At 55.5% G+C, this 186006-nt stretch carries 155 protein-coding genes, 1 tRNA gene and 1 pseudogene (1 of these 157 only partly in view); 65 read left to right on the top strand and 92 right to left on the bottom strand.

The features are described 5' to 3' along the window. From tssI to HOY33_RS06735, 16 genes are all read right to left on the bottom strand, one after another. The coding region (gene tssI / locus HOY33_RS06810; protein ID WP_172289444.1) for a type VI secretion system tip protein TssI/VgrG at nt 1–1007 on the bottom strand (1007 nt) is incomplete at its 3' end. A gap of 518 nt (nt 1008–1525) precedes the next feature. Continuing rightward, the gene (locus HOY33_RS06805) at nt 1526–2605 is read right to left on the bottom strand and encodes a type III secretion protein HrpN (RefSeq protein WP_172289443.1); all 1080 of its coding nucleotides are present in this window, start codon (nt 2603–2605) and stop codon (nt 1526–1528) included. A gap of 151 nt (nt 2606–2756) precedes the next feature. Next, entirely contained in the window at nt 2757–3119 is a 363-nt protein-coding gene (locus HOY33_RS06800; RefSeq protein ID WP_172289442.1) for a type III secretion protein, read from the bottom strand. After that, complete coding sequence (gene hrpT, locus HOY33_RS06795) at nt 3112–3306, bottom strand: HrpT family type III secretion system protein (RefSeq protein ID WP_172289441.1); 195 nt, start codon at nt 3304–3306, stop codon at nt 3112–3114. Before hrpT ends, HOY33_RS06800 begins: the two co-directional genes overlap by 8 nt. A gap of 27 nt (nt 3307–3333) precedes the next feature. Continuing rightward, nucleotides 3334–5370, bottom strand: a complete 2037-nt coding sequence (gene sctC / locus HOY33_RS06790; RefSeq protein WP_172289440.1) for a type III secretion system outer membrane ring subunit SctC — start codon at nt 5368–5370, stop codon at nt 3334–3336. After that, nucleotides 5363–5797 carry a type III secretion system chaperone gene (locus HOY33_RS06785; RefSeq protein ID WP_172289439.1) on the bottom strand — a complete coding sequence of 145 codons (435 nt, stop codon included), beginning with the start codon at nt 5795–5797 and terminating at the stop codon, nt 5363–5365. Before HOY33_RS06785 ends, sctC begins: the two co-directional genes overlap by 8 nt. Continuing rightward, nucleotides 5784–6008 (bottom strand): type III secretion protein HrpF, encoded by a 225-nt coding sequence (locus tag HOY33_RS06780; protein WP_172289438.1) that lies wholly within the window; start codon nt 6006–6008, stop codon nt 5784–5786. The genes HOY33_RS06785 and HOY33_RS06780 overlap by 14 nt, the downstream gene beginning before the upstream one ends. 74 nt (nt 6009–6082) lie before the next feature. Continuing rightward, the gene (sctL, locus tag HOY33_RS06775; protein ID WP_172289437.1) at nt 6083–6721 is read right to left on the bottom strand and encodes a type III secretion system stator protein SctL; all 639 of its coding nucleotides are present in this window, start codon (nt 6719–6721) and stop codon (nt 6083–6085) included. Beyond that, nucleotides 6699–7319 (bottom strand): type III secretion protein, encoded by a 621-nt coding sequence (locus tag HOY33_RS06770; protein ID WP_172289436.1) that lies wholly within the window; start codon nt 7317–7319, stop codon nt 6699–6701. Before HOY33_RS06770 ends, sctL begins: the two co-directional genes overlap by 23 nt. Beyond that, complete coding sequence (gene sctJ, locus HOY33_RS06765; protein WP_172289435.1) at nt 7316–8098, bottom strand: type III secretion system inner membrane ring lipoprotein SctJ; 783 nt, start codon at nt 8096–8098, stop codon at nt 7316–7318. Before sctJ ends, HOY33_RS06770 begins: the two co-directional genes overlap by 4 nt. A gap of 6 nt (nt 8099–8104) precedes the next feature. Continuing rightward, on the bottom strand, nt 8105–8461 hold the full coding sequence (locus HOY33_RS06760; RefSeq protein WP_172289434.1) for an EscI/YscI/HrpB family type III secretion system inner rod protein: 357 nt from the start codon (nt 8459–8461) through the stop codon (nt 8105–8107). Between the two features lie 71 nt (nt 8462–8532). Beyond that, nucleotides 8533–8739 carry a hypothetical protein gene (locus HOY33_RS06755; protein ID WP_172289433.1) on the bottom strand — a complete coding sequence of 69 codons (207 nt, stop codon included), beginning with the start codon at nt 8737–8739 and terminating at the stop codon, nt 8533–8535. Between the two features lie 598 nt (nt 8740–9337). Continuing rightward, on the bottom strand, nt 9338–10282 hold the full coding sequence (locus HOY33_RS06750) for a sigma 54-interacting transcriptional regulator (RefSeq protein WP_172289432.1): 945 nt from the start codon (nt 10280–10282) through the stop codon (nt 9338–9340). Between the two features lie 313 nt (nt 10283–10595). Next, nucleotides 10596–11237: a response regulator transcription factor gene (locus HOY33_RS06745; RefSeq protein WP_172289431.1), complete on the bottom strand. Its 642-nt coding sequence runs from the start codon at nt 11235–11237 to the stop codon at nt 10596–10598. 32 nt (nt 11238–11269) lie between these two features. After that, entirely contained in the window at nt 11270–12736 is a 1467-nt protein-coding gene (locus tag HOY33_RS06740) for a PAS domain S-box protein (protein WP_172289430.1), read from the bottom strand. 149 nt (nt 12737–12885) lie between these two features. Further along, nucleotides 12886–13431 carry an RNA polymerase sigma factor gene (locus HOY33_RS06735; RefSeq protein WP_172289429.1) on the bottom strand — a complete coding sequence of 182 codons (546 nt, stop codon included), beginning with the start codon at nt 13429–13431 and terminating at the stop codon, nt 12886–12888. Between the two features lie 300 nt (nt 13432–13731). Here HOY33_RS06735 and sctW point away from each other — a divergent pair, with 300 nt between their 5' ends. From sctW to sctU, 11 genes are read left to right on the top strand one after another with little or no spacing between them, the layout of a single operon-like run. Then, nucleotides 13732–14874, top strand: a complete 1143-nt coding sequence (gene sctW / locus HOY33_RS06730) for a type III secretion system gatekeeper subunit SctW (protein ID WP_172289428.1) — start codon at nt 13732–13734, stop codon at nt 14872–14874. Next, nucleotides 14871–16973, top strand: a complete 2103-nt coding sequence (gene sctV, locus HOY33_RS06725) for a type III secretion system export apparatus subunit SctV (RefSeq protein WP_172289427.1) — start codon at nt 14871–14873, stop codon at nt 16971–16973. The genes sctW and sctV overlap by 4 nt, the downstream gene beginning before the upstream one ends. A gap of 9 nt (nt 16974–16982) precedes the next feature. After that, nucleotides 16983–17933, top strand: coding sequence for an FHA domain-containing protein (locus HOY33_RS06720; RefSeq protein ID WP_172289426.1), 951 nt, complete (start codon nt 16983–16985; stop codon nt 17931–17933). Continuing rightward, complete coding sequence (sctN, locus tag HOY33_RS06715; RefSeq protein WP_172289425.1) at nt 17934–19304, top strand: type III secretion system ATPase SctN; 1371 nt, start codon at nt 17934–17936, stop codon at nt 19302–19304. After that, nucleotides 19294–19731, top strand: a complete 438-nt coding sequence (locus HOY33_RS06710) for a type III secretion protein (protein WP_172289424.1) — start codon at nt 19294–19296, stop codon at nt 19729–19731. The genes sctN and HOY33_RS06710 overlap by 11 nt, the downstream gene beginning before the upstream one ends. Next, a complete protein-coding gene (locus HOY33_RS06705; RefSeq protein WP_172289423.1) occupies nt 19728–20252 on the top strand; it encodes a type III secretion system HrpP C-terminal domain-containing protein in 525 nt (174 codons plus the stop codon). Before HOY33_RS06710 ends, HOY33_RS06705 begins: the two co-directional genes overlap by 4 nt. Further along, nucleotides 20249–21325 carry a FliM/FliN family flagellar motor switch protein gene (locus HOY33_RS06700; RefSeq protein ID WP_172289422.1) on the top strand — a complete coding sequence of 359 codons (1077 nt, stop codon included), beginning with the start codon at nt 20249–20251 and terminating at the stop codon, nt 21323–21325. The genes HOY33_RS06705 and HOY33_RS06700 overlap by 4 nt, the downstream gene beginning before the upstream one ends. Next, nucleotides 21322–21975, top strand: coding sequence for a type III secretion system export apparatus subunit SctR (gene sctR, locus HOY33_RS06695; protein WP_172289421.1), 654 nt, complete (start codon nt 21322–21324; stop codon nt 21973–21975). Before HOY33_RS06700 ends, sctR begins: the two co-directional genes overlap by 4 nt. A gap of 7 nt (nt 21976–21982) precedes the next feature. Beyond that, complete coding sequence (gene sctS, locus HOY33_RS06690) at nt 21983–22243, top strand: type III secretion system export apparatus subunit SctS (protein WP_172289420.1); 261 nt, start codon at nt 21983–21985, stop codon at nt 22241–22243. Between the two features lie 9 nt (nt 22244–22252). Then, the gene (gene sctT, locus HOY33_RS06685; protein WP_172289419.1) at nt 22253–23044 is read left to right on the top strand and encodes a type III secretion system export apparatus subunit SctT; all 792 of its coding nucleotides are present in this window, start codon (nt 22253–22255) and stop codon (nt 23042–23044) included. A 59-nt stretch (nt 23045–23103) separates the two neighbouring features. Further along, the gene (gene sctU / locus HOY33_RS06680; protein ID WP_172289418.1) at nt 23104–24183 is read left to right on the top strand and encodes a type III secretion system export apparatus subunit SctU; all 1080 of its coding nucleotides are present in this window, start codon (nt 23104–23106) and stop codon (nt 24181–24183) included. Between the two features lie 9 nt (nt 24184–24192). Here the strand turns inward: sctU and HOY33_RS06675 are convergent, their stop codons facing one another. The 8 genes from HOY33_RS06675 to HOY33_RS06640 all read right to left on the bottom strand — a co-directional run bounded on the left by HOY33_RS06675 (nt 24193) and on the right by HOY33_RS06640 (nt 33829). Further along, complete coding sequence (locus tag HOY33_RS06675; RefSeq protein ID WP_172289417.1) at nt 24193–25479, bottom strand: aspartate aminotransferase family protein; 1287 nt, start codon at nt 25477–25479, stop codon at nt 24193–24195. Continuing rightward, a complete protein-coding gene (locus HOY33_RS06670; protein ID WP_253906938.1) occupies nt 25476–26573 on the bottom strand; it encodes a phosphotransferase in 1098 nt (365 codons plus the stop codon). The genes HOY33_RS06675 and HOY33_RS06670 overlap by 4 nt, the downstream gene beginning before the upstream one ends. Beyond that, nucleotides 26566–27300, bottom strand: a complete 735-nt coding sequence (locus HOY33_RS06665) for an SDR family NAD(P)-dependent oxidoreductase (protein WP_172289415.1) — start codon at nt 27298–27300, stop codon at nt 26566–26568. The genes HOY33_RS06670 and HOY33_RS06665 overlap by 8 nt, the downstream gene beginning before the upstream one ends. A 140-nt stretch (nt 27301–27440) precedes the next feature. Further along, nucleotides 27441–28259, bottom strand: a complete 819-nt coding sequence (locus HOY33_RS06660) for an ABC transporter permease (RefSeq protein ID WP_172289414.1) — start codon at nt 28257–28259, stop codon at nt 27441–27443. Between the two features lie 39 nt (nt 28260–28298). Next, entirely contained in the window at nt 28299–29570 is a 1272-nt protein-coding gene (locus HOY33_RS06655; RefSeq protein WP_172289413.1) for an ABC transporter permease, read from the bottom strand. 149 nt (nt 29571–29719) lie between these two features. Further along, on the bottom strand, nt 29720–30769 hold the full coding sequence (locus HOY33_RS06650; RefSeq protein WP_172289412.1) for an ABC transporter substrate-binding protein: 1050 nt from the start codon (nt 30767–30769) through the stop codon (nt 29720–29722). A 329-nt stretch (nt 30770–31098) separates the two neighbouring features. After that, complete coding sequence (locus HOY33_RS06645) at nt 31099–32553, bottom strand: NAD-dependent succinate-semialdehyde dehydrogenase (RefSeq protein ID WP_172289411.1); 1455 nt, start codon at nt 32551–32553, stop codon at nt 31099–31101. A gap of 10 nt (nt 32554–32563) precedes the next feature. Further along, nucleotides 32564–33829 carry a 4-aminobutyrate--2-oxoglutarate transaminase gene (locus tag HOY33_RS06640; RefSeq protein ID WP_172289410.1) on the bottom strand — a complete coding sequence of 422 codons (1266 nt, stop codon included), beginning with the start codon at nt 33827–33829 and terminating at the stop codon, nt 32564–32566. A gap of 145 nt (nt 33830–33974) precedes the next feature. Between HOY33_RS06640 and HOY33_RS06635 the strand changes: the two genes are divergently transcribed. Then, nucleotides 33975–35468, top strand: a complete 1494-nt coding sequence (locus tag HOY33_RS06635; protein ID WP_172289409.1) for a PLP-dependent aminotransferase family protein — start codon at nt 33975–33977, stop codon at nt 35466–35468. 188 nt (nt 35469–35656) lie between these two features. Further along, nucleotides 35657–36751: an ABC transporter ATP-binding protein gene (locus tag HOY33_RS06630; RefSeq protein ID WP_172289408.1), complete on the top strand. Its 1095-nt coding sequence runs from the start codon at nt 35657–35659 to the stop codon at nt 36749–36751. 98 nt (nt 36752–36849) lie between these two features. Here HOY33_RS06630 and HOY33_RS06625 read toward each other — a convergent pair whose 3' ends face one another. The 5 genes from HOY33_RS06625 to HOY33_RS20610 all read right to left on the bottom strand — a co-directional run bounded on the left by HOY33_RS06625 (nt 36850) and on the right by HOY33_RS20610 (nt 40287). Next, nucleotides 36850–37098 carry a GlsB/YeaQ/YmgE family stress response membrane protein gene (locus HOY33_RS06625; RefSeq protein WP_172289407.1) on the bottom strand — a complete coding sequence of 83 codons (249 nt, stop codon included), beginning with the start codon at nt 37096–37098 and terminating at the stop codon, nt 36850–36852. Nucleotides 37099–37233: 135 nt separating this feature from the next. Beyond that, entirely contained in the window at nt 37234–38082 is an 849-nt protein-coding gene (gene cho, locus HOY33_RS06620) for an excinuclease Cho (protein WP_172289406.1), read from the bottom strand. Further along, nucleotides 38079–39344, bottom strand: coding sequence for a translesion error-prone DNA polymerase V subunit UmuC (umuC, locus tag HOY33_RS06615; RefSeq protein ID WP_172289405.1), 1266 nt, complete (start codon nt 39342–39344; stop codon nt 38079–38081). The genes cho and umuC overlap by 4 nt, the downstream gene beginning before the upstream one ends. Then, nucleotides 39344–39763: a translesion error-prone DNA polymerase V autoproteolytic subunit gene (umuD, locus tag HOY33_RS06610; protein ID WP_172289404.1), complete on the bottom strand. Its 420-nt coding sequence runs from the start codon at nt 39761–39763 to the stop codon at nt 39344–39346. Before umuD ends, umuC begins: the two co-directional genes overlap by 1 nt. Nucleotides 39764–39819: 56 nt before the next feature. After that, on the bottom strand, nt 39820–40287 hold the full coding sequence (locus tag HOY33_RS20610; RefSeq protein ID WP_172289403.1) for an OsmC family protein: 468 nt from the start codon (nt 40285–40287) through the stop codon (nt 39820–39822). A 244-nt stretch (nt 40288–40531) separates the two neighbouring features. Between HOY33_RS20610 and HOY33_RS06600 the strand changes: the two genes are divergently transcribed. Beyond that, a complete protein-coding gene (locus HOY33_RS06600; protein WP_172289402.1) occupies nt 40532–41809 on the top strand; it encodes an acyltransferase in 1278 nt (425 codons plus the stop codon). 229 nt (nt 41810–42038) lie between these two features. Beyond that, nucleotides 42039–43082, top strand: a complete 1044-nt coding sequence (locus tag HOY33_RS06595; protein ID WP_172289401.1) for a DUF481 domain-containing protein — start codon at nt 42039–42041, stop codon at nt 43080–43082. Between the two features lie 66 nt (nt 43083–43148). Here HOY33_RS06595 and HOY33_RS06590 read toward each other — a convergent pair whose 3' ends face one another. Next, nucleotides 43149–43835, bottom strand: coding sequence for a gamma-glutamylcyclotransferase (locus HOY33_RS06590; RefSeq protein ID WP_172289400.1), 687 nt, complete (start codon nt 43833–43835; stop codon nt 43149–43151). A 372-nt stretch (nt 43836–44207) separates the two neighbouring features. Here HOY33_RS06590 and HOY33_RS20795 point away from each other — a divergent pair. The 3 genes and pseudogenes from HOY33_RS20795 to dauA all read left to right on the top strand — a co-directional run. Beyond that, nucleotides 44208–44336 (top strand): annotated as a pseudogene (locus tag HOY33_RS20795) (siderophore-interacting protein); the annotation flags it as partial. A gap of 251 nt (nt 44337–44587) precedes the next feature. Beyond that, nucleotides 44588–45685, top strand: coding sequence for a sodium-potassium/proton antiporter ChaA (chaA, locus tag HOY33_RS06585; protein WP_172289399.1), 1098 nt, complete (start codon nt 44588–44590; stop codon nt 45683–45685). Between the two features lie 173 nt (nt 45686–45858). After that, nucleotides 45859–47577 carry a C4-dicarboxylic acid transporter DauA gene (dauA, locus tag HOY33_RS06580; RefSeq protein WP_172289398.1) on the top strand — a complete coding sequence of 573 codons (1719 nt, stop codon included), beginning with the start codon at nt 45859–45861 and terminating at the stop codon, nt 47575–47577. Between the two features lie 31 nt (nt 47578–47608). Here the strand turns inward: dauA and HOY33_RS06575 are convergent, their stop codons facing one another. Beyond that, nucleotides 47609–48028: a hypothetical protein gene (locus tag HOY33_RS06575; protein WP_172289397.1), complete on the bottom strand. Its 420-nt coding sequence runs from the start codon at nt 48026–48028 to the stop codon at nt 47609–47611. Between the two features lie 132 nt (nt 48029–48160). Between HOY33_RS06575 and folM the strand changes: the two genes are divergently transcribed. The 7 genes from folM to HOY33_RS06540 all read left to right on the top strand — a co-directional run bounded on the left by folM (nt 48161) and on the right by HOY33_RS06540 (nt 55451). Beyond that, nucleotides 48161–48883 carry a dihydromonapterin reductase gene (gene folM / locus HOY33_RS06570; protein WP_172289396.1) on the top strand — a complete coding sequence of 241 codons (723 nt, stop codon included), beginning with the start codon at nt 48161–48163 and terminating at the stop codon, nt 48881–48883. Nucleotides 48884–48990: 107 nt separating this feature from the next. Next, nucleotides 48991–49725: a two-component system response regulator RstA gene (rstA, locus tag HOY33_RS06565; protein WP_172289395.1), complete on the top strand. Its 735-nt coding sequence runs from the start codon at nt 48991–48993 to the stop codon at nt 49723–49725. Next, a complete protein-coding gene (gene rstB, locus HOY33_RS06560) occupies nt 49722–51026 on the top strand; it encodes a two-component system sensor histidine kinase RstB (protein ID WP_172289394.1) in 1305 nt (434 codons plus the stop codon). The genes rstA and rstB overlap by 4 nt, the downstream gene beginning before the upstream one ends. A gap of 152 nt (nt 51027–51178) precedes the next feature. After that, nucleotides 51179–51424 (top strand): acid resistance repetitive basic protein Asr, encoded by a 246-nt coding sequence (gene asr, locus HOY33_RS06555; protein WP_233356295.1) that lies wholly within the window; start codon nt 51179–51181, stop codon nt 51422–51424. A 305-nt stretch (nt 51425–51729) separates the two neighbouring features. Beyond that, the gene (locus HOY33_RS06550; protein ID WP_172289471.1) at nt 51730–52566 is read left to right on the top strand and encodes a serine protease; all 837 of its coding nucleotides are present in this window, start codon (nt 51730–51732) and stop codon (nt 52564–52566) included. Between the two features lie 67 nt (nt 52567–52633). Then, a complete protein-coding gene (locus HOY33_RS06545; RefSeq protein WP_172289393.1) occupies nt 52634–54403 on the top strand; it encodes an EAL domain-containing protein in 1770 nt (589 codons plus the stop codon). A gap of 187 nt (nt 54404–54590) precedes the next feature. Continuing rightward, entirely contained in the window at nt 54591–55451 is an 861-nt protein-coding gene (locus tag HOY33_RS06540) for an EcsC family protein (RefSeq protein ID WP_172289392.1), read from the top strand. Nucleotides 55452–55468: 17 nt separating this feature from the next. Here HOY33_RS06540 and hrpA read toward each other — a convergent pair whose 3' ends face one another. Further along, nucleotides 55469–59356, bottom strand: a complete 3888-nt coding sequence (hrpA, locus tag HOY33_RS06535) for an ATP-dependent RNA helicase HrpA (protein WP_172289391.1) — start codon at nt 59354–59356, stop codon at nt 55469–55471. A gap of 242 nt (nt 59357–59598) precedes the next feature. On the opposite strand from hrpA, the gene HOY33_RS06530 reads away from it, so the two are divergent. Next, nucleotides 59599–60204: an FMN-dependent NADH-azoreductase gene (locus HOY33_RS06530; protein ID WP_172289390.1), complete on the top strand. Its 606-nt coding sequence runs from the start codon at nt 59599–59601 to the stop codon at nt 60202–60204. A 51-nt stretch (nt 60205–60255) separates the two neighbouring features. Here the strand turns inward: HOY33_RS06530 and HOY33_RS06525 are convergent, their stop codons facing one another. Both HOY33_RS06525 and HOY33_RS06520 read right to left on the bottom strand, forming a co-directional pair. Further along, on the bottom strand, nt 60256–60486 hold the full coding sequence (locus HOY33_RS06525) for a YnbE family lipoprotein (protein WP_172289389.1): 231 nt from the start codon (nt 60484–60486) through the stop codon (nt 60256–60258). A 15-nt stretch (nt 60487–60501) separates the two neighbouring features. Next, nucleotides 60502–63090: a YdbH family protein gene (locus tag HOY33_RS06520; protein ID WP_172289388.1), complete on the bottom strand. Its 2589-nt coding sequence runs from the start codon at nt 63088–63090 to the stop codon at nt 60502–60504. 180 nt (nt 63091–63270) lie between these two features. Here HOY33_RS06520 and HOY33_RS06515 point away from each other — a divergent pair, with 180 nt between their 5' ends. Continuing rightward, nucleotides 63271–64263: a 2-hydroxyacid dehydrogenase gene (locus HOY33_RS06515; RefSeq protein WP_172289387.1), complete on the top strand. Its 993-nt coding sequence runs from the start codon at nt 63271–63273 to the stop codon at nt 64261–64263. A 44-nt stretch (nt 64264–64307) separates the two neighbouring features. Here the strand turns inward: HOY33_RS06515 and HOY33_RS06510 are convergent, their stop codons facing one another. Then, on the bottom strand, nt 64308–64589 hold the full coding sequence (locus tag HOY33_RS06510; RefSeq protein ID WP_172289386.1) for a DUF333 domain-containing protein: 282 nt from the start codon (nt 64587–64589) through the stop codon (nt 64308–64310). Nucleotides 64590–64909: 320 nt separating this feature from the next. Here HOY33_RS06510 and ttcA point away from each other — a divergent pair, with 320 nt between their 5' ends. Next, nucleotides 64910–65830 carry a tRNA 2-thiocytidine(32) synthetase TtcA gene (ttcA, locus tag HOY33_RS06505; protein ID WP_172289385.1) on the top strand — a complete coding sequence of 307 codons (921 nt, stop codon included), beginning with the start codon at nt 64910–64912 and terminating at the stop codon, nt 65828–65830. Between the two features lie 290 nt (nt 65831–66120). Here the strand turns inward: ttcA and zntB are convergent, their stop codons facing one another. Further along, nucleotides 66121–67104, bottom strand: coding sequence for a zinc transporter ZntB (gene zntB / locus HOY33_RS06500; protein WP_172289384.1), 984 nt, complete (start codon nt 67102–67104; stop codon nt 66121–66123). A gap of 21 nt (nt 67105–67125) precedes the next feature. Beyond that, nucleotides 67126–68742: an ABC transporter substrate-binding protein gene (locus HOY33_RS06495; protein ID WP_172289383.1), complete on the bottom strand. Its 1617-nt coding sequence runs from the start codon at nt 68740–68742 to the stop codon at nt 67126–67128. 182 nt (nt 68743–68924) lie between these two features. On the opposite strand from HOY33_RS06495, the gene mpaA reads away from it, so the two are divergent. Together mpaA and tpx are read left to right on the top strand one after the other, a co-directional pair. Then, nucleotides 68925–69641: a murein tripeptide amidase MpaA gene (gene mpaA, locus HOY33_RS06490; protein ID WP_172289382.1), complete on the top strand. Its 717-nt coding sequence runs from the start codon at nt 68925–68927 to the stop codon at nt 69639–69641. Between the two features lie 74 nt (nt 69642–69715). Then, nucleotides 69716–70219, top strand: coding sequence for a thiol peroxidase (tpx, locus tag HOY33_RS06485; protein WP_172289381.1), 504 nt, complete (start codon nt 69716–69718; stop codon nt 70217–70219). 36 nt (nt 70220–70255) lie between these two features. On the opposite strand, the gene tyrR is transcribed toward tpx, so the two are convergent. The 7 genes from tyrR to pspA all read right to left on the bottom strand — a co-directional run bounded on the left by tyrR (nt 70256) and on the right by pspA (nt 78713). Beyond that, the gene (tyrR, locus tag HOY33_RS06480; protein ID WP_172289380.1) at nt 70256–71824 is read right to left on the bottom strand and encodes a transcriptional regulator TyrR; all 1569 of its coding nucleotides are present in this window, start codon (nt 71822–71824) and stop codon (nt 70256–70258) included. Nucleotides 71825–71969: 145 nt separating this feature from the next. Further along, nucleotides 71970–73013: a YcjF family protein gene (locus HOY33_RS06475; RefSeq protein ID WP_172289379.1), complete on the bottom strand. Its 1044-nt coding sequence runs from the start codon at nt 73011–73013 to the stop codon at nt 71970–71972. Then, the gene (locus HOY33_RS06470; RefSeq protein ID WP_172289378.1) at nt 73010–74407 is read right to left on the bottom strand and encodes a YcjX family protein; all 1398 of its coding nucleotides are present in this window, start codon (nt 74405–74407) and stop codon (nt 73010–73012) included. The genes HOY33_RS06475 and HOY33_RS06470 overlap by 4 nt, the downstream gene beginning before the upstream one ends. Nucleotides 74408–74439: 32 nt before the next feature. After that, the gene (locus HOY33_RS06465) at nt 74440–77208 is read right to left on the bottom strand and encodes a DUF2339 domain-containing protein (protein ID WP_253906937.1); all 2769 of its coding nucleotides are present in this window, start codon (nt 77206–77208) and stop codon (nt 74440–74442) included. Nucleotides 77209–77392: 184 nt separating this feature from the next. Then, nucleotides 77393–77752: an envelope stress response membrane protein PspC gene (gene pspC / locus HOY33_RS06460; RefSeq protein WP_172289377.1), complete on the bottom strand. Its 360-nt coding sequence runs from the start codon at nt 77750–77752 to the stop codon at nt 77393–77395. Continuing rightward, nucleotides 77752–77979, bottom strand: a complete 228-nt coding sequence (gene pspB, locus HOY33_RS06455) for an envelope stress response membrane protein PspB (protein WP_172289376.1) — start codon at nt 77977–77979, stop codon at nt 77752–77754. Before pspB ends, pspC begins: the two co-directional genes overlap by 1 nt. 68 nt (nt 77980–78047) lie before the next feature. After that, complete coding sequence (gene pspA / locus HOY33_RS06450; protein ID WP_172289375.1) at nt 78048–78713, bottom strand: phage shock protein PspA; 666 nt, start codon at nt 78711–78713, stop codon at nt 78048–78050. Nucleotides 78714–78932: 219 nt separating this feature from the next. On the opposite strand from pspA, the gene pspF reads away from it, so the two are divergent. Continuing rightward, nucleotides 78933–79931 carry a phage shock protein operon transcriptional activator gene (pspF, locus tag HOY33_RS06445; RefSeq protein ID WP_172289374.1) on the top strand — a complete coding sequence of 333 codons (999 nt, stop codon included), beginning with the start codon at nt 78933–78935 and terminating at the stop codon, nt 79929–79931. 68 nt (nt 79932–79999) lie between these two features. On the opposite strand, the gene HOY33_RS06440 is transcribed toward pspF, so the two are convergent. Continuing rightward, a complete protein-coding gene (locus HOY33_RS06440; RefSeq protein ID WP_172289373.1) occupies nt 80000–80995 on the bottom strand; it encodes a LacI family DNA-binding transcriptional regulator in 996 nt (331 codons plus the stop codon). Between the two features lie 379 nt (nt 80996–81374). Here HOY33_RS06440 and HOY33_RS06435 point away from each other — a divergent pair, with 379 nt between their 5' ends. The 3 genes from HOY33_RS06435 to HOY33_RS06425 are packed head-to-tail and all read left to right on the top strand — an operon-like array spanning nt 81375 to nt 85104. Continuing rightward, nucleotides 81375–82469, top strand: a complete 1095-nt coding sequence (locus HOY33_RS06435) for an OmpG porin family protein (RefSeq protein ID WP_172289372.1) — start codon at nt 81375–81377, stop codon at nt 82467–82469. Between the two features lie 47 nt (nt 82470–82516). Next, entirely contained in the window at nt 82517–84019 is a 1503-nt protein-coding gene (locus HOY33_RS06430; protein ID WP_172289371.1) for a glycoside hydrolase family 32 protein, read from the top strand. 56 nt (nt 84020–84075) lie between these two features. Beyond that, nucleotides 84076–85104, top strand: coding sequence for an OmpG porin family protein (locus tag HOY33_RS06425; protein WP_172289370.1), 1029 nt, complete (start codon nt 84076–84078; stop codon nt 85102–85104). 94 nt (nt 85105–85198) lie between these two features. Here HOY33_RS06425 and HOY33_RS06420 read toward each other — a convergent pair whose 3' ends face one another. The 6 genes from HOY33_RS06420 to HOY33_RS06395 form a co-directional block, all read right to left on the bottom strand. Next, nucleotides 85199–86179: a hypothetical protein gene (locus HOY33_RS06420; protein ID WP_216660414.1), complete on the bottom strand. Its 981-nt coding sequence runs from the start codon at nt 86177–86179 to the stop codon at nt 85199–85201. Nucleotides 86180–86319: 140 nt separating this feature from the next. Beyond that, nucleotides 86320–87411: an ABC transporter ATP-binding protein gene (locus HOY33_RS06415; protein WP_172289368.1), complete on the bottom strand. Its 1092-nt coding sequence runs from the start codon at nt 87409–87411 to the stop codon at nt 86320–86322. 30 nt (nt 87412–87441) lie between these two features. Further along, complete coding sequence (locus HOY33_RS06410; RefSeq protein ID WP_172289367.1) at nt 87442–88266, bottom strand: carbohydrate ABC transporter permease; 825 nt, start codon at nt 88264–88266, stop codon at nt 87442–87444. 10 nt (nt 88267–88276) lie between these two features. Next, on the bottom strand, nt 88277–89152 hold the full coding sequence (locus tag HOY33_RS06405; RefSeq protein ID WP_172289366.1) for a carbohydrate ABC transporter permease: 876 nt from the start codon (nt 89150–89152) through the stop codon (nt 88277–88279). 9 nt (nt 89153–89161) lie between these two features. Next, nucleotides 89162–90451 carry an extracellular solute-binding protein gene (locus tag HOY33_RS06400; protein WP_172289365.1) on the bottom strand — a complete coding sequence of 430 codons (1290 nt, stop codon included), beginning with the start codon at nt 90449–90451 and terminating at the stop codon, nt 89162–89164. Nucleotides 90452–90464: 13 nt separating this feature from the next. Beyond that, on the bottom strand, nt 90465–91418 hold the full coding sequence (locus HOY33_RS06395) for an aminoimidazole riboside kinase (RefSeq protein WP_172289364.1): 954 nt from the start codon (nt 91416–91418) through the stop codon (nt 90465–90467). 252 nt (nt 91419–91670) lie between these two features. On the opposite strand from HOY33_RS06395, the gene HOY33_RS06390 reads away from it, so the two are divergent. Next, a complete protein-coding gene (locus HOY33_RS06390) occupies nt 91671–92915 on the top strand; it encodes an oligosaccharide MFS transporter (RefSeq protein ID WP_172289363.1) in 1245 nt (414 codons plus the stop codon). A 6-nt stretch (nt 92916–92921) separates the two neighbouring features. Beyond that, a complete protein-coding gene (locus HOY33_RS06385; RefSeq protein ID WP_172289362.1) occupies nt 92922–94373 on the top strand; it encodes a glycoside hydrolase family 32 protein in 1452 nt (483 codons plus the stop codon). A gap of 278 nt (nt 94374–94651) precedes the next feature. On the opposite strand, the gene HOY33_RS06380 is transcribed toward HOY33_RS06385, so the two are convergent. Then, nucleotides 94652–95503: a hypothetical protein gene (locus HOY33_RS06380; RefSeq protein WP_172289361.1), complete on the bottom strand. Its 852-nt coding sequence runs from the start codon at nt 95501–95503 to the stop codon at nt 94652–94654. A gap of 234 nt (nt 95504–95737) precedes the next feature. On the opposite strand from HOY33_RS06380, the gene sapA reads away from it, so the two are divergent. The 7 genes from sapA to HOY33_RS06345 all read left to right on the top strand — a co-directional run bounded on the left by sapA (nt 95738) and on the right by HOY33_RS06345 (nt 103056). Further along, nucleotides 95738–97399: an ABC transporter substrate-binding protein SapA gene (gene sapA, locus HOY33_RS06375; RefSeq protein ID WP_172289360.1), complete on the top strand. Its 1662-nt coding sequence runs from the start codon at nt 95738–95740 to the stop codon at nt 97397–97399. After that, nucleotides 97396–98361 (top strand): putrescine export ABC transporter permease SapB, encoded by a 966-nt coding sequence (gene sapB / locus HOY33_RS06370; RefSeq protein ID WP_172289359.1) that lies wholly within the window; start codon nt 97396–97398, stop codon nt 98359–98361. The genes sapA and sapB overlap by 4 nt, the downstream gene beginning before the upstream one ends. Further along, the gene (gene sapC / locus HOY33_RS06365) at nt 98348–99238 is read left to right on the top strand and encodes a putrescine export ABC transporter permease SapC (RefSeq protein ID WP_172289358.1); all 891 of its coding nucleotides are present in this window, start codon (nt 98348–98350) and stop codon (nt 99236–99238) included. Before sapB ends, sapC begins: the two co-directional genes overlap by 14 nt. A 15-nt stretch (nt 99239–99253) precedes the next feature. Further along, the gene (gene sapD, locus HOY33_RS06360) at nt 99254–100246 is read left to right on the top strand and encodes a putrescine export ABC transporter ATP-binding protein SapD (protein ID WP_172289357.1); all 993 of its coding nucleotides are present in this window, start codon (nt 99254–99256) and stop codon (nt 100244–100246) included. Beyond that, nucleotides 100246–101064, top strand: a complete 819-nt coding sequence (gene sapF / locus HOY33_RS06355) for a putrescine export ABC transporter ATP-binding protein SapF (protein ID WP_172289356.1) — start codon at nt 100246–100248, stop codon at nt 101062–101064. Before sapD ends, sapF begins: the two co-directional genes overlap by 1 nt. A 146-nt stretch (nt 101065–101210) precedes the next feature. Beyond that, nucleotides 101211–101996, top strand: coding sequence for an enoyl-ACP reductase FabI (fabI, locus tag HOY33_RS06350; RefSeq protein WP_172289355.1), 786 nt, complete (start codon nt 101211–101213; stop codon nt 101994–101996). A gap of 310 nt (nt 101997–102306) precedes the next feature. After that, nucleotides 102307–103056: a GntR family transcriptional regulator gene (locus tag HOY33_RS06345; RefSeq protein WP_172289354.1), complete on the top strand. Its 750-nt coding sequence runs from the start codon at nt 102307–102309 to the stop codon at nt 103054–103056. Between the two features lie 12 nt (nt 103057–103068). Here HOY33_RS06345 and HOY33_RS06340 read toward each other — a convergent pair whose 3' ends face one another. Together HOY33_RS06340 and HOY33_RS06335 are read right to left on the bottom strand one after the other, a co-directional pair. Continuing rightward, nucleotides 103069–104394 (bottom strand): 6-phospho-alpha-glucosidase, encoded by a 1326-nt coding sequence (locus tag HOY33_RS06340; RefSeq protein WP_172289353.1) that lies wholly within the window; start codon nt 104392–104394, stop codon nt 103069–103071. Between the two features lie 33 nt (nt 104395–104427). Next, nucleotides 104428–105852, bottom strand: coding sequence for a PTS transporter subunit EIIC (locus HOY33_RS06335; RefSeq protein ID WP_172289469.1), 1425 nt, complete (start codon nt 105850–105852; stop codon nt 104428–104430). A gap of 334 nt (nt 105853–106186) precedes the next feature. Here HOY33_RS06335 and HOY33_RS06330 point away from each other — a divergent pair, with 334 nt between their 5' ends. After that, nucleotides 106187–108121 (top strand): exoribonuclease II, encoded by a 1935-nt coding sequence (locus tag HOY33_RS06330; RefSeq protein WP_172289352.1) that lies wholly within the window; start codon nt 106187–106189, stop codon nt 108119–108121. A 221-nt stretch (nt 108122–108342) separates the two neighbouring features. Next, nucleotides 108343–110409 (top strand): carbon starvation CstA family protein, encoded by a 2067-nt coding sequence (locus tag HOY33_RS06325; RefSeq protein ID WP_172289351.1) that lies wholly within the window; start codon nt 108343–108345, stop codon nt 110407–110409. A gap of 69 nt (nt 110410–110478) precedes the next feature. Here the strand turns inward: HOY33_RS06325 and araD are convergent, their stop codons facing one another. Beyond that, nucleotides 110479–111174: an L-ribulose-5-phosphate 4-epimerase gene (araD, locus tag HOY33_RS06320; protein ID WP_172289350.1), complete on the bottom strand. Its 696-nt coding sequence runs from the start codon at nt 111172–111174 to the stop codon at nt 110479–110481. 333 nt (nt 111175–111507) lie between these two features. On the opposite strand from araD, the gene osmB reads away from it, so the two are divergent. Beyond that, nucleotides 111508–111720, top strand: a complete 213-nt coding sequence (gene osmB / locus HOY33_RS06315; protein ID WP_172289349.1) for an osmotically-inducible lipoprotein OsmB — start codon at nt 111508–111510, stop codon at nt 111718–111720. Between the two features lie 63 nt (nt 111721–111783). On the opposite strand, the gene yciH is transcribed toward osmB, so the two are convergent. From yciH to HOY33_RS06295, 4 genes are all read right to left on the bottom strand, one after another. After that, on the bottom strand, nt 111784–112113 hold the full coding sequence (gene yciH / locus HOY33_RS06310; RefSeq protein ID WP_172289468.1) for a stress response translation initiation inhibitor YciH: 330 nt from the start codon (nt 112111–112113) through the stop codon (nt 111784–111786). A gap of 3 nt (nt 112114–112116) precedes the next feature. Next, on the bottom strand, nt 112117–112854 hold the full coding sequence (pyrF, locus tag HOY33_RS06305) for an orotidine-5'-phosphate decarboxylase (RefSeq protein WP_172289348.1): 738 nt from the start codon (nt 112852–112854) through the stop codon (nt 112117–112119). 217 nt (nt 112855–113071) lie between these two features. After that, nucleotides 113072–114241: a lipopolysaccharide assembly protein LapB gene (gene lapB / locus HOY33_RS06300; RefSeq protein ID WP_172289347.1), complete on the bottom strand. Its 1170-nt coding sequence runs from the start codon at nt 114239–114241 to the stop codon at nt 113072–113074. A 13-nt stretch (nt 114242–114254) separates the two neighbouring features. Beyond that, a complete protein-coding gene (locus HOY33_RS06295) occupies nt 114255–114560 on the bottom strand; it encodes a LapA family protein (RefSeq protein WP_172289346.1) in 306 nt (101 codons plus the stop codon). A gap of 192 nt (nt 114561–114752) precedes the next feature. Between HOY33_RS06295 and HOY33_RS06290 the strand changes: the two genes are divergently transcribed. Next, nucleotides 114753–115697, top strand: coding sequence for a sugar-binding transcriptional regulator (locus tag HOY33_RS06290; RefSeq protein ID WP_172289345.1), 945 nt, complete (start codon nt 114753–114755; stop codon nt 115695–115697). A 47-nt stretch (nt 115698–115744) separates the two neighbouring features. Here the strand turns inward: HOY33_RS06290 and HOY33_RS06285 are convergent, their stop codons facing one another. The 9 genes from HOY33_RS06285 to pgpB all read right to left on the bottom strand — a co-directional run bounded on the left by HOY33_RS06285 (nt 115745) and on the right by pgpB (nt 125504). After that, nucleotides 115745–116743 (bottom strand): sugar phosphate isomerase/epimerase, encoded by a 999-nt coding sequence (locus HOY33_RS06285; protein ID WP_172289344.1) that lies wholly within the window; start codon nt 116741–116743, stop codon nt 115745–115747. Nucleotides 116744–116802: 59 nt separating this feature from the next. Beyond that, entirely contained in the window at nt 116803–118293 is a 1491-nt protein-coding gene (locus HOY33_RS06280; RefSeq protein ID WP_172289343.1) for an FGGY family carbohydrate kinase, read from the bottom strand. 2 nt (nt 118294–118295) lie between these two features. Then, nucleotides 118296–119240: a transketolase family protein gene (locus tag HOY33_RS06275; protein ID WP_172289342.1), complete on the bottom strand. Its 945-nt coding sequence runs from the start codon at nt 119238–119240 to the stop codon at nt 118296–118298. Then, nucleotides 119233–120063, bottom strand: coding sequence for a transketolase (locus HOY33_RS06270; protein WP_172289341.1), 831 nt, complete (start codon nt 120061–120063; stop codon nt 119233–119235). The genes HOY33_RS06275 and HOY33_RS06270 overlap by 8 nt, the downstream gene beginning before the upstream one ends. A 145-nt stretch (nt 120064–120208) precedes the next feature. Then, on the bottom strand, nt 120209–121306 hold the full coding sequence (locus HOY33_RS06265; protein ID WP_172289340.1) for an ABC transporter permease: 1098 nt from the start codon (nt 121304–121306) through the stop codon (nt 120209–120211). 2 nt (nt 121307–121308) lie between these two features. Continuing rightward, nucleotides 121309–122829, bottom strand: a complete 1521-nt coding sequence (locus HOY33_RS06260; protein WP_172289339.1) for a sugar ABC transporter ATP-binding protein — start codon at nt 122827–122829, stop codon at nt 121309–121311. Then, entirely contained in the window at nt 122830–123459 is a 630-nt protein-coding gene (locus HOY33_RS06255) for a DUF2291 family protein (RefSeq protein ID WP_172289338.1), read from the bottom strand. A gap of 89 nt (nt 123460–123548) precedes the next feature. Beyond that, on the bottom strand, nt 123549–124490 hold the full coding sequence (locus tag HOY33_RS06250) for a D-ribose ABC transporter substrate-binding protein (RefSeq protein WP_172289337.1): 942 nt from the start codon (nt 124488–124490) through the stop codon (nt 123549–123551). A gap of 240 nt (nt 124491–124730) precedes the next feature. After that, nucleotides 124731–125504, bottom strand: coding sequence for a phosphatidylglycerophosphatase B (gene pgpB, locus HOY33_RS06245; RefSeq protein WP_172289336.1), 774 nt, complete (start codon nt 125502–125504; stop codon nt 124731–124733). A gap of 258 nt (nt 125505–125762) precedes the next feature. Between pgpB and ribA the strand changes: the two genes are divergently transcribed. After that, nucleotides 125763–126356, top strand: a complete 594-nt coding sequence (gene ribA, locus HOY33_RS06240; RefSeq protein WP_172289335.1) for a GTP cyclohydrolase II — start codon at nt 125763–125765, stop codon at nt 126354–126356. 69 nt (nt 126357–126425) lie between these two features. Here ribA and HOY33_RS06235 read toward each other — a convergent pair whose 3' ends face one another. The 3 genes from HOY33_RS06235 to acnA form a co-directional block, all read right to left on the bottom strand. Further along, nucleotides 126426–127652, bottom strand: a complete 1227-nt coding sequence (locus tag HOY33_RS06235) for an OprD family outer membrane porin (RefSeq protein ID WP_172289334.1) — start codon at nt 127650–127652, stop codon at nt 126426–126428. A 65-nt stretch (nt 127653–127717) separates the two neighbouring features. Further along, a complete protein-coding gene (locus HOY33_RS06230) occupies nt 127718–129241 on the bottom strand; it encodes an FAD-dependent oxidoreductase (RefSeq protein ID WP_172289333.1) in 1524 nt (507 codons plus the stop codon). 570 nt (nt 129242–129811) lie between these two features. After that, nucleotides 129812–132487, bottom strand: a complete 2676-nt coding sequence (gene acnA / locus HOY33_RS06225; protein ID WP_172289332.1) for an aconitate hydratase AcnA — start codon at nt 132485–132487, stop codon at nt 129812–129814. Between the two features lie 392 nt (nt 132488–132879). Here acnA and gstA point away from each other — a divergent pair, with 392 nt between their 5' ends. Beyond that, nucleotides 132880–133488, top strand: a complete 609-nt coding sequence (gene gstA / locus HOY33_RS06220; RefSeq protein WP_172289331.1) for a glutathione transferase GstA — start codon at nt 132880–132882, stop codon at nt 133486–133488. Between the two features lie 76 nt (nt 133489–133564). On the opposite strand, the gene pdxY is transcribed toward gstA, so the two are convergent. The 5 genes from pdxY to anmK all read right to left on the bottom strand — a co-directional run bounded on the left by pdxY (nt 133565) and on the right by anmK (nt 138388). Next, entirely contained in the window at nt 133565–134422 is an 858-nt protein-coding gene (gene pdxY, locus HOY33_RS06215) for a pyridoxal kinase PdxY (RefSeq protein WP_172289330.1), read from the bottom strand. 93 nt (nt 134423–134515) lie between these two features. Then, a complete protein-coding gene (tyrS, locus tag HOY33_RS06210; RefSeq protein WP_172289329.1) occupies nt 134516–135793 on the bottom strand; it encodes a tyrosine--tRNA ligase in 1278 nt (425 codons plus the stop codon). 211 nt (nt 135794–136004) lie between these two features. Next, a complete protein-coding gene (pdxH, locus tag HOY33_RS06205) occupies nt 136005–136688 on the bottom strand; it encodes a pyridoxamine 5'-phosphate oxidase (RefSeq protein WP_172289328.1) in 684 nt (227 codons plus the stop codon). A 167-nt stretch (nt 136689–136855) separates the two neighbouring features. Continuing rightward, complete coding sequence (locus tag HOY33_RS06200) at nt 136856–137167, bottom strand: MliC family protein (protein WP_172289327.1); 312 nt, start codon at nt 137165–137167, stop codon at nt 136856–136858. A 108-nt stretch (nt 137168–137275) separates the two neighbouring features. Then, a complete protein-coding gene (gene anmK, locus HOY33_RS06195; RefSeq protein ID WP_172289326.1) occupies nt 137276–138388 on the bottom strand; it encodes an anhydro-N-acetylmuramic acid kinase in 1113 nt (370 codons plus the stop codon). A gap of 341 nt (nt 138389–138729) precedes the next feature. On the opposite strand from anmK, the gene HOY33_RS06190 reads away from it, so the two are divergent. Next, complete coding sequence (locus HOY33_RS06190) at nt 138730–139197, top strand: glycine zipper 2TM domain-containing protein (protein ID WP_172289325.1); 468 nt, start codon at nt 138730–138732, stop codon at nt 139195–139197. 139 nt (nt 139198–139336) lie between these two features. Here HOY33_RS06190 and slyA read toward each other — a convergent pair whose 3' ends face one another. Then, the gene (gene slyA / locus HOY33_RS06185; RefSeq protein ID WP_172289324.1) at nt 139337–139774 is read right to left on the bottom strand and encodes a transcriptional regulator SlyA; all 438 of its coding nucleotides are present in this window, start codon (nt 139772–139774) and stop codon (nt 139337–139339) included. Nucleotides 139775–139945: 171 nt separating this feature from the next. Further along, on the bottom strand, nt 139946–140185 hold the full coding sequence (locus tag HOY33_RS06180) for a DUF1289 domain-containing protein (protein ID WP_172289323.1): 240 nt from the start codon (nt 140183–140185) through the stop codon (nt 139946–139948). A 351-nt stretch (nt 140186–140536) separates the two neighbouring features. Between HOY33_RS06180 and gloA the strand changes: the two genes are divergently transcribed. Then, nucleotides 140537–140947: a lactoylglutathione lyase gene (gloA, locus tag HOY33_RS06175; RefSeq protein ID WP_172289322.1), complete on the top strand. Its 411-nt coding sequence runs from the start codon at nt 140537–140539 to the stop codon at nt 140945–140947. Nucleotides 140948–141074: 127 nt separating this feature from the next. Then, nucleotides 141075–141746: a ribonuclease T gene (gene rnt, locus HOY33_RS06170; protein WP_172289321.1), complete on the top strand. Its 672-nt coding sequence runs from the start codon at nt 141075–141077 to the stop codon at nt 141744–141746. Between the two features lie 105 nt (nt 141747–141851). Here the strand turns inward: rnt and HOY33_RS06165 are convergent, their stop codons facing one another. Next, the gene (locus HOY33_RS06165) at nt 141852–142202 is read right to left on the bottom strand and encodes a Grx4 family monothiol glutaredoxin (protein ID WP_172289320.1); all 351 of its coding nucleotides are present in this window, start codon (nt 142200–142202) and stop codon (nt 141852–141854) included. A 339-nt stretch (nt 142203–142541) separates the two neighbouring features. Here HOY33_RS06165 and HOY33_RS06160 point away from each other — a divergent pair, with 339 nt between their 5' ends. Continuing rightward, nucleotides 142542–143372: a C40 family peptidase gene (locus HOY33_RS06160; RefSeq protein ID WP_172289467.1), complete on the top strand. Its 831-nt coding sequence runs from the start codon at nt 142542–142544 to the stop codon at nt 143370–143372. A gap of 126 nt (nt 143373–143498) precedes the next feature. Here the strand turns inward: HOY33_RS06160 and HOY33_RS06155 are convergent, their stop codons facing one another. Further along, on the bottom strand, nt 143499–143588 hold the full coding sequence (locus HOY33_RS06155; RefSeq protein WP_121575788.1) for a YnhF family membrane protein: 90 nt from the start codon (nt 143586–143588) through the stop codon (nt 143499–143501). 389 nt (nt 143589–143977) lie between these two features. Here HOY33_RS06155 and purR point away from each other — a divergent pair, with 389 nt between their 5' ends. Continuing rightward, the gene (gene purR, locus HOY33_RS06150) at nt 143978–145009 is read left to right on the top strand and encodes an HTH-type transcriptional repressor PurR (RefSeq protein WP_172289319.1); all 1032 of its coding nucleotides are present in this window, start codon (nt 143978–143980) and stop codon (nt 145007–145009) included. 342 nt (nt 145010–145351) lie between these two features. After that, complete coding sequence (gene cfa, locus HOY33_RS06145) at nt 145352–146512, top strand: cyclopropane fatty acyl phospholipid synthase (RefSeq protein WP_172289318.1); 1161 nt, start codon at nt 145352–145354, stop codon at nt 146510–146512. 94 nt (nt 146513–146606) lie between these two features. On the opposite strand, the gene HOY33_RS06140 is transcribed toward cfa, so the two are convergent. Continuing rightward, complete coding sequence (locus HOY33_RS06140) at nt 146607–147242, bottom strand: riboflavin synthase subunit alpha (protein WP_172289317.1); 636 nt, start codon at nt 147240–147242, stop codon at nt 146607–146609. A gap of 307 nt (nt 147243–147549) precedes the next feature. Here HOY33_RS06140 and HOY33_RS06135 point away from each other — a divergent pair, with 307 nt between their 5' ends. Both HOY33_RS06135 and HOY33_RS06130 read left to right on the top strand, forming a co-directional pair. After that, nucleotides 147550–148920: an MATE family efflux transporter gene (locus HOY33_RS06135; protein ID WP_172289316.1), complete on the top strand. Its 1371-nt coding sequence runs from the start codon at nt 147550–147552 to the stop codon at nt 148918–148920. A 199-nt stretch (nt 148921–149119) separates the two neighbouring features. Beyond that, a tRNA-Val gene (locus HOY33_RS06130) sits at nt 149120–149196 on the top strand. 90 nt (nt 149197–149286) lie between these two features. Here HOY33_RS06130 and HOY33_RS06125 read toward each other — a convergent pair. Then, on the bottom strand, nt 149287–149913 hold the full coding sequence (locus tag HOY33_RS06125; RefSeq protein WP_330527508.1) for a TetR/AcrR family transcriptional regulator: 627 nt from the start codon (nt 149911–149913) through the stop codon (nt 149287–149289). A 224-nt stretch (nt 149914–150137) separates the two neighbouring features. Between HOY33_RS06125 and HOY33_RS06120 the strand changes: the two genes are divergently transcribed. The 7 genes from HOY33_RS06120 to HOY33_RS06090 all read left to right on the top strand — a co-directional run bounded on the left by HOY33_RS06120 (nt 150138) and on the right by HOY33_RS06090 (nt 158052). Then, nucleotides 150138–150341 (top strand): hypothetical protein, encoded by a 204-nt coding sequence (locus HOY33_RS06120; RefSeq protein ID WP_172289314.1) that lies wholly within the window; start codon nt 150138–150140, stop codon nt 150339–150341. Then, nucleotides 150338–151927 carry an MFS transporter gene (locus tag HOY33_RS06115; RefSeq protein ID WP_172289313.1) on the top strand — a complete coding sequence of 530 codons (1590 nt, stop codon included), beginning with the start codon at nt 150338–150340 and terminating at the stop codon, nt 151925–151927. Before HOY33_RS06120 ends, HOY33_RS06115 begins: the two co-directional genes overlap by 4 nt. Nucleotides 151928–151939: 12 nt before the next feature. Continuing rightward, nucleotides 151940–152950, top strand: coding sequence for an HlyD family secretion protein (locus HOY33_RS06110; RefSeq protein WP_172289312.1), 1011 nt, complete (start codon nt 151940–151942; stop codon nt 152948–152950). A gap of 58 nt (nt 152951–153008) precedes the next feature. Beyond that, nucleotides 153009–153350 carry a DUF190 domain-containing protein gene (locus tag HOY33_RS06105; RefSeq protein WP_172289311.1) on the top strand — a complete coding sequence of 114 codons (342 nt, stop codon included), beginning with the start codon at nt 153009–153011 and terminating at the stop codon, nt 153348–153350. A gap of 508 nt (nt 153351–153858) precedes the next feature. Then, entirely contained in the window at nt 153859–154659 is an 801-nt protein-coding gene (gene otsB, locus HOY33_RS06100; protein WP_172289310.1) for a trehalose-phosphatase, read from the top strand. Next, a complete protein-coding gene (gene otsA / locus HOY33_RS06095; protein ID WP_172289309.1) occupies nt 154656–156080 on the top strand; it encodes an alpha,alpha-trehalose-phosphate synthase in 1425 nt (474 codons plus the stop codon). The genes otsB and otsA overlap by 4 nt, the downstream gene beginning before the upstream one ends. 316 nt (nt 156081–156396) lie before the next feature. Continuing rightward, nucleotides 156397–158052: an alpha,alpha-trehalase gene (locus HOY33_RS06090; protein WP_172289308.1), complete on the top strand. Its 1656-nt coding sequence runs from the start codon at nt 156397–156399 to the stop codon at nt 158050–158052. A gap of 111 nt (nt 158053–158163) precedes the next feature. On the opposite strand, the gene HOY33_RS06085 is transcribed toward HOY33_RS06090, so the two are convergent. From HOY33_RS06085 to HOY33_RS06050, 8 genes are all read right to left on the bottom strand, one after another. Then, nucleotides 158164–159675, bottom strand: a complete 1512-nt coding sequence (locus HOY33_RS06085; RefSeq protein WP_172289307.1) for a CoA-acylating methylmalonate-semialdehyde dehydrogenase — start codon at nt 159673–159675, stop codon at nt 158164–158166. Nucleotides 159676–159824: 149 nt separating this feature from the next. Further along, the gene (gene adhE, locus HOY33_RS06080) at nt 159825–162539 is read right to left on the bottom strand and encodes a bifunctional acetaldehyde-CoA/alcohol dehydrogenase (protein ID WP_172289306.1); all 2715 of its coding nucleotides are present in this window, start codon (nt 162537–162539) and stop codon (nt 159825–159827) included. 690 nt (nt 162540–163229) lie between these two features. Next, on the bottom strand, nt 163230–164111 hold the full coding sequence (locus HOY33_RS06075; protein WP_172289305.1) for a DMT family transporter: 882 nt from the start codon (nt 164109–164111) through the stop codon (nt 163230–163232). A 132-nt stretch (nt 164112–164243) separates the two neighbouring features. Then, entirely contained in the window at nt 164244–165239 is a 996-nt protein-coding gene (gene iolG, locus HOY33_RS06070; RefSeq protein WP_172289304.1) for an inositol 2-dehydrogenase, read from the bottom strand. A gap of 57 nt (nt 165240–165296) precedes the next feature. After that, a complete protein-coding gene (locus HOY33_RS06065; RefSeq protein WP_172289303.1) occupies nt 165297–165788 on the bottom strand; it encodes a heme-degrading domain-containing protein in 492 nt (163 codons plus the stop codon). 55 nt (nt 165789–165843) lie between these two features. Next, nucleotides 165844–167022: a Gfo/Idh/MocA family protein gene (locus tag HOY33_RS06060; protein ID WP_172289302.1), complete on the bottom strand. Its 1179-nt coding sequence runs from the start codon at nt 167020–167022 to the stop codon at nt 165844–165846. 15 nt (nt 167023–167037) lie between these two features. After that, on the bottom strand, nt 167038–167961 hold the full coding sequence (locus HOY33_RS06055) for a TIM barrel protein (protein ID WP_172289301.1): 924 nt from the start codon (nt 167959–167961) through the stop codon (nt 167038–167040). Between the two features lie 39 nt (nt 167962–168000). Further along, nucleotides 168001–169443, bottom strand: a complete 1443-nt coding sequence (locus HOY33_RS06050) for a sugar porter family MFS transporter (RefSeq protein ID WP_172289300.1) — start codon at nt 169441–169443, stop codon at nt 168001–168003. Nucleotides 169444–170390: 947 nt separating this feature from the next. Here HOY33_RS06050 and HOY33_RS06045 point away from each other — a divergent pair. Continuing rightward, the gene (locus tag HOY33_RS06045) at nt 170391–171215 is read left to right on the top strand and encodes a sugar phosphate isomerase/epimerase (RefSeq protein WP_172289299.1); all 825 of its coding nucleotides are present in this window, start codon (nt 170391–170393) and stop codon (nt 171213–171215) included. A 100-nt stretch (nt 171216–171315) separates the two neighbouring features. On the opposite strand, the gene HOY33_RS06040 is transcribed toward HOY33_RS06045, so the two are convergent. Next, nucleotides 171316–182511 carry a non-ribosomal peptide synthetase gene (locus tag HOY33_RS06040; RefSeq protein ID WP_172289298.1) on the bottom strand — a complete coding sequence of 3732 codons (11196 nt, stop codon included), beginning with the start codon at nt 182509–182511 and terminating at the stop codon, nt 171316–171318. Then, nucleotides 182504–186006, bottom strand: the final stretch of a protein-coding gene (locus HOY33_RS06035) for a non-ribosomal peptide synthetase (RefSeq protein WP_172289297.1). It continues 6058 nt past the right edge of the window; 3503 of the gene's 9561 nt are visible here — the last part of the coding sequence; the start codon falls outside the window, past its right edge — the gene reads right to left on this strand; the stop codon is at nt 182504–182506. The genes HOY33_RS06040 and HOY33_RS06035 overlap by 8 nt, the downstream gene beginning before the upstream one ends.

Here is a 186006-nt window from a genome sequence, read left to right as displayed (position 1 = left end):
CCGCTCTCCTCTTCCAGCGCCTGCGGCTGTTGCCCGCTGTGCGTCACCCCCACTATCTGCCAGGCGATATTCAGCGCCGGGTTCGGGTGCTCCGTCATCTGAAACGTGCTGCCCGGCATCAGCCCCGCGCAGTTCGATTCCCCTTCACCCGTTACCGTCCCCGCACGCAGCGCCTCCAGCCGGTAGCCGGTAAACGCCTTGCCGCTCGGGTCCTGTTTAAAGCGACCGGGATAGTCGTAGTGCTGATAGCTCTCGCGCTGGTGCGCCAGCTCGCCGCCCCGCTTTTTATGCGACAGCCCGTAGGCCGGCGTCTTGAAGCTGTAGTCCTTCAGCTCCACCTCGGCGGTGCCGACCTGCTCCGCATAGTGGAAGCGCCGCACGTATTCGCCTTCCGACAACCCCTGATTCGCCAGGTTGAAGAACAGCTCAGGCCCTGTCGCCAGCGCCCCGGCGTCATCGGCAAACACCACCCGGTGCTTGCCTTCCTCAAACTCGTGGAAGTAGTACAGCCCCTCTTCCGCCGCCAGCCGGGTGATAAACGCCAAATCGCTTTCCCGGTACTGCACGCAGTATTCCCGCTGCGCGTGGTCGTGACGCAGCGCAAAGGCGTAATCGGTTATCCCGGCTTCCTCCAGCAGCGCGCCGATAATCGCCTCCGGCTTCTGCGCCTGAAAGATGCGCGCGTTGGTGCGCAGCCCCAGCCGCCACAGCGCCGGACGCACCTCGGCCTGATAGCGGGTGCGCCGAAAACCGGTGTCGCCCTGCCTGAACCCGCTGACGATGCCGCTCACCCGGCGTTGCAGCGTGCCCTCGTACCACACCAGCAGCTCGCACGGCTGGTCCAGCACGTCGCCGAAATCCACATCCGGCAGCGCGCTCGCCAGATTCAGCGACAGACTGAACGGCCGGTTCAGCCCCTCGTCCAGTTGAAAATCCACCACCGCGAACGTGCCGGCCGGCAGCGCGCCGAGCGTCACGGTGAACTGTAATCCTGTACTGTTTGCCATCGTGTTTTTTCTCCTTCCGCCATGGCTACCGCACGCCCCGTTACCGCCCGATGCGACATCTTCTTGCCTGATAAAAAATAAACCGCCTGTGCTGGGGTCTGGGGCCGCCCACACCGCAGCACAGCAAAAACCCGGCGCAGTGGCCGGGTTACATAACGATTACGCTTCGACCGGCGCGCGCCAGTCGTCGGAGCCGGAGGTGAGATTGCCCTGAGTTTTCTCTTCGATGCGGGTACAACATGAGGGTGGCATGGTCTTACTCCTTGTTGTTAAAAGAACGTGTTAACTTCACTGGTTTTATATCCATAAGTTTACTGATTTTTATCATATTATTTTTATTAAACATTGCCTTACATCAACTTTTCTTTAAGTCGAATTTATGCAAGAACTTACGCAACTTTTGTATTTATTCTGCAAGGTTGAGTTACCCTGAGTCCGACAGGCTATCGGGATAAAAAAAAGAAGAAGCGAGGAAATCCCCGCTTCTTCTTTTTTACTAAAGAGTAACCTTTCGGCGATTAACTCCCGAGCTTACCCAGCGCGTTATTGATCAGCTTGTCGCCCAGAATGGAGATATCAATACCAAGCGACTGCCCGCCGTTGCCGCGGGCATTCAGGTTAGTGTTGCCTGTATCCCCGGCAACGGCGCTTTTCACCATACCAACCGCTTTCTGGAACTGCTCCATGCTGTCCGTGGTCATCCCTTCGCGATAAGGCTTTTTAAGCGTTTGAGCCCAGGAACGATCGTCTTCAATATCTTGGCCAAGGCTGACCTTATGAAACTTCGGTTTGCCAAAAACTTCAGGATACTGATCCATGAATTGACCGATATCTTGCGCCACGTCGCGATCTTTCTTATCGACAAAGTGGTGATTTTTGCTGCCATGAAAGCTGATATCGTTTAACGCTTCCAGACCGGCTTTCTGCCCCACGCTCATGCCCAGCGTGCTGCCCAGTTGGTTGAATGAAGACGCCCCATTCAACCCTTCCAGACCGTTATTGCCCAACGCCAATGGCGAGAAGTTGCTGGAGGCCTGACTGTAACCGTTGCCCAAAATTGCCGTCAGCGCATCCTGAACGCCTTGCGTGTAAGCCGAGGTTTCCTCGCTCGTTGGCTGTTTTTGTCCGAACAGGCCGTTCTGACCATTTTGCGCCTGATTGCCGCCCAGCAAGTCGGACAACGCGCTTAGCAGCAGATTGCCCAACTGCATGGAAGGGTTCATGCCGCTCAGACCGGCGCCAAGCCCACTGCCTAACCCGCCGCCGAGGGTACTGCCCAAGCTGCCGCCCAACCCACCACCCAGCATGCTGCCCAAACCGCCGCCGAGCGTACTCCCCAAGCCGCCGCCCAGGCCGCTCAGGCCGCTCGACATACCGCCGCCCATCCCCTGCCCCTGTGAACCGCCGCCCAGCATGCTTCCCATAAACAGCATGGAGGTCATGAGTTCGGACAACTGGTCTACAATAGAATTATTGCCTTGTCCGTTAGCCAGGTTCTGCACCAGCCCCGGCAGACCGTTCGCTTGCGACGGGTTGTCGCCGCCACCGGCCTTAATAGTAATTTGCACAGAGGCACCGCTACCAAGTGAATTAAGCATAATATTTCCTCAACAATTAAATGGATTGTTAAAGCGCCGTCGTATTTGCCCTGCGGAAAATCCAAAGTAGCGCTCCCCATTTAAGTGATTCCGCGGCCGGTTCGGTTCCCCGGTGACGGTTTGAAAAAAGCATTTTCTTCTGAATGACTTATCAACGCGCAGGCAAGCCGGCCAGCCGCCATAAATCGGCGATGACCTGCTGGTGCAAGTCATCGGATACAGGCAACACACAGCGCAATAGCAGGTTCTGACGCTCATCCACACTGAGATACCACTCCGCGATCGTCTCCGCCTCCAGAAAGCGCCGTTGTAAAATCTGGCGCAGCATACCGGGATAGCGCTTGTCGGGCGCAAGCGCCAATTGCAGGATCTTGCGCCGTTCCTGTTGCGGGGAGTCGAGCTGCTGAAACTGTAGCGTTATGCCAGGCTGGGGTTCCCAGCGGCCGGCCGGCAAGCGGCCCAGCGCGGTCGAAAAATCAGCCTGGCTGGTGAAAACATCCATGTATTCATTCATCCAGGCTGACCCGGCTATAGTCCGCCGGCCCGCTGCGCAAATCCGGCTGCCACCAAATGATGAGCTGCCGATCGTCAGGCTGCGGGCGGCAGGTGACCGACGTACAGTTCACCACCGACCGTGGTGCGGAGCAGGCGCTTAACAACAGCGCCGTAGCAATGAGTAATCCATATTTACGCCATATCATTTCTCTCTTTCTCCTGTCTTATCGCCGCTAGTGAGACGTCAGTAAGGAACGACGCGCCGGTTGCGTCGCTGCCGCAGCCTGCAACGCCAGGAAAATCTCACTGGATTCGCCCGGGGCCAGCAGGGTTTTCGGCCACACCGCCACGGCCAGCGTCCGGCTGCCGGCGCAGGCGGCTTCATCGACGCGCTGCGGTCGCGTACCGGCGTTACGCACCACGCCGACGCTCAATCGCACCTGACCGTTGCTGTACCACTGGTAACGGGCGCTGTCATAGACCAGTCCGGGCTGCGATCGACAGATTTCTCCCAGTCGCGCACCGCGATTTTCCTGTTGAAAGCCGGCCGGAAACTGCTTGCCGGCCAGATCCCGCAGGGCATTTTCCACCAGACTGTACAAATCCGTTTTTCCGTTGCGCTGTGAAACCCGATTCATGATGCCGTTCAACTGGTGCCGGTTTTCCGCTGACACATAGCGTGTCGGATCGGTTTGATCGCCGACCAGATGCGGCGTCAGAATAAATAGCCGTTCACGGCGGGAAACTTCATGCCGGGTGGAGGTAAACAACGCGCCCAACAGCGGGATATCGCCCAGAATCGGGATGCGGCGATCGCGATCGCCGCTCTCTTCCACGTGGAAACCGCCCAGCACCAGCGCCCGGTTTTCGCCAATCAACGCCTGGGTGCTGACCGTACCCCGCTTCACGCCGGATGCGGCGCCGTCGCGCCCGGTTTCAACCTGACCGTCTTCAATATCGATGACCAGTTGGATGCTGCGCTGATCCCCTTGCCCCACCACCCGCGGCGTTACTTGCAGACTGGTGCCGGCGGTAACGGGCTGAATTTCCGCCACCCGTTCACCGGTCGCGGTAATGAACGCCGTACGGCTGAAATCGACAATCGCCGGCTGGTTTTCCAGTGTCAGCACCGAGGGATTGGCGACGATCGAGGCCGTGCCTTCACCCTCCAGCGCCTGAATATCCGCGAAGAAGCGTTTGAAATCACTGACAAACAGCGTACTGCGCCCCATCATCATGGTGCTGCCCGCGCTGACGTTGCCGAGCTGCGCCTGCCAATTGGCCTCCAGCCGCGATAGCGCGGAGCGATCCACATCCAGAATGATGGCGTCAATGTTGACCAGATTTTGCGGCACATCGATATGCTCGACCAATTGCTGATACTCCTCGCGACGCTTCTCATCATCGCGGATCAGCAACGCATTGTTGCGTACATCGGCGGAGATTTTACCGCTCAGCGTATAACGCCCGCGTTCTTCTCCGCCGCGGGGCGGATTGTTGCGTTCGGCAAGCCGGATCATCATCGATCGGGTGCTTTCGCGCATCGCCTCCATGCCGGGGTCCGACTGCGCCGGAAGCGGCCCCGAGGCGCCGACCGGCGCACTGCGTTGACCGTCCATCAGTTCATTGAGGATCGTGGCGACGCCGGGGATCACGACGCGCTGTTCGCGGTATTGCAGCGTTCGATCAGAAACCGAGGCATAGCGCAGCGGAAATATCATCACCTTGCGGCGTTCATCCTGCTTTTCCCGCTGCTGGCTAAAATTGCGGATTAAATCAATGTAGGCCTGCGGCCCGGTGACCAGCACCACCCCCTCGTCCGGCAGCTCTCCCCAGCCGAAACGCGGATCGAGCAGCCCGATGCCGCTGAGCGCCTGCTTAAGATCGGGCGCGGCGTCCGGTGAAATTTCCAGACGCACCGAGGCCTGTTCATCCTGCGGACTGACATAAAGCGCGTTGTTATAGACAAACCATTGAAAACGATGCTCCAGCGCCAACCGATCGAGAAAAGCAACCGGACTATCGGCCCGAATTTTGGCGCTCACCTCGTTGTCGGAAATATTCCCCAGCACCAGATCCACGCCGTAGCTGTTGGCAAAATCGGTCAGAATAATCGACAGCGGCGTCTGTTCCGCCGAATAGGCATAGGCGCCTTTGTTCCATTCCGGCGGCGTGGCGGCATGAAGCGTGGGGACCATGCCGATCAGCACCAGCGACCAGCAAAACACGCGATACAACGCCAATAAAAATCCGTATAACGCCTTATGCATGCTGTTCTCCTTGCAAAAAAACCTGCGTATTCAAATTGAGTGATGCAGACAGGGCCGTTCTGGGCGGGGGCAACAATAGGTTCATCCACGCATCCCGTTGATTAAGAAGCGTCTCCAGAGTGCGGCACAGCTGCATGATGTCGTCAGGTTCGCGCCGCATCCATAACCATAGCTGTTGGTCCTGAGGCGAAAGCGACAACATGGCGGCATCATCATGAAACTGGCGACGCGCGGCTTCAGCCAGGCACAGAGCGCGTTCGAGCAGCATGTCGTTCGGCGCGGCGGCAAGCGGAATGGCGGCGCAGCAGGCGATACCGCCCGGATGCCGCATAACGGCCACCGCGCCCCGGTCGATTTCCAGCCGCAACATGGCTGAGGCGCTGTTCAGCCAGTCCTCCAGTACGGCCGCCAAATCAGTTGAAGTCATTGATAATGGCCTTCGCCAAACCATGTTTGACGCTCAACAGTTGCCCGACCGCCCAACTGGCATTCGAGTAATCCATACTGGCTTCAAAAAAGGCGAAACTATCGGCCTGACTGGCCCCCCCGTCCGCGACATTCAAGGCGATGTCGTCCAGTTTCTGCTGTGCGTTAACCAAATGCGTGTCCAGACGACGCTGTGTAGGATTAATAGCCATAATGAACTCTCCTGTGATTGACCTGATAGTTGAGTGATCAATCCATTACGGCGGTTCCCTACGAGAGCGCGTTATTACGCGATTTGCTCGGACGGCGCGCCAGACTCGCCGCTATCCGCTGACATCGGCACGTCCGGCGGCAGCAATTGAGCGATCGCCCGCCGCCAACTCAGCGACATTACGCCGTGGGCGGTAATCAGCTTCAGCGCATCGTCGTCCTGCGTCTCATCACTGGCCAGACGCCATTCCAGATGGGGATGCGCTTTCAGCCAGCGATCCACTTCCGCTAATTGCCCCGGATGGCAATAAAGCGTGCCTTTCCCTTCCCCCTGTTGCTGCTTTAATAGTTGCTTTAGCAACGCCGTATGCTGCGCCGACTCGGGAACCTCATCCAGTAAACGGCTCAGCGCCTCACGCAGTAATTGTCCAGCCTGCTTTACCAAAATCTGCTCCAGGTTGTCCCGCTCTTGCGCCATCCCCTGCAACAACTGATTCGCCTGCAGCCAAAAGCCGGCTTCGGCTTGCTCAAGCGTTTGACGCGTCTCCTGTTGCGCCCGCTTGCGCGCCTGTTGCAGTAAAATCGCCGCGCGCGCATTGGCCTCGTCCCACAGCGTTCGGCTTCGTTGATGTTCGGCCACCCGCGCCGCGGAAATAATTATCGCTTCATTGCCGGTCGCGCCGGGTAATGCGCTAAACGTCTTTCTGGTTAACATCTTCCTTCTCCCGAAATAGAGGTTCATCGTGCTCGACAGCGGCCGCTTTCCAGATCAGCGCATCACATAAGGTATTCAGCCTTGCGGCCGGTAAGGGATTTGCCAGTAATCGGCAGCCTGTCGTCCACGGGCGAGGGAACAGCAACCGTAAGCGGGGCCAGCAACGTTCGCCATAGCAGGCGCGCAGCAGCGTCAGCGTATCGGCATAGTCGTCGTCAATAAAGGTGAGATCGTCAGGTAGCCACAGCCCCGGACGCAGCGCTTTTGCCAGCCGCCGGCACCATTTTCCCTGCTCTTCCGTTACCGCCTGCGCCGGTCGCGGAGGCTGACAAACCAGCGCCATCAGACGCAAAATCTGCTTACGTTGCGAGGCGCTAAGCCGGCCGATATGCATCAGAGAAAATACAGGCGCCTGCGGCAACGAGAGCGGCAGATGAAAATGGCGGCAGACCTGTTGCGCATTGACGTGAATCCATGCCGACGCGTCGCCCATGTCCGGGGGGAAAAACGCCCGACTGTTCCAACTGGCATCGGACTGCAATACGCAGCCCCCGACCCACCATGTCAACGCGTTGAGCGGGATTGCTTTCTCCTTCATGCCGCCCCCGCTCGGTGCTGCTGTGCATCGGCGCGTTTCCGCCGCCACTGCCGTAGATGGGGTTTTCCAACCCGCCACCCCAGCAGACCGATAAGCAGCGCGCCCAGCAGCGCCGCACACCACTGCCAACGCACCATTTCATCCGGCGTCAACGTGAACGGCCCCAGCGTAACCACCGGGATGGTGTCCTGATAAGGTTCCGCAGGTACGAAAACAATCGCCAGATCTTTATCGCTTTTCCCTGCCAGCCCCGGAATACTGCTGGAAACCATTCGTCGAATACGCGGCTCCATGCCGTCCGGATCCAGTTCGGCGCGGTATTTTATAAACACCGCCGCGGAGGCCGGCTGCACCGGTTCGCCGGGCGCAATACGCTCCGGCAGCACCACATGGACTCTGGCGACCAATACGCCGTCGATTTGGGTCAAGGTGGCTTCCACCTCCTGTGACAGCGCATAGATATAGCGCGCCCGCTCTTCCAGGGGCGTCGAGATCACGCCGCTTTTCTGAAACACTTCCCCCAGATTGGTGCGCGACTGACGCGGCAAACCCGCGGCGTTAAGAATATTGACCGCCCTTTCCATATCTTGCGCTTCGATCACCAGCGTGACGCCCGTTTTGTCAGCCCGTTTCTCAGCGACAATCTGGTAACGACCCAGCATGGCGATCGCTTCATTGGCATCGTTTTCCGACAGGCCTCGGTTAAGCTCGATAAGCTTCCCGCAGCCGGTCAGCAACAGCGCTAACAAAACAATTATCGCTCGTGTCTGCGTTTTCATAGGCCATTACTGTAAGTTGGTGAGTTTTTCCAGACTCTGCACGCTTTTCGCCACCAGCTTGGCGCTAAGCAGACTTTCCAGGTAAAAAGACGACAGGGTGCGCGTCGCATCCAGCACATCTTTCGGGTTATTGGAACGCATGGATTGCCCCACCTCGCGTTCCGCCTCCTTAAATACCGATCCCAACCCCTGTGATTTTTCGGCCAGCGCGCCCAGCCAACTGCTATTGCCGCTGACCGGCGTCACCGGCGCGTCTTCAAGCGCTGCGCTGAACCAGGACACATCGTGGCTGCTGACCGAGTTCGGTTCCGCTTCAAGGTTGCCGCCTATCGAAGGCTGCTCGTTAACACGGGTAATTTTCATGGTGTGGTATTCCGTCGCGGGCAGGATAAACGTGAAGCCGGGGAATGATTCCCCGGCGGTGTAACCTATTATCAGAACTGGATCGCCTTAGCCGCTTTCTGTCCTGAGTTCAGTGATTTGGATGCAGAATCCATCTGACCATCCAGAATGGAGTTTTCGGTATCCAACGCAATTTTCTGTGCCTGAGCGCCGGCGGCACGAGTCAGCGAACCCGCCATTGCGGAATCCAACGTTTGCGCTGCGCCCTGTGAAGCAATCTGAGAAAGTCCCATCGCCATGATATATCTCCAATATAATGAATGTTTACGGTAGTGAACCGTCATACTGTGCATACAGTTATCTTGTTCATCCATTAAGTGGAAGCGCGCTTCAGGGAGTTCCCGCCCGGGAGAAAGTTTTTATCAAACCAGAACAATTATTAGACCGCTGCGGGTTACCCCTGTACTCCCTTTGACCTCTGTCTTTTAGTACATATTTACCGATTAAGGGTATATGTGAGTTCAGCGCTATTTCGTGCGCGAAAAGAGAGGTATTTTCATGCCACGCCGTAGCACGCGCCCGACGCAGGGCGCTCAAGCGCCGCAGCCCTGCGAACCCTGGCTTTCGGCTGAAATTATGCCGCTGCGCGGTGCCTTCGGAACCGAAGGTCTCCTGTCGAACCGCCAGTGACGCGTTCCCGACGCGGCACTGGCTTTCGCCGCGTCCTGCGGCTCATTCGGGAGACCTCCGATTCCTCAGCATAATTTTTTACGCCGGCCAACGGCAAAAGATGGGAATGAGCCCGAACAATGCAACGTTGCCAAAAAATCATTACCGCGAAACCTCCCCGTGAATTTATAACGAAGAAGCAGTTGACGTATGCAGGCCGGGGGTGACCTACCGCGCGCTGACGTTCAGCACCTTAAGACGGTGATATAACGTGCGTTTGGGGATCCCCAGTTCCATCACCACCTCATCGATGCAGTGATCGTGCCGACGCAGGGAGTCCTGAATAAGGAATCTCTCGATACGCTTTAACCGGTCTCGCAGTTGCAGAGGGGAATGACGCGCCAGCGGCACCATGGCCAACGGAGAAATCCCCAGCACCCAGCGTTCGGCCGCCGCCTTTAACTCGCGGATATTACCGGGCCAGGCGTGGGTCAGCAGCAATTCGTGAATATCCGCCGTCAACAGCGGTACGGACCTTTTCAGACGTTGCGCGGCTTCCAGACTGAAACGCTGAAAGAGCGGGATAATTAAATCACTGCACGAACGCAAAGTGGGCAACTGTATTTTTACCGTATCCAGCCGAAAATAGAGATCCCGTCTGAATAAGCCTTTCTCCACCAGTTGCAGCAACGGCGTTTGGGTCGCCACTATCACCCGCATATCGACAGGCGTAAATTGCGTGCTGCCCAACCGCTTTACGCCCCGGCTTTCCAGCACCCGCAGCATTTTAGCCTGTAGCGTCATCGGCATACTGTCGATCTCATCCAGAAAAAGGATGCCTTTGTCGGCGCTTTCCAGATAACCGGCGCGGGAGCGGCTGGCGCCGGTATAGGCGCCGGACACCACGCCGAACAATTCGCTTTCCGCCAGACTCTCGGGAATAGCCGCGCAGTTCACCGCAACCAGCGGGCCGCTGCATTTTGATGCCTGATGAATACGGTGAGCCAGCGTATCTTTCCCTGTTCCGGTTTCTCCTTCCAGTACAATATCGACATTGAGTGGTGCAATGGTGTTGATCAGAGGAGACAACGCCGCGTGAAAATCATCGCTGTAATGCGCGGCAGTCTCTGGAATCAAATGAGAATGTCCATCTTGATAGAAATCATTAATCATGCCTGCTCCTGCGCCCATCCGGGCTAACTTTATACCTTCCGTATACCGCTCATGGTTAAATTGGCCATTCGATCCATACAACACCGGGGAGGATTAGCGAACCCGGTTACACGTTGTTGAAACCGTAACAAGCATTACCGGCATTGAAAATTGAAACTATCGGATTATCGCTGAACATCACGTAGGAATTGCCGAAAATATTGTCAGGAAATTCCTACAATTTTGAAATTAATCCATATAAATACAATAGGTTAATGAAAAATCCAATATTAAAGAAATCGTAAGGTTATATTCAAGAAACTGTAAAGGCCGCTCAGGCGATCAGCTTTTTGGTAAACACATATTTAATAATTTCAGCATTGGTGCTGAACTGCATTTTTTCCATCAGACGCGCCTTATGGGTACTGACGGTTTTGTTGCTGATCGCCAGCTCATCGGCGATGGTGTTAATCCCCATGCCCTGCGCGAACATGATCATGATTTGCAGCTCACGCGACGTTAAGATGTCGTGCGCCGCCCGGCCGCTTTCCCCGCAGTTGGAGAACACCAGTTGCTCGGCAATCGTATGGTCGATATAGCGCGCCCCGCCGGCCACCCGTCGAATGGCGGACAGCAGCGCCTCCGGATCCTTATCTTTGGTGATGTAGCCTCTGGCGCCGCTCTTGAGCGCGTGCTGGGCGATTTGCGCCTCGCTGAACATGCTGAGCACCAGAATCGGCAACCGGGGATACTGCGCCACGATGCGCAGTATCAGCGCTTCGCCGCTGATACCGGGCATACACATATCCAGCAGCAGCATATCAATTTGGTGACAGCGCAACTGGGTCAACACCTGCGCCCCGCTGCCCGCCTCCGCCACCACGCTCAACGCCGCATCCAGCGCAAAAATCTGCTTCAGCCCTTCACGCATGATCACGTGGTCGTCGGCGATCATTAAACGTATCTGTTTAGACATAGCATCATTCCTTTTTGTAAGTTGTTCCGGCTTCAGCTCGCCGCTTCCTTGGGAAAACTCAGTTGTACCACCGTCCCTTTTCCTTGCGTACTCTTGATAGACACATCGCCGCCCAGCATACGTCCGCGCTCTTTCATGCTTATCAGACCAAAGGCGTTTGGGTTATTGATCCGTACATCGAAGCCCTTACCGTTATCCTGAATACGCAACACGACCCTGTTAGGTTGGTTCTTCAGCGTTATCACCACCTGTGTTGCATCGGCATAGCGGGCCACATTGGTCAGGGATTCCTGCGCGACGCGGAACGCCGCCGTGGCGCTTTCATCATTAAGCACCACCCGCGGGCCGCTGCACTTGAACAGACAGACGGTACGATGATTACGGTTGAATTCGTCGCACAACCACTCCAGCGACGGCGTCAGCCCCATATTCAGCACATTGGGCCGCAGTTGGGTGGCGACATTGCGCACCACCTGGATGGTCTGATCCGATAACAGCATCAGTTTCTGCAACGGCTCCAGCATATCCGGGTTATTTTTGGCAAAACACATCCGCAGCAGCGACAGGCTCATACGGATGGTCGTCAGATGTTGCCCCAGTTCGTCATGGATCTCCTGGGCGATGTGTTTACGCTCTTCCTCGCGTGAAATTTCGCGCTGGCGCGCCAGCAGACGCAGTTGCATATGTGAATCCGCCAGCTTTTTCTCCGCGTAGCGGATCGCCGTGATATCCCTGCCCACCGTCAGGATAGAAACCAGCGCGCCATGCTGATCAAATTCAGGCACACAGCGAATATGTTGAATAGCCTGGTGGCGCTGAACGCCTTTTCCCCGTTCTTCCATGAGTTCGCCTTCGGCGCTGCTGCGTGTATCCACCACCTGTTTCACCAGTTGTTCCATCCGCGCCGCGCATCCTGCCCCCGGCATCAATTCGGTCATCATACGCCCGCGTAATTGCTCGATGGTGAAATTAAGGTGGGTCAGCGTCGCCGGGTTGGCGTACAGGCAGTTTAATTGCGGATCAAAACGAATAATCAAATCGGGCGTATTTTCGACCAGCGCGCGAAACTCCTGTTCTCGTGCATAGGCCAACTGCTCAATATGTTTACGTTCCCTGATATCTCTTACTACACACATGCTGTAGCTACATCCTTTATGTTTGAAGTGGGTTAAATTGACTTCTACCGGAATAATCATGCCATATCGGGTCATGTGCTGCGTTTCAAAGGTTATTCCTCTATCCGAGTTATATTCCTGCCACCAGGTCGGTATGCGATTCTGAGAAGGCCAGCGAGGATCGATATCCACCACGCTCAGGCGCATAAACTCGGTTATGCTGTAGCCCAGCGTCTGACAGGCGGCTTCATTGGCGTAACAAAAGCGCTCCTCGGCATTTACGATATAAATCGCATCTTTGATGCGGCTGAATGCAAAATCCACCAATTCCAGTTTGGGGAGTTGCGTATCGTGATCCGCACGAAAGGGTTGGGTAAACATCATTGTCATCTCCTTGGTGAATTAAGATTACCTGCATGGCCCCGCCATGCAGGTGTTTCGTCAACGCCACAGGATTATTGACAGGGAAAAACCGGCGATGATGAAGATCGCATCACCTGACAGCGACAATTATCCGCGCTGCCGAACACGGTTCAGGCATCCACAGCGCGACGAATAGCGTAACGTGCGCGCGACAAACGCGAGCGCACCGTACCAATAGGAATATTCAGCCGTACAGCAAGATCCTGATAGCTGGCGTCGGAATCAACCAGCTGAATCAGCATTTGGCAAGTGTCCTCCGGTAAATACGCCATCGCCTCAAGCGCTCTCTTCAGCGCATTCTGGCTCTCGGTGATAATGCCCGGATCGGCATCACCCGCCAGGTGTTCCAGCGCTTCATCCCCTATTTCCTGTGAACGCAGCCTGGCCTGTCTGAAATAATTGCGCACCAGATTAAGCGCAATACCAAATACCCAGGTCTCCGGGCGAGAGGCGCCGGCAAACTTATCCTGATGTTTCAGCACTTCCAGATAGGTCATTTGCTGTAAATCCTCGACGTCGTCATGGTTACCGACACGTTTGTAGATGAAGTGATACAGCTTCTTCCCGTGCTGACGAAACACCGCCTCCCAGTTAACAGAAGGCGTCGGGTATACCGCGTTGACTTGCTCGGCATGTGTCAGGGTGAACATTTCCATTGGTTTACTCTCCGTTAATTTGCCCCTATTGGCGAAAACGGTAGAGCAAGCCCTGTGCCAGCCCGACTTTAATTTTATCTAACTGATATTTAAATATTTAATTTTAACACAGCCTATCTTTGTGCCATTTTTTGCCAAGAAAAACCAATTGATTTCGCCAGTTTTTGCAATATGCAAAATAACATTTCAGTCACATTACCACTCTCCCGGACGCCGCAAATTGCTTTCACGCTATTTTCGGGAACCTGCCGCGCTTTTCCGCCACACAACAGCACTTGTCGATTCACGCAGGACCGCAAAATGATCAAGATCCCCGGTGTCTTACCGCCAACTACGCCGTTGACTCGGCAGATAACCAGCGACGATGAGCCGGCGGCCGCGGCAACACCGAAAGCCACGGCGCAACATGCGCCGCTGCACGCGCCGTTATCGACCTCAATGGAAGAAATCGCCATGGCGTTCGGCGAGCATGCCGAGCGCAGAAGCAAGTCCCTGAACCGGCGTCATATTAGCCAGCCGGAGGGGCACACCACGGCCAGCGTCGAGCGGATTGAAAAACTCACTGAATTGTTCCGAATGCTGGAAAATCCGTCACAGAGTACGCTGGATGAACAGCTAGGCCGCATGCGCAACCTGTTGATGCGGGAAACGCCGCCAACGCTGGACGATATTCTACAGGCTGCCGGCAATGACCCGGCGCGCGGCGATATTCTGTTACGCCACGTTCTCAGTCAGGCGCAGGAGCAACCGGCGCTGGCGGCGGTGGCTGAACAGGCGCTGCAAACGCTGCATCAGGCAAAAGGGCCGGAGGTTCGGGCGGGGTTGAATACGGCAGCGGCCATTTCCCTGTTCAGCACCCAGCCGGAACAAAAACAGGCCATGCGCGATCTCTATTACCAGAAAATCGTGCATCAGCAATCGGCCAGCGCCCTGCTGGATTCGTTGCTGGAGCGTTTTGACAGCAAAACCTTTTCTATCGGATTGAGAACGTTGCAACGTGCGTTGGCGGCGGACATCGCATCACTGGCGCCGTCCATTTCCAAAACCGTCTTAAGCAAGATGCTGAGCAACCTCAACGACGCGCAACATTTAAGCCATACGCTGTCGTCCAGTCAGGCCCTGCTCGCCCGGCTGGAAACCAAACTCCCGGCGTTTACGCTCGGCGCGGTGGATTTGACGCGCCGCTTGATCGGCCTGAGCGCCAACGGCGCCTATGCCCGCGATCTGCATAACCTGGGGCGGGAAGTGGCGGGTACGCAACCGCACCATCAAACGCTGTTTTTCAATGGCCTGCTGCCGCTGGTGAGTCAACTGCCGCAGCCGCTGTGGCGCGATGTCAAAAACCGGCAAACGGCGCTACAGATTATTCGCGGTCTGATCGGCGAATTCGCGCAGTATGAAAAACAGCAGGCCGCCCATTCGCCGGGTAAGGGGTCGGCATGAATCTACTGATCGTCTTTCTTAACCGCATCGCCCTGAGCGCCATGCAGCGCTCCGAGGTGGTGGGGGCCGTTATCGTCATGTCGATCGTGTTCATGATGATTATTCCGCTGCCAACCAGCCTGATTGACGTGCTGATTGCTTTTAACATCTGTATTTCGTCGCTATTGATCGTCCTGGCGATGTATTTACCCAAGCCGCTGGCTTTCTCCACCTTCCCGGCGGTATTGCTGCTGACCACCATGTTCCGGTTGGCGCTGTCCATCTCCACGACTCGCCAGATCCTGTTGCAACAGGACGGCGGTCATATCGTGGAAGCGTTCGGCAACTATGTGGTGGGCGGTAATCTGGCGGTCGGTCTGGTGATCTTCCTGATTTTGACCGTGGTGAACTTTCTGGTGATCACCAAAGGTTCCGAGCGGGTGGCCGAGGTCGCGGCGCGTTTTACGCTGGACGCCATGCCCGGTAAGCAAATGTCTATCGACAGCGATCTGCGGGCCGGATTGATTGAAGCCCATCAGGCTCGCCAGCGGCGTGAGAATCTGGCCAAAGAAAGCCAGTTGTTCGGGGCGATGGACGGAGCGATGAAATTCGTTAAGGGCGACGCCATCGCCTCGCTGGTGATTGTGTTTATCAATATGATCGGCGGCTTCGCTATCGGCGTATTGCAGCATGAGATGGCCGCCGCCGACGCCATGCATATCTATTCGGTGTTAACCATCGGCGATGGACTGATCGCCCAGATCCCGGCGCTGCTGATCTCCCTGACCGCCGGGATGATTATCACCCGCGTCTCGGCAGACGGACAAAAAGTTGACGCCAATATCGGCCGGGAAATCGCCGAGCAGCTGACCAGTCAGCCGAAAGCCTGGATTATTTCCGCCATTGGCATGTTCGGTTTTGCCTTGCTGCCCGGTATGCCGACCCTGGTGTTTGTCATGATCAGCCTGAGCTCGCTGGGTAGCGGCCTGTTTCAACTTTGGCGCATCAAACAGCAAGGGTTGCTGAGTGAAAGCCAGTTGCAGGCGGATAACCTGCCCGCGGAGCAAAACGGCTATCAGGACTTGCGTCGCTTCAACCCGACCCGCGCCTATTTACTGCTTTTTCATCCGGTCTGGCAGGGGCAACCGGCGACCCTTTCGCTGATACAAAATATTCGCCGCTTGCGCAACCGGCTGGTTTACCAGTTCGGCTTTACTCTGCCGTCGTTTGATATCGAGTTCAGCGCTCGTCTCGCCGAGGATGAATTTCAGTTTTGCGTGTATGAGATCCCTTACGTCAAAGCGACTTTCACCGCCGACCTTGTTGCCGTGAGGCTATCGTCCGTCGATCGCCAAATGCCCGACGGGCATGAGCCGGGATCGCCGTTAAGGGAAGAAAACCACTGGCTGTGGCTGCCGCAGACGCATGCCGCGCTACAGCAGGATGAGATGGTGTATTGGTCTGCGGAACAGTTGATTCTTGAACGGATGGAGCAGGCTATCCACCGCACCGGCGCGCAGTTCATCGGTTTGCAGGAAACCAAATCCATTCTGGCCTGGCTGGAGAGCGAACAACCGGAACTGGCGCAGGAGTTGCAACGCATTATGCCGCTGTCGCGTTTTGCCGGCGTATTGCAGCGGCTGGCTTCCGAACGGGTTCCGTTACGTTCGGTGCGCCCGATTGCCGAAGCGCTGATTGAGGTCGGCCAGCATGAACGGGATACCCATGCATTGACCGACTACGTACGTCTGGCGCTGAAGTCGCAAATTTGCCATCAGTATAGTCAGGAGAACAGCCTGGCCGTCTGGCTGTTGACGCCGGAAAGCGAAGAACAACTGCGCGACGCGCTGCGCCAAACGCAAAATGAAACCTTCTTTGCGCTGGCGCAGGACGATGCAGGCGCCCTGCTCGAACAACTGCGGCGCGCCTTTCCGCCCTTTGCGCCGCTCTCCGGTCTGCTGCTGGTGGCGCAAGACTTACGCAGCCCGCTGCGGACGCTATTGCAGGACGAATTCCACCGCGTTCCGGTGCTCTCTTTTACCGAACTGGAATCCAATTTGTCGATCAACGTCATCGGGCGCATTGACCTGTATGACGCCTCAGCCCCTTTTAGCGCATAGGAAGAAGATATGTTTGAGTTACGCGTGCTGACTGGTTTACATCGTGGCGCGGCGCTGCCGTTAAGCGGTACTTCCTGGCGGGTGGGCGCCGACGACGATGCCGACCTGGTGCTCTACGATCCGGGAATTCAGTCCCATCATTGTTTGCTGGAAAAAACGGAAACCGGCTGGCGGCTTTCCGCGCTGGCCGGCGCGCTGTGTGACGCCGAAGGACACGCGATCGCGCAGGTCGCCGATCTGTCGCCCGGTACGCCGTTTGCCGCCGGCCAGATCTGGCTGTGCGTCGTGGCTGCCGATACCCCCTGGCACGATGAAGAAGAAGAGCGCGCGCCGCCGGATAGCGCGGCCCCGGAAGCAGAGGCCAGCGCGGAATCGGCGGCTGTGGCGGAAAGATCCTCCCCCCAGCCGGTTCCTGACGTCTCGCCGGCCAAACCTTCCCGCTTACCCCTATGGGCCAAGGGCTGCTATCTGCTGCTCAGCCTGTTGCTGATTAGCATGATCGGCAGTTGGCAGCTACAGGAGAGCGTAGCGATGCCCGCCGCGCCATCGCCGCAGGACTCGCGCCGGGCGATCGGGACGCTGCCGCAACTGAGCGCGACGTTGCACACCCTGTTGCAGGAACGGGAACTCGGCGGCGCGGTGAAAACCGCGGCCAATCACGACCGCATTACGTTGACCGGGCAATTAACGCCTGAAGAACAAAAAAAACTGGAACGGATGCTCATCCAACTCCACCAACGTTATAGAACCGCGCTGATCGTCGAAAACCGCACCCGGCTGAAAGTGGAAAAACTGCCCTTTCAGATAGTTCAGGTGACCGGCGGACCGCACGCCAACGTGGTCACCGCCGACGGCAGACGTTTTTTTGTCGGCGATGAAATCGACAGCCTTCGTCTGGTGAGCATTGACGATCATCAGATTGAATTTGGCGGCAAACAGCAGATAAAGGTGAACTGGTAAATGCACACGCAAGCAATCGCTCCCTTCCCGCTGCTCGCTCACTGGGTTCAGCAGCAGCGACAACATCTATCCGCTTTCGCGCCCATTGATTTAAAGGGGCGTATCCTGGCGATTAGCGGCATTTTGCTGGAGTGCGGCTTGCCGCAGGCGCGCATCGGCGATTTGTGTCTGGTGTCGCGCAAGGACGGAAGCCAGATGATGGCGGAGGTGGTGGGCTTTAGCCCGCATAACACCTTTTTGTCCGCGCTGGGGGCGCTGGACGGCATCGCCCAGGGCGCCGTGGTCACGCCGCTGTATCAGCCCCATTGCATTCAGGTTTCCGACGCCCTGTTCGGCAGCGTGCTGGACGGCTTCGGGCGGGCGCTGGAGGCCGGCGGCCAAAGCGCGTTTGTCGAACCCGGCCACGCGCACGGCCACGCCATGCCGGTGCTGGGCGATGCGCCGCCGCCGACCGCCCGTCCGCGCATTAGCGCCCCATTGCCCACCGGCCTGCGCGCGGTTGACGGCTTGCTCACCCTCGGTCAGGGACAGCGCGTCGGCATTTTTGCCGGCGCCGGCTGCGGCAAAACCACGCTGTTGGCGGAACTGGCGCGCAACACCCCGTGCGACGCCATCGTTTTCGGGCTGATTGGCGAACGCGGCCGCGAACTGCGCGAATTCCTCGATCATGAACTGGATGACGAATTGCGCAGCCGTACCGTGCTGGTCTGCTCCACCTCCGATCGCAGTAGTATGGAGCGCGCGCGCGCCGCCTTTACCGCCACGGCCATTGCCGAAGCCTATCGCGCCGCCGGTAAACAGGTGCTGCTGATTATCGATTCGCTGACACGTTTTGCCCGCGCCCAGCGGGAGATCGGGCTGGCGCTGGGCGAACCGCAGGGACGCGGCGGCTTGCCCCCCTCGGTTTATACCTTACTGCCCCGGCTGGTGGAACGCGCCGGGCAGACGCAGCAAGGTGCCATCACCGCGCTCTATTCGGTGCTGATCGAACAGGATTCGATGAACGATCCGGTGGCGGATGAAGTGCGCTCGTTGATTGACGGACACATTGTGCTCACCCGGCGATTGGCCGAACAGGGGCATTATCCGGCCATTGATGTGCTGGCCAGCCTGAGTCGCACCATGAGTAATGTGGTTGAGCTCGAGCATAACCGCCATGCCGGCGCCATCCGTCGCCTGATGGCGGCCTACAAGCAGGTCGAAATGCTGATCCGGCTGGGGGAATATCAGCCCGGTCACGATGCGCTGACCGATTCGGCGGTCAGCGCCCATGAGGAAATTACCCAGTTCCTGCGTCAGGCCATGCGCGATCCCATGCCGTATGACGTCATTCAGCAACAATTGGCCGGAGTCAGCCGCTATGCCTCATAACCTCCCCGAAGCCGACGCGTTGCAGGCTACGCTAAACCTGCTGATGCCGATACGCCGCCAGCGGCTGAGCCGCAGCGAGCGGCAGCTACGCCAGGAAGAACAAACGCTTAACCGCCTTGACGCCGAACAAGCGGCGCATCGGCAACGTCTGGACGCCCTGCAACTGAGCGGCCGGCAACAGCGGGACGCCTTTGTAAGCCAGATGCAAGGCCGGCAACAGACGCAGGAAAACCTTAAAAAGCGATTGCATGACGAGCAGCGACTTCTTCACGACATCCATGCCGAAACGCAACGGGGCGAAAGCAACCGTGTCGCGCAGCAGAACCAACAACAACAGGTTAAGCACGCCCGGCAGACCACCCGTCAGTGTCAGAAAGCGGTAGAAAAACTGGAATTTCTGCTCACGCTACCTCAGGAGAATCTATGAACAATCGACTGATTTCATCACCGGAAACCGCCGCTTTCCACACGCAAGGAGGCCGGGCGACCTCGTCGGAGGAAAAAGCCGGTGTGGATTTTTGGGAGGCTTTCAACTTCTCGACCGGCTTTGAATTCGCGTTGGAGCAGGATGACGCCCGCGACCTGCCGCCGACCGATCCGGCTTACCTTTCTCTTTCGCCGCCGTCTTTCGTCCCACACGGCGCAGAAGACGTGACGCCGTCACAATCGTTGCCGTCTCTCTGGTCGCCGTTACAGTGCGAACTGATTGAAGCATTGGACAACATCGGCTATCCGCCCTTTTCGTTCAGCTTGCAGCTCCCGCAGTTAGGCGATATCGACGCCCGGCTGGCAAATCTGACGCCGCGCGGCTGGGATATCTCATTACGCTTCAGCCGGGAAAGCTACCAGTGTTTGAAAGATCGCCGGGAGTCGTGCCGCCGCGCCTTATCTGACGCGTTGAATTGTCCGGTGAACCTGAGCTTTGAGGCCAGGGAGTCATACCGATGAACGTTCGTCCGCTGACGCTGGCGTCGATAAGCGCCGAACAGGCGCAGGTAAGGCAGGCGCTGGCCGCCGGACTGACGTTGCCGTTCCACCGTGACAGCCAGGCCGGCGCTTTGCATCTGCGCCTGGCCGACGGGGAAAGTCAGGATCTGAATAGCCACTGGCGTTGCGACGGCGGACGGTTCTCCCTTTCCGAACCCGCGCCGATGCTGAGCCTGCTCGCCGACTGCCCGCTGTTGCCGGTCACCGACGCCGCCGATCCGGCCTATGAATGGTACTGGACGCTATATAACCAGTCGCTCTGTCCGGCGCTGCATGCTTTGCTGGGTGAAATTTATCCGTACGCGGAGTCCGAGACTCATCATGAGCCGATTGACGGCTGGCTGACCGTAAGCTGGAACGGCATCCGTAGCCGCAGCCGGATACAGACCGCGGCGAGCACCTGGCTGGCGCTGTTGTCCCACGCCGGCTGGCGGCGGCCCTGCGCCCCCTTGCCGGATATTTTTACCCTGTCATCGCCGCTGGTGCTGGCCGAAGCGATGGTGACGCCTGAAGCTCTGCGCCACATCCAGCCGGGCGCGGTGCTGCTGCCGAATTATCCCTATTTTTCACCTTCCGGTCAGGGGAGCGTGGTTTTGCCGCCATGGCGTCTGTACGGCAACCTGCAATTGACCGGACTTGCCCCTTATCGTTTTACCGTTACTGACATGGAGAACCTGCCTGTGAGTTCATCAATCGCGCCCTTACCGTCGGAAAATCCGGCCGTTTCCCATCAAGAGAGTGACAACGTCACCGATTTTACGGCCCCATTGCCGCCGCTGCCGGTTACTCTGACCGTCCGGTGTGGAAACCTGATGTCTACGCTGCCCGATTTACAGCGTTTAGCCGAGGGTTCGGTGTTGACGCTCAGTGACGTGACGCCGGGGGAAGCCTGGCTCTACTACGGCGAGATCCCGCTGGCCCAGGGGGATCTGGTGGATGTGGAGGGCAAACTGGGATTGCAGATCACCCGGCTGTTGTCTCTCGCGGCGTCCGGCGACGCGGAAAACACATCAGAACGGGAGTCGGCCCTATGACGTCGGGTGCGTTCGATCCGTTGATGTTTGCGCTGTTTCTCGGCGCGCTGTCGTTGATCCCGCTGCTGATGATTGTCTGTACCTGCTTTCTGAAGATTGCCATCGTACTGTTGATTACCCGCAACGCCATCGGCGTACAGCAGGTGCCGCCCAATATGGCGCTGTACGGTATCGCTCTGGCGGCGACGCTGTTTGTCATGGCGCCGGTATTTCAGGACATCACCAAGCGGGTGCAGGAAAAGCCGCTGGATATGACCGATATCACGCGCTTGCAGGACAGCGTGAGCTATGGACTCGGCCCGTTGCAAACCTTTATGGCGCGCAATACCGACCCGGATATTCTCACCCATTTGCATGAAAACAGTCTGCGCATGTGGCCCGTATCGCTATCGGAAAAGGTGAACACGCAAAACCTGTTGCTGGTGATCCCGGCGTTTGTACTGTCTGAGTTACAGGCCGGTTTTAAAATCGGCTTCCTGATTTATATCCCGTTTATCGTCATCGACCTGATTGTGTCGAATGTCCTGCTGGCGCTGGGGATGCAGATGGTCGCGCCGATGACGCTTTCCCTGCCGTTGAAGCTGCTGCTGTTCGTGCTGGTTAACGGCTGGACGCGCCTGCTGGACGGGCTGTTTTACAGTTACCTGTGAGGCCACGATGGAGATTATTACCCTTTTCCGGCAGGCCATGGTGATGGTGGTGCTGCTTTCCGCGCCGCCGCTGCTGGTGGCGGTTACCGTCGGCGTATTGATCTCGCTGTTACAGGCGGTGATGCAGTTGCAGGATCAAACGCTGCCGTTCGCCGTCAAACTGCTCGCCGTCGGCCTGGTGCTGGCCCTGTGCGGACGGTGGATCGGCGTGGAGCTGATGCAGCTCGCCATCACCGCCTTCAATATGATTGAACATACCGGAGTCTGAGGACGCGCGATGATTGCCACTATTCAGCAGGTTTATGATTTTATCATCGCCATCACGCTGGGGCTGGCCCGGATATATCCCTGCTTTATTCTGGTGCCGGTTTTTTCGCTTAACGTGCTGAAAGGCATGATGCGCAACGCGGTGGTGATCGCGTTGACGCTGCTGCCGGCCCCGGTTATCCAGCAGCAGTTGCTGCAAACGCCGCTCTCGTGGCCAATGCTGCCCGGCCTGCTGCTCAAGGAGGTGATTGTCGGGTTGTTGATTGCGCTGATCCTGGCGATGCCGTTCTGGCTGTTCGAGTCGGTGGGCGCACTGTTTGACAACCAGCGCGGCGCCCTGATGGGCGGTCAGCTCAACCCGGCGTTGGGCGCCGACAGCACCCCGCTCGGCCATCTGCTCAAGCAGTTGATTATTCTGCTGCTGATTATCGGGGGCGGCCTGAGCAGCCTCACCCAGCTGTTATGGGACAGTTATCGCGTGTGGCCCGCCCTCGCCTGGCTGCCCGCGCCCGGCGAACAGGGGTTTGAGGTATACCTGACGCTGCTGGCGGAAACCTTCACCCATCTGGTGATCTATGCCGGGCCGCTGGTCGCGTTGCTGCTGCTGTTGGAGTTCAGTATCTCCCTGCTGAGTCTTTATAGCCCGCAGCTACAGGTTTTCGTGCTGTCGATTCCGGCCAAGTGTCTGCTGGGCATGGCGTTTTTTATCGTCTATCTGCCGGTGCTGCACTACCTGGGCGATCAGAAACTGCGGGTACTGCCGGATTTGAAGCATGTGTTTCCCCTGCTTTTTTCCCATTAGCGTGCCAGGAGGCGAAACGCGCGAGCGTCAGCCGGAGAAAACCAACAGAGTATGCGCCGATGAGCGAAAAAACCGAAAAGCCTACCGACAAAAAACTTAAAGACGCCCGGCGTAAAGGCGAAGTCGGACAAAGTCAGGATGTGCCTAAGTTGCTGATCTGCGTGGGGCTGATTGAGTGCGTTATGGCGCTGGCCGACACGACGCTGGGGAAACTACAGTCGCTGATACAACTGCCGTTGCGCCGGCTGGATGCGCCGTTTGCCCAGGCGGCAAAAGAGATCTTTCACGATGCGGCGATACTGGCGGGCACGCTCTGCCTGCTGGGCGCGGCGATAGCGGTGTTGCTGCGCATCGTCGGCGGCTGGATACAGTACGGCCCGCTGTTTGCCCCCGAAGCGCTCAAGTTCGACCTGAACCGGCTGAACCCCGTCAATCAATTCAAACAAATGTTTTCCATGCGCAAGCTGACGGAAATGCTGACCAATATTCTGAAAGCGGCGGTCATCGGCACGGTATTTTATAAAGTGGTGGTGCCGGAGCTGGAGGCGCTGGTCGAGCTGGCTTACGGCGATCTGAACGGATTCTGGCAAGGCGTCAAGGCGCTGCTGACCCGTATCGCCCGCACCACGCTGACCGCGCTGCTGGGGCTGTCGGTGATGGATTTCGGTTTGCAAAAATATTTTTTCCTCAAGCAACAGCGCATGAGCCACCAGGATTTACGCAACGAACACAAAGATTCGGAAGGCGACCCGCACATGAAAGGACACCGCAAATCGATGGCGAATGAGCTATTAAACCAGCCCGCCGCGCCGCGTCCCAAAGGACGTGTGGAAGATGCGGATATGCTGCTGGTCAACCCGACGCACTATGCGGTGGCGCTTTACTACCGGCCGGGTAAAACGCCGCTACCGCGCATACTGTGCAAAGGCGAAGACCAACAGGCGCAACAGCTGATTGCCCGCGCCAAAGAAGCGGACATCCCGGTGATCCGCTTTATCTGGTTGACCCGCACACTGTACCGCCGCACCCCGGAAGGCCACTATATTCCGCGGGAAACATTACAGGCGGTGGCGCAGGTTTATCGCGTCCTGCGCCAGTTGGAGGACGCGCAGAAAAAAGAGATTATCGAGATGGAGTAACCTCCGTGACTATCGCAATAACTTCAGCACATCACTCAACGTATTGAGAAACAGGTCGGCGTGTGGTTCCTTAAATATCAGCGGCGGACGGATCTTCAGAATATTCGCCGCCGGACCGGTGGCGCTAATCAACACACCCCGCCTGCGCATTTCATTCACTACCTTTGCCGTCAACTCGGTGGCCGGCCGTTTACCGTGACTTTCGGCGATCAGTTCGACGCCGATAAACAGCCCGTAGGCGCGGATATCGCCTATCAGCGGAAAATCCCGCGCCAACTGTTGTAATCCCTGATGCAGATAATTTCCCACCCGTTGCGCGTTCTGCCGTAGCCGTTGTTGCCGAATAATGCGCAGTACCGCATGCGCCGCCTGGCAGGACACCGGATTACCGCCGAACGTATTAAAGTAACGCACCTCACGCCCAAAAGCCTCCAGCAGGGCCGACCGCCCGACCAGTCCGGCTATCGGGTGGCCGTTGCCCATCGGTTTGCCCAGGCTGACCAGATCCGGCACCACGCCATGCCGGGCAAAGCCCCACAGGGTTTCGCCGGTGCGGCCGAATCCCGGCTGAACTTCATCGGCAATAAACAGTCCGCCGGCCTGACGGATCAGCGCCGCCGCCTGCGCCATTTCGCCCTCGGGGGCGCAAAACACGCCATCGCTGGAAAAAATGGTATCAATCAATAGCGCCGCAGGCCGGATACCCTCGCGTTGCATCGCGGCCAGCGCTGAGCGGATGCTGGCGATAAACTCGCCGGGCCGGCGATAGCGGTCGGGCGCATCAATCAGCTTAACGTGATTGCCGCGCGGCACGCCGGCCCCCAGCGACGGCGACAGCTCCGCCAACGCGCTGGTGACGCCGTGATACGCCCAGCGGGTGACCAGAACGCCGGTTCCGCCGGTGACGTGGCGGGCGACCCGCAGGGCCAGATCGTTGGCTTCGCTGCCCGTACAGGTGAACACCACATTATTTAACTCAGCCGGAAACTCGCTCAGCAAATCTTCGGCGAAATCAACAATCGCCTCATGCAGATAGCGGGTATGGGTATTCAGCGTCGCGCTCTGCCGGGCTATAGCCTCAACCACCGCCGGATGGCAATGTCCCACCGAGGCGACATTATTATAAACATCCAGATAGCGGTTGCCCTGATGGTCAAACAGCCAGACGCCTTCGCCCCGCGCCACGTGCAGCGGCTGCTCATAAAATAGTCGGTATCCACTGCCCAATACCCGCTGACGACGGGACAACAGATCGTCACTGCGCGTCGCTTCGTGTGACATTGTCACTTTACTCATAATTCCTCTCCATAGCAGGCCTGATACAGTCTGGCGGCGCATTGATCGTGAGTATAATTTTTCATCTGGCGCAGACTGCGCCAACAGTACGGCAGATTACGCAGCAGATAATCCCGGTTGGCGGGATACAGCGACGCGCGCCATTGGGCAATGGTCATGGTCAGCGCCATCCGGGCGGCGATCAGATCGGGCAACAGCGCGATCTCCCGGGCGGTCAGCGGCAACTGTTGGTGATACGCAAAGACAAACGGCACAACATATTCAAACGGATCGGCGCCGTTGCCGATCTGATACGCCAGCGCCGTCGCCAGTTCGCAAACCAGCGGAGCATGCAACGCATCGCCAAAATCAATAATGCCCGCCACCTGGGTCGGTTGTTGCGGGTTAACCAGTACATTGTGCGGGTTGAGATCGTTATGAATAGTCTGATGGCGCAGCGAGGCTAATACCGGCGCGACATATTCATCATAGCGGTCAAATACCCGGCTGATATGTTGCTGTTGTTCCCGGTCGCGGACATAGGTCAGATAAGGGCGCACCTGCTCCGCCCGGCTAATATCCCACAATAGCGAACGCTTGGCCGCCGGATGAGTGAAACTGTGCAACGCCCGATCCAACCGCGCCAGCGTGTCGCCCAAATCATGCATCAACGCGACCGCGGGAAATGCCAGATGCTGCGGTGTTCCCGCCAGATAGCTGACCAGACGCACCCGTAACGCTACGCCGCCGATATCCACAATCGGTTCCGCCTGCCCGTCAAGCGTCACGATCGCGCGGGGAATGGGCAACTCGGGCGCCTGCCGGGCAATATGCAGTAACAGCGAGGTCTGAAAATCGCTGACTTCGGCGGACTCCGCCGCATTAATCACTTTCAGCATATAGCGCCGCTCAGGCGAAACGGTCAGACAAAAATTCAGATCGCGTTCGCCCTGCAACAGTTTAACGTCGCCACGCAGACCATAATGTTGCTGCACGACCTCCGCCGCCTGCCGGCAGGATACCTGCGGCACCGACTGCGTCATCAGATCGGCATCGATAAATACCTCGGCATTCGGCGACGGCAATGGCTGATTACCCCCCGGCCATTCAGACATGCTGACCTCCATTGACGTGGATCTCCGCGCCATTGACATACGAGGCCCCCGAGGTGCACAGGAAGTAGATCAGACTCGCCACCTCTTCCGGTTTGCCCAAACGCTGCATCGGCACCTGCCGCTCAATGATATCGTCCGTGCCGGGGGATAAAATCGCGGTTTCAATTTCTCCCGGCGCAATCGCATTGACTCGCACGCCATACTGTCCGAAATCAAAGGCCATTTCGCGCGTCAGGGCGGAGAGCGCCGCTTTTGATGTCGCATAGGCTGCACCGGCAAACGGATGGACGCGGGAACCGGCGATCGAGGTGATGTTTATGACGCTGCCTTGCGAAGCTTTCAGTTCATCAAATAAGCCGTTCGCCAACAGCGCGCAGGAAAATAGGTTCACGTTAAACACCCGCATCCAGGTCGCATAGTCGGTATCACGCACGCCAAGACGGCTACCGCCCTCGCCTTTGGGCGAAATTCCCGCGTTATCCACCAACGCGTCGAGCCGTCCTCCCAGCTTCGCCTTAATCAACGGCAATGTCTGTTGCAGGCTATCGATATCTTCCAGATCGAGGTGAATATGGTTCAGCAGCCCTTCCGCCCACGGACATTCCTCAACCCAGCTTTGACGGGAAGCGGTGAATATTCGCCAGCCAGCGGCATGGAAGTGTTTCACGGTGGCATGCCCAATCCCCCGGCTGGCGCCGGTCAGCAGTAATGTCTTTTGGTCTGTCATACCATTACCTCTCGATAGCTGTTCAATGAGATGTTTGATGCATCATAAAATACTGCGTAAAAAAAGCTGAAATTTATTCAGCTCAGAGAGTTGATACCACCTGCCGGCCTCCCGTCAGAGGGAGGCCGGCGTGGGGAATCTTACCGCCCGCTGCGCAAACGCTCCGATCGACGGCGTAAAACTTCCATCACAATCAGCAAGATCAGCGCGGCGCCCACCATCATCGACGCCGCCGCCGCAATGGTCGGATCAAGGTTTTCACGGATACCGGCGAACATCTGTAGCGGCAAGGTGCGCTGACGCGGACTGGCCAGAAACAGCGTGACGATCACTTCGTCAAATGATGTCGCGAACGCGAACAACGCCCCGGAGAACACGCCGGGCGCGATCAGCGGAAACGTCACCTTGCGAAACGCCAGCAGCGGCGGCGCTCCGAGACTGGCGGCGGCGCGGGTCAGATTTTGATCGTAGTTTTTCAGCACCGCCGTCACCGTGATCACCACAAACGGCACGCCCAGCATGGCATGCGCCAGCACCAGACCGAGGTAGCTATTCAATAATGATAGCTTGGCGAAAAAGAAAAACATCCCGACGGCCACAATCACCACCGGGGCGATCATCGGCGATATCAGCACCGCCATCACCAGCGATTTACCGCGAAACTCGCCGCGCACCAGCCCAACCGAAGCCAGCACGCCAAGTCCGGTGGCCAACAGCGTCGCCAACGGCGCAATCAGCAAGCTGTTGCCCAACGCGCCCAGCCAGGCGCTGGAGTTGAAAAACTCGTGATACCAGCGCAGGGAAAAGCCCGTCAGCGGATAGCTCAGAAAGGAGCCGGCGTTAAAAGACAGCGGCACAATCACCAATACCGGCACGATCAAAAATAACAACATTGCCGCGCCATAAAAGTTAAAGAAAGTATTCCACAAGCGGATAACTAACTCACCCTGCTGTTTCATTTTCGTTTCCCCTTGTTTTCATCAATAAACAGAGCATCGTTAGCGCGCCGCGATTTCGGCGTTGGTACGGGTGACGCGGATGTATACCACGTACAACAGCGTAACGATGACCAGCAACTGCGTACCCAACGCGGCGGCCATACCCCAGTTCATGGTGGTATTGGTGAAGAAAGCAACGAAGTAACTCAGCATCTGATCGCTTGGCCCGCCCAACAAGGCCGGCGTAATGTAATAGCCGATCGCCATCATAAAGACGAGTATTGCGCCGGCGGTGACGCCGGCATAAGTCTGCGGTACATAGACCCGCCAGAAGGCAATAAAGGGATGCGCGCCCAGGGATATCGCCGCCCGAACATAGTTGGGTGAAATGCCTTTCATCACCGCATATAACGGCAGGATAAAAAACGGCAGCAGAATATGCGTCATCGAGATGTAGACGCCGATGCGGTTAAATACCAGCACCAGCGGTTCATCGATAATGCCGACGCTCAGCAGCGTCCGGTTAATCAAGCCGCCGGACTGCAACAGCACGATCCAGCTAGCGGTACGTACAATCAATGAGGTCCAAAAAGGCAGCAGTACCATAATCAACAGCAAATTCGCGCGGTTAGACGGCTGTTTCGCCAGCCAGTACGCCAACGGATAGCCCAGCCCGACACACAGCAACGTCACCACGCCCGCCATCAGCAGAGTACGCAGCAACACATCGACATACAGCGACTGTTCGGCCGGTTGCGCCACTATTTTCTGAGTCTGCGCATCGACCTTATGGTCAAAAACCGCCAACAGGTAATAGCTGGTAAAAGGCCGGGAGGCGCGATCCAGCGTTTGCCAGGTGGTAAGCTCACCCCATAACGGCTGCTCGCTGATTAGCTGACCGCGGATATCGGCGCTATCATCCGCCGGCAGTTTGCGCAGCGTGCGGGTGATCAACGAGCGGTATTCAGAGCCTTCGTATCCCAGTCGTTTGGTAATTGCGGTCAGTTTCCCGCTGCTGCGTGCTTCGCGCAGATCGCTGACCACCGCTTTAAATACGCTTTCATCCGGGACGGCATTCCCAGACCACTGGCGCATTGCGGATACCGTGCTCGGCATGTTTTCTCTCAGTTCCGGATTCGCTACGCTTTTGCCCAGAATCGACACAATGGGGAAGAGAAAACTCACCACGATAAACAGAAACAGCGGCGCAATCAGCAACAGAGAGCGTTTTTTATACATCGACTGCGCGACACGCAATTGCTGTTTCAGAGCGGCATTCCCTTCTTTCTCGCCGGATGGCGGCGTCGTCGCCAACATTTCGCTCTGGGACATAGGTTTTATCTCCATCATACTTACGGTAAAACAACTGCTGATTTATCGGTCGGCATCCCGCGCTTAACTATCCATCGCCGGCCTGCGCTGCGGGACAAGGCATCGCCGCCTTGTCCCGGCGCCACGAAAATTCGGCTTAACCCACCGGATTATCGTTGCGCAGCCCATGAATTAAAGCGCTGTTCCAACTCTTCGCCGTGGTCGATCCAGAACTCTGTATCAACCTGCAAGGCCTGTGCCAGGTTCTCTGGCGCCGTCGGCAGGGTGGCGGCGACCGCGGGTTCAAGCATGCTGGTGGCTTTCACATGGGTCGGACCGTAAGGGATGTTTTCAGCAAACACTTTCTGATTTTCAGGCTGGTTGGCAAACGCAATAAACTGTTCCGCCAAATCCTTGCGCTTGGAACCTTTAACGATAGCCCAGCTGTCCAGATCGTAGAGGCTGTCCGTCCAGACGATCTTGAAGTCATGCCCTTCTTGCTGCGCGGATGCAACTCGACCGTTGTAGGCCGACGTCATCACCACATCGCCGGAAACCAGCCACTGTACGGGTTGCGCGCCGGATTCCCACCACTGAATATTGGATTTAATCTGATCCAGTTTCTTGAAGGCGCGGTCGACGCCGGCAGGCGTCGCCAGCACTTTATAGAGATCTTCCCGTTTCACGCCGTCGGCCAGCAACGCGATTTCCAGCGTGAATTTGGCGCTTTTACGCAGGGCGCGTTTTCCGGGGTAGGTTTGCACATCCCAAAAATCCGCCCAGTTTTTTGGCGCCTGTTGCAGTTTCTGCGCGTTATAGGTCAGCGCGGTCGACCACAGGAAGATCCCCGCGCCGCACTCTGACACTGAACCTTTTACAAACTGAGACTCATCGCCCAGCTTTGACCAGTCCAGCGGTTCAAATAAGCCTTCATTACAGCCGCGCAGCAGTTCCGGGCCTTCGACCTCAACCACGTCCCAGCCAATCTGACCGGTTTCCACCATTGCGCGGATACGGGCCATTTCACCGTTGTACTCGCCGGCTTCCACCGTGCCTTTACCGGCGGCGGCAAACGGTTTATAGAATGCTTTATCCTGCGCGTCCTTATTCAGGCCGCCAAAAGACACAACCGTTAAGGATTCCGCTTGAGCCTGACAGGCCATGGCGATAAGAAATGCGGATACGGCAACTTTCTTTAACCTTGTTTTGGTCTTAAACATAGTTTGGCTCCTGGAGTGTTAGTCAACGTAAAAATCGGCAATTACGCATCAGCTGTTTTTTGATGCATCATGTATCATATTTCAAGCATAAACCGTGCCATTTCAGCAATTTTATTAATGTTTGGTCATCATGACGGGTGGGAAAGGCCATGCAAAACGTCGTGATTAATACCTGAACGATCGCACTGTTTTTCTTTTACCTGCGTTGCCTTTTGATGGTGCATATTGCGATTTCCTTGCACCATAGGGTTGCGTGCGGGTTCTAGTGAACCGGTGTCAGCCATACCCGGCTGCCACCGGTTTTCCCCACATGACCTCCCCGATAAAAGCTATCGGGAAAGATCGACGCAGAGGTATTTCATTTCCAGATAATCTTCGATACCGAAACGCGATCCCTCACGTCCCAAACCGGACTGTTTCACCCCGCCGAACGGCGCCACTTCATTGGATATCAGGCCGGTGTTAATCCCCACCATGCCGTACTCCAACGCTTCCGGTACGGTCCATTGACGAATGGCGTCCCGCGTATAGACATACGCCGCCAGACCGAACTCGGTATCATTCGCCATAGCGACTACTTCCGCTTCATCGCTGAACTGAAACAGCGGAGCCACCGGGCCGAACGTTTCTTCACGGGCGAAACGCATATCACGGGTCACATCGCCGACAATCGTCGGGGTAAAGAACGTCCCCCCCAGTTCATGCGGCTTGCCGCCCAACAGTAATGTCGCTCCCTGCTTCAGCGCATCTGCGATGTGCTGCTGAACTTTATCGATGGCGTCCGCATCGATCAGCGGCCCCTGGGTCACGCCGGGTTGAGTGCCATCGCCGACTTTCAGCTTTTTGACTTCTTCAACCAGCTTTTCCACCAGCGCCGAATAAATCCCTGTTTGCACATAAATTCGGTTGGCGCATACGCAGGTTTGCCCGCTGTTGCGGAATTTAGACGCCAGAATGCCTTTCACCGCCAAATCCACATCGGCATCGTCAAACACGATGAACGGCGCGTTGCCGCCCAGCTCCAGCGACAGTTTTTTCACCGTCGGCGCGCTTTGCGCCATTAAAATCCGGCCCACTTCGGTGGAGCCGGTAAAGCTCAGCTTACGCACCACCGGGCTATCGCACAGCACTTTGCCGACCGATTTGGAATCACCGGTAATCACCTGCAAGACGCCGCGAGGAATGCCCGCCTGTTGGGCCAGCTCACCCAGCGCCAGTGCGGTGAACGGCGTCTGCTCGGCCGGTTTGACAATCATGGTACAGCCCGCCGCCAGCGCCGGCGCCACCTTGCGGGTGATCATCGCCGCCGGGAAATTCCACGGCGTGATCGCCGCGCACACCCCGATAGGCTGTTTGATCACCAGCAAGCGCTGCTGCCCTTGCGGTGATTGCAGCACGCTGCCTTCAATGCGCTTGGCTTCTTCGGCGAACCAGTCGATGAACGAGGCGGCATAGGCGATTTCCCCGCGCGCTTCCGCCAGCGGTTTGCCCTGCTCCGCCGTAAGCAGAAGCGCCAGATCTTCCTGATTGTCCATAATCAGCCGCGACCAGGCTTGCATCGCCGCGGCACGCTCTTTTCCGGTACGCTGACGCCAGCCGGTCAGCGCCTGTTCAGCCGCTGCAATGGCTTGCTCCGTCTGCCGCGGCGTCACCAAAGGAACGGTTCCCAGAACGTCGCCCGTCGCCGGGTTGGTCACGTCCAGCTTCTCACCGCTTTGGCTGTCATGCCATTCACCGTCAATTAAGCAGCTTTGGCGTAATAACTCTTTTTGTTTCAGTTGCATAGCGTTCCTTTTACTTCGTAAATACACGAGTCAGAATAGTCATCGCCTTGCTGAACTGATCGTCCGGAATCGTCAACGGGTGCAGGAAACGAATCACGTTGCCATGGATGCCGCAGGTCAGTAACAGCAGCCCCTGATTCAACGCTTCTTTTTGGAACTGGCGGGTAAGCTCAGCCGAGGGTTTGCCGGTCTGCGGATCGTTAAATTCAGCCGCCACCATTGAACCCTGAGCACGAATCGCCGCCAGCGCCGGACACTGCTGTTTGATTTTTTCCAGCGTTTCCACCAGCGCTGCTCCCAGACGTTGCGAGCGCTGACACAGCTTTTCCTCTTCAATCACGTCCAGCACCGCCAGCGCCGAGGCCACCGCCAGCGGGTTACCGGCATAAGTGCCGCCCAAACCGCCAGGGCCGGGCGCGTCCATAACGTCGGCGCGCCCTACTACGCCGGAGATGGGGAAACCGCCGCCCAGGCTTTTCGCCATGGTGATCAGGTCAGCCTGTTCAGTATAGTATTCCATCGCAAACAGCTTGCCGGTACGGGCAAATCCCGTTTGTACTTCATCGGCAATCAGCAAGATACCGTGCTCATCACACAGTTTGCGTAATGCGCTGATAAAATCGGGCGGCGCGACGTTGAAACCGCCTTCGCCCTGAACCGGCTCCAGCAGGATCGCCGCAACCTGATCCGCCGCGATGTCGGTATGCAGCAGACGGTCAATGCTTTCCAGCGACTGCGCGACGGTGATGCCCTGCTGCTCGCTCGGATACAGCGCATGGAAGATGGATCCAGGAAATGGCCCGAAACCGGTGGAATAAGGTGCCACTTTGCCGGTTAACGTCATGGTCAGCAGCGTGCGGCCGTGGAAGGCGGCATTAAACGCAATCACCCCGGGACGTTTGGTATAGGCGCGGGCGATTTTCACGGCGTTTTCCACCGCTTCAGCCCCGGTGGTGAAGAATGTGGTTTTTGCCGGGCCGTTAATCGGCGCCAGCGCATTGATGCGCTCGGCCAGATTGACGTAGCTGCCGTAAGGCACAATCTGATAAGCCGTGTGAGTGAAGCATTCCAGTTGTTCGCGCACCGCCGCCAAAATCTTGGGATGACGGTGGCCGGTGTTCAGTACGGCGATACCCGCAGCAAAATCGATAAACTCACGGCCCTCAACGTCCCACAGCGTGGCGTTTTCCGCCCGAGCGGCGTAGAAATCACACATCACTCCGACACCGCGCGGTGTGGCGGCCAAACGGCGTTGATTCAATTCGCTATTCTTCATTTCCTGCTCCGATTCTAAGAACACACCCAAACTCATTATATCCGTAGAGGCTATGTGATGCGTGGCGTCACATGTTTCTGTTGCTATTTATGCGCCAGTTGGTTCTATAATCCAGAGCCAGTTCTGAATATTTGAGGGATCCACTTTGCGCTCGTTATTAACCGACCTGCTGCTTCAGCGGCTAGGCGGCCAACAGGAAGGTACGCTGAATAAGCGTCTGTATGACAGTATCCGTCTGTCGATCCTCGACGGCGCCATCACCGCGGGCAGCAGGCTGCCCTCTTCACGCGATTTGGCGCAGGAGCTGTCGCTGTCGCGCAATACGGTGCTGGCGGCCTATGAACAGCTGCTGGCCGAAGGTTATATCGAGACCCGTACCGGCAGCGGCACTTTCGTCACGGAACAGCTGCCCGACGGCAATATGACGCCGGTGCGGGATGAGCGGGAATCCTCCTCCCGCCTGCCGGTGCAGGAGCTGTCGCGCAGGGGGCTGCATCTGCTGGGCTATGCCGGCGCCTCCGCCCGGCAATGGGGCGCTTTTATGCCCGGAATTCCCGACATCGCCAGCTTTCCCCACGACCTGTGGCGCCGCATACAAACCCGCCTGACCCGGCGCGTCATCCCCGAACAGCTTTCTTATTCCCCTATCGGCGGCAACCCGGAGCTTCAGTTGGCGCTGGTGGATTATCTGCGCGTGGCGCGCTCGGTGGAATGTACGGCCGAACAGATTTTAATCACCGAAGGCACCCATCAGGCCATGGATTTACTGGCGAAAATGCTGTGTAACCCCGGCGATTTAGCCTGGATTGAAGATCCCTGTTATTGGGGGATGCGTAATGTGCTGACGATTAACGGACTGCGGGTGGCGCCGATTGATGTGGACGATCAGGGCATGGTGCCGCCGGATACGGTATCGCCGCAGTCAACGCCCCGGTTAATCTGCGTGACGCCGTCGCACCAGTATCCGTTAGGCGCCGTGATGAGCCTGGCGCGCCGTCAATGGCTGTTGACCCTGGCGCAGGAGCACGGCTGCTGGGTGGTGGAAGATGATTACGACAGCGAATTTCGCTTCTCCGGCAACCCGATCCCCGCGCTGCAAGGGTTGCAGACCCAGTCGCCGGTGATCTATATCGGCACCTTCAGCAAAACCCTGTATCCCGGCCTGCGCGTCAGTTATATGGTGCTGCCGCCGCAGCTGGCGCAGGAACTGAAAATCGCCCACGCCGAACTCTATCGCGGCGGCCACTGGCTGACGCAGGCCACCCTCAGCCAGTTCATTCAGGAAGGTCACTACGCCGCGCATATTCGCCGAATGCGGCTGCTGTACGCCAGGCGCCGCGCCCTGCTGACCGAACTGATCGAACAATATCTGGGGGCGGACTATGTCGGCGACAACAGTAATGCCGGGCTGCATATGCTGCTGAAGCTGCCGGCGAATATCGATGATGTCCTGCTCAGCTCGCGTATTCTTCGACAAGGGGTGATGGTAAAACCGCTGTCCAGTTATTACCTGCGGCCGACCAATCAGCGGGGGTTATTACTGGGTTATGCCTGCGTTGAAGAGTCTAAAATGAGCGATGCGTTTACCGTTATCGTCGAGTGCATTCAGGCGCTGAAACACGCCGCTTTGGCCCCCTGATCAGTCTGCTTTTTATGCACCATTATGGAGCCACTCTATAAGTAGCATTCACCATAATGGGGCAACGCCACATCTCCATTTTCCGCCCTATCGGTTTTAACTCCCTCGTAATGCTCAGTTTTACTAAAGTCGGCATGATTTATGCATTCAACTTATTTAAGATACAGTCACCGCGAGAGAATGGAAGAATGAGAAATTATGTCAGCTTCAAGAACATCCAGAAAACCTACGATGGCGATCGTTTAGTGGTGAAAAACCTGAATCTGGATATCCATGAAGGCGAATTTCTGACCCTGCTTGGCCCTTCTGGTTCAGGAAAAACCACCAGTCTGATGATGCTGGCCGGATTTGAAAACCCGACTCAGGGCGAAATTCTGCTGCGTGATACGCCGCTGCATCACCTTCCCCCCCACCAGCGCGGTATCGGTATGGTATTCCAGAATTATGCCCTGTTCCCGCACATGACCGTGGCGGAGAACCTGGCGTTTCCACTGTCGATACGTCGTTTGAGCCGCGTAGATATAAAAGAGAAAGTCGATCGGGTGCTCGATCGCGTCAAGCTGACCAATCTGGCCGACCGCTATCCGGCACAAATGTCCGGCGGCCAGCAACAGCGTGTGGCGCTGGCCCGTGCGCTGGTGTTTGAACCGAAGCTGGTGTTGATGGACGAACCGCTGGGCGCGCTGGATAAACAGCTGCGCGAACATATGCAGTTGGAAATCAAAGAATTGCATCAGGCGCTGGAACTAACGGTAGTGTATGTCACGCACGATCAGAGCGAAGCGATGACGATGTCCAACCGGGTGGCGGTGTTCAACGACGGGATTATTCAGCAGATGGCCAGCCCCAGCGACATTTACGAAAAGCCGGAAAACGCATTTGTGGCGCAGTTTATCGGGGAAAACAATACGCTGCTCGCGACCCAGGCGGGTGCGGAGGGCGACTTCTATCGCGCCACGCTGGATGACGGCACTCAGTTACGGGCGCTGAAAGTGCGCCCCAGTTCACCGGGCAAAAAGATTACGTTGTGTATCCGCCCGGAACGGATCCGGATTAACGCCGAACACATCGCCGACGGCGCTCAGCAGGTGAAAGCGCGGATCCAACAGTTTATTTATCTGGGCGACCACGTACGGATGATGACGGAAGTCGCCGGCCAGCCGCAGTTTATGGTCAAACTGCCCGCCAGTGAAATCCAGCCGCACTGGAAACCCGGCTCGGAAGTCACCTTATCCTGGCACCCGGAGCACCTGCGCGCGCTGGATGTGATCACCACGCATTGATGGGATATGCCTTAGAAACGCCCCCTGCCTAGCAGGGGGCGTTCTGTATACAACGAAACCGCCCCGAATAAACGGGGCGGTTTGATCTTGCCGATGAATTAACTGCGGATTTTGCGATAGATCCACAGCACCACAATGGCGCCGATCACCGCGACAACGAAACTGCCAAAGTTAAAACCGTCTACCCGGCCGAAACCAAAGAAAGTGCTGATGTATCCCCCCACCACCGCACCCACAATACCGAGCACTATCGTCAGGAAAAAACCACCGCCGTCTTTACCGGGCATAATCCATTTCGCCAAAATACCCGCAATCAAGCCAAAAATTACCCAAGACAAAATTCCCATAATACCCTCGCTTTTTTAGTTCCATAACGCCCTTACCTTTCCAATCGATAAGACGCGAATCCAAGTATAGACAAGGATTGAAAAAACCGTCAGCCAGGCGCAGGAAAAAATCCGCGTCGTCGGCTGACGCGGGGACTACTCGTCAGCAAGAGGGATAATCTCCACGCTATTGCTGATAATGGGTTTGCACAGAATCTTATAGCCATCGCTATCAAAATTCGTCGCCACCTGCTTCAGCGACGCCGCATCCTGCAATTGCCGTACCGTCCCCAGGTAAAGCCAGTTATGAATGATATGGTAGTGCGTCATGCCCGGACGACTCTCTTTGATGGCGACCGGGCCGGGAAACGCCCAGCAAATCAGCCGTAAGGCGTCAAGCCGACCGCCCAGTCGACCCTGATGCGCCGTCAGCGACTCTTTACCGCAGCAGGCGCCCGCACACTTTTTCAGCGCGTGGCGAAAACAGGGTCTGCCGGCCGGTATCTTTTCGATCCCCAATACCCCCAGACAAAGCTTTTCTTCATCGGCGATCGCTTTCAGCGTATTGAGGGCAGACATTCTGTTGCTGAATATCCCGTGCAGATTCGGAGTGGCGGAAAAATTCACCGTTTTCGCATAGACAACCTCCACGCTGGCGCCGTCGAAGCGAATAGAACAGAGCTGACGCGACCTGCGCAGGCGTTTATTGAATAACGGCCCATGCTGTTTAATCATCTGCGCTTCCAGCAATAGCGCGCCGATTTCCCCTGCCGTTTCGATAAACGTGATACGCCGGGTCTGCCTTAACAGTTTGGCCTCGTTGCGTGTACGCATATGCGACATCACCCTCGCCCGAATATTGACGCTTTTGCCAATGTACAGCGGCAGGATATCGCTGCTGCCGTGGAACACATACACACCCGGCGCCGCCGGCAGCCCGACCAGGGCATCGCGCAGATGTTCCGGATATTGGTATATATCGGGCATTTTTTCAGGCACGATCATGACTTCACCACCCTTAACTCATCAATTCGCGTCGTATAGGCCGGAGACAACCGCTCCCTTTTCATCGACCAGCCGGGATTAATCCCCTGTCCGGCGAACCAGATTTTTCCTTTGCCCGAATGATTGATGCGATCAATCGTCGACATCAGCGACTCACTGTTCACATGCGGTTTCCTCGCATCAAACATGTCCAACTGCGCCACGCCGTGACGATAGAAATCGGACAGCACAACGCCCGCCTTGATATACCGATATCCCTGCGCCCAGATATGATCCAATGATTCAACGGCCAGAGAAATAATATCCCGGGTATCGTCGGTCGGCACGCGCGTCATGCGGGTAGCCTGATCGCCGTAATACGCCTCATACCCCACATGCGGGCTGGTACGGATAAAAACGGACACCTGACAGCAGTATTGCCGCTCGTGCCTCAGCTTCTCCGCCGCGCGTTCCGCATAGCGGCAAACCGCCTGACGCATATGCGCGTAGTCGGTAATGCGTGAACTGAACGACCGGGAACAGAGTATCTGCTGTTTCGCCGGCGCCAGTTCCTCCACCTCCAGACAAGACTGACCGCGCAGTTCCCTGACCGTTCTCTCCATCACTACGCTGAACGTTCTTCTGATATAGGCGAGGTCGCTGCGCGCCAGTTTTAACGCCGTATCAATGCCGGCCGATTCCAGCTTACGCGCCAGCCGCCGTCCGATCCCCCAGACGTCGCCGACAGGGGTGATCGCCAGCAGCTTTTCCTGTCGCACCGGGCTGGATAAATCCACAATGCCGCCGGTTTTCGCCCAGGTTTTCGCCGCATGGTTGGCCAGTTTAGCCAGAGTTTTGGTCGGGGCGATGCCCACGCCGACGGTCAGATGCGCCTCGCGCTTGATCCTCTCTTTCACCTGCCGGCCGAACTGTTCCAGCGACATACAGTGGCCGACGCCGGACAAATTAAGGAAAGCCTCATCGATACTGTAAATCTCCACCGCCGGCGCCATCTCCTCCAGAATGCTCATCACGCGGGCGGACATATCTGCGTACAGCGCATAATTGGAGGAGAAAACGGCGATATTGTATTTTTTGATCAGATCGCCTATTTGAAAAAACGGCGCGCCCATCTTCACCCCGAGGTTTTTTACCTCGTGGGAGCGCGCAATTACGCAGCCATCGTTATTGCTGAGCACAACCACCGGTTTTCCGACCAGATCCGGCCGAAAGACGGTCTCACAGCTGGCGTAAAACGCGTTCACATCCACCAGCGCGTACATTAGCGCGTCGCGTGTATGACGTAGGTAACCACCCCGAAGATATCCAGGTTGGCGCTGTCGTTAATGGGGATCGGCGCGTAGGCGGCATTCATCGGCATCAGCGCCAGCGTTGGTCGTACCTGCAAGCGCTTGATGGTAAATTCGCCGTCAAGGGCGGCAATGACAATATCGTCGTGCCGCGCCTGCAATGAACTGTCGACCACCACCAGATCGCCATCATGGATGCCGCCCTCCACCATCGACTGGCCGGCGACCCGGACAAAATAGGTCGCCGCCGGATGGTGGACGCAAACCTTATTTAGGTCGATTCGCTGCTCGACATAATCATTGGCCGGGCTGGGAAACCCGGCCGGCACCGCATCGGCATAGAGATTGATCTCCAGCGCCTCGGGATGCGGATCAGGGATAAACCGTTGCATAGCGCCCCTTTAACTGTGTTTTTATACAGTGTAAATGGTGTGCGCCTGTAACGCAATCACCCAATCCGCGGTTGACACTCCACCGGGAAATTCACCGAATGGGCGATATAGCAGGCGTCATGCGCCAGTTTGTGCAGTTGCTCGTACTCATCAGCGGTAGGCTGTTTTTCGCCGCTGAAGCGCACCTGCGGGCATAATGCCACCTTCAGCATCGCCGTTTTGCCGGCTTGATTCACCCCCATCGTGCCGACAGCGTTGTCCTGATAATCATCGACGCAAAATTTATGTTGTGCGGCAATGGAGAGGAACCACAGCATATGGCAGCTCGACAGCGAAGCCACCAGCGCCTCTTCAGGATCGACCGCATCACTGACCGACATGGGCAACGGTACAACATGCGGTGAGGACGATGCGCGTAATCTGATGCCGCCATCGAACTGCCAGTGATGCAGCCGGCTATAGCGGTTATTGAGAAAAGGCTGCCCGTCGCGCTCCCAGGTTATTGATGCAATATATTCGGACACTATTCTGTTTCCTTAACTGTAAAGACTGATAACGCACAGCCACGAAGATGACCCGTAGGGAGTAGATTATTCCTTTATGAGTCGGATTTTCCAGCGAATTTTTCTGCTCGCGCAAAACTAAACAATTCCTAAACGAGGGCGGCAATTATAGCTATTATCCTAATTAACGCAGCGTTGCTCTCGTTTAAACTGAGCAATTACCGCACTTGCCCGCTGTTATAACAGCGGTTGAATGAGGAACGACATGAAGAAAGTGAGTAAAGAGCGCTTTATCGGGCTGGAATGGCTGCGATTTCTGCTCGGCTGTTATGTGATGATTTATCACACCGTGCATATTTATCCCCAACGTGAGCGCGTGCCGTTTTTAAGTGAACTCACCAGCATGGGATTTTTTGCCACCAGCACGTTTTTTGTGCTGTCGGGCTTTTTATTGGCGCATGTTTACATCAAAGACGGACGCTTGCGCGAACCGGCCCGTCAGTTCTGGGCAAAACGTCTTTTTAATCTCTATCCGATTCATATTATCGCGTTGCTGGCCTCTATCGCCGTTGTCACTCTCATGCAATGGCTCGCCATTCCGCCGGAAGGACAGGTCGCCAGCGCTCGCTTTGTAATTTACGACACCAACGATCCGGCAGCCGATCCGCAGGCGTTGCGTCATTATATGACGAATACCCAATTGGCTTTTAACAGCTTCTTGCAGTTGTTAATGCTACAGGCATGGAACCCCTATTTTCTAACCTTCAATGCGCCGCTGTGGTCGCTTTCCACCCTGTTCTTCTTTTATATGACGTTCCCGTTGCTGGCGCCCCGGCTGCTCAACAGCCGCCATCCGTGGTTATGGATGGGGATTATTTGCCTATTGTATCTGCTGCCGCCGATCTGGGTCATCTGGCAGCAGCAATACGGCATGCCCTACACCGGCTTGTTACAGCGCGGCCCTATTTTCCGCTTGCCCGAGTTTCTGGCCGGTATTCTGGGCTATGCCCTGTTCCGAAAATATCGTCAGCAAGGCGTCGAACCGCTCACTAAAGGCCAGCGTTATGCCGCGGCGCTTTTCATTGTCGCCAATTTTATCGTTGCCACCTGGCTTTTCACCCACGGTGAGGCGTATTGGTATTTCCTGCTGCACAACGGGTTATTATTGCCCGCTCAGGTTGGGTTGGTTTGCCTCAGCGCGCTGGCCCGCGATCCCAATAGCGAATGGCTGCGACACTGGTCGCCACGATTGGGCGCCGCATCGCTGTCCATTTTTGCGCTTCACGTACCGCTGTTTAATCTCTTCCGCACGATGGAACAATTGGTTAGGGGTAATCCGCTGGCCTGTTTCAGCGATTGGGATCAGTGTATCGCCGCCGCCGGGCAGGTTCAGTTATCCATGATGGGATATCTCATTTTCCTGCTATCCACCGTGGCGCTGTGCGTATTGTTCCAGGAGCGGATTGTTTTTCGTGTCCGGCAGTTCCTGACGGCACGCTTCCTGACTCCTCGCCCGCCATCCCGCTCGCGAAACGCGGCTTAACCCTGTCGACAGCTATAACGCAAATGTGATGAACATCGCGTTATAGCTGTTAATCATCAATCATATCTTTTATAACTATTTACATTCTAATCAATCGCGTTTTTGGGCTAGAGCATCCTTTCGATTCCTGTTACTGTTTGCGCTTCCGGACTGAACCGGTTCATTATTCATCGGCTGCACGTCTTAAATGACGTCTTTCAAAACCTGTCACCACTGTTTATCTGGCAAAATGACACTATCCAAACATGCAATATCTTCCCTGAGTCTGGTTATCGCCCTGGCGTCCACCGGCATTTCCCAAAGCCATGCCGATACCATTTGGTTGACCAATGGCGACAAACTCAGTGGTAAAATCACACTGCTTGACGGCGGTAAATTATTCATCACCTCCGACTATGCCGGTTCAATCTCCGTGGCATGGGACAAAGTGAAAACCTTCGAGACCGATCACGGTTTGGTGATTCAAGGGGAACGGTATAAGGAAGGCGAGCTGTATCCGGTGATTAAAGCCGGAGACAATCGCGCCATTATCGCCACGCCGTCGATTTCCAGCGAGGCAACCGGGCCGCAAACGCTACAGCTGTCGGAAATCACCTCCATTGTTGCACAGAAGCCGCTGGTACAGGACTTCACCATGAAAGGCAACATTGACGCCGGCATGGCGCATAAGAAAAGTTCGACCGAAACCGATAACTATGATGTGACCCTCAACACACAGGCCCGACATGGCACCTGGCGTCATAACCTTGACGGTAGTTACCATCTGGCTAAAGAAAACAATGTGGAAAGCACCAAGAATGCGGGCGGCGAATATGCGCTGGATAAATTCCTGGATGAACATTGGTTCTGGCAGGGGCGCTACCAGTACAAACGCGATTGGATAGAAAGCATTAAAATCAACCGCTCAATCGGTCTCGGCCCGGGTTATCAGTTCTGGGATAACGATCTTGGGGCGTTCTCGTTGACATCGCTGATCAGTTCTCAAACCTATGTCTATCAGACCAACGAGCAAGATAATTTCTACTCAGGCGGCATTAAGTGGGATTACAACCGCTATCTGTTCAGTAAATCGGTGCAGGCTTTCACCGGCGGTGAACTGGGCCGTTCTTTCGACGCTACCGCGCCGTTTTATCTGAAAGCCGATGCCGGTCTGCGCTTCAAGCTGACTGACTGGTCTTCCCTGAGTATGAAAGTGTCGCGCACCCGCATCGAAAGCGATCAGGGGAATGTTAACGATACGCTGTACACGATGGGTGTCGGCGTCGGCTGGTGATCCTCCGCGTTCTGCTTGGGATTCGATCGGCGAACGTCAGGGACAGGTCGTTCGTCGATTGTCTTTTCAGGCATTGCCGGTGTTATTAGCCGCGATCTGTTGCTGTAGCAAACGAACCCGCTGAGCCAGTTCGCTTAGCTCTTCATCGGCCATTCCGAAGTTCTTCAACGCATGTTCCAGCGCAAACAGATACTGTGCATTGGTTCCCAGCGGGCCGCTGGCCTGAGCAATCAACGGCGCAACCCGTTGAATGCAGGTGTCCTCTTCAACCAGCGGATGCGCCGGTTCCGAAACGAACACCAGAGCCGTGACGGTGTCACCGTTTTGCTGATGCAGTTCACACCACAGCGGGCGGTAACATCCGGTCAGCATTTCACGCTTCCACAGCAGTTCCAGATCCTCACGCAGCGACGATTCAGACAGACGAAAAGCCAAACCGGTGGTTTTCCCGCCCGGTTTCAGCGCCAGCATACGACCAGGACAGCTAACCGTGCCCCTGCCAAGGGTCAAACGCAGGCAAAAAGCCCGATGCCAGTTGTGCAAGGTGGCCAGACAGGCTTCTTCCGCATCAAAAATCGGGTTCCACATCAGTGAGCCGTAGCCGAATACCCAGACAGGACTGCAATCGGGGCGACGGGCCAGCGTTTTCTCCAGCGAATCAGCACGTTGTTGCGGCGTAAGTAATAAGGTTTCCTCAATCGATCCAAAAGACGTTCTACAATCTGCTTTCTGCAAAAAATCGCGTGTCAACACGGCTATATAACCCCCGAACCCTATCCTTTTCTACTTCTACCCATTTGGCCTGTTGTCGTTCCATCCTTAAAACCCAACACTGTCGCTTGGTTAATTTTACGACAGCAACGACACTGAGATTATTCATTTCCGGCATCGCAATCAAGTTTGATGTCGTTCACAAAAACACAAAAGCGCACGATTGCGTCATTTATGCGGATAATTCGCTCTCCCCGCTCTCTAGGTAACATAGATCGGCCAATCGTTTCGCCGGTTAACAGATTTTTGTATCAGGAAACCCATTCTTATCCGGCGCGTAAAATACAAACCTGCTAAGGTTAATCCACACGGATCGCGGGTGCAATGCAGGTCACAAACGCTCGGTTTATCCAAGTCCGGCGCGATGGCGGATATAAGAGGAATCAGCTTTATGCGGCTCCTTACTGGCGAGAAGGACTAAATAAAGAGGCTTATCAGCATAAACCCTACGATATCATGGACAATTATGCTGATTGGCTATAAAAAAAATAATTAATATTATATAGATAGGGAGAAGATTAACGATATTCTCCCTTTTCATTTTAATTACCGCTCAAAGCGTAAAAATCGGTAAAAAGTCCGCGAGCCATTAGAGAATCTGTTAATCTACAGGTTCTTTTTTTACGCTATAACTACTTTTTAGTAACGTCTTTGCCGAAAAGAAAAGAAAAACTGATGACATTCCGTTTTTTATGCCATAGCGCATAATTCCGTTGGATAAGGAGAACCCCGCAATGAAGTCTTACACTGAGGTTGTCAAAACCCGCCATCAGGAATATTCACTTATTCTGCCGATAGCCGCGCTGATCGTTCTGTTCCTGTGGGGGGGCACACAAGATTTCCTCGCCATTCTGGGTATTAACTTACTGGCTTTAGCCGGGATCCTTTTCAGCGCCTTTAGCGTTGTCCGCCATGCCGACGTGCTGGCTCATCGCTTGGGCGAACCCTACGGTTCACTGATCCTAAGCCTGTCGGTGGTCATTCTTGAAGTCAGCCTGATTTCAGCCTTGATGGCGACCGGCGACGCAGGCCCGGATCTGATGCGCGACACGCTCTATTCAATTATCGTGATCGTCACCGGTGGTCTGGTCGGCTTTGCGCTGCTGCTGGGCGGCCGCAAGTTTGCGACGCAATACGTCAACCTGAGCGGTATTAAACAGTATTTAATGGCGATTTTCCCGCTGTCGGTGATTGTGCTGGTTTTCCCCAGCGCCTTGCCTGAAGGAAATTTCAGCGTGGCGCAATCCCTGCTGGTTGCGCTGATTTCCGCCGCGATGTATGGCGTATTTCTGCTGATCCAAACCCGTACTCACCAAAGCCTGTTTGTCTATGAGCATGAAGATGAAGGCGACGACGACGCTCATCATGGCAAGCCGTCGGCGCACAGTTCGCTGTGGCACACGGCATGGTTGCTGATCCACCTGATTGCCGTTATCAGCGTCACCAAGATGGACTCGCAGCCGCTGGAAGCCCTGTTGACGGAAATGAATGCGCCGGCACAGTTTACCGGCTTCCTGGTCGCCTTGCTGATTCTGTCGCCTGAAGGGTTGGGCGCAATCCGTGCGGTACTGAAAAATCAGGTACAGCGGGCGATGAATCTGTTTTTCGGCTCGGTTCTGGCTACCATTTCATTGACCGTCCCCGCCGTGACCATCATCGCCATGATCACCGGCCAGACGCTGAACTTCGGTCTGGATATGCCGCATATCGTGGTGATGCTGGCCGTGCTGGTGCTATGTCACATTACGTTTTCAACCGGCAGAACCAATGTCCTGAGCGGCAGCGCACATCTGGCGCTGTTCGCCGCCTATCTGATGACCATCATGCTTTAATCGCCCCGCCTGCCGACACTGTATTCCCGCAGTGTCGGCCTGCCTCAATCCGCTTACCTTTGATGTATATCTGGATCTTCCAAGCACATCCGGCGTATCGTATATAGCGCATTTCTACGACGGACCCAGCCGGCCCGCCATTTTTGTTTCTTCTTTTATTGGTTCTCTCTTAGATGAAAACGCATGGAATTAACGGTATCAAACCGTTCAGCGCCCTGATCGAGGCGTGCTGGCGCGAAAAATATACACTTCAACGTTTTACCCAGGACATTATTGCAGGGATCACGGTTGGGATTATTGCCATCCCGCTGGCAATGGCGCTGGCTATCGCCAGCGGCGTTCCTCCTCAATATGGTTTATATACCGCGGCGATTGCCGGGATCGTCGTCGCGGTCAGCGGCGGCTCCCGCTATAGCGTTTCCGGCCCGACGGCGGCTTTTGTCGTCATCCTCTATCCCGTATCGCAACAGTTCGGCCTGTCTGGCTTGCTGGTCGCCACCTTGCTTTCCGGCGTGTTTCTGCTGCTGATGGGAATATGCCGTCTCGGGCGCTTAATCGAATATATTCCGCTGTCGGTCACCCTCGGTTTTACCTCGGGGATCGCGATTACCATCGGTACGATGCAAATCAAGGACTTCTTCGGTTTGCAGATGGCCGTGGTGCCCGAACACTATGTTGAAAAAGTTTCAGCGATGGCCCAGTCTCTGCCCACCTTACAAATTGGCGATACGCTGATTGGCGTCGCCACGCTGCTGGTGCTGATCGGCTGGCCCAAACTGGGGATCCGCTTGCCGGGCCATCTGCCGGCATTGCTGGCGGGCGTTGCGGTAATGGGCGTGGTGTCGCTGTTTGGCGGCGAGGTGGCGACCATCGGGTCTCGTTTCAGCTATCTGCTTGCCGATGGCACACAAGGCCAGGGCATTCCGCCTATCCTGCCGCAGCTTGTTCTGCCCTGGGATGTCGTGACGCCCGGCGGTCAGTCCATGAAACTCGACTGGCAGAGTATCTCAGCCCTACTGCCCGCGGCGTTTTCAATGGCCATGCTGGGGGCCATTGAATCTTTGCTGTGCGCCGTGGTGTTGGATGGCATGACCGGCAGAAAACACAACTCGAACGCCGAACTGATGGGACAAGGCTTTGGCAATATCATCGCCCCGTTCTTCGGCGGCATTACCGCCACCGCCGCCATCGCCCGTTCGGCGGCGAATGTTCGCGCCGGCGCCACGTCGCCGGTGTCCGCCATTGTCCACTCGCTGCTGGTGTTGCTGGCCTTGCTGGTGCTGGCGCCCTGGCTGTCTTACCTGCCGCTGGCGGCGATGGCCTCGCTGCTGCTGATCGTCGCCTGGAATATGAGTGAAGCGCATAAGGTAATCGACCTGCTGCGTCATGGGCCGAAAGACGACATCATCGTGATGCTGCTGTGCATGTCGCTGACCGTTTTGTTCGATATGGTGATCGCCATCACCGTCGGAATTGTGCTGGCTTCGCTGCTGTTTATGCGGCGCATCGCCCAGATGACCAAATTGAGTGAATTGCCGGAAACCCGGGAACCGGAGCAATTGGTGCTGCGCGTCAACGGCCCGCTGTTCTTTGCCGCCGCCGAGCGTATCTTTAATGATTTGATGATGCGCAGTGAAAATTACCAAACCATCATTCTGCAATGGGATGCCGTTTCGGTACTGGACGCCGGAGGCTTGAACGCCCTTCTGCGCTTTAGCGACGCCTTACCGGCAGGTAAACACCTCATCATTACCGATATTCCGTTCCAGCCGTTGAAAACGCTGGCCCGTGCGAATGTGCACCCCGTCGAAGGCCGTCTTAGCTTTTACGGCTCTTTGGCGCAGGCGCTTGAAGTAACGGCGGAAGAAAGAAAAACAGCGGTCGCGGGATGACACGAAAACCTCGGCCGGACGACATGTTTTTTTAGTGAGGCACGGCGGGTAAATCGAGACGAACGGACAGACGATCGTCGCGTTGGGTTAATGACAGCGAGTCATGGAACTCCTCGCCAATTACGCTCAATTGCTCGTGCGTCAGCGGGTAAGGCAACTGGATGTCAAAAGCGTCCAGCCCCTGACGCCGGGCCAGCGCAATCAGCCTGACAATATTGGTTTCATCACTCACCTGCGTGGACAAGACCTGCAAGGCGAGCACTTTCAGCCGATCTTTGGGCGCCGTCTGTCTGGCTAACGGCGCTTTCGTCACCATGCCGAAAATCGGCAACACGCCATACATGGCATCCATGAAACGCCAGCGCTTATTGCATAGCGCGGCCAGATAATCTGTGTAATCGATACAGATTTTTTCACTGGAATATACAGATTCAGGGCGACGCGTTTCCATTCCCCTTTACACCTCTCTACCAGCGGATTTATCGCACATTTTCACCACAAAACCCTATCATGCAAGATAGTTTATTCAGGTATATTGTCACGGTTTATTGTCGTGTTACCAGCCAATTCAGGAGTATTGACTGTGGCAACTTTTCCTTCCGCCCCCGTATTGATTACCGGCGGCGCCCGACGCATCGGGCTGGCCTTGGCTCGCTCATTTCTGGCGCGGGACATCCCGGTCATCATCAGCAGACGCACGCCTTATCCCGAGCTTGAGGCATTAGCGCAACAGGGCGCGGTCTGTCTGCCGGCTGATTTCTCCACCACCGAGCAGATTTATGCGTTCGCCGAGCAGATCAAAACCTTGACGCCGCATCTGCGGGCGATTATCCATAACGCCAGTAGCTGGCAGGCGGAAAGTGCCGATATTCCACCGGAAAAGACGCTGGCGGATATGCTCCAGATCCATGTTTATACCCCCTATCTGCTCAATCAGTTGCTGGAGCCCTGCCTGTGCGGTCAAGGCGTCGCCGGCGCTGATATTATTCATCTGACCGACTTTGTAGTGGAAAAAGGCAGTGATAAACATATCGCCTATGCCGCCAGTAAAGCCGCGCTGGATAATATGACCCGTTCCTTTGCCCGTAAACTGGCGCCCGAAGTCAAAGTTAATGCCATCGCCCCCGCGCTGATCATGTTTCATCCCCATGATGATGCGCAATATCGCCGGCAGGCGCTGGATAAATCCCTGATGAAAATCGCGCCAGGCGAAGAGGAAATTGTGCGGCTCGTCGACTACCTGCTCGCCAGCCGCTATATCACCGGAGAAACCATCGCGCTGGATGGCGGCCGGCCGCTGCGTTGAGATAACAATCGGCCGGCGGTTTAACACCCGTTTACGCTTCATGACTAGTGCCGCAATAGCCATCGATCTATGCTATCGGCAGCATTGTTCATGATGATACGGATGCCATGCATAAAATTGTTTTTGTAGAAGACGATGTTGAAGTCGGTAAGCTGATTGCCGCCTATCTGGGTAAATATGATATTGAGGTTCGGGTGGAGCCGCGTGGCGATCGGGCGCTGGCGTTCGTCGAACAGCAACAGCCCGACCTGGTGCTGTTGGATATTATGCTGCCCGGTAAAGACGGTATGACCCTCTGCCGGGAGTTGCGTCCGCAGTATGGCGGCCCGATTGTTCTGCTGACCTCGCTGGACAGCGATATGAATCATATTCTGGCGCTGGAAATGGGCGCCGACGACTATATTTTGAAAACCACCCCGCCCGCAGTGCTGCTCGCCCGCCTGCGGCTGCATTTCCGGCAGTATGCCGCCTCAACGTCAGCCGCGGCGGCTACGTCCGCTACGCCGTTGCAGATCCATAAATCCCTGAATTTCGGCCTATTACGTATCGATCCGGTTAACCGTGAAGTTACATTGGGTGACGAAAATATTGCGCTATCAACCGCTGATTTTGACCTGCTCTGGCAACTGGCGACCCATGCCGGTCACATTATGGATCGCGATGCATTGCTGAAAAGTCTGCGCGGCGTCAGTTACGATGGCATGGATCGCAGCATTGACGTCGCCGTCTCCCGCTTGCGTAAAAAGCTGTACGACAATCCGCTGGACCCCTTTCGCATCAAGACGGTGCGTAACAAAGGCTATCTGTTCGCCCCTAATAGCTGGGAGCCTGTCGCACCATGAAAAAGCTGTTCATCCAGTTTTTTCTGCTGCTGTTTGCCTGCTTTGTGGTGATGACCCTGCTGGTCGGGCTGGTGTATAAAGTCACCGCCGAACGCGCCGGACGGCAATCCATGGACGACCTGATGAAAAGCTCGCTCTATCTGATCCGTAACGAGCTGCGCGCTATTCCGCCCCGCGACTGGCATAAGACCATCAACCAGCTTGATTTGAACCTGTCGTTTAAACTGCACATTGAACCACTGAGCAACTACACGCTGCCCGCCAGAACCCAGCAGCGGTTGAATCAGGGCGCGATTGTCGCCCTGGATGATGAATACACGTTTATTCAGCGTATTCCGCGCAGCCATTATGTGTTGGCGGTCGGGCCGATTCCCTATCTGTTTTTTCTGCATGAAATGCGCTTGCTGGACTTGTTGCTGGTCATGTTGATCGGCCTGTCGCTGGCGTTGCCGGTCTTCCTGTGGATGCGCCCGCACTGGCGGGCGATGCTGAAACTGGAAAGCGCCGCTCAACGCCTGGGGGATGGACACCTTGAAGCGCGTACGCACTTCGATAACACCTCCAGCCTGTTTCGGCTTGGCGTCGCGTTTAACCTGATGGCGGACAACCTGAATCAGCTGATCACCAGCAAAAAACGACTGATCGATAATATTGCCCATGAGCTACGCACGCCGCTGGTAAGACTCCGTTATCGACTCGCTATCAGTGAACATCTGACCGACGAGGAACAGCTGGCATTAAACCGGGATATTGGTCAGCTTGAAGCTTTGATCGATGAGTTGCTTACCTATGCCCGGCTGGATCGACCACAGGTCACGCTGCACCTCGCCGAGATTGATCTTCCCGTCTGGCTGCAAACCAAAATCGATGATATTCGGCTGATCCATCCCGACAAAACCATCACGCTTGATATTTCCCGCCGGGCAAATTTCGGCGCGCTCGATCTGCGCCTGATGGAGCGCGTGCTGGATAATCTGGTCAACAATGGCCTGCGCTTCTGCCGCTCGCGCTTGCATATCAGTCTGCAACCGGACGGCGGCGACAGAGCCTGTTTGCAGGTTGAGGATGACGGCCCCGGCATCGAACCCGAAAATCGAAAATCTATCTTTGAGCCTTTTATTCGCCTGGAGGCCGGGATCGAAAACAGCAGCGGCGGCTGCGGCCTGGGACTGGCCATCGTTTATGCCATCGTTCGCGCTTATGAAGGGAGCATCACCGTGGACGGCAGCCCGCTGGGCGGCGCCCGTTTCCGATTCTGCTGGCCGGTGAAAACCGCCGACACACCGAGAGCCGATCGGTAACTCGGCGATCTTTTGGCTGAAAACGGGCGCTGTACAAACTGTTACACGCCGATACCAATCACTTACGGAACGCGATTGCTCTTTTCTTTATGCTCTCTTCACCGACCCAAACCCGGGTCACGAAACCTGAATGAGATAACGAGGAAATAATGATGATGAATAAAGTCGTAGTAATGATCGCCGGTGCGGCGCTGGGTCTGTCTTCCGTAGCATTTGCCGCCGACATCGCCCCCAGCGCCCCGGCTCAAGCGGCCGCCCCTACCGCGCCGGCTAAAGTAACCCACAATAAAAAACACCTGAAAAAAGCCAATACGGTCGAGCAAAAAGCACAGGCCGCTAAAAAACAAGCGAAAAAAGCCAAAACCGTCAAACCGGCGACCACCACGCCGGCGGCTTGATAAGCGCGGCGTTATGCCGTGACCGATTTTTATCCACCTCAGACACCCGGTAAGACGGGTGTTTCTTTTATGGGATATCGAATGATGCCGCATCGTTATTCATTTGAAATCATGCTATCCCTGGTGCTTATCTGCGGACTTATCGCCTTGCTCTTTTTTCTATAGATCATCAGGTTAAGTTCCCATTACTGGCTAAAAACACCGCCAAGCAATCCTCTTTCCCGGCAAATTGACGCTATAGTTATTTAATCAAAGCTATTTAACAAATCGCTGACGTCCAGATTAAGGCACACTATTACATGTACATGCGCATATCAGCCTGGTTGTTATGTTCATTATCTTTTTTCACCCTGTTTAGTTGGGCGGGAGATACCGCATCCGAAGCTGAAAAACAGCAGCAGAGGTTATTTTTCAACCATGACGATCGGGATCGGGTTCCTGATGCCGCACAATGGCCGTGGCAGGCTATCGGCCAGCTTGAAAGCGCCAGTGGCAATCTGTGCACCGCAACGCTTATCTCGCCGCATCTGGCGCTCACCGCCGGGCATTGTGTGTTGAGCCCCGCCAACAGCGAGCCGGACCTGCCGGTCGCGCTGCGTTTTTTGTCGACAGACAACGGCTGGCAATATGAAGCAAAAGACATTGAGGTTTTGGTCAATAAGAAACTCAGTGAAAGACTGGAGGCCGATGGCGACGGCTGGATTGTTCCCCCTGCCGCTGCGCCGTGGGATTACGCCCTTATTCGCTTAAAGCGGACGCCGCCGGGAATTACCCCCCTGCCCATATGGCAAGATAGCCGCCTGGCATTGATGCAAGCCTTGGCGCAACATGGGCAACGTGTTACGCAGGCGGGCTATCCTGAAGATCATCCGAATACGCTTTACCGTCATCAGGACTGCGTGATTACCGGCTGGCTCCAGTCTGCGGTGCTATCACATCGATGCGATACCTTGCCGGGCGACAGCGGTTCGCCGTTACTGCTGCGCACCGCCTCGGGATGGGTGCTGATGGGCATTCAAAGTTCCGCGCCTGCCGCCGGCGATCGTGATAAAGCGGATAATCGCGCCATTGCGGTGACGGCAATCCGTCAAGCGCTGGAAACATTGGCCAACAAATCAAGATCGTCATCACTAACGCCTTAGCTTGCCCGGTGCCGCCATGCTACTGTGTAAGCATAAGATATGTTGTTACGAGTAAAGAGGAATCAGCATGTTACGCCATTTAAATCATGATGAAAAAAAACGCATGCAGACTCTGGATATCGTGCAGGATCTGGATACCTTTCAGGATAATACGCTTAACAAGATCACCGTGCTGGCATGCCAGTTGCTGAAAATGCCGACCGCATTAATCACCCTGAGCGGATCACAGAAACAGCACGTCAAAGCGAAAACCAATTTCGCCTTGAACGAAATGGAAAAAATCGGCTCGTTCGATCAATTTACCGTGCAAACCGGCTGTTTTCTTATCTGTCAGGATGCTTTGCAGGATGAACGATTTAAAGACAGTCCCTATGTCGCCGGCCCGCCGCATATCCGCTTTTATGCCGGGATCCCGCTGTTCACCGAAGAAGGCTACGCCATCGGCACCCTGTGCGTCATCGACTATACGCCCCGCACGTTCAGCATGCTCCAGTTGCACACGCTAAAGAATCTGGCGGCCATCGCCATATCATTGATCAAATACCGTAATGCTATCGGCCTCATCGATGCGGTCACCATGTTGCCGAACCGTCAGCGATTAATAGAGGATATTAATCACATGACGGATATCTATGAAAACTATCTGCTGATACTCATTGACAGCATTGATATCTCTTATGCCTATGAAATGGGGCGGGCGCTGGGTATGCCGACGGTCGAAAGCGTGCTGAAAGATATCGGCCTGTTTCTGCGCCTGGCGTTTGATTCACGTGAAAATGTCTATTGCGTCGCCGTCGGCCGCTTTGCCCTGCTGATCAAGGCGGATAGAAAAGAACGGATTTTAGCTGAACTGATGCGCTGTGCCGATCATATCCCGGAAAGCATCACCAGCCATGTCCCATTAAAATTGGAATTATTTGTCGGCTATACGGAATTTCAGGTTCCGGTAAACGATCCGCAGCGCATTCTGCGCGAGTCAATGAGCGCGGTGCAGGATGCGATGAAAAATAATGTCCGCCAATGCGCTTACAACGAAAGCAGCGATAAGGCGCAGCAAATCGCCTTTACCCTGCTCAACGAGCTTTCCGATGTTTTGCAGCATAACAAGCCCGGCCTGTATCTGGTTTATCAGCCCAAACTGAATATCAAGACCGGCAACGTGATCGGCGCGGAAGCCCTTATCCGTTGGCATCATCCCAATTTGGGGGAGATTTACCCCGACCGTTTCATTCCTTTGGCGGAAGGCACGACCCTGATGCGCCCGCTAACCGAGTGGGTTATTCAGCAAGCCGCTCAGCAGGCAAAACTCTGGCGTCAGGCGGGCATTGTATTTCCGATATCCATTAACGTCGCCGCCAGTAATTTCGCTGAAGATAATTTTATTTCGCGGCTAGTCAATATCCTTAGCAACCACGGGCTGACGAGCGCTGATATTGAAATTGAATGCGTGGAAACGCAAAAAATCGTGGAAAGCTCCGAGACGCTTGCCACCATCCTCGAACTAAAACAGCGCGGCTTCACGATTTCGCTGGATGATTTTGGCGCGGGCTACAGCAATTTGAGTTACCTGAAAAATATCCCGGCGACCATCATCAAGCTGGATAAGTCGTTGATCCAGGATATTAAAACCAATCACGATAGTCGAACCATCGTTGAATCGATCATCAGTATGCTGCATAAGCTTGATTACGATGTTCTGGCGGAGGGCGTTGAAAATAAAGAAACGCTCGAATACCTGACGCAATTCGATTGCGATGAAGTTCAGGGCTATTATTTCTCCCGGCCGCTGCCGCCAAAAGATTTCATGGCGTGGCTGAGTCACCATCAGCACGGATAATGTTATCCGTGCCGACAGGGTTGGGCGGCGCACCGTGCGGCTATTTTAATTCTTCGCCATGACATTGCATATCCCTCCGTCATTCACTACTACTTAAGTATTGATTAACCGTCAGGCGCGGGCGTAGGAACGTGCGCGACACAGACGGTGGTAGGAAGGCAACAAGATAAGGGCCAAGACCATTGCTATGACCATTTTTGATGACCAACAAGATATTCATGACATCAGACAGGCGATTGCCCTGCTGGAGGCGCCCTCCATCACCATACAACTGGCGAATCTGGTCGGCGGGCCGATTGAGTGGAGCCTGTCCAAACTGCCTAAGTGGGTAAAAAGCAAAATACAGGATGTGGTGCATGCCGCGTTGCATAAGTCCGTCGATGCCGCGCTGTATACCCTGGATGACGATCCGAAAAGGGCTTCATCGCCTAAAACCCATAAGCTGGCGGCCGCCACGTCCGGCGCCGTCAGCGGTTTTTTCGGCGCAGCCGGCTTAATCGTCGAACTTCCCGTCAGCACCACGATTATGATGCGTTCCGTCGCCGATATCGCCCGCAGCGAAGGCTTTTCGCTGACGGATTTTTCCGTCAAAGCCGCCTGCGTCGAGGTTTTCGCCCTCGGCGGCCGTTCCAAAAACGATGATGCCGCCGATTCCGCCTACTATGCTTCCCGGGCGGTGCTGGCCGACATTACCAAACATACCACGCGTGAATTAATCGATATCGCCAGTAAAAAAGGGGCGGAAAAAACCTCGGCCAGGATCACCTCGTCCCAGGCGGGAAGGACGCTGGCCAGGTTGATTGACGCCGTCGCCACACGACTGGGTATTACCATCACCGAAAAAATGGCCGCCCAGATCGTTCCGATTGTCGGCGCGGCCAGCGGAGCGGCCATTAATACCTTGTTCATTAATCATTATCAAAATATGGCGAAAGGCCATTTCATCATCAAACGTCTGGAACAAAAATACGGCGAAGAGGAAATCAAGTCGGTTTATGTGCGGCTAAAAGTTGACGCCCGCCCGCCTGATGCCGAGCGCCATGCTTAACGCCGCGCGCGGCGCGTTTATGCTTCGATTTGCTCCATCGCCTGGAGCACCCGCTTGTCTGATATCGGGAACGGGGTTCCCAACTGCTGGGCGAAATAGCTCACCCGCAGTTCTTCAATCATCCAGCGAACCGCTTTCACATCATCGTCGTCGCGGCGCTCAGGAGGCAGTTTATTCCACCACTGCTGCCAGGCCTGTTGCACCTGCTCAACCTTCAGCATTTGCGCCCGGTCGCGGTGCACATCCTGCGCCAATTTTTCCAGCCGACGTTCAATGGCCTGTAAATAGCGCAGCACATCCGGCAACCGCCGCCAACCGTTGGCGGTGACAAAGCCGCGGAACACCAGGCCGTTGAGCTGGCTTTTTATGTCGCTTAACGCCAGCGCCAGCGCCATATCCACCCGGCCTTTCAGCCGTTTGTTAATGGCGAACACCGCCGTCAGGATCTGCTCAACCTGTTTGGCGATATCGACCACCGTATCGTTGAGTTCCGCCCGCACTTTTTCATGCAGGCGTTGGAACGCCTCTTCCTGCCATACCGGGCCGCCAAACTCGCTAATCAGCTTATCCACCGCGCAGGCGATGCAGTCGTCAATCAGATCGAGCACTTTGCCGTAAGGATTAAAATACAGGCCCAGCTTCGCTTTGTTGGGCAGTTTCTCATGCAGATACTTAATCGGCGACGGAATATTCAGCAACAGCAAACGCCGTAACCCCTGACGCATAACCTGCTGTTGCTGATGCGGCGTATCAAACAGACGGATCGCCACGCTGTCTTTCTCATCCACCAACGCCGGATAGGCCTTCACGGAATAGCCGCCGCGTTTCTGCTCATAGCAGTCCGGCAGGGAGCCAAAGCTCCAGACGTGGATACCGCGCTGCTCCAGTCCCTCGTCAGCCACCGCCGATAACGTCTGCTGGACTTTATCCTTGAGCTGCTCTTTCAGCGCATTCAGATCTTTGCTTTCCCGCAGAGTACGGTTTTTCTCATCCAGCACACGGAACGTGATTTTAAGATGATCGGGCACCTGTTCCCACTGCCACTCGTCGCGCGGCACCGTCACCCCGGTCATTAGCCGCAACTCGCGCTCCAGCGCATCCAATAACCCTCGTTCCAGCGGCGTCGCGCGCGCCAGAAACGCTTCGGCGTAATTCGGCGCCGGCACAAAGTTGCGCCGCATCGGTTTGGGCAAGGATTTGATCAGCGCGATAACCAGTTCGCGCCGCACGCCGGGGATTTGCCATTCAAAACCCTCTTCGCGCACCTGATTGAGAATGGGCAGCGGGATATGCACCGTCACGCCATCGGCGTCGGTTCCCGGCTCAAACTGATACGACAGGCGCAGCTTCAGGTCGCCCTGATGCCAGAAGTTCGGATAGTCCAGCGCGCTGACCTTATCCGCCCCCTCCTTAATCAGCATGCTTTTTTCAAAGTTCAGCAGATCGGCATCCTGACGGCTGGCGCTTTTCCACCATTTATCAAAATGGCGGGCGGAAATAATATCGTGCGGCAAGCGCTGGTCGTAAAATGCGAACAGCGTTTCATCGTCCACCAGAATGTCGCGGCGGCGGGATTTATTTTCCAATTCCTCGACTTCCGCCAGCAGCTTTAGATTGGCGCGGAAAAAAGCGTGATGCGTTTGCCAGTCGCCCTCCACCAGCGCATGACGGATAAATAATTCACGCGCCAGCAGCGGATCGATCTGGCTATAGTTCACCTTACGCGCCATCACAATCGGCAGACCAAACAGGGTGACTTTCTCCTGCGCCATCACCGCGCCCTGGGCTTTTTCCCAGTGCGGATCGCTGTAGCTGCGCTTTATCAGGTGCTGCGCCAGCGGCTCAATCCATTCAGGTTCGATGCGTGCGGCGATACGTCCCCATAAACGGCTGGTTTCCACCAGTTCGGCCACCATGGTCCATTTGGGCGGCTTTTTAAACAAACCGGAACCGGGGAAAATCGCAAAGCGGGCATTACGCGCGCCGCTGAACTCCTGTTTTTCAATATCTTTCTGGCCGATGTGCGACAACAGCCCCGTCAGCAACGCGCAGTGAATGCTGCGATAATCGGACGGCTCGCTGTTCACCGGCAGCCCCAGTTCTTTCACCACCTGACGCAGTTGGGTGTAGATATCCTGCCATTCGCGCACCCGCAGATAATTTAGGTACTCGCTGCGGCATAACCGCCGGAACTGGCTGGACGACAAGGCCCTTTGCTGTTCGCGCAGATAGTCCCACAGGTTGACGAAGGCCAGAAAATCGGATTCTTTATCGGCGAAACGGCGGTGCTTTTCATCCGACGCCTGCTTCTTGTCCATCGGCCGTTCACGCGGATCCTGAATCGACAGCGCCGCCGTAATCACCATCACTTCCCGCACGCAGCCTGACTTGCTCGCTTCCAATATCATACGCGCCAGACGGGGATCGATAGGCAACTGCGCCAGTTGGCGCCCCTGCGGCGTCAGTTGATAATGGCCGTTTTCCGCCAGTTGAATCGCCCCCAGTTCTTCCAGCAATCGTACGCCATCCTGAATGTTGCGCTTGTCCGGCGCTTCCACAAAGGGGAACGCCGCGATATCGCCTAACCCCAGCGCCGTCATTTGCAGAATGACGGAAGCCAGATTGGTGCGCAAAATTTCAGGATCGGTGAATTCCGGGCGGGACAGAAAATCCTGCTCGGAATAAAGCCGGATACAAATCCCGGCGGCGACGCGGCCGCAACGCCCTTTTCGCTGATTGGCCGACGCCTGCGAGACGGCTTCAATCGGTAAACGCTGTACTTTGGTACGGAAGCTATAACGGCTGATGCGGGCGGTGCCGGGGTCGATCACGTAACGAATACCCGGCACCGTCAACGAGGTTTCCGCCACGTTGGTCGCCAGCACGATGCGACGGCCATGATGCGACTGAAATACCCGGTTCTGTTCCTGATTGGATAAGCGGGCATACAACGGCAGGATCTCGGTATGCGGCAAATCCAATTTAGTCAGGGCATCCGCCGTATCGCGGATCTCGCGCTCGCCGCTCATGAAAATCAGGATATCCCCCGGCCCTTCGCGTCCCAGTTCGTCCACGGCATCAAAAATCGCCTGTAGCTGATCGCGATCGCTGTCTTCCGCCTCTTCCACCACCGGGCGATAACGCACATCGACCGGATAGGTTCGCCCGGACACTTCAATGATCGGCGCGTGGTTAAAATGACGCGAAAAACGCTGGGGATCGATGGTGGCGGAGGTAATAATAACTTTTAAATCAGGGCGTTTCGGCAACAGCTGGCGTAAATACCCCAGAATGAAGTCGATATTCAGGCTGCGCTCGTGCGCTTCATCGATAATCAGGGTGTCGTACTGCATCAACAGACGATCCTGCTGAATTTCCGCCAGCAAAATACCGTCGGTCATCAGCTTCACCAGCGTGTTATCCCCCACCCGATCATTAAAGCGAACCTTGTAGCCCACGCAACCGCCCAGCGGCGTCTCCAGTTCCGCCGCAATACGATCGGCCACCGTTCTGGCCGCCAGACGCCGCGGCTGGGTATGGCCGATCAGCCCGCGCACGCCGCGCCCTAACTCCAGACAGATCTTCGGTAGCTGCGTGGTCTTGCCCGACCCCGTTTCCCCGGCGACGATAATTACCTGATGATCGCGCAGCGCATTCAGGATAGCGTCTTTTTTCTGGCTGACGGGCAGTTGTTCAGGGTACGTGATGGACGGGCGGCTTGCCCGGCGGTTTTCCACCTTCTGGCGGGCCGCGGCGATCTCACCTTCAATTTCCTGGGCGATGGCGGTCTGCGCCTGCGGACTGCCGACTTTCGCCGCGCCCTGTAAACGACGGCGCAGACGTTGCCCATCGCGCAGCATTAACTCACTGAGCTGCGAAGATAATGCGTTGAGAGGTGATTTCACGTGGCTATTCCTTAATACTCTTTGACCAGGCGGGATGTTTGTCCGCCTTTCATTTTTCGGCGGGCATGGTAGCACATCGCCGGCCGCGGCTCTAACCGGCGGCACCGAATCCTTATTCAATAAAATCGAACAATGTGCTCGAAATATTGCACTTTCAACCGGCTAACAGGCCGCATAAGATGTGACTCAACAAGGGGCGTTTGGTCAATGGTGTCCCAACCTCAATAAAATAAGGAATTGGCATGAGTAAAATATTAATTCTGAAATCAAGCATCCTGGCGGATTTCTCCCAGTCAAACCAACTGGCTGACTACTTCAGTGCACAATGGCAGGCCGCCCACCCGGGCGACAGTATCACGGTTCGCGATTTGGCCGCCCAGCCGATTCCGGTGCTTGACGGTGAATTAGTCGGCGCCCTGCGCCCGTCTGATGCGCCGCTGACTCCGCGCCAGCAGGAAGCGCTGACGCTGTCCGATGAATTGATTGCCGAGTTGCAGGCCCATGATGTCATCGTGGTTACCGCTCCGATGTATAACTTCAATATTCCGACGCAGTTGAAAAACTATTTTGACCTGATTGCCCGCGCCGGCGTGACCTTCCGCTATACCGAGCAAGGCCCTGAAGGTCTGGTAAAAGGCAAGCGCGCCATCGTGCTGACCAGCCGCGGCGGCATCCATAAAGATTCGCCCAGCGACCTGCTGGAACCGTACCTGCGCCTGTTCCTGGGTTTCATCGGTATTACCGACGTTGAGTTCGTTTTTGCCGAAGGCATCGCTTACGGCCCGGACGTGGCTAAAAAAGCCGCTGAAGACGCCAAAGCGCAGCTATCTCAGTTGGCCGCGTCTTAACGTCAATCCTCATCATTACTACCCTGTGTTTCATTTTTTGTGCTTGGCTCTTTATTGCGCGCCCTGCGGCGCGCTTTTCTTTATCTCTTCCCCCGCCGCATTGTCTGACTGGCCTAGTAGTTGAACGGCCTCTTGATCCGCCTTGATATGAATCTGATGATCGATTTTGACGTTCATGTTGATGGTTATCGGCTCTTTTGCCCCGACTTCTATACGCGGCACGCACCCGGCCAGTAAACTCAGGGCGCAGAGCGTTCCCGACAATATATACAGATTTTTCATCATCCTATCCTGAACTTATTCATTAGCCTGCTGCTCCAGCGTATCCTGCACGTTATCGCCAAACCGTAAACTGCGCCATAGCTGGAAGATATTCTCCTGGTGGCGATAGTTGAGTATCACCTGTCTGTCGGCGCTGAGTGTAGGATTTTTCCCTTCAATCTGCGCGCTAAGCGACATCGCCCCTTGATTATCCAACTCGACCGTCGCGTAGGAACGGCCGATTTCCAGATAGCGCAACCAGTCGATGGCCGCGCCGCTGACACTATTTTTGCTTGCCAGCTCGTCGGCCATCTGCTTATCCAGCCGCAGCGTCAGGAAGCGATCGTTGCTAAAACGTCCCCCCTGGATCAGCTTGTTCGGATGATTAAAGTTCAGCGGCAAGACCCCGCTCACCCGCCCGGACATCGCCAGCTGTTTCAACTTCAATACCGTCAACAGCTCGCTAAGCTCCACGCTTTCCACTTTGAGCAATGCCGCCTCGCGCTGCGGCCAGCGTAATGCCGAAAGATCGATGTGTCCGCGTAATACATCCATACTGGCCTGTGACAAAGTCAGCGGCTGTTTTTCGCTGTAAGGGTAAAACCCTTGCAGATCGACGCGGATATTGGTCGCTCTGAACAGGTTGTCCAGCGTATCAATGCGTAGCGTGGCCGGCTGTTTCACGCCCAATTGCCAGTGTTGATCCTTAAGACGATAAGGCAGCGTAAAATTGACCCCGCTCACCTCGCCGTCCTGCAACCACAGCCCGCCGTTTTTCACCACCCAGTGCCCGCCCGCGCTGAACCCTTCGCCGCGAGCCGCGGAAAACGCCGACTGGGCGTAAAACTGTCCGGTACGAATAGTCATTTTCAATCCGGGGGACAGCAGCGGCTGAAAGACTCTCAGCGGTTGTTGCGGCCACCACGCGCCGCCGCGCAGACGTTCGCCGTCCCAGCGGCCGCGCAGCGTGACCGGTCCGATATCCTGCGCTTGCAGTTGTCCTGTCCACAGGAAATCGGCGGGGTCGCGGCCATTCAGCTCAAGCGTTAACCGCGACGGAGGAAGATAACCGCCGTTGCTGAAATCCACCTGCTGCGCCGCAAGCTGCAATGCGCCCTGAAAATGCTCTCCCGAGCGGGCGCGCTGCCAGCGCAACGGTTCGGCGATCGTCAGCCGGGGCTGACGCACCCTCACTAACCCATAGCTCAACTGATCCAGCCCGCTGGAAAGCCGCTCAATCTCAATAAGCGTATCCTGCCAGCTCCCGCGGCCGGCGACATCCCATTTTCCCTTCAGCGGCGGCAGTTGCCCGCTGCCCCAGTAGCGCCATTGCCACTGGCCTTTATCCGGCCAGAAGTCCCGCGCCTGACCGTCAAGATGCAGGTTAAATCGGCCCCAATATTCGTCCCGCGCCTTAACAATGGCCTGTAAGCGACCGTTAATTCCCGTGGCGCCGACCCGCAATCCCGCCAGCGGCCAGCGGGCTTCCTCAAGCCTTACCTGAGGCGCCAGCGTTCCCCATGCCCGTAACAACGCGCCCGGTAAAATCGTCAATTCCGGATTTAATACCGAACCTTGTATAATGCCCGGCAACGATGCGGTCAACGACACCGCCGACAGATTGGCCTGACCAGTCAACTGAAAGCGCAGCTCGCTATTGATCAGCCCCAGATGGCCCGGCCCCAACACCAGCACCGCATTGGCTTTGCCGTTATGCCCCTGGGTCAACAGGTTCATACGCGCATCGATACGGGTTTTATCCAGTCCCTGACGCCAGTCCCGCAGCGTGATGGCGACCTTGCCGGAGAGGGGTTGCGCGGCATAAGGCCAGCGCCAAAGCCCCTCATTCACCTGAATCGTTTCTTCAGTAAGCCGCCACGGTAATGACACCAGCGGTTGGTTATCGCCAGCCGCATTCAGCGAAAGCTCGCCCTGTTGATTTTCCCAACGTACCCGCACGGATACGGATTCCGGCGTTTGCCCGCTCTCAAGATGGCCGTTTAGTCTGCCCTGCGCGGGCGACTGCGCCAGCGTGGCGGCCAGCTCCATCTCCCCGCTGACCCGTAACCGGGTATCGCCCGCCGGGGTCGCCAACATGCCGTCATGCAATGTTAGATGCCGATCGTTCAGTTCAGCCTGAAAAGCTAACCGATCGCCCTGATAATGTACTATCTGCCGCTGATGACCATCAAAGCTTAACCGGGCTTTTCCGGCGTACTCCTGCCAGGGTTGCAGAGTGAATTTTTCAATCACGATATCTGCGGCGGGCAAACGCTGCTGCCACTGGGAAAGTTGCGCCGGCGCGGCATTATCCTCCGTAGATAAGTGCGACAGGCAGTCGCTATCCAGCGTAGCGGTCTCGATACCGACTCGCCAGCGGCCTGACTGCCGATGCAAAGAGATATCACGCACCTCAAGCAGCAGGCAGTCGCCCGCCTTGAGACTAAAACCATCGTTTTGCAGTCCGCGGTTATGCCAGCCTATCGATGAATTTAACGTCAGCGACATCTCTGACGGCAACCAGAGACTCAATAGACGTGGCAGCCACTGAGGCAGCGCCCGCCACGATCCGACCAACAACAGAACTATCAGCACCAACCCTGCCAGCGAGTATTTTTTAATCATTAGCGGATGAAAAATATCCTGTTTTATTTAAACCCGAAAACACCTTTCGCGTTCTATCATTATGAATGAATTATTTGCACTTATTTCATTCCCAAACTGTTATTGTTAGTTAAGCAACAATTTTGGCTATTAAGCATTTTCTGATAGCGCGATCTGGGAATTATGCGGAGAAACTACGCTATGAAATTGGCAGTCTACAGCACCAAACAATATGACCGTAAATATTTAGAGCAGGTCAACCAGCAGTTTGGCTATGAGCTGGAGTTTTTTGAATTTATGCTGACGTCACGCACAGCGAAAACCGCCGACGGTTGTCAGGCGGTGTGCATTTTTGTCAACGATGACGGCAGTCGCGAAGTGTTGACCGAACTGGCCGAACTCGGTGTGAAAATCGTGGCGCTCCGCTGTGCGGGCTTCAATAACGTCGATCTTGACGCCGCCAACGAGTTGGGAATAAAAGTGGTTCGGGTTCCGGCTTATTCGCCGGAGGCCGTTGCCGAGCATGCCGTCGGATTAATGTTGTGTCTCAACCGCCGCATTCATCGCGCTTATCAACGCACCCGCGATGCGAATTTTTCCCTGGAAGGGTTGATTGGCTTCAATATGCACAATCGTACCGCCGGTATTATCGGCACCGGAAAAATCGGCGTCGCGACCATGCGTATTTTGAAAGGATTCGGTATGCGCCTGCTGGCGTTTGATCCCTATCCCAACCCTCAGGCGCTTGAGCTGGGCGCGGAATATGTGGATCTGAAAGCACTGTACGCCCGCTCGGATGTCATTTCGCTGCACTGCCCGCTGACGCCGGAAAACCACCATCTGCTTAACCAGAGCGCGTTCTCGCAGATGAAAAACGGGGTGATGATCGTCAATACCAGCCGCGGGGGATTAATTGATTCACAGTCGGCCATTGACGCGCTGAAACAACAGAAAATCGGCGCGTTAGGCATGGATGTCTATGAGAACGAACGCGATCTGTTCTTTGCGGACAAATCCAACGACGTTATCCAGGACGATGTTTTCCGGCGTCTGTCGGCATGTCATAACGTGCTGTTTACCGGACATCAGGCATTCCTGACCGAAGAAGCCCTGACCAGTATTTCACAAACAACGCTGCAAAACCTGCACCAGATAATCAGGGATGATGAATGCCCTAATCTATTGAACCCCTAACCTATATCGCTTGCCCTGCGGCGGTTCTCGCGCCTCCGCAGGGATCAGCCGGCGGGACAGGTGCCATTCATCAACGACCGTTCATCACAGCGCTTACCGTTAGCCAGTTGGCAGGTTCCCACACTGGCGCCGTCCAATTGCCTGGACATCGCCATAGTCCCCCCCGCCAGCGTACAGTTAACGTCCGCGGGCGTACTGCTCTTCAGCAGCGCCATCGCGCTTTCGCTGTTATTAAACGCCTGGTCTACCGTCGTGGTTTTTTCGCTACTCCCGCACCCTGCCAGCACAAGGGCAGCGGCAGTGAATAGCCAGTGATGCAATCTCATTCCTGACTCCAGTACATTTTTTAGAACGAAATGGTTAATTAATCTACACAACGTTATTTACCACACCTTATTTCACCATTACACCGATAAATGTGCCGCATGCGAAAAAAGATGAGGATTTCGTTTCCAGAGTGATGGTGCTTCGCTACGACGAATCTGCCGCTTGCCACACATGAAAATATTTCTTATTTAAAACACTGCGGTAAAACGATCTGGCATTCGTCGCCGTAATCCGTACCATACTGGCGATACCTGCGCCGATCGGTTTTACATCGGTGTTGCTTTATTTAACCGTTAATGTGCTTACTGTAGAGACAGCCGTGGTCAGTCAAAAACAACAATACAATCTCAACAAACTTCAAAAGCGCCTGCGTCGTAACGTTGGCGAGGCTATCGCTGACTTCAATATGATTGAAGAAGGCGATCGCATTATGGTTTGCCTGTCCGGCGGTAAAGACAGCTTCACCATGCTGGAAATTCTGCGAAATCTGCAACAAAGCGCGCCGGTTGACTTTTCGCTGGTTGCCGTCAATCTGGATCAGAAGCAGCCCGGTTTCCCCGAACATGTATTACCGCAATACCTTGATGCTATTGGCGTTGAATACAAAATCGTCGAAGAAAACACCTACGGCATTGTTAAAGAAAAAATTCCGGCGGGCAAAACCACCTGTTCACTGTGCTCGCGTCTGCGGCGCGGCATTCTGTATCGCACCGCAACGGAATTGGGCGCGACCAAAATTGCGCTCGGTCATCACCGTGATGACATTCTGCAAACGCTGTTTCTGAATATGTTCTATGGCGGAAAACTGAAAGGGATGCCGCCCAAACTGATGAGCGACGATGGCAAACACGTAGTTATCCGCCCGCTCGCCTATTGCCGTGAAAAAGATATTGAGCGCTTTGCCGAGGCCCGTCAGTATCCGATTATTCCATGTAATCTTTGCGGCTCGCAGCCGAATCTGCAACGTCAGGTAATCAAGGATATGCTGCGTGACTGGGATAAGCGCTATCCCGGCCGGATCGAAACCATGTTCAGCGCGATGCAGAATGTGGTTCCCTCCCACCTTGCCGATCATGCGCTGTTTGATTTTAAAAGTATTCACCACGGCAGTGACGTAATCGACGGCGGCGATTTAGCCTTTGACCGGGAAGAGCTGCCGCTGCGGCCCGTCGGCTGGCAGCCGGAAGACGACGAAGAGGCTCAGCCGCAGACCAGGCTGGACGTACTGGAAATTAAATAGCACCGGCGCGCCCGGCGCCCTTTCTACACGGGCCGACGGGCAGATTGCCATAAAAAAAATGCCGACGAAATCGTCGGCATGGTGTGAATCAATTGTGCTATGCAGTAATTCAAAAAAAGGAAGTAAGACAATATGGAGCGCAACGCCCATCGCTTGACGTTGCATTCACCTGCGAGGGTAATAGTGCCGCAGCAGCCTGCAACAAATGTTGATATTGCTCAACTTAGTCACGTTTTTCTGCATATCGGCCGGAGCCTGTGATGCATTATGCAATAATCATAAACCGGCGTTCACAACCATTTACTGCGTTTTAACCACCAGGCAACGCCACCTACCAATCCTACCAACATCAGGCAAAAAGTGGCGAACCCCAACGGGGAACCGCCGCCGGGGATCCCGCCCAGATTAACGCCGAATAATCCGGTTAAAAATGTGGTGGGCAAAAAAACCATCGCCAGAAGCGACATGGTATAGGTTCGCCGGTTCATGGCATCGGTCATTAAGGTGGTTATTTCATCCGATAAGACGGTGGTGCGCGCAATGCTGGCATCCAGATCTTCCAGTCCGCGCCCCAGTCGGTCGGCAATTTCCTGCATGCGCCGGCGGTCGTCATCCTGCATCCAGGGAAACTTCTCTCCCGAAAGACGGGAAAACACATCACGCTGCGGCGTCATGTAACGCCGCAAGACGATCAGCTGTTTGCGGATCAGCGCCAGTTCGCCCTGCTGCGGAATTTTTTGCTCCAGCAGATCTTCTTCCAGATCGACAATTTTTTCATGTAAATCATCGATAAAGTCACTGGTATGATCGGTCAGCGACTCGGCGATGGAAACCAGCCAGCTTCCGCTATCCGTAGGGCCGTGGCCTTCTTTAAGATCGGTCATCACTTCGTCGATAGCCAAAACCTTACGTCGCCGGGTAGAGATAATCAGCTTGTCGGTAATAAAAATCCGTATGGCAACCAGTTGGTCCGGACGCGCATTCTCATTCCAGTTAATACTGCGCATCGTAATCATGGTGCCCTCACCCAGCCGGGTGACTCGGGGGCGCACGCTTTCGCCCAATAACGCATCGCGTACGCTGTCCGGCACCAGATCGGTTTCGCTCAGCCAGTGCGCGCTGGCTGGCTGCGTGGAGTCAAGGTGTAACCAGCAGGGCCTGATGCTATTTGCCACGTCACGATCGCCTATCGGCGCGATCCCGCCCTTACCGTCCAACTGATACGCATAAACAGCGCCGGTATGTTGCAGTTCTTTTCCCTCAAAGGATCCCACGCTTGCCTCCGGCAATCTGACCTAGTGTTTGACGATATAGAGCATATGGCTGTAGGCCACGTCCTCGGGGTTGGCGATCGGATAGCCTTTTACCCAGGGCTTAATCAAACGCCCGTTGGTGTATTGATAGATCGGCGCGATTGGCGCTTCTTCCATCAAAATTTGCTCCGCCCGGTTGTAATCGGCATTCAACGCCTGAGCGTTGGTTTGATTACCGGCTTCATCCATTAAACGGTCATAATCGGCATGGTTGAATCGCGCAATATTGCCGCTGTGATGCGAGGTTAATAACGACAGAAAAGTGGACGCTTCGTTATAATCTCCAACCCAGGAAGCCCGCACCACGTCAAAATTGCCGCTGTTGCGGCTGTCGATATAGGTCTGCCACTCTTGATTGGACAAGCGTACGTCAATGCCTAATTTCGTCTTCCACATTGAGGCGATGGCGATGGCGATTTTCTGATGGTTTTCCGAGGTGTTATACAACAACGACAGCTTCATCGGCTTGCCGGGGCCATAGCCCGCGGCGGACAGCAACGCTTTTGCCTGCGCATCCAGCTCGGCCTGTGAATATTGCTGCAACAGACTCTCGGTAGGCGTAAACCCGGCGGTCACATCCGGTGTAAAGTGATACGCCGGTTTTTCACCGGTTCCCAACACTTTTTCCGCAATAACTTTACGATCGATCGCGTAAGAGAGCGCTTTACGCACCCGCGCATCGTCAGTTGGCGCCCGCTGGGTGTTAAAAGCATAGTAATAGGTTCCCAACTGTTCTGGCGTATAGACTTGACCAGGCAACTCTTTCAACAGCTTCTGGTACATGTTTTTGGGAAATGACTCGGTAATGTCGATGTCGCCGGATAAATAACGTTTTGTCGCGTTCGATTCCTGATTAATCGGCACGAACGTCACCTGCGTCAGCCGGGTATTGGCGTGATCCCAATAATGTTCATTGGGCGTCAGCACCAGCTTTTCGTTTACCACCCGCTGTTGCAGTTTAAACGCGCCGTTGCCCACCAGATTGCCGGGTTTGGTCCAGCCGTTGCCGTATTTTTCCACCGTGGCCTGATGCACCGGAAACAGGCTGAAATTCGCCAGCAGGCTGACAAAATACGGCACGGGTTTGCTGAGCTGAACCTTCAGCGTATGGTCATCAACGGCGGTAACGCCGAGCTTATCGGCCGGCATTGCGCCATTGATAATCTGTTCGGCATTCATTATCCCCGCCAGCCGGGCAAACCAGGCAAACGGCGAGCTATTTTCCGGCGTGACCAGCCGACGCCAGCTGTAGACAAAATCCTTTGCCGTGACCGAGTCGCCATTCGACCAGCGGGCGTCATTGCGCAAGGTGAACATAAAGGTGCGGTTATCATTAGTCTGCCAGCGTTGCGCCACGCCCGGCACAATGTTGCCGTTGGCGTCCTGATTAACCAAACCTTCAAACAGATCCCGCGCGACCTGCGCTTCCGGCAACCCGACGGCTTTTATCGGATCCAACGAAGCCGGTTCGTCTTTAATGTGACGTACAATTTCCTGTTTTTCAGCCAACACGGCGCCCGCCGGAACCTGCGCCGCCGTGGCGTTTCCGGCCGCAACCGCGGTCAGCGCGGCATAGAATGCAAAATGACCATATCGCATGATGATTTGACTCAGACAATGATGAAGTTATTGAATAATATAATAGTCAGAAATCATACGATGCAGCCAGCGTAAACCTTTTATATTGCCGTATTTAGCCCTACCCGCATCACAGATGCTATTTTTACCCCCAGCCGTTATGATGAAACAGGTTCAGGTTAAAGACTCTAACGGGCAAACCAATGGAAAAGAATACCATCCCCCTGCAAGCTCGCCATCTGCGAGGCAATCTCCCTTCTCTGGGCGAACCCTATGGGAAATCGCTGCTGGGCGCGCCATTACTCTATTTTCCGGCTGAATTGGCTCAGCAGCGCAGCGGACTGATTATCGCCGGCACGCACGGCGATGAGACGGCCGCCGTCGTGACGCTGTCTTGTGCGTTGCGAACTCTGTTTCCCGGACAACGCCATCACCACGTGGTGCTTGCCGTCAACCCTGACGGCTGTCAGTTAGGGCTGCGGGCAAACGCCAACGGCGTCGATCTTAACCGCAATTTTCCCGCCACCAACTGGCAGCCGGGTAATACGGTATACCGCTGGAATAGCCGCGCCGAACAGCGGGATGTGGAGCTGTCCACCGGTGAAACGCCAGCTTCGGAACCAGAAACAAAGGCGCTTTGCGGGCTGATTGAGAAACTTAATCCCGCCTGGGTTGTCTCTTTTCATGAACCACTGGCCTGCATTGAGGATCCTCAACGCTCGGTTTTCGGACAGTGGTTGGCGCAGCAATTTGACTTACCGTTAGTGACCAACGTGGGTTACGACACGCCAGGCTCCTTTGGCAGCTGGTGCGCCGATCGAATGTTGCCATGCATTACGGCGGAGCTCCCGCCTGTTTCGGCGGACGCCGCCAGTGAGTGTTATCTGAATGCCATGACGGCATTGCTTGTCATGTCGTAATTTTTAATATCAATGTTGCCGATGTTGCCCTAAACTGAGCAGCATGTTAACCATCTGTAATTAAGGACGCATACATGTCACAGAACGTACATTTTCAAGGTAATCCAGTGCCGTTGGCAGGCAGCTTTCCCGTAAAGGGCGACAAAGCTAAAGCCTTTACGCTGGTTGCCAAAGATCTGTCGGACGTCGCTCTCAGCAATTATGCTGGCAAACGCAAAATTCTGAATATTTTCCCCAGCATTGATACCGGCGTTTGCGCCACATCCGTGCGTAAATTCAACCAGTTGGGCGCTGAACTGGATAACACCGTTGTTCTGTGTATTTCTTCCGACCTGCCGTTTGCACAGTCGCGTTTTTGCGGTGCGGAAGGTTTGAATAACGTCGTGGTATTGTCCACCCTGCGCGGCGCAGAGTTCAAAGAAAACTATGGCGTCGCTATCGCGGATGGCGCGCTGAAAGGCCTGACGGCCCGCGCCGTTGTGGTGCTGGATGAGAATGACACGGTATTGTATAGCGAGCTGGTGAACGAGATCACCACCGAGCCGGATTACGATGCCGCGCTGGCCGTATTGAAATAACCCCATGAAACAAACGGCTGCATTACGCAGCCGTTTTTACTCCTCGTCCTCTCCCGACGCCTTGCGGTGACTGAGGCCGTATTCCCGCAGTTTATTGGCAATCGCGGTGTGCGATACCCCCAAGCGCTTCGCCAGTTTACGCGTGCTGGGATAGGTCTGATATAACCGGGTCAACACCGAACGCTCGAAACGCTTGCTGATATCATCCAGCGATCCATCCAACAGTTCCTCGCTCTGCGGCAGCTCAACCGAAAAGACCGGCAGTTCAATATCCTGCATCCGTAGTTCATAGCCTGCCAACTGCGTCAGCGCCCGGTAAATCGTATTCTTCAACTGGCGTATATTACCCGGCCAGCCATACTGCGGCAGGAACTGATGCAGATCGGCGGCCAGTTTGGGACGCGGAATGCCCTGCTCATCGGCAAAACGCGCAACGAACAGTTCCGTTAGCGGCATAATATCCGCCGGGCGTTCGCGCAGCGGCGGCAAGGTCAGCGTCAACACGTTAAGGCGGTAATAGAGATCTTCGCGAAACTCACCGCGCTGCACCATCTCCAGCAGATTTTTCTGCGTCGCGCAAATGACCCTGACGTTAACGTGCATTTCATGATCTTCGCCTACCCGACGAAACGTGCCGTCATTCAGAAAACGCAGCAGTTTGGTCTGCATCTGCGCCGACATCTCGCCGACTTCATCCAGCAACACGGAACCGCCGTCGGCCTGCTCAAAAAAGCCTTTCTTGCCTTCCAACGCATTGGGGTAGGCTCCCGGCGCATGGCCGTATAGCTCGCTTTCCATCACGTCATCCGGCAGCGCCGCGCAGTTCAGCGCCAGAAACGGTTGCTTGCCGCGCGGGCCGCGCAAATGGCAGGCGCGGGCCAGCATATCTTTGCCGGTGCCGGTATCCCCGATAATCAGCAGCGGCGCATCCAGCATGGCCAGCTTACGGGCCTGCTCGACCACCTGACGCATTTTTGGACTGACCGCGACAATGTGCTCAAACGCGTTATCGTCATTAACCGATAAATCCTGCAACTGCCGCCCCATTCGCACCGCGGATTTGAGCATCACCAGCGCGCCTGCCGCTGAGTTTTCACCCTGCTCATCGTCCAGATGGATAGGGGTGATTTCCAGTAGGAAATCCTGACCGCGGATCACCACCCGCTCCGTTACCGGCTTGCTTCCCCGCTCCTGCCAGGCGGCGAAGTTAAATCCGGCGATCAGATGCGAAACGGTCAGATTGCAGATTTTCTCGGCGGGAATGTCGAACAAGCTGACGGCCGCGGGGTTGGACAGCTCAATCTTGCCTTTTATATCCAGTGAAAACACCGGCTCAGGCATGGATTCCAATAACGCATTCAACGCCCGGTGTTCCCGTTCAGAGGGCATAAAGGCCACGGTGCGCACATCGCTGACGCCTTCGATACGGCGGATTTCCGCCATTAACAGGCGAAAATCATCAAAATCCAGAGTGGATGAATTCAGGTAAATACGACCGGCAGGATCGATTTCGATGCCGCGTAAATCAATATTACGCGACGCCAGAAGATCCAATAATTCGCGGGCCAGACCGATACGGTCTTCACAAAAAACTTCCAGACGCATCAATGACAACCTTCTTTAACAGGTGCGACAGGCTAATAAGATCTGATAATACTCTTTCGTCCGCGTAGGATGAAGCAAAGTGTCAGCAAAAGTTGACACTTAACGATCTATTTTCCAGCCGGCGGCGGGCAACGCGTCACATCTGCTAGCGGTTTTTTTGCAGCGTCTCTTTCACCTGCCCTATCAGCTCGCGGCGAAAATCGCCCAGGCGGGGTTTGTCATCCAGCCAGGGCAGCGGGCGGCACAGCTCCATCGCCTTGATGCCCAGCCGGGCGGTAAGCAAACCCGCGCCGATGCCCTGCGCCGCCCGGGCCGACAGCCGGGCGGCCAGATCCTGCGACATCCAGTCCATGCCGATTTCCCGCACCAGTTCGGAGGCGCCGGCAAAAGCAATATTCAGCAGCACCAAGCGAAAAAGACGGATACGGCTGAAGTAACCCAGCTCGATGCCATACAGCGCGGCAATGCGATTGATCAGCCGTAAATTTCGCCAGGCGATAAACGCCATATCGACCAATGCCAGCGGGCTGACGGCGATCATCAATGTCGATTCCGCCGCCGAACGGCTGATTTCACGCCTTGCCTGACTATCCAGCACCGGTTGAACCAACCGGGCATAGAGTTCAATCACTTCACGGTCGTTATGCGTTTCATGTAGCGATGCTTGCCAACGCTGTAACGCGGGGTGTCCATTATCCAGCCCCGCCTGACGGGCCAGTTTTTCGCAAAATTCACGCCCGCGGCCAATACCGTGACTGTGCAGCAAATCGCGGGCAATATCCCGCTCCTCCGCCCGCTGCCGCAAACGATAAAGACGCCGCCATTCGACGGCGACCGATCCCACGCCCGCCACCACAATCAAACCGCCTGCCGTAATCCCGCCCAACGCGATCCAGTCCTGCTGTATCCAGGAATTATGCAGCGACTGCACGCCCTGGGCGATGGCGCTGACGCCAAACAGCGTCAGCCCGGCCATCACCATGCGCCGCCACAGGCTGCGTTTAGGGCGTAAAGCCGCATTGACGACCGCTTCCGCGGCGCCTTCTTCAGGGACTTCCTGTTCGCGGCTGACCGGTGAAAAGTGTTCCGCATCCTGCTCATCGAAGGCGACGTTGGCGCGTAGCTGAGGTTGAGGTTCCGCAGGCGATGCTTTATCAAAGGTCATGCGCGGTTTCAGTGGTTCGTTCATCGCAATTTATCTCCCAACAAAAACTCCATCACCGTATCCAGACGGATATGCGGCAATGGCGTGTCCACGGTCATTTCACGCGGGCGAAATTCATCAAAATGGAATCCCTGCGCCTGCCAGAACGCCGCGCCAGGCAAACGGGCCGGCACTTCGCCGGGGTAAACCGTCAAAGGCTGGCCGTCGCTCAGGCGGTTGCCTTTCAGCGCCGGTATTTTCTGCCCCTGATGCTCGACCACGCCGCTTTGCGTCGATTGGATCGAGGCGATACCGGCGCAATCCATGCTAATCCCTTCAAACGCGGCGTTCTGCCAGGCTTCCTGCACCAGTTGCTGAAGCAACGACACCAGGTTGGCATGTTGATCGGCGGTAATATGATCGGATTTGCTGGCGGCGAACATCAGTTTATCGATACAGGGAGAGAACAGACGCCGGAACAGCGTGCGTTTGCCGTAATGAAAGCTTTGCATCAGTTGGGTGAGCGCCAGCCGCATATCGTTGAAGGCATGTATGCCGCTGTTCAGCGGTTGCAGGCAATCCACCAGCACAATCTGGCGGTCGAAACGCACAAAGTAATGTTTATAAAACCCTTTCACCACCGACTGACAGTAATAGTCGAAACGCTGGCGCAGCATACCGATATTGGTTTTGACATCCGCCTGCGCCAGCTTAGCCTCACCCAGCTTATCTATCTGCGGCCACGGGAAAAATTGCAGCACCGGCGCGCCGGCCAGATCCCCCGGCAGCACAAAGCGTCCCGGCTGGATGAAATGTAATCCTTGCTGTTTGCAGCGGACTAAATAATCGGTATAAGCCTGCGCAATGGCCGCCAGTTGGTTTTCATCAGCCGGCGCCAGCGGGTCGAGTTTTTCGCACAGCGCCAGCCAGGGTTTGGCCCACTCGGCGCGGTCGCCCTGCAACAGCCCCGCCATCTGGCGCGACCAGCTCAGGTAGGTTTGTTCCAGCAGCGGTAAATCCAGTAGCCATTCGCCGGGGTAATCCACAATTTCCAGATACAACGTGGAAGTATCCTTAAAATGCCGCAGCAGCGAGTCATTGGAGCGGTAGCGAAGCGCCAGACGGATTTCACTGACCCCGCGCGTCGGCGTCGGCCAGTCGGGCGGCGATCCATAAAGCGCCGCCATCCCTTCATCATAGGCAAATCGCGGAACGCCGAGGTCGCGCTGCGGAACGCGTTTGGCGCCCAGCAACCGCCCTTCACGTACGGCGGAAAATAGCGGAAGATGGGCGCCGCTGTGTATATTCAGCAATTGATTGACAAATGCCGTAATGAAGGCCGTTTTCCCGCTGCGGCTCAATCCGGTAACCGCCAGCCGCAGATGGCGATCCACGCCGCGGTTAACCAGCGAATTAATCTCATTTTGTAATCGCTTCATTGGATAAACTCTGACTCCTGTATGCCTTGTCTTTATATTGCAGAGGCGCTCGAGCGCTGTTTCGGCGGCAAGGGGGCAAAATAGCCGACAATCAATATCAGGATCGCGACGCCGATAAAGGCCACCGCCCGCGCCAGTCCGCCGCCGACCGCGCTATCCACTAAAAATAGTTTGACTATCGTCACGCCCAGCAACGCCGCCCCGGCCAACCAGCCGCCGCGCTGCTGGCGTCGGGTTGACCACACCATGCCGATCAGCGCGGAAAGCGTCCATAGCAGCGCGAAGGTGGTTTGTACCAGTCGCGAATCCCACAGGGCGTCGGCTGACCAGGGGATCGGGGTATAGCTGGCCAGCGCACGCAACAGCATCCCGTTGAGCAGCCAGAAACCTAATAACCATAGCGCGAAACGGCAACGACGTCTTAATCCTGCATTCTGCGCCGACGCCGTTATCATCCGGCGATATCCTATGACCAACGCAGCCAGCGCCAGCGCCATGCCGGCTTCCAGCGGATTAAACAGCGGTATATAAAACGCCTGGTCACTGTTCCACTGCCCGTCCATTAGGTTGACGTTCCCCAGCAGGGTAAACAGAATGGCGACCAACGGCACCAGCCCCGTGCGGTTATACAACGGCGCCCACCGCGTCAGCGGCCACAGCCGATGCCGTGTTGGCGACGCCAGCGCGATGACGATGGCCGATAGCAGCACGATCGTCAGCAGCGGCGCGCCTTCTTCCACCTGCGGCGGGATCAGCGGATACAGATACTGTGACGCCATCAGAAACAGAAAACTCACCCACATCCAGAACAGCGACAGATGAAAACCCTGCGTCAGTCGGATTGGCAGCGAGATTTCATCGCGATAAAGCAACCGGTAGGCGATGGCGAAACATGCCAGCCAGCTTCCCAGCGCCGTAAGTTGTTCACCGATATTCAGTAGCGGCAACTGCCGATATTCCGCCCCGAGAAATTGCTGCAACACCGCCAGCAGTATAGCGCCCCACAGCAACCCACCGCTGTAGCGCAGCGCGGCCCAGTTAAGACGTCTCCCCGCGGTATGCCATATCAACGCGGACAAGGCGATGGTTAGCAGAAGCAATGGGGGGAACAGCAACGCATGCGTGCGCCAGGGCGGCATAAACTCGCTGCCATGCCAGAATGCGGCGACGTAGGCGTTCAGCGCCCGATCGACGGCATAAAGCAACCAGCCAAGCCATGTCGCGATGCCCAGCATAAAGAAGATGCGACTGAATGCGCGCCAATGCGTTTCCACCTGACGATAGCGCCGCCAGCACAGGCTGGTGCACAGGGCGGTCATCGCCAGAATACCGAAGATAAACAGGAAGGATAGAACCGTGAGCGACGTGAAAAACAGCGCATAGCCGGCCGACAGCACGCCCAGCAGCATAATCGCCGCCCCGCTCCATCCCATGCGCCGCTGGTTTTGGTACAGTCCCGCCCACAAGACGCACAACCCTTCCAACAGCCAGGTCATTGACGTCCATTGCGCGGAAAAGGCCAGCGGCACGGACAGCGTCAGAAAACAGGCGCTCAACGCCAATGAAAACAGCCCTAAACGCGGCGTTTTGCGACGGAAATATATTCCCGACGACAGATAAAACAGGCCGTAGCCCAGTGCCGATAACGCTGGACCATAGGTCCACGGCTGCGTTATCAGATACTGCATGCCAAAGCCGATTAACGGCGGAGCAAACAGCAGCAGGCCATCGACGATCTGTTTGCCCACAGGCTGATGGCGCAGCGAGAAATGCAGCGCGCCGACGCCGAAGATCAGAATATTGACAATCAGGAATAGCTGGCTGCTGAGGTAGTGCGCCGGCTGATAATGCTCCGCCCCCCAAACCGTCGCCACGCCAAAGGTAAAAATCATCCCTAACAGGTTAAGCTCCCGCCAGGACTGGCGCGCGCTGATGGTCAGAATACCCAGCGACAACAGCAGATAATAGGAAAACAGCACCACATGGTCGCCGCTTCCCTGCGACAGCAGGATCGGCGCCAAATAACCGCCGATGCTGGCTAACATCGCCAGGCTTAAGGAACGCTGCAACACCGCCAGTCCGACGCTGGCGGCGCAAACCGCCAGCAGCAGGGCAAAAGCCAGGGTATAGGGCAACAGCAGGTACAGCCTAAAGGCGCCAAATATCGTGATATACAAAGCGCCGACCGCCCCGCCTTGTAATATCAGCGCATACAGCCGTTGCCGGCGCCGCAGGCACCAGCCGAACGCCAGTAGCCCGCCGCTGATTAACGCCGCGATCCCCAGACGCCACTCAATGGACAGTATGTCGTGCTCAATGCTGAACTTCATCAGGTAAGCCAGGCCGAAAAACAGCAACAGGATCCCTATCTTCGCCAGCGGATTGCCTTGCAGCAGCCAGCCCGCCAGAGAGGAAAACAGACCTGAATGCGACTCGGATGAGGCGGATCGCCAGACGTTATCCGCAGATGACGAGGCGTCTTCTTTTACCGGCGCCGCGTCGACGTCGGCTGACGGGATAACCGGCTGTGTTGCGGCGTCGGCCTCGGCCAGCGCCGACGTCATGGGTGATAACGTTGTCGCGCCCGGCGATGAGGGTGAGTAAGCCTGATGCGGCGGCTGAGTAATCTGCGCCGATATACGGGTCAGATCCGAGCGCAACTGCGCCACCGTTTGCGCCAGTTGCTCGGTCCGCTGTTGATTACGCAAGCTGCGCTTATACGCCACCAACACCACGAACGGCATCAAAATGATGTAAATCAGCAACAGCCATAAGCCGATCACCCACATTGAATCATCCATGAAGCACCTTATTTAGTTGAAACCAATGATGCGTTTGTACACGAAATCAGGGAGACTCACAAACCTGACGCCGACGGCCGTCTGGGGCGAAAAAGTAAGGCGCGACGCGATATTATTTTTTAATAACATCGGCGTCGCACGCTTAGCGGATATTTAGCATTACCGTTGCAGAGAGGTAAAACGTTTAAAGCTGGCGAAAGCGGCTCTCGACGCCAAAGGTATCGGAAGTGACATAGCGTTCAATATTGCGCAGGCGCTGCTCGCTGGCGTTCAGGGTGGCATCGGCATCATTCAGCAACTGATTCGGCGTCTGCGGCGACGCATCGCGGTAGCTATTCGCCGGCGCCGGCTCAAGAATAAAGCTGAGAATGATATAAGCCAGTATGGTGAAGAAGAACAGGCCGAAGAACATCGACAGCACCACAATCACCCGCAGCAATTTGACCGGTACATCAAAATAACGCGCCAACCCGGCGCAGACGCCTTTCAGCATCCCCTCTTCCGGTATGCGATATAAGGTTTTACCCGACCATGTATTTTTCATTACGATTTTCTCCAGTCCGGATGTTCCGCGTCCAGAATTTCTTCCAGCGCCTGAATGCGTTCGCGCATACGGCGGGCATCTTCGGTCAGTCGCGTCAGACGCTGCATGTCGCTTTGTCCCAGTTGAGCATTGTTTTGCTTGCGCTGACTGTAATGTAGCCAAAGCCATATCGGTGCCACAAACAGCATAAAAATGGTCAGCGGTATGGCAAGAAACAAAGCACTCATCGTGTCTCCTTAAAATTATTATGTTCGCCGTTATGGCTGCCGCCACCCTTGGCGACAGCCGGCCCGGTTTATTCTGCTGATTTAACTTTAGCTTTAAGTGCCGCCAGTTGCGCGCTGATTTCATCATCGGCTTTCAGCTCGGCAAATTGCTGATCCAACGGTTTTTGTTTTCCCAGACCCACGCTTTCAGCTTCCGCTTCCATCGTATCAATGCGGCGTTCGAACTGTTCAAAACGCGCCATGGCTTCATCCAGTTTCCCGCTGTCCAGTTGACGACGCACATCGCGCGATGAGGACGCAGCCTGATGACGCAGCGTTAACGCCTGCTGGCGGGCGCGGGTTTCGCTCAGTTTATTTTCCAGCTCGCCAATTTCGCGCTTCATGCGATCCAGCGTCTCTTCCACATTTTCCGCTTCGTGCTGCAATAGCGTAATCAGGTCCGTCAGTTTCTGTTTTTCAATCAAAGCGGCGCGGGCCAGATCGTCTTTATCTTTCCGTAATGCCAGTTCCGCTTTTTCCTGCCACTGCGCCTGCTGCGTGTGAGCCTGCTCAATACGGCGGGCAATCTGTTTCTTTTCCGCCAGCGCGCGTGCAGAGGTCGAACGTACTTCAACCAGCGTATCTTCCATTTCCTGAATCATCAGCCGCACCAGCTTTTGCGGATCTTCAGCCTTATCCAGCAATGAATTAATGTTGGCGTTCACGATGTCGGCGAAACGAGAAAAAATACCCATAATCCAATCCTCTTAATGATTTCCAGCGTCTGATTACGCCTGATTGATTATCACCACCCGCGAGCAGCGATATGGTTATACCTATATCAATAACCGTGCCAATTTCAATTTTCCTCTAACTCATTGAAAGATATGACCTGAATAATTTTGACTATTCTTCAATACCCGCTAGATTAGTCAAATAGGCTAATTATTAGTAAAAATAACAGGGTGAAACCGATGGCGCAGGAAAAAGAAAATTTACTCGGCGAAGCCAACAGCTTTCTTGAAGTGCTGGAACAGGTTTCGCAACTGGCGCAGCTCAACAAGCCGGTGCTGGTGATTGGCGAACGCGGCACCGGCAAAGAGCTGATTGCCAGCCGCCTGCACTACCTCTCTCCCCGCTGGCAAGGGCCGTTTATTTCCCTGAACTGCGCCGCGCTGAATGAAAATCTGCTGGATTCCGAGCTGTTCGGTCATGAGGCGGGCGCGTTTACCGGCGCGCAGAAACGCCATCTGGGCCGCTTTGAGCGCGCCGACGGCGGGACGCTTTTTCTGGATGAACTGGCGACCGCGCCCATGCTGGTACAGGAAAAACTGCTGCGGGTGATTGAATATGGCGTGCTGGAGCGCGTCGGCGGCGGTCAGTCACTTCAGGTGGATGTCCGGCTAGTGTGCGCCACCAATGACGATCTTCCCGCGCTGGCGGCCAGCGGGAAATTCCGCGCCGACCTGCTGGACAGGCTGGCGTTTGACGTGGTGCAACTGCCGCCGTTGCGCCAACGCCAGCAGGACATCATGCTGCTGGCGGAGCATTTTGCCATTCAGATGTGCCGCGAATTACGCCTGCCGCTGTTTCCCGGCTTCACGCCGCACGCTCGCGACACGCTGCTGAACTATGGCTGGCCGGGGAACATCCGTGAATTGAAGAATGTGGTTGAACGTTCAGTGTACCGGCACGGCAGCAGCGATCGGGCGCTGGACAGCATTATCCTCAATCCTTTCCAGAAGCCTTCTTCCGCGCCGGAAACCCAACCCGGCACAACGGCCGTACAGCGCCCGCGGCCGGATTTACCGCTGGATCTGAAGCAGTGGCAGCTCACACAGGAAAAGGACTTTATCGATCAGGCGCTGAAGCAGGCGCGGTTTAATCAACGCAAAGCCGCCGAGTTGCTGGGCCTGACCTATCATCAACTGCGGGGGCTGCTGAAAAAGCACGCTATTATGGTCAATGACTAACCCTGCGCCAGCGGCAACCCATCGCGCCGGTCGGGCGCGCTGGCGAACGGCCTGCCCTGGCCGTCAGGTTACAGGGAGCGCCGGCGCAGCAATGGACTGGCGATTTTAGTGATATCGTGGTTTTCCAGACGATTGATGATATGCAGAGTGGACTGTCGGCCAATTTCGTAATGCGGCAGTTGTACCGTAGTCAGCGGCGGCAGGAACAGATCGCCGATCCCCACCAGATTGTCATAGCCCAGCACCGCGACGTCATCAGGAATGCGAATGCCCTTTGACAGCAGCGTCTGGTAGACCAGAAACGCCACCCTGTCGTTGCCGCACACCACCGAATCGAACAGCGGTTTGCCGCGATGCAGATATTGCTCGACGATAGTCACCGCATCCATATAGTGCTCGTCACCCAGCCGCAGATGATGCTGCCAGATCTGTTGCGGATCGAGGGAAAAATCAAGGCAGGCGCGCTCCAGGCCCTGACGCCGACGACCGCTGGCCAGCCGCTCCTGCGGCAGATGGATACACAGCGGCTTACGGTAGCCCGCGCTGAGCAGCGCGTGAAAGCCGTCATACTGCCCCTGCTCATCATCCGGTATGTAACTGGCGACCTTGTCTTGCTCACTTTCACAGTTCGCCAGCACACACGGCAGGCTGAGCAGCTTTTTCGGCACTGGTACTCTACGCAGCCCCATCGTGGTGTAGATGATCCCGGCAGGACGGTGCGACAGCAGCAGGTCAACGATGTCATCCACGCAGTCTGACTCGAACATATTGACGACGAAGCTGTTCCAGCCGTACGCCCGGGCGGTCTCTTCAATCGACAGCGTCATTTCAACCGAAAACGGCGTAGTGACGGTGTCCAGCGCCAGTACGCCGATGGTTTTCGGCGTTGCTCTGGCGCCGCGAATTTTTTTTGCCGACAGGTCGGGAACGTAGTTAAGTGTTTCAATCGCCTGTTTGACGCGCTGATAGGTTTCCGCCTTCAGCGATTGCGGGCTGTTAAGCGCCCGGGATACCGTCATCAGAGAAACATTCGCCAGTTTTGCCACATCTTTTAAAGAAGCCATACCGTCCTTTCCCTACTTTATATCCGACAACGACGATGTCCCGTGGGTGAACATCGCTGACTGAATCATTTGTGTTTCCCTCGTGCGAGGAGACCAACCGACCGGCGGCAACCGCTAACGGCGTCGTGCCGCCCACGCGGCTGATTCTACGTATATTCAGGCCGCCGGCTGCAAAAATAATAAGTTTAAATAATAAACATGATGTCGCTCGCATAAAACCAATGTTAACGTTAACCATTGTGATTAACATCATAAATCCATCATCCCTGATCTTCTCCTGTTTTATGGCGTGATGTTAACGTTAACTAACACGGTTTGCCGTGTAGCTGGAGCAAAGATGTTATCTCCCTATCAATAATGACAACGAGAATGATACGCGATGAAAAATACCTATTTTTGCATTTCGATGGCGCTGCTTGCCGGTCAGGCCGCCGCGGCAACAACCGAGGAACCGCCTGCCGCGGAACAGCGCGTGTCATCCGGCGGCACAACCGACAGCGCCGGGGTAGCCTCTCTGGGGACGACCGGGCAGGCGACCGCGGCGAATGATTATCAAGCGGAGAATGTGGATATCGCCCGCATCTCTCAGGAGCAACAGTCGGTGCACTGGAACACCGTGGACAGTTCGCTGGACGCGGGCGGCCTGCACGGAAATATCGGCAGTAAAATTGAAATTGACGACACGCGCTGGAAAGACAACAGCAAAAACGGCGGCAAATTCAAGCTGGCGCTGATTCAGGCCTGGTTACGGCATGATGAATTACCGGGTTGGTATTTTGGTTACTGGAACGCCCGCGAAGATAATTATAAAGGTCAGTTTTCTAATCAGGACTATAGCGGTACCAACACCATCAACGAGATGTATATCGGCAAAATCAACGAATTTTACCGCGGCAACTGGGGCATCGAAGTATTGGGCGGCACTGAAAGCGCGACAAAACGCTGGAAAGGCCGGCTGAAATTGTGGGGCGAATCCCGTCTGACCGATAAGTGGTCGGTCTCCGGCTACGTGTTCCGCGAATATCAACCACAAAGTAACGATTCGAATAATAACGATCTGGAACACCATTCCATGGAAATGGAACCCTCGCTGCAATATCGGGTGAATCCGGATTTAGGCATTTATCTGCGTCCTTATTATTCCTGGGATAAACAGGCGCGCAAATTCTGGGGAAATATTATCGAAGAAGAGTGGAAAATAAGCGCCGGATTATGGCGCAACTGGTATCCCCTGCTGACGTCGGTGTATGTCGGATTTGGCAATGACAAAATTTATAATGACGCCAACAGATCCGAAATATTCTACAGCGGCAAATATCACTTCATCGGCGCCACCGCCAGCTACCCCATTGTCGACAACCTGCGTCTTTATGGCGAATTCAAAGCCCAGTTTACCAAGTCGCACGGCCAATGGGCCAATGACGGCCATTCCTGGAATCCGTTTACCGTGGTCGGCGTTGAATACAGTTTCTGATTCCTATGCCCCTGTGAAAATAACTATTCCATACAAGAGAGAACATCATGTTCAGACCCAACAACATTTCCACGGCGATACTGATGCTGCTGATAACATCGCTGAATACCGCCTACTCAATGCCGCCGGCTCAGAGCAACCCGGCGGCCAGCGAAACCGGGACACCCAGTGAGGTAAGCGCGTTTTTTCCACGCATCCCCGGCTCCTATATCGGCGACCCCATGCCCTTTTCCGAAAATAACCGGTTTTACGTTTTTCACCTTAATGACGTTCGCGGCGGCAAGGATCTGGGCGTACACGCCTGGCATCTGCTGGAAAGCCAGAATTTGTATCATTATAAAAATCTGGGCGAAGTGATTCCCTATATCAACGATCTCGATAGCCCGGAACTGTTGCTGGGCACCGGTTCGGTGATTAAAGTCGGCGGTGTTTATCACGCCTGGTACACCGCGCATAACCAGAACGTCTATCCGGCAGAGTCGATTATGCATGCGACCAGTAACGATATGCGCAACTGGACCAAGCACCCTAAGGATACCTTCCTCCCCGGCAAAAACTATCGGGCAAGCGATTTCCGCGATCCGCATGTGGTCTATATTCCTGAGGAAAACCGCTACTGGATGCTGATTACCACCCGTCAAAATGGCGCGGGCGTAATTGTCAAATACACCTCCGATAACCTGACCGCCTGGCGCGACGAAGGCGTTCTGTTTCGCAATGACACCCCCAGCTATGACGCCAATCTGGAATGTCCGACGTTGGTTAACTTCAACGGCCGCTGGTATCTCAGCTTCAGCGACCAATGGCCGCATCGCCAGACCCAGTACCGTATGGCGGAATCCCCCAACGGCCCCTTTGTTAAACCGGAAAAATTTTATTTTGACGGCGCCGGACTCTACGCCGGCAAGCTGGTGGAACAGAACAAACGTCTGTTTGTTTTCGGCTGGGTGCCGACCAAAGCCGATGAAAACAATAAAGGCACCACCGACTGGGCGGGCAACCTTATCGCTCATGAACTGACGGCCGCGACCGACGGCCAACTGCACACCAGGCTGCCGCAGGAAATGGAGGCGGCTTTCGCACAAAAAGTCCCTCAGGCCAGCGTATTACACCCCGTCGCGACGACCCACAGCGCCGCCTCGTTCGGCGAAATCAGCAGCCGGGTATTTGCGCCGTTGACCGGCACTACCGAAATTAGCGGCGATCTGCGCCTCACCGGCAACGGCGCTATTTTCAGCTTCGGCATGAGCGACGATATCCCGCAAAACGCGCCGGTCAACGTCGTGTTTAATAAAAAGACCAATAAGGTCCTTTTCTATACCGCCGGCATCGATGCGCTGCCAACCAGTCAGCCGGAAAGCGGGATAACTACGCCATTATCCGACACGCTTGCGCTGAAAGTGATTATTGAGGACTCCATTGCCGTGTTCTACATCAATGACACGATCGCCTTCAGCACGCGCATGTACCATATTGCCGGCAAGAAATGGGCGATCAGCGCCACACGTAATGATATCGATACCCGCAATCTGCGTATTCGGCAGTTTTGATTCGCGTATCGCCCTATTTCTCACTGCATTGCGAAAACCGTCGCAAGGGATTATTTATGAAAACCGTTATCTCCACAACATGGGTTCTGCTCACCATCGCGCTGCTGCCGGCAGCCAGTCAGGCAGCCATGGATATCATGCGCAACGATAATGGCACCGTAGTCGGGGTCAATCCCTGGTCTTATCTGAATGAGGATGTGATGTGGACGACCACGCGTTCGTCCTATCCGCACGGCGGAAAAGTCCACGGCAATATTAAAAGTAAACTGGAAATCACCGATTCCAACTGGAAAAACAGCGCTACCCACAACGGCGCGGATAACTTTGTGCTGTCGCAGGCGGTATTGCGCCATGACAGCCTGCCGCCATGGTATCTGGCCTTTTACAATGCGCGGGAAACGGAATATCAGGGCGGTTTTACCAGCCAGCGCTATGAACGGCAGACGCAGCGTACCCAGTTGATCTTCGGCTACGAACACCCGTTCGCGCGCGGCAGCGTTGGCGCGGAACTGCTGGCCGGCAGCGAATCGCTCAACGAACGCTGGCAGGTGCGCTACAAGCTTTATGGCACATATCGCCTTACCGATCGCCTAGTGATGTTTGGCTACCTGTATCAGGATCTACAGCACAAACGATCCGCCGGCGGCGAATTCATTAACGACACGGATATTTCGACCAGTGAAATCGAACCCGGCATACAGTACATCATTACCGACAGCACCGGCGTCTGGCTGCGCAGCCGCTACAGCGAAGCCACGATGCAGCGCAAACAGTGGGGAGATATCAATGACCAGGACTGGACCACCCGCGTCGGCGTCTGGCATAACTGGGACAGCGGCCTAACCACTACGCTGCACAGCGGCATCGGTCACTATCGCAAATACAACGCCAATAAAACGGATGGCGAAGTCTTCCAAAACACCCGCTACAAATACGCGGCGCTGGGCGCAACCTACCCTGTCAGCAAGCGGTTTACCGTCGCCGGTGAAGTAAAAGCCTCGGATGACAAACAGGGCGGCAGTTGGGTGACCAACGGCAAGGCCATCAATATGTTTTACATGCTGTCCGCGGATTTCAATTTCTGATCCGACGCCCCCGCGCGACGACGGTGCGCCCCGCGGCGCACCGATTTCCGTTGCCGGATCGTCATGGGGATATCCTCATGCCGTTGCGACGCGACTAACGCCGCCGTCTAGCCGCCGGAAGAAGACGATTTTTTTCACGATTAAACCACGGAGACCGTAACAGCGGGATCACCGCAGGCAATACGATTGCCAGGCCGAAGAAGAAGTCTATTTTATAAAAATCAAAATCATCGATTGAACCGATCAAAAATGAACGAATGACCGCCACGCTGATCAATGCGGCAATGATATCAATTCCTGACTGAATATCCTGCCTTAAAAAGGCAAACAAACAGGGAAAGAACAAAAAAACAATCAATAAAATCACCATGGTTTTAAACATAGCGCTTCTTTCTATAAGAATAGCGCACTCATTATTTTTGTAGCCGTCGTTAAATTGATCCAGGCTATCTTCACCGGTTCTATTGTCCATATATTGTGCCGGTGAACTCGCCACTCTGGGGGAAAAGGATGGCGATAGCTGAGCGATGGTTATTATATTACTCATCGCGATATCCACTCTCTGGCCGTCAAGCGTTATATAGGGAATAAACCTGTAGCCATAGCGATACGTCTCAAATGGAAAATCCTCGTCATTGCTGTGCAAATCAACAGGTTTTTTTTCAATTTCTGCAAATGCGTTTTTATTTACTGAATTGAAGTTTTTTTTTAACTCGCCGACGACAATATCGTTGAAAACAAACGATGGAAATGCGGGAATAACCTGTAACCCTTCCATTCTTAAATGCAATTTGTTTTTATCCAGATTGTATTTTTTAAATGTTTCCTCGCTAATATTGACACTGCCGCTTAACTGCATTATTCCCTTAATATTATTATCCAACCTCAGAAATAATGAGTCAGACGAATATAGCGTATTCGCATTTTTTACTTCGCCACAAAATGTTCTACTGTCAAAAACAGAATGTCCATTAGAAAGCATGGTCTTATAGCCAACAACTATAAAAATCAGTAAGAAAACGGCGCCTAATATCATCAATACATATGAAACTATACGATTACTCTTCTTTTCCATTTTATCATCCATCACCTCATCCCATGACAATAATAGCCTTGGAAAATCATAAATAAAAACCAACTTTCGGATCGGCGGGAGAACGTGAAGGAGCGTCAACCGCCTATCAAGCCCTGGTCAGGACGCGATAGGCAGAAGAATCAACGGTGCAGCGGCAGGCTGTTGCCCAGATGATCAAACAGATAGCAGTCGGCGGAGGAGAAACAGAAATCAGCCTGGCGGTACTTTTCAGGCAACTGCGAGGATTTCACTTCACAGACAATTTCTTGCTGGTCGGTCGTGCGCGCATGCACATAGCTGGTTCCCCCCAGCATCTCAATGGCGGTTACGGTGACCGGCAGGACACACTCCCGGCTGCCGTCAACGGCAATATGCTCAGGCCGGATCCCCAGCGTGGCAAACGGCAGGTCGTGCGGCAGCGGTGTTTGGGTTTGCAGCGTCAACGTTTGTCCGTCAAGGGTTTGCAGCCAGACCCGAACTCCATCGCGCCGCAGCAGCTTCAAGGGGATAAAATTCATCTTCGGCGAACCAATAAAGCCGGCGACAAACTGATTGAGCGGATGATGGTACAGATCCAACGGCGTACCGATCTGTTCTACCCGCCCGGCGCGCAATACCGCAATGCGATCGGCCATGGTCATCGCCTCAACCTGATCGTGCGTCACGTATATCATGGTGCTTTTCAGCTGTTCATGCAGGCTGGCGATCTCCAGACGCATCTGTACGCGCAGTTCCGCATCCAGATTAGACAGCGGCTCATCAAACAGGAACACCTGCGGGCTACGGACAATCGCCCGACCGATAGCCACCCGCTGGCGTTGACCGCCGGACAGCTGTTTCGGTTTACGATCGAGCAGCGTTTCCAACTGCAATATCTGCGCGGCATTATCCACCTTGCGCACGATGTCCGCTTTGCTGACGCCGGCCACCTTAAGGGCGACGCTCATATTTTCGCGCACCGTCATGTGCGGATAAAGCGCGTAGGATTGAAACACCATCGCGATACCGCGTTCGGACGGCGACAGCCGGTTTACCCGCCGCCCATCAATGCAGATATCACCGCCGCCGATGCTCTCCAGCCCGGCAATCAGCCGCAGTAGCGTGGATTTACCACAGCCGGAAGGGCCGACGAAGACCATAAACTCGCCATCATGGATCTCCATACTGATGTCGTGCAAAACAGGCGTGTTATCAAATGATTTATGTACATTTTTCAGGATCAGACTAGACATGGCGCATCCTTAATACGTGTCCCCGCAGGGTCACCCTTTCACCGCCGAACCGGTAATGCTGGCAATAAAGTGCCGCTGTACCAGCAGGAAAAATAGCATCACCGGCAGCGCCATCATCACCGCGAAGGCCATGATATTGCCCCAGTAAAGCTGGTTGCTGCCGAAATAAGCGGACATCGCCACCGACAGCGGACGGACTTCCGGGCCGCGCGTTACCATGATCGGCCATAGATAACTGTTCCAACTGCCGAGAAACTGTAACGTGGCCACCGTGACAAACACCGGCTTTGACAACGGCAGACCAACATTGAGCCAGGTGCGAAACAGGCTGAAACCGTCCACGCGCGCGGCGTCGATGAGATCGCGCGGAATGCGGCTGAAGAACTGATAAAACAGAAAGATAAAGAAGGCGTTCGCCACGCAGGGAATAATCTGCACCAGATAGGTATCCAGTATCCCCACCCGACTGACGATGAACAGTTGCGACAATACCAGCGTCTCGCCTGGAATAGCCAGCAAGGCAACGATCAGCGCCAGCAGCGCCGCCCGATGTTTCCCCTGCCCCCAGGCCAGTGAAAAGGCGGCGGCGGAGTTAATCAATAGGGACAGCGTCAGCGTTACGGCGGTGATCAGCGCCGTGTTGAAAATATAGCGGCCGAACGGATGGTTGGTATCGGCCAGAATGGCCGCATAGTTGTCCAGAGAAAAATGCCGCGGGATAAAGGCTCGCCCCCCCCCCATACTGCGCAGGATATCCGTATTATCCGGGTTCAGACTAAGGGTCACCATCATCATCAGCGGCACCGCGATCGTCAGCGCCAGCACGCTGATTAACAGGTATTTGATTAGTTGCATACGGTCACCGTTATTTTTCGCTCATCAGTTTTTTCTGCGCTAGGCCGAGCAGCAGCACCGCACAGAAGAACACTACCGACACGGCGGAAGCGAAGCCAATGCGCTGTGCCGAGAATCCGTTGCTGAACATGTACTGAATAATGGTGGTGGTCGCGCCGTTCGGCCCGCCGCCGGTCAGAATGTTCACCTGTGTAAACAGGCTGAATGCGCCGATTGTGGTGATGATCACCGCAAAAATATGCGTATTGCGCAGGCCGGGAAAAGTGATATAGCGGAACTGTTGCCAACGGCCGAAGCCGTCAATGACCGCCACCTCGTACAGCGTTTTCGGGATTTCCTGCAATCCGGCCAGATAAATCAGCATCTGGAACGGGAACGACGCCCAAATAGACAGCGCGATAATGGCATACAGCGCATAGCGCGGATCGCCAAGCCAGTCTTTCACCTGTTGCGCGCCGGTGAGAGCGGCCCACAGGCCGTTGAACAGCCCATCCGGGGTTTGCAGCATCACCGACCAGATCGCGGCAATCACCGTCATCGGGATCAGCAGCGGCATGATTATAATGCTGCGAAACAGCGCCATAGCGCGCAATTTGCTGTTAAGCAGCATGGCCGCCCCCAGCGATAGCGCCAGTTGCAGCGGTATCACTATCGCCGCGAAGCGCAGAGTATTGCCGACCGCCTGCCAAAACTCGGGGTCGGTAAAAATGCGCCGGTAGTTGGTCAGGCCAACCCATGCGGTAGGTATCGGCCGAGGCATCAGCCGTTCATTGGTAAATGAAAAGGCAATCGAACACATAAACGGGATCACCACAAACGCCGTCAGCAAAACCACGGCGGGAAGCAGCATGGCATATTCCGGAACGCGATATCGTAGTTTGCGCATAGTGTGATCTCATTCAGCGGAGGAAGGCAGGGGAACCCCGTTAAACGGTGGATACCCCATGTTGTCGTCAATATCCCGATCGATGGCGGCGGCCGCCCGCTTGAGCGCCGTCGCGCTATCCGCGCCCTGCAAGCTGTTTTTCAACGCTTTGCCAAATTCGCCGGAGATCACCGGGTATGCCGGATGAACCGGCCGTACCAGCGCAATATGGCTGGCCTGCTGCGTCAATAGGCTGAGCGCGCCGCCGGGGGCATAGGCCGGCATCAGCGCAATTGCCGCCCGCCGCGCCGGAACATAGCCGGTAAAGTCGCAGTAGGTCTTTATCTGCCGGGCGGAAAACAGGTAATTCAGAAACTGGCTCACCTCCTGCCGTTTGGTGGTCGAAACGGGCACCGCCCAACCCCAACTGCCGTTCGGCGCATAAGCCTGACGCCCGAAGCGCGGCGCCGGGATCAGCACCAGATCGTCCCCCAGCGCCTGATGGTAGGTTTCCCACATCCAGTTGCCGACCCAGGACAGCGCGGCGCTTCGGTCGCCAAAGAAACGGTTGTCGCCCGCCGTGGCGGGCACCAGCCAACGCTGATGCTGCCAATGTTTCAGCTTCTCGACGGCGGCGACGGTCGCCGGGCCATCCAGAGTGCCGCTCGCCCGCCAGCGCCGTTGGTCGATCAGATCGCCACCGGCAGAACGGATAAACGGGTAATAGCCGTAGGTCAACCATTCGCCGCTGTAGTTGAGCTTGAAATCCAGCGGCCATTTCACTTCGGGCAGGGCCGCCAGCTTCGCCAGCACCGCGCTGAATTGCGCATAGTCCCAGGCGTCTTCAAGCCGGGTCGGGATGGGGATGCCCGCCGCCTCAAGGTAACGTTTATTCCCCCACAGCACCACCGACGAGTCTCCCTGGCTCAGCATGTAAACGTGTTTATCCGGGCTATAGGTGCCCTGCGCGATTACCCCATCGAGAAAATCATGCAACACCTCAGGCGCAATAAACGGATCCAGCGGCTGTAGCATGCCGGACCAGATATAGCTCGCCATATTCGGGCCATCTATCATCACCAGATCCGGCAGATCGTTGGACATCCATGCCGCCTGCAACGCATCGTTGTAACCGGGTATCGGTTTGATCTTTATCGAGATCCCCTGCGCGGCATAACGTTGGTTAAAGCCCTGTTCGAGCTGGGCGAAATAGGGGCGCTCCGGCGCGCCGTCAATCACCCAGGCCGTTATCTGCGCGGCGATACCGGACACCGGCGCCGCCAGACAGAGCGCCATCGCCATATGAATGAAAATATTCATCGCCCCCTCCTGCTCAACAGTGCGGCGACATCTCCATCACCGAGAGATAGTCGGCCAACGCCTCACGGTGCGGCAGCGCCGTCATTGCGCCTTTCGAGGTGGTTGCCAGTGCGCCACAGGCCTGCGCCTGCGCCATCATGGCCGGCAGCGCATCGCTGTCGCGCCAGTTGTCGCCCAACCCGCTCAACCCAGCCAGCAGACCGGCCATAAATGCATCACCGGCCCCCGTGGTATCCACCGCCCGAATCGCCTGCGCCGCATAGAAAGACATACTCCCGGGTTTACCGGCCCAAGCGCCTGCCTTGCCTTGCGTAACCACCAATAGCGCCGGATTGATATCGGCGCTCAGCGCGTCGATGGCGCGGGTGATGTCGTCCATCCCCGTCAGTTGCTTCAGTTCGTCGTCGGACAGCTTCACCACGTCAGCCTGCGCCAGCGCCTGTTGCACACAGCTCAGCATCATCGTGCGGTCAGGCCACAGATCGTCGCGCAGATTGGCATCGAAACTTAACCAGCCGCCGGCTCGCCGGACTTCCCTGATCGCCTGTAGCGTGGTGGAACGCGACGGCTCCGCCGCCAGCGCAATAGAACAGCAGTGCAGCCATTCTCCGGCGGAAAACGGCGGCAGGTCGCCGGTTTCGAGGAACAAATCCGCGCTGGGCCGAACCATGAAAGTGAACTGTCGCTCACCGTCATCATTGAGGCTCACCAGCACAACGGAGGTTCGATGCCGCGTGTCGTAATGCAGGAACGCGGTATCGACCCGTTCCTGTTGCAGAACCTGTTGCAAACGGTGGCCGAACGGTTCATCCCCCACCCGGCCGATAAACGCGCTGTTCCCGTTCAGTCGGGCGATCCCCACCGCCACGTTGGCGGGCGCGCCGCCTGGACAAGGCAGCAGGCGCTGCATCTCATCAGTAAACAAATCGATGACCGCATCGCCCAACACCCAGACTTTATTCGCCATAGTTACCTCAGCAACATCTTGATTATCAAAAAGATAGAACACCGTTTCGTTGCGTGCCCTCACGCAGGATCCGGCGGTAGCCCGTTTCAATCGGGCTGGAAAGCGTCTGAACGGAATGTATCGGGTTGCGGATAAAAATAAAATGTTAACGTTAACTTTCATGATTAACATCACATATCCGTTATTAACCATTTTGGTTTATTCTAAGTTAACGTTAACAATTGCGTTATCGACCTGTCAGGAGTTCTCACCATGAACGCTGAAACCAGAAAAACGTATTTGTTGTTAAGTAGCTTATTTTTCTTCTTTTTCTTTACCTGGTCATCCACTTGCTCCCTGCTGTCCATTTGGCTTAATCAGTATGTCAATCTGAAAGCGACCGATACCGGCATTATCTTTGCCGCCATCTCATTGGTGTCATTCTGTTCGCAGCCGCTGTACGGATACATTCAGGACAAGCTGGGGCTGGGCAAACATCAGCTATGGGTGATTGCCGCTCTGCTGGTGAGCAGCGGCCCGTTTTTTATGGGGTTCGCGGACATTCTGCGCTTCAACATCTATCTCGGCGGTATCGTCGGCGGGCTATACATCGGCGCCACGTTCAACGGCGGCATCGGTCTGCTGGAAGCCTATATCGAGCGATTCTGCCGGATGAAAAGCATTGAGTACGGCCGGGCCAGAATGTGGGGCTCGCTGGGCTGGGCGGTGGCTACGTTCTTCGCCGGCATCAATTTCAATATCAATCCCTGGTACAACTTTGCGCTGGCGTCCGTGTCCGGCGGGCTGTTTCTGCTTAGTCTGAGCCTGCTGCGCATCGCCAAAGATAATGCCATGAGCCAACTTCAGTTCGGCAACCCGGCCAATATCACGCTGGCCGACGCGCTGGGTTTGCTGCGTCTGCAACGCTTCTGGGCGCTGGTCATCTTTGTCATCGGCACCTGCGTTTATGGCGTGTATGATCAGCAGTTCCCGATCTATTTCTCCTCACAGTTTCCCGATCTTCATTCAGGCAATACCATGTATGGCTACCTGAATTCGCTACAGGTTTTCCTTGAGGCCGGCGGCATGTTCCTCGCGCCGTTTCTGGTTAACCGCATCGGCGCCAAAAATGGCCTGTTGCTGGCGAGCGCAGTCATGGCGCTGCGCGTCATTGGTTCCGGTCTGGTCAGCGGCGTGTATCTGATCTCGATGATGAAATTACTGCATGCCATTGAGTTACCGATTCTTTTAATTTCTCTGTTTAAATATAACAGCCTGAATTTTGATAAGCGGTTGTCGTCAACCATTTATCTGGTGGGCTTTACCTGCATCAGTTCCGTCGTCAGCAGCCTGTTGTCTCCACTCGCGGGTTACGGTTATGAACTGTTGGGCTTCGCCCAGACCTACCTGTTCATGGGGAGCATCGTTCTGGTCACCACGCTGATTTCCTGCGTTCTACTGGAGCCGGATAAATCCGTTCGTCCTCCCCTTTCCTTTACTCTGCGCACAATAAAGTGAGTTGTTATGAATGAATTACTCGATAAAGCGAATAGTCACATTGCCGCCACCCGGCCGTTGATGAATATGCAATGGTATCCAACCTGGCATCTGGCGCCCGCCGTTGGCTGGATGAACGATCCAAACGGACTGATCTGGTTCGGGGGGATGTGGCACGCGTTTTACCAACATCATCCCTATGACGCCACCTGGGGGCCGATGCACTGGGGCCATGCGCGCAGTTCCGACCTTATTCACTGGGAACATCTGCCGGTAGCGCTGGCGCCCGTTGGCGACGCGGATAAAGACGGCTGTTTTTCCGGTTCGGCGGTGGATAACGATGGTGAACTATCGCTGATCTATACCGGCCATGTTCACGACGGCGACCGCGCCAGCGATAAAGGGCTGCGTCAGGTTCAATGTCTGGCCACCAGCCGCGACGGGGTGAACTTCACCGCACAGGGAAAAATCCTCGATGCGCCGGATGGCATTCAGCATTTTCGCGATCCGAAAGTCTGGAAAATGGACGATTACTGGTACATGGTGGTCGGGCTGCGCGTTGCAGACCGCGGCGAAGTCCGGCTGTGGCGCTCCGACGACCTTCACAACTGGCAGCCGCAAGGCGTGCTGGCGCGCTCTGCGCCCGGCGAAAGCTACATGTGGGAATGTCCTGACTTCTTCCCGCTGGGGGATAAATGGGTGCTGATGTTCTCGCCGCAGGGAATGAAAGCCGATGGATACCACAACCGTAATCTGTTCCAGAGCGGCTATCTGGTCGGGACATGGCAACCCGGCGGCGAGTTTGTTATTGAAACGCCGTTTATCGAGATCGATGCCGGTCACGATTTCTATGCGCCGCAAACGCTATCGGGGCCGGACGGGCGACGCCTTATGCTGGGGTGGCTGGACATGTGGGAGTCGCCGATGCCGGAAAAAGACCATCTGTGGGCCGGTATGCTGTCAATGCCGCGCGAACTGACGCTGAAACCGGACAATACGCTGCGCGTCGTCCCGGCGGCAGAAGTGGACGCCAGTTGCCGCGAGCCGCATCGCCAGCAGGATATCGAGCTGAAAAACGCCAGCATGCCGCTGATGCAGGATTGCGAGGCGCATTACGTGACGTTGGACATCGATCTGCGGGCCAGCGATGCCGAGAAGTATGGTTTGTCGCTCGGCGGCCAGGAAAATATCGAACAAGGGCTGTTTATCTATGTCGATAATCAGTCGCAGCGTGTGGTGCTGGAACGCCGTTATCCACAGTATGGCATCAGCGGCTATCGCAGCGTACCGGTGACGTCGCTCGATACCCTGCAACTGCGCGTCTTTTTCGATCGCTCTTCGGTTGAAATCTTCGTTAATGACGGTGAAAGCTGTCTGAGTAGCCGCATCTACCCGCTGGAACGGCAACGCATGCTACAACTGTTTGCGCAAAACGGGGGCGCGCGTTTCAAGCGCGTCAGCAACGGGGCCATTGGGTGACGCCCTTCCCCTGCGGATGAAGACCTGGCCCGCGACGCCATAGCGGTCGGATCGACTGAAAAAAAAAGCCAGCACGGAGGCTGGCTAAAATAATACTGGAAGCAATGTGAGCAATGTCGTGCTCTTCTTTAGTGCCTGCGAAGCGGCAACTACTGAAGCGCGGAATTGATGGTAATAGTTATCACTATCATTTGTAAAGCACTTTGTTGAGAATTTTTCTCATTTCCATACTGATTATAGGGTTCCTCACCAATCGGCTCGACGCTTTTATCGCGCTTTCAGTGCTTTTTCAACGTCAGCCGGGCATACTTTTGCACAAAATCCTCCCAGTGGTCGGCCAGCAGACTTAAGTGCTGCAATTCGCTGTCCAGCGTGTGCGCGCAACAATCGCTGTTTCTCAGCATCATTTCAAATTGGTCGAGCATATCCACCGCGCTGCACGCGCTGTCGGCAATGGATAACGCCTGGGACATTTCGCGCTGTGAGTGATATCTGCCCTGTTTCATCGCGTCAATATCGCCCCGCACCCTTGCAGCATGGTCTTCATCGCCCAGACTGGAAGCCAGCAAAAACTCCGCATTGGCCGCCCCCAGACGGATGCCATCCCGCCGCGACACCAGTTCGCCGATATAGTTGTCGATTATTGATGCGGCCTGAGGCTGATACGCTTCGGGGATAAACGTCATCTTGATAAAAGAGAGCATCTCTTTTTTCATCGCGATATCAAACGCCTCCATCATCGCCGTCTTGTCGTCATTTAGCGGGCCGGAAAAGGCATCATATAAGGCATTGGCAAGTTTGGTGGCCGAACCCCGGGTTCTTTCAATGGCGATAATAAAAAAAGCGGCGGCGAGATCGTCAACACGATCCAACGGCGTCGCGGGCGAGGCCTCCGCCAACTGCCTTAACTTCTCTTTTTCTTCTTCGCTTAGCGCCGGCAGCAGGTTTGGCGGCTGCCTGGCGGTGTCGCTTTCGGTGCACGCCACGCTGTCATCGGAAAACGGAATGGACTCGAATGTCGCAACGGCGGCGTCCGCGCTTAAATCAGCCGGGTTATTGGCGACATCTTCCGTTTCCGTCTCATGTGAAAATTCGAGGCTAAGGGGGCAAGGAGGCTTGATAGCGTCCATCCTGAATGGCTCCATTGTTCAGACAAAGTTTTTAGGTATAACGGCATCATCGCTGCATAACTTAGCCGATCATCCGTAATTCTCGTCATGGAATGACCCCAACGTGATCCAAGACAAACATTCGCTATAAATAATACCATCGGTTGGAAAGTCGCCATCCGCACACAACGGAGTGGGGAGGATTGCCAGAGTGCGGTACACTCTGTGTATTACGTCTTGACAGAAAACTCCCGTATGTCTGGAAAAACTTATTTCGCACTGGCATTGCTGTGGCTGGCTGCGCCCGCGCCGGCGGCCTCAACCCCCGCGCCGTCGGAGGATATCCGCCAAAGCGGCTTTGTCTATTGCGTTAACGATGTGCTGAATACGTTTAATCCGCAAATGGCGCGCAGCGGCGTTACGATTGATACGCTGGCCGCCCAGCTTTACGATCGCCTGCTGGATGTGGACCCCTATACATATCGCCTGATGCCGGAGCTGGCCCAGCGATGGGAAGTGCTGGATAACGGATCGACCTATCGCTTTTATCTGCGACGCGACGTTCCTTTTCAAACCACCGCCTGGTTCGCCCCTACCCGTAAAATGAACGCGGACGATGTGCTGTTCAGCTTTCAACGCATGTTGGATCAAAAACACCCGTATCATGATGTCAACGGCGGTGAATATCCCTATTTCGACAGTCTGCAATTTGCCGATTCGGTACAAAGCATTCGCAAATTGGGCGAGTACAGCGTTGAAATCCGGCTAAACAGCCCGGATGCCTCTTTCCTGTGGCATCTGGCGACACACTATGCGCCGATCTTGTCTGCCGAATATGCGCAGGCGCTGTCTGAACATGACAAGCAAGAATTACTGGATCGCGAACCGGTCGGCACCGGCCCCTATATGCTGAATGAATACCGCAACGGGCAATATATTCGCCTGACGCGCAACGACCTCTATTGGCGCGGTTTGCCGCGCATGCCGCAGGTGGTGGTCGATCTTGGCTCCGGCGGCACCGGCCGGTTGTCCAAATTACTGACCGGCGAATGCGACGTGCTTGCCTACCCCGCCGTCAGCCAGCTCGCTATTTTACGTAACGATCCGCGCTTACGCCTGTCATTACGCCCCGGGATGAACGTCGCCTATCTGGCATTTAACGTGCGTAAACCGCCGCTGGACGATCGCCGCATTCGTGAAGCCATCGCGTTGGCGATCAACAATGACCGCTTGATGCAGTCAATTTATTACGGCACGGCTGAAACCGCCGCATCGATCTTACCGCGCGCCTCCTGGGCGTATGACAATGACGCGCAGATAACCGAATACAATCCGCAGAAATCCCGCCAACTGTTGCAGGAGCTGGGCATAACTAATCTCAGCCTGCGTCTGTGGGTGCCCAGCGCGTCGCAATCCTACAACCCCAGCCCGCTGAAAACCGCGGAGCTGATACAGGCCGATCTGGCTCAGGTGGGCGTACAGGTCACCATTGTGCCGGTTGAAGGACGTTTTCAGGAAGCGCGGCTGATGGAACTCAGCCACGATTTGACGTTGGCCGGCTGGACGACCGACAGTAACGACCCTGACAGTTTTTTTCGCCCGTTATTGAGTTGCGCCGCCATTCGCTCCCAAACTAACTATGCTCATTGGTGTGATCCTACTTTTGATGAGGTATTGCAAAACGCGCTGTCTTCCCAGCAGTTGGCGAAACGGATTGAATATTACCAACAGGCGCAGAAGATTCTGGCCGAACAGCTACCGGTTTTGCCGCTGGCCTCATCCTTGCGTCTGCTCGCTTACCGTTACGATATGAAAGGGATCGTGCTCAGCCCGTTCGGCAACGCCTCGTTCGCCGGCGTTTTTCGGGAGAATGGCCGCGCTCATCAGCAAAGCGCCGCGGGAGGAGAAAAACCGTGATTATCTTTACCCTGCGCCGCCTGTTATTGTTGCTGGTGACGCTGTTCCTGCTGACGCTGGTTGGTTTCAGTCTGAGCTATTACACGCCGCACGCTCCGCTCAGCGGCGCCGCCCTGTTTGACGCCTATCGCTTTTACCTTATCGGCCTGTTGCAGGGTGACTTCGGCCGCTCCAGCATCAACGGTCAGGCCATCCTTGTGCAGCTAAAAGAAGTTTTTCCCGCCACCATCGAACTGTGTCTGCTGGCTTTTATTCTCTCTTTGCTGGTGGGGATCCCGCTGGGGATTACCGCCGGCGTGATGCAAAACAAAGGGCCGGACATTGTTATCAGTACGCTGGCGCTCATCGGTTTTTCGCTGCCCGTATTCTGGCTGGCGCTGCTGCTCACGCTGTTTTTCTCCCTGCACCTCGGCTGGCTGCCGGTATCCGGGCGCTTCGACCTGCTCTATCAGGTAAAAACCGTAACCGGCTTTGCGCTGATTGACGCCTGGCTGTCCGATTCGCCTTATCGTAATGAGATGATCGTCAGCGCCATTCGGCACCTGATCCTTCCTGTTACCGTACTGGCTGTGGGGCCGACGACAGAGGTGATACGGCTGATGCGGATCAGCACCACCGAGGTTATCGGCAAAAGTTATATTAAAGCGGCGGCGACGCGCGGTTTATCGCGCCTAACGATTATTCGCCGCCACGTGCTGCATAATGCGCTGCCGCCAATCATGCCGAAGCTGGGATTGCAGTTTTCCACTATGCTGACGCTCACGATGATTACCGAAGTGGTGTTCAACTGGCCGGGGCTGGGGCGCTGGCTGGTCAACGCGATTCGCCAGCAGGATTATGCGGCGATCTCCGCAGGCGTCATCGTCGTCGGCGCAATGGTCATCACGGTTAATGTGCTGTCCGATGTATGGGGCGCAATGACAAATCCGTTGAAACATAAGGAATCTTATGCCCTTCGATAACGTTTACAGCGAAAAACGGATCCCCAGCCGTCTGGGCGATACCTGGCGGGTATTCCATCAGGATACGCTGGCGATGATCGGCTTCTACGGTTTTCTGTTGTTGCTCGGCCTGTGCCTGTTCGGCAAACTGTTGGCGCCTTACGACGTTAGCCAGCAATTCCTCGGCTACCAGATGCTGCCGCCGTCCTGGTCGCACTACGGTGAAGTCTCGTTCTTCCTCGGCACCGACGATCTGGGGCGCGATCTGTTGAGCCGGCTACTGAGCGGCGCCGCCCCTACCGTGGGAGCGGCATTGCTCGTCACCCATGCGGCGGCGCTGTGCGGCGTCATTCTGGGCGTGTTTGCCGGCGTCACCCACGGGCTGCGCTCCGCCCTGCTTAACCATATTCTCGACACCCTGTTGTCCATTCCATCGCTGCTGCTGGCCATTGTGGTGATTGCCTTTATCGGCCCGAAACTGGAGCACGCCATGCTGGCAGTCTGGCTGGCGCTGTTACCCCGCATGGTGCGTACCCTCTATAGTACGGTGCATGATGAAATGGACAAAGAGTATGTCGTCGCCACCCGTCTCGATGGCGCGTCCATGCTGTATATTGTCTGGTATGTGGTGTTGCCGAATATCGCGGCGACGCTGGTGTCGGAATTCACCCGCGCCTTGTCCATCGCGATTCTCGACATTGCCGCACTCGGTTTTCTTGACCTTGGGGCGCAGTTGCCGACCACCGAATGGGGAGCCATGCTGGGTAATTCCTTAGAGCTGGTCTATGCCGCCCCCTGGACGGTGATGTTGCCCGGCGCGGCGATTGCCCTGAGCATTCTGATTGTTAACCTGCTCGGGGACGGCATTCGCCGCGCCCTGCTGGCAGAAACGGAATAATGGCGGAGACGACGTATGCCCTTGCTTGATATTCGTAATCTGACCATTGAATTTCTCACCGCGGACGGCGCGGTAAAAGCGGTCGACCGGGTGAGCATGACGCTGAACGAAGGGGAAATCCGCGGCCTGGTGGGCGAATCGGGATCGGGCAAGAGTCTGATTGCCAAAGCCATCTGCGGTATCACCAAAGATAACTGGCGGGTGACCGCCGATCGTTTTCGTTTTGATGACATTGACCTGTTGCAACTGACGCCGCGTGAACGGCGCAAACTGGTGGGACATAACGTCTCCATGATTTTTCAGGAGCCGCAGTCCTGCCTGGATCCCGCCGAAAAAATCGGCCGGCAATTGATACAAACTATCCCCGGCTGGACGTATAAAGGTCGCTGGTGGCAACGGTTCAACTGGCGAAAACGTCGGGCCGTCGAACTGCTGCACCGCGTCGGCATCAAAGATCATAAAAATATTATGGGCAGCCACCCCTATGAACTGACGGATGGAGAATGCCAGAAAGTGATGATCGCCATCGCGCTAGCAAACCAGCCGCGCCTGTTGATCGCCGATGAACCCACCAACGCAATGGAATCCACCACGCAGGCGCAGATTTTTCGCTTATTGGCGCGACTCAACCAGAACAACAACACCACCATCCTGCTTATCAGTCACGATCTGCAAACCATGAGCAAATGGGCCGATCGCATTAACGTGCTGTACTGCGGCCAGACGGTGGAAAGCGCCACCAGTGAAGATCTGATTACCGCGCCGCATCACCCTTATACCCAGGCGCTGATCCGGGCGATGCCGGACTTTGGCCGCTCGCTGCCGCACAAAAGCCGCTTGAATACCCTGCCGGGGGCGATCCCCTCGCTGGAGCATTTACCCGTCGGCTGCCGTCTGGGGCCGCGTTGTCCTTACTCACAGAAACAGTGTATGCAAACCCCGCAGTTGCTCTCGGTCAAGAACCATTGGTATGCCTGTCACTTTCCACTCAACATGGAGGGGTCCTGATGGTTGAAACATTACTTGAAGCCCGTAACCTGACCAAAACGTTCCGCTATCGCACCGGTCTGTTTCACCGTCAGCATGTTGAGGCCGTGAAGTCCGTCAGCTTTACCTTACGTGAACGTCAGACGTTGGCCATCATCGGCGAAAATGGTTCGGGGAAATCCACGCTGGCGAAAATGCTGGCCGGCATGATAGCCCCGACCTCCGGCGAACTGCTCATCGACGATCATCCGTTGCACTACGGTGATTATCGCTATCGCAGCCAGCGTATCCGTATGATTTTTCAGGATGCCGGCAATGCGCTGAATCCGCGGCAGCGCATCGGCCAGTTGCTGGATGTCCCGCTGCGGTTGAATACCGATCTCAGCGCCGAAGCGCGCGAAAAGGCGATAAATCTGACGCTGCAACAGGTGGGGCTGCGGCCGGATCACGCTTACTATTACCCCCACGCGCTGGCTCCCGGCCAGAAACAGCGCGTCGGGCTGGCGCGGGCGCTGATCCTGCAACCTAAAGTCATCGTCGCGGATGAAGTGCTGGCGTCGCTGGATATGTCTATGCGATCACAGATTATTAATCTGATGCTGGAACTCCAGGAAAAGCACGGTATCTCTTATATTTATGTCACCCAGCATCTGGGCATGATGAAACACGTCAGCGATCAGATCCTGGTCATGCAGGCGGGCGAGGTGGTAGAACGCGGCAGCACGGCCGACGTGCTCTCTTCCCCGCTTCACGATCTGACCAAGCGCCTGATTGCCAGCCATTTCGGCGAGGCGCTGAGCGCCGATGCCTGGCGACGCGACGGGGGGGCGCAATGGTAACCGCGCCGCATTATCGGACATAAACACAGAGTATCGCTATCGGCTTCAGGCATGCTAGAATCGGCCGGTTTATTCATCCCGCTCATCATTAACGACTTATTTCAACATTGATGAGCGCAGCAACAATGATCACAAGGATTACTGCTATGGGTTTTCTTACCGGCAAGCGCATTCTGGTAACTGGTGTTGCCAGTAACCGTTCCATTGCATTCGGTATCGCACAGGCGATGCACCGCGAAGGCGCCGAACTGGCGTTCACCTATCAGAACGATAAACTGAAATCTCGCGTTGAAGGCTTTGCCAGCGAATTGGGTTCCAGCATTGTTCTGCCGTGTGATGTCGCTGAAGATGCAAGTATTGAAGCGCTGTTTGTCGAACTGGCCAACGTCTGGCCTAACTTTGATGGTTTCGTTCACTCCATCGCTTACGCGCCGGCCGACCAGCTTGACGGCGACTATGTCGACGCCGTCACCCGTGAAGGTTTCAGCGTCTCCCATGACATCAGCTCTTATAGCTTCGTGGCGATGGCGAAAGCCTGCCGTAAAATGCTGAACCCGAATTCCGCGCTGGTTACCCTGTCCTATCTGGGCGCAGAGCGCGCTATCCCGAACTATAACGTGATGGGCCTGGCCAAAGCCTCTCTGGAAGCGAACGTGCGTTATATGGCGAATGCCATGGGTGCGCAAGGCGTGCGTGTTAACGCCATATCCGCCGGCCCGATCCGTACGCTGGCCGCGTCAGGCATTAAAAACTTCAAGAAAATGCTGGCTCACTGTGAAGCCGTAACGCCAATCCGCCGCGTCGTCACCATCGAAGACGTCGGTAACTCTGCGGCCTTCCTGTGCTCTGATTTAGCAGCCGGCATCTCCGGTGAAGTTCTGCACGTCGACGGCGGTTTCAACATCGCCGCCATGGGCGATCTGGATAATTAAGGGTTTTGCCGGAAACGGCGCCTAAATTTGTCCGTCGGGTTAAAAAACACGCCATCACGGCGTGTGAGGTTGCTGACAAAGTCGTTTGTAAGCCCGAGATACCCGGGCCTACCGTACCGAGGGGCGCTCCGGCGGCTTACGCCGCTACGGCCCCTCGCCACGCTCTCCCTAATAACGAGCTTTGTCAACGGTCTGACACGCCATCACGGCGTGTTTTTTTATGCGCGCAGGGTCGCCGCCGCCTGCTTGTATAGATAACTGCCCGTCTATACTATAGACCGGACAGGCGAACCAACGGGAGAAAGATGAGATGATTGATAAGCATTCCTTTGTCCCTTTTTATCTGCAAATCGAGCAGATTCTGGGCCGCCAGATCCGTGAGAATGTGCTGAAGCCCGGCGATCCGCTGCCCACCGAGGCGGAAATGTGTCAGCAATATCAGGTTTCACGGATGACGGCGCGCAAAGCGGTGGATTATCTGGTCAGGCAGGGGTTGGTCGAGCGTTTTCGCGGCCGCGGCACCTTTGTCGCCCAGCCGGATACCCGCGTCAAGGTGCAGTTGCCGCTCGATCAACACCTGACGTCCAGCGAGGTCGCCAGCAGCGCCCAGCGTAAGATCGTCAATCATCTGCTGCACTTTTCCCGGCAGACGGCCAGTCCTGAGGTGGCCAGCGCGCTGCAACTGCCTGAATCCGCGCCGGTTCTGTATATGGTTCGCCTGCGCCTGATTGACGGCACGCCGTTTGTCTATGAACAATCGTGGATGAATCAGGCGCTGTTCCCCGATCTGCAAGAGCAGGATCTCAGCCAGTCCAAGTATGCTTACCTCAAATCAAAAGGCTATGACGCCGTCGGCAGCCGCAAGCAGATCTTTGCCGAACTTCCCGCGTCGGAAATACGGGAAGCGCTGGGGCTGGCGCGTGATGAACCGGTGCTGCGCGCCAGCGTGATCGCATTTTTCGCCAACGGCGTGCCATTCGAACTGTCGAATGTCTACTACAACCAGCGGCACTATACCTTTACGCTTGATGCGCCGCCGCGCCCGTTGCTGGCGCTATAACCTGTTTCGCGACTACTTCAGCGCCGGCCAATAGCCTTTGTTCGCTTCTATCAAGGCATCCAGCACCTTACGGGCCTTTTTGGCATCCACCACCAACCGATTGAGGGTCAGCGCCTGTAGCGCCTTGTGGTAAGAACCCTCAAACCAGGCTTCAACCGTCAGCCGTTCATAGGCGAACTGTTGTTCGATCATCCCCTTGTAAAAGGTGGGAATATTGCCGACGCCATAAGCCCGCGGCCCGTTGCTGCCTAACGTGGCGGCCACTTCCACCATCGCACTGTCATCCAGATTGTTTATCAGGCCATTGTTTTCCACGATCACCACAAATATACGATGCTGGTTGTAGGCGATAGACTCGGCGACTTCGACAATCATGTCGCCGTGCGCATCGTTATGCACCACGCTGGCGTCTTTTGTGGTGCCGGCTTTCACCGCGGCGCGGCAGGTTTCAAACACCCGCTTCTCTCTTCCGGCCATCACCTCGTTGGCGCGGGTAAAGTTCGGATCCAGCTTGCTGAGCTTATAGTCGGGATAGAGATAATATTGCAGATAGGTGTTCGGCAGAAAATCCGGGAAATCCCGCATCATGTCGGCAACCACCGCATAGGTATCCAGCCAGGAGCGATCCCGCTGTTCCGCGTCCGCCGGTTTAAATCCCTGGTTGAGGATAATCTCTTTTAACCGCGGCAGCAGATCCGTCCCTTCCCGGTCATACAGATGGGTAAACCAGCCGAAATGGTTCAGACCAAAATAGACCGGTTCGAACTCATTAGCCTCGCGTCCCAACAAACGAGCGTAAGAACGCAGCAAATTGACCGGCTGATCGCAGATATTGAGGATGCGCCGATCGTGGGGAAATTTTACCCGCAGCGCATCGGCGACGATCGCCGCCGGATTGGTGTAGTTCAGGATCCACGCATCGGGTGAACGACTACGCACGTTCTGCACCAGTTCAATCATGTCGCCGATAGAGCGCATCCCATAGGCAAAACCGCCCGGGCCGCAGGTTTCCTGTCCAATCACCCCCAGCGACAACGGAATTTTTTCATCCTTTTCCCGCATGTCATAACCGCCGGTGCGCATCTGGCAGAAAACGAAATCCACCTCCCGAAACGCTTCGTCCACATCGGTGGTATAGGAGAAATCGAGTTGCGGATATTCCTCACTGAACAGCAGTCGGGCAAAATCGCCAATCACCGCCTGCCGCCCGGCGTTGACGTCAAACATCACCACGCGCTTGAGCGGAAAGGTCGCCTGCCGTTTACATAATGCTTTCAACAAACCCGGCGTCCAGGTTGATCCGCCACCGACAATCACCATGCTGTACGTCTTCGTCATAGCCATTTCCTGTTTTGTCCGGTTCAAATAACGTTACCCTGTCACGCCAAGCGCAATTTTGACGTCACTGGCGATTTTTTCCACTTTCGGGCCGTAAATAACCTGAATATTATGCTCGTTAACCCGGTTGATACCGTTCGCGCCGGTGGACATCAACGTCTTGTCCACCACCAGCGTCATGTCTTTCACCTGTACGCGAAGGCGGGTAAAGCAGCAATCCACGTCGGTGATATTGTTCTCTCCGCCCAGTCCGGTAATGATATCTTTCGTGCGCTGGTCGGCGCTGATCGGCTGAGTTTCCGGCGCGTGCTCCTCGGATTCCCGCCCGGGCGTCTCGACGTTCATGCGCCGGATAATGAACCTGAAAGCGAAGTAGTAGGCCAGAAAGTAAATTAACCCCAGCAACACGGCATACCACCAGCGCGTTTCCAACCCGCCCAGTATGCCGAATACCACCAGATCAATCGCTCCGCCCTGAATGTTGCCGATCATCAGATGCAACATCGACATCAGCATAAAAGACAGCCCGCTCAGCGCGGCATGGATTAGATATAACAGCGGAGAGACGAAGATAAAGCAGAACTCCAGCGGTTCGGTGATGCCGGTGGTGAATGAGGCCAGCGCCCCGGCCAGCACCAGCGCTTTCACCCGTTTTTTATGCTGCGGACGCGCACAGTGATACATCGCCAGCGCGGCGCCGGGCAGACCAAACATCATGATCGGGATTTTGCCCTGCGCCAGAAAGGTGGTCGCCCCGCGAATGGTCTCGTCACTGACCATCCCCGGATGCGTCAACGACGCATTAAAGATATTCAGCGCGCCCACCACCGTTTGGTTATCGATGGTCGCCAGCCCGATGCCGACTAACGGCAGGCACACCACGGTAATGATCGGCACAAAGCGTCGCCCGCCAAAAAAGCTGATGGCCGTCGGTAATTCAATGGTGTAGAAGCGGTTGTGCAACAGCACCGTGATCACCCCGGCAATCACTCCGCCCAGCACGCTCATGTTATAGGTGAAGATGCCCAGCGTTTGGGTAAATTCGGCGGCATACATCAGCGCGGCGGTGTGATCCATGCCTGCCGCAGTCAGCGCATCAATGGACGTGGTGACGGGCGTCAGGTTTTGTGCGGTAAGCGTCGCCTTTACCCCGACGTGCATGGAAATAAAGCCGATCACCGCGGCAAAGGCCGCCGTGGGCTTTTCCGCATTCGCCAGACCAATCGCGCTGGCAACGGCAAAAAACAGCGGCAGGTTGGCAAACAGCGCCCCGGCAATCTGGCGGATAAACCCAATGATCAATTGCGGAATTTGCATATCCGCAAAGGCATCGCCGGTGACGGCCGGGTTTTGCATCGCTGCCGCCAGCCCTAAAAAAATCCCGGCGGCGGCGATCACCGAAATCGGCATCATCAGCGCTTTACCAAAAGCATGAACTTTATTGCCAAGATCTTTCATCATCTACCCTTCCTGTTTTTCGGCATTGATTAAGTAATAGCCGGAAAACGGCAAGATTTGTCTATACAACTAGACAAAAGATCAAGAATCTGCGTTTGGTCACATTTTAAGAAGAAACGCCGTCTTATCTGATGTTGGGCGCGTTCGCGCAAACCTGCCGCTGGCCGACCTGCAGTCGAAGGCGCTGAAAAACATCACAACCGCGTAAAATCGCCGTCATATCCGGCGGCGCAGCGCGCCGGATCATCCGCACATCGGGCTTGCCGCCGGCCGCTGATTCGCGTAAAACTGTCTGCCGCTAATCGAGCTACTTATAACCGTATTTCTGGACGCTATGTTTCAAGATAATCCGCTGCTTGCACAGCTAAAACAGCAACTTCACTCTCAGACGCCACGAGTCGAAGGTGTCGTCAAAGGCACCGACAAAGGATTTGGCTTTCTTGAAGCTGATGCGCAAAAAAGCTATTTCATTCCCCCGCCGCACATGAAAAAAGTGATGCACGGCGACCGCATCACCGCCACGCTGCACACCGAAAAAGAGCGTGAAATTGCTGAACCGGAAACGCTGATTGAACCTTTCCTGAGCCGCTTTGTCGGCCGCGTGCAGAAAAAAGACGATCGTTTATCCATTATTCCCGACCATCCGTTACTGAAAGAGGCCATCGGTTGCCGTCCCGCCCGCGACCTCGGTCATACGTTTCAGGATGGTGACTGGGCGGTGGCTGAAATGCGTCGCCACCCGCTGAAGGGCGATCGCGGTTTTCATGCTGAATTGACCCAATACATCACCACCGGCGACGATCCGCTGGCGCCGTGGTGGGTGACACTGTCACGACACAATCTGGAGCGCGCCGCCCCCGATGCCGATGCCGCCGAACTCAACGATGGCGCGCTGGTACGCGAAGATCTTACCGCGTTGAGTTTCGTTACCATCGACAGCGCCAGCACCGAAGATATGGATGATGCGTTGTATGTGCAGGACAAGGGCGACGGCTCGCTGCTGCTGACTATCGCCATTGCCGATCCCACGGCGTACGTTGAAGCAGGCAGCGAACTGGATAACATCGCCCGCCAGCGCGCGTTCACCAATTACCTGCCCGGCTTCAATATTCCGATGCTGCCGCGCCAATTGTCAGATGATATCTGTTCGCTGCGCGCCGATGAGCGCCGCCCGGTTCTCGCCTGCCGCGTCACCATCGCCGCCGACGGTTCGCTGGGTAATGATATCCACTTCTTTGCCGCCTGGATCGAATCCAAAGCCAAGCTGGTCTATGACGAGGTCTCCGACTGGCTGGAACAAGCGGGTGAATGGCAGCCGTCTTCCGCGGCGATTGCCGAGCAGATCCGCTTGTTGCATCGCGTTTGTCTGTCCCGTAACGCATGGCGCACCGCCAACGCGCTGGTGTTCAAGGATCGCCCGGATTATCGCTTCCTGCTGGGCGAAAAAGGCGAAGTGCTGGATATCGTCGTTGAGCCGCGACGTATCGCCAATCGCATCGTCGAAGAGGCGATGATCGCCGCTAACGTCTGCGCCGCCATTGTGCTGCGCGACAAACTGGGTTTTGGTATCTATAACGTCCATAACGGTTTCGATCCGGCGTCCGTCGAACAAGCCGTCGCCGTTTTAGATACGCACGGTATTCAGGCCGATGCGCAGGCGTTACTGACGCTTGACGGTTTTTGCGCCCTGCGCCGCGAACTGGATGCGCAACCCACCCAGTTTCTGGATAGCCGTATTCGTCGTTTCCAGTCTTTCGCCGAAGTCAGCACTACGCCGGGGCCGCATTTTGGTTTGGGCCTGGAAGCCTACGCCACCTGGACGTCCCCGATTCGTAAATACGGCGATATGGTCAACCATCGGTTGCTGAAGGCGGTGATCGCCGGACAGACGGCGGAAAAACCGCAGGATGAAATAACCGTGCAGCTATCGGAGCGTCGCCGTCTTAACCGCATGGCGGAACGAGACGTCGGCGACTGGCTGTACGCCCGTTTTCTTAAGGATAAGGCGGGAACCTCTACTCGCTTCCCGGCGGAAATCATGGATGTTACCCGCGGCGGCCTGCGCGTTCGCCTGCTGGACAACGGCGCGGTGGCGTTTATCCCCTCCTCCTTTATTCACGCCGTGCGCGATGAGCTGGTGTGCAGCCAGGACACCGGAACCGTGTTGATCAAAGGTGAAGCGGTTTATCGTCAGGGCGATACCCTGGATGTGGTTATTGCCGAGGTGCGCCTCGAAACCCGCAGTATTATCGCCAAACCGGCCGCCTAATCGCCTCTGTGCCGCCGATCCGCAACGGATCGGCGGCATAAAGGCCTTTATAGCCCCCTTTGCCCGGTCAACAGCGGTTTAGTCTTTAAATTTCTTTACAAAAACTTATTGTTGCTCACATTTTCTTATCCAGCCGCTTCTCTTCGCCATTAAACCCACTATTGTTAAATTGCATTAACACTCGCGCTAACATCTTCCTGAATAATGAAGGAGCTGTGGTTATGAATAACGTCAAGAGCATCGTGATCTGGCTGCTGGTCGGTCTGGCGGGAGCAACCGCTTTCGCCATGCTGGCCCTTAGCCGCGGTGAGCACGTCAATGCCGTGTGGTTGGTTGTTGCATCGGTAGCCTGTTACAGCATTGCCTATCGTTTCTACAGTCTGTTTATCGCTAAAAAAGTCTTTGAGCTTGACGACCGACGCCTGACGCCGGCAGAACGCCATAATGACGGTCTGGACTACGTTCCTACCAATAAATGGGTGCTGTTCGGCCACCACTTTGCCGCCATTGCCGGCGCCGGGCCGTTGGTTGGCCCGATCCTGGCCGCTCAAATGGGGTTTCTGCCCGGTACGATCTGGATTTTAGTTGGCGTCATGCTGGCCGGGGCGGTGCAGGATTTTCTGGTGCTGTTTATTTCTACCCGCCGTGACGGCCGCTCTCTGGGGGAAATGGCCAAGCAAGAGCTGGGCGCCTTTGCCGGCGTGATTACCATGCTTGGGGCATTGGGCGTGATGATCATCATCCTGTCGGCGCTGGCCTTGGTGGTGGTAAAAGCGCTGGCGGATAGTCCCTGGGGATTATTCACCATTGCCGCCACCATTCCGATTGCGTTGTTTATGGGCGTTTATATGCGTTTCCTGCGCCCGGGGAAAATCGCTGAAGTATCGATTATTGGTTTTGTACTGATGATGCTGGCGATTGTTTATGGCGGCAACATCGCGGCTCATCCCTACTGGGGGCCGTTCTTCACCTTAAAAGGGACATCGCTGACCTGGGCGTTGGTGATCTACGGTTTTATCGCCTCCGTGCTGCCGGTCTGGCTGCTGCTGGCGCCGCGTGATTATCTCTCAACCTTCCTGAAAATCGGGGTGATTGTCGGGCTGGCTGTCGGTATCGTCTTCGCCATGCCGGAAATGAAAATGCCCGCCGTTTCCCGCTTTATCGACGGCAGCGGCCCGGTGTTCTCCGGCAGTCTGTTCCCTTTCCTGTTTATTACCATTGCCTGCGGCGCGATTTCCGGCTTCCATGCGCTGGTGTCCAGCGGTACGACGCCAAAACTGGTGGAGCGTGAAAGCCATATCCGGTTTATCGGCTACGGCGCCATGCTGATGGAATCCTTTGTCGCCATCATGGCGTTAATCTGCGCCTCGGTCATCGAACCCGGCGTCTATTTCGCGATGAACTCCCCTGCGGCCTTGATTGGCACCACGGTGGAAAGCGCCTCGCAGGTGATTAATAGCTGGGGCTTTGTCATTACGCCGGAAGCGCTTTCCGCCATTGCCGCCGACGTGGGCGAAGCCTCGGTGCTGTCCCGTGCCGGCGGCGCCCCGACCTTCGCCGTGGGAATGGCGTATATCATTACCGAAATATTTAACAGTCGGGCAATGATGGCTTTCTGGTATCACTTCGCCATTCTGTTTGAAGCGCTGTTTATCCTGACCGCCGTGGATGCCGGCACCCGGGCCTGTCGTTTTATGGTGCAGGATCTGGTGGGCGTGGTGATCCCCAGACTGGCAAACAGCCATTCGTGGTTAGGCAATCTGGCCGGGACGACTGTCGCGGTATCAGGCTGGGGATTCTTCGTTTACCAGGGCGTTATCGATCCGCTGGGCGGGATCAATACGCTGTGGCCGCTGTTCGGTATCGGTAACCAGATGCTGGCGTCCATGGCGTTGATCCTTGGCACCGTCGTACTGTTCAAGATGAAAAAGCAGCGCTATGCCTGGGTCACTATCCTTCCGACGATCTGGTTGTTCATTACCTCCATGACCGCCGGCTGGCAGAAGATTTTCCATGAGCAGGCCAACATCGGCTTTTTGGCGCAGGCCAGACGTTTCTCTGCCGGCATTGAGCAAGGCACGTTGATTGCCCCGGCTAAAACCATTAAGGATATGGAAACCATCGTATTCAGTAACCAGATTAACGCCGCGCTGTGCGGTTTCTTTATGCTGGTCGCCATTACGATGCTGATATCGGCGCTGTTCGTTATCCGTCGCGCCCTGAACAGCGAAACACCGACCGCGCAGGAAACGCCGGTGATGTTTCGTGAGGATGCGCATCGCAGTTAATCAGCCGGTTCGAAATCCGACCGTTCAGCATCAAAATCCCTCCGCAACGGAGGGATTTTTTCAACCGGGTTATTGCCCGTAGTAGGCGTTTTTACCATGCTTGCGCAGATAGTGTTTATCCAGCAGCGTTTGCTGCATCACATTCAGCTCAGGCGTTAACTGACGTGAAAACATCCCCATATAGGCCACTTCCTCCAGCACGACGGCGTTATGCACTGCGTTATCGGCATCGTTTCCCCAGGTAAACGGCCCATGCGCGTTCACTAGCACTGCGGGAATAGCCATCGGGGAAAGTTGGCGGGAATGAAAGGTTTCGACAATCACCTTGCCGGTTTCCCATTCATAGCGGCCGTTAATTTCCTCATCGGTCATTAAACGCGTGCAGGGGATGGCGCCATAAAAATAATCCGCATGGGTGGTTCCCCAGGCCGGGATATCTTTACCCGACTGAGCCCAGATGGTGGCATGGCGGGAATGGGTGTGGACAATGCCGCCGATCTCAGGAAACGCCAGGTACAGCACGCGATGAGTATCGGTATCGGAAGACGGCTTTTTCGTCCCTTCAATAATTTTGCCGCTTTCCAGTTCCACCACCACCATGTCATCGGCCTTCATGGCGGTATATTCCACGCCTGACGGTTTAATCACCAGCAGACCGCTCCGTTTGTCTACGGCGCTGACATTACCCCAGGTAAACGTCACCAGATGATGCCGCGGCAATGCCAGATTGGCTTCCAATACCTGTTGCTTAAGTTCATCTAACATCGTCTGCCCCTATGAATGGATATCACGCCATTCTCCCGACCGCCTGCTGCCGTCGCTATGGGCTAAATCGCTAAAGATCCGGCAGCGTTCTGCTGTAAGACGCTATTTATTTTTATTTGTGTGTCTAAAAAACAAACTATTTTACCAAATATTGCTATCGTTATCGTAACGTTAGGGAATTAAGATTTTTTACCTGTTACGGTTTTTACCGATGATTATACTGACCAGCAGAGAAAGGAAGGCGCGGTCTGTTTATTTAATACCGTGAAAAAGTGGCAGTACGATATTTTATTCACTTGAAAAAGTGAGGCCAAGAGTAGAAAGGGGAACAATATGAAAGTAAATAAGCGGTTTGCTACTTCAGTTTTAGCTATTGCGCTGACAGTGGCGTTAGCTGGCTGTTCAAATATGTCTAAGCGAGACCGTAACACTGCCATTGGCGCGGGCGCCGGTGCGGTGGGTGGCGCTATCCTGACCGACGGCGGCACGCTGGGTACATTGGGTGGCGCGGCCATCGGGGGCATTATCGGCCGTCAGGTCGACTAACGAATTCGCTGACAGCAGGCGTCAGAGCGTTTTTTCTGGGCCTGCTGTTATTCGCCGTCCAGCTTACCCGCCAGCCAGCTTGACTTTCATTCCTTTGGCTTCCAGCAGTTGTTTCAATAAGTCGCGTTTATCCCCCTGAATTTCAATCACGCCGTCTTTCACCGAGCCGCCACAGCCACACTTTTTCTTTAGTTCAGCCGCCAGCTTATCCAGTGCTCCGTTATCCAGATCGATACCGCTTATTACGCAAACGCCTTTACCTTTGCGCCCGCTGGTCTGGCGCTGAATACGGACGATACCGTCGCCCGGGGAGCGGGCAACCTTCTCTTCCGCCGGCTTAATACGTCCGGTTTCGGTGGAATATACTAAATGGCTATTGTCGTTACGGTTCATCACTTACGCTCCGCTGACCAGCGAAGCGCGGATATCACGCAACGTTTGCGCCGGATCGGCGGACTGGGTGATCGGACGGCCGATCACTATATAATCCACACCGGCGCTCTGCGCCTGAACCGGCGTCATAATGCGGCGCTGATCGCCGACATCGCTGCCGGCGGGACGGATCCCCGGGGTGACCAATTTGAAGGACTCCCCGCAGACCTGTTTCAGACGTTCGGCTTCATGCGCGGAACAGACCACGCCATCAAGACCGCAGTTATACGCCAGCAGCGCCAACCTTTCCGCCTGCTCCGCCGGGCTGGCCGTGATGCCCAAAGCCCGCAGATCGTCCTCTTCCATACTGGTCAGCACCGTAACGGCGGTCAATAATGGCGCGTCATCACCGAATGGCAATAACGCGTCTTGCGCCGCCATCATCATTCTTGACCCTCCGCTGGCATGGACATTCACCATCCATACTCCCAAATCGGCCGCGGCGGCAACGGCATGCGCGACGGTATTCGGGATATCATGAAACTTGAGATCGAGAAAGACATCAAAACCGCGCTGCTGCAACTCACGAACAAAATCCGGGCCAAATAGCGTGAACATTTCTTTGCCCACCTTTAACCGGCAATCCTGAGCATCAATTCGGTCAACAAACGACAACGCAGACTGTCGATCGGCATAGTCCAGCGCCACAATAATCGGAGATGATGCGGCCCGACGGTTCTCTTTTCTGTTTTCGTTTTTCACGTGTCACCCGTTGCTGTTGCCAAGTCATTATTCGCGTTCAAAATTCCCGCCGCATTTTACATGCCCTGCCGCCGAAATCCCAGCCGCCTGTTCAGCGGATACCATCAATGATAGCGATTGGAACGGCAAGTTGTGTTATTAATATAGTATGTTGTAACTAAATTGAGAGTAACGAATGAATGCACTGCGCCGTACACAGCGTGATGCGACGGCGCGGTCATTGACCGTCTAGTCCACGGATAGGTTTAATGCTTGCCCAACTGCGGCAGGAAGGACAATGCCAATATAACGATTGAGAGGAGAAACCGCATTTGCGGCAACTGTAGCGAGGTTTGGTGCGGATTTGCTCACCCACCATGTCGCGCAGAACCAGCAGGCTCTCTTTTGCCCGGCCGTCCTCTGCTTCATTAAGGTGAACATCCATCAGCCGATGAAAGACCCGCATCGTCGGGTGCCGCTCAAGCTGACGAGTAATATAGATCTGCGCCGCTTCCGCCCCCTGCTGTTGCTCAAGGATATCGGCCAGCATCAGTTCCGCCGTCGCGCCGGAGTTTTCCTCCACACAACGTTTCAGAAACTCGGCCCAGGCCTGAGGCTGCTGTAGATGCTGATAGCACTCTTGCAACATCGATAGTGTCTCGCTGACCAGTTCGTTGTCCTGATCGAGCACCTGTTGCAACGAATCGACGGCGCGGGCGTATTGCGCTTGCGCCATGTAAATTCGCCCCATCATTATTGATACGCGGGCGCACTGCTTATCCGCCACCGCCCCTTTCTTCAACAGCGCCAGCGCTTTGTCCAGATCGTCGCTCCCCATGGCGAGTAACGCCTGCTCACAGTAAAAATGGGCGATTTCCACCCGGAGTTGATGCTCACCCATTTTGACCAGTTTTTCCGCCACCTCGATGGCGTTTAACCAGTCGCTGGTCGCCTGATGAATCAGCAAAAGCTGCTGTAGCGCGCCGCGGCGGAAATCTTCTTCGTCCACCAGTTGGTTGAAAATCTCTTCGGCCCGATCGTACAGCCCCGCGGCCATATAGTCCCGGCCAAGCTGCTGCACCGCCAGCAAGCGCTGCTCAAAGGAGAGAGAGGTGCTTTCCGTCAATGCCTGATGAATACGAATAGCGCGATCGACTTCGCCGCGTGAGCGAAACAGATTGCCGAGCGTGAGATGTGCCTCAAAGGTATTACTGTCATCCTTGAGCATGTCGAGAAACAGCTCGACGGCTTTATCCTGTTGGTCGGATAGCAGAAAGTTTACCCCTGTTACGTACTCGCGTGACAGGCGGTTAGACTCTTGATCCTTATCCTGCTGCGCACTTCTGCGGCCCATGTACCAGCCGTATGCGGCGGCTACTGGCAGCAACAGAAACAGCAGTTCTAACATAGAAAATGATTCCTTAGTGGGTGGCTGGCTGTACTGGCGTCACGCTTTCCTCATTCGAGACTGAAAGTTGTTGCTCCAGGCGCTTGATTTTACGTTGAGCACGGCCTAACGCAATGCGCTGACGCAAATAAAACAGGCCACAAATCACCCAGCCAAGAATAAATCCCAGCGCGAACAATGTGGCAAGCAGCGTCGATATACGATACTCCCCTTGCGCCAGCAGATAATTAAACGTAATCACCTGATCGTTGTGCGCACCCAGTGTGACAGAAATGATGAATATCGCCAGCACGAGTAAAAAAATCAGCAAATATTTCACGTTTTCTTTCCTGTGATTTCCTATTAACTAAATGAATTATGCCAAATTTTGGCGATAAACCCCATTAAATTACCATTTCCCCCGCCGGCTGGGAAATCGCGTCCCTGCCGTATGCCGCGACTAGCGCCTGTGCTTGTTATTTATTCCAAGCTGAATAAAAATGATAGGCGCGCGTCAACCGGAGGGATAAACATGTCAAAACAGGACGAACAGCGACTGTTGGTCAAGATCGCCACGCTCTATTATAGCGAAGGGATGAAACAATCAGAAATTGCCGACTCCCTCCATTTGTCACAATCTTTTGTATCACGCGCCCTTACCCGCTCGGTTAAAGAGGGGGTGGTCAAAATCAGCGTGGTTCAGCCCCCCAATATGTTTATGGCACTGGAATCGGCCATTCAGAAACGCTATGCCATCGACCAGGCAATTGTGGTCGATGTAGCCGATACTGCCAACCTTTCTCAGGTGAAACAGGCCATTGGTTCGGCGGCGGCCCATTATCTACAGACCAGTATCCGCCCCGACGATCTGGTGGGTATCTCATCATGGAGCAGCACGCTGCGCGCGATGGTGGATAATCTCCACCCGCTCGGCACCAAGGCGCGTGGCGTGATTCAATTACTCGGCGGCGTCGGCCCCAACGGCAATGTGCAGGCCACCATCCTGACGCAAACCCTGGCCAACCTGCTAAACTGCCCGGCCTATCTGCTGCCGGCGCAAAGTATAGAACGCTCGGTGGAAGACCGCACCCGGCTGATTACCAGCGATGAAGTGTCCAGCGTGGTCGACAAATTCAGCGATGTCAGTCTGGCCCTGGTTGGCATTGGCGTACTGGAGCCGTCGCAGTTGTTAAAAAATTCCGGCAACTATTACCACGAGGAAATGCTGCATTTATTGGCGCAGCGCGGCGCGGTGGGCGACCTGTGTCTGCACTACTATAACGCGCGGGGGGAACCGGTATTGCAGGATGGGGAAGATCCGGTTATCGGCATGGCGCTGCCGCAGTTGCGCAGTTGTCCGCGGGTGGTCGCCCTGGCCGGCGGCGTGGACAAGAGCGCCGCCATTCAGGGCGCGTTAACGGGCAACTATATTGACGTGCTGATCACCGACAGGCTTACGGCCGAAACGCTGGTGTAATTCAGAACTGATTGCCCGCCGGAGGAGCCCGGCGGGCGGTTTATCCCCTACTCGTCGACATTGATCGACGAGAGCAGCGCATCCTGTACGATACGCTGCGCCCGCAAGGCATCCTGCGCTTCCTGCGCCGCCTGCAACGCGGAAATATCGAGTTTATCCAGCGCCCGATAGATGTGTTTCAGAAAACGGATCGATAGTCGGGCGGCTTCGACATGGTTTTCGCGGAATGGGAACTGATCCAATTGCCAGACGCCCTGCCAGTTATTGATTTTTAATACGTAGAAGAATTCGAAAATTTCGGTCATATGCACGGTGCCGACCACCAGGTCATCGTCCCAGCCGCGCAGATTATCATTGACGTCCATGCCGAATAAGCGGCCGCGATCGATGATTAACTGAGCGGAGTCGGCGGGAGATTCGCCGCCGTACAGCGCGTGTCCGAAATCCAGCAGCACGCCGACGTTATCCAGACCGATATCTTCGATACCCAGTAATGTACGGGCGGCGGAGTCCCAGGTCATTTTGACGCGCGGTTCACGCGGTTTATATTCGATGGCGAATTTTACGTCCGGGTTGGCGCCGGCCAGATCGCGCATGCCGTCGACCGCCAGTTTCCACAGATTTTTATGGCTTACCTGAAACGGATAGTCCCAGCCATCCTGTCCCGGCCAGACTTTGACGTAGTTCGCCCCCAATTCACGCACAATGCCGGCCGACTCGTGCATCAGTTCAAAGGCCGCCGCCCGTGCCGCAGGATCGGGGTTGGTAAACGCGCCGCGCGACCATTTCCGCAGATAGATTTCCGGCGTGATGCCAATCGCTTTTAACCCGGCGTCTTTCAGAGCATCTTTTACTTCCGCCAGCGTGACGCCGGGCGTGAACGGATAAGGTAAATCGACGTAAGAGAGTTCGCCGACTTCTTTCGCCGCTTTAATCTGATCCAGCGTACTCAGCGCCGGACCATAGCCATCGACGGCGTAACGATCGATGTAGTTGGCGAAATGCCATAAACCGGCGCCGAATTCAGGATAGGTGTAGGTTGCCATAATTAAGTCGTCCTCATTTATTAGTAATCAGCCAGGCACAGGTATTGTCGCCTGGCATATCAAAGAGACCGGGTGAAACGAGCGCGGGCCACCGCCGTCTGCCACTGCGCATAACTCTCCTGGAGCGCCCCATGCGGCGCCCGCGGTTCGATAAACTCCACTTCTCGCGGCAAGGCGGCGATTTGCTCGCCGTCACGCCACCATCCCAGCGTTTTGCCCCCCAGATAGGCCGCCCCCAGCGCCGAGACCTCGGCGTTATGATTGCGGATAAGGGGACGTTGCAGCAGATCGGCCTGAAATTGCATCAGCCAGCGGTTTTGCGTGGCGCCGCCGTCTACGCGCAGTGCCGGCAACGTGCATTGCGCCGCCTGCTCCATGGCAAAAAAAACATCGGCGATCTGGTAGGCAATCGCCTCCAACCCCGCTCTGGCGATGGTTGCCGGCGTGGTTGCGTCGGTCAGGCCGCAGAGCAGACCGCGGGCATGGGTATCCCAGTGCGGCGCCCCGAGTCCCGATAACGCCGGGACGAAAAACACCCCTTGCGCCGACGTCGCGCTCAAAGCCAGTTCCGTCAACTGCGCGACGGAAGGAATGCCCAGCATCTTGCCTATCCAGGCAAAGCCGGAGCCGGTATGGGTAATGTTTCCTTCCAGCGCATAGCGCAGCTCGCCGTCGTGCCAGGCGATAGTGGTGCTTAATCCGCTGGAGTGAGCGTGCGGGCCGGCGATGGTGGTCATCAACGACGAGCCGGTGCCATAGGTGGCCTTGATGGCGCCGCTTTGATTGATCCCCTGTCCGTATAATGCGGCGTGGGAATCGCCAATCAGCGCGACGATCGGTATGCCGGCCGCCAACCCTTTTATTTCCGTCAGCGCGGTATGCCCATGCAGCGCCGCCGAAAGCGTCACCGCGGGAAGACATACGCTGGGAATGGCGAAAAGCGCCAGCAGATCTTCATCCCAGCATTGGCGGTGAATATCGAAAAGCTGGGTGCGGGCGGCATTGGAGTAATCCGTCGAGTAGGCCTGGCCGCCGCTGAGCTGCCAGTTAAGCCAGCAGTCAACGGTTCCGATGCATAATTCGCCATGGGCGGCGCGGGACACGCCGTCCGGCAACTCGGCCAGCATGCTGTGGATTTTGGCCGCCGGGAACAGCGGATCCAGCGGCAGACCGGTGCGGGCTTCGATCAGCTTTTCTTCGGCGCCGCCCTGCAAGGCCTGGCAAAAACGTTCTGAACGGCGATCCTGCCAACTGACCAATGGCGTCAGCGGCCGTCCGGAACGCCTTTCCCAAATCAGCACCGACTCACGCTGATTGCTGATGGCGATACCCGCCACCTGCACCCGGTTCAGCGATGACAGACAGCCCTCCACCGCCTGGCAAACAGCGTGCCAGATAGCCATGGCGTCCTGCTCCGCCCGTCCCGGCTCTGGGTGGGCGATCTGCAAGGCGACCGCCGCCTTGGACAGAATATTTCCCTGGGCATCTACCGCGACCGCTTTAGCATTAGTCGTGCCTTCGTCTATTGCCAAAATAACCGGTGTAAACATGATTAGGCTCCCGGACAGAGACGTTGCGCCGCCTGCACAATGCCTGACGCATCCAGGCCGTGGTGCGCGCGCATCGCCGCCCGATCCGCCGCTATCGCATACTGGCCGTCAGGAATACCCAGGCGCAACAGGGAAATGCCGCTGCCCGCTTCCGCCAAGACCTCGGCCACCAGACTGCCCGCCCCGCCGTTGACGTTATGCTCTTCAACGGTGATGACGCGCGGCGCCGTGCGCAGAATTTCAAGCAGTCGGCGAGTGTCGCACGGCCGTACCGAAGAAAGGTTGACCACCGTAGCAGCGATGCCTTTTTCCGCCAGTAACTCAGCGGCGGCAACCACTTCGTGCACGGTAGACCCCAGCCCGAGCAGCGTGATATCGCGGCCCGTACGCAGCACATCGATCTGCCCCGGCGCAAAGCGGTAATGCCGATCGTGCAGTGCCGGTAACGGTTTGCCGTCAAGGCGGATATACACCGGCCCCTGATGCTCCAGGGCATAGTCGATAATCTGGCGGCACTCTTCGGGGCTGGACGGCGCATAGATTTCAATGTTGCCAAAACCCCGCAGTATCGCGATATCATCGATACTGTGATGGGTACTGGCGAGCGGGCCATAGCTGCATCCGGCGTTCAACCCGAACAGCTTGACGTTGCTGTTGTTGTAACAGACATCGACCTTGACCTGTTCATTGGCGCGCGAAATCAAAAACGGCGCGGCGTTACAGGTCACCGCCACCTTACCGCCGATGGAAAGCCCCACCGCCGCTCCCACCATGGTTTGCTCCGCAATCCCCACGTTGACGATACGTTCGGGGAATCGCTTAATAAAAGGGGCGATTTTCGCGGTGGAGGTAGAGTCGGCCACCACCGGCACCAGATCGATGCCCCGCTCAACCGCTTTAATAAATTGCTCGACCATCACACTGGCCAGATGTTCCGCGTTATTCATCTTTTAACTCCTCCAACGCCAGCGCGATTTCTTCGCCTTTCGGCACCCGGTGATGCCATTCCGCGCGCCCCTGAATAAAGGAGACGCCCGCGCCTTTTTCCGTATTGGCGATCACCACGTTGGGTTTACCGTTAGCGGGCAGGTTCTCCAGCGTCTCCACTACCGACCGCATATCATTGCCGGCGCATTCGGTGACGTTCAGGCCGAAAGCGCGCCATTTATCCGCCAGCGGGTCGGTGTTCATGATGGAACAGGTGGCGCCGGCCAGTTGCAACTTGTTCTTGTCGTTGATGATGACCAGGTTATCCAGTTGGTAATGCGCCGCCGCCAGGGCCGCCTCCCAGTTGCTGCCTTCGGCCAGCTCACCGTCGCCGGTCACCACAAATACCCGCCGCGGGCTGTTGTCCCGTTTCGCCGCCAGCGCGATCCCCACGGAAACCGGCAGGCCGTGACCCAGCGCACCGGTGTTCAGCTCGATCCCCGGCGTCTTGTACTTCACCGGATGTCCCGGCAAATGCGAGTCCGGGTGCTGATAAGTCGCCAGCCAGGATTCAGGGAAAAAACCCGCTTCCGCCAGGCAACAGTAATACCCTCCCACCGCGTGTCCCTTGGACTGGATATAGATGTCCCGCTGCGGGTCCTGAAGACGGTCCGGCGCGCAGTTCAGAATACGGAAGTAAAGCGCCGTCAGGATTTCAACCTGTGAAAGGTCGGCTCCGGTATGGCCGCCCGCCGGGCTGTTGGCATTCAGATTAATGATTCGGCGACGAATGGCGCGGGCTTTTCGCGTCAGCGCCTCCACCGACAATGCATACGGATTCATACCTCACCTCGCCTTGAATTTTTACTCAAATTCGAATATTTATTCCACAACAAACAAAAAAAACAGCATTCCCGATCTGGCGCGCTCACCAACTGCCTCCTCCCACTTGCTGAGCAGCCACTGGCGGCATAGCGATGCCAGACCGCTACGCCCCTTCCGCTGCTACCTTTTGCGATACAATCGCCGCTTTGTGCTGCATGCGGTTTTGCATCTGGTCAATGATGACCGCCACAATAATCACAATGCCTTTAATCACCATCTGCCAGAATTCACTTACCCCCATCATCACCAGGCCATCCGCCAGAATGCCGATGACAAAAGCGCCGATCAGCGTTCCCAGTATCGTTCCCCTTCCTCCGGCCAGCGAGGTTCCGCCAAGCACCACCGCGGCGATGGCGTTCATTTCAAACGCCGTCCCGGTGGCCGGATGGCTGGCGACCAGTTGGGAAGAAACCACAATCCCGGCAATGGCGGCGCAGAAACCTGAAATGGTGTATACCCAGACTTTTACCTGGCGCACTTTCACCCCGGATAGCTCGGCGGCGCGTTCGTTATCGCCAATGGCGTAAACATGGCGGCCGAACGGCAGACGGCGAGCCACATAGGCGATAATCAGCGCCAGCACGAACATCAGCCAGATGGCAAACGGGAGGCCGAGGATCGTGCCCGCGCCGATCAGCTCAAAACCGGTATTGCCCAGTTGGGGATTTCCCGCTAATCCCGGAAAAGTTTCACCGCCGGAAATCAGCATGGCGGCGCCGCGTACGATGTACATCGTACCCAGGGTACAAATGAACGGCGCCACGTTGTAACGGGTGATGATCCAGCCGTTAATCGCCCCGATAAAGGCGCCGATCAGCAATACCACCGGCACAATCACCCATACGCTGGGGAAAATGGCGACGCCGAACATCGGCAGTACGATCCCCTGGGTAATCATATAGCCGGCGATCATGCCGCATAGCCCCAGCGTTGCGCCTATCGATAGGTCGATGCCGGCGGTGATGATGACGAAGGTGATCCCCAGCGCCAGAAACGCATTGATGGCGATGTGTTTGACCATAATGATCAGGCTGCCGGTCGCCAGAAAACCCGGAACGGTCAAGGCGAAAAAGCCGAGAATCAGGAACAGCGCGATAAAAGTGCGCAACCTGAGGATCAATAAAAGCATGTTCTCCCGCGAGCGTACGAACTTGCCGGGTAATAGCGCGCCGGACGCCGCCGGAAGGTTAGTCGTTTTCATTGTCAGAACCCTTGTGCACTTGCCGAAACCAATGCCGACTCGCTGGCGGACTGACGAACAATATTCGCCGTCAGTTTGCCGTTCGACATCACCAGAATACGATCTGATACCGCCATGATTTCCTTCAGGTCCGAGGTGGAAAACAGTACGCCGATCCCCTGCTCCGACAGTTTGACCATCATCTCAAACACGTCGGCCTTTGCGCCCACGTCGATTCCGCGGGTCGGCTCATCCAGCAACAGGATCTTGGGGCTGGTCAGCAGCGAGCGGCCGATAACCACTTTCTGCTGATTGCCGCCGCTCAGCGCCTGAATCTCCACCTGCGGCGAGGAAACCTTGATACCCAGTCTGCCGATAGTGCTGGCGACCACTTTCTCTTCCTCCTGGTGAAATATCGCCATACCGTATTTCAGCCGCCGCCATAAGCTGGCGATGGTCAGGTTGGAGGCCACCGACGATAAGGGGAAAATGCCGGTTTTTTTGCGGTCTTCCGGCACCAGGCTCATGCCCATGCGGATGCGCTGGGCGGTGGATAGACGCGTATGCACCGGTTTGCTATCGAGGTAAATCTTGCCCAGATAGTCATGCTGCGTTCCCAGCAGACACTCGAACAGTTCGGTGCGTCCGGCCCCCATCAGACCGTAAACGCCAACGATTTCACCCTCTCTCACCACAAAGGAGACATCGTTGACCACTTTGTTGCCCGCATCGTTGAGGCAGGTGATGTGTTCCGCTTCCAGTACCGGCGCGCCAAAAGTCCTCCCCGGCTGGAGGAAACTGGATACCGGATCGCCTCCCAGCATCTCCCGAATGATCCACGGCACGTCGATTTCACTGACCGCCGCTTCCGCCTGAAAACGGCCATCGCGCAAAATGGTGATGTAATCGCCAATGGCCATCAGTTCTTCCAGACGGTGGGAAATATAGATAATGGAGACGTTTTGCCGGGTAAGTTCGCGGATCACCCGAAACAGAATGTCCACTTCGGTTTTACTCAATGCCGAGGTAGGCTCATCCAGAATCAGAATATCGGCCTGTTCGGCCAGCGCCTTGGCGATTTCCACCAACTGCTGCTGCCCCACTTTCAGGCCGGCCACCTCGGTGCGGGGCGATATATCCTGATCGAGGCGCGCCATCAGCTGTGCGGCGATTTTCTCCTGTTGCCGGTAATCGATGGGCCCCAGCCCTTTCTGAATCTCCCGCCCAAGAAAAATGTTCTCCGCCACGGTGAGGTTTTCAGACAGGTTCAGCTCCTGATGCACCATGCCGATGCCTTTGGCCGCCGCATCGCGGGTATTGGCGATACGAACCACCTCGCCGTTCAGCAGGATCTGGCCGGCGGTCGGCTGCTGAACGCCGGCCAGTATTTTCATCAGCGTCGATTTGCCCGCGCCGTTCTCCCCGATGATCACATTCACCTTGCCGCGATAGACGTTGTAATCCACGTTATCCAGCGCTTTGGTGCCGGGAAACAGCATCGTGACCCCGCGGGTAGCCATAACAATATCCGGTTTCTGAGTCATTTACTGCGCCTCCCCAGAAGATTCGGGCGGGAGCAATTCGAGCGCCACCGCGTCGCTGATGCCCTGCACGGTCAGCCTTAACGCGGCAAGCACCCGGATATCTTTTCCCTGCCAGCCGTCATCAATAACCGGCAAATTCTCGATGGCCTTTTTATTCAGCGAACGCGCCAACTGGGCGAACTGCACCTGATTTTTAAAATCCTCAAAGCGAATGAATCCGGCGGCATCGCGAAGCGCATTGCCCTTGACGATAGGCCCCAGTTGCAACACAACCGTCTCGCCCTGCACGCCGATCTCCAGCCGTCCTTCACGGCCTTGACGATCGATTTTCACCACCTGCCCCTGAAACCGCGCATACACCGCTTTGCCGGCGCTGCCCGTTAGCGATGCCTGCAACTTTTTCAGTTCATCCCAACTCAGCGCCTGTTCCTGCGCCAGCGGCAGCAGCTTCGGCTGCCAGAGTTCGGTCGCAATAGTATCCGGCGTCATGTTGCTGTAGCTCGGGGTCGCGGACGGATCTGCGGGGATAATCGGTTTGCCGTTTTCATCCAGATCCACCACCGTACAGGCCGACAGCAACAGCGCGCACAGGCCGATCCACCCGGTACGGCATCGTTGATAACGCTGCATAATGGCTCCTAATGTTATGCGATGTCGCAGCTTGCCTGACGCGGGGCGCTTACGCCCCCCGGTCAGTCCTTTTTACGGTTGCCGCGCGCTTAGGGTTTCAACGCAAAGGTATTGAGCTTGCCGGCGTTGGATTCATCAATCAGAATGCAGTCCATCAACTGCTTTTCGTCATGCTGGGCTTTACCGTTCTTCAGGTAATAGTCGGCCTGTTCCACCGCCATCTGGGCCTGCTCCCAGCCGGGTTGCAGCACCGTCGCCTTGATGTTGCCTTTATTGATAATGGAATCGCGCACGTAGTCGCTGCCGTCAAACCCCACCACAATGACATCATGCCGCCCCGCCGCCTTTAGCGCCGCTTCGGCGCCCAGCGCCATGGTGTCGTTGCCGGAAATGACCCCGGTGATATCCGGATTAGCCTGTAGGATGGCTTCCATTCGGTTGAAAGCTTCGGTCTGGCTCCAGTTGGCGGTCTGCCGGGCAACCATCTTCAGATCCTGGTATTCATCGATCACGTCGTGATAGCCCTGGGAACGAACGTGCGCGTTGGTGTCTGACTCACGGCCGATCAATTCCACGTATTTGCCTTTTTGCCCCATCAATTCAACAAACTTCTCGGCGCCAAGCTGCGCGCCCTGATAGTTATTGGAAACAATCTGCGCCACCGCGACGCCGGTTTCATTAATCTCGCGATCGATGAGAAAGGCCGGTATTCCCGCCGCTTTGGCTTTTTTCAACGGCCCGATGGTGGCATCGGCGCCGGCGTTATCCAGCACGATGGCTTTGGCCTTGCGGGCAATCGCCGTTTCAATCAGCTGGTTTTGCTTGCTCACGTCATCATCGTGGGAAGCGACCAGGGTGGTGTAACCCAATTCAGTGGCCTTGGCCTTGGCGCCTTCCGCCTCGGCTTTAAAAAAAGGGTTATCGTGGGATGGCGTAATAATGGCAATCAGCCCGTTGTCGGCCGCATAGGCAGCGGCGGAAAGGGAAAGCATGATCGCCGTCAGGCAGGGTTTCAGTAGGTAAGGTTTCATTATTATTCCTCTCATTGAATATATATTCAATATTGAATTAACATTCAAATGGAGTTTTGCAAGCAAAATGGAAATTGTCCAATGGTAAAAACAGGAATAGCGAAGCAGCTCACAAATTGTTTACATTTGTGATTCAACGCAGAGTAAGGCGGGAATTGAGCGGTACGCAGGCGGATGACGGCCGGTCATCCGCGGAGATTCAGAAGAGTATTAAGGCGCATAATGCGCCGTTTGGGCGATTTACGCTTTCCTCTGAGAAGCGTCATCCTGTTGCTGCTCGGCGATTTCTTCACGTCGCAGCGAAAGCGGGCCGCACCAGCGCTGGGCCAGCCAGCAGGCAACGATCACCAGCAACCAGCTTATCAGCGTGGCAACCACCAGATCCTGCGGCCAATGCATCCCCAATACCAGACGACTTCCCATCACCGCGCTCGCCCACAACATTAAAACCACCACCGTTTTGTAATGCCGGCGCGCCCACAACAATCCGACGCCCAGCAACGCCCAGGTGGCGGCGAACATCGTATGCCCGGACGGAAAAGCGAACCCGGTTTCAAACTGCCAGTGATGACGCAGCCATTGGGGGATCTGCGCTTCGTCTTGCAGTTGGTTTTTTACCAGCGCCGAGCGCTCCTTGCGCGGCAGAGAATAGAAGTAGCCTTCGTCGATCTGGTGATTTTTTTCCAGCCAGACGACGAACGGACGCGACTCCTGCACCCACTCTTTGATCGCCGACTTCATCCCCTGGCCGATCAGAACCGTGATAATCATGATCGCCAGCAGGCCGAGCGCCGGTTTCAGTCGAAATCGCAAGCACCACAGAAACCAGACGCTTAATATCGTGCTGGTTAAAATGCCCCACGGCGACGTCACCGTCTCTGTCGTCCAGAACAACATCCGCAACCATAGCCCGCTATCTTTCGGTTGCCACTGCCATCCGCTAGCCCAAATAATCAATGGCATTAGCAGCAGAAATGCCGCACCGATAGTGGTCCGTCTGGCGATTTCGTACATCATTTCTTCCTATAATTCAGTGTGATGACTGAAACAATATTTTCACAATTCTATCAGAAAAACCGACATCAACGGTCAGTATGGCGTAAAATAGCTCCCGGTTTCGTCAATGAGCGAACATCGCCGTAAAATTCTTGAGCCGCCTGAACACGATCGGCGAGTGCAATGCCCTAACTTTTCAGCTATGGCTTTTTGCTGGTCAAGACCCCAATCCGGCAGTAGGATGCGCGTCAGCATTTTTGTTTTTTGGAGAATAACATGCAGCTAAAACGGGTGGCAGATGCCAAATTACCCACCCCCTGGGGCGATTTCCTGATGGTGGGATTTGAAGAATTAGCCACAGGACACGATCACCTCGCATTGGTTTATGGTGATATTTCCGGCCCGATCCCGGTTCTGGCGCGGGTGCACTCTGAATGCCTGACAGGTGATGCATTGTTTAGCCTGCGTTGTGACTGTGGTTTTCAGCTTGAAGCCGCCCTGAGCCATATCGCCGAAGAAAGCCGCGGCGTCCTGCTGTATCACCGGCAGGAAGGCCGCAATATTGGTTTGCTGAATAAAATTCGCGCCTATGCGTTGCAGGATTTGGGCGCGGATACCGTTGAAGCGAATCACCAGTTGGGCTTTGCCGCCGACGAGCGCGACTTCACATTATGTGCGGACATGTTCAAGCTGCTGGGTATTGATGAAGTCCGACTGCTGACCAATAATCCGCAAAAAGTAAAAATCCTCAATGAAGCCGGCATTAATATCGTCGAGCGGGTGCCGCTACTGGTCGGCCGCAACCCGAAGAATGAACGCTATCTGGCGACGAAAGCCGCCAAGATGGGCCATCTGCTGGATATGAAATAGCCGGATAAAGCCAGGTCAGGCGAGTCGCCTGACCTGACGGCGCGCAACAAAAAAACATTCGGTTAGGTTTTATTTTCCGCCGAGAACAAAGCTGTAACGGAGATAAAACCGTAAATCATTGAGGTTCTCCCCTTTCTCCGCATCGATGATCGCATAACGCACCCGCGCGCTGAGTCCTTCAAGCGCGCCGGAAAAGTCATACTGAACGCTAAAATCGGTCTCGTTGACATCCTGCGCCTGCTGCGAGAAATACTGAACGCTGTTGGTATCGTAATAGGCGTGGAATACATAGGCGCTAAGCCCTTTGATGCCTATTTGAGAGAAATCATAGGCCACTCTCAGCGCGTAAGCCGTTTCATCGGCCCGGCCTGCGGCGTTGACCTGCTGTATGATGACTCTTTCATCTCCCCAGGGCGTATACAGCTCGTCGTCGCCGGTCTTGGCGTAAAAAGCCGCCACATTGAAACCGTGGGCTTTGAAACCGGTATTGAAGCCATACTGGTAAGTGTCGAACGCCCGGCCGCCCAACTCATCGCCGATTGACTTTTGGAACAACACCGACGGAACGAAAAACAGCTCGTAGTCGCCGACCTTCTTCGCCGCGTGAACTTTAAAGAAACCGGAGTCGAATACATCGTCCATATGGTACATCCAGCCCTGGAGCTGAACTTGCGCGGAATCGAAAGGCAGCGTGTATTTCACGCCGCCGACCATAAGATCCCGGTTAACTTCTTCGCCATTCACGGTGATCAGAGAAGTGAACCTATCGTCCCACCAGCCGGCGAAGTCGGTCATGTAGTACGCCGACAGTTCCAGATTTTCTATGGCGTTGTTCACCGCGGAAAAGCCTCTGTAGGTCTTGGGCATCAGCCTTACGTCATGCGCATTCATAAAGGGCGTATTGGCTTCCTGGGCGCCGAATTTCATTTTGGTATCGAACCATTCGCCCTGAATATAATATTCCTGAAGGCGGGAGAGACTTTGATGCTTGTTGGTGCCGTATCCCTTAACCAGACCATAAACACTGTGGTCATCATTGCTGCCGAGATCATTGGCGCTGGCGAAAGCGGCGCCCGCGCTCAATCCATTAACCGCGGCGGTGTGATAGTAGAATAACGTGCCGGTGGCTAAATCGGCGCGTTTATCACTTTCTTCGAACTCTCGTTCGAAATAATAGGTTCTCAGTTCCCCCTTGAGCGTTCCCTGTTCAAAGGCCTGTTTCAGATTGTCTGCTGCAAATACCGGGGAGCCTGACACCAAGGCGATTACGATTGATAATAAAGCCAGAGCTTTCATTTTGCGTCCCTCTCGAAAAAATGAAAAATACCCGCGCCAATAGGCAGCGGGTTAATAGCGGATAATTATTTTATGTATTTGACCGCGTTTTCAGCGGCGATCCGACCTGAGTTCAGCGCAAAGGCGAAACTGGCTCCGCCCATTTCAAGGTCATAACTGTCGCCGTACATGCCGCCCGCATCAAGCCCGCCGGCGTAAAGCCCGGGAATCGCTTTTCCCTGAGCAGTGACGACCTCTGTTTTCTCATTGATCCGGATACCGCCGAACGTCCCCAGCGCTCTGGGCTGAAGTTTCGTCACATAGAACGGGCCTATTTCCACCGGACGCAGGAAATCGGCGTTTTTAAAGAACTGTTCGTCCTTATGCCTTGCCGCCGCGTTGTTGTTTTGCGCAATGGTTTCTTTAAGCACGTCAGGATCAGCACCGATTTTTTGCGCAACCTCCTCGATGGTGCCGCATTTGAAAACGTTGCCGTTGTTCTTGGCGAGCTCTTTATTGAATTCCTCGTCGAGTTTATCCAGCCGGGTGCCATAGGTTACCCATTCGCCTATCGGCATCTGGATACCTTCGTTCAGAAACAGTTGTCTTGTCTGCTCGTCGTAGATGGAGTAAGCCACGCCGCCGATTCGCTCCAGCGCATTGCCGGAGAATGGCCACTCGGCGATGTTGTACTCATCGGTGTATCTTCTGCCGTTGGGGTCAACGTAAAGGTAGGGCTGAACGGCGGCGGCGATAAGGTGCGACTTGGTGGAAAAATCAGCCAGGCCGGGGCGATAGGAGATCATAATCTCCGCGCCCTCCTCGGCGGCGCCCGCTTCCCAGGCCATCTGAATGCCTTCGCCGTCTTTACCCGCCTGACCCACCATGATCACGTCGGGAAATCTGGAGTATTTTTGCAGCATTTCCTTATTGTTGCCGTAACCGCCGGTTCCGATGACGACCGCTTTGGCGTTGACGATCACTTTCTCGCCGTCTTTGTTTACGCCTTCAACGCCAACCACCCGGTCATCTTTTTTGATCAGTTTCTTGCCGGGGGTCTGGAGCAGCACCGTGCCGCCCAGGTCGCGGAACTTCTTGTCAAGCGCCACCATCACGGCATTACCGTGGTGATAGCGTTTGCCGTTAAGCTCCAGTTCGCCTACCACATGCCAGGTCAGAGGCCCGCCGAACCCTCCTACGCCGATGAACTCATAATTCACGCCGAATTGTCGCAACCATTCGAGGGTTTCGGCGGATTTGAGGACGATGGCGCTGACAAGAGGCGCATTGGCGCGCCAGTGGCTGTAATTCATGATCGCCTGGAAGGCGAATTTTTTGGAGACATCAATACCCTGTCTTTTTTGCATCGCGCTTTCCGCGGCGAAAATACCTTCGGCGAAGTTGGCCGAACCTCCCATAATGGCCTGTTTTTCCAATATGATTACCTCAGCCCCGAGCATTTTTGCCTGTACGCCCGCAGCGAGACCCGTAGCGCCCCCACCGACGACGACGATATCGGTGTTGTATACCTGATCCGCATGGACAGGGAGAGAAAACAGCGCCGCCCCGAACGCGGCGAGCAGGATTCTGATAGGAAATAAACGTTTCATAAGTCAACCTCTCTTTATCTCTATTCTTATTATTGAGTTTCTTATCGCCGACGCTTTAACGCCTTGTTCAGCATTCCTTTTTCAAATGGCGACGGCGTTGGCTTATTTTTTAACCATTCAAATCACATGGATATTTTTTCGATGTCATACAGCGACAGCTGGAAATTTATATCCGCGGTTATTAACGGTATTTGATTTAAAAAGAGAGTTATGCCTGACTGGCATCCACAAAAGGAAACGGACGATTGAATACGAAGACAACCCGGTTATGACAAACGCGTTCGCTATCGCCCTAAGACTATCCTGATGACGTCTGAAAACCAGAGCGCCGAGAGAGTTCCGACCCTGCATATCCGTGAGGACAGGTTGTCTTCCCCAGCTTGCAGGGCGATAAACTCTCGCCGGAAAACGGCAACTCCGTCGAGAACCTTAGCGCAGCGCACCGGGTGGAACTGTGAACGTTGTCATTAACCGTACGAAATACAATCACCTCAATGATTAGAATTTGATCCAGCGCGTAGTCTGCCCACCGTTATCCCGATACCGGGAGCCGCCGGTATCGGGCATGGCTCAGAGCATATTGCGGATCACATAATGCAGGATGCCATCATTCTGGTAATAGGTGAGTTCGTTGCGGGTATCAATACGGCAACGGGTTTTAATCACTTCATTTCTCCCTTCGCCATCGGTAATAACCACATCTACCGACGCGCCGGGCGTCAAGCGGTTTAATCCCGTAATGGAAATTTGCTCATCGCCGCTCAGCATCAACGTTTTACGCGTCACCCCAAGCGGGAACTCCAACGGCAGGATCCCCATACCGATCAGATTGGAACGGTGAATACGCTCGAATGATTCGGCGATCACCACACGCACTCCCAGCAAACGCGGGCCTTTCGCCGCCCAGTCCCGGCTGGATCCTGAGCCATACTCCTTTCCGGCAAACAGCGCCAGCGGGACATTTTCTTCCTGATAGCGCATCGCCGCGTCATAGATTGTCATCACATTTTGCGAAGGAATATGCCGGGTATATCCCCCTTCCTTTTCCGGCACCATTTCGTTGCGGATACGGATATTGGCGAAGGTGCCGCGCATCATCACTTCATGATTTCCGCGCCGCGAACCATAAGAGTTAAACTCTTTGGTCTCGACGCCGCGATCCAGTAAGTAGCGGCCGGCCGGGCTGTCCCGTTTGATATTACCCGCCGGGGAGATATGGTCGGTGGTGACGGAGTCGCCCAGCATCGCCAGAATGCGGGCGTTATGGATATCCTGCACCGGTTCCGGCTCTTTCCCCATGGTAAGGAAGAATGGCGTCTGACGAATATAGGTCGACTCCTGGGGCCACTGGTAGGTGGGATTGTCATCGACCTCGATGTCTTTCCACTCCTGCGTACCTTCAAATACCGCGGCATATTGTTTATGAAACATATCCGCGCTGACATTCAATACCGCATTGGCCACCTCTTTCGCCGAAGGCCAGATATCCTTCAGATAAACCGGCCGACCTTCCCGATCTTCACCCAGCGGCTCACGGGTAAGATCAATATTCATATTTCCTGCCAGCGCATACGCCACAACCAGCGGCGGCGAGGCCAGCCAGTTGGTTTTCACCAGCGGATGGATACGGCCTTCAAAGTTACGATTTCCCGATAGCACCGCGCCTACGGTTAAATCTCCGGCTTTAATCGCCGCCTCAATGGATTCGGGTAGCGGCCCTGAATTACCGATACAGGTCGTGCAGCCGTAACCCACCAAATTAAAACCCAGTTCATCAAGATAGGCCGTCAGTCCCGCTTTGGCGTAGTAATCGGTTACCACCCGGGAGCCGGGAGCCAACGATGTTTTAACCCAGGGTTTTTTCTTCAGCCCGCGTTTTACCGCATTCTTGGCCAGTAATCCGGCCGCCATCAACACGCTGGGATTTGACGTATTGGTACAGGAGGTGATCGCCGCAATCACCACGGCGCCCTGATACAAGCGGTGCGTCTCACCGGCCAGCGTGAATTCTTCATAGTCCGGCCGGTTTTTCACCGTATTGACGTCCAGCTCCCTGCTGGCGTTAAACGCCTGCGGCACGGCGCTCAGCGCCACTCTGTCCTGCGGCCGTTTAGGGCCGGCGAGGCTGGTTTCAACGCTACCCAGATCCAGCGTCAGCTGACTGGTGAATACCGGTTCGTCGCCGGCATTTCGCCACAATCCCTGTTGCTTGCTATAGGCTTCCACCAGTTCGATTTGCTCTTCGCTGCGGTTAGTCAGCCGCATATATTCCAGCGTAATGTGGTCAACCGGGAAAAAGCCGCAGGTGGCGCCGTATTCCGGGGCCATATTGGCGATGGTGGCCCGGTCGGCCAACGGCAAATAATCCAGACCGTCGCCGTAGAACTCAACAAATTTCCCGACCACGCCATGTTTGCGCAACATTTGGGTCACGGTGAGCACCAGATCGGTCGCCGTGATCCCCTCGCGCATTTTTCCGGTCAATTTAACGCCCACCACGTCCGGGATAAGCATCGAAATCGGCTGCCCCAGCATCGCGGCTTCCGCTTCAATCCCCCCGACGCCCCACCCCAGCACGCCAAGGCCGTTAATCATGGTGGTATGTGAATCCGTCCCGACCAGCGTGTCGGGATAAGCCATCAGCTTATCCTGCCGTTTTTCATACCACACCGCTTTCGCCAGATATTCGAGATTAACCTGGTGGCAAATGCCGGTTCCCGGCGGCACCACGCTGAAGTGGCTGAACGCATTTTGTCCCCAACGCAGAAACTGGTATCGCTCATAGTTGCGCTCCATTTCCAACTGGGTGTTGTCCAGCAGCGCTTGCTCATCGCCAAAGTGGTCTACCGTCACCGAATGGTCGATAACCAGATCAACCGGCGACAACGGGTTCACTTTATTAACGTCACCGCCCAGGCGCTCCACCGCCGCGCGCATCGCGGCAAGATCGACCACCGCAGGTACGCCGGTAAAATCCTGCATCAGCACGCGCGCCGGACGATAGGCGATTTCCCGCTCGACATGCCCGGTTTTCAGCCATGAAACCACGGCCAGAAGATCGTCGTGCTGAACCGTATCGCCATCCAGATGGCGTAACAGGTTTTCCAATAATACTTTTAACGACTTGGGTAAGTTATCAATCGTTCCAAGCTGCCGGGCCGCCAGGGGCAAACTGTAATAGTGATAGGTTTGTTGCCGCACCCTAAGCGTATCCAGGCAGGTGTCGCGAAGAAAATGAGATGACATGCTTCCTCCCAAAGTGACCTGATTAGTCATTATTTTGTGTCAACCGACCATTCAATATCCAGCCTGAACATACGGTCTTGTTTAAATATAACACAAACAAATAATAACATTTTCGCAACATGCAATATGAATGCAGCGATAGCCTATGACGATTAATAAAAGTCTGAAGGAAGGTTTAGACTGCGACTAAATTAAGTAAAGTTAACGGTCTTTTTGACCGATATAAATAAAGCCAACAGGTAATTTTTTCATTGCTTTTTTGTATGACTAATGTTTTGCAAGACGCTTCACAACCTGATATCAAGATTTATAGTAAAAATACAAAATACGTTTATTAAATAAACGGTAGCCCATCTTTTGATGGATAAAATAATAATATCAAGGGGTTATATATGAAACTGTTTTACAAGCCTGAAAGCAGTTCCCTTTTTACTCATATCGTTTTGCTGGAGTCCAAGTTGGACTTCAAACTTGAAAAGGTGGATCTCAAAACTAGGAAAACTGAACGCGGTATCGATTATCTGTCGATTAATCCTAAAGGGCTGGTGCCGGCCTTGTTACTGGACGACGGCACCGTGTTGACCGAAGGCGTCGCCATTGCCCAGTACGTCGCAGACCGGGTTCCGCACTGCAACCTTATCGCCCCCATTGGCAGCATGGCGCGTTACCACACCATTGAGTGGCTTAACTACATCGCCACGGAGTTGCATAAATCCTTTGCCCCCATATTTCGTCCCGGTACGCCGGAAACCTATAAAGAACTGTTATTTGAATATCTACAGGTGAGGTTTCGTTATATCAACCTGGTGCTGAGTGAACAGAACTACCTGGTCGCCAACCGTTTTAGCATCGCGGACGCCTACCTGTTTACGGTTATGCGCTGGGCGCAGTCATTGAAGCTGGATATGTTCCGTCATCCGGCGCTGGCCGCTTATCTTGAACACATCGCCGCCAGGCCGTCGGTTGCAACGGCGCTCAAAGTTGAAAGGTTGAAAGGTTGAAAGGTTGAAAGGTTGAAAGGTTAAAGAGTAAAGCGCGCGGCGAGTCGCCATGCGCTTTATTTTATTATCCGTGACGCTACAAACGTACCGCCTGAAAATGATGACGCGGATTCGCGATGCCTTCCTGAGCGGCGACCAGTTGCAGTTCATAGGCGTTCATTTCTTTGGTCATCAGCATAACCTCGTAAACCGCCGACGTGGTGTGCTCCAACGCTTTATCCAGCGCAACGCCCTTGAGTAAATTCACCAGCAACACTCCGCTGGTCAAATCGCCGACGCCGACGGGCTGACGTTCAAATTCAACCAGCGGACGGCTGATGTGCCAGGCATCCGTCGGCGTCACCAGCAGCATTTCAAAGCTGTCATGACGATAAGCCGCCCGGCTGAGATGCTTGACCAGCACAATTTCCGGGCCTTGCGCGCATAGCGCCCGAGCCGCCGCCACCGCTTCTTCCACATTATGTACGGTATGACCGCTGAGCAGCTCCAGTTCAGGCAGGTTGGGCGCAATCATATCGGCAGCCTGTAACGACCGGCGGCAATGGAACTCCGACACGCCCGGCGCCACGATACACCCTTTTTCCGGCGTTCCCATTACCGGATCACAGAAATAGAGCGCCTCGGGATTCGCCGCTTTGACTCTCCGGACAATCTCTAAAATATGCTCGCCCTGTTCAGCCGAACCAATGTAACCGCTCAGCACCGCATCGCAATCTTTCAGACGATCAATATCCGCGATGCCTTGAACGATCTCGGTTAAATGACTGGCGGACATAACGCAACCGGTCCAATGGCCGTATTGCGTATGATTGGAAAACTGCACTGTATTCAGCGGCCAAACGTTTGCGCCCATGCGCCGCATCGGAAATTCGGCGGCGCTATTCCCCGCGTGTCCAAAAACAACATGTGACTGAATAGAAAGTATATTTTTCATTACGTATGACTCAAATCCTTGCCTGCGCAACTGCGCATCAATAACGGCTGACAAAATACAGGGAGCTTTCGCTCCCTGTCGGCCTGTCCTTTTTTATGCTTTCCAGCAGATCAGGCAGTAATGCTTTTTACCGCGACGCAGCAAAGTATAACGGTCAAACAGACGATCGCCGTCACTGAACGCATACTCGGGATTGGCTTGTTTTTCACCGTTGATCGTCACCGCATTGGAGGCGATCATCGTGCGGGCCTGACCGCGCGACGGCACCAGCTCGGCGCTGACCAGCGCCTGTTGCAAATCGGCATTCCGCTCCAGCTCGACGAACGGCATACCGTCCTGAGCCAACTGGGCAAAATCTTCCTGCGTCATATCCTGCAAGGAACCGGAAAACAGGCTCTGTGTGATGCGGCGTGCCGCGGCCAATCCCGCTTCGCCATGCACCATACGGGTCACTTCTTCCGCCAGTACGTGCTGAGCGCGCGGCGCCTTACCGCTGTTTTTATCTTCTTCTTCCAGCGTATCAATCTCTTCCAGGCTCATGAAGGTAAAGAACTTCAGGAAGCGATAAACATCGGCGTCGGCCGTGTTGATCCAGAACTGGTAGAATTTATAAGGACTGGTTTTGCTGGCGTCCAGCCAGATTGCGCCGCCTTCGGTTTTACCGAACTTGGTGCCGTCAGTTTTGGTAATCAGCGGCACGGTCATGCCGTAAACCTGTTTCTGATTCATTCGGCGGGTCAAATCAATACCGGACGTAATGTTGCCCCACTGATCGGAGCCGCCGATTTGCAGTTCGACGCCGTACTGCTTATTCAAAGAGGTGAAGTCATATCCCTGTAGCAGATTGTAAGAAAACTCGGTAAAGGAGATCCCCACATCGTCACGGTTCAGACGCTGCTTAACCGCTTCTTTATTAATCATCTGATTAACTGAGAAATGTTTGCCGATATCGCGTAGGAAATCCAGCACATTCATATTGCCGAACCAATCGTAGTTGTTGGCCGCAATCGCGCTGTTTTCACCGCAGTCAAAGTCCAGGAACGGAGAAACCTGACGGCGGATTTTCTCCACCCATTCACGGACGGTTTCCTCGGTGTTCAGTTTACGTTCCGTTGCTTTAAAGCTGGGGTCGCCAATCAGGCCGGTCCCGCCGCCTACCAGCGCCACCGGTTTATGCCCTGCCAACTGGAAACGTTTCAGGCAAAGCAGCGGCACCAGATGCCCCAAATGCAAGCTGTCAGCAGTAGGATCGAAGCCGCAATACAGTGCAATCGGCCCTTGCGCCAGCCGCTCTGACAACGCTTCCTCATCCGTCACCTGAGCAATCAGGCCCCGCTCTTGCAATTGTTTAATCAGGTCACTACTCGCCATCGATAACTCCGTTTTTATGCAAAATGTGTCATTGTCCCGCCAAGGCAACCAGCTTGCCGGTACATATTAATAGGTATACGCATCCCGTTTAAATCAAGGCTGAAACGCCAAGCTAATCGCGCAATCCGGGCAAACACGCCGCAGGCGCGAAACGCCATAGGATAAAGCGCTCACGGCGGGAGCGCCAGAGTTTAACCAGGATATTTCAAGATTAAGGCGCTAAACGATCAACCTGCCAGCCATCATTTTGCCGTTGATAGAAGAACCGGTCATGCAGACGGTGCTCGCCGCCTTGCCAGAACTCCATGGCGTCGATAGTCACGCGGAAGCCGCCCCAGAAACTCGGCAGCGGCACTTCGCCCTGCTGAAATTTCTGTTTTAACTCCAGAAATTTGCTTTCCAGAATGCCGCGGGCAGAGATCCGGCTGGACTGTTTAGACACCCACGCGCCAATCTGACTGTCTTTGGGGCGGCTGTGGAAATACTTCAGCACGTCCAGCGCGGGCAGTTTCTCGGCACGGCCCAACACCATGACCTGCCGCTCCAGCATATGCCAGGGAAACAGCAGACTGATTTGTGGGTTGTGCATCAGATGCTGCGCTTTGCGGCTGCCCATATTGGTGTAAAACACCATGCCCTTTTCATCATAATGTTTTAACAACACGATACGCTGATAGGGTTGTCCCCGTTCATCCACCGTGGCGACCGACATCGCCGTGGGATCGGCCAGCTTCGCTTCACACGCCTGTTTTAACCAGCGCTCAAACAGATCCAGCGGGTTATCGGTGAGGTCTCTGCGGCGCAGTCCCCCGCGGGTATATTCACGGCGCAGATCGGCAATATCGAGTTCCTGAAAGGAAGGCGTGGTGCTGGAGGGCGTACTTTCCTGTGTCATAGTGTGATGATGTCCTGCTGTGGCAATAACGACTCGAAAGAGGATATGAATTTTATTATTCTGCGCCCGCGCCCGGAAAATCTCAATCAGCAACAACGCAGTCCGCCGGCCGCCGGTCAGAATCAATCCGTTCGGCCGCAATATGCGCTGTTTGCCCTATGGCATCATCATTTCAACATGCAGTCATCAACGATGACCCGTTCACCGCGCTGAATAAAGGCATGGTTTCCCTTGCTCCAGAAAGTATAGGTTCCGTCACTGTATCTGGCTCCGGAGGCGGAGACCGATTGCGGTAAGGTGTGGCGCTCCCCGTCAAGCAGAAAGCTGACCTGCGAGGCCGATTTACCCTCCTGTTGTATCGTTACCGTCAGCGGCATCGTGCCGCACTGGTAAGACAAGGTTCTAACCGATTGTTGATGATCAAAATAGCTGCATCCGCTTAATAGGATCAGCACCGCCCCTGTCAGCAGTGGTTTCATTATTTTCTCCTGTTTTCTGATGTCAGTGAAATGCGCGCCGCAACGGCAACATCTCCACTGTCAGCAGTTTAACAATAGGTTAGTTAATGAAACCTCAGCAAAATCCGATTAGTCCGTCATGGCGGGATAAATGGCCCCTAACACCGTTTCCTGACTAGCGCCGGTAACGGATGGCAGATTTCCCGGTAAGCCCGATAGGGTTCGCGACGCCAGCCAGGCAAAAGCCAGCGCTTCCATATCATCGCCGCTGACGCCGAACTCATCCGTCGTACTGACTTCTATACCGGGCAACAGCGCCGAAAGCCTGGCCATAATAAGGGGATTGCGGGCGCCGCCGCCGCACACCAGTAATCGCTCGCACCCGCCGCTCAGCAGCACCTGCTCGGCAATACTCATCGCCGTCAGTTCAACCAGCGTAGCCTGAACGTCCGGAGGCGATATCGGCGGCAGACCCGCCAGCCTTTTCTCCAGCCAGCCCAGATTAAAATATTCGCGCCCAGTGCTTTTCGGCGCCCTGAGCGAAAAATAGGGATCGGCCATCATGCGGCGTAACAACAGCGGGTGAACCTGCCCCGTCATCGCCCATTTGGCGTCTTTATCGTAGGGCTGCGCGCAATGACGCCAGATCCAGGCGTCCAATAGCATGTTTCCCGGACCGGTATCATAACCGCGTACGGCGGCGCCCGGCGCCAATAGCGACACATTGGCGATACCGCCGATATTGAGCACAATGCGCCGCTCGACCGGGTGCTGCAACAGCGCATGATGAAATGCCGGCACCAGCGGCGCGCCCTGCCCGCCATACGCCAGATCGCGGCGGCGAAAATCGCCCACGGTGGTAATACCGGTCATGGCGGCAATACGGTTATTATCGCCAATCTGTAGCGTACAGGGCGCTTCGCCCGTCGGCTCGTGCCAGACGGTCTGCCCGTGGCAACCGATAGCCGTAATATCGCGCGCGCTCATTCTGGTTTGTTTGAGCAGCGCCAGCACGGCCTCTGCGAACACTATGCCCAGACGAGTATCCAGTTGCCCAAGCGCAGACAGCGTGACCCTCTGCCCCTGACACATCCCCAGAATCGCCTTTTTGATATCCTGCGGTAGCGGATGGCAATAGCTGGCTTGCTGTGCCACAGTGTATTCATCAATAGCGGCCATCACGACATCAATACCGTCGAGGCTGGTGCCTGACATCACACCAATGTATCTGCCTGATCTCATTTCCTGACCTTTTCCCCGCGGGATATAAGAAAACTCACCATTGAAAATTGGATTACGACAAAAATAGCATTTTAAAACACGGGATTATTATATTTTTTGTGTTTTGTTATCTCGGGTGAATTTTTGTTAAAAAAGAGTCGATTGACGATCTTTTTTAACAAGAAACGAATTTGGCGGATTTTGCTCTCCGTTTACTCTCAATTTAACAACACGATTATATTCTGCAAAAAAGCGTAAAAATAGTGGAATGGAGCATTAAGCCAGACCATAATTTGATTGTATAATATTCGTCGGCCAAGGCTCAGCCAACCCGACATATCGCCATTACAGGAGTATTGAATATGATGAAGCGTTTGTTTGTGGTTACCCTGGCGGGTATCACACTGGCTGGTTGTGCCAATACCAGTACGCTTTCAGGAGATGTTTACAGCGCCTCCGAAGCCAAACAGGTGCAATCCGTCACCTACGGTACAATTGTATCGACACGTCCGGTACAAATTCAGGCGGGTGAAGATTCCAACGTCATCGGCGCCCTTGGCGGTGCGGTTTTGGGGGGCTTTCTGGGGAACACCGTCGGCGGGGGAACCGGTCGTAGTCTGGCAACGGCCGCTGGCGCGGTTGCAGGCGGCGTAGCCGGTCAAAGCGCGACGGGCGCGATGAACCGCACTCAAGGTGTTGAGCTGGAAATCCGTAAAGACGACGGCAGCACCATCATGGTTGTTCAAAAACAAGGCAACACAACTTTCAGCGCCGGGCAGCGTGTAGCAATGGCGAGCAACGGCCGCAGCATTACCGTCTCTCCCCGCTAATCTATAACAGCCATCACCACCTGCACGGGTGGTGATGGCTGTCAATAATTAAGTCTCTGCCAAAAGACGATCAATAATAAACGTAGCTAACATTGCCGAAATTTATTTCTTTTCCTCAAAGACTATTTTGGGTAATTAACTAAGAATGACTCTCATGCAATGCCAGTATATTTTGTTCCAACCGCGCAACCAACGAGACTAATTCATCGAGCTGTTCGGGAGTGATGCCAAATAAAATCTCGTTGCGGGTATGGCTAATCACATCATTAACCGCTTGTATTATCGGATCGGCGGCTTCAGTAAGCAGTATACGTTTAGCACGTCGGTCATGTGAGCATACGTGTCTGGTAATCAATCCCTTTTCTTCCAGTTGGTCCAATGTGCGGACTAATGAAGGCTGCTCGATCCCGATAGCTTTGGCCAGTTGAATCTGTGACTGCCCCGGCGGCAGATGATATATATTGTGCAGGGTTACCCAATGCGTTTGGGTCAGCTCAAGTGGTTTTAACCGATGATCAATTAATGCGCGCCAGACGCGCACTAAACGGGCTAAATCAGATCCTAATGGCAATTCCATAACCTCTCCTTATAATTAGCATGCTAAGTTATATCCCTGGATTGCAATCAATTCTGATTTATAAAAAATAGAAAAATAGCTTTTATTATTTTAGAAAAAAGGATTCTAGCAAATAAAAGTCTCTTAAAAATGATCTTGAGCTTATTTTATTCAGTGACTGTTTAGCTAACGTTAAAATAAAGACGGCTGCTGCGGCTCTTCGGCCTGCTTGACGTTCTCCATTCGCTGCGAACGTTTCCATCTCTGCCTGCACAAGCGCAGGACATCCTGTTTCTGGGCATCACTCATCTGCCCCCAGGCAAAACGCTCATTACGACTGCGAAAGCAACCGCGACAAAAGCCGCGCGCATCAGCCTGACAAACGCCACGGCACGGATTGGGAACAGCAAAGAGTTCAAGTTGCTCTGGCACCGTACCTCCTTTCTTTTACTACAGGGTTATTGAAGCTCTGTTCTCACTCTCTGGCAAGCCCTTGCTAACGATAACGAGCAAAATAATTAGGTAGCCCTTGTAATTTCAAACGATTTTTCCGCGCCGTTATGCGGCCTCCCGGCGCGATCTTCCCGCCTTACAGCCGATAAAAGGCCGCCAGAAGCGATGTGCTAACATAATTATGCCCCGGCAACGGCGGGTCGCCAGGCTTGCTGCTTTTCCCGGCAATGGCTTGGACTCAGCATATCGACAACGCTATACTTGCCTCCGGTCAGCTTTTTTCCGTCATGTTGCCGTTAATTACAGTAGCCAATCGAGGAAATTGAAATTATGCGCCTACTTCACACTATGCTGCGTGTTGGTGATTTACAACGCTCTATCGACTTTTATACCAAAGTGCTGGGTATGCGATTGCTGCGTACTAATGAAAATGCAGAGTATAAATATACCCTGGCGTTCGTCGGCTATACCGAGGAAAGCGAAGGGGCGGTCATTGAATTGACGTACAACTGGGGCGTAGAGAGTTACGATCTAGGCAATGCGTACGGTCATATCGCTCTGGGCGTCGATGATGTCGCCGCCACCTGCGATCGCATTCGCCAGGCGGGGGGAAATGTGACCCGCGAAGCCGGTCCGGTAAAAGGCGGCACCACCGTCATTGCGTTCGTTGAAGATCCGGACGGTTACAAAATCGAGCTGATTGAAAGAGCGCAATCAGGTCAGGGAATTGGCAACCAGTGACGCTTTACTGGTGCCTGACAGGCACCAGTCCTTTATATGCGCCAGGCCCGGGTAAACGGGGAATACTGCATCTCTCGCCGAAATTTGCCATAATGCGCGCTGCGTTTTGCTAAAGATTAAGAGACTAATGGCTGATAAAAATGACCTGAACGCCCTGAGCGGTCGTTTCCGCGGGTTTTACCCGGTAGTGATCGATGTTGAGACTGCCGGGTTTAATGCCAAAACCGATGCATTACTGGAAGTTGCAGCGGTAACATTAAAAATGGACGCTGATGGATGGCTACAGCCGGATGACACCATGCATTTCCACGTTGAGCCGTTCGAGGGCGCAATATTGGAACCCGCCGCGCTGGCGTTTAACGGCATTGACCCCACTAACCCATTACGCGGCGCGGTCAGCGAGTATGACGCCCTGCATGAAATTTTCAAAGTCGTGCGCAAAGGCATAAAAGATCAGGGATGCAACCGAGCAATTATCGTGGCGCATAACGCAACCTTTGATCATGGCTTCATGATGGCTGCGGCTGAACGATGCAGTTTGAAGCGCAATCCTTTCCATCCTTTCGCCACGTTTGACACGGCGGCGCTGAGCGGCCTGGTCTTGGGGCAAACCGTTCTCGCCAAAGCCTGTCTTGCCGCCGGGATCGCTTTTGACTCCAGCCAGGCGCATTCCGCACTTTACGATACCAATCAGACTGCGCTGTTGTTTTGCGAACTGGTTAACCGCTGGAAACGGATGGGCGGATGGCCTATCGCTTTTGACGAAAACCAATCAGCAACCACCTCCGTTGCCAGTTAAACCGCATTAAAAAAGACAGGGTAGCTTTCGCCACGCTGTCTTTTTTTCATCCCGCCGCAATTTTATCCGCATTGCATATGCAAGCGTATGCGACTCCCGCTGGATTTATTCCTGCCCTTCCTGCTGAGATTTATATTTTTCCGCCGTTTCTTTAATCAGCGGCTGTAACTCGCCGCGCTGATACATTTCAATAATGATGTCACAGCCACCGACCAATTCACCGTCGACCCACAGCTGGGGAAACGTCGGCCAATTTGCGTACTTAGGCAATTCGGCACGGATATCCGGGTTCTGTAGGATATCGACATAGGCGAAACGTTCGCCACAAGCCGACAACGCCTGTACCGCCTGTGCGGAAAACCCGCAACTTGGCAATTTAGGTGAACCTTTCATATACAGCAGAATCGGGTTTTCAGCGATCTGGCGCTGAATTTTTTCAATTGTCGTTGTCGTCATTCTCTTGCTTCCTTAACCTATAGGATGGCTAACGTCATGTTCATTAACCATAAGCGCTATCAGATGTGCCATTACAGCGCCATCCACTCAATGATATTGTACCGAGAGCGGCCACCACAAAAAAACGCTATTTTTTGTAGGGATATATTTTCCCCTAGCGTACACCGCTGTTGATAAATTCACGGCAGAAAACGATGATAAATCCACCGAAAAACCATCATTAACTTTTTTTCACTATTCTGTATACACAAAGTGGTCATTCCCACTTTTTTATACGGCCGTTTTCGGGAATACTGTTCCGCTTGAACGATTTAAGGATTAAATTCGGCCATTTTCATGATGCGCGTGTTTATTGCTATTTTTATATTATTTTTCAGTAATTTACTCCCGAGCATAGCTCAGGCGACGCCGCATACGCCAAAATCATCGTCACCAAAAACCAGCGTAGGCGCCGTACCTGATGACAATCATAAAAAAAACAAACACCCCGGAAACAGCCGCAAAGCGAATACGCCGCATCCTGAGATCAATAAAGTTAAAACCGTCCGCACGACGCAGCATAAACCGCAGCAAATCGCATCAAGAACAAAGAACAACACCCCGGCGTTAATTAAGACCGGCCTCAAAAAGTCGCAGACGAAAAACGGGGTAAGACTTTCCTCGTCGAACGCCAGAGTAAAACACGGCCTTAAAAAGGCCGATCTAAAAAACCGGAAAAGCGAAGAGAAAGGATTGGCGTTAAGCGCCGCGCATAAAAAACGCTATCAACAAGCCAAATTAACGGCGATGAACAAGCTGATGAGCCAGGTGGGAAAACCTTATCGCTGGGGCGGATCATCGCCTTTTACCGGTTTTGACTGTAGTGGTTTGGTTTATTACGCCTACAAAGACGTGGTTAAAATCCCCATCCCCCGCACGGCGAATGAAATGTATCATTTACGCGATGCGGCGCCGATTCAGAAAAGCGAATTGGAAAGCGGCGATTTGGTTTTCTTCCGCATCAACAATCGCGGCGTCGCCGATCATGTCGGGGTTTATCTGGGCAACGGGAAATTCATTCAGTCGCCGCGTACCGGCTCGGATATTCGCATTAGTAAACTGAGTGAGGATTACTGGCAGGATCATTATGTCGGCGCACGGCGCGTCGTCACTCCTCAGACCATGCGCTGACGCTGGCTCAGAGAGGGCACAACAAGCTAAACTGCGAGGCAGAAAGAATTCAGGCATGTTTTCACACCGTAAAACATGCCTGAGTAAATAGTGATAGCGTTAAACGGCGGAACGCCCCAACGCCAATTAATTCAGTACCGCGACAAAACTAAAGACAATGATCATCGCCAGCGCACCAACGGTGGTCAGCAACGACATCTTCAGGTCAGTATCCATAGGTGTCTCCTTTGCGCACACAAGTAATCGGAAGAAAGTATTGACCATCTTTGGAAGCTCAGCCCCAACCTCGGGTAAAAACCCTCTTAATGACGATAGCGATTCTTCCATAGTTTGAAAGAAAAATCTTATACCTATGTATCAATAATAGTATAAATTACCGCTTCCACTTTGGTGGCAAATCGGACAAAATCCGCTGTTTAACGACGCGCCGCGTAGTATTCGAAAAATAGTGGTCGAAAAACGTCAACCTTGCCCCTTCAGGTATAACATTCGGCATTCTCCTTCTGAAATCCTGTTTTTTCACTAAGAAAGAGAACGATAAACGCAGGCAAACGATTAACAATATACTTACGACTGTAATAAGTGCGTTCAGGAGTTATTTTTACATGGCAACGATCAAAGATGTGGCGAAACGCGCCGGCGTTTCTACCACAACCGTATCACACGTGATTAATAAAACACGTTTCGTCGCCGAAGAGACCAAGGCTGCCGTACGCGCAGCCATTAAAGAATTACACTATTCGCCCAGCGCCGTCGCCCGCAGTCTTAAAGTTAATCACACTAAATCCATTGGTTTGCTGGCGACGTCAAGTGAAGCTCCCTATTTTGCGGAAATCATAGAAGCCGTTGAAAACAGTTGCTATGCCAAAGGCTATACGCTGATTTTATGTAATTCGCATAACGAGCTTGATAAACAACGCGCCTATCTTTCCATGCTGGCGCAAAAACGCGTCGATGGCTTGCTGGTCATGTGTGCGGAATATCCACCCGAATTGCTCGCCATGCTGGAAAACTATCGCAGCATTCCGATGGTGGTTATGGATTGGGGTCAGGCGCACAGCGATTTTACCGATACCATTATCGATAACGCCTTTGAGGGCGGTTATATGGCGGGCCGTTACCTTATCGAGCGCGGTCATCGGGACATCGGCGCCATCCCCGGCATTCAAGAGCGAAATACCGGCAGCGGGCGCTATCTTGGTTTTTTAAAAGCGTTGAACGACGCCGATATTCAGATTCATGATGAATGGATCGTTCAGGGCGATTTCGAGCCGGAATCCGGCTATAAGGCGATGCACCAGATTCTGGCGCAGAAACACCGCCCGACGGCGGTGTTCTGCGGCGGGGATATTATGGCGATGGGAGCGATCTGCGCCGCCGATGAACTGGGGCTGCGCGTTCCTCAGGATATTTCGGTGATTGGCTACGACAATATCCGCCATGCCCGCTTTTTTACCCCGGCGCTGACCACCATTCATCAGCCCAAAGAACGGCTGGGGCAATCCGCTTTTTCCATGTTGCTGGACCGTATCACCAGCAAGCGTGAAGATGCCCAGGTTATCGAAGTACACCCTACCCTGATTGAGCGCCGTTCCGTTGCCGACGGTCCCTTTCGCGACTATCGACGTTACTCCTGATAACAGACGAATTTCTTATATCACGCGGCAAGATGCTTGATACCAACAACTGCTTCAGTCAATTTATACTTGTACCCCGACTGAAGCAGTCATAAACTATTTATGATTTTTTGTGACAACAATTCTATTTATCACTATCTTTTAGTGTTAAGCGCATAGGGAATGTGCGTTTTTATCTTAAGGATAAGTGCCCCTACGTATTTGCGTACCGGCTTTTCTCTTCAATTTCCTCTGACGATTCAGAGAGTAGACGATGGGCGATCCCCACCGATACCGAGAATAGGTAAAAATTGTCTATGTTTTCCTTGCGGTTTCATCATGAAAGCAAGGTAGGGAGAAGTTATGAGTTCATCATGTATAGAAGATGTGGCGGAGCTTGACCGCCATAACACATCCTGGTTCCAAATTGTGCGGGAAATGCTGGCTATCGCTGATATCAAAATCAACGGTTCCCGCCCTTTCGATATCAAAGTTAAAAATCCTGATTTTTTTAAGCGCGTATTGCGTGAAGGATCATTGGGATTGGGTGAAAGCTATATGGATGGCTGGTGGGAGTGCGAGAGACTAGACATATTTTTTCATCGCGTATTACGCGCCGGATTGGATGAAAAAATCCCCCACCATCTCAAAGATATCTTGCGCATCGCTGCCGCACGGCTGATAAATTTACAATCCAAAAAGCGCGCCTGGATAGTCGGCAAAGAGCACTATGATTTAGGCAACGACTTATTTTCGCTGATGCTGGATCCCGCGATGCAGTACTCATGCGGCTACTGGAAACAGGCGTCCACGCTGGAGCAGGCTCAGCAAGACAAGCTGGCGATGATCTGCGAAAAGCTGCAACTCAAACCAGGAATGAAACTGTTGGATATCGGCTGTGGCTGGGGCGGATTGGCGGAATTTGCCGCTCGCCGGTATGGCGTCTCGGTCTGCGGCGTCACCATTTCCAAAGAACAGCAGAAGCTGGCGCAGGAGCGCTGCAAAGATCTGGATGTCACCATTTTGCTACAGGATTATCGCGATCTGAATCTGCAATTTGATCGGGTCGTCTCTGTCGGGATGTTTGAACATGTCGGGCCGAGAAACTACGACACCTATTTCCGTGTCGTCAGAAAAAATCTTAAAGCAGACGGATTATTTTTACTGCACACCATAGGCGCCAAAAAAACCAACGCCGAAGTCGATCCCTGGATTAATAAATACATTTTCCCTAACGGCTGCGTACCTTCAGTACAACATATCGCGCACGCCAGCGAACCTTATATGGTGATGGAAGACTGGCATAACTTTGGCGCCGATTATGATCGCACCCTGATGGCATGGCACGAGCGTTTCCAACAATCCTGGCCTGAGCTTTCCGAGCGCTACTCCGCACGGTTCCGTCGCATGTTCGGCTACTATCTCAATGCCTGTGCCGGCGCATTTCGCGCCCGTAACATTCAGCTTTGGCAAGTGCTGTTCAGCATTGACGGTATCGAAGGCGGCGTGCGCGTTCCACGCTGAACGGATTTTGACAAGGCCGTACGGGAGCCTTTTCCGAACGGCTTGCTTTTGCTAGCCAAACGCTTAACGCCGCGCCAGCGATTTTTTCGTCAGCCTACTCTTCCGACGTAACCGGAGCCGCCTGCCGGTTGGCTAATACCCGTTCAACCGTATCGACGACCGCTTGTGTTTGCGGGTCGATTTCAATATTCACCCGATGCCCCAGGCGCTTTTGTCCCAGCGTGGTGCGGTTCAGCGTCTCAGGAATCAAATGCACGCAGAAACGGCTGCGGGTGACTTCCCCAATCGTTAGACTGATGCCGTCAATCCCGATAAAACCTTTGTGCAGCACATACTTCATCAGTGATTCGTCAGCCAGCCGGAACCAAATCTGGTGATTATTTTCCGACACCAGAATTTTCACCACCTCTGCGGTACAGATGATATGACCGGACATCACGTGTCCACCGATCTCATCACCATATTTTGCCGCCCGCTCAACGTTTACCCGATCGCCTTCGGCGATCTCTCCCAGATTGGTCAGCCGGAGCGTTTCTTTCATTAAATCAAAACTGACGCGATCGCCTTTCACTGAGGTCACCGTCAGGCAGCAGCCATTATTAGCGACGGAAGCGCCGGGAACCAGTCCCGACAATAATTCGGGCGGCAGTTGAATAACATGGGTACGAAAATTTGATTTTTCATCAATGGACACCACCGGCGCGGTGCCTTGAACAATACCGGTAAACATACGGCTTGCCTCTTAAAAACGATGTAAATGAAATGGGTGCTAAACGATACCGATAGCACGCTCATTGCCGATTGCTATAAATGACTGTTATGCAGTGTGCCCCAGATTAAGTTGAAAACCAAACCCATTACCGAAATCGGCGTGTATGTTAATCGGCCAGTCGCCTTCGGTTAATTTATTCTCCGGCAAGCTGGTTTCCGGCCGACAAGTCGTTACAATACCAGCCTCGTCTCGGACTGAGACAGAATTGTATTTATCCACGATTAATTATTCCGCTATCCGGTTCGTCAATTCAAGGAAGGTGTTTGTGCAGAAGTATCGGTCAGAAGCGCGTAATTTATTGGCGCTCGCGGTTCCTGTCATTATTGCGCAAGTATCTCAGACATCCATGGGGGTGGTCGATACCATTATGGCCGGCGCCTACAGCGCCACGGATATGGCCGCCGTCGCCGTCGGAACGTCCATCTGGCTGCCCGCCATTCTTTTCGGGCATGGATTATTGCTGGCGCTGACGCCGGTCGTCGCGCAGTTGAATGGGGCCGGCCGTCGGGAGCGCATCGCGCATCAGGTTCAACAATCTTTCTTTCTGGCGCTGCTCGTCTCGCTTCTCATCATGCTGGCGCTGTATCAGGGCGAATACGTCATCAACCTGATGAATGACGGATCGCCGGAACTGGCGAAAAAAGCGATTGGCTATCTACATGCGCTGCTGTGGGGGGTGCCGGGCTATCTGTTCTATCAGGTTTTGCGCTGCCAGTGCGAGGGATTGTCGAAAACCAAACCGGGGATGGTCATTGGTTTTATCGGACTTTTAATCAATATTCCCATTAACTATGTATTTATCCACGGTAAATTCGGTCTGCCGGAACTGGGCGGGGTTGGCTGCGGCGTGGCAACCGCAACCGTTTACTGGATCATGCTGTTGCTGCTGTTAGGCTACACCAAACGTGTAGCCTGGTTGCGCGATATTATATTGCCGCGTCGATTCAGGCCCGACTGGCACACGCTGAAGCGCCTGTTTACTCTCGGCCTGCCTATTGCGCTGGCGCTGCTGTTTGAAGTCACCCTCTTTGCCGTGGTGGCGCTGTTGGTGCTTCCGTTGGGGGTGGTGGATGTCGCGGGCCACCAGATCGCGCTGAACTTCAGTTCACTGATGTTCGTGCTTCCCCTTTCCATCGGCGTCGCCACCACCATTCGCGTCGGTCACCGGCTGGGGGAAGGCGCCGTCGAACTCGCCCGCATCGCCGCCTATACCGGTCTGATGACCGGCGTGCTGTTTGCGCTCTGCACGGCGATTTTCACCACCTTGTTACGTGAGCCTATCGCTCTGCTTTACAATCAGGATCCGGCCGTGGTGGCGATGGCATCCCACTTAATGTTACTGGCCGCCGTCTATCAAATCTCCGACGCAGTACAGGTTATCGGCAGCGGGGTGTTGCGCGGTTACAAAGACACCCGCTCGATCTTTTATATCACCTTCACGGCCTATTGGGTACTGGGGCTGCCCAGCGGCTATCTGCTGGCGCTAACGGACCATATCGTTCCCCGCATGGGCCCCGCGGGTTTCTGGTGCGGATTTATTATTGGCTTAACCGCCGCCGCGATCATGATGATGACCCGGATCCGCTGGCTTCAGCGCCAGCCAGCGGCGCTGATTTTAGCGCGGGCGGCCCGTTAACCCCGGTTTCAGCCGCGACGAACGCGGCTCTTTGCGCCATAAATGATGGAAAAACCAGCGGAATGAATACAAGTGCAGCAGCCGCGCCGTCCGAGGGAACAAAATTGCATTTTTCCCCTTGCCAGCCGCAGTATAGCCCGCTAATATTCGTCCCGCTATCAGGCTGACAGCCTGATTTTCAAAGAATTTATCCTCAAATGCGTTCTTAGCTCAGTTGGTTAGAGCACCACCTTGACATGGTGGGGGTCGATGGTTCGAGTCCATTAGAACGCACCATTTTTTGTTCCGCAGACATCCCCTAATGACCATAGATCGTTAAATAAATTACGCCCCTACTTGCCATACCCCTTTCCGGCAACGGCGCAATCATGCGCGCGCGACGGCGAATCGGCCGAGAAAAGTATCTACTGCCAGCCGTACCCACCGGTCCAGTTGCTCGACGGAGGGCCGCGACCCCGGATGCAGCAACCCCTCCAACTGCCCTTCCGTACGCACCATGCCGATGAATAACGACGCTGCGGTCTCGGCGCCGATGGCGTGGATGTCGATATCGCCGGCCCGCGAGGCTTCGCTTAAGCACTCCGCCACCATCGATGTGACCACTTTGGGGCCAGCCAGGTAGAAATGCCTCCCGGCCTGGGGAAAACGCGGGGCCTCCGCGACAACCACCCGGAACAACGCCACGCCAGTATCAGACAGCACGATATCCAGATAGGCTCTGCCGATATCCGTCAGTGTTTTATTAAGATCGTTTGGGGCCGGTTGTATCGCCCTGACGGTCGCCGCCATCGACGCACACTGGCACTCGATCATCGCCATGAACATGGCTTCTTTACTGGGAAAGCAGGCGTACAGCGTTTTTTTGGAGACGCCGGCTTCGCGCTGGATCATATCCGTGGTCGCAGCGCTGAAGCCATGGGTCAGGAACACCGATGCCGCGGCGCGCAAGATGACGGGCGTCTTGTCGCGATGGGGATAAGCAGATTCGCACACAGAGAGCTCCAGGGGCACAGTAAACTTCAGGTTTTGGCAAGTATACCTGCCGGTATCCATTCATAAAACCCATTGATGATATCAATATTAGCCAATTGACGGCGCTTGTCTTGAACTGTAGGATACCGACCGGTTTCCACACATCAAGTATTTCGTAATATCCCCTTTCTTTTTGACGTTTAAATGAAGAGACCAGTCAGTACCGTCTCGGTTTGAGGAATTAAATGAATCGTCCTGCTCGATACACACCGTTGTATCAAGGCCCCCCTGCGTTGGTTGTTCGATTACGGGCAGAATGCGCCGTTGCCCCCTCGGGGCAGATCCTGTCCATCGGCCCGACATCAGCGGCTCTGCGTTTCGACGCAAGCCGGGAGCGCAACGGCGTCGCCAACCGTTGCGATGCGGCTTCGGCCAAGGCGTTATCATGAGCGCCGCAATATCCGCGCCGGCTCCCGCCGTCTCGCCGGCGCAGCCGGTTTTTGGTATCCGTCTGACCGTCGGTCTGCTGGGGGTTCTTTTGGCCGCTATGATGGCGGGCCTAAGCAGTCGCGTTCCCGCACTGGTGTTGGTTGATATACAAGGAGGGCTGGGTTTCGCTAAAGATGATATTTCCTGGCTCTCCACGGCCTATTCGGCCGGCGAGCTGGCTGCTATGCCGTTTGCCGCCTGGTTCGCCATCACGTTCTCGATGCGCCGCTTCCATTTGACGATGCTGGCGGCGGCGCTTGCGCTGGCCGCCGTGCTGCCCTTTATTCGTGATCTGCACGTACTGCTGGCGCTGCGCGTTCTGCACGGCCTGTGCGCCGGATCGCTGGTGCCGATTCTGATGATGGCCGCCCTGCGTTTCCTGCCGGCGCCGATTCGGCTGCACGGCCTGGCGCTGTTTGCAATGACGGCCACGCTGTCGCCCAATGTCGCGCTCTGGCTGGCCGCCTTGAGCGTGGATCATCTTGAGAACTGGCGATGGGCTTACTGGCATGTGATCCCGCTCGGGCTGCTCGCCATGGCTATGGTCGGTTGGGGTATTCCCAAAATGCCGACGGCGCTGCCGCGGCTGAAACAGGCTAACTGGTTCGGCATGATGTTCGCCATACCCGGCCTGATGCTGCTGGTGGTGGGTATCGACCAAGGCGTGCGTCTGGACTGGCTCCACTCGCCCGTTATCGTTGCCGCGCTCGGTGTCGGCGTCAGCTTCACGGCGCTGTTCCTGGTGAGTGAGTGGTTTCACGCTGCGCCGTTCGTCCGGCTGGACTTGCTAAAGCGCCGCAACATCTGGCTGGGCTTCATTTCTCTGACCGGCCTTCTGGTGGCGATGTTTGCCGGTGTTGGCCTGCCGGCAAATGCGCTTGCCACTCTGCATGGTTTTCGTCTGCAACAAAGTGCGCCACTGGGTCTGATGGTCGGGCTTCCGCAACTGGTGCTGGGCTCCTGCGTGGCGATGCTGCTGTATCGGCGCTGGGTCGACGCGCGCCATGTCTTTGCGGCCGGGCTGGCATGCATGGCCGCTGCGTGCTGGTTAGCCTCCGGCATCACGGATGAATGGATGGTGCGGCAGTTTCTGACCGCCACACTGCTGCACGCCATTGGGCAACCGCTGGCGATGGTCGCCATGCTGTTTCTTATCGTCAGCGTCGTGCAGCCGATGGAAGGCCCCTTTCTCGCCGGCTTGGTCAATATCGTGCGGGTCATCAGCACCATCCTGGCCGGAGCATTCACCGGCCAGTTGAACGTGGAGCGCTCCCGATTCCACTACGAGACGCTGCGCGATCGGGCCGGCAACCTCATGCCTCACTGGGCCGGCTTTGATACCACGCCCGCCGAACTGGCCGAGCAGATTGCAAGGCAAAGCAGCGTTCTGGCCGTGGCGGACGTCTATCGTGCGATCGGCCTCATGGTGCTGTTGCTGATCCCGCTCGTACTGAAGTTTCAACACATTCCGGCGCCCGTGGTGCCTCGCATTGTTCCATCCGTTCCATCGGCCGCTCAAACTGACGCGGCCGCCAAAATAAGCTAAAGAAAAGTGAAAATGACTAAAAAAAATCATCTGCAAATCATCATCGCGCTTGTTGCCGCCGTCGTTCTGACAGCCGCATTTTTTATACTCAACAGGCCGGAAGCCAGCGCCTCCTCGCAAACTACGGACGATGCCTACGTGCGGGCGGATTTAACGGTGATAGCTCCCCAGGTTTCGGGCGTTATCACCACAGTATTAGTCGATGACAATCAACACGTAGAGAAAGGCGCGCCGCTGTTTCACATTGACGATCGCGAATTGATCGTCGAGGTAAACAATGCGCAAGCCGCCGTCGATAGCCTCCAGGCGCAGTTGGATCGCCAGCAAAGCGTGATTGCACAGGCGCGTTCAGTCGTAGCCGCATCGAGCGCCAGTCTCAAGTTGGCCGAAAGAAACCATCAGCGCTTCGCCGACCTGGCGCGTAATGGATCGGGCACGGTGCAGGCGCAGCAGCAGGCCGAAGCGGAACGGGCCGTGCAGCGCGCCGCTTATGAACGCGATCAGGCCGGATTGCGTTCGGCCGAACAGCAAGTGACGATCCTGCGCGCCGAGCTTGAAAAGGCGCGGGCGCAAAAAGCCAATGCGGATCTGAAGCTGTCCTATGCCAGCGTGACCGCGCCGGTTGCCGGCATCGTTGCCCAGAGTCATGTGCGGGTCGGCGGCTATGCGCAGACGGGCGAATCCCTGCTCACCCTGGTTCCGCTGGACAAAGTCTATATTGAGGCCAACTTCCGTGAGACTCAACTGGCCCGCGTGCAGATCGGCCAATCGGTTGACATCACGGTGGATGCGCTGCCCGGGGTACGACTCAAAGGTCATGTTGAAAGCGTAGGGCCGGCCAGCGGCGCAAGTTTTTCGCTGGTGCCGGCTCATAACGCCACGGGTAATTTCACTAAAATCGTTCAGCGTCTTCCCGTCCGTATTCAATTGCAGAACGGGCAGAAAGATGCGCAAAAGCTGCGCGTGGGTATGTCGGTCACGCCGACCGTTCGTGTCAAAAGCGCCGACTCAACGTCAACGTAAAGGTAGATCGGACGCTGACGAAAACTACCGGGTCAACTTACTTCTTTCAGGGGGAAATATGCACGGCTATCAAATTACTTTCTTTACCCAGCAGGATCGCATGTATGGTCGTCTGCCGCTTGCTCAATGGCTGATTGAGGAAGCCAAACGTCAGGGCCTGCGCGGCGCTACGCTGAATGGCGCCCTTGAGGGGCTGGGGCATGATGGCGCACTGCATGCGGTCAATCTCTTCGATTTGTCGGATCAGCCGGTTCAGGTAACGCTGGTGGTAACTGAAGAAGAGGCCCAACGTTTTCTACAGCATCTGGATACAGCGCAAATACACCTTTTTTACGTCAAGGTCGCCGCTGAGTTTGGGACGCTGGGCGCGGCCCCGGCGGCGGGAAAAACCAGGGGCTAACTCATCGGCCAAGGGAGAACGGATATGCAACGCCAATACCGCGTGAGTATCGAGCATCGTGCTGATAAATATGACGCCCTTCCCGCCGAAGATAAGCAACTTCAGTAGAGAGGTTCAGGCTGCTTGCAGCAGCCCCGACCCTGTATCCTTATCCTGATGAGGCGGCGGATCGCTTCCGCGCGGCCTGGAAAAATATCCAGCCGCGTCTACACTAGAACACAATGATGTTCACAGTCAGGTTATGGTTATTGGGTTATATCTATTCAATTGTAGAGCGTACTATCAACGAAGTTATCGAAATAAGCTGTTTTTATCCTACCCATTCGCCGCATGTTCACGTTATTTCGTTTGCGGCGTTTCCTTGCTTCACCGTGGCATCAGACACTCCTCGCGCGATTGCGATTCAGGAACTTCACCTGGCGCGTGCAATGACACCGCGACGATAAGTCGCGTAACACTTTACCGTCACACAGTGCAGTGCGAACCTCATTCAGACAGGAGAATCAGTTTGACCACCATAACAACAGAAAACACCACAGACACTCCCCCTTTCCCCGCGCTGGGCGGCGGGCTATACGCTTTCTTTTTCGATGTGGACGGCACGCTGGCGGAGATTCGACCGCAGCCGGACGACGTTGTCATACCTCGCGCCGTCCGCGCCAATTTGCAGGCGCTGTCGGCCGCGTGTCGCGGCGCGCTGGCGCTGGTATCGGGCCGTCCTATCGAACAACTGGATAAACTGGCTGCGCCGCTCAGGCTGCCTCTGGCCGGCGTGCACGGCGCCGAGCGGCGTGACGGCGAGGGCAATCTGCATCGCGTCATGCTGCCGGCTGACGTGGCGGTTCCCCTGCGGCACATGCTGGAACAGGGGATGGCCGCCATGCCGGGCACCTTGCTGGAAACCAAAGGCATGGCTTTCGCGCTGCACTACCGCCAGGCGATGCCGTATCAACAGCGGGTATTGGCGCTGGCGGAGTCCGCCGTGGCGCGCTTTCCTCAGCTTACGCTACAGCCGGGCAAGTGCGTGGTGGAGATAAAGCCGCAAGGAACGGATAAAGGCGCGGCGATTACCGCTTTTATGCAAGAAGCCCCTTTCGCCGGGCGCATTCCGGTTTTTGTTGGAGACGACCTGACGGATGAGAAAGGATTTGCGGTAGTGAACGCCATGCAAGGCATTTCAGTCAAGGTCGGAGACGGTTCAGGCCATGCCCGCTACCGCCTCAAACACGTGGCGGATGTTTACGGTTGGCTTGAACAACTACTATTGCGATTAAAGCAAGATAACGTCGCTAAGGAGTTAAAGTTATGAGTCGTCTGGTAGTCGTATCTAACCGTATCGCTATTCCTGATGGGTCGAAGTCCAGCGCCGGCGGACTGGCCGTAGGTATTCTGGATGCACTGAAAACCACCGGGGGGTTGTGGTTTGGCTGGAATGGAGAAATATGTGAAATCTCTGGTGAAGAAGATGATGATTTGAGTCTGGTGGAGCAGGATGGCATCACATATGCCTCGCTGCCGCTTAATCAAAACGATTACGATCTTTATTACTGCCAGTTTTCCAATACCGTCATCTGGCCGGCATTCCATTACCGCATCGATCTGGTGCAGTTTCAGCGCGAAGCCTGGGAAAACTACTGCCGGGTTAATGAAATGCTGGCGAAACGGCTACAGCCATTGATTAAGCCGGACGATATTCTGTGGATCCATGACTATCATTTACTGCCGTTTGCCGCCGCGTTGCGCAAAATAGGAGTGAATAACCGTATCGGGTTCTTCCTGCATATCCCGTTCCCGACGCCGGAAATCTTTACTGCGCTGCCCACGCATGAAACATTGCTGGAAATGATGTGCGAATTTGATTTGCTCGGATTCCAAACGGAAGCCGACCGGACGGCGTTTCTTGACAACCTCAACCAACTGACCGAGTTGCAGCAGATCGGGACGAAAACCCATAGCGCTTTCGGCAATACGTTTATGACCGCGGTTTATCCGATAGGCATAGAGCCGGACAGCATTAAAGAGATGGCGGAAGGGCCGCTGCCGCCCAAAATGGTCGCGATGAAACGCGAGTTGGGCGATGCGCAGAATATTATTTCCTGCGAGCGGCTGGATTATTCTAAAGGGCTGCCGGAACGTTTCCTGGCGTATGAAGCCTTGCTGGAGCACTACCCGCAGCATCGCGGCAAGGTTCGCTATTCGCAAATCGCCCCAACCTCGCGCGGAGATGTACAGGCTTATCAGGATATCCGCCACCAGTTGGAGATGGAGGTCGGCCGGATTAACGGCAAATACGGCACGCTAAACCGCACCCCGCTCTACTATCTCAACCAGCATTTCGACCGCCGTCTGCTGATGAAAATATTTCGTCTGACGGATGTCGGGCTGGTCACGCCGCTGCGCGATGGCATGAATCTGGTGGCGAAAGAGTACGTGGCCGCGCAGGATCCTGACGACCCGGGCGTTTTGGTGCTGTCACGCTTTGCCGGCGCGGCCAATGAACTGACCGCCGCGCTGATCGTCAATCCTTACGATCGGGATGAGGTGGCGGCAGCGCTGGATAAAGCGCTGACTATGCCGCTGGCCGAACGTCTCTCCCGCTACAACGACATGATGGCGGTGTTGCGTGAAAACGATATCGCGCACTGGCGTGAAAGTTATCTAAAAGACCTGCGGGCTATCCAGCCGCGCGACGCCGGACACAGCGCGGTCGCCGACGCGCCGACATTATGACGCCCTAACGCCGTCCGGCTTTCGATGCCGGCGTGCGCCCCTCCCTTCCTCAATATTGCCCCGCCAGCCGGGGCCGTTCATAAATCGTTGCAAATGAAACACGCCGGATTTTTGCGTGGCGCGTTCACGGAGGATCGTTATTTTTACCTTTATAAATAATCCCTTATATAATCACCCCCTGCATTGGCGATAGCCATAAGTGTGATGAATAGCACATTTTTACTGGAGGTGATAAAGCGAATGTCTACACTTAAATAGAGAGACGCTCAGGCAATATCCCGTATTTTTTTCGACGCAATGCTGAGGTTTGTAGCACATGTTCAATTCAAAATTACACGTTGCTGAATCAGTGGAGTCCGACATCGACAAAAATCGCCAATACGAACTTGAACCCTGCGAGTTGACACTGGATAACATGCCCGAAGCGGAGCCGGAGCCGGAGATGATCGAAGGGCTTCCGCCCTCCGACGCGCTGACCCCTGCCGATCGCTATCTGGAATTGTTCGAACACGTGCAGTCCGCGCGTATTTTTGATGACAGCAAGACTTTCCCCGACTGCGCGCCCAAACGCGACCCGCTGGAGATTCTTATTCGCTACCGGCGGGTGAAAAATAAGCCGGGGTTTGACCTGAGACAGTTTGTCGACGAGCATTTCTGGCTGGAGGAAGACCATAGCAGCGATTATGTCTCCGACCCGGAAAATTCCCTTAAGGAACATATCGATAATCTGTGGGTCGTGCTGACGCGCGAGCCTCAGGATCATATTCCGTGGTCGTCGCTGCTGGCGCTGCCGCAGGCCTATATTGTGCCGGGCGGCCGTTTCAGCGAAACCTACTACTGGGACTCCTACTTCACCATGCTGGGGCTGGCGGAAAGCGGACGCGACGATCTGCTGCGCTGTATGGCGGATAATTTCGCCTGGATGATTGAAAACTACGGCCACATTCCCAACGGCAATCGCACCTATTATCTCAGCCGTTCGCAGCCGCCGGTGTTCGCCCTGATGGTGGAGCTGTTTGAAGAAGACGGCGTGCGCGGCGCCCGGCGTTATCTGGATCATCTACAGCAAGAGTATGCTTTCTGGATGGACGGCGCCGAATCGCTGGCGCTGAATCAAGCCTATCGCCACGTGGTACGGATGCCCGACGGCGAGCTGCTTAACCGCTACTGGGACGACAGGGATACCCCGCGCGACGAATCCTGGCTGGAAGATGTGGAAACCGCGAAACACTCCAGCCGTCCGGCGAATCAAGTTTACCGGGATCTACGGGCGGGAGCGGCGTCGGGGTGGGACTACTCGTCGCGCTGGCTGCGCGATCCGCATCGCCTCGCCAGTATTCGCACCACACAGTTTATCCCGGTGGATCTCAATGCGTTTCTTTACAAGCTGGAGAGCGCTATCGCCAATATCTCTGTTTTGAAAGGGGATAAAGCGACGGAAGCGCTATTCCGTCAAAAAGCGGAAGACCGCCGCACGGCGATCACCCGCTATCTGTGGGATGAAGTGAACGGGTATTTTCGCGACTATGACTGGCATCGTCAGCAGATGGCGCTGTTTTCCGCCGCCAGTATCGTACCGCTGTATGTGGGGCTTGCCACGCACGAACAGGCCGACAGGCTGGCGGAAGCGGTGCGCGCCCGTCTGCTCACCCCCGGGGGGCTGATGGCGACCGAGTATGAAACCGGTGAGCAATGGGATAAACCCAACGGTTGGGCGCCGCTGCAATGGATGGCCATTCAGGGCTTTAAGCTGTATGGCAATGATGCGCTTGGCGATGAAATCGCCCGTAACTGGCTAAAAACGGTGAATCTTTTTTACCGGCAGAACCATAAGCTGATTGAAAAATATCACATTGCCGACGGTACGCCGCGTGAAGGCGGCGGGGGCGAATACCCGCTTCAGGATGGTTTTGGCTGGACGAACGGCGTGGTGCGCCGGTTGATCGGCCTTTACGGGGAAAATTATGATTGATGTTTTTCGAATAGCGGCGTGAGGCGAACGAACCCCTACTGATTGGTTACCCAATGTTCGGGGTTTGACCCGATGGCCGGCCTCATCAGAGGACGGCATCGTACCAAACGATCAGATGGTGCCGTCCCAGGAGTCGACTTTCTCGCGCTTGATCTCTTCCTCGTCAAACCAACGACTGGTTACGCATTTGGATTCGGTATAGAAACGAACGCCATCTTTGCCCAGGCAATGCAGGTCGCCAAAGAAAGAATGCTTATGCCCGGAGAACGGGAATACGCCTACCGGCACGGGAATGCCGACGTTGATGCCGACCATACCGCCGTGGGTTCGCTTCTGGAATTCCCGCGCGTAGTAACCATTTTGGGTAAAGATAACCGAGCCATTGGCAAAGGGATTCTGGTTCATGAGCGTCAACCCTTCGTCGAAAGTTTTCACCCGTTTAAAGCACAAAACCGGACCAAAAATTTCTTCCGTGCCGATGCTCATCTCTTCCGTTACATGGTCGAACACCGTCGGACCGACATAGTAGCCCTCTTCATAGCCGGCAACGTTATAACCCCGGCCGTCGAGCACCAGTTTGGCCCCTTCTTCCACGCCTTTGGTTATCCAGCCTTCCACCGATTTTTTATGTTCGGCGGAGACGACCGGCCCCATATCGGTTTCGTGCAAATAGCCGGGACCGACTTTCAGCGCCTTCGCCTTTTCAACCACGGCGGCAATAAGCTGGTCGGCGATCTCTTCCTGAACCACCACCACAGGCAAAGCCATACAGCGTTCGCCGGCACAGCCAAAGGCCGCATTGATAATCCCCGCGGCGGTACGGTTCACCGGCGCATCCGCTAAGACCAGCGCGTGGTTTTTCGCTTCGCACAATGCCTGAACGCGTTTGCCATGCGCCGCGGCTTTTGAATAAACGTGCAGACCGACGGAGGTGGAACCGACAAAGGAAACGCCGTTTACATCAGGGTTGGTCAGGAGCAGATCCGCTTCATGACGCGAGCAGGTGACGATATTGATAACCCCCTCCGGCACGCCGGCCTCCTGATAAAGTTTGGCGATTTCCATGCAGGTCAACGGCGTCATACTTGCCGCTTTGATCACCATGGTATTGCCGGAAGCGATACATAACGGCGCCATCCACCCCATCGGGATCATCGCGGGGAAATTGAACGGGACGATACCGGCAAAGACGCCGATGGGTTCTCTGTAAAGGTTAGTATCAATCCCTGCCGATGCATCCAGCAAATTTTCACCTGCCAGCAAGGTGGGTACGGAACAGGCCAGCTCCGTGCCCTCTTTGGCCTTCAGCACATCGCCAAGCGCATCGCCCCAGGCTTTGCCGTTTTCCCTGGCGACCAGGGCGGTCAGACGCTCTTCGTGCTTGATGAGTAGCTCACGGATACGGAACATAATTTGCGCACGCTTGATAGCCGGCGTATCCGACCAGGCAGGAAAGGCGTTCCTGGCGGCGGTAATCGCCGCCTGCACTTCCTGCTCCGTGCAGCAAGGCGCTTTGGCTATCACTTCGCCCGTACTGGGATTATGCACATCCATAAACCGATCGGTTTTTGAATCCAACCATTGGCCATTAACAAAATATTTTAACGTTTCTACTTTAGACATAAGATTTCTCCAATCAGTATGATGTCCAATCTTTGTTCATCCTCAGGGCATGGTTTTGCATACATGCAATCCGACCCCAGCGTTTCCAACACGAATAGACGACGCCGCGTTATTTATCCGAATCGGCCTCCCTGCCTCCAGTCCCGCGATTAACTTAGCGACTGGCTGATTTCCTTATCGGTTTTCGCTTTTTCCTTTTGTGGCGCGGCGCGGGAATCAACACGCTCGCCGGCTGCCGGAACAGCGTTGTACTCCTCGACATATTCGCGCCCGTAGTAGCTGTCCAGCAGAATCTGCTTCAGTTCGGCAATCAGCGGATAGCGCGGGTTTGCCCCGGTGCATTGATCGTCAAATGCGTCTTCCGACAGTTTGTCCAGATGCGCCAGAAAATCGGCTTCCGACACCCCGGCTTCGCGAATCGACTTCGGAATACCCAGTTCTTCCTTGATTTCCTCCAACCAGTTCAGCAATTTCTCAATCTTCTGCGAAGTCAGATCGCTCGCCGTCGTCAACCCCAGGTGATTAGCGATTTCCGCATAGCGGCGACGGGCCTGCGGATGGTCATACTGGCTAAATGCGGTCTGTTTGGTCGGATTGTCATTCGCGTTGTAACGAATAACGTTAGCGATCAGTAATGCGTTCGCCAGACCGTGCGGAATGTGGAATTGCGAACCCAGTTTATGCGCCATGGAGTGACACACGCCGAGGAACGCATTGGCAAAGGCGATGCCGGCTATGGTGGCTCCGCTGTGTACGCGCTCGCGGGCCGCCGGATTTTTAGCGCCTTCGCGGTAAGAGGCCGGCAGATTTTCTTTAAGCAGTTTTAGCGCCTGCAACGCCTGACCGTCGGAGAATTCGGTGGCCAGAACGGAGACATAGGCTTCCAGCGCATGAGTAACCGCATCCAGACCGCCGAAGGCGCACAGGGATTTCGGCATGTTCATCACCAGATTGGCGTCGACGATCGCCATATCCGGCGTCAGAGCGTAGTCGGCCAGCGGATATTTCTGCCCGGTGGCATCGTCGGTGACGACCGCGAAAGGCGTGACTTCAGAACCGGTGCCGGACGTCGTGGGGATGGCGATCATTCTCGCCTTCACGCCCATTTTCGGGAACCGGTAGATACGCTTACGAATATCCATAAAGCGCAGCGCCAAATCGGCAAAGTGGGTATCCGGATGCTCGTACATCACCCACATGATTTTCGCCGCATCCATCGGCGAACCGCCACCCAGCGCGATGATGACATCCGGCAGGAAGGAGTTCATCAGTTCCGCGCCCTTACGCACGATAGCCAGGGTGGGATCGGCCTCCACGTCAAAGAAGACTTCGGTTTCAATACCGGCGGCTTTCAATACGGACGTGACCTGATCGGCGTAGCCATTGTTGAACAGGAAACGGTCGGTAACGATAAACGCACGTTTGTAGCCGTCGCCGATGACTTCATCCAATGCGACAGGCAGCGAACCGCGACGGAAATAGATGGATTTGGGGAGTTTATGCCACAGCATGTTTTCAGCTCGCTTAGCAACGGTTTTTTTGTTGATCAGGTGCTTAGGCCCCACGTTCTCAGAGATGGAGTTTCCTCCCCATGAGCCGCATCCCAGCGTCAACGACGGGGCGAGCTTGAAGTTGTACAGATCGCCGATCCCCCCCTGCGAAGTCGGGGTATTAATCAGGATCCGGGCGGTTTTCATTTTGTCGCCGAAGTAGGCCACACGCGCCGTTTGGTTATCCTGGTCGGTATACAGGCAGGAGGTGTGGCCGATGCCGCCCATTTCCACCAGTTTTTCCGCTTTGTATACGGCGTCTTCAAAATCTTTCGCACGATACATCGCCAGCGTCGGAGAGAGCTTTTCGTGAGCAAAGGGTTCGCTATCCTCCACCAGCGTCACTTCGCCGATGAGGATTTTGGTATCCGGCGGTACGGCGATTCCCGCCATTTCAGCAATCCTGGTCGCCGACTGACCTACTATCGCCGCATTCAGCCCGCCGTTTTTCAGGATAATATCCTGAACCTTTTTCAGCTCCTTCCCCTGCAAAAGATAGCCGCCGTGCGAGGAAAAACGTTCCCGCACCCGGTCATACACCGCATCAACCACCACCACCGACTGCTCGGAAGCGCAGATAACGCCGTTATCAAAGGTTTTGGACATCAGAATCGACGCCACGGCGCGTTTAATGTCCGCGGTCTCGTCAATCACCACCGGCGTATTACCGGCGCCGACGCCGATAGCCGGCTTACCGGAGCTGTAGGCGGCCTTGACCATACCCGGGCCGCCGGTCGCCAGGATCAGGTTTACGCCGGGATGGTTCATCAGTTGGTTGGAGAGATCGACGGAAGGCTCGTCAATCCAGCCGATGATGTCTTCCGGGGCGCCGGCTTCAACCGCCGCGCGCAAAACGATTTCCGCCGCTTTATTGGTGGCGTTTTTCGCTCTGGGATGGGGGGAGAAAATAATGCCGTTGCGGGTTTTCAGGCTGATCAACGCCTTGAAAATCGCCGTGGAAGTCGGATTGGTCGTGGGCACGATACCGCAGATGATCCCAATGGGCTCGGCGATGGTTATCGTTCCAAAGGCGACATCCTCTTCAAGAATGCCGCAGGTTTTCTCGTCTTTATAGGCGTTGTAGATATATTCGGATGCAAAGTGATTTTTGATCACCTTGTCTTCCACTACCCCCATGCCGGATTCGTCCACCGCCATTTTGGCAAGCGGAATACGGGCATCCGACGCGGCAAGGGCAGCGGCGCGGAAAATTTTGTCCACCTGCTGTTGCGTGAAACTGGCGTATTCACGCTGTGCGTTGAGCACTCGGGTGACAAGTTTGTCCAGCTCGGCACTGTTTTTGACAACTGACATAAGTGTTCTCCTAAAGGGATTAAATTTTTAAGTAAAAACCCTCCCTTTCACCAAGGGAATGTCTTGCCGGTATCATCCTTGCCGCCCTTGCCCTTGAGCATGTCTGGCTTTTAGTTAAAAAAATTGATTCCTCATCGCCGATTTAATCAAGATGCGCCCTTGCATCCCGGAAGAAGAGATCCCCCACCTACAATAACGATTATTTTTTCTTTTTTTATTCTAACTGGAATGAAAATTCCATTTTTGGGAGATAGATCAAATATAAAGAATATCGTTTCTTTTTCAGTGAAATTTGGATGGATAGCGTCGGCTACTGGATGAAAAATGTTATTTAGCCTTTCAACAAAATGTTGAATAACACGTTATTAATTTAGGCATTTTTTATAAAACCAATCATAAGCGCATTGTTCTTTATAGCTTTTTTTAGCTTTCTATTTTTCTTTCGGCGGATGTAACAAAAAATAATGTTAAAGGTTAAAAAACAGATATTTTCTTGTTTATTCGAAACGCATTTTTTAAAAAAAATTACCGATAGTGAAAAAAATTATTCACTGATATACCGCCAGCATTACTTTTTCCCTTACGTTATGAGCACCGCCAATGATTAAATTCAGCATCGACTGAATACGCGATTCCCTGTCGAAACCGTTGATCGCCAAGGCAGACTCAGACCAAAGGCAATCGTCGAGATCACAGGGATTTCCTGACGTTGACCGACATCAGAAAGAAGGTGCGGCAGCGATACCAGAATTGCGCCAGCAGAATCAGGATCCCACCGATAATCTGCTGAGCAGGCAACTGTTCGCCGTACCAGAGAGCAACGGCGATCACCGTCAGCAATGGTTCAAGAATCATGATAATGGCGGCATTGGCGGCCGTGGTGTGTTTTTGTCCCTGAAGTTGCAGACCGAAACGTAAACAGGTGGCAATAAAAATACTGACCAGCAGCCACAACCCGGTGGTCAGCGTGAAAGGCTGCGACCACTCCTCGAATATCAGAGTCAGAACCAGGCCGCTGAAACCGGTACACGCCAATTGTATCGTGGTAAGGGGGATCAGCGGCACCTCACGGGCGCAACGACTGGTGTGGCAGAACGCTATCGCCTGAGCGATAGCCGCCAGAAGAAACCAGCCCTGGCTGGCATGAAATTCCACCGGCTGGCGCAGACTCAGCAGGCCCAGACCCACCATCGCCACCGGCAGGCATTCCCAGAAAGCGCGTAACGGGCGGGCTTTCATTAATCCCCAGGAGACCAGCGGCACAAACAGCATCGAGAGGCTCATAATGAACGCCCCTTCGCCAAGGGAAAGCGAGGTGGCGACGGAATAAATCCATAAGCACATGCTCAGCGCCATCCACAGGCCGCTAACCAGCGCCGGACGCCACTGACGACGAGGAATGCGCCGGCCGCGACAGAAAGGCAACAGGCACGCGGCCGCGCCGAGAAAACGTAAACAAAGAAAAGCAAACACCGGCATACCGGCGATCGCTTCACGGGAAAATATCCAGCCGCAGGCGGCGATGAGGGTGGTCAAAACCAGTAATAAATCAGCTTTACGTTGCAACGTCATTGTCGGTGCCCCAGATAAAATCAACCCGATTGCCGACCATTGCAATATAACGAGAAGCTTCCGATCACAACAATCCCAATCGCCGCCGACACGCCTCACAACCAGACGCGCCGGGCGGATATTCAACGATAACTAGTAGCTGATTGGAATTTCCTTACCTTCCTTTAAAGACTCCGCGGCTTTTAGCGCCAGCAACAACGCTTTCTCGCCATCCTCGCCGCTGCATCCGGGCGACGTTTTCCCGCCCATGACGGCGACAAGATGATCTAACTCCGCGGCATAAGCATCCTTGTACCGTTGCAGGTAAAAGTGTTCCGGCGGCGCCGATTTCCTGCCGGACGTATCCCAGACGCAGACCTGATCCTCATAGATATTCCCCGCGCTAAGCAATCCGCCAGAACCGTGCAATTCAATACGCTGGTCGTAGCCATAGCCGGAGCGACGGCTATTCACAATCGTCGCTATCGCTCCCGATGGAAACTTTAACGTCACGAATGCCGTATCAATATCTCCGGCCGCGCCAATTTCCGGATCGACTAAATTGCTCCCCTGGGCAAAAATTGAGTCGGGATCTTCCCCCATGATAAATCGGGCCATATCAAAATCATGAATCATCATATCCTTGAAGAGTCCTCCCGAAATTTTGACATAGTCGATAGGCGGCGGAAGCGGATCCCTGGAAATAATCAACAGCGATTCTTTTTTGCCAATTTTCCCTTGATCCGCAAGCGCTTTAATACGGCTGAATTGCGGATCAAATCGACGATTAAAGCCTATAATCAACGGAACATTATGCTTTTTAACCGTTGCCAGGCATTCGCTCACTCGTGCGGAATCAAGATGGATGGGCTTCTCGCAAAATATGGCCTTTCCATGGAGGGCGGCCAGTTCGATTAAATCCGCATGAGTATGACTTGCCGATGCAATCCAAACGCCATCAACGTTGCTATCAGCCAGCGCGTCTTCCGCCGTGATATACCACTGAGCGCCATATTTCTCGGCTAACCGTTTGGCATTATCAGCATTAGGATCCACAACAGACCACAGCGTGGCTTCATTATGTCTAAAAATATTATTCGCATGAATACTGCCGATCTTTCCCGCACCCAGCAACGCTATATTAAACATAGAAACACCTCATTTAATTTCATACAGAAACATCACTCTGCATCGGCTTATCATCAGTCACTGGCGATCGCTATTTTCATCCCGGTATTGCAGATATTTCTCGATCCCCCACGCGGCTAAATCATGATCCTCATGAGAAGCCAGACCGCTTACCGTCACGGCGCCAATCACCGCGCCGCTTTTCATTAAAATAGGGAAACTGCCGCCGCTGTCCGTATACTGACGGGCATCAATATAGGGCAGATCTTCCATTGACCGACCTTCAGCCTTGTATTGCTCACCGGTCAATAATGAAGAACGGGAATTTCTTAACACCGTATTTCTCTTGCGCGCCATCCATTCAAGATGTTCGCCGCTTGATCCTTTCAGTGCGGTAAGAAAAAGTATTTGCCCAAACGCATAGACTTCAATCGCGATTGGCAGGTTTTCGCTAATCGCCCTTTCGCGGATCCGGCCGCCAATAAACCAGGCGGCGTTAAAATCAAAATCGCTCACCCGAATCCGCTGTTCCTGCTCGATAATCTCGTTCACTGATGGGATTGCAGACATAATCACTCCGTTAAAAAGAAGCCCTACTTTGATGGCAGGGCCTGTCGGTAATGCCTTATTCGATATTAAAATCCACCCACTGAGCGCCGGCATCGGCGGATTTTACGCAATGCTCGACCCAGTTGACGCCCAATTGCCCGGCGCGGACATCCGGATACCAGAACCCGTCAAGGAACGCCTTGTCTCCGCGGTTCGCCGCATCCATGGCAATGGCGAAGCGGCGATACAGGTTAGACCATGCCTCAAACAACCCTTCCGGGTGACCGCCGCCGATGCGATCGTCAGCCAGCGCCACCGGGCTGAGGTACGACATACCGCGCTCCAGAATGCGTACCGGTTCACCCTGAATTTCGTAGCGCAACTGGTTTGGCTGTTCATCCCACCATTCCAGGCTGGCCTTCGAGCCAACAACGCGTACTTTCTGACCATGCATCGAACCGCTGTTCACCGCGGAACTCCACATCGTGCCCACCGCGCCGTTGTCATACTCCATAAGCACGTAGGCATTATCTTCCAGCGGCGCACGGGTTTTCACAAAGCTCTGGCGTGAACACAGCAAGCGCTTGATATGCAACTGCGGCACCATGGTTTCGGCCAAAAACAGCGGATGCGTGGCCAAATCGCCCAGCACGTAGCTCGGCCCCACAAACTTCGGATCCACTCGCCAGCGGGTGCTCGGATTCTGCAATTCCACCGCTTCGGCATGGAAACCGTGAGCAAACTGCATATTGATAATCCGGATTTCGCCCAACAGGCCCTGGGCTATCATATCCCTGGCTTGCAGAATCAACTGATGGCCGGCATAGCCATAGGTCACACCCACGATCTTGTTTTTCGCTTCGCTAAGCTTCACCAGAATGCCGGCCTCTTCGCCGGTAAAACATAGCGGTTTTTCACAGACGACGTGCAGACCTGACTCCAGTGCGGCTTTGCAAATGGCAAAGTGGGTATTGTTGGGCGTCGCGATGGAGACCGCCTCGATCCCGTCCTCGCGTTTAGCCTCCTCCGCGAACAGAGTCTGATAATCCGGGTAACAACGTTCAGGGTCGATGCCCAGTTGCCGACCAAACTCCCGGCCGCGTTCCGCATCAATATCCAGCGCGCCGGCAAGCAGGGTAAATGTCGAATCGCGTAGCGCCGCGGAACGGTGAATGTAACCGATCTGGCTCGTCCCGCCGCCGCCGACCATTCCCCAGCGCAACGATCTTCCAACCGGTTTGGTGCCATTAATCATAATGTTCCCCTCATCTCAGAAGCCGACGGCTTTCAGGTAATGCAGGCTTTCGGTCACGTCGCGCAGGCTGCCTTCAGCCTGGCGCGGATCGCGTTCCTGCTCGATCGTGATCCAACCTTGGTATTCTCGTTCGACCAGCAAGGCTTTTACCGCAGGATAATCAATGGCGCCTTTCCCTATCGGACACATAACCCCTTCCGCCGCGGCCGCAAAGAAATCCAGTCCCCGGCGGAGCACATCTTTATGCACCGGCTCGTTGACATCTTTGAAGTGAATGTAATCTAAACGGGCGAAATGTCGCGTTAACCAGGTCACAGGATCCATTCCCGAATAATAAAGATGCCCGGTGTCGAGGCAGAGGCCGGCGATATCATGGGGAATATCCTTCGCCAGCCGATCAATCTCGTCGGCGAACTCAATACAACCGCCGGCATGGGGATGAATTACCGGCCGAACGCCGTACTCGTTCCAGGCAATCTGGCTGATTTGTTTAATATGATCCATCATTCGTCGCCAGTCCTGGGCGCTGAGCCTGGGCGCCTTATCGGAGTGTCCGGCATAACGCGCACGCTCGGCGTCGCCGAAATCGATAATCACCAGGTACGGCGCCGGGTAGTTATTACCATGCGTTTTTTGCGCCGTCGGAATTTTGGCAAGATTCCGACAGAGATTATGCGTAAGTTCGATCATGTTATCGAAATTCGCTTCACTGACCAGATCATCAAAAATCGTACCGGCAACAATAGACAGTTGATATTGATTCAACGCTTCCGTCAGTTTTACCGCATCAGTCGGCAAATACGTCCACGGCCCCAATTCAATGCTTTTATAACCGGCCTGGCTGGCTTCCTTAAGTACTTTTTCCCATGGAGGCAAATTTGGATTCTTCGGATCGTCCACACCCCAACTACAAGGCGCATTTGCAATATGTATGGTCATCGTAATCTCTCCATTGACAAAATATCGTTAATTAAGGGCTTAATTTATTACATCTGTGGTCACAGTGACGTTTGGCTTTTGTTCCCGCCGTACAGAAATCAATTCCTCAATTTTCTCCAGGGCCACACCTTTTGTTTCAGGAACATAGCGGTGTACGAACCACCAGGAGATCAGGCAACAGATGGAGAACAACAGCAGCGGGAATCCGCCATGAAATTTCTCACGTAACCAGGGATGATCATTAATGACGGGGAATATCTGGCTGATGACAAAGTTTGATCCCCACATTGCCGCATAGGCGATTCCCATCCCGACGGCGCGTAAACGGTTAGGCAGGATTTCGCCTATTACGGTCCACGCTATTTGCGCCCAGGTCATACCGAAAATAAACATGAATCCCAATAAACCGATGATCGAGGCATAACCTCTTACGCCGAAATAGAACGTCACGAAAGTCAAAGCAAGGCAGAAAAACGTACCGCAGGAGCCGATAAGTAATAAAATTCGGCGGCCATAGCGGTCAACCAACGTCATCCCGACTAATACGCCAATAAATTGCAAACCCGCCAGCCAGGTCACCATATACATAGCTTCCTGCATATTTCCCGTCACATTCATTAACAGCGTCGGCCCAAAATACTGAATAACATTAATTCCGGTAAGTTGATTAAACATGGCAATCATGACAGCGATGATAATAAATGAAGTGCCTTTGCGATGAATCCCACGCCCTGACAGACCGGCATTTTCGGCGGATGGCGCTTTGGTAATGAATGACTCTTTAATCTCCTGCAAAACATGACGGGCATGTTCTTGGTTCGAGATTCGCGTCAACGTGTGAAGCGCCGCGCTGTCTCGTCCCTTCATGACATTCCAACGAGGAGACTCGGGAATAAAACCGACAAACAACAGAAATAAAATGCAGGGAATAATGCCGATGGCCAGCATGTAACGCCAGCCGAGATCTATTATCCATGACTCTTCAGCGTTTCTGACAATTAAGTAGTTGACGATTAAAACCAGAACCTGACCACCGACAAAACAGATCATATTCATGGTTACGACGCGCCCGCGATAATCCCTGGGTGCGACTTCCGTCATATAAATGGGCGATACGACCGACGCCAGACCTATACCGAACCCTCCCAGGATCCGGAAGATAATAAAGAGAGTAAATGTCGTCGCCAGCGCCATGCCTAAAACCGACACCATCATTAAAAAAACGGTAATAATCAACGCCGCTTTCCGGCCATAGCGATCGGCCAATTTACCGGCCAGATAAGCGCCGACAACACAACCGATAACAATACTGGAAACGGCCCATCCCGTTTCAGAGGACGTTAAACTAAAATGCTTGTTTAATGGTTCAATAACGCCTGAAATAACCGATGTATCATAACCTTGCAACAGCCCCCCCAATGCAGCAACGCTACATATCAGCAGGACATATGCAAGATTATGTTTCTTTTCCCCACTATTCATAATAGTACCCTTATGTACGCCGCATACAGGCTTATGAAAAATATTCCATCACCGATGTATGTTAGGATTTGAATGAAATTGATTAAAAAAACAAACATTAACTTGTATTATTCTAAATAAATGCAAAACAGATGATTTCAGGAAAAAAATCAACCATTTATAATGCGGTTTTATTTTTCCTCAAAACAAAGTCCGGGTAAAAATAGCACCTGCCATATCGGCAAAATAGATAAACCATAATAACTTCGTATTAATTATTGCGTGCTATAAGGTGATCTTTCTTATAAAAGAAAAACCGTTTCATCACCTTTATCCGACCCGCAACATCTACCCCGGCAACACGGCGTTGCTCAGGGATATATGCGCTAGTGTCTTTGACAGAGTATGACCGCCGGTAAACGTGAATACCGTCCGGCATCGGACATCTTTTAACGCGTTCTGAAACGTTTCATACAGAATGACACGAGAGTTCATACCACCATCTCCATCAGCAATTTTGGCGAAATCCACCGGAAAACGTTCTCTTTCCCTGACGCCCGCTCCCCCTGAACGGCAACGGATGACATAACGAATTTCTTTTTTGCTAGTATGAAATAAAAAACCTCCATATCAACAGATAATAAAATTTATTTTTCATTTTGGGAAGGAGATCAAAAAAACAAACAATAATGCCGCTATCTGTTTATCAACCACCGGCGCCTTGATGGATGAAAAACGAAACATAACATCATAAAAAATAAAGACAAAAAAACACGAGTAAAACCATCACTCATATTTCGTGATATAGGTCACATGAAAAAACAAAAAATCAATTTCTATTTCACCCAAAAAATGAAATATTCATTTCCTATAATCCTCTCCAACAACCTTAACCTGATTAATGCTTTGCCAGAGGGGATAGCTAGCTTAATCGGTATTCCCAACTTTTTGATTTGGATGGAGTTAAAATGAAAAAAGCATTACATGGCGTTTCTGTCTGGTATAGCAACGCGGTCACTCAGCTACGGATTGCAAAAGACAGTGGGTTTGATGCGCTGGAAATTTTGCCGGAGCATTTGTTTCGTTATCTGGACAATGGCGGAAGTTTCGAAAACTTCACCCAACTGATGGAGAGCTATGGTATTGAAATCAGTTGCATTAACGCGCTTAAGCGCATTGGGCGATACCAGCCTGCCGAACACGAAGCGTTGATCCAGGAAGCGCGCAAAATTTGTCATGCCGCGCAGATGTTACGCTGCCCGGTAGTGCAAATTATGGCGCTCAACGAACTGGACGACCTCAGTGAAGAAACCCGCAATGAGATCCTGGTGAAGAATATCTCGGAGATCGCTGATATAGCAAAAAGCTATGGCATCAAGCTCCAGATAGAAGTGGTCGCCTTTACCCGCTTTAACAGCCTGAGCCAGGCGCTTGAGATTATTAAACGTGTCGGACGCGATAATGTCGGTTTGGTTATCGATTTCTGGCACCTGCATGCGGGCGGCGCGACGACGCCGGATGAAGTGGCGCGCATGGATGTGAATCTGATATACGGCGTCCACTTCTGCGACGGGCGTGCGGCGCGACCGGGCGAAGTATGGGACGAATGGGTGCAGCGCGATTACCAACCTGGCGAAGGGGATGTGGATATTCCGGCGTGGATAAACGCGGTGCGCGCCACGGGCTATGATGGCGTCTGGTGCCCGGAGCAGTTAAGCCCAACCCACTGGGAAGATGACTTATGGCAAATCGCTAAAGATAATTATCACAGTCTGACCGCATATACCGCTTAGAATGACCAAAGGATCAGGGATAATCATAGGGCCGGAGTCATCCCCCGGCCCTATGCGCGGCGCACTGAACAGTGCCGCCGCAAGATCAAACCGCCTTTATTTATCGCCGTTTCAGCGTATCAGCCAACAACCGAACATAGGGCGCTTTCAGCAGCCTGATATGGTTGCCTGCGCTGTACACGTGTTGTAACTGCGGCAGCAGGGCTTGCCATCCCGCCAGTCGTCGCGCGTCGCTATCATTGGCCAGCACCAGATGAGAGGCGATCGTCGGTAAGGCGGCGGGTTGAAAACCGGTGCGAATATTGGTTGCGAATACCCGGAAAATGTTTGCCAGATCCCCAACCTGCGCTTTCACCGGCAGCAGCCCCCGCGCAATCAGACGCTGGTGCAGCACCGCCAGCCGCTGCGGCTGAGTCAGGGCGGCCAAATCGCTTTCCATTATCCCCAGCGCCTCTCCCTGCATTTCGAAGAGTTCCATCAGCGCCATCAACGCCTGTAGATCCGTGTACTCCCGAGCCACCGGCTCCGGTACATCGGAGTCCGCCAGCGTGAGAGACGCCGGTGAAATGCCCTCAGCCTCCAGTCGCACCGCCAGTTCAAGCGCCACCCAGCCGCCAAACGAGTGTCCCAACAGATGCACCGGGCCTTCCAGCGTATGGCGGCGAAGCGCCCGCAGATAATGCATAGCGGCCGCTTCCACGCCGGCATGGGGCACCGCATCCCCCAACAGGCCGCGGGGTTGCAGTCCCAGCACCGTCCAGTCCGCGTTCAGCGACTGAACCAGATCCATAAAGGCAAAGACATTATCTCCCGCACCGGGGATGCACAACAGGGTCGGGCTGTGGCGTTGGCCCGTCTGTAATGTCATCACCGGATCATCGCCGTTAGAGGATGCCTCGGTATTGGATACCCGCCGCTGGCTCCGCGCCTGAATCGCATCGGAAATCGCCAGTCCTACCTCGCGCACATAAGGTTCGGACACCAGGCTCTTATGATCGCCGGACACCGGTATAAGCTGAATACGGTTCTCCGGCAACACCCGATCCCAGCCGAGGCAACGACCGCCGTCAACCGCCTCATCCTGCGCGACAACGATATCCAGCGCCAGCGGCAGAGTTGGAACCGCGTATTCCACTCGCAGCAGATCCAGCCGGTGGCACAGCCAATTCCGGTAATATGACGGCGACCAGCCTGCCGGCAACATCCCGATTTTCTGACCAAGGGCATAATGATCCCGCCAGTTCCCTTTCCGCGCCACCTCTGCCGCCTCATCGTCGCCGACCATCGCCTCAAGGTCGCCCCGGACGAGGAAAGACAACATATCTTCCTCATCCGTCATGGCAAACAATTCATTCAGGGGAACGATATGCCCGTCCGGCGAGTCCGGCAGCCGGGTATCCAACATGCCCAGAAATTCAACCTGCTGATCCTGCCCCAGAAGCTGCGCGGCAATTTCATAGGCCAGCGTACCGCCAAACGACCAACCCAGCAGCCGATAAGGCCCTTCCGGCTGCGTGGCGCGGATCATGCGCGCATAACGGGCGGCGGCGCCTTGTAATGTCTTGAAAGTAGGCTGATTGCGGTCTGGTGCCGCCAAACCGTAGACCGGAATATCGCTATTGATACAGCTCGTCAGCAGCGGCCCATAAAACAGCTCGCCGCTGGCTTCCGGCACAATAAACAGCGGAGGTTGCGAACCTGAAGAGCGAAACGCTATCGCCTGATCGTGCCTGCCATGAATAAAGCCGGTCTGAAGGCGCGCGGCCAACGCCTGCAACTGCGGCGCGGCGAATAACGTCGCCAGCGCCAGCTCAATGCCCTGTTTACGCACTTCATTGATCAACCGCACCGCCATCAATGAATGGCCGCCCAGCGCAAAGAAGTCATCGTGGCGGCTCACCCGCTCGACGCCCAGCAGGGACTGCCAAACCTCCGCCAGGATCTGTTCCACCTCGCCTTGCGGCGCTTCATAGACCTGATGTATCAACGCCCCGTCATCCGGCTCGGGCAGCGCCTTACGATCCACTTTGCCGTTCGGCGTCAGCGGAATGCTCTCTAGCCTTACATAGGCCGACGGCAGCATATATTCCGGCAGATGAGCCTGAAGCTGAGCTTTCAGGCAAGCAATGGAGACATTCGTTTGCGACGAGGTAAAGTACGCCACCAGACGTTTTTCCTGAGCGGAATCCCCTCGCGCCAGCACCACCGCTTGTTGAACACCGTCAATGGCCTGCAGCGCCGATTCGATCTCTCCCAGTTCGATACGGAAACCGCGAATTTTGACCTGAAAATCATTACGTCCCAGGAATTCGATCGTGCCATCCGCGCGCCAGCGCCCCAGATCGCCGGTTTTATACATGCGGGCCTTTGGTTCGGTGGCGAACGGATCCGCCAGGAAGCGTTCCGCCGTCTGTGACGCCAGATTCAGATACCCCCGCGCCACTCCGGCGCCGCCAATATGGATCTCGCCGGCGACGCCGACCGGCACCGGCTGATGATAACTATCCAGTAGGTAAGTCGTCGTGTTGGCAATCGGCCGGCCAATCGGCATACTCGCCGCCTGCGGATCGGCATCATTCATGCGGTAAGCCGTGGCAAAGGTGGTGGTTTCGGTCGGGCCATAAACATGCAGGAAGTGCTGCGGCGGCCCGTGGCGTAACACACGACGAATAAAGGCCAAATCCAGCGATTCTCCCCCCACCATCAAATAACGCAGAGCGGGCAGCGCCTCCTGCAAGGTTTCCGCATACTGATTAAACAAGGCAATCGTCATAAACATGACGCTGACCTGCTGACGACGCAGCTCCGCCGCAAAGCGTTCGGCATCCAGCACCAGGTCGCGGCTGAAGATCACCATGCCGCCGCCGTTGAGCAATGTTCCCCATATTTCCATGGTGCTGGCGTCAAATGCCGGGTTGGCGAGACATGCCACGCGGTCATTGGCCTGAAAATCCGCATAGCCGTTATTAAGCGCCAGTTTGACCACGTTGCGATGTTCCACCATCACGCCTTTGGGTTGGCCGGTAGAACCTGAGGTATACATAATGTAAGCCAGATTCGCGGCGGCGATCCCCTTCCGTGCCGGGTTGCTATTTTCAATGCGACCGTCATCGCGCCGCGGCGTCCGATCCAGATTCAACACAATCATTGCCTGCGGCAGCGTGTCAAACACCCCACGGGTTTGCGAATCGGTAATCAGCACCTCGGGCGCGCTATCTGCCAGAATGAACTGCAAACGTTCCGGCGGATAGCTTGGGTCCAGCGGTACATAAGCGCCGCCGGCCTTGAGCGTCGCCAGCATCGCCACGATCAGTTCACTGCCGCGCTCCAGCGCAATCGCCACCCGGCTATCGGGACGCACGCCCTGTTCGACCAGCCAGTACGCCAGTTGATTGGCCCGAGCGTTCAGTTCGCCATAGCTAACCTGTTGACCGGCATACATTATCGCCAGCGCTTCCGGCTGACGGGCCGCCTGCGCTTCGAACAGCGTATGCAGGCAGCATTCGGACGGATACGCCGCCGCGGTATTATTGAAGTCGACCAGCACCCGTTGGCGTTCGGCGGCCGACAATATCGGCAGCGCCCGCACCGGCTGACGCGGCGCGGCCGCCATGCCGCGCAACAATCTCTGCCAATAATCCAGATAGCGCCGCACCGTGCCGGCATCGAATAACGCGCTGGCATAGCGCAACGCGCCGGTCAACTGACCGTTCGTCTCTCTCAGTTCCAGACTGAGATCAAACTGGGCGGTGGTCGTTTCGTTAACCAGCGGCGACAGCGTCAGTCCGTATAGGTCGAGCGCTTCGTCAGGGGTATTCTGTAGCGCCAGCATCACCTGAAAAACAGGGCTGTGCGACAAACTACGCGCCGGAGCCAGCGCCTCGACCACCTGCTCAAACGGCACATCGGCATGACTTTGCGCCGCCAGCGCCGTGGCTTTAACCTGCGCCAGCAGGGCGTCGGTATCCGGCTGACCGGACAGATCGACCCTCAGCGCCTGGGTATTGACGAACATCCCGATCAGCGGTTCGATCTCACGGCGGTTACGCCCGGCGATCGGCGAACCCATCACGATATCGTCCTGACCGGACAGCCGCCCCATCAGCGCGGCCCAGCCCGCCAACAGGGTCATAAACAGCGTGCAGCCGTGGCGCTGGCTCAGCGCGTTCAGATCCTTCGTCAGCGCCTTGTCCAGCGTGACCGATACGCTGGCGCCCGCATAGCTTTGGGTCTGCGGCCGTGGCCGATCGGTCGGCAGGATCAGACAGTCCGGCGCGCCGCGCAGCTGTTCGACCCAATACCGCTGCTGGGCTTGCAACACCTCACCGCGCAGATGTTGATGCTGCCAGGCGGCATAATCGCCGTACTGGATCGACAACCGCGGCAGCGGATCGGGGCGGCCCTGACTGAACGCCTTATACAGCGCGCGCAGTTCCCGCATAAATACCCCCATCGACCAGCCATCGGCGATGATGTGATGCATCGCCAGCCGCAGCCAGTGCTCTTGCTCGTTTACCCGCACCAGTTGTCCCTGCGCCAGCGGCCCGGTGGTCAGATCGAATTGCGGCGCAAAGGGCGCAAGATCGCCGCTCTCTCCGTTTATATCAATCTTGCTCAACGGAAAGCCGCGATCTTCCGCCTCAATCACCTGCATCGGCTGCTGCCCCCGGCTTTCGAAACGGGTACGCAGCGCCGCGTGACGGGCCACGATGCGATCCAGCGCCCGTTGCAGCGCCGCCGCATCCAGCTTGCCCAGCATCCTTACGCCGCCGGCGATAACATACGCGGCGCTGGCCGCCTCATCCATCTGCGCCAGAAACCACAACCGCTGCTGGGCCAGCGACAGCGGCGGCGTCTCGCCGTCCGGCTGCGGTACAATGGCCGGCAAACTCCCCTGCCGCGCCTCGCCCAGCGCCGCCGCCAACTCGCTGATTACCGGCCGGGCAAACAGCGTCGCCAGCGTCAGTTCGCGATCCAGTTCAGTACGCACCCGCGAAATCAACTGCACCGCCAGCAGCGAATGGCCGCCCAGCGCAAAGAAATTATCGTGACGCCCCACCTTGTCCAGCCCCAGCAGCGATTGCCACAGCGCCGCCAGCGCCTGCTCATCCGCGCCCTGCGGCGCTTCATATGCCTGACGAATAAAGGCTGCTTCATCCGGCGCCGGCAGCGCCTTGCGATCCACCTTGCCGTTTGGCGTCAGCGGAATACGCTCCAGTCTTACATAGGCCGCCGGCACCATATATTCCGGCAGGCGAACGCCAAGTTGGGCTTTTAGCCCCTCAATGGACGTCGCCTGCGTGGCATCGTCGGCGGTGTAGTAGGCCACCAGACGTTTTTCTTCACCCGAAACAGTTACCACCGCTCCACTCACGCCCTCACAGGCCAGCAGCGCCGATTCGATCTCTCCCAGCTCGATGCGGAAACCGCGAATTTTCACCTGAAAATCGTTACGCCCCAGGTATTCGATGGCGCCGTCGGCCAGCCAGCGTCCCAGATCGCCGGTTTTGTACATTCGCGCGTCCGCTTCATCGGCGAACGGATCCGGCAGGAAGCGTTCGGCGGTCAGATCCGCCCGGTTGAGATATCCCCGCGCCACCTGCGCCCCGCCGATATACAACTCGCCGCTAACCCCCATTGGCGCCGGCTGCCCCTCGGCATCCAGGATATATGTGCGGGTATTGGCGATCGGACGGCCGATATGCAGCACCCGGTCGGCGGCGCAGATGCGCCCGGAGGTCGCCACCACCGTATTTTCGGTCGGGCCATAGTTGTTGACCAGCGTGAAGTTCGCACCCTCAGCCGGTCGGCGGTTCAACCGATCCCCGCCCACCAGCAAGGTGCGCAACGTCGGGTGGTTAAGTCCGCGGGCAAAGGCCAGCTCGGCGACGGGCGTCGGCAAAAAGCCCACATTGATCGGTTGCGCCGCCCACCAATCCAGCAGTTGCCCGGGATCACGGGACACCGCCGGTGACGGCAGCAGCAGACGCGCCCCGACCGACAGCGGCGGCCAGATTTCCCACACCGCGGCATCAAAGCCCAGCCCCGCCACGCAGGATGCGGCGTCCTGCGCCCGCAGGCCAAAGGCCTGACAGTGCCAGCGCACCAGGTTGACGACGCCCCGATGCTCGACCATCACCCCTTTGGGTTGGCCGGTCGAGCCGGAGGTATAGATAATGTAGGCCAGATGACGCGGCGTCAGCCCCAGCCGCGGCGGCGCGATATTGTCCCGCGCGCAGTCGGCCCACGGACACGCCCCGGCGTCGATAGCGATCAGTTGCGTTTCCGGCGGCAGCGCGCCCAATCGAGTTCGCGTCGCGCGGCTGGCGATCATCACCTGCGGCGCGCTGTCCGCCACCATATAGGCCAGCCGCTCCGGCGGCACGCCCGGATCCAGCGGCACATAGGCGCCGCCGGCCTTAAGCGTCGCCAGCATCGCCACGATCAGTTCACTGCTGCGTTCCAACACAATCGCCACCCGGCTGTCCGGGCGCACGCCCTGTTCAATCAGCCAGTGCGCCAGTTGATTCGCCCGGGCGTTCAGTTCGCCATAGCTCAGCCGCCGGTCGTCACAGATCAGCGCCAGCGCCTCCGGCTGTTGCGCGGCCTGCGCTTCGAACAGCGTATGCAGGCAGCATTCGGGCGGGTACGCCATCGCAGTATTGTTGACGTCGACCAGCACCTGTTGGCGTTCGGCGGCCGACAATATCGGCAGCGCCCGCACCGGCTGATGCGGCGCGGCCGCCATGCCGCGCAACAGTCTCTGCCAGTAATCCAGATAGCGCCGCACCGTTCCGGCATCAAACAGCGCGCTGGCGTAAAATACGCTCCCCTTGAGCTGACCATCCGTTTCACTCAGTTCCAGACTAAGATCAAAGTGTGACACTGTCACCTCTTCGGACAACGCAGACAAGGTCAGTCCCGGCAGATTAAAAACGCGGTCGGGGGTATTCTGCAACGCCAGCATCACCTGAAAAATAGGGCTATGGGACAGGCTGCGGGTAGGTGCCAGCGCTTCGACCACCTGCTCAAACGGGATATCGGCATGACTTTGCGCCGCCAGCGCCGTGGCTTTAACCTGCGCCAGCAGGGCGTCGGTGTCCGGCTGCTCGGAGAGATCAATCCTCAGCGCCAGCGTGTTGACGAACATCCCGATCAGCGGTTCGATCTCACGGCGGTTACGCCCGGCGATCGGCGAACCCATCACGATATCGTCCTGCCCGGACAGCCGCCCCATCAGCGCGCCCCAGCCGGCCAGCAGGGTCATAAACAGCGTGCAGCCGTGGCGCTGGCTTAGCGCCTTCAGTTCGGCCGTCAGTTTCGTATCCAACGTGACCGATACGCTGCCGCCCGCATAGCTTTGGGTCTGCGGCCGCGGCCGATCGGTCGGCAGGGTCAGACAGTCCGGCGCGCCGCGCAGCTGTTCCACCCAATACTGCCGCTGGGTGTGCAATACCTCCCCGCGCAGGTGCTGATGCTGCCAGACGGCATAATCGCCGTACTGAATCGGCAACCGCGGCAGCGGATCGAGGCGGCCCTGACTAAACGCCGCATACAGCGCGCGCAGTTCCTGCATAAACACGCCTATCGACCAGCCATCGGCGATGATGTGGTGCATCGCCAGCCGCAGCCAGTGCTCTTGCGCGTTTACCCGCACCAATTGTCCCTGCGCCAGCGGCCCGGTGGTCAACTCAAACCTCGGCGCAAAGGGCGGCAGATTATCCATTTGCCCCCCGGCATCCAGCCAGCTCAGCGGGAAGCCGCGATCTTCCGCCTCAATCACCTGCACCGGCACCCCGTGTCGGTTCTCGATATGGGTACGCAGCGCGGCGTGACGGGCCACAATACGATCCAGCGCCTGTTGCAACGCGGTTATATCCAGCTCACCCAGCATCCGTACGCCGCCGGCGATAACATACGCGGCGCTGGCCGCCTCATCCATCTGCGCCAGAAACCACAGCCGCTGCTGGGCCAGCGACAATGGCGGTGCCTCACCCGTCGGCTGCGATACAATGGCCGGCAGACTCTCCTGCCGCGCCTTCCCCAGCGCCGCCGCCAGATCGCTGAGCGCCGGCCGGGCAAACAGCGTCGTCAGCGCCAGCTCGCGATTCAGTTCGCTGCGCACCCGGGAAATCAGTTGTACCGCCAGCAGCGAATGGCCGCCCAGGGCAAAGAAATTGTCGTGACGACCGACCTTGTCCACGCCCAACAACGATTGCCACAGCGCCGCCAGCGCCTGCTCATCCGCGCCTTGCGGCGCTTGGTAAATCTGACGGGCAAAGGCCGCTTCATCCGGCGCCGGCAATGCCTTGCGGTTCACCTTGCCGTTTGGCGTCAGCGGAATACGCTCCAGCCTCACATAAGCCGCCGGCACCATATATTCCGGCAATCGAGCGCCAAGCTGTGTCTTCAGCGTTTCGACGGAGAGATTATGCTCGCCGTCAGCAACATAGTAGGCCACCAGACGTTTATCCTGCGTCTGCGAGGGCGCGCCGACGGCGGCGACCACCGCCTCCCGCACACCGTCGCAGGCCAATAGCGCCGACTCGATCTCACCCAGTTCAATGCGAAAGCCGCGAATTTTCACCTGAAAATCGTTGCGGCCCAGGTATTCGATGGCGCCGTCGGCCAGCCTGCGTCCCAGATCGCCGGTTTTGTACATCCGCGCATCCGCTTCATCGGCGAACGGATCCGGCAGGAAGCGTTCGGCGGTCAGCTGCGGCCGATTAAGATAACCGCGCGTCACCCCGGCGCCGGCAATATAAATTTCACCCGCAACGCCCACCGGCACCGGCGAGTGCTGCGCATCCAGCAGGTACACCTGCGTATTGGCGATCGGCCGGCCAATCAATATCGGTTCGTCCGCGTCGTCGATGCGCCAGGTGGTGGACCATACGGTGGTTTCCGTCGGGCCATACATATTCCACAGTTCGCCCACCCGCGCCAGCAGCGCCGCCGCCAGCCCCTGCGGGAAGGACTCTCCGCCGATCAGGGCTTTCAACCCCGGCACCCCGCGCCAGCCGGATTCGATCAGCAGTTTCCACGTCGCCGGGGTAGCCTGAAACAGGGAAATCGCCTGCTGGCACAGATAGTTTCCCAAACGCTCGCCGTCCCGGCGTAGCGCGTCGCTCGCCAGATGCAGTTGCGCGCCGCTAATCAACGGCAGGTAGATTTCCAGCACGTGGATGTCGAACGAAATGGTGGTTACCGCCAGCAGACGCGCCTCCGGCGTCACCTTATGCTGACGCTGCTGGCACAGCAGGAAGTTCACCGCCGCCTGATGATGAACCATCACGCCTTTGGGCTGACCGGTTGATCCGGAAGTGTAGATCACGTAGGCCAGATGGCGCGCCGTCAGCCCCAGCGTGGCCGCCGCGATATCCGTGGCGGGGCACTGTATCCAGGGGCGGACGTCGCTATCCAGTTCGACCGTGGAGAGAGAGTCCGGCATCGCGCCCAGCCTGTCCCGCATCGCCCGCGTAGCGATCAGCACGTTGGGCGCGCTGTCCCGCAGCATGTAGATCAGCCGCTCCTGCGGGATATCCGGATCGAACGGCACATAGGCGCCGCCCGCCTTGAGCGTCGCCAGCATCGCCACGACCATTTCACTGCCGCGCGCCAGCGCAATCGCCACCCGGCTGTCCGGACGTACGCCCAGTTCGACCAGCCAGTGCGCCAGTTGGTTGGCGCGCGCGTTAAGGTCGCCATAGCTTAGCGGCTGGTCGTCATACACCACCGCCACCGCGTCCGGACAGGCTTTCGCCTGCCGTTCGAACAGCGTATGTATACAGCATTCGACCGGGTATGCCGCCTGCGTATGGTTGAAATCATAAAGCACCTGCCGCCGTTCAGCGTCCGAAAACATCGGCAAGCTCTGCACCGGCTGGAGAGGATCGGCCGCCATGCCGCGCAACAATCGCAGCCAGTAATTCAGATAACGCTGTACGGTGGCTTCATCGAACAGTGAGGTGGCATAGAATAATGTCCCCGCAAGCTGTTCCCCTGTTTCCGCCAACGACAGACTCAGATCAAACTGGGAGGTCGCCGCCTTGCCGGTCACTGGCGATATCGTCAATCCGGGCAGTTCAAACGTATCGTCAGGGGTGTTCTGTAGCGCCAGCATCACCTGAAAAATAGGGCTATGGGACAGACTGCGGCTGGGAGCCAGCGCTTCAACCACCTGTTCAAACGGCATATCGGCATGACGTTGCGCCGCCAGCGCCGTGGCTCTGACCTGCGCCAGCAGCGCATCGGTATTCGGCCGGCCGGACATATCGACCCTCAGCGCCTGGGTGTTGACGAACATGCCGATCAGCGATTCGATTTCACGGCGGTTACGTCCGGCGATCGGGGTGCCGATGACCACGTCGTCCTGACCGGACAGCCGGCTCATCAGCGCCGCCCAGCCGGCCAGCAACGTCATAAACAGCGTACAGCCGTGGCGCTGCCCCAGCGCTTTCAGCCCGGCCGTCAGCGTCTTGTCCAGCGTGACCGGTACGCCGGCGCCGCGGTAATCCTGCGTTTGCGGCCGCGGCCGATCGCCCGGCAGGGTCAGACACGCCGGTATGCCGCGCAGTTGCTGCGCCCAATAGGCCTGCTGCTCCTGTAGCGCCGCGCCCCGCAGGTGTTGATGCTGCCAGGCGGCATAATCGGCATACTGGATATTCAGCGCCGGCAAGGGGTCGGGCAGCCCCTGACTGAACGCCGCATACAGGGCGCCCAGTTCCTGCATAAACACGCCTATCGACCAGCCGTCGGCAATAATGTGATGCATGGCGATGCGCAGCAAATGGACTTCTTCGGCCACGCGAACCAGTTGCCCGCCAATCAACGGGCCGTGTTCCAGATCGAAGCGGGGAGAAAAACGCGGCTCGACGTCGGTGGGCTCCTGTAATTCCCGATAATCCAGGATAAATCCGCTGTCGGCGCGGTCAATCCGTTGCAGCGGCGTTCCGCGCGCGTTGATAAAACGCGTGCGCAATATTTCGTGACGGTCGATCATGCGATCGAGCGCGGCGCGCAGCGCGGCGACGTCCAGCCGCCCCTTGAGCTGAAACGCGCCGCCCAGAATATAGGCATCCGTGCTGCTGTCTTCCATTTGCGCCAGAAACCACAGCCGACGCTGCGCGAAGGCCAGCGGCTCCCCCTCGGGGGAGCGGGCGGCGGGTTGAATGATTTGACTATGTCGATCGGTTTTACGCTTCAGCCCTTTCGATTTTGCCAACTCAAGTAGTCTGGCTTTTTCCTCTCTGGACAATGCGTTAATGGTTATTTGATTTTCATCCCTGTTATGCATGGTTTTCTCCTTCCAACGATCCTGCGATCTCCAGCAGATCGGTGATATCAAATTGCTCGATGCTGATATCCACCACCCGTTCGCTAAACGCGCTCAGACTCGGATAAGCGAATAATTCGGCCAATGGGACTTCAACTTCCAGTTCGAGGCGAATGCGAGAAATCAATTGCACCGCCAGCAAGGAGTGGCCGCCCAGCGCGAAAAAATTATCGTGGCGGCCGAGGCGATCCACATTCAGCAGCGACTGCCAGATAACCGCGATCGCCTGTTCCATTTCCCCTTCCGGCGCTTGGTATGCCATGCGCGCAAAAGCCGAGTCATCCGGCTCAGGCAGCGCCTGACGATTCACTTTGCCGTTCGGGGTCAGCGGGAAAGCCGCCAGCGATACCCAGGCGGACGGCACCATATAATCAGGCAGCCGATCCGCCACATGGGCGCGTAATGCATCGACGCCGGCCGGCCCCTGATAGTACGCCACCAGACGCGTCTCGCCCGCCGTCGCCTCACGCGCCACAACCAGCGCCTCTTCAACCCCCTGATGAGCGCGCATGCAGGTTTCGATCTCCCCCGGCTCAATACGGAAACCGCGAATTTTCACCTGAAAGTCATTGCGACCGAGATAGTCGATGGCGCCATCAGCCAGCCAGCGTCCCAGATCGCCCGTTTTGTACATTCGGGCCTGCGGCCGATCGGCGAATGGATCGGGCAGAAAACGTTCGGCGGTCAGTTCCGGAAGATTCAGGTAGCCACGCGCCAGGCCGACGCCGCCGATATGGATCTCGCCTGCCACCCCTATCGGCACCGGTTCACCCTGCGCATCGAGAATGTAAATCCGGGCGTTGGCGATCGGACGGCCAATCGACGGCAACGCCGACCAGTCAGACACCGCCTCTGGACAGATATACTCGGTCGTCACATGGGTCTCCGCCGGCCCATACTGATTGTGAAGCCGGGACTGGGGAGAACCGGCGAACAACGCACGGATCTCTGCGCTGGCGCGCAGCGTTTCACCGCTGGTGATGACCTCGGCAATCGGCAGCGCCGGTTGTTGTTCCTGCTTCTCCCGGGCCAGCGCTTGCAAGAGCGCCGGGGGAATGAAAGCGCGTGCGATGGAGCGATCGTTCAGAAAGCGCGCAAGACGCGTCATATCGAGTCGGGTTTCGCTCGCCACCATCTCCAGCACACCGCCTCCCGCCAGCGAGCTGAGCATCTCCTGAAATGCGACGTCAAAGCCGAAGGAGGCGAATTGCAGCGTGGATACCGTCGGTCTGCGATTCTGCCAGTGGATCAGATTCACCAATGGCGCATGCGGCATGGCGATCCCTTTGGGACGCCCTGTCGAACCGGAAGTGTAAATCACATAGGCCAGATGCTGTGGAGTCAACCCGATGGCCCGTGGGTCCGGATCGCCGGCGGGCTGGTCGGCCCATCGGGCGGCGTCCGCCTCCAGATCAAAGGCGGGCGGCATGGCGCAACATCCCGCCAGCACCGACCGCCCCATGCCGTCGATCAGTACCGCCATCGGCGCGCTGTCCTTGAGCATGTAAGCCAGACGTTCGCGAGGGTAGATAGGGTCCAGCGGCACATAGGCACCGCCCGCCTTGAGGATCCCCAACAGCGCCACCACCATGTTGAGGCTGCGCGCCATACAGATCGCCACCCGATCATCAGGACGAATCCCCTGTGCGATCAGCCAGTGCGCCAGTTGATTCGCCCGGGCGTTCAGTTCGCCATAGCTCAGCCGCCGCTCTTCGCAGACAACGGCCACCGCATCCGGCTGTTGGACAACCCGGGCTTCGAACAGCGCAGGCAGGCAACATTCGGATGGATACGCCGCCGCGGTATTATTGAAGTCGACCAGCACCTGTTGGCGTTCGGCGGCCGACAGTATCGGCAGCGCCCGCACCGGCTGACGCGGCGCGGCCGCCATGCCGCGCAACAGGCTTTGCCAGTAATCCAGATAACGCCGCACCGTGCCGGCGTCGAATAGCGCGGTAGCGTAATACAACGTGCCTGCCAACTGACCATTCGTCTCTCTCAGTTCCAGATTGAGATCGAACTGGCACGTCGCCGTCTCGTTAGGCAGAGGAGACAACCTCAGACCCGGCAGTTCAAAGGCGTTGTCGGGCATGTTATGCAGCGCCAGCATCACCTGAAACAGCGGGCTATACGACAGGCTGCGGGTTGGCGACAGCGCCTCGACCACCTGCTCAAACGGGATATCGGCATGACTTTGCGCCGCCAGCGCCGTGGCTTTAACCTGCGCCAGCAGGGCGTCGGTGTCCGGCTGACCGGACAGGTCGACCCTCAGCGCCTGGGTATTGACGAACATCCCGATCAGCGGTTCGATCTCACGGCGGTTACGCCCGGCGATCGGCGAACCCATCACAATATCGTCCTGACCGGACAGCCGCCCCATCAGCGCGGCCCAGCCGGCCAACAAGGTCATAAACAGCGTGCAGCCGTGGCGCTGGCTTAACGCGTTCAGATCCTTCGTCAGCGCCTTATCCAGCGTGATCGCCATATGCGCGCCGGCGTAGTTTTGTACCGCCGGTCGTGGCCGATCGGTCGGCAAGGTCAGACAGTCCGGCGCGCCGCGCAATTGCTCTGTCCAGTATTGCTGCTGAGCCTGCAACGCCTTACCGCGCAGGTGCTGATGCTGCCAGGCGGCATAATCGCCGTATTGGATCGACAAAGCGGGTAATGGGTCGCTCTGGTTTTGGCTGAAAGCGTCATATAACGCGCTTAATTCCCGCATAAACACGCCTATCGACCAGCCATCGGCGATAATATGGTGCATCGCCAGCCGCAGCCAGTGCTCTTGCGCGTTTACCCGCACCAGTTGTCCCTGCGCCAGCGGCCCGGTGGTCAGATCGAATCGCGGTGCAAAGGGCGCAAGATCGCTGCTCTCTCCGTTTATATCAATCCTGCTTAGCGGGAAGCCGCGATCTTCCGCCTCAATCGCCTGCACCGGCACCCCGTGTCGGTTCTCAATATGGGTACGCAGCGCGGCGTGACGAGCCACGATGCGATCCAGCGCCCGTTGCAGCGCCGCCGCATCCAGCTTGCCCAGCATCCTTACGCCGCCGGCGATAACATACGCGGCGCTGGCCGCCTCATCCATCTGCGCCAGAAACCACAGCCGCTGCTGGGCCAGCGACAGCGGCGGCGTCTCGCCGTCCGGCTGCGGTACAATGGCCGGCAAACTACCCTGCCGCGCCTCGCCCAGCGCCGCCGCCAACTCGCTGAGCGCCGGCCGGGCAAACAGCGTCGCCAGCGTCAGTTCGCGATCCAGTTCAGTACGCACCCGCGAAATCAACTGCACCGCCAGCAGCGAATGGCCGCCCAGCGCAAAGAAATTATCGTGACGCCCCACCTTGTCCAGCCCCAGCAGCGATTGCCACAGCGCCGCCAGCGCCTGCTCATCCGCGCCCTGCGGCGCTTCATATGCCTGACGAATAAAGGCTGCTTCATCCGGCGCCGGCAGCGCCTTGC

Source organism: Brenneria sp. hezel4-2-4, assembly GCF_013155275.1.
In the GTDB taxonomy this organism is placed as follows: Bacteria; Pseudomonadota; Gammaproteobacteria; order Enterobacterales; family Enterobacteriaceae; genus Brenneria.
This window is presented reverse-complemented; position numbering and strand designations above follow the sequence as displayed.

Excerpts from the sequence above, each read along its gene's own strand:
- HOY33_RS06805 (WP_172289443.1), bottom strand. The coding sequence starts at position 2,605 with ATGCTTAATTCACTTGGTAGCGGTGCCTCTGTGCAAATTACTATTAAG.
- HOY33_RS06800 (WP_172289442.1), bottom strand. The coding sequence starts at position 3,119 with ATGAATGAATACATGGATGTTTTCACCAGCCAGGCTGATTTTTCGACC.
- hrpT (WP_172289441.1), bottom strand. The coding sequence starts at position 3,306 with ATGATATGGCGTAAATATGGATTACTCATTGCTACGGCGCTGTTGTTA.
- sctC (WP_172289440.1), bottom strand. The coding sequence starts at position 5,370 with ATGCATAAGGCGTTATACGGATTTTTATTGGCGTTGTATCGCGTGTTT.
- HOY33_RS06785 (WP_172289439.1), bottom strand. The coding sequence starts at position 5,797 with ATGACTTCAACTGATTTGGCGGCCGTACTGGAGGACTGGCTGAACAGC.
- HOY33_RS06780 (WP_172289438.1), bottom strand. The coding sequence starts at position 6,008 with ATGGCTATTAATCCTACACAGCGTCGTCTGGACACGCATTTGGTTAAC.
- sctL (WP_172289437.1), bottom strand. The coding sequence starts at position 6,721 with ATGTTAACCAGAAAGACGTTTAGCGCATTACCCGGCGCGACCGGCAAT.
- HOY33_RS06770 (WP_172289436.1), bottom strand. The coding sequence starts at position 7,319 with ATGAAGGAGAAAGCAATCCCGCTCAACGCGTTGACATGGTGGGTCGGG.
- sctJ (WP_172289435.1), bottom strand. The coding sequence starts at position 8,098 with ATGAAAACGCAGACACGAGCGATAATTGTTTTGTTAGCGCTGTTGCTG.
- HOY33_RS06760 (WP_172289434.1), bottom strand. The coding sequence starts at position 8,461 with ATGAAAATTACCCGTGTTAACGAGCAGCCTTCGATAGGCGGCAACCTT.
- HOY33_RS06755 (WP_172289433.1), bottom strand. The coding sequence starts at position 8,739 with ATGGCGATGGGACTTTCTCAGATTGCTTCACAGGGCGCAGCGCAAACG.
- HOY33_RS06750 (WP_172289432.1), bottom strand. The coding sequence starts at position 10,282 with ATGATTAATGATTTCTATCAAGATGGACATTCTCATTTGATTCCAGAG.
- HOY33_RS06745 (WP_172289431.1), bottom strand. The coding sequence starts at position 11,237 with ATGTCTAAACAGATACGTTTAATGATCGCCGACGACCACGTGATCATG.
- HOY33_RS06740 (WP_172289430.1), bottom strand. The coding sequence starts at position 12,736 with ATGATGTTTACCCAACCCTTTCGTGCGGATCACGATACGCAACTCCCC.
- HOY33_RS06735 (WP_172289429.1), bottom strand. The coding sequence starts at position 13,431 with ATGGAAATGTTCACCCTGACACATGCCGAGCAAGTCAACGCGGTATAC.
- sctW (WP_172289428.1), top strand. The coding sequence starts at position 13,732 with ATGATCAAGATCCCCGGTGTCTTACCGCCAACTACGCCGTTGACTCGG.
- sctV (WP_172289427.1), top strand. The coding sequence starts at position 14,871 with ATGAATCTACTGATCGTCTTTCTTAACCGCATCGCCCTGAGCGCCATG.
- HOY33_RS06720 (WP_172289426.1), top strand. The coding sequence starts at position 16,983 with ATGTTTGAGTTACGCGTGCTGACTGGTTTACATCGTGGCGCGGCGCTG.
- sctN (WP_172289425.1), top strand. The coding sequence starts at position 17,934 with ATGCACACGCAAGCAATCGCTCCCTTCCCGCTGCTCGCTCACTGGGTT.
- HOY33_RS06710 (WP_172289424.1), top strand. The coding sequence starts at position 19,294 with ATGCCTCATAACCTCCCCGAAGCCGACGCGTTGCAGGCTACGCTAAAC.
- HOY33_RS06705 (WP_172289423.1), top strand. The coding sequence starts at position 19,728 with ATGAACAATCGACTGATTTCATCACCGGAAACCGCCGCTTTCCACACG.
- HOY33_RS06700 (WP_172289422.1), top strand. The coding sequence starts at position 20,249 with ATGAACGTTCGTCCGCTGACGCTGGCGTCGATAAGCGCCGAACAGGCG.
- sctR (WP_172289421.1), top strand. The coding sequence starts at position 21,322 with ATGACGTCGGGTGCGTTCGATCCGTTGATGTTTGCGCTGTTTCTCGGC.
- sctS (WP_172289420.1), top strand. The coding sequence starts at position 21,983 with ATGGAGATTATTACCCTTTTCCGGCAGGCCATGGTGATGGTGGTGCTG.
- sctT (WP_172289419.1), top strand. The coding sequence starts at position 22,253 with ATGATTGCCACTATTCAGCAGGTTTATGATTTTATCATCGCCATCACG.
- sctU (WP_172289418.1), top strand. The coding sequence starts at position 23,104 with ATGAGCGAAAAAACCGAAAAGCCTACCGACAAAAAACTTAAAGACGCC.
- HOY33_RS06675 (WP_172289417.1), bottom strand. The coding sequence starts at position 25,479 with ATGAGTAAAGTGACAATGTCACACGAAGCGACGCGCAGTGACGATCTG.
- HOY33_RS06670 (WP_253906938.1), bottom strand. The coding sequence starts at position 26,573 with ATGTCTGAATGGCCGGGGGGTAATCAGCCATTGCCGTCGCCGAATGCC.
- HOY33_RS06665 (WP_172289415.1), bottom strand. The coding sequence starts at position 27,300 with ATGACAGACCAAAAGACATTACTGCTGACCGGCGCCAGCCGGGGGATT.
- HOY33_RS06660 (WP_172289414.1), bottom strand. The coding sequence starts at position 28,259 with ATGAAACAGCAGGGTGAGTTAGTTATCCGCTTGTGGAATACTTTCTTT.
- HOY33_RS06655 (WP_172289413.1), bottom strand. The coding sequence starts at position 29,570 with ATGTCCCAGAGCGAAATGTTGGCGACGACGCCGCCATCCGGCGAGAAA.
- HOY33_RS06650 (WP_172289412.1), bottom strand. The coding sequence starts at position 30,769 with ATGTTTAAGACCAAAACAAGGTTAAAGAAAGTTGCCGTATCCGCATTT.
- HOY33_RS06645 (WP_172289411.1), bottom strand. The coding sequence starts at position 32,553 with ATGCAACTGAAACAAAAAGAGTTATTACGCCAAAGCTGCTTAATTGAC.
- HOY33_RS06640 (WP_172289410.1), bottom strand. The coding sequence starts at position 33,829 with ATGAAGAATAGCGAATTGAATCAACGCCGTTTGGCCGCCACACCGCGC.
- HOY33_RS06630 (WP_172289408.1), top strand. The coding sequence starts at position 35,657 with ATGAGAAATTATGTCAGCTTCAAGAACATCCAGAAAACCTACGATGGC.
- HOY33_RS06625 (WP_172289407.1), bottom strand. The coding sequence starts at position 37,098 with ATGGGAATTTTGTCTTGGGTAATTTTTGGCTTGATTGCGGGTATTTTG.
- cho (WP_172289406.1), bottom strand. The coding sequence starts at position 38,082 with ATGATCGTGCCTGAAAAAATGCCCGATATATACCAATATCCGGAACAT.
- umuC (WP_172289405.1), bottom strand. The coding sequence starts at position 39,344 with ATGTACGCGCTGGTGGATGTGAACGCGTTTTACGCCAGCTGTGAGACC.
- umuD (WP_172289404.1), bottom strand. The coding sequence starts at position 39,763 with ATGCAACGGTTTATCCCTGATCCGCATCCCGAGGCGCTGGAGATCAAT.
- HOY33_RS06600 (WP_172289402.1), top strand. The coding sequence starts at position 40,532 with ATGAAGAAAGTGAGTAAAGAGCGCTTTATCGGGCTGGAATGGCTGCGA.
- HOY33_RS06595 (WP_172289401.1), top strand. The coding sequence starts at position 42,039 with ATGACACTATCCAAACATGCAATATCTTCCCTGAGTCTGGTTATCGCC.
- chaA (WP_172289399.1), top strand. The coding sequence starts at position 44,588 with ATGAAGTCTTACACTGAGGTTGTCAAAACCCGCCATCAGGAATATTCA.
- dauA (WP_172289398.1), top strand. The coding sequence starts at position 45,859 with ATGAAAACGCATGGAATTAACGGTATCAAACCGTTCAGCGCCCTGATC.
- HOY33_RS06575 (WP_172289397.1), bottom strand. The coding sequence starts at position 48,028 with ATGGAAACGCGTCGCCCTGAATCTGTATATTCCAGTGAAAAAATCTGT.
- rstA (WP_172289395.1), top strand. The coding sequence starts at position 48,991 with ATGCATAAAATTGTTTTTGTAGAAGACGATGTTGAAGTCGGTAAGCTG.
- rstB (WP_172289394.1), top strand. The coding sequence starts at position 49,722 with ATGAAAAAGCTGTTCATCCAGTTTTTTCTGCTGCTGTTTGCCTGCTTT.
- asr (WP_233356295.1), top strand. The coding sequence starts at position 51,179 with ATGATGAATAAAGTCGTAGTAATGATCGCCGGTGCGGCGCTGGGTCTG.
- HOY33_RS06550 (WP_172289471.1), top strand. The coding sequence starts at position 51,730 with ATGCGCATATCAGCCTGGTTGTTATGTTCATTATCTTTTTTCACCCTG.
- HOY33_RS06545 (WP_172289393.1), top strand. The coding sequence starts at position 52,634 with ATGTTACGCCATTTAAATCATGATGAAAAAAAACGCATGCAGACTCTG.
- HOY33_RS06540 (WP_172289392.1), top strand. The coding sequence starts at position 54,591 with ATGACCATTTTTGATGACCAACAAGATATTCATGACATCAGACAGGCG.
- HOY33_RS06530 (WP_172289390.1), top strand. The coding sequence starts at position 59,599 with ATGAGTAAAATATTAATTCTGAAATCAAGCATCCTGGCGGATTTCTCC.
- HOY33_RS06525 (WP_172289389.1), bottom strand. The coding sequence starts at position 60,486 with ATGAAAAATCTGTATATATTGTCGGGAACGCTCTGCGCCCTGAGTTTA.
- HOY33_RS06520 (WP_172289388.1), bottom strand. The coding sequence starts at position 63,090 with ATGATTAAAAAATACTCGCTGGCAGGGTTGGTGCTGATAGTTCTGTTG.
- HOY33_RS06515 (WP_172289387.1), top strand. The coding sequence starts at position 63,271 with ATGAAATTGGCAGTCTACAGCACCAAACAATATGACCGTAAATATTTA.
- HOY33_RS06510 (WP_172289386.1), bottom strand. The coding sequence starts at position 64,589 with ATGAGATTGCATCACTGGCTATTCACTGCCGCTGCCCTTGTGCTGGCA.
- HOY33_RS06495 (WP_172289383.1), bottom strand. The coding sequence starts at position 68,742 with ATGCGATATGGTCATTTTGCATTCTATGCCGCGCTGACCGCGGTTGCG.
- mpaA (WP_172289382.1), top strand. The coding sequence starts at position 68,925 with ATGGAAAAGAATACCATCCCCCTGCAAGCTCGCCATCTGCGAGGCAAT.
- tpx (WP_172289381.1), top strand. The coding sequence starts at position 69,716 with ATGTCACAGAACGTACATTTTCAAGGTAATCCAGTGCCGTTGGCAGGC.
- tyrR (WP_172289380.1), bottom strand. The coding sequence starts at position 71,824 with ATGCGTCTGGAAGTTTTTTGTGAAGACCGTATCGGTCTGGCCCGCGAA.
- HOY33_RS06475 (WP_172289379.1), bottom strand. The coding sequence starts at position 73,013 with ATGAACGAACCACTGAAACCGCGCATGACCTTTGATAAAGCATCGCCT.
- HOY33_RS06470 (WP_172289378.1), bottom strand. The coding sequence starts at position 74,407 with ATGAAGCGATTACAAAATGAGATTAATTCGCTGGTTAACCGCGGCGTG.
- HOY33_RS06465 (WP_253906937.1), bottom strand. The coding sequence starts at position 77,208 with ATGGATGATTCAATGTGGGTGATCGGCTTATGGCTGTTGCTGATTTAC.
- pspC (WP_172289377.1), bottom strand. The coding sequence starts at position 77,752 with ATGAAAAATACATGGTCGGGTAAAACCTTATATCGCATACCGGAAGAG.
- pspB (WP_172289376.1), bottom strand. The coding sequence starts at position 77,979 with ATGAGTGCTTTGTTTCTTGCCATACCGCTGACCATTTTTATGCTGTTT.
- pspA (WP_172289375.1), bottom strand. The coding sequence starts at position 78,713 with ATGGGTATTTTTTCTCGTTTCGCCGACATCGTGAACGCCAACATTAAT.
- pspF (WP_172289374.1), top strand. The coding sequence starts at position 78,933 with ATGGCGCAGGAAAAAGAAAATTTACTCGGCGAAGCCAACAGCTTTCTT.
- HOY33_RS06440 (WP_172289373.1), bottom strand. The coding sequence starts at position 80,995 with ATGGCTTCTTTAAAAGATGTGGCAAAACTGGCGAATGTTTCTCTGATG.
- HOY33_RS06435 (WP_172289372.1), top strand. The coding sequence starts at position 81,375 with ATGAAAAATACCTATTTTTGCATTTCGATGGCGCTGCTTGCCGGTCAG.
- HOY33_RS06430 (WP_172289371.1), top strand. The coding sequence starts at position 82,517 with ATGTTCAGACCCAACAACATTTCCACGGCGATACTGATGCTGCTGATA.
- HOY33_RS06425 (WP_172289370.1), top strand. The coding sequence starts at position 84,076 with ATGAAAACCGTTATCTCCACAACATGGGTTCTGCTCACCATCGCGCTG.
- HOY33_RS06420 (WP_216660414.1), bottom strand. The coding sequence starts at position 86,179 with ATGGAAAAGAAGAGTAATCGTATAGTTTCATATGTATTGATGATATTA.
- HOY33_RS06415 (WP_172289368.1), bottom strand. The coding sequence starts at position 87,411 with ATGTCTAGTCTGATCCTGAAAAATGTACATAAATCATTTGATAACACG.
- HOY33_RS06410 (WP_172289367.1), bottom strand. The coding sequence starts at position 88,266 with ATGCAACTAATCAAATACCTGTTAATCAGCGTGCTGGCGCTGACGATC.
- HOY33_RS06405 (WP_172289366.1), bottom strand. The coding sequence starts at position 89,152 with ATGCGCAAACTACGATATCGCGTTCCGGAATATGCCATGCTGCTTCCC.
- HOY33_RS06400 (WP_172289365.1), bottom strand. The coding sequence starts at position 90,451 with ATGAATATTTTCATTCATATGGCGATGGCGCTCTGTCTGGCGGCGCCG.
- HOY33_RS06395 (WP_172289364.1), bottom strand. The coding sequence starts at position 91,418 with ATGGCGAATAAAGTCTGGGTGTTGGGCGATGCGGTCATCGATTTGTTT.
- HOY33_RS06390 (WP_172289363.1), top strand. The coding sequence starts at position 91,671 with ATGAACGCTGAAACCAGAAAAACGTATTTGTTGTTAAGTAGCTTATTT.
- HOY33_RS06385 (WP_172289362.1), top strand. The coding sequence starts at position 92,922 with ATGAATGAATTACTCGATAAAGCGAATAGTCACATTGCCGCCACCCGG.
- HOY33_RS06380 (WP_172289361.1), bottom strand. The coding sequence starts at position 95,503 with ATGGACGCTATCAAGCCTCCTTGCCCCCTTAGCCTCGAATTTTCACAT.
- sapA (WP_172289360.1), top strand. The coding sequence starts at position 95,738 with ATGTCTGGAAAAACTTATTTCGCACTGGCATTGCTGTGGCTGGCTGCG.
- sapC (WP_172289358.1), top strand. The coding sequence starts at position 98,348 with ATGCCCTTCGATAACGTTTACAGCGAAAAACGGATCCCCAGCCGTCTG.
- sapD (WP_172289357.1), top strand. The coding sequence starts at position 99,254 with ATGCCCTTGCTTGATATTCGTAATCTGACCATTGAATTTCTCACCGCG.
- sapF (WP_172289356.1), top strand. The coding sequence starts at position 100,246 with ATGGTTGAAACATTACTTGAAGCCCGTAACCTGACCAAAACGTTCCGC.
- fabI (WP_172289355.1), top strand. The coding sequence starts at position 101,211 with ATGGGTTTTCTTACCGGCAAGCGCATTCTGGTAACTGGTGTTGCCAGT.
- HOY33_RS06345 (WP_172289354.1), top strand. The coding sequence starts at position 102,307 with ATGATTGATAAGCATTCCTTTGTCCCTTTTTATCTGCAAATCGAGCAG.
- HOY33_RS06340 (WP_172289353.1), bottom strand. The coding sequence starts at position 104,394 with ATGACGAAGACGTACAGCATGGTGATTGTCGGTGGCGGATCAACCTGG.
- HOY33_RS06335 (WP_172289469.1), bottom strand. The coding sequence starts at position 105,852 with ATGAAAGATCTTGGCAATAAAGTTCATGCTTTTGGTAAAGCGCTGATG.
- HOY33_RS06330 (WP_172289352.1), top strand. The coding sequence starts at position 106,187 with ATGTTTCAAGATAATCCGCTGCTTGCACAGCTAAAACAGCAACTTCAC.
- HOY33_RS06325 (WP_172289351.1), top strand. The coding sequence starts at position 108,343 with ATGAATAACGTCAAGAGCATCGTGATCTGGCTGCTGGTCGGTCTGGCG.
- araD (WP_172289350.1), bottom strand. The coding sequence starts at position 111,174 with ATGTTAGATGAACTTAAGCAACAGGTATTGGAAGCCAATCTGGCATTG.
- osmB (WP_172289349.1), top strand. The coding sequence starts at position 111,508 with ATGAAAGTAAATAAGCGGTTTGCTACTTCAGTTTTAGCTATTGCGCTG.
- yciH (WP_172289468.1), bottom strand. The coding sequence starts at position 112,113 with ATGAACCGTAACGACAATAGCCATTTAGTATATTCCACCGAAACCGGA.
- lapB (WP_172289347.1), bottom strand. The coding sequence starts at position 114,241 with ATGTTAGAACTGCTGTTTCTGTTGCTGCCAGTAGCCGCCGCATACGGC.
- HOY33_RS06290 (WP_172289345.1), top strand. The coding sequence starts at position 114,753 with ATGTCAAAACAGGACGAACAGCGACTGTTGGTCAAGATCGCCACGCTC.
- HOY33_RS06285 (WP_172289344.1), bottom strand. The coding sequence starts at position 116,743 with ATGGCAACCTACACCTATCCTGAATTCGGCGCCGGTTTATGGCATTTC.
- HOY33_RS06280 (WP_172289343.1), bottom strand. The coding sequence starts at position 118,293 with ATGTTTACACCGGTTATTTTGGCAATAGACGAAGGCACGACTAATGCT.
- HOY33_RS06275 (WP_172289342.1), bottom strand. The coding sequence starts at position 119,240 with ATGAATAACGCGGAACATCTGGCCAGTGTGATGGTCGAGCAATTTATT.
- HOY33_RS06270 (WP_172289341.1), bottom strand. The coding sequence starts at position 120,063 with ATGAATCCGTATGCATTGTCGGTGGAGGCGCTGACGCGAAAAGCCCGC.
- HOY33_RS06265 (WP_172289340.1), bottom strand. The coding sequence starts at position 121,306 with ATGAAAACGACTAACCTTCCGGCGGCGTCCGGCGCGCTATTACCCGGC.
- HOY33_RS06260 (WP_172289339.1), bottom strand. The coding sequence starts at position 122,829 with ATGACTCAGAAACCGGATATTGTTATGGCTACCCGCGGGGTCACGATG.
- HOY33_RS06255 (WP_172289338.1), bottom strand. The coding sequence starts at position 123,459 with ATGCAGCGTTATCAACGATGCCGTACCGGGTGGATCGGCCTGTGCGCG.
- HOY33_RS06250 (WP_172289337.1), bottom strand. The coding sequence starts at position 124,490 with ATGAAACCTTACCTACTGAAACCCTGCCTGACGGCGATCATGCTTTCC.
- pgpB (WP_172289336.1), bottom strand. The coding sequence starts at position 125,504 with ATGTACGAAATCGCCAGACGGACCACTATCGGTGCGGCATTTCTGCTG.
- ribA (WP_172289335.1), top strand. The coding sequence starts at position 125,763 with ATGCAGCTAAAACGGGTGGCAGATGCCAAATTACCCACCCCCTGGGGC.
- HOY33_RS06235 (WP_172289334.1), bottom strand. The coding sequence starts at position 127,652 with ATGAAAGCTCTGGCTTTATTATCAATCGTAATCGCCTTGGTGTCAGGC.
- HOY33_RS06230 (WP_172289333.1), bottom strand. The coding sequence starts at position 129,241 with ATGAAACGTTTATTTCCTATCAGAATCCTGCTCGCCGCGTTCGGGGCG.
- acnA (WP_172289332.1), bottom strand. The coding sequence starts at position 132,487 with ATGTCATCTCATTTTCTTCGCGACACCTGCCTGGATACGCTTAGGGTG.
- gstA (WP_172289331.1), top strand. The coding sequence starts at position 132,880 with ATGAAACTGTTTTACAAGCCTGAAAGCAGTTCCCTTTTTACTCATATC.
- pdxY (WP_172289330.1), bottom strand. The coding sequence starts at position 134,422 with ATGAAAAATATACTTTCTATTCAGTCACATGTTGTTTTTGGACACGCG.
- tyrS (WP_172289329.1), bottom strand. The coding sequence starts at position 135,793 with ATGGCGAGTAGTGACCTGATTAAACAATTGCAAGAGCGGGGCCTGATT.
- pdxH (WP_172289328.1), bottom strand. The coding sequence starts at position 136,688 with ATGACACAGGAAAGTACGCCCTCCAGCACCACGCCTTCCTTTCAGGAA.
- HOY33_RS06200 (WP_172289327.1), bottom strand. The coding sequence starts at position 137,167 with ATGAAACCACTGCTGACAGGGGCGGTGCTGATCCTATTAAGCGGATGC.
- anmK (WP_172289326.1), bottom strand. The coding sequence starts at position 138,388 with ATGAGATCAGGCAGATACATTGGTGTGATGTCAGGCACCAGCCTCGAC.
- HOY33_RS06190 (WP_172289325.1), top strand. The coding sequence starts at position 138,730 with ATGATGAAGCGTTTGTTTGTGGTTACCCTGGCGGGTATCACACTGGCT.
- slyA (WP_172289324.1), bottom strand. The coding sequence starts at position 139,774 with ATGGAATTGCCATTAGGATCTGATTTAGCCCGTTTAGTGCGCGTCTGG.
- gloA (WP_172289322.1), top strand. The coding sequence starts at position 140,537 with ATGCGCCTACTTCACACTATGCTGCGTGTTGGTGATTTACAACGCTCT.
- rnt (WP_172289321.1), top strand. The coding sequence starts at position 141,075 with ATGGCTGATAAAAATGACCTGAACGCCCTGAGCGGTCGTTTCCGCGGG.
- HOY33_RS06165 (WP_172289320.1), bottom strand. The coding sequence starts at position 142,202 with ATGACGACAACGACAATTGAAAAAATTCAGCGCCAGATCGCTGAAAAC.
- HOY33_RS06160 (WP_172289467.1), top strand. The coding sequence starts at position 142,542 with ATGCGCGTGTTTATTGCTATTTTTATATTATTTTTCAGTAATTTACTC.
- HOY33_RS06155 (WP_121575788.1), bottom strand. The coding sequence starts at position 143,588 with ATGGATACTGACCTGAAGATGTCGTTGCTGACCACCGTTGGTGCGCTG.
- purR (WP_172289319.1), top strand. The coding sequence starts at position 143,978 with ATGGCAACGATCAAAGATGTGGCGAAACGCGCCGGCGTTTCTACCACA.
- cfa (WP_172289318.1), top strand. The coding sequence starts at position 145,352 with ATGAGTTCATCATGTATAGAAGATGTGGCGGAGCTTGACCGCCATAAC.
- HOY33_RS06140 (WP_172289317.1), bottom strand. The coding sequence starts at position 147,242 with ATGTTTACCGGTATTGTTCAAGGCACCGCGCCGGTGGTGTCCATTGAT.
- HOY33_RS06120 (WP_172289314.1), top strand. The coding sequence starts at position 150,138 with ATGAATCGTCCTGCTCGATACACACCGTTGTATCAAGGCCCCCCTGCG.
- HOY33_RS06115 (WP_172289313.1), top strand. The coding sequence starts at position 150,338 with ATGAGCGCCGCAATATCCGCGCCGGCTCCCGCCGTCTCGCCGGCGCAG.
- HOY33_RS06110 (WP_172289312.1), top strand. The coding sequence starts at position 151,940 with ATGACTAAAAAAAATCATCTGCAAATCATCATCGCGCTTGTTGCCGCC.
- HOY33_RS06105 (WP_172289311.1), top strand. The coding sequence starts at position 153,009 with ATGCACGGCTATCAAATTACTTTCTTTACCCAGCAGGATCGCATGTAT.
- otsA (WP_172289309.1), top strand. The coding sequence starts at position 154,656 with ATGAGTCGTCTGGTAGTCGTATCTAACCGTATCGCTATTCCTGATGGG.
- HOY33_RS06090 (WP_172289308.1), top strand. The coding sequence starts at position 156,397 with ATGTTCAATTCAAAATTACACGTTGCTGAATCAGTGGAGTCCGACATC.
- HOY33_RS06085 (WP_172289307.1), bottom strand. The coding sequence starts at position 159,675 with ATGTCTAAAGTAGAAACGTTAAAATATTTTGTTAATGGCCAATGGTTG.
- adhE (WP_172289306.1), bottom strand. The coding sequence starts at position 162,539 with ATGTCAGTTGTCAAAAACAGTGCCGAGCTGGACAAACTTGTCACCCGA.
- HOY33_RS06075 (WP_172289305.1), bottom strand. The coding sequence starts at position 164,111 with ATGACGTTGCAACGTAAAGCTGATTTATTACTGGTTTTGACCACCCTC.
- iolG (WP_172289304.1), bottom strand. The coding sequence starts at position 165,239 with ATGTTTAATATAGCGTTGCTGGGTGCGGGAAAGATCGGCAGTATTCAT.
- HOY33_RS06065 (WP_172289303.1), bottom strand. The coding sequence starts at position 165,788 with ATGTCTGCAATCCCATCAGTGAACGAGATTATCGAGCAGGAACAGCGG.
- HOY33_RS06060 (WP_172289302.1), bottom strand. The coding sequence starts at position 167,022 with ATGATTAATGGCACCAAACCGGTTGGAAGATCGTTGCGCTGGGGAATG.
- HOY33_RS06055 (WP_172289301.1), bottom strand. The coding sequence starts at position 167,961 with ATGACCATACATATTGCAAATGCGCCTTGTAGTTGGGGTGTGGACGAT.
- HOY33_RS06050 (WP_172289300.1), bottom strand. The coding sequence starts at position 169,443 with ATGAATAGTGGGGAAAAGAAACATAATCTTGCATATGTCCTGCTGATA.
- HOY33_RS06045 (WP_172289299.1), top strand. The coding sequence starts at position 170,391 with ATGAAAAAAGCATTACATGGCGTTTCTGTCTGGTATAGCAACGCGGTC.
- HOY33_RS06040 (WP_172289298.1), bottom strand. The coding sequence starts at position 182,511 with ATGCATAACAGGGATGAAAATCAAATAACCATTAACGCATTGTCCAGA.